This is a genomic window from Algibacter luteus (assembly GCF_900141715.1).
Taxonomy (GTDB): domain Bacteria; phylum Bacteroidota; class Bacteroidia; order Flavobacteriales; family Flavobacteriaceae; genus Arenitalea; species Arenitalea lutea.
On the sequence record NZ_FQYK01000002.1, the window covers coordinates 53,495 to 284,180 of the forward strand.

The following is a 230,686-nucleotide window of genomic DNA, read 5'->3' on the forward strand; positions in this document are numbered from 1 at the left end:
CATACAAGTTGTTCTGTAGAAATTGGTCCTGGATCTATTTTCGGAGATTTCTCTGTTATTGGTGGTGCTAGTCGTAATGGTGGCGAATTATGCCCTATATATGATATACTTCCTTCAAATGGCGGTCACTGATTTAAAAGTGCTTTATTAACCTTATGAATAATTAATATAAAAGGTCTGGGATTAATTTCTCAGACCTTTTATATTAATACTATTGAATTAGAAGAAATTATTCTAAAAATCAATAAACCAAAAAGAATAGTACCTTGCTTTTTCTAATAGTTTATTCATACACAAATTAACAAAAAAATTACCTGGTGGTTTTTTTAAAATAAAACTTATTGCTTAAAATAATAAAATTATCATTTCTGATATCTCTAATTGAGCAATAAAAGCACCCGATTAAACAAAATAAAAACAGCCTTTCAACCTTAATTATTTGTATCTCAACTAATAATCGTTATATTTTTTCAATTTAACGAACTAATTAAATTCCTACAGTTACATTTTATAAATTTGTGATAACACTTATTATTTAATTGAGTCATTTACCCTCACATTCTCTTAAAATAGTGACCTTTCATAATTTTAAGTGTCTTAACTAAAATGCTATTAATTAACTAAATTCAATTATGAAAACAAAAATTTTTACTCTTTTAGGGATAGTTTTTCTATTCTTTTCATGCCAAAAGGAATTACTTGATTTACAAGAAGATTCGCTGCAATCATTTTCAATGTCCTCTCAACTTACAGCAAGTTGCGAACCAGACTTTGAATCTCTACATGCTAGTTTACCAAATTCAGTAAGTATTCAAACTACTGCTAACCCTGGTGATGATGCATATTTTGATTTTGATATTTTAAATACAGACTTAGCAGCTACAGGCCTTCAAGGTTGGTGTGGCGATGTTGATGGATATTTAGAAGTTGAAGGGCCTTATGAATTTAATGTGTATTCAAGTTATGAAGATTTTCCAACTGAAGAATTTGAAAATCCACAAAATTTCCCTCTTGTAAACTGGATTCTTAACCAAGATTTTATTGGCAAAGTAAGTTCAATATCAGGAGAAACTTATACTTACGGAATGGTTCAATGGGCTATTTGGGAGCTTTTAGATGACAACAATTGTGTTAATTGTTTTTATTTAACAGGAGATGTTAAGGATGGTTGGAAACAAAATAGGGCTGCCTTAGAAGCAGTAGCTATGGAAATTGTTGATGCTGCTGTTGCAGAAGGGCAAGATTTTAAACCTGGATGTGGCCAACAAGTAGCACTTATGTTTATTGCTAACGAACGTAACCCACTTAATCAAATAATTCAATCAATTATTTACACAGTTGACGTTCCTGAAAAAGAAGAGGATTGTAAAGACTGTGAAGGAAATGTAACCGAATTAGAATTAAAATATAATGGTGACGAAGAAGCTCATATCGTCGTTAAAACTAAAGATGAAGGTGTGAACGGTAGCAAAGTTGTTTTCGAAGGAAACGTTGCCCCTGGAGGCACATTTACTTTTATGGGGAATGATGAAAACGGAACTTTAGGAGAAGAAATAAAAGTTTACGTAGATGGAGACTATGTTAAAATTAAAACGGATTGTTCTGAAGCTATTGGCCCTGGCTTAATAATTGAGGATATTGAAGTTATTAGTGGGAAAAGCTCCAATGGTGCTTATTTATGCCCTATACCTTGTGATGAATGTAAAGGTGGTGTAACTAGCTTTACAGTAGAATATACTGGAAGCAGTCCTGCACAACTTAAAGTTGCACACAAAGATGCTGTATTATTCAATGAAATGATTAATCCTGGACAATTAATTACACTTTCTGGTAGTAAAGATGATGGTACGTTCGAAGAAAATAACTTAATTTTTACCTTAAATGGAACTGCACAAAGTGCACCAGGACATGATGAAGGTGAAATTCACGTAAGTTGTTCTAAACCTTTTTATGTTGGCTTACCAATTGGAGATTCTCTTGTTGTAACAGCTGGAAGAAGTAAGGATAATGGTGAAATGTGTGCCATGAATGAAATGCCTTGTGACGAATGTGATGGTGGTGTAACCAGTTTTACAATGGAATATACAGGGCTTAATAATGCAACATTAAAAGTTGAGCATAAAAATGCAGTGTTATTCAACGCTGTAGTTACGCCTGATCAATTAATTACACTTTCTGGTAGTAAAGATGACGGTAAGTTTGAAGAAAACAACCTAATTATATCTTTAAATGGTGTTGTACTTAGCGCGCCTGAACATGATCCAGGGCAAATTCACGTAAGTTGTTCTAAACCTTTTTATGTAGGATTACCTATTGGTGATAGTTTAGTAGTTACAGCTGGTACGAGTAAAGATAATGGTCCTATTTGTGAAGACATTCCTCCTATGCAACCAGATTGTCAAGAATGTAAAGGCGGTGTTACCAGTTTTACTTTTGAGTATACAGGGAGTGATGCAGAACTTATTGTTAAAGATAAAAATGGAGTATTATGGAGTGGTTCTGTTAGTAATGGACAAGAAATCACTCTTAATGGAAGTAAAGATGATGGGAAGTTTGAAGAAAATGATCTAATGTTCATTTTAAATGGTGTGGCACAAAGTGCACCTGAGCATGATACAGGTAAAATTCATATGAGTTGTTCTAAACCATTTTATGTAGGATTACCAATTGGTAACAATATAGTTGTTACAGCCGGAACTAGTAAAGATAACGGTCCTATATGTGAAAAGAATCCGCCATCAACAAGTGCTGAATGTGACTGCGATGGTAAAATAGTTTCAATGGCTGTAGAATACGGCGGTCCAAATGGTGCAACTGTAACTGTAGGTGCTGATGAAAACGGTAATAATTCAAAAACATTTAACAACGTGCAAACAGGAGAAATTCTTAACGTGACTTTAGGAGATATTGGTAACTGGTGGTATTGGTCTGTAAACGGAAACGTTCAAGGTAGCATTCATACAAGTTGTTCTGATGATATCTTAGGAAATGTAGATGCTGAAAAAAGTGATTTTGGAAATATGGGTACCTATCCAAATCCAGAGTTTGGTAGCAACAATGGTACTTTCCTTGTTGTGATGCATACTGATGATAAAGGAAATACTTGTACACTTGATGGTTATAATGTAGAAGTACTACCAATGGATCCGACTACTCCAGATAGCACTGAATGCGACTGTGATGGTAAAATTGTTAAGATGTCTGTTAAATATGATGGACCTTCTGGAGCTGTAATAGTTGTAACAGGAGACAACGGTGGATCTCAAACTTTTACAAACGTTTCTAAAGGTGATGTAATAACACCAACTTTAGGTGCTGTTGGAAATTGGTGGTACTACACTGTAAATGGAAATTTACAAGCTAGCATTCACACAAGTTGTTCTGATGACATCTTAGGTAATGTAGATGCATCAAAAAGCATTTTTGGTAATCTAGGGTCTTACCCTGACCCTGCCGATGATGATGGTAACAAAAACGACGGAACATTCCTAGTTACAAGTCATACCGATGAAAAAGGAAATACTTGTAGTTTAACAGATGGACACTAAAAATTAGTTGATTTTATAAAAAAGCCTGAGAAATATCTCGGGCTTTTTTTTATAAATTATTCGAAACTATTTTCAATTAATCTATTCCAAATATATCATTGAAATTCACCCACCTATTAAATACTAAATCTAGTTTAATTTTCTATTTTTGTTTAAAACTATTATCAGATGATAACATCAGATCAAATAAAAGATCTCAATACCCGCCTAGATAAGCTAAGGCACTATCTTTGACATAGATGCCAAATTAATAGAAATACAAAACGAAGAAGAACAAACTTTCGACCCAAATTTTTGGAACGACCCAAAAGCTGCAGAAGCTACAATGAAATCGCTTCGTGTGAAGAAAAAATGGGTTCAAGACTACAAAGACCTAAAGACACTTATTGAAGACCTCGAAATTATTTACGAGTTTTTCAAAGAAGGTGAATCGACGCAAGAAGACGTTGAAAACAGATACAACAAAGCATCTTCTCTACTCGAAGATATTGAGTTTAGAAATATGCTTTCCGAAGAAGGCGATAGTTTAAGCGCAGTATTACAAATTACCGCAGGTGCTGGAGGTACAGAAAGTTGCGATTGGGCTAGCATGCTTATGCGTATGTATTTAATGTATGCCGAAAAAAGTGGATTTAAAGTTAAAGAGCTAAACTTTCAAGAAGGAGACGTCGCAGGTATCAAAACCGTTACTTTAGAGATTGAAGGCGATTTTGCTTTTGGATGGTTAAAAGGAGAAAATGGCGTACATCGATTGGTACGAATTTCGCCTTTTGATAGTAATGCAAAACGTCATACTAGTTTTGCCTCTGTTTATGTTTATCCACTTGTTGATGACACTATTGAAATTGAAATTAACCCTGCTGATATAGAAATTACAACAGCACGTTCTAGCGGTGCTGGAGGACAAAATGTTAATAAGGTAGAAACCAAAGTACAGTTACTCCACAAACCAACGGGTATTCAAATTCAATGTTCTGAAACACGCTCTCAGCATGATAATAGATCCAGAGCCATGCAAATGTTAAAGTCGCAATTGTACGAAATAGAACTTCAAAAACAAATGTCGCAACGAGAAGATATTGAAGCAGGCAAAATGAAGATTGAATGGGGAAGCCAAATTAGAAATTATGTGATGCATCCTTACAAATTAGTTAAAGATGTAAGAACAGGTCATGAAACAGGCAATGTTGATGCGGTAATGGACGGATATATTGACGAGTTTTTAAAATCGTATTTAATGATGATGGGACAAAAAGTAGAAGACGATAACCAACTATGAAACAAATAGATACCATTATTTTTGATCTTGGTGGCGTTTTAATCGATTGGAATCCTGAATACTTATATTTAAAAGTCTTTAATGGTAATCGCGAAAAAATGCAGTGGTTCTTCGATAACATTTGCACTAGCGATTGGAATGAAAACCAAGACGCAGGGTATCCTCTAGCTCAAGCTACAGAAGACAGAGTTTTGCTTTTTCCTGAATATGAAAATGAAATTCGTATGTTTTATGGTCGATGGGTAGAAATGTTGGCTGGAGAAATTACAGGAACTGTGACTATTTTAAAAAAACTAGTTGAGAGTAGAAACTATAAAGTTGTTGCACTAACCAATTGGAGTGCTGAAACATTCCCTATTGCATTAGAGCGTTTCGATTTTTTACAATGGTTTGAAGGTATAGTGGTTTCAGGAGAAGAAAAAACTAGAAAACCCTTTGATGCCATTTTCAATTTAACCTTAAACAGATTCAATATAAAAGCTGAAAACTCGATTTTTATTGATGACAATCTCAGAAATATTGAAGCCGCTAAAAAACTAGGCATAAACGGATTACTATTTGAATCTCCAGACAAACTCTACAAACAGTTACTAACATTTAATATTTATTTATAATGATAAAAATTTACCACAACAACAGATGCCGTAAATCTCGTGCTGGACTTGAAATTGTAGAAAATTCAGGGAAAGATTTTGAAATTATTAAATATTTAGATGAAGTTCCGAGTGTTGCAGAATTAAAAAAAATCATCAAACTACTAAAAATAAATCCTATAGATTTAGTTAGAAAAAATGAAGCTGTATGGAAAGAAAACTTTAAAGGTAAAACCTTGAGCGACAACGTTATTGTTAAAGCCATGGTTGAAAATCCAAAGCTTATTGAACGTCCTATTGTTATTAATGGTGATAAAGCAGTTGTTGGGAGACCACCTGAACTTATTTCTACTATCTTATAACGGTTCTAAACAATTTGCATTAACATAACTTTAACCTAAGACCACTAAACCTTAGCGTAAATTTGCTGTCTAAATGTTTAAACATCATTCATGACTCAAAAATACACGCTTCTATTGTTAATTTTCTTTTTATTCACGGGCTTTACTTTTGCTCAAAGAGCTGAAATTAAAGAAGTAAAAATATCAGGAAATGTAATTGATAAAGAGACGAAACTTCCTTTGGAATATGCAACTATCGCATTTTTCAATAAAAATCAAAATAAAATAGTAACTGGTGGAATAACCAATGCGAAAGGCGATTTTAATATTCCGGTCCCAACGGGAACTTATGACATTACCATTGAATACATTTCATTCAAAACCATTACAATACCCAATAAAATTATATCAAAAAATGAAAATTTAGGTGTTTTTTCTTTAGAAATTAATGCTGAAACTTTAGCTGAAGTTGAAATTATTGCAGAAAAAACAACTGTTGAAATAAAGCTTGATAAAAAGATTTACAATGTTGGAAAAGATTTAACAGTAAGTGGAGGAAATGTAAGTGATGTTTTAGATAACGTTCCATCCGTTTCAGTAGATGCTGATGGCAATGTTGCCTTAAGAGGTAATGACAATGTGCGTATACTTATAAACGGTAAACCTTCTGGATTGGTTGGACTTAATTCTACAGAAGCACTCAAGCAATTACCCGCAGAAGCTATTGATAAAGTAGAAGTAATCACTTCACCTTCAGCTAGATATGAAGCCGAAGGAACTGCAGGAATATTAAATATTATATTGCGAAGAAGTAAGCTACAAGGCTTAAACGGTTCAGTTACCGCTAATGTTGGACATCCTGATGCTGCTGGAATATCAGGAAATATAAATTATAGAACTGGTAATATAAACCTATTCAATACAACTTCTTATAGATACCAAGAAACTATAGGAAGATGGTATAACGATGTAAAATATTTTGACGATAATACACCAGATTTAGATGAAAAACGCGATTGGTTAGATATTAGAAAAGGCATTACGACAAATACAGGTATTGAATGGTATATAAACGACTCCGCTTCATTAACAACATCTGTAGTTTATCGCGATAATAATTCTGAAAACAACTCTGTAAATAAACTCGTTCAGTTCAATAAAATTACGAATACTACGAGTGAAAGTGAACGAAAAGATCCAGAAAAGGAAGAAGATAAAACAATTCAATATGCTTTAAATTTCACAAAGAACTTCGAGGCTAGCGACCATAAATTAACGTTCGACTTTCAATATGAAGATTCAAATGAAGACCTGAATTCTTTAATTTCAATTGATGGTATAGAGTCTGAAATAATAACCACGCTTGAAGATCAATCTAATATCCTCTTACAATCTGATTATGTTGTACCTATTGGAGAAAAGAGCCAGATAGAACTTGGTTATCGAGGAGATTTCACAACAAGATCTACAGATTTTGAAGTGTCTCTCTTAGATCCAGAATCTGGTAATTTTGAAATAAATAACAATCTTACAAATCTCTTTAATTTTAAGCAATACAACACTGCTGTTTACACGCAATTTGGGAGTAAAATTGACAAGTTTTCGTATTTAATTGGGCTTAGATTTGAAAATACCAGAATTACACTAGACCAACCTACTACGGGCGATTTTAGCAGAAAAAAAATTAACGGATTATTTCCAACTGTAAATATAAATTATGAAATGAGTGATTCTCAAAGTTTCACCATAGGCTATAACAGAAGAATTAGAAGACCTAGAGGTTTTATGCTTAACCCCTTCCCTTCTCGCTCTAGTATAACCAACGTATTTCAAGGAAATCCAGACTTAAATCCAACCTTCTCAAGTACTTTTGAAATTGGGTATTTAAATAAATTAGATAAACTAACTATTTCTTCATCAATCTATTATTCTCATTCAACAGAAGTTATGACTTTTGCCAGTAGAACAACCGATGAAACTGTTATTGTTGATGGTGAAGAATTTCCAGTTATAGCAAGAGGACCTATTAATTTAGGCGAGGATATACGCTATGGTTTTGAGTTGAATTTAAATTACAGCCCAACAAGAAAATGGCGTGTTAATACCGATTTTAATATTTATAAATTTGAACGCGAAGGCGAATTTAATGGCGTTGACTTAAGTGCTAACAACCTAACTTGGAGAGCGAGACTTACAAATAAATTTACTTTACCGTACGATATTGATTGGCAAACAAATATAAATTTTAGAGGGCCTAGTCAAGATGCTCAAAATGATAGAAAAGGTATCATTTCAACTAATTTAGCATTTAGTAAAGATTTTCTTAAAGAAAAAGCGTCTATAGCTTTTAATGTAAGAGACCTTTTTAATACGGCATTTTTTAGCAATGATATTACCGCAGAAACATTTACTGCCTATCAAGAAATTCAATTTAGAGGTGGTCGTACATTCAATCTGGCATTTACTTATAGATTCAACCAAAAGAAAAAGCGCGAGCGCCAAGGTGGATTTGATGGTGGTGATGGCGGCATGGATATGTAAAATAAACCCATAAAAAAAAGGAAGCTAAATTAGCTTCCTTTTTTTTATATCTGTAATTATGTTTTATTCTTGACGCTTAGCCTTCTTCTCTTCTTTAATTTCTTTTAATCTTTCTATTAAAGAACCTCCTATCCAATAAGGAATAACAAAAGTTAATAAAAAAATCATTAACCAAAAACCTATTGTTAAAATAGTTAAAAACGCTAAAAAACCTAAATACTGGTCAAATTCAAACATAATAAATTTTATCTTTTAATAATCTTGCACAAAGATAGTACAAAGCCGTGTGTTATACAATATCAATTTAAAAATTATTAACATGTATTTGTTAATAGTCTGGTTATTCTTTAAAACTCGGCTGAAGCGGATTAAAGTAAATTTTAAACGTACTTAAATTATCATTTGAATATTCTATTTTACCTTGAAGTTGCTCGGTTAAAATAACAATAAGTTGTACTCCAAGAGATTTTGAAGAATTAAAATCATAGTTTTCTGGAAGTCCAGGACCACTATCTGAATATACTAAAACATAAAAATCAGGATCTTTGAGTATTGAAATGTTTAAAGAATTAACAACATCCTCTTTAAAAGCATATTTGTATGAGTTTGTTACTAATTCATTTATAATCAAACCAAGATTAGAAGTAGTATCTCCATCAAATATTAAATTACTGTCAATATTAATAGTCTTATTTAAAGTCAATTCATCAGACTTCACCGTACGTTCTACAAAATTTATTAATTGTTCCAAGTACTCTTTTGTACTTATATCCTTCAGAGAAGAACTTCCGTAAAGTTTTTCATGCACTAGGGCCATAGAATTAATTCTATTTTTACTTTGTTCTAATGCGGTTTTAACTTTAGCATCATTACTCTCATCTTGCTGCAAAGTCAATATTCCAGAAATCATTTGCATATTATTTTTTACCCTATGATGTATTTCCTTAATAAGCGTTTGAATTTTTGATAAATTCTTTTCCAATTCTACATTCTGAATACTAATTTCTTCGTTTGCAATTTTTAAATTTTTATTAAGTCTTTCGTTTTTTGAAAATTGATTATAAATAATTATAACTAAAAAGAAGATGATGAAATACCACAAATACGCCAAAAATCCAATGGTATTATTTAAGCTAGGTTTGTGTTTATAAGAACTCCCTACCTTTAATTTTAAATTAAAAACATTAATGTCCGAATAGATATAATCTTCCTCGTTTACATTAAAATTTTTATAATACTCAAAATCTTTGTCCACATTATATATAGGGGAACCATCGAAATAGGCTTCTCTTGTTAAATCTATACTATCTTTAACAATAAACTTGTGCACAAATTCCTCGCTATTGCTACCTTCATAAAAATAATCAAGTAAATATTTAGCATTTATAATTGGCGTAAAATATCCTAAGGTATTGTTATTATTGTCTCGTGCTGAAAAATTAAAAGGGAACCCTACCCAACCTTCTCTTAAATTTATTGGTGTAAATAAACTTATATCTTCAGACAACATGAGCTTATTTAATTCGTCTAGTCTTTCATTATCTACAAAATCTTTTACAGAAACGCCTTTTATACCAAGAGGATCTATTTCTTCAGGAGTTATAACATATTTAAAAACATGAGTGGTATCTATATAATTTATTATTATTGAACTGTCAAAATGTATTTCATCTAATAGATCATTCAAATAAGTTTGAAGTTCAACTTCTGACGGAAACGATGTACTATTTTTGGTATAACTTTTTAACGAAGAAACTAAAGCCGCATAGACCTCAATCCCGGCGCGCGCACGTATCATAGCATCGGAATGTGTTTTACTAAGCGTGTCATCAATCTTTTTTCTCTCTAATTCGTAATAAGATGAAATAAATTGATTTAAAAACAACAAACCAATGAGTAAAATTATAGTAATAATAATATGATACTTATTTATTTTCATGAATTAGATTGCTAATTATAGCAAAAGTTAGCCAAATATTAATTCTTCAAAGATAAGCGAATCTTTTAATTTAAAAGTTCATTTATAATTGTTATAACATCCCAAAAATTGTAATTTTGTGTTTGTATTTAATCTTCAAAACATCATGAGTTACAGAATAGAAAAAGACACCATGGGCGAGGTAAAAGTCCCAGCCGATAAACTATGGGGAGCGCAAACGGAACGCTCTAGAAACAATTTTAAAATAGGCCCATCTGCTTCTATGCCTTTAGAAATTGTTTATGGATTTGCATACCTAAAAAAAGCTGCTGCTTATACCAATTGTGAATTAGGAGTACTTCCTATTGAAAAAAGAGATTTAATTGCACAAGTATGTGATGAAATTTTAGAAGGAAAACACGACGATCAATTTCCGTTAGTTATTTGGCAAACGGGTTCTGGAACACAAAGTAACATGAACGTGAATGAGGTTATCGCTAACAGAGCGCATCAAATAGCAGGAAAGGTTATTGGTGAAGGCGAAAAAACCATTCAACCAAATGATGACGTGAATAAATCGCAATCTTCAAATGATACCTTTCCAACAGGCATGCATATTGCAGCTTACAAGAAAATGGTGGAGACAACAATCCCTGGTGTTAAAAAATTACGAAATACACTTAACGAGAAATCTATAGCATTTAAAAATGTAGTAAAAATAGGTAGAACACACCTTATGGATGCAACTCCTTTAACTTTAGGTCAAGAAATATCAGGTTACGTTGCACAATTAGATCATGGCTTAAGAGCGCTTGAAAACACCTTGGCGCATTTAAGTGAACTAGCTCTAGGAGGTACTGCAGTAGGAACCGGTTTAAATACACCAAAAGGTTACAGTAAACGCGTAGCTGAATATATTGCAAAATTTACCGGATTACCATTTGTAACTGCACCTAACAAGTTTGAGGCTTTGGCAGCACATGATGCTTTAGTTGAAACTCATGGCGCTCTAAAACAATTAGCAGTATCCTTAAATAAAATAGCTAATGATATACGTATGATGGCCTCTGGTCCACGTTCAGGAATTGGCGAAATAACTATTCCTGCCAACGAACCAGGAAGTTCTATTATGCCTGGTAAAGTAAACCCAACCCAGTGTGAAGCTTTAACCATGGTTTGCGCGCAAGTTATGGGTAATGATGTTGCTGTATCTGTTGGTGGTTTACAAGGTCATTATGAATTAAATGTATTTAAGCCTGTAATGGCGGCAAACGTTTTACAATCGGCCCAACTTATTGGTGACGCTTGTGTGAGTTTTGAAGAACATTGTGCCATTGGTATTGAACCGAATTATGACGTTATTACGAAACTATTAAATAACTCATTAATGCTGGTAACGGCATTAAATACAAAAATAGGTTACTATAAAGCCGCAGAAATCGCAAACACTGCCCACAAAAATGGTACAACCTTAAAAGAAGAAGCTATTAATTTAGGTTATGTAACAGCCGAAGAATACGATGCTTGGGTAAAACCTGAGGAAATGGTTGGAAGCCTAAAATAAAATTAAGTTTCAAGAATTATTTAAAAAGACAGGTAAAATTAATTTGCCTGTCTTTTTGGTTGGTTAGCTATTAACTCTTGTAAATTGTAATTTATAAGAAACCATGTAAATATATAACTAACGAAATTATCTTGAATTAACATTTGTTAAATTATTCAAGTTTTTTTCTTATCCTGCTTAGTTGCACTGGTGTTATACCCAAATAAGATGCGATATGATACTGTGGTATTAACTCATCAACACCTGGTACTTGCTTTTTTAATTGTAAGTATCTATCGGTAGCATTTAACGAAATCAATTCTACTAATCGCTTCTCATATGCCATATATACAGTTTCTAAAACTTTAGAATATAACATATTTAAGGATTCGTTTTTGTTACATAATGCCATCAATTTGTAATAATCAATTTCATAAACCTCGCAATCGCTAAGTGCTTCAAAAACAAATAACGAAGGCTTTTTTTGAATTAATGCGGCAACGGGTCCCGCAAAACTAATAGGCAAATAAAAACTTTTGTTAAACTCCTTACCAGATTCAGTAATCAAAAAACAACGCAACATACCTGAAACCAGCATGTATACTTTAGAAGGAACTTCACCCAACTTTACAAGCTGTGTGCCTTCTTTAATTGTTTTAAATTCTGTAATGTTTAAAAGCTCTTGAACAAGTTCTTCTGGTATATTACTGAAAGAATTTAAAAACTCATAATGAGATTCATTATAGTTCATATAATATTTGGTTTATAAAAATCTGAATACAAAATATTATCGCATGCAGAAATAATATCAATACAAATGCTAATTCACTTGATTGATTTATTGGTTAGGGTTAATCAAAGATGACAAAATAATAGTATTTCTTTTTAATTTGATTAAAAATTCTATCACTAGCCAATAAAATTGTTTAGTTGCATACCGATATTGATTTTTTAAACCACTTATAATGATATCTTTATAAAAAATACAATCGCAATAGTTAGTCATTGAGTGCAAAGTGCATTTCATCGAATTTTTAAATTCAAGTAATAATTAACTTTCAATATTCATTTAATTAAGGCTATTTCCGCTTATCTAATTTATTGTGATTAAATTTATAGCTCAATTTCAAATTTTAGAAATTCATGTCGTTATTAATAATTAATATCAAATCACTAATTCAAGTGAGGAACCAGAATGTTTTAAAAGTTTCTGGCGAAGAAATGAAACATTTACCAACTATTGAAAATGCTTTCCTTTACATTGAAAATGATAAAATTGTTGATTATGGCAGTATGGAAAACTGTAAAAATATTAAAGTTTCAAAAACCATTGATGCGTTGGGTAAAATAGTAATGCCCACTTGGTGTGACTCACACACGCATATTGTATATGCAGGCAATAGAGAACAAGAATTTGTAGACAGAATTAAAGGATTAAGTTACACCGAAATTGCCAACCGTGGTGGTGGTATATTAAACTCTGCTAAAACGCTGCAAAATACTAGTGAAGACGATTTATACCAACAATCTATACAACGAATTAAAAATGTAATAAAATTAGGAACTGGAGCATTAGAAATAAAATCTGGTTACGGATTAACAGTGGAATCTGAGCTTAAAATGCTGCGGGTTATAAAACGGATAAAAGAACATTATCCACTTAAAATTAAAGCAACTTTTCTAGGAGCACATGCCTTTCCTGAATCATATTTAAAAGACAAACAAGGCTATATTGATTTAATTATCAATAAAATGCTGCCTAAAATTGCCAATGAAAATTTAGCAGACTTTATAGATGTTTTTTGTGAAAAGGGATATTTTTCTTTAGACGACACCGATGCTATTTTAACAGCTGGTAAGCAATATGGATTAATTCCGAAAATACATGTCAATCAATTTAATGCCTTTGGCGGAGTCGCACTTGGAGTTAAACACAATGCATTATCTGTAGATCATTTAGAAGAATTAAACCAAGACGATATAGATGCCTTAAAAGGCAGTGATACTATGCCTGTAGCACTTCCCTCCTGCTCGTATTTTTTAAGTATTCCATATACACCAGCAAGACAAATTATTGATTCTGGTCTGCCGTTAGCTTTGGCTACCGATTATAACCCAGGTTCAACACCAAGTGGGAATATGAATTTTGTAGTAAGTACGGCTTGTATTAAAATGAAAATGACACCAGAAGAAGCCATAAATGCTGCTACTATAAATGGCGCGTATGCCATGGGTATTTCTAACGAATACGGCAGTATTACCAAAGGCAAAATTGCCAATTTAATAATTACCAAACCAGTACCTAGTTATAATTATTTACCATATTCGTTTGGTGAAAATAATATTGAAACCGTGATTATTAACGGCGAAGTTATAACATAAAAAAACCCCAAACTAAGTTCGAGGTTTTTAATTTTAAGTGTTATAATAGATTTACTTTAAAGTAAATTCTGAACTAGATACTAAATCTTTTTCATTAAATATGTTTACAATATAACGCCCTTTTTCAAAGTCGCTTTTAGAAGTTACAAACTCACAAACATTAAGGCTTGTACTTTCGTAATTAAATTTACTAATTGTACTGTAGTTTAAAGTTTTTTCACCAAAAGTAACTTGCTCATTTAAACCTAAAGTATTGTTTTTAGGGTCGATAACTTGAACATATAATTCTTGATCTCCTGGTTGAACTAAAGTATTCTTAGCAACCGTAAAACAAACTCTAATTTTATCTGTTCTTCCAGCTCTTTCTGTTGGAATTAATTTTCCAGAGGTTCTTTCAATAACTCCAAATCCTTTTAATCCAACTGTATTCAATATTGAAGCGTTTTCAACCACTTCAGCTAAAGCATTGTTTTGTACTAATAAAGAATCTGTAAAAATAGTACGCTCTTCTAAACGAACACGAGTACTGTCTAAAGAAGTAGCTAAATACGAATTCTCAACTCTCAATGAATCGTTTTGAGCTAACAAAACATCCATTTCTTTTTGTAAAGCTTGGTACTTGCTCTTGTATCTCCACAAACTTTTAACGTTAGTTTCAGAAATTTTTAAAGAGTCAATTAATCCTTGAATTCTAGCTCTTGCTTCAATTAAATTTGAATTAGCCACTTCGTTTTCACCAATAGCATCATCATATTGTTTTGCCATTGCGTTTAAATCATTCATTACTAATTGCTTCTCTGCTGTAAGCTCGTTTTGAACTTTCTTACTACTACTGTATAAATTCATAGTATAAAATCCAGTTGCTAAAAATAAAACTAGTGCAATACCTAATCCTACTTTAAGTCCAGTGTTACTTTTGTTGCCTTCCATAATTATTTGTTTTTAATGTTTGTTAAGGTTAATTTAATTTTTGTTTTATTTAATTGTTTGTTTTAATAATATAAATAAATAATGATGTATTTTTAATAATCAAAATTTATTTATTTTATGGATAAACTAGTATTATTTAACAATATTACGCGAAATAAATTATTAAACAAGCGATCTGGTGAATCCAAATTTGGCCAACACGTTCAAATATTAACCAATTTCACTAACATATACGTTCAACTTAAAAGTTTAGATGTTGCTTATGTAATTTTAGGCCTACCAGAGGATGTTGGTGTATTTGCAAATCACGGTAAAACAGGAACTGCAAAGGCTTGGAACGCAACCCTTAAAGTTTTGTTAAACATTCAAAGCAATGAGTTTACAAGGGCTAACAAGGTTTTAATATTGGGGCATTTAGACTTCCATAAAGAGCAACTAGAGCTTTCAAAATTAAATTCTACCAAAAAAAAAGATGTTTTAAAGGCCCGAGAAATAGTTGCAAAAATTGACGATTTTGTTACACATGTGGTGCATCAAATTATAAAAGCTGGAAAAAAACCGATTATAATTGGTGGTGGACATAATAATGCATACGGAAATATAAAAGGATCTTCTTTAGCCTTCGGAAAACCAATTAATGCTATTAATATAGATGCACATTCTGATTTTAGAGATGAAGAAGGCAGGCACAGTGGAAACGGATTTAGTTATGCTTACACGGAAGGGTTCTTAGGCAAGTATTTTATTTTTGGATTACATGAAAACTATACTTCAAATAAGATTTTTAAAGTGTTGAATGATTTAAAATCAATTGAATATAACACATTCGATGCTTTGGAAATTAGAAACGAACTGAAATACAAAAGAGAACTGGAACGGGCCTTATTACATGTTTCTGAAGGTTTATTTGGAATTGAAATTGACTGTGATGCTATTGAAAACATGCCGAGTAGCGCTATGACACCAAGTGGTTTCAGTGTCACTAAAACAAGAAAATTATTGAGCCATTTTGCAAAGCATGAACATGCCATATATTTGCATATTTGTGAAGCTTCTCCATCTAAAAAATCGGCTTTACAAGTAGGTAAGTTAATCACCTATTTAATTACAGATTTTATTAAAGCTAATGACAATTAATATTATTCATTTTGAACCCCAATATTCAAAAAAATTCTATGAGCTAAACAGAGAATGGTTAGAAACCTTTTTTGTGGTAGAACCTTATGATGAAGAGGTGCTAAGTAAGCCCCAAAAGTATATTATAGACAAAGGCGGGCATATTTTTTTCGCAAAACTAGACGATGCAATTGTTGGCACCGTAGCATTAATGCCAATGAACAATTCAAAAGAATTTGAATTAACAAAAATGGCTGTTTCTCCAAATTATCGCGGTAAAAAAATCGGACAACAAATGATGCAATATTGTATTGATTTTGCCAAAGATAAAAACATTCCAAAACTGATAATTAATTCGAGTAGAAAGTTAAAAATGCTATCTATATCTACAAAAAATATGGTTTTGTTGAAATTCCTGTTGAAGCCAATTGCCCATATATTAGATGTGATATTAAAATGGAAAATATGATATAAAAAAAGCACTCCTAAAGGGAGTGCTTCTTCAAATTCACGGAAGTTCTTTAACTAAGCCACAACTCCAAGTTTTTCTTTTATCTTGGTTTTAGTAGTCGTTTTTACTTCAAATTGATTCGATGTATTCTTTGTCCCACCTGCTTTTAAAGCCTTTTCTCCAGCAAAAAATGTTTTGTGGTCATCCCCTAGATCAGATCCAGCCATTCTTTGATGTTTTACACAAGAAACACCTTTGCGAATTTCTTGTCTTTGAACTTCTTTTACGTAGGCGAGCATACCATCTTCACCAAAATAACCTTCTGTTAAATCACTCATGTGCAATGCGGTTGTATGATATGTTGGTAATGTTATCAAATGATGAAAAATACCAGCATCTCGCGCTCCATCGTTCTGGAAGGATTTAATCTTTCGGTCTGCGCGAAAACTTAATTCTGAATTGTCGTATTCGGCATCCATTAAATTATTTCTATCATAAGCTGTCATATTTTCGCCCTCTGCAAGCATTTCATGATACGCTTGATTTCGGAAATTTAAAGTCCAGTTAAATGATGGCGAGTTGTTATAAACCAATTTTGCATTAGGAATTACTTCTCTTATTCGATTTACCATATGTGCAATTTGTTTTACATCTGGCGTTGGTGTTTCAATCCATAATAGGTCTGCACCATTTTGCAGACTTGTAACACAATCTAAAACCACACGATCTATATTAGAGCCATCTTTAAATTTGTACAACCCATTTGGTAATCTAACTGGTCGCACTAATTTACCATCCCTTTTAAGTAGAACATCATCTTCTCGAGCATCATTTATTCCTATTTCTTCAGCTTCAACAAAAGCCAAATACTTTGAAGCTAAATCTCCAGGTTCTTGACTAACCGGAAGTTTCTGTGTAAGACCTGCACCTTCCGAATCTGTTCGAGCAACTATAACGCCATCTTCAACACCTAACTCTAAAAAGGCGTATCTAACGGCATTTAATTTTGCAATAAAATCTTCGTGAGGCACGGTTACCTTACCATCTTGATGCCCACATTGTTTCGCATCAGATACTTGGTTTTCAATTTGAATAGCACAAGCCCCAGCTTGAATCATTTTTTTGGCAAGTAAGTAAGTGGCTTCCTCATTTCCAAAACCTGCATCAATATCTGCGATTATAGGAACTATATGTGTTTCAAAATTATCTATTAGGTCTTGTACATCTTCTCCTTGCTCTAATCTTCGAAATAAATCATTCAACTCGATAGCATCAGCTTGTCTTAAAAAATCATAGATTTCTTCAATTAAGCTCGGAACTGCCGTTTTTTCATGCATTGATTGATCTGGCAATGGACCGAATTCAGAACGTAATGCCGCAACCATCCAACCAGATAGATACAAATATCTCTTGCTAGTGGTTTTATGATGCTTTTTTACAGCAATCATATTTTGTTGCGCCACAAATCCATGCCAGCATCCTAATGACTGTGTATAGTTTGAAGAATCGGCATCATAAGCTGCCATGTCTGCTCTCATAATTGCGGCATTATACTTGGCAATATCTAGTCCCGTTTTAAAACGGTTTTGTGCAACCATTCTCGCTGCATTTTCTGGGTTTATTGCATCCCATGTATTTCCATACTTTTCTTTAAGATTTCTTACAGTTTGTAATGCAGAACTGTAATTTGATTGTGCTAAATTTTTCATAATTTTGCGATACGTTATTTAATATTAATAATGAGATCCTGTTGATTGTTCCAGCAATCGCAGGATTGTTTTTTTAAATGTGTAGGTATGCCGGAAGCGTGAGAAACTCTTCAAAATCTTCAGCAGTAACTAGTTTTTTAAATAAATTAATAGCCAGTTTAAACTTGGTGTTTTGTATTCGGTCTCCACCTACTTCTTTAATGATTTTTTCTATTTCATCATCAAATATTTCAGCAAACAGGGCATCGTTAAATGTTCGTCCATCTTCTAATTTAACTTCGTTTTTTAACCATTGCCAGACTTGGGTTCTAGAAATTTCGGCAGTTGCGGCATCTTCCATTAAATTATAAAGCGCAACAGCGCCATAGCCTCGCAACCAAGCTTCTGTGTATAAAATACCAACATTAATGTTTTTTCTAATACCAGCTTCTGTTACCGTTCCTAATGGTAATTCAACCAAATCTTCTTTATCAATTTTTACATCATCTCTCGAAATATGCAACTGGTTTGGGGTTTTCATATACTTATTAAATTCTTGCATTGCCACAGGAACTAAATCTGGGTGTGCCACCCAAGTTCCATCATGACCATTTTTTACTTCTCGCTCTTTGTCTTTTCGTACTTTTTCTAAAGCAATGGTATTAGCCTGTTCGTTGTTTTTTATAGGAATCTGAGCCGCCATACCACCTATGGCAAGAATACCTCTTTTATGGCAACGTTGAATGACTAGTTTTGAATACGCTTCCATAAAAGGCGTTGTCATAGTAACTTGATCTCGATTAGGCACTACAAAATTGTCGTGATTTCTAAATTTTTTGATGTATGAGAAAATATAATCCCAACGGCCACAATTCAATCCTACAATATGATCTTTTAACTCATAAATAATTTCATCCAACTGAAAACTTGCAGTAATAGTTTCAATCAACACCGTAGCTTTAAAAGTGCCCTGAGGAACTTCTAGATATTCTTGAGCGAATTCAAAAACTTCATTCCACCAACGTGCCTCTAAATAGTGCTCTAACTTTGGAAGGTAAAAATAAGGTGCCGTATTATTTTCTAAAATGATTTTTGTGTTATGAAATACATATAAACCAAAATCAACTAAACTCCCCGATGCTTCCTCATTATTTATAATTATATGTCTTTCATTTAAGTGCAAACCCCTAGGGCGCACAATTAAAACCGCAGTTTCAGGATTTAATTCATAATTTTTACCGCGTTTTAAATCTTGTAATGATATTGTTTTTTTATTAGCGTCTAAAAGATTTTGCTGACCTTCAATTGTATTTTCCCAAGTTGGAGAGTTACTATCCTCGAGGTCTGCCATAAAGGTTTTAGCACCAGAGTTGAGTGCATTAATAATCATTTTTCTATCAACAGGCCCCGTAATCTCAACACGTCTATCTTGTAAATCATGAGGTATATTACCTGCAACCCAATCACCTTCTCTTACGGTTTTCGTTTCTGATGGAAAATCTGGAAAGTGTCCTTTATCAAAAAATCTTTGCGTAATTTTTCTCTTTTCTAATAATTCTAAACGGACCGAATTAAACTTTTCATGTAAAGCGGTTAAAAATTCGAAGGCTTCATCAGTTAAAATTTCAGGATAATAATTCCTTACTTCTTTAGAAAACTGAATTTTGGTTTGTTTCAATACTGTATTTTCCATGACTTAAATATTTTGTTGGAACAATATTAAAACAAAAAAATGTAAAAAACAAGCGAACGTTCGCTAAAAATTAATATTCGCAATTTACATATGTTCGCAAAAAAGCATATATTTGTAATTATGGAAGAAGATTATATTAAACTTATTTTTGGCTTAAAGCTAAAGCAAATAAGGACTGACAGAAATTTATCGCTATTTGGATTATCAAAACTTTCGGGTCTATCAAAATCTTATTTAAACGAAATAGAAAAAGGAAAAAAATATCCCAAACCAGATAAAATTTCTATACTATCTGAAAAATTAGACATCCCATATGATGATATGGTCTCGCTAAAATTGGATAAAAACCTTGCACCGATTGGAGAAATTCTTCAATCAAAAATCTTAAAAGAAATTCCATTAGAATTATTTGGTATTAAAGAAAGTAACCTTATTGATATCATTGCAAACGCACCTGCTAAGGTGAATGCATTTATAAGTACTGTTATAGAAATTGCAGAACATTATAGTTTTAGTAAAGAGAGTTTTTATTTAGCATCTGTTCGAACTTTCCAGCAAGCAAACAACAATTACTTTGAGAATTTAGAACAAGAAGTTGTCATATTCGCTAAAGCTTATCAAATCGATTTAACAAAACCCATTCAATCGAACGAATTGGAGGAAATATTAGTAGAAGAGTTTGGCTATACAATTAATAATAAGGATTTAGAGAAACATAAAGAGCTCGATGCTTTGCGCTCAATTTTTATTTCAAAATCGAAAACTCTGCTTCTAGCTAACCATATAGATGAAGCGCAACGCACCTTTATTTATGCCAAAGAACTAGCATACAATCATCTTAAATTTAAAGAACGATTGTATACATTTTCGTGGATTAAATTTGAAAATTTTGATCAAGTATTAAATAATTTTTTCGCTTCTTATTTTGCCGGAGCTTTAATTATACCTAAAACAACTTTAACAGAACAGTTGACCAATCTATTTAACAAAAATCGTTTTGATGAATCGCTTTTTGTTAAAATGATTAAATCATTTAATGCGTCGCCAGAATCGTTTTACCAGCGTTTAACTAATATTTTACCAAAGGAATTTAATATTCAAAATTTATTCTTTTTACGATTTACTCATCGCTCTGGAAGCGAGCGATTTTATTTGAATAAGGAATTACATTTATCGCACCAGCATTCTCCCCATGCTAATGAAACCAATGAGCATTATTGCAGACGCTGGGTTTCACTTAAGGTTTTAAATGAAATTAGTAAGACTAAAAAGGACCATGTAGTTGATATTCAAATATCACATTATCCTAACGACGATATGCAATATTTAGTTTTATCATCGGCTACAAAAGATCCTTTTAAAGAAAGTCATTATCGAAGTATTAGTGTTGGTTTACTAATTAATAAGCAACTAAAAAATAAACTTTCGTTTTTAGAAGATAAAAAAATTGTGGCTCAAAAAGTGGGTGTAACTTGCGAACGTTGTACTATTTCTGATTGCGAAGTTAGGCAAGTTCCTCCTACCATTTTAGATCGTAGCAGAAAAAACAAAAAAATAGAAAATGTGGTGAATGAATTAATGCAGAAATTTAGTTAAACTAGTTTACGGACGCTTTTAAAGAATCCAATTGTTTTTGCATTTTTTCAATTAATGCAGCTTTATCATCTGCTTCAGGAACTGCTTTTATAGAATCTGTGGGTTGCACAACAGCATCAATAGTTTTGGTTTCTTCAACAAAATAATAGCCTATTTTCTCACTAGCTCTCCAAGCTTCATTTAACTGGTCGTATACGGTTTTATCCCATTGGCTCGGGTGTTTTACATCAATCCAAACCACATCTCTATATTCACTGTCAATCAATACTAAATCTGGCGTTGCTGAACCATCAAATTGTCCCGCATTTTTTTCGCTTATAGCAGAAATAGTTCCTAAAAAAAACATACGCTTTCTACCTGCAATATTTTTAATATAGGGTCTGAATTCTACGGGCGTATTTGCCGTCCAATCGATTTCTTTTTTTGATTCTTTCACTTTTTGTGGCATTGCAGATACGCCGGCATATCCTTGTTTTTTTGAAGCATGATCGTAAAAGTACATTTTGTCTGTTCCATCTGCAGGAATAAAAACACTATAACTCAAGCTGGTGCGCTCATTACCTACTGGCTCTAAACCAAACCAATGATATAAACCATTGTATGCATCAGAATCGGTGTCTGAAAAATCAAAATCGGTAACATAAGGTTGTTGATTTTGATCTTTAGGCATTTCAGGAATTTTAACTGCAGTTAACATATTCCATGGTAACGGATCACTGAACCCACCTAAAAACTTCAACGATTCTGCTTGAAGCTGTGATACTTTTTCGGATAAGATATTCTGACCTATTAAATACGGATAGTTTTTCATTTCCTCAGGACTTATATAAGTACCTTTTCCAATTAAAATACGCTCTATATAATCATTAAAATCGTGTTCTCCACTATCAATTACCATAACACCGCCAAACGTTGGGTATGGGAACAAAAATCCTTTCCATTTTATTAAACTTACAACTTCTACCCATTTACCTGTATCATTTTTCATATAATAAGTATCACCAGGTTCTAACATAAACAATTGAAAAAAGTTAAAACGCTGCACAACGGCATTGTACGTGTTTCTGCTAAATTTTAATGATTCGCCTATTGAAAAAGTAACAGGAATTCTATTCTCATTAGAAAAACGAGGAGAAGGCGATGTACTTGATACTGCAAAAACTTCTTCTGTGTTATCACTTATTTGTTGAAACGTATAATTTTCAGAAGGTTGGATGGCCATCGTCCATTTATTTTCATTATCAACACGCACTAAATGTGGTAAGGACACATCTTTGGTTTCACCAACACTCTCATTTGCCATGGTAAAAATATTTTGTAATGGCTGAATGCGTTCATTTTGAGTTAATGGTAATTCATTTATTTCAACTCTATTTAAATGATTAAAAACATTATAAGTTTTCATGTAATCGTACATTTTGAAATGCCACCCAACCACATAAAGAATACCAAAAAACAATATTAATAAAGCTAGAATACCTAATCTACGGCCAGTACTAGCAGATTTTCTGAATTTTCGAAGACCGAAAAACAAAACAACGCCGCTTAATAAAATGATGAAAATGAATTTTCTTAAAAATAATAATGCAGGTTGATAATCGTCTCTTAAAACAAACAACGCAATAAGTAAAATAAAGCCAACAATAATGGTAACTATTTTTTGCTTTTTCCCTTTATTCCAGTAATTATTAATCATTTCTTAGTTTTTAGTTTTCACCATGGATTTTAACATGATTTATTGATAATACCATGGCAATTATCATTAACATGGGAGCTAGAAGTCTTAATCCGTTTTTCCAATTTAAGCCTCTGCTATAATCAAAATTAAAAAGTTCCACCATAATTAATATTGCGAAAAGACCAATTAAAATGTATCTCCATTTGTTTTTAGTCATTACAACAATCCTTTATCTTTTAATCGCTCGCGAGCACTCTTTTCTTCTACTTTTGGTGTTTCCTTTGTGTTTTCTAAAACCTCTTCTGCGTCTTTAGTTTTTAAATCCTCAATAAAATCTTTACCCTTGTCAATAGTATCTTGAACTAAATCTTCAATAGAATCACTTTTTTCATCAATAACTTCACTTGATTTGAATATAAAATTCGCCAAATATGTACCTGCCAAACTTCCAACAATCATGGAAGCAAAAATGGATATGGTTGCTAAATCAATAGGAATTAAAAATCGGGTAATTACGATTCCAATTAGAAATAAAAAGCCAATAAATACTAAGCGTATGATAAACTTTTGTTGATATACAAAGCCTGTTTTATCATTAGGTTTCATTTGTAATTCTTTGGAATACATAAGCTTATTAAAAAACCTATATAGCCCATTACCATGTGATTCTCGCCAATAGATTAATGCCCCAAACAAAATTGAAGCTATAAATACAATAAGTTCTAGTGTCATGATAATAGTGTTTGAAGGTTGTATATAAAATTAGTCTATATTTTCTAAATATTGTTACTTATGGTATTAACCACCCAATCTTTAAGTGAATCGTCCCAAGTTTTAAAATTGTTATAAAAAGACTCTTTATCATACCAATACCAAAATAGAATATCCTTTTCAGAAATATTAACCAATAGTTTCCATATTAAATCTTGATGCTTCGCTTCTAACGACGAATGTGGCTGATGCAAGGCATCATATAACTTAGCATCAACTATATCGTGAATTTTAAACTCGTTACTCGTTTCTAACTTTTCAAGATAAATCTCCACGCTCATTACCTTTTTCCTTGTTTTTAAATCAAGCTTATTCAAATAACTTTTAAATAATAATGGGTCGCTTAAAATCTCGCCAACCGGATGCTGTGTTTTTTTTAGATGCTGCGCCATTTCAAATTTCTTAATTCGATCATAACGTTTTGTTGTTACAACATGTTCTAAATCGCACTCGATAATCAAATGATCTCGAAGCTTTTCCATTAATTCTGGTTGCGAAATGTGATAAATCAAAACATCATAATTGGTATCTTTTATGGCTTCTCTATACCAGGTTTCATCTTTAAAAACGACAATGGGCTTAATAAAATCACGCAACAAATAAACACCTCCAAAAGATCTTGTAAAAAATGAATCGGTAGTATATTGAAGCTGGTGTAAATCTAAATCGCGATCACGTAAATCACCATAAGCCTTAGCAGAATCAAGAAGTTCTTGATGCAAGTTTTCGTTAATAAAATTATTAGCTGTATTAAAGCGATCAACAAGTTCTAATTGTTCTTTCTGGATGTACCATAAACGATCTATTAAATGAAAATTGACCGTAACTTTATTGTATTTTAAAACATCCAGAGGTTCATAAAACACATCGATACCTTGATCGAAATCTAAACAAATGGCACAATCGCGGGTAATATCTTTAATTTTTTCGCCCTGAACTTTAAAGACATACTTCATCATATCTCTATCGAAAGTATGAAAAGGCAAATACACAGGTTTTCCTTTTTGAAGCGGTGAAATTACTATTCCATGCGGATTCGCTTCTCCGTTATTTAGGTAATTAACATCGTTCTTTTCTTCAGCTATTTCAGGACTCCAGCCAATACCATCAATATAAAAAGTTTTGAGTTTAGTTTCCGTAAAACCAAGTTTTATAAGGCATTTATTATAACGCTCTACAAGTTTTCCGCTAACCGAAATTAACTCACTTCTATATAAATTGGCCTGTTTTAACTTATTCATTTAACCTAACAAATTATGAATTTGCGCATATTGTAATAACAAAATAGTTTTAGCATCAATAATCTTAAAATTATCCACCATTTTAATCGCTTCGGAAAACGGCATTTCAAGCACTTCTATTTCTTCATCTTCAATTTCTAATCCACCACCGTCGTTAATCTTCATGGTATCATCGTAGGGTGCAACAAACAGAAACATTTTTTCGGTAACAGCTCCTGGAGACGTATAACATTCCATTACTTTTTTAGCACTTTTTATTCTGTAACCTACTTCTTCTTCAGTTTCTCGAATAATGCAAATTTCTGGTGCTTCGTTTTTATCAATGGCTCCTGCACATACTTCAATAGACATGCCATCAGCTTTATGATTATCATAAGCCGGCATTCTAAATTGTTTGGTTAAAATAACGGTGCCTTTTTCTTCGTTGTACAACAGAATACAAGCGCCGTTTCCTCTATCATAACTTTCTCTTGATAATCGCTTCCAGCTTCCGTCTTCGAATTTATAATCGTAATCTATCCTATTTAAAGTTGCCCACTCACCTGATAATTCGGTGTAGGTTATGTTTCTTAATTTATCTTCCACACTAGTTGTTTTCAAAAGTTTTTCTCGCTTCCGTTTCAATATTTAATTGATTAACTCTGGCATCAACTTTTCGTTTAAAATCAGTATCTGCTATCGTTGCCACATTATCTAAATAACGTACAACTTCTTGTCTTCTAATCTCAGAAAAATCCAATCCTTTCATATTAGCGCGCATCAATTCCTGTAACATATTGAACTTAGTATCATACTCTTGTTTGAAATAAATTTCAGGGTTTTCAAACCAATCTTCTTCCAAATCAAAATCTGTTAAGCGTAACGATACCGCACTTTGAATATTTCTAACATCACGTGAGGAGAAAAATGGAAATGCCTTTTGCATGTCTTTATATAAATTGGCATAGAAGAGGTGCTGATTGGTTTTAAATTGCTTTTCCACCTTATCGTAAATAGCATGCACGCGCTCTTCGGTAGGTTTATCAGTTAAATTTAGAATCTCACCCATGTTTTTCGCTAAACCCTGATCTTGCAAATAACTGTAATTTTCTGGTCCTTGCATATTTACAAAATCTGGCATGGTATCATCGAGTTTTCGCCACCATAAATGATCTTGATCTAAAAAGTCGTGTTCTGTTCTAGCACCATCAATTTTAAAGCGTCCCTGAACACGCGAAATAACGGCCTTGTCTAACATTTCTGGTAGATTGGTGAATAACCCAATTGAGCTATTGCCATAATTAACAGCATAGGCACCTTCGGTATATCTTAAAAACACACCAATTACTTCCTTTACACCCGCCGAAACTCCTTGAGCCGTTCGTTCTTGTAAATTATTTTCGGCATCATCTATAGGTGCAAAAATTAACTTAGTAGGATCTTGCATGGGCTTCATCCATTCTACCATTTTTTCTGCTGAACCACCTTGAAATGTAGATATTAAGGTATCTGGCATAGGGTGAAACAAAAACGGAATATCCAATGTATCGCAATGTTCTTTCAATCTTGTTGCAATAGCTGCTATCAACATACTTTTACCAGTTCCCGGAATGCCGTAACCCATAAAAACAGGCATAAAACCACCTAGTTCTTGAAACGGATTCTTTTTTACCGTAAAATCGTAACTCAATAAACGTTCGGTTAAGCGTCGCGCAAAATGTTTAGCATCTCGATTACCAACAATTTGCTCAAACTGTATTTTATTGAACTCGATACTCTTTGCTGTGCCTTGAAATACATTATTCCAGCCTGAAACCGCAAATTCTGAGTTCTCAAGTTTATACGTTCTATCTTCTATAGTTTCAGTGTATTCTAAACTACTTTTTCTAAGTTGAATTTCGTCAATTAAAGCCTCAAAATAAACGACCGTAAAATCAATAACATCTTTATCCGATTTGATAATATCAGGATGCCCTAAATATTTATCATAATAAAATAAGCTGCACGAAATCCCTTTTATTGGCGACAGGAACGAAACCTCTGGAATTCCAGCAAATTTCTGCTTCATTACGCTCAAATCGTCTGATGCATAAGGTTTTAAATCGTTTAAAATTTTATAAGCCGTAGCAAACAGCATAAACGCTGTGGCGGTATGCATTTTACTTTCAAACTCTCGTTTTCCACTGTTATTAAGAGCTGATTTATTCTCGTTTAAACTAGATAATCCAGAGGCATCATAATAACTATCTTTAATCCAAATGCCTAAAGTTATCCCTTCTTGAACTGCGTATAAGGTTTGGTTTAGATAGATAGGAATGGCCACCGAATCTGGCAACAACCGTTTTTTTAAGGCTAAAATCGTTTTTGAAACCGATGTAACCTCAACAGAGTTTGTACCATTATTAGCTCTTGATAAATACAAAAGTATCGACTCGTCTTTCGCATTCTTATCTCGATTTTTTGCACGAGCACCTTGCTCCCATTGCACAGATTTTAAGTATGAAGCCGCTTCATCGCGAAGCATATCGAGTTCGGTTAATTTTATAGGGAATGTTGAGTTGTGTTCCATAGTTTTTAGGTTCAATCGCAGTCGCAGTGTTCAGTCTTACTTCATGAGACTACGACTTTTACTTTTTTAAATTTATTTCTACTCCTGCAATTTCAATAGGCGGTTTAGCAAGTCCATTCATTATTTCGGGTGTTTTATTATAGAGCAACTGAATAATTCTATGCGGTGCCAAAATGTATTTTTTTATAAACACATCGTCCCAACGTTGCAATATTTGTTTACTAAAAAATCCGCCTTCTTTAAACTCACTTTTAGAGCTTACTTCATCCACTTTCAACGAAAACGCATAAGACTCTAATGGAATTTCTTTTTTGGCAATACTTTCTAAAATCGTATGTGTTACTTGATGTTCATCTTTAGCAAAAACATTATGTAAAGGCCCTAAATCAATACGTTTAATTAATTTCGGTGATAGTTTTGGTAACTTTCTATCAATAGTATAAGCTAAAGTATCTAAGGACATATCTCTATCGGCAACAGATTTTAGAACCTCATAAATCTCTTCCTTGTAATCGTTCACACGGTTACCATCATAATTAAAATACATAAAGCAAATAAACGGACGGTTATGGCTTACATCATAGAAACTCCAGCTTGTCAACAAATCGGCTACTGCACCTTCAGGAGAATTTAATATTTTACCTTGTACAAAACGATTGAATATAAATTGCTTGTTTACAGAAGTGTAATACACAATCGATGCTGCTTGGAATAATTTACTCTTCTTAATCGGCTCCTTTTTACGCAAAAGCGTATCTAGAAACTCCTCTTTTAGTTTGGCAACTGGTGTGAGTTTCCCAAGGTATTCATCACGCAGTTCCAAATCGTTAAACAAATATCGAAACTCCAAATAATTAGGCAATCCGGAATCTGTTAAATCCACCTTCATATTATCTTCATCATCGTACATGTATTTTACACGCATAGCTTCAATAGAATACAACAATAAATCGCAATATTGCTTAAACAGTTTAACTTCTAAATCATCGCAAATCTTTTCACGCTGAACCGCTACAATCAATTCTTTAAAAGCAAAGTCTACCATTCTATGATAGAAAACGTAATGCTCTTTGGAATCAAGTATTGCAGAATCTAAAGGAGTAACTATGTGATTTATGGACATGTTTTAGTCTTCAGTATACAGTATTCAGTTTTGCAACGAATACACTAATATTTTAATAATTTGGGCGCCTGCCTGCCGGCAGGCAGGTTACCACGAGGGTCGGGCTATCCGTTACAAGTTCTCGCTCGTGCCTCGCTGTGGGCTTTCCACTGCTATCCCTAACGCAGAACATAAATAAAATTAAACTTTAAGTTTCATTTAATAATATTCCCGCAAGAAGCGGGAATCAAAACATATCGTTTAGCTTAACAAATCGTCTTCACTAGTTTTTGGTTTTGGCTTACCAGCAGGCTCACCATCATCACTAGAAGGCGTATTGGCATCCGCATTATAATAATCTTCAAAAATCTCTTTCATATCGATACCGTAGCGCTCAGCAAAATTCTTTTGTATTTCGCCATCTTTAGCTCGAATTTCTTGTAAAGCTTCTGCGTAACTACTGTAAACACCTTGCATCACTTTTTCGTGAACAGGAATGTTATCCATCATATCTTGTCTTGCTTTGGCACTAGCCGTATGCATTGACGCTAACGTTTCACCAATATGCTCATCGGTTTTAACACCTAAATGTTCTAATATCGCAGCAAATTCTTGGTCTGTACGTGCTTTTAAAGCCACTACATAACCATCGTAATATTTTAAACGCTCCTCAGTATCCGATTTCAGTTTAGCCCGGTGTGTTTGTAAATTACTACGTAACGATGTTAAAACTTTAATAGTTAAGTTATGCTTATGCACAAAACTATCTTTACTGGCTGCAAGTGTAGTATAAGCGTTTTTAAGACCTTCAAGCTCTTCAACTTTTTGTTCCAATTGTGTTACTTTACCAACGGCTTGAGCATATTCAGCAGACTGTTTATCAACGATATCTTCTAGCTCTTGGCGTGCTTGTTTTAATAATGCGTAGTTTTCTTCAAGCTTTGCTTCTACTTCTTTTTTCTTTTCTAAAGCTTTTGTATGGTTTATTGTGGCTTCCACAATAGCATCTTGAAGTTTATCTTCAACCTCTTTAATTTCAACTTCACGATTTTTTAAACGTGTAACCGCAGCTTGCGATTTATACGAAAGCTCACTAAGTAGCGTTTGCACATCGGCACTTTCTATACGTTCTTGAAACATAGCCTTTGCCTTATTATCTGCTCCTGCTCTCACCTTTTCTGCTTCCTTTAAGGCTACTTCAGCTTTGGCGATTTTACTTTTACGTCCCCAAAGATTATTCCACCAAGTATCTGGTTTTGCTTTGGCATCTTCCAATTCAATCTTAGCACGATCTAAAGCTTTTTGAGCGTCGTCAATTACTTTTTGCTCGTTGGCATTAAGCGCAGAAAATTTTTCAAAAATAATACCTACCTCATCTTGATAATCGGTTAAATCCTTAATGGCGTCTAAAAGCGTTGTTCTGTCTTTTTCTGCCATGTGCACCACATCATCTAAAGTTGCATTTAGTATTTTCTGGCGAACCTCAGGATCATCTTCTTGCGACAATTTAGATTTCATAGTGTCAATGGCTTTTCCCCAATTAACATCTACTTTTTCGGTTTTTTCGTTGGAAGAGGTTTCTAATAAATCAAAATCATCAGACATGGTGTATTTAGTATTTAAAGTTGTACAATAATATGGTTAAGCAAGTTCGTTAAAATTTATTAAAATCAAAATTTTAACGGCTCTAAATATTGGTAGACGATGTAAATAAAATGTTACAACATTTTTATATTTTTTTAATAAGTCGGTGAATAACATTACAAAACATCTTTAAAAGCAATGCATATTTAGCAGTATATTTGAGCAGCTTTTAATTAACCATTATACAATCATGCTTGCTTACCAAATCTATACTTTAAAATTTAACCTCGGCTTAATTACTCAATCTCAAATTGTAACATTACTAGTTATTGTTACTGTGTTTTTTGGAGTTTTATTGCTTCTAGGCGTAAGAAAATCATATCTGCTTAAAAAAGAAAATGAACGATTAGACGAGATGAATAGAAAAATTGCAGAGGAAGAAGAAAAACCATATAAAGACTTTACTGAAGGCCATATGTATGGCGATAATTAATAATTACCCAAATAAAACTTTGCCAAATAATTTATGGAAGCCCTACTCTTACTTATTTTAATTAATGCCGTAGTATTAATTTTTGCTTTTAAAACTAAAATGGGACTTTTTACCATTTCTCCAGAAGAACAATGGAAAAAGGAAATTGATGAATTTAATAATAATATAAAATCCATAAAGAAACTAGAACAGGAATCGGATTTCAAAATAGGACCTGATCATATTTACAAATAAAAAACGCCCACTTTTCAGTGAGCGTTCTTTACTTTTATCTAACTAGCTTTTTATACTTTATTCGTTTCGGCATTAAATCGCCACCCAATCGTTTTTTCTTATTTTCTTCATAATCAGAAAAACTACCTTCAAAGAAATATACTTGCGAGTCCCCTTCAAAAGCTAAAATATGCGTACATATTCTATCTAAAAACCAACGGTCGTGACTAATTACTACCGCACAACCTGCAAAGTTTTCTAAACCCTCTTCTAAGGCTCGTAATGTATTCACATCAAGGTCGTTAGTTGGCTCATCTAAAAGCAACACGTTACCTTCTTCTTTTAAAGTCATGGCTAAATGCAAGCGGTTACGCTCACCACCAGAAAGCAAACTTACTTTTTTGTTTTGCTCACTTCCGCTAAAATTAAATCGACTTAAATAAGCTCTAGAATTTACCTGTTTCCCTCCCATTAAAATCAATTCTTGCTCATCACTAAAATTTTGCCAAATGGATTTTTCAGGATCTATATTGGAGTGTTTCTGATCGACATAGGCTATTTTTGCAGTATCGCCAACAATAAACTCTCCTTTGTCTGGTGTTTCCTCACCCATAATCATTTTAAAAATTGTGGTTTTACCAGCACCATTTGGACCAATAATGCCTACAATTCCAGCTTGAGGTAAATTAAAGTTTAAATCGTCGTATAACAATTTATCCCCATAAGCTTTTGCAACACCTTTAGCTTCAATAACATTGGTTCCTAAACGTGGACCATTTGGAATGTAAATTTCTAGTTTTTCATCAAGTTGCTTTTGGTCTTGACTCATGAGCTTATCGTAATTCTTTAAACGCGCTTTTTGTTTGGTTTGACGCCCTTTAGCACCTTGCCTAACCCATTCTAACTCCCGTTCTAAAGTTTTTTGACGTTTAGAAGCTGCTTTTCCTTCTTGAGCCATTCGCTTAGATTTTTGATCTAACCAAGAGGAATAGTTTCCTTTCCATGGAATGCCTTCACCTCTATCCAACTCTAAAATCCAACCTGCTACATTGTCTAGAAAATATCTATCATGCGTTACTGCGATTACTGTACCTTTATACTGTGCTAAATGATGCTCTAACCAATGTACCGATTCGGCATCGAGGTGATTGGTAGGTTCATCTAACAATAATACATCTGGTTCTTGCAATAACAACCTACACAACGCTACACGACGACGCTCTCCACCAGAAAGGACACTTATTTTTTTATCACCTTCGGGAGTACGTAAAGCATCCATAGCGATTTCCAATTTAGTATCGAGTTCCCAAGCATTTGCTGCGTCAATTTGGTCTTGAAGTTCCGCTTGACGATTCATCAATTTCTCCATTTTATCAGGATCAGAGTACACTTCTTCTAACCCAAACATGTCGTTTATTTTATTGTATTCATCAAGAATTGCAACAGTTTCTGCAGCGCCTTCACGCACAATCTCCATAACGGTTTTATCGTCGTCTAGTTTTGGTTCTTGCTCTAAATAGCCAACTGAATAATCTTGAGAAAAAACAACATCGCCTTGATAGTTTTTATCAACACCTGCAATAATTTTTAATAACGTTGATTTACCAGAACCATTAAGACCTAAAATCCCAATTTTGGCTCCATAAAAAAAGCTTAAGTAAATATTTTTTAATACAGGTGTATTGGCGCTTTGAAATGTCTTAGTAACCCCAGACATTGAGAAAATTATTTTTTTATCGTCGCTCATTGTGCTTGTTAATTTTTTGTTGAGTTTGTTTTTATTCTACACTCTACCTTTAAGAGCATTAAATACCCAAGCAATTGCAAAAAAGCCTATACCTACAGTGGCAAACCCCCACCCTGCAACATCGTCATATCTATATGCACCCATTAATATGAGTACAACACCCATAATAATCATTAATACTGTTGCCCAAGCTAGTACTGTATTTTTGTTCATTGCCATTTTCGTTTCATTTATTGGTTAGTCTAAAAGCAAATATCGCATTTTTAAATAAAAAAGCACCCAAAAATTGGATGCTTATTTACAATAAATAAAATTTAGAGTTATTGAGTTATTAAAGCATAGGAATCTCAATAAACAATAAACTAGAATCTGCAATAGCGTTCACTTTAAATACATCTGTTTCAGAAATCCCTACAGCATCTCGTGACTGTAAAGATTCATCTGCAACTAATACTTCTCCGTAAACTGTCATCATGTAAACGCCATGAATATCACTCTTTAATTGATATTCGAATGTTTTGCCTGCCTCCAAATCTATTCGAGAAATGACAGCATTCTGATGGATTTTTAAACTTCCTTTATGGTCTTCATCTATAGAAGTTACTAAAACTTGAAGTTTATTTTTTCTATCCGCTTCTTCAAATGCCTTCTGATCATATCGCGGTGTAACATTCTGTTTATTTGGCATAATCCAAATTTGAAATAAGCCTAAGTGCTCATTTGCTGAACCGTTTATTTCAGAATGCTGAATACCAGTTCCAGCAGACATAATTTGAACCTCTCCAGGCAAAACCGACTGCCAATCGTTATGCATAGAATCTCTATGTTTGAGTTCGCCTTTTAATGGAATAGTAATAATTTCCATATTATCATGAGGGTGTGTTCCAAAGCCCATTTTTGGCGCAATAATATCGTCATTAAGAACTCGTAAAGCACCAAATTGAATTTTATCCTTATCAAAGTAATTAGCAAAACTAAATGAATGATTGGCTTGTAACCAACCATGATTTGCAAATCCTCTATCTTCTGCTTTATGTATTACTGTTTTCATTATAATTTCCTTTCTTTAATTATCTCATTTTATCTAGCAGATTACTTAATTGTTCTGCTTCTTCTTCATTTAAATTTTTTAATAAATCTTTATTTAAATTGTTTGGTATGGATTCTAAAAGTTCCATTCCTTTGTTTATAATTGCAATTTTTACAACACGTCTGTCATACTCACAAGGCAGGCGCTCTATATACTGTTTAGCACATAATTTATCCATTAAACGCGTGGCGTTTGGTGCGCGCTCAATCATTCTATCTTTAATCACTTGTACATTTAAAGGTTCTTTAGCGCCTTTTAAAATTCTTAGAATATTGTATTGTTGTGGCGAAATCCCGAATGGTTTAAAAAACTCATTTTGATGATTCGAAATCCAATTTGCAGTATAAAGTATGTTTAATAAAGCCTTAACCCGATTGTTAACAAACTTTGAATTAATGTCTTTTGATAAATCTCCCATAACTTTAATTATTAGAATAAAACATCAGCATATGCATCATGCTTTTTCTTAAAAACAGCATTGGCAAACGGACAAAGTGGAATTACTTTTAAATGATTCGCTCTCAAATACGCAACCGCTGCATCAACTAATTTATAGCCTACACCTTGGCCTTTAAGAGCTTCATTTACTTCGGTATGATCAATAATAATTTTATCTGAACCCGCATGTGTATAAGTCATTTCTGCCATTTTCACATTTTTAATAGTGATGAAAAATGTCCCCTTTTCACCAGTATCGGTTTGTTTGATTTCCATTTTACAATTGATTTTCAAATTGATTTACGGCCTTACTTAATTTCTCATTCAATTCAGAATTAACAATTTTTCCGTCTTTAAAATTATCTCCAAAAGATGGCAATGAAAACGTTTCAATGATGTTAGCATCATGATAAGGAAATCTGTTTTTCGCTATTTCTAAAACCGATTGACCACCTCTTCCTCCAGGTGAAGTTGCCATTAATAACATAGATTTACCAAAAAATGTTTTGCCTTCAATTCTAGACATCCAGTCAAAAAGATTTTTAAATACCGCTGTGTAAGCACCATTATGTTCTGCCAACGACAGCAAAATACCGTCCGACTCTCTTATAAGATTCAAAAATTTATGGGCGTTGTCTGGTTGCCCTTTTATTTCAGCTTCTAAATCCACACCAAAAACTGGTAATTCAAAATTATTTAAATCCAATAAATTCACTTCTGTGTTTTCAAGCAAACTTGAAGCGTAGGTAACTAATTGTTTGTTTATTGAGTTTTGGCTATTACTACCTGCAAATGCTATTACTTTTTTCATAGATTATTTTTTTTAATAGTTCAAATTTACAACAAATATTTTTAGTTTCCAAGGAAACTAATTCCATGTAAAATAATTTATGATTTCATTAACAAAGCATTTAAAATTTTTTAAACTTTTGTACATTAGCAACAAACTATAGCTACATGGATATTAACTTCAATAAAAACGAAGATTACAATAAACTCTTAGTATCAGAACTCCAAAAACGATTCGCGAAAGTAAGCTTAGGCGGTGGAAAAAAAAGAATAGAAAAACTACACGCTAAGGGAAAAATGACAGCAAGAGAACGTATTGATTACTTGCTAGATCCTAAAGCAAATTCTATTGAAATTGCTGCCTTTGCAGGCGAAGACATGTACGAAGAACACGGTGGATGCCCTTCAGGCGGTGTAGTAGTTAAAATTGGTTACGTAAAAGGCAAACAATGCATTGTAGTAGCAAACGACGCAACCGTAAAAGCTGGTGCATGGTTTCCTATTACAGGTAAAAAGAATTTAAGAGCCCAAGAAATAGCTATAGAAAACAGGTTGCCAATAATATATTTAGTGGATTCTGCTGGTGTTTACCTTCCTATGCAAGACGAAATTTTTCCAGACAAAGAACATTTTGGACGAATTTTTAGAAATAATGCCATTATGAGCAGTATGGGCATAACCCAAATTGCTGCGGTTATGGGAAGCTGTGTAGCGGGTGGTGCTTACCTCCCTATTATGAGCGATGAGGCTTTAATTGTAGATAAAACCGGAAGCATTTTTCTTGCCGGAAGTTATTTAGTAAAAGCTGCTATTGGTGAAACTATTGATAATGAAACTCTAGGTGGGGCGACGACACATTGCGAAATTAGTGGGGTTACCGATTATAAAGCCAAAGATGATGCCGATGCCTTAGACACCATAAAGAACATTATTGATAAAATTGGTGATTACGATAAAGCAGGATTTAATCGCTCAGATGCTAAAAAGCCAAAAGAAAAACCTGAAGATATTTTTGGTATTGTCCCAAAATCTCGAGCTGATCAATATGATATGTATGACATTATTAAGCGCTTGGTAGACAACTCTGAATTTGATGAATATAAGGCGGGATATGGTCAAACCATTATAACTTGTTACGCCAGAATAGATGGTTGGGCGGTTGGAATTGTTGCCAACCAACGTAAATTAGTAAAAACAACTGGCTCTAAAACAAAACCCAAAGAAATGCAATTTGGCGGGGTAATTTATAATGACTCTGCAGATAAAGCCACACGTTTTATTGCGAATTGTAACCAAAAGAAAATACCGTTGGTTTTTTTACAGGATGTTACAGGTTTTATGGTGGGAAGCAAAAGTGAACACGGAGGCATTATAAAGGATGGTGCTAAAATGGTAAATGCCGTTAGCAATTCGGTTGTTCCAAAATTCACTGTAATAATTGGTAATAGTTACGGTGCAGGAAACTATGCTATGTGTGGTAAGGCATACGACCCCAGATTAATTGTTGCATGGCCAAGTGCAGAACTTGCCGTAATGAGTGGAAACTCTGCAGCTAAAGTTTTGCTGCAAATTGAAAAGGCTTCTTTAGAAAAACAAGGTGAAAAAATAACACCAGAAAAAGAGGAAGAATTGTTCAATAAAATTAAAGACAGATACGACAATCAAGTTTCACCTTATTACGCTGCAGCTAGAATTTGGACAGACGCTATTATCAACCCATTGGATACTAGAACGTGGATAAGCATGGGTATTGAAGCTGCTAACCACGCACCTATTGAAAAGAAATTTAACATGGGTGTGCTTCAAGTTTAATTTCTATTTACAATTAAATTTTCGTATCTTATTGTTTGAATATCAACAATATAAACTATGGAAACGATAAAAACACTCAATAAATGGGCAAACAAACACACCTATTTGCCTATTGATTTGCTGCGCATTGCTTTAGGCGTCTTCTTGTTTTTAAAAGGCATTGATTTTATGGCAAACAGCGCAATGCTCATGGAACTATTTAAACCAATGCAGAATATGGCAGGTGGCATGATGATGGTACACTATGTAGCTCCAGCTCATTTTATTGGCGGTATGCTGATTGCATTTGGACTTCTAACCCGTTGGGCTATTTTGGCGCAGTTACCTATTTTAATTGGCGCAATAGTTATTAATTTTGTGGGTGAAATGAATTCGAGTAACTTAACCTTAGCGTTAATTACGCTATTAGTATGCGCTTTTTTTCTAGTATATGGATCAGGAAAACGTTCATTAGATTATTATTTTAAAATGCAACAGTAAAAAAAAGGTGTTTCTAAAACCGAATAGAAACACCTTTTTTGATAATTTTTTTGATTTATTTTATCTCGGTACTAAAAGGGAACAACAACTGAACACCTTTTTTCTGTGATAATCTTTTTAATTCTTTGAGCATTTTGTAGTTTTCTTCTCCTAGCTCTTCAGTCATAATAGTTTCTTTGGTTTTAGCTATTCCTAAATCTTGAAGCATCTTTTCAAGGCTTTTTTCAAAAACTGGAAATTCTCTTATTTGATATTCTTGAATTTCGGCCGCTTCTGCAGCTCGCTGTAATGCCAGATCTAAGCCTCCTAATTCATCTACTAAACCATTTTTTAAAGCATCAGTTCCTGTCCATACACGACCTTGGGCAATATTTTCAACTTGTTCTCTTGATAAATTTCTGCCTTCAGCAACACGTCTTGAAAACAAATCATAAATATCTAAAATACCTTCCTTTATGAATTCACGTTGATTATCATTCAAGGGTTCGAAAAAACTATAGGTTACTGCATTTTTGTTTGTAGCAACCTGTTCTGCATTAATACCGATATTATCTGCTAAATTCTTTCCGTTGGGTAACATTCCAAAAACCCCAATACTTCCAGTAATGGTAGTTGGTTCTGCAATAATTTTATCTGCATTTGATGCAATATAATATCCGCCAGAAGCCGCTAAATCACCCATAGAAACAATCACAGGTTTTACTTTTTTAGTGAGCTCTATTTCTCGCCAAATTAATTCACTTGCCAAAGCACTTCCTCCTGGTGAATTTACTCTAATTACAATTGACTTAATTTTATCATCATTTCTCGCCTTTTCTAAAGATTTATTAATGGTTCCCTGCCCTATTATACCTTTTTCTCCTTCACCATACATGATATCGCCTTCTGCATAAATTACGGCTATTCTATTTTTACTATAATTTGCGTTTATTTTTTTTGATGCATACTCAGAATAATCTGCAACATTAATAACATTTAAATCTTTATTAGGTTTAAGTTTTAAAGCGTGCTTCATCCCTTTAACATATTCATCATGATATGCTATTTTATCAATTAAATTTGATGTTTTAGCCATTTGAGGTGTTCTAGCTAATAAACTATCTGCAATATTATTTAATCTCGCGGTTGTTATATTTCTACTTAATGAAATATCCTGTTTTATTTCATTCCAAAGTGAGTTTAAATACACTAAAATTTGCTCTCTATTTTCCGCACTCATTTCGTTAGCTATATAAGGCTCAACCGCACTTTTATATTTCCCTAACCTAACAACTTCCATTTTAAATCCAGACTTATCTTGAAAGTCTTTAAAATACAATCGCTCTGTGTACAATCCTTTAAAATCTAAAAATCCAACAGGGTTGATAAAAATAGTGTCCGCTACAGAACTTAAATAGTAATCTTTTTGGGAATATATATCCCCGTAAGCCACTACAAACTTACCTGAAGCCTTAAATTTATTTAATGCTCCACGTAATGCTTTTGTTTGTGAAATACCTGCGTTTATGAAATTATTATCAATTGAAATGCCTTTGATTTTGTCGTCTGTTTCAGCATATTTTATGGCATCAATGATATTAAAAAGTCCATTTTTTTCATCTTCGTTTAGAAACGGATAATCTGTGAACTCCGTTTTTCCCGCATAATCATATATTGGAAAATCTAACTTTAATTCTAAAACAGAATTAGGTTTTACTTGAACCACATCATCAGAACCCGACCCTATTAGCATACCCAAAAGAATTAACCCAAAAAAACAGATTAATAAGAATACAAAAATGCCCGTAACGGTTGAAAGTACACGCTTTAAAAAACTCATAGCTATTATTTTAAAAGGAGATTAATCAATAAAAACACAACTAAACAAGATTGAGCATTTCTAAGGTTTTTTTACGATGAATTTTTCCGGATGTTGTTTCTTTAAATTTAGATAAATTATAAACCGCTTTGGGTTTTTCGTACTTATCTAATCCTTCAAAAACATTAGCATCTAAAGTGTTTTTATCACTTTCAACAATTAAAACAAGTTTTTCTCCTAAAGTATCGTCTGGCACAGAAGTTATAAAAAATTCTTCCGGAATTTTATCTTGAAGTTTACTTTCAATTTGTTCCGGAAATAATTTAATTCCACCCGAATTTACCACATTATCGTACCTACCTAACCATTCAAAACTTGTTTTTGAAATTAGATTAACAATATCGTTAGTTACAATTTTTTGATCTGATAATTTAGGCGCATCAATGACTAAGCAACCTCGTTCGTCTTGCGAAACAGTTATTTCTGGCAAAGTTGTGAAATACTTTTCTTCTTCGCCATCAAAATTATTCAGCTTCTTAACGGCCACATGTGAAACCGTTTCTGTCATCCCATAAGTTTCGTATACATGAGGTTTTTTATCCTTAATTAACTCTACTATAGCCTTTGATACGCGTCCGCCTCCAACAATTACCGTTTTAATATTTTTAAAATACTTAGCGAAATTTTTAAGTTGCATTGGTGTAAATGCACAAAATTTATAATCTTTCTCGTAATCAATAAGAGGTAGTGCAGCAGGTTCAACCATATCTAATTCTAAACCTAAAATAATGGCTCTAACAATCATCATTTTACCTGCGATAAAATTTGATGGCAAACAATGTAAAACTTTACTCCCTGGTTTTAAATCAAAAAAATCTCCAGTAGCCAGAGCAGAATTAACCATGGCTTGTTTTTTTATTTTCAACTTTTTAGGTCTGCCTGTTGATCCCGATGTTTTAACAATAACATAATCTTTATTATCCAACCAATCAAGTAAAAAGTTACCTAATTCTTGCTGGTAAGGCATCCCTTCTTTTACGTAGCTATAAGCTACTTCCATAAGGTCTTCGTGATTATAGCTAACATTGTCTAGCATAAATCTTAAATGGACATTGGTGTAATTTGGTGTCATATATTTATTCTAAAATTTTATAATCTTCTTTTGGCGGTTCAATAACCTGTCCTATTAATTTATCTTTCCAATTATTCCATTTATATCGCTTGGCAAGAATAAAAAGAAGGATTGGAAATACAACTAAAACGGGTACAAATATTTCGGTAAAACCCATATCTGAAGGATCGGATAAATCTTTAAAAACTGAATGCGTTTGAAAAGCAGTCCAGTTTGCGGTAACTAAAAGTGCTGTAAATAAGTTGTTGGCAGCATGAAATCCCAATGCCAATTCTAAACCATCGTCCATTAAGGTAATAATTCCTAAAAACAACCCCGTTCCTATATAATAAACCATAATAATATAACCCAGTTTCTCAACTTCAGGATTAGCAATATGTAACAAGCCAAATACCACAGATGTTATTATTAAAGGTACCCATTTATTTTTTGCCAAAACACCTAGGCCTTGCATTAGATATCCTCTAAACAAATACTCTTCAAAACTAGTTTGTAACGGTATTAATATAATGGCAATTACACAAAGTATTATAAAAGGCATTAATTTAAAATTCCATTGATAATCTTCCGGAGATATAAAGTAATCAATAAGTACAAAGCTACTTGACACTACGCCCCATAAAAAAAAGATAAACCAAAAGCGTTTCCAATCTATTTTCTTTCTAGTTGTAGTGAATATTTTAATAGTCTGATTGTGCAAAAATTTAACAACCAAAAGTAATGCTAAAAGACCACCAGCAAAAGGCAATAAAACAAACACTAAGTTTAAATTAGGTTCGAAAATACTCATGATGTAACTACTATCGGACATTCGAGACAAATCCAAATTACCATTAGCAGTTTCAATGCCAATTGCAATCATATGAGGAAATGAAAAAATTACTACGCCAAAAATAGCTATAACAACACCTATAATGTATCGCCAAAATTCATGTAAACCCTTGAAGGCTTGAGCTATGTACATATCTTATAAATTAAATTCCCAATTACGCTTATTATTGTATTGCAATTTACCATTTTTTACTTGCAATGGACTGTCAAAATTGTTGGTAAATAAACTTCCTGTGCCTAATCCTTGAGGCATCTTACTATTTTTAGTATATGTATATTGTGCAATGGCATTTAATCCTATATTACTTTCTAAGGCACTTGTAATCCACCAACCAATATTTAGATCTTCGGCTAGATCAATCCAACTATCACTTCCATAAAACCCGCCAACTAAACTTGGTTTTAAGATGATATACTGCGGCTTTATTGTTTGTAACAATTTTTTCTTTTTTGTTACTGAAAAAACTCCAATTAATTCTTCATCTAAAGCAATTGGTAAAGGTGTTTGGTCACACAACTTAGCCATAGTTTCAATTTGCCCTTGTTTTATGGGTTGTTCTATAGAGTGCAAATCTAAATCAGACAGGATTTTAAGCTTTTCTAATGCCTCTTCTGGGTGAAATGCGCCGTTGGCATCAACACGCAATTCTATATCTTTTGAAGTGAATTGTTTTCTTATCGATTTTAAAAGCGCAATTTCCGTTTGAAAATCGATAGCTCCAATTTTCATTTTTATACAGTTGAAACCGGATTTTATTTTTTCTTGAATTTGAGATTTCATGAATGCTTCAGAGCCCATCCATATTAATCCATTAATTGCAATAGCATCCTCATTTTCTGTGAATTTTGAAGAAAAAAGCACGAAGGGATTACTACTTTCTAAAGATTTGAAAGCTGTTTCTAAACCAAACTGAATACTAGGAAACTCAATCAACTCATCTAACAAAAGGTCTAACCCTAAATTAATATTAGCGCAAACCCATTTTAGTTTTTCTTCGTAATCTGGTTTGTCATCAAATGATAAACCCCTGAAAAGTCCACATTCACCAATCCCTCTATGTTTATTTTTTTCTAATATTAAAAACCAAGTTTCTTTCGTTTTTAAAATCCCACGCGAAGTTCCGCTTGCTTGCTTAAAATTTAATAAATATGGTTTGTAGGACGCATGTATCATTTACAATTCAATAAATTCTCCAATTTCAAGTAGCATTAAATCTTTATCTTTTTCGAAGAATTTTCGTTTGGCATCTTCATGGTCAATTTCAATATATCCAAAAGTATCATAATGATAGCCCAATACTTTATCGCACTCAACAAAATCGCTTGCTAAAATGGCATCTTCAATACCCATTGTAAAATTATCTCCTATAGGTAAAATAGCCAAATCCAATTTAGTTTGAAGTGGAATTAACTTCATATCAAAAGTTAAAGCTGTATCTCCGGCTATGTAGATATTTTTGTGTTCGCCTTCTATAACAAACCCCCCTGGTTGCCCGCCATAACTGCCATCGGGAAATGAAGACGTATGAATGGCATTCACATACTTTACGGTACCAAACTCAAAATCCCATTTACCCCCATGATTCATTGGGTGCCCCTCAATACCAAGTTCACCATAATGGGTAACAATTTCAAAATTCGAAACCACTATAGCTCCTGTTCTTTTAGCAATAACTTCTACATCTGCAATATGATCCTGATGCGCATGTGTTAGCAAAATATAATCAGCTTTTAACGTATTTATATCAATATGTGATGCTTTTTCATTTGGAGAAATAAATGGATCCACAAGAATATTGATGTCTTTTATTTGAATACCTAAACTAGCATGACCGTAAAAAGTAATTTTCATAGAAATCAATTTTATTTTTCAATGATGATGTTTTAATATTTCAGTCTTAACACAAACATTTGATATACATCTTCTCATTGAGAAAATTAGAATTTTTAGATTATTAAAAGTACTAAAAAGGCAGTAAATGACCAAGGCCCATTAATATAGATAGCAATACAGTTGTTAAGGCTAATTTTTTAAGTTCTGGGTCAAATAATTTAGGGTCAATATTACCGTTAACTCTTTTTAAATGAAGCAATAACGGAATATAAGCCACAAAATAAATAAGATTATATGGTGATGTGTAATATAAAATTCCAAATAATAAAGAAACTATAATAGCGCCCAAAACGAGCACATTATGATAAATTCTGATTTTATTTTCACCTAACTTAACTGCTAAGGTTATTTTATTTGATTTCTCGTCCGATAATCTATCTCTCATATTATTGAGATTTAATACTGCTGTACTCAACAAACCTATTGTAATAGCAGGTAAAAAAGTTACATGATGAAATTCTTTAGCAAATAACACATAAGACCCTATAACACTGAGCAAACCAAAAAAGATAAAAACAAACAAGTCTCCTAAACCTCGATAACCATATGCTTTATCTCCAACTGTATAACTAATTGCCGCTGATATGGATAAAAAGCCTAAAAGAAAGAATAAAACAGTGAGCAAAAAATGTTTTACGCCAAATGCTGAAAAAATTAATAAAAACGCTAAAATAATTGAAACCATTATATTTATTTTAATGGCATTCATTAACTCTTCTGGCGATATTTGTCCCGATTGAATAGCGCGTTCAGGACCAATTCTATCTTCGTTATCGGTGCCTTTTATGCCATCGCCATAATCATTTGCAAGATTCGATAGAATTTGAAAACTAAGAGTCGTAATAATGGCTAAAACGAAAATATCCCATTCAAAAAAGCCATTATAATGCGCCAAACAGGCAGACACTACTATCCCTGCTATAGAAAGAGGAAGCGTTCTTAAACGCATAGCAGAAACCCATGTTGATATATTCTGCATTAAGGAATCCATTTTTTATTAAAATTAGGCTTTCTTTTTTCTAAAAAAGCATCTCTTCCTTCTTTTGCCTCATCGGTCATATATGCTAAACGGGTTGCTTCACCAGCAAAAACTTGTTGCCCTACCATACCATCATCAGTTAAATTCATGGCGAACTTAAGCATTTTTATGGATGTTGGAGATTTAGCCAATATTTCTTGGGCCCATTGATAAGCAGTATTTTCAAGGTCTTCATGCGGTATAACAGCATTAACCATTCCCATTTCAAAAGCTTCCTGAGCAGTATAATTTCTTCCTAAGAAAAATATTTCTCTTGCCTTTTTTTGTCCAACCATTTTAGCAAGGTATGCTGAACCATATCCACCATCAAAACTGGTGACGTCGGCATCAGTTTGTTTGAAAATTGCATGTTCTTTGCTTGCAAGTGTTAAATCGCAAACGACATGCAAACTATGTCCACCACCAACGGCCCAACCTGGTACTACAGCTATAACCGCTTTAGGCATAAAACGAATTAAACGTTGTACTTCTAAAATATTTAAACGGTGATAACCATCTTCACCCACATAACCTTGATGCCCTCTGGCCTTTTGATCGCCACCACTACAAAATGAATAAACGCCATCTTTAGTTGAAGGTCCTTCAGCAGATAATAAAACAACACCAATATTAACATCCTCATTGGCGTCATAAAAAGCATCGTATAATTCGCTTGTAGTTTTTGGTCGAAAAGCGTTCCGAACATTAGGCCTATTAAATGCTATTCTCGCAACACCATTACATTTCTTATAAGTAATATCCTGATATTCTTTAACAATTACCCATTCAGGTTGACTCATGATTTTTTTGTTTTGTTCAAAAATAAATTTATTTCATCAAATGAACCATTTCATTTTAAAAAAGTTTTTTTTCATCATATTTGAAGCTGTACATTCCAAATCAAAGAAAGCGTTATAAAATTGCCGACTGCATAAAAAAACACATAAAAAATTACCGACTAAGCAATATTTCACTCTAACAATTAAATAATTATAAAATCTAATAAAATAAGCATTAGTACGTATTGTATGACACCTAAAATTTGTTAATTTTGCATTAAGTTATTAGTAAATATTAACATTTTATTGACATAAAATTGTATTTTGTCGAAAAAAAATGTATTTTAGCGAATATTTAAACCGAATCGCCTATGTTATTAACAATTACTCTAATTCTTATTTCGCTTGTAATTATCAATTTATTATTGCTTAAATTTAGCTGTAATAAAACGGATAAAACTAAAAAAGCAGACAAAAAACCTATTATTTTAAGACCAGGGATTTCATTATCAAGCTCTACTCAAGTGCTTGCACCAACGGGAAGTTAAATAATTTAATCTTTAACTTATAAGAGTGTGACCATATTCAATATTATGTGTCTTAATTTTAAAAGACATTGTCTATGTTAACTATTATATACCCCGTAATCTTATTTGCATCAATATTTTTGGCTCTTTTTTTACTTTTTCATGTTCATATGAAAAATAAAAATGCGGACTAAAATCACCAATATATTGGTCGTTTGCCTGCATTAAGCAGGTATTTATTTGTTTCTTTAAAGTTATTATTATCAAACCAATAGCCCCGATTCGCGCTTAAAGGTGAAGGATGGCCAGAAGTAAGTACCTTATGCTTGCCAGTATCGATAAACTTTTCTTTTTTCTTTGCAAAACCACCCCAAAGCAAAAACACAACATGGTCTTTATCATCGCTAATCAACTTAATTGTAGCATCGGTAAATTTTTCCCAACCTTTTTTTTGATGACTCCCGGCTACATTAGCTCTAACAGTTAAAGTCGCGTTTAATAACAAAACACCCTGATTTGCCCAACGCATTAAGTTTCCACTTTTGGGGTATGGAACACCAAGTTCGGATTCAATTTCCTTAAAAATGTTAATTAATGATGGTGGATGCGCTACGCCATCTTTAACAGAAAAGCACAAACCGTTAGCTTGTCCATCTCCGTGATATGGGTCTTGACCAATAATAACCACTTTTACATCATCGAAATGGCACGTGTTAAATGCATTAAAGATTTCATTTTCTGGAGGAAAACACGTTTTAGTATTATATTCAGCCACTACAAAATCCATTAATTCTGAAAAATAAGGTTGACTGAATTCATTTTTTAAATAAGTCTGCCAGCTTTCATGAATATGAAAATTCATATTAATCGCAATTAATTAAATATTCTTACCAATAATTCTTTTAGCAAATCGCCTTGAGGAACAGCATTTGATCCAACACCTTTGCTTTTTACATCAAATTCTCGCAATGCAGAAACCACTACGCTTACTTTTCGCATTGGAAAATTTCTTGCTGCAGTAATGTATTCATTAACAAAATACGGATTGATTTTTAAAGCTGAAGCTACATTTCTAGGTGATTTGTCTGCTAACCCATGAAAATGCAGTAACTGAGAGAAAAAACTAAACAATAATGAAACCGTTACAACCATTGGGTTTTCCTTTGGATTGTCTGCGAAATAATTGACAATTTTATACGCTTTTAAGGCATTACGCTCCCCTATTGCTTTTCGTAATTCAAAATTATTATAATCTTTACTTATCCCGATATTTTCTTCAATATCGTCGGGTGTAATTTGAGTGCCTTCGGGTAAAATAATTTGAAGTTTTTCAAGCTCGTTACTAATCTTACTTAAATCGGTTCCTAAAAACTCAACCAACATTTGTGCTGCTTTAGGCGTAATGGTATAGTTTTGTGAAGACAGGACTCGACGAATCCAATCGGATACCTGATTTTCATAAAGCTTCTTACTTTCAAAAACTACTCCCGTTTTCTTAATAGCTTTATAAAGCGCTTTTCGCTTATCAATCTTTTTGTACTTGTAGTTAATTACTAAAACCGTTGATGGTTGGGGCGAATCTGCATAACTTGCTAATTTTTCAATAGTACGCGATAAATCTTGAGCTTCCTTCACAATCACCACTTGGTGTTCAGCCATCATTGGGTAGCGTTTGGCATTTCCAACAATATCTTCAACCGTAACATCTCTACCATACAACACCATCTGATTAAAACCTCGTTCTTCTTCAGCCAAAACATTATCTTCAATAAAATCAGAAATCTTATCAATGTAATACGACTCCTCGCCCATTAAAAAATAAATAGGTTTAAGATTTTTACTTTTAATATCTGAAACTAATTGCTTGACTTCGTCCAAACTACTTTAAAATTTTCTTTGAAAATCACTCGAAGTGACATTATAATGATAAATTTGTGATGTGATAAAATTAAATTTTCCCACATATAACTTCCGTTTCAAAAGTAGCGAAAATAAAGTTTCTATTTTTGATCCTATTCGTAAAAAATTTGTGGTTTTACAACCTGAAGAATGGGTGCGCCAACATTGTATTCAGTTTTTAATTCAAGAAAAAGGATATCCTAAATCTTTAATCAATATTGAAAAAGAGCTGACTATAAACACATTAAAAAAGCGTTATGATATTGTGGTATTCAATTCAGATGGTAGCATACATCTTATTGTTGAATGTAAAGCGCCTAAAATAATTATAAAACAAGACACATTCGATCAAATAGCGCGTTATAATTTAGAGTTAAATGCAACCTACTTAATGGTAACCAACGGATTAAATCATTATTATTGCCAAATGGATTTTAAAAATGAACGCTACCAATTTTTAAAAAATATTCCCGATTATATTAAATGAAAGTCGCAGTTGTAATACTTAATTGGAATGGACAAAAACTTTTAGAACAGTTTTTACCCTCGGTTATTCTATATTCTCAAGATGCAGACGTTTATGTCGTAGATAATGCCTCAACCGATGATTCCATCGCGTTTCTAAAATCGTCATATCCAAAAATTTCTATCATACAAAATCAAAAAAATGGGGGTTACGCCAAAGGTTACAATGACGCTTTAAAACATGTTGAAGCTGATGTGTTTTGCCTTTTAAATAGCGATGTTGAAGTTACTAAAAATTGGCTCGAACCTATCGTCGAAACCTTTCAAAAAGAATCAAATACAGTAATTATTCAACCCAAAATATTAGACTTCAAAAAGAAAAACCATTTTGAATATGCTGGTGCAGCTGGTGGTTTTATAGACAAATTTGGTTATCCGTATTGCCGAGGTAGAATTTTTAATACCATTGAAGAAGACCGAGGTCAATACGACGGTACTGCCGATATTTTTTGGGCATCTGGGGCGTGTTTTTTCATAAAAAAAGATGTGTTTTATGAATTAAACGGCTTCGACGAACACTTTTTTGCGCATATGGAAGAAATTGATTTGTGTTGGCGCGCCAAAAATAAGGGCTTCGATATAAAATATGTTGGTGCTTCAAAAGTATATCACGTTGGTGGAGCAACATTGAAAAATAGTAGTTCAAAAAAAACATTCCTGAATTTTAGAAATAGTCTTTTTGCACTAACCAAAAACGCCAATGGTTTTATTTTGGGCAAAATAATAGTACGCCTCATTTTAGATGGTGTAGCTGCTGCAAAGTTTCTGGTTGAACTAAAACCAAAGCATAGTTTAGCCATTCTTAAAGCACATTTTAGTTATTATCAGCAGTTACCGCGGGTTATAGCACAACGAAAACAAATAAAACACAAAAAAAAATACTACTACAAAACATCTATTGTGTACGAATATTTCGTAAAAAAGAAGAGCAATTTCAATAGTTTATAACTTCAACCTGAGTTTAGTCTAATATTTGTTTCCAGTTTGATTGAATTTTTATTCAATTCGTAGTTGTAATTTAGAAAAACTAACCGGTTAATTTGAGAAATTAAAGCAAGTATTGGAAAAAATTCATCAAATCTTTTAGAAACCCTAAAAAAATGCAATCTTATCGTATAAAATGATTAAAATATCTCGATATTTAAATAATTTTATACTTCAAATCTCACCTTTTCTTAGGGTTCTGCAAATTAAATCTTAGACTGAAATCAGGTTATTAGTAAAAGTTTTGTTAAAATGTTAAAATTGACCGATTTTTATATATTTTTGTGCTATTAAATTAGAAAATTAATCCTTAATATAATCATGAAAAAAATTTTATTACTTAGTGTATCTGCAATGCTTTTACTTAGTTCATGTGTATCAAAAAAATTATACACAGATTTAGAAGCAAAGCAAAAAGAAACTCAAGATTTACTTAACTCTGCAACAGTAAAATTAAACGCTTGTTTAGAAGATAGAGCTTCAGCAACTGCTAGAGCAAAAGCACTAGAAGAACAAGTAGCAGATTTACGTAAAAGTAATGACAACCTAACAGTTTTATCTGCAAAAGGTGCGAGTAATGTTGAAAAAACACTAGAAAGCATAAAAGAAAAAGAACTTAAAATTACGCGTTTACAAGATGCTTTAACTCAAAAAGACAGTGTAACACTTGCATTAGTAACAAGTTTAAAGCGTGAAGTTGGTATTAACGATCCAGACATCGAAGTAAATGTAGAAAAAGGTGTTGTGTTCATTTCAATTGCCGATAAATTATTATTCCAGAGCGGTAGCTACAATGTAACTACAAGAGCAAAAGAAGTTTTAGCTAAAGTTGCTAAGGTGGTAAACAGCAAACCAGATTTTGAATGTATGGTTGAAGGCCACACAGATAATGTACCTTACAGAAAAGAGCCATTGTTAGACAACTGGGATTTAAGTGTTAAGCGTTCTACTTCTATTATTAGAGTTTTACAAGAACTTGGAGTTAACCCTAAGCAACTTATTGCCGCAGGTCGTGCAGAGTTTGTACCTTTAGTAGAAAATGATAATGCCGAAAACAGAGCAAAAAACAGACGTACACGTATTGTTGTACTTCCAAAAATCGATCAATTCTATGATATGATTGAAAAAGAAATGAAAAATTTAGCAGCTGGAAACAACTAATAAATTTCAATAACAAATTAAAAAGCTCAACGTAAGTTGGGCTTTTTTTATTAATTATAATATTTTTATTTAATTATTTTTTAAGCGACTTATCCATTTAAATGGTAATATATAGTTTATAGTTGTCAATTTATGCAGTATTCAATATGTTTAAATTGAATTTAAACATATAATTATGAAAAATAAATACTTAATTCTAGTCGTTTTATTGTCATTTTCAGCTATTGCTTTTTCTCAAAAAGTGATTTTGATTGATGATTTTGACACAGCCCCTAAATATTCTTCAACAGGAGATTATTTTTTAAGTTCTAACCAATATTTTGGGTCAACCAATGATACAGACGCCGATGTTGAATTAGGATATACGGATGTTACTTTTTTTGGAGCAAGACAAATTACAACTTCAACCGCTTCAATAACATATAATAATCTTGATATTACGGGGTATTCATCTATGCACATGGTAATTGGTGTAGCCGAAGATGATGCCGCCGATGGATTAGAAGACTGGGATTCTGATGATTCTGTTTATTTTGAATATCAAATCGATAATTCAGGACCTTGGATTAAATTACTATCTATTGTTTCTAGTGGATCTTTAGATTCTGCTCCTCAAATTGACACAGATTCGGATGGAACAGGAGATGGTATTATCTTAACTGCAGATATCGCAGAAGTTGAAGTTGCTATCCCAAGTATATCAGGTACCGAATTAGATTTTAGAATTGTTTTTAATGGATTATCCGAAGCTGAAGAAGATATCGTTTTAGAATTTGTCGCATTGGTAAGTGAATTTAATTTATTCCCGATAATTGATATTACATCGCCGAGTCAAGGTCAAAATTTTGCTAATGGTACTTCTTCTGTAGATGTAAGCTATACGGTAGCTGGAAATGCAGATAGCGTAGAAATTATCATTAATGAAGATTTTAATAATCCAATCGCTGGAAATGTTAATGGCGGAACTGTTTCCATACCTACTACGGATAATCAAAGTTATGAAATTATAATAGAGGCTTATGTTGAAGGATATATTGTTGATGACCCAGATGTCTATTTTACAACAGGTAATCCATTAACAGTCTCAAAAGATGAAATTATTGGTTTATCGGTTTACCCTAACCCTGTGAAAAACAATTCATTTTTTATTACCAGTGCAAATAAAGCAACAAAAAGTGTTGAAGTATTTGATTTTATAGGAAAAAAAATACAAGATATGATTGTTCTTGATAATCGTTTGGTTGATGTTAGTCATTTAAATTCTGGGATATATATTTTGAAAATAAAAGAATCAAATAAATTATCAATTAAAAAATTAATCATAAAATAATTAAATATGAGATAAAACTAAATGACTCTTATGAGTTTACAAGCAAAATATAATCAAGCTCAATCAAAAGGTTGGGCTTTTTTTTATATCATCATATAACTAATTTATCTACAGTTGGTATATAACTGAATCTGCCTAGTGGCTTTAAATTCAATATAATTGAAATGTTGTAATCACGCGACAAAGTGGTTTCATTAAAAAATCTCCAAACTGCCTTTACCCTCTCTTACAACAATAGGCTCATCTTCTGATAAATCTATAACCGTAGATGCTTCATTATCGCCATACCCACCATCAATCACCAAATCCACCAAATTATCCCATTTCTCTAATATCAATTCGGGGTCTGTGGTATATTCGAGTACTTCATCTTCATCGTGAATAGACGTTGATATGATAGGGTTACCAAGTTGTTTTACAATTTCTAAGGCAATATTATTATTAGGTACACGAATACCAACAGTTTTTTTCTTTTTAAAAGGGTTGGGTAACGATTTTGATCCGGGTAATATAAACGTATAAGGTCCCGGTAAGGCTCTTTTTAATATTTTGAAAACCGAAGTGTCAATTTGTTTTACGTAATCGCTTAAATTGCTTAAATCATGACAAACAAACGAAAAATTTGCCTTGTCTAACTTCACACCTTTTATTCTAGCCACCTTTTCCAAAGCCTTTAAATTGGTAATATCGCAACCTAAACCGTAAACCGTATCGGTAGGGTAAATAATGAGTCCGCCACGTTTTAAAACTTTAACAACTTTGTTAATTTCCTTTGGGTTTGGATTTTCTTCGTAAATTCTAACAAATTCTGCCATATTGCTTTATTTAACCAACAACTTCTAATTTTGCAAAACGCAATAGTAATTTTTTAACGCCTCCATGCTGAAAATTAATTTCAGCCTTCGTATCGGCACCTGCGCCTTCTATTTTTAAAACTTCGCCAGTACCAAACCGGATGTGTTTCACAATATTACCAACTACCAATTTACTATCAAAAAGATTGGTGTTTCCGTTTGTTTTTGAAACTGGTTTTAAGTTTTTTGGCGTTGTTACTTGAAATTTTTCAGGTTCTTTTTTAGCAGCCGACCCTTTCTTTAAAACTGGCTGTTTTGCTGGCTTATATCTAATTTTATTCGGTTCAACATCTCCAAAAATATCAGCAGAAAGCATGGGGTTAAAACGACGCTCCTCAATTGGTGTAACAATATCTAAATACTGTTCATCTATCTCTTCTATAAAACGACTCGGTTCAGAATCAATCAATTTACCCCAACGGTATCTCGACAAGGCGTAAGTTAAATAGGCTTGTTTTTCTGCACGAGTTAATGCCACGTAAAACAATCGGCGCTCCTCTTCAAGTTCACTTCTTGTATTCATGCTCATAGCGCTAGGAAACAAATCTTCTTCCAAACCAACTATAAAGACATACGGGAACTCCAAACCTTTTGCTAAATGTATAGTCATTAACGCTACGTGGTTAGCATCGCCTTTATCAGCATCCAAATCTGTTGCCAAAGCTACATCTTCTAAAAACTCCGCTAAATTACCTGTAGTATCTGCAATTTCCTTTTGGCCCTCAACAAAGTCTTTCATACCGTTTAAAAGCTCTTCAATATTTTCCATTCTAGCAACACCTTCTGGCGTGCCATCTTTATTGAATTCTTTTATTAGCCCTGTTGTTCTAGTCACATGTTCAGCCAATTCAAAAACATCTGCAGTTTGATTCAGTACTTGGAAACTTTCAATGAGCGTTACAAAATTTTGAAGTTTAGTTCGGGTACCACTATTCACATTAACATTGGTCTTATCGATGTTTTTCATCACCTCAAAAATGGTGCGTTCGTATCCATTTGCAGCAACAATAAGTTTATCAACCGTGGTTTGCCCAATGCCTCGTGGCGGAAAATTAATAACCCGTTTTAGCGCTTCTTCATCTGCTGGATTGATAATTAATCTCAAATACGACAATACATCTTTTATTTCTTTACGCTGGTAAAACGATAAGCCTCCGTAAATTCTATAAGGAATATCGCGCTTTCTTAAAGCATCTTCAATGGCTCTCGATTGTGCATTGGTTCTGTAAAGAATGGCAAAATCACTATTAGGTAGCTGCTCTTGCATTTTCGTTTCCCAAATGGTGCTTGCTACATAGCGCCCTTCATCCCCATCGGTTAACGAACGATTTACTTTTATTTTAGCACCTTCTTCATTAGCCGTCCAAACAATCTTTTCTAATTTGGTTTGGTTTTTATCAATAATGGAATTAGCAGCATTTACAATGTTTTTTGTAGATCGGTAATTTTGTTCCAATCGAAACACTTTCACATCGTCATAATCCTTCTGGAAATTCAAAATATTATTAATATTAGCGCCACGAAACGCATAAATACTTTGCGCATCATCACCTACCACACAAATGTTTTGAAACTTATCTGATAAGGCTCGCACGATTAAATATTGCGAGTGGTTGGTATCTTGATACTCATCCACCAAAATGTATTTAAAACGATTTTGATATTTAGCCAACACTTCAGGGAAACGCGTAAGTAACTCATTGGTTTTAAGGAGTAAATCATCAAAATCCATAGCGCCTGCTTTAAAACAGCGCTCTACATATTCTTTATAAATATCTCCCAATCTAGGGCGACGTGCCATAGTATCGGCTTCAATTAATTCGGCATTTTGAAAATAGGCTCTTACTGTAATGAGGCTGTTTTTATAAGATGAAATTCTTGAGCGTACTTGTTTATACTTATAAATATCCTTATCAAGCTCCATTTCTTTGATAATTGAAGCTATTAATCGGTCGGAATCTTGAGTATCATAAATAGTAAAATTGCTAGGATACCCCAATCTATCGGCCTCAATTCGTAATATTTTAGCGAAAACCGAGTGAAAGGTTCCCATCCATAAGTTTTTCGCTTCACTAGCACCTACAATACTCGCAATACGATCTTTCATTTCGCGAGCAGCTTTATTTGTAAATGTAAGCGACAAAATATTAAAAGGGTCGATACCCTTGCTCATCATATATGCAATACGATACGTTAATACACGGGTTTTACCGGAACCCGCACCAGCAATAACAATCATAGGGCCATCAATCTGAATTGTTGGCTCTAATTGCGCATCGTTTAACTGGCTTAAATACTTTTCCAAATCATCATCAATTTTATCCCGTGAAAATAACCATTGTTAAGCTTTTATTAATTCAGAATTATTAATAATTATAAACAATTACATCTTTAATTTTAAATATATTTACATTCCATAGTCATAAAAAAAATAAACACATGTTAGATTTTTTATCAAGCATAGCCTGGTGGGGTTGGGTTTTAATAGCCTTAGCGCTTGTTGCCATTCGGGATGTCTTTTTTCAAAAAAAACATACTATAAGTCACAACTATCCTATTGTTGGGCATTTACGATATTGGTTGGAAAGTATAGGCCCTGAAATGCGGCAATATTTCGTTGCCAATAATAGAGAAGAATTACCTTTTAACCGTATAGAACGCGGTTGGATTTATGCTTCTGCTAAAAAGGAAAACAATTATGAAGGTTTTGGTACCGATAGAGATATTTATGAGCATCAGCATGTATTTATTAATAATGCGATGATGCCTTTTAAGTTGCCAGAAAACCATCCTAATAAACTCGATAAAACCTTTTTGCCCTGTGCAAAAGTTATGGGCGAATACAATAAACGAAAAAGACCATATCGTCCAGCTTCTATTATCAATGTGTCGGCTATGAGTTTCGGCTCTTTGTCTGCGAAAGCTATAGAATCGTTAAATAAAGGCGTTAAAATAGCAGATGCATATCATAATACTGGAGAAGGCGGTTTATCACCTTATCACAGCAACGGCGGCGACGTCGTATTTCATTTTGGAACAGGCTATTTTGGTGTGAGAACCGAAGATGGTGGTTTCTCTATGGATAGAATGATAAAACTTGTAAACGATAATCCATTCATCCGTGCCATAGAAGTAAAATTATCTCAAGGCGCAAAACCTGGTAAAGGTGGCGTTTTACCTGGTGCAAAAATAACTAAAGAAATTGCCGAAATTAGAGGTGTTGAAGTTGGCAAAGACGTGCTTTCACCACCAAATCACAAAGCTTTTTCTAATGTACCTGAATTAGTAGATTTTATTGAAAGCATAGCTGAAGCCACAGGGTTACCTGTAGGGATCAAGGCAGCCATTGGGAAATTGGAGCAGTGGGAAGAACTGGCAGATATCATGTTAAAAACAGGAAAAGGTCCTGATTTTATTACGGTTGATGGTGGCGAAGGTGGTACTGGAGCTGCTCCTCCAAGCTTTGCAGACCACGTGTCCTTACCCTGGGTATACGGATTTAGTGACTTATATAAATTATTCAAATCCAAAGGGTTATCTGAACGCATCGTGTTTGTTGCCAGCGGAAAATTAGGCTTTCCAGCTAAAGCTGCTATGGCATTTGCAATGGGAGCTGATTGCATAAACGTTGCTAGAGAAGCCATGATGAGCATAGGGTGTATACAAGCGCAAATTTGCCACACGAATCGTTGTCCGACTGGCGTAGCTACACAAAGTAAATGGCTTCAAAATGGCATAGACCCAACTCTAAAATCGATACGATTAGCTCAATATTTTAAAACTTTCAGAAAAGAGTTAATCGAAATAACACATGCTGCGGGTTACGAGCATCCTTGTCAATTTAAAATGAGTGATGTTGAAGTCAATGTAGACGACCACAATCTATCAAAAGAATTAAGTAAAACCTATCAATACGAGAAAACTGCAGTACCTTTTATTAGTATGCAAAGTCTAAAAGATTGTGAGCATCTGGGAGGCGCCAGATAGTAACAAAGCCGTTTCTGGTTTTTAATAATTTTTTGTACACTAAATTTAATCTGTTATGTTTGTAATTAAATAATCTCTGATGGAAATAAGCCGAATTTTAGACCTTTTTTTATTTGCAGTACCTTCGTTAATAACTGGAGTAATTGCGTATTACTTTTTTAGAGAACATACGAAAAACGAAGATGGCAGAAGGCGATTTTTATTGAAAAAAGATTTACAAGTTAATGCGTTACCACTACGACTCCAAGCGTATGAGCGCATGGCCCTTTTTTTAGAACGTATTACACCATCGAAATTACTTATTAGAGTTACTCCAATATCTTCAAACAAAAACGATTACGAATCTTTACTTATACAAGCCATTGAGCAGGAGTTTGAGCATAATTTATCTCAACAAATCTACATTAGTGACAAATGTTGGAGCATTGTTACAACAGCAAAAAACGCAACAATTCAACTTATCAGGAAAGCTAATATGTTAGAAAAAACAGACACAGCAAATAAGTTGAGAGAGGTTGTTTTAACAGAAATGATGGAACGCACTTCGCCAAGTGACACAGCACTATCATACATAAAAAACGAGGTTTCAGAGTTATGGTAAACTTTCGCGTAATTCATTAAATCGGGCTTGTTCACATTTTTCTTTAGCATAAAAATAACCTTGCTGCCACCAAGAAGTCATTAGTTTTTTATTAAAAATCAAGGAGTTCTCAGTTAGCTTTGATGGTGTATAATATAAATTTAATTTTACATCTCTATTCTTTGCCGCGAGTTTACCTATTAAAATATCACTACGTTCCACTTGATCTAATAAATGTCCAAACAGGCTAATCATTAATGAAAACGGGTTCTTTCCCAATATTTTATTATACTGCATGCTTTCAGACTCTAAAATAATAGCATCAATTTCTGTAGCTCCGCGTAAAATAGCCTCACGTATAGGTACAACACAACCAAATGCACCATCTGCATATTCAAATCCGTCTTTTTTTACCAAAGACATAAATGGAATATAGTTACATGAAATCCATATCCAATCGCAAAACTCGTCGTAACTAAAATCTTTAATCGACTTATACTCTACAACATTTTTTGATAAATTAGAAACCGTAACAACCACATCATCTTTAGTGTCCCTAATGAGTAAATACTCTTCGTAAGTAAAATGTTTTTTTAAATATCTACGCAATGCTTTACTTTCACCAAAGGTGCGTTTCATTTTAATAAACTGCCATAATGAATTTAAAAAATCGATAGAAACGAATTCTCTATTTCCTTTTTTTCGTAGCACGAAAGGATTGACACTAAATATGTTACTCTGATTTACATTAGTAAATACTTTATGTATTTTATCGATAGCACCAACAGCCAAATGAGGGATTAACAAGCTCCCAGTTGAAGTCCCCAAAAACATGTCGTAATCTCTACCTTCATCTTTAATTAAATATTCTGCAACTCCACCTGCATAGGCACCTTTACTACCTCCTCCAGAAATAACTAATGCTTTCATTGACTATAAATTTGTAATTAACTTTTTAACTTTCGAGGGGTAATGCTTTAAATCTTTTTGTGCCATAAATTTAATTTTCTAACGGACTAACTTCTTGGTTTTTAAATTTAGCAAAATTATAGCCATCATGCCACCATTTCGTCATTTTCTCTTTATCAAATATTAACGAATTGGTTGTTAAAACCGTTGGCGCGTAATAAAAATTAATAATTGCATTGTTATGCGACGCTACGAATTTACCTATTTTTATATTTTGAGACTCAATACGATCGAGCATAAAACTAAACATATTGGTTAATAACGAAAATGGGTTTTTAGACGGTAATCTGTTTAACTGATTAATTTCAGTTTGCAAAATAATGGCATCTACTTCGGTAGCACCACGTTGTATTGCAGCTTCAATAGGTACCATGCTTCCCAAACCGCCATCGGCATATTCACATCCGTTTTTTTTAACTAAGGTCATAAAAGGTGTGTAATTACAAGAAATCCATACCCAATCACAAAACTCGGAATAGTCAAAATCTTTAATCGACTTATATTCAACCTGATTTAATGATAAATTAGAAACAGTCACCACGATATCCAACACGGAGTTTTTCAAAACCGTAAATTCCTCCTCAGTAATTGTTTTTCTTATTAAAGATTTCAAATTTAAACTCTCACCAAAAGTCTTACTTCCTCTTAAAAAGTTCAACAACACATTTAAATGATTAATTCGGATATTCTGAACGCCGTGTTTTCGGGTTACAAGAAACGGACAAACACTAAAAATACTGTCGTTATTCACAGTGGTATAAACAGATTTGATTTTATCAATTTTTTTTAAAGCCAAATGAGAAACAAGCAAACTACCGGTTGATGTCCCTAAAAACAATTGATATTCTCGTTTTAAATCTTCAATAAGAAATTGAGCCACACCGCCTGCAAATGCACCTTTACTCCCACCGCCAGATATCACTAATGCTTTCATTGATATTGCTTTACTAATTCTTTAGCAAACTTTGAGAATCGCCAATTATGATGCTTTGTAGCTTGCTCTAAATTAACTTGACAAGCATCATGGCAAGCTTGAATTTGATTTAAATTCTGAAAGGCATTCAGCCTTACCTCAAAACCAAAAACTGGGCTCGTGTAATAAGTCAGTTCTTCAAAAAATTGTGTTTTAAACTCGGTATTATAATCTTCTGTGATTAAAGCTAAAGTCAACCAAAGTATTCTAACGTTCTTATCTTTAAATCCTTGGACATTTTTAGTTTTATCTAAATATTTTTGTCGCTCTTGCGGAAAATTTTTCCATAAATTATACAAAGCTGCTTCAATGGTAACGTACGAATCATCCTCGAGAAGCGATTCATAATCTGTTTTTAAGACTTCTGAAATTTCAGATTTAGTGAGTGCAATGGCTTGTCGAATTTTAATATCCTTGGTGTTTATTGCCTTTTTAAAGATCGAATCGTGAACAAGTCTCGTTTCATCTTTTAAAAATAATCGTCGTTTAAGTTCTGAACTTTCAGCCTGTTCCCAATAACTGTTAATGCTTGAATTTATTGAGTGTACAGGAATCAAAAGTTGTTCATCTAGCTGAAGCATTTTTGAAATCTCATCAGAACTTCTTTTTAATGCATTTATACAATCTTCATACAAAAAGGTTTTACCTTCTAACCAATCCGCCACAAACAATTTTAAATCTAAGCCACTCGCCTTTTCTACTTCACTAATAAAATCGGTTGTTTCTACATTTTTAAAAGCATGCTTTTCAAGATAATTTTTGACAGCGAACTTAAAAGCTTTATCGCCTACTTTTTCGCGCAATACGTGCAACACCCAAGCCCCTTTTTTATAAAACGTCGTACTGCTCGATTTTGGATTTAACAACGCTGTACTTTGTCCAGCTTGATCTTGTGCTAATAATTCTTGAGCATAATCGTATAAACGCCAATGGTAATAATTGTCGCCAAAAATATCGCGTTCTGCTAATAAAGCATAATATGTAGCGAACCCTTCTTGCAACCAATGATGCGTTCCTGAGGTTTCAGTAACCAAATCACCAAACCATTGGTGTGCTAATTCATGAGCATTAACATTCACATAATTTTTATCAATAAAAGCAATAGAATCTATCACATAACTATCAGCAAATATGGTGGCGCTAGTGTTTTCCATTCCTGCATATAAAAAGTCTTTTACAGGCACTTGCTTATAGTTTTGCCAAGGATATGGAACGCCAATCTCTTCTTCAAGAAAATCAAACATCTGTTTGGAATAGCGATAGGTTGGCTCGAATTTTAATGAGTCTTCTGGATAGTAATACATTTCTAGAGAAATGCCACTTTTAGAATGTTCTACTTTCTTCTTATATTTCCCGATAACCAAGGCTACCAAATAACTTGCCATAGGGTTTTGCATATCAAATTGCCATAAATCATATGTAGGCGTTTCTCGTTTTGAAACCATGCTGCCATTAGAAACTACTTGATATCCTTTAGGCGCTACAATTGTTAAATCGAACTCAATTTTATCATTCATATCATCGATAGAAGGCAGCCAATTACTCGTGTATTTCCCCTGGCTTTGAGTCCACACTTGGTTTTGCGACTCATTATCCCAACCTATAAAATACATGGCTTTTTTAGGTGATGCGAAAAACAGAAAATTTAATGTGTGAGTTGAATTTGCTTCAAAACTGTGGTAAATGATTAACTTTTTACCATCGTTTTTAAATTTTACTGGAGCTTTATCTAGAGCTAAGTTCATGAATTTCATGTTTTGAGCATCTAAATACACCGAGTCGGTATGTTTTAAAATATCAAACTTGACTTGGTAAGAATTGAAAACCGTACTATCAACCTTAATCTGGTTAAAAAGAAGTACTGATTCAACGTGTTTGAAATCTACAAATTCCGTTTGTTGAGCTATTAAAAAATTAACGCTCAAACATAAAATAAAGATTATACGATTCATGATTTTAAATATAATCAAAGATTAATTCAAAATCATAAAATCCAATTAAAAACTATGAAACTCGATTAAATTAGCCTCGTAATATTGATTACCTAATTTGGTTAACAAATTTCTAATAACGTTACTATCACCATCAATGGCAATTGCAGAATATCCGGTATCGTTCAATTTACCTAATCGTAAATCCTTAATATTAATGCCTTTAGATGCTAATGCTGACAATAAAATCAACAGAACCCCAGGCGCATTGTGATGTTTAGTTAGAATAACTTTATCACTCAAAGCTAGGTTTAAACGCACACCATCCATCTCAAGTAAATACACTCCTTTACTGTAGTAGTTAGGTAAAACGGCATTTTCTTGATACGTTAATTTTTGAAACAAGCCTGAATCCGTACCGTTTATAAAATCAATTGCGCTCTGTACTTTCCCGTTTTTATTAGCTAAGGATAAGAACGCCACTGCAGTCCCATCATTATTAGATTTTAAGCGTGCTGTTTCCACATTTATGCCTTCTGAAGCCAACGTGTTAAACAATGAAGAAATGACTCCAGGCTTATCTAAATGCTCTGAAAACAATCCATTTACAATATGCTGCGTGTTTTTAGGAATTTCGTTTGTTACGGTTATTGATTTGCCCCATTTGCGAATTCGAATGGCGTTGTAATCGCCCATTCCAGTTGCACTTCGGTATAAATCTACAAACTCAGAAAACGAGCCACCAAAAGAAAAATCTGGAATGATACGTCTTTGATTGTCATCTAATCTCTGATTTAACAACTCAATACCCTTGTTTAAAACGGTATATTTTACTTTTAAATCGTGATCGTCATAAATAGTTCGGTTCTCAGGAATTAACTTTGAGTAACTCACATAACTCTCGTAACCAGCCTCTTGAATATACTCTAAACTTTCTTTATAATTTAAACCGTAATATTTAACATGATGTGTATCTGTACCTACACAAACGGGGATTTCAAGCTCGTTAGCGCGTCTTAGAATACTTTGTATTGGATACACGCCTACGCCTTTAAATTTACCCGCCATATTAACATCTAAAGACAAATTTCTATCTGCTATGAGCTCCAATAGTGTTCTAAATTTATTGGCTAAAGGATGTGCACTTGTTTCAAAATTCATTAACGCCTCGGGCATATCAACATTCAGTTTTGGTAAATCAATATGACCAATAATTTGAATCATATCACCAAAACACTCAATCATTTGGATCATTTCATTGAAATAACCGTCCCAATATGCTTCTAAACTCCCTCTTAATTTAAGCAATTCAAGCGCTTCCTCTTTTGACCCATCATAAGGCAAACCTTCAGGAGCAAAATGCACAGAACCAATAACATAATCGGCATCTTCTGCTTGAAATATTTTAGATCGACTCCACTGCAAACCTAAATCAGGACCCATCCATTCTAACTCAACGCCGTATTTAATATTGATTTGACCTTCGTATTTTTTACGAAGATTCGCAATACGTTTTGGGTAATTTAAATACGATTTATTACCACGAATAAACTTCACATTCGTTTCTCTTTCAGCGGTATAGCGAAAATTTGTTAATCGAGGTGAATGTATAATAAACGTAATACTTGGGTTGCCAGCTTCAATAGCCTTATCAACTATATCTTCTAGTTTATCAATTCCATGTTTTACATGATCTTGCTCTGTTCCCGCATGAATACCATGTGTTTCCCAAATAAATTCGTTGAGTTTTCTCATCAATTAATGTGCATTAAAATTTCGGTAATGATTGCCAAATTTAACCATTGAAATATAAATATGCTCGATAATTTACTTTTTTCAACATATTTCAAAAAGAATTCTCATTTTCCAACAAAAATTTTCGAAATACAATACAATTTTAAGAATTTAATAAGTCCTGTTTTTTAATTGATTTCATTAATTTCGCTTCTATGTCTGTTAATTTGCAAACTCCCATAGATTATTTAAAAGGCGTAGGCCCAAATCGTGCCGATTTACTGCGTAAGGAGTTGGGTATTCACACGTATCAAGATTTACTCAATCTATTCCCAAACAGATACTTAGACAGAACACAGTATTATAAAATAAGTCAACTACAACGCAACAATGCCGATGTACAAATTATAGGTAAAATCATTAGTTTTAAAGAAGTTGCGCAGAAACGAGGCAAACGTTTAGTTGGCACATTTCAAGATGAAACTGGGACTATGGAACTGGTTTGGTTTCGTGGGCAAAAATGGATAAGAGAAAGCTTAAAACTAAATACAACTTATGTAATTTTCGGAAAAACAAATTGGTTTAACGGTAAATTTAATATGCCGCATCCGGAGCTTGAATTGCTTGAAGAACACGAAAAAAATTTACGCTCTGCAATGCAACCTGTTTATCCTTCAACAGAAAAGCTAACAAACAAAGGCATAACCAATCGCGTGATTAGTAAAATCATGCAGCAATTGTTTATTGAAACCAATGGGAAATTTACAGAAACACTTTCTGATAATTTAAGATCTGAATTAAAATTAATCAGCAAATCTACAGCGTTGTTTAATGTTCATTTTCCGAAAAACCAAGAACTACTTTCAAGAGCCCAATTCAGGTTAAAATTTGAAGAATTGTTTTATATTCAACTCCAATTAATTCTTAAAAATTTAATCCACAAATCAAAAATAAAAGGATTTCCTTTTAAACAAGTTGGCGAGTATTTTAACACCTTTTACAAAAGCCATTTACCCTTCGAATTAACCAACGCACAGAAACGTGTTTTAAAAGAAATTCGTGCCGATTTAGGTAGCAATGCACAAATGAATCGTCTATTGCAAGGTGATGTTGGTTCTGGAAAGACCATAGTCGCCTTCATGTCAATACTCATGGCCCTTGACAACGATTTTCAAGCATGCTTAATGGCGCCGACTGAAATTTTGTCAGTTCAACACTATAACGGTTTAGTTAAATGGTGTAATGATTTAAATATCAGCATAAAACTGTTAACTGGTTCAACTAAAACTTCAGATAGAAAAAAAATTCACGAAGCATTAGAAAATGGCGAATTACAGATACTAGTTGGCACCCATGCCTTGCTTGAAGATAAGGTGAAATTTAAAAATTTAGGACTTGCTATTATAGACGAACAACACCGATTCGGAGTCGCACAAAGAAGTAAATTGTGGAAAAAAGGACACACTCAAAGCCCTCCTCAATCCTCCCATGGGGAGGAAGTAAAAAAGATACTTAAAAAGTATATGACTGCTCGACCATCAGTCTATAAATTATTAAAAGAATTACAGGTTAAAAACAAAAATCAGCCTACAGAAGCCGAATCTGTTTTATGGGAATCTTTGAGAAATAAAAAGTTAGAATATAAATTTAGGAGACAACATATAATCGACGAGTTTATTGTTGATTTTGTAAACCTAGAAAAAAATTTAATTATAGAAGTTGATGGTGGTTATCACAATACTATCGAACAAAAAGAAGCTGATGAACTAAGAACACAAATTCTAAGAGAAATTGGTTTTAAAGTAATTCGGTTTACAAACGAACAAATTATTGGAGATATAGATAATGTATTGAGCTATATCACGAAATCATTGGAAAGCCTCCCTTCTGGGGAGGTTGGTGGGGCCTTTATCCCACCCCACATTCTCGTTATGACGGCAACACCAATTCCTAGAACTTTAGCAATGTCGGTTTATGGCGACTTAGATATTTCAATTATTGACGAATTACCACCAGGAAGAAAGAGCATTAAAACGGTACATCGCTATGACAAAAACCGATTAAATGTATTTAAATTTATACGTGATGAGATTTCTAAAGGGCGACAAATTTATATCGTCTATCCTTTAATTCAAGAAAGTGAATCGATGGACTATAAAGATTTAATGGATGGTTATGAAAGTATTTCTAGGGATTTTCCAATGCCAGAATACCAAATATCTATAGTTCATGGTAAAATGAAGCCTGCCGATAAGGATTATGAAATGCAGCGCTTTATAAAAGGTGAAACTCAAATTATGGTGGCCACAACGGTTATTGAGGTTGGTGTTAATGTTCCAAATGCATCGGTAATGATTATAGAAAGCGCAGAACGTTTTGGTTTATCGCAATTACATCAATTACGTGGACGCGTTGGTCGAGGAGCCGAACAAAGTTTCTGTATTTTAATGACTAGTCATAAATTAAGTAACGATAGTAAAACGCGTTTAGAAACCATGGTAAGAACCAATGATGGATTTGAAATTGCCGAAGTAGATTTGCGATTACGTGGTCCGGGAGACATTATGGGTACACAACAAAGTGGTGTTTTAAATCTAAAAATAGCGGATATTATAAAAGATAACGACATCTTACAATTGGCAAGACATCATGCCAAATCCATTCTAAAAATAGATCCTTCGCTAGTACTTTCGGAACATCAAGTAATTCTAAATACCTACAGACAACTGAGTAAATACAAAAATATTTGGAATTATATTTCTTGATAATAGAACGAAAAAGACGGTAAACTTAACTGAGAGTTTATTCAAAAACCGGTAACTCGCATTAGGGATAGAGGCACTGTTGGAGCTCTCCCGATTTTTCTTCGGGAAGCGACTGCTGAAATGTTTACATTCATGAGTTCATTAATATAAAATTTAAATCAACGAACTAAAGCCCAACCTTTAGGGAATGCCCAAATAATAAAATCGCTCATTTTAATGATTATAACTACTTTTACAAAAAACAAAAAAGTATGCTTGGTTTAAAATTAGCAACCGATCCGCGTTGGGTAAATATTGTAGAATCGAATATTGAAGAGATTTTAACTGACCATGCTTGGTGTGAGCAAAAAGCTGCTACCAATGCCATAACCATAATAACGCTGAATTCTGAACATACCGATTTGGTTACCGACTTGCTAATACTTGCACAGGAAGAATTAGAGCACTTTCAGATGGTGCATGATATTATAAAGCAACGTGGTTACAAACTTGGTAGAGAACGAAAAGACAGTTATGTAAATGAGTTATATAAGTTTATGAATAAAGGCGGAAACAGGCTGCAGTGCATGGTTGATAGGTTATTGTTTTCTGCTATGATAGAAGCTAGAAGTTGTGAGCGTTTTAAGTTGCTTTCTAAAAAAATTAAAGACCCTGAATTGGCTAAGTTTTATCACGATTTAATGATAAGTGAAGCTGGCCATTACACCACGTTTATTGGTTTTGCGCGTAAATACGGTAAAGATATTGATGTGGATAAGCGTTGGCAAGAACTCATTGATTTTGAAGCTGAAGTTATTAAAAACTACGGCAAATCTGAAACGATACATGGATAAAAGCTCAACCATTTAAACGATTGAGCTTTTAACTGCTGATTGTAGTTTGATTGATGTTTGTTGACGTACTCCAAATTAGAGAGATTATCTGCACAACCTTGTTAGCATTTTGTTAAATATCTTTATAACTCTGTTAATTAACATTTTAACACTTAATCTTTCCATTACAAAATCAGGTTTAGATTGATTAACTTTGCATTCCTTATATTTTTATAGTCTATTTTAAGGCATGATAAACATCCACGAAAAAACATTACAAGATTTAGAGTTTCAAACGGTTTTGCAACAGGTAAGCGAGCTATGTGTTACGCCATTGGGTAACGAAAAAGCATTGCAAATTTCACCTTTTAAAACTTCAGAAGAACTGCTTAACGCTCTAAAATTAACCAATGAATATGTATCATCTTTTTACAACGATAACCGCTTGCCTAATCATGGTTTTGATACGATTTCTAAAGAAATAAAACTTCTTAATATTGAGAATACCTATTTAGAGGTTCATGGTTTAAAGAAAATTGTTGCCATGTCTAATACGGTGAACGACATTGTAATCTTTCTTAAAAAATTTCAAGAGTATTATCCTGCCTTAAACACTTTTTCGTCGCATATTGAAGTGACAAAAGCAATCATAGAAAAGGTAGACGCTATAGTAGACCGCTTTGGCGACATAAAAGACAACGCCTCTAGTCTATTGTTTGAATTACGACAGTCGATAAACAAAATAAAAGGAAAAATAAATGCAAGTTTCGCTACTGCATTAAACACATACCACGGTTTAGAATACTTAGATGATATTCGAGAATCTGTTGTAGACAACAAACGTGTTTTGGCTGTAAAAGCCATGTATCGCCGTAAGGTTAAAGGCTCCATAATGGGAGGAAGTAAAACAGGAAGTATCGTATATATCGAGCCCGAAACCACTTTACAGTACACTCGAGAATTAAACAATTTAGAGTACGAAGAGCAGGAAGAAGTAATTCGTATTTTAAAAGAAGTCACCAATTTTATTCGTCCGTTTTTACCTTTATTAAAAGATTATCAAGAGTTTTTAATTGCCATAGATGTGATTTCCGCGAAAGCGAAATACGCTAAATCTATGAATGCGATTCTACCTGAATTTTCGGAAGACAAAAGCATGTATTTACGCGATGCTTATCACCCACTGCTCTACTTAAATAATTTAGAAAAGAACGAAAAAACCTTTCCACAAACCATAGAATTAAAACAAGACAGCCGTATTATAGTTATTTCTGGTCCCAATGCAGGAGGTAAAAGTATTACCCTAAAAACAGTGGGATTATTGCAAGTGATGCTGCAAAGTGGCATGTTAATTCCAGTGCACGAGCGCAGTAAAGTGTGTTTATTCGATAGAATTTTAAGCGATATTGGCGACAATCAATCTATTGAAAATCATTTAAGCACATATAGTTATCGCTTAAAACAAATGAATTACTTCCTTAAAAAGTGTAACAAAAACACGCTATTTTTAATTGATGAATTTGGTACTGGAAGTGACCCTGAACTTGGCGGCGCTTTAGCTGAAACGTTTTTAGAAGAATTTTATCATCGCGAAGCCTTTGGCATTATTACAACACACTACTCCAATTTAAAGATTCTTGCCAACGAGTTGCCATTTATGCTTAATGCCAATATGTTGTTTGATGAACGCAGTTTAGAACCACTTTTCAAACTCGTTATCGGTCAAGCCGGAAGTAGTTTTACCTTTGAAGTTGCCCAGAAAAATGGAATTCCTTATAGTTTGATAAACCGAGCTAAAAAGAAAATTGAACGTAGTAAAGTCCGTTTTGATGCAACTATTGCTAAACTTCAAAAAGAGCGTTCAAAGCTTGAAAAAACAGGGCAATCACTCAAACAAAACGAAAAGAAGAAAAGTGAAGAAGCCGATAAGTTAGAGGAAATCAATGCGAAGGTTCAAAAAAAATTGGAGAGCTATCAAGAGTTATATGACACCAATCAGCGCCTCATTTATTTGGGACAAAAAGTTAATGATATTGCTGAGAAATACTTTGAAAACAAGCAGAAAAAAGCATTAATGTCTGAGCTTTTTAAATTGGTTCAAATAGAAAACTCCAAGCGTAAAAAGGTTTCCGCGAAAGCGAAAAAAGCCATTAAAGCTAAAGAAAATCAAGTAAAACAAGAGGTTGAAAAGAAAGTAGAAGTTATAAGGAAAAAGAAAAAAGAAGCCAAACAAAAGGAAAAAGAAAAACCAGCAGCACCAAAGCCAACATTAAAAGTAGGAGACCGCGTGCGCATGTTAGACGGCCGTTCGGTTGGTAGTATCGATAAGTTTGAAAAAGGAAAAGCCATTGTAAATTACGGTATGTTTACAACCAATGTGAACATAGAATTGCTAGAATTGGTTGAAGCAGTTAAAAAATAATTTTTTTAACTTTAAATAAAAAAAGCATGAAAATGAAATTAACGAGATTTTATCTTATCGGACTGATTGCCATTTTTTGTTCCTGTAGCAGTTCTAATAACGAAGATGAACAGGAAATTGAAAATGAGCCAATTGAAACCACCGACGACGATGCAAAAATAGTATGGAAAAATTGGTATTTATCGGTACCTCTTAATCGTGGTAATGGCAGCGCTACTTCCATTTTTTATCAAGATATTGTGAATGATAGACTTCCTGAAGCTGAGTCTGAATATTTTTATAAAAATGAAGATGGTAGCTACACCATGTTTACCAAATTTACTGGATTTACAACTTCTGGATTATCTGAATTAGGAGGAAAATATTGTAGAACGGAACTGCGTGAATTTTGGCGAGGAAATCAATCTACATCCGATAATTGGTCCATGTCCACTGGAACTCACATTTTAGAAAGCACTTTAAAAGTCGATTATGTTGAAGGCAACGGCAGAACCATTGTAGCGCAAATTCACGGTAAAGAAACAGCAGGTCTTGAAGGCGCTCCAGCCACCGTTAAAATAAGATGGAATAGCGGAACTCTTCAAGTTGATTATTACACCAAACCAGATGCTGGCGAACCTTGGACAAGTGCTTTCGATGAAAAATTAAACGTTGGTGTCGTTGACAATGAAATTTTCACCTTTAAAATAAAAATTGAAAACGGTAAATTTTATTACGGACTAGTTTGTGAAGCTAAAGGCATTAATACCGATTACACTTTGATTTACGACTACGTTGGCAATGGTTATGCGCACGAAAACTACTTTAAAACTGGTAATTATTTTGGTTGGCACGATGATTATGAAAAAACAGCACAGGTTGTTTTGTATGAAGTCAAGACTGAGCACTTTTAACACTAATATGTTTATTTGAATATAAATCTCTTTAAAAAGAAGCTTAAACTGGATAAAGAAACGGATTTAAACCAGTTCTTAAATACACTGTAAAGTCGTATTTTTACTAGGTGGAAATCAATATACCAAAACATAAAAAATTAATCCTATTCGACGGTGTTTGTAACCTTTGCAATAGCTCGGTATTATATGTTATAAAACGGGATAAGAAGCAACGATTTATGTTTGCTCCTTTACAAAGTAAGGTTGGCGAACAAATTATTCAAAAGTTTAATATTGATACAGCTCAAGTAGATTCTATTATTTTATATAATCCAGAAAAAGGCATTCATTACAAATCTACAGCGGCGTTAAAAATAGCGTCGGGATTAGGGTTTCCAACAAATGTATTAGCTATATTTTTAATTGTTCCCAATTTTATTCGCAATTGGGTTTACGATTTTATTGCCAAAAATCGCTACAAATGGTATGGTAAGAAAGAAGCTTGTATGATTCCTACTCCTGAGCTGAAAAATAAATTTTTGGAATAGTTTTTCATCCGAAATAGTCTCTACTTCAAACTTTTTAGAATAAAATCCACCTTTTTATTCGCGTTTTTATTTTCAGCGTAAGCATCGGTGATGTGCTTTGAAGGAAGCGCAAGACCTTTATCAATTAAGGTAGTAATTTCGTTTGCATATTCCAACGACACTTTGCCTGTTAATAGCAAGCTTAAATCTTTTCCTGCATGATAATAATCGTAAATCTTTTTTAGTCCTGTTAAGTACAGATAATCTTTAGTAAATCCGCCACCACGGTGGGCTCTAACGGTAATATAGAAGGCTTCTTCACGTTCTAAATCATATTGATTATGTAACAACCTAAAAGTTCTTGAAAATGTATAGCCTTTTGCTAAACTATCAACTGCGATAACACGATAAGCCAACTCTTTTAATCTTTTTATAGTTAAGTTATTACTCATATATTCTGAGAAAACTGCCAAGCCTTCTTGTGTTTCTTCGTTATTTGGGAAACCATGCGAAAATATTTTTAAAGGATGTAATAAACCGTTCATTGTAGTTACCATATGCACTCCAATCTCATGATTTGTAAGTACAGCAATCTCATTTTCAGAATACTTGTGATTGGAATTTAAAACTAAGGTTTTAACATTATTTAAAACCATAGCTATCGCGGATATTTTATCAGAATATTTTATATTATAACTAAAATCATATTTTTTAGAATAGTCTTTAAAAAACACTTCGGTCTCAGGGGCAGTATATTTTGGTTTAAAAACGCCTTCCTCCTGGTTTTCTTCTTCAAAATGAAGTATAAATTTAGCATTTTCAACGTCATTTTCGGTAGGCGTACCAAAACAACGTAAACAGTTGTAGTAGAATTTTTTACCATCGCCAATGGTTTGTATACACTGTATTAATCCTGAATAGGCATAAATAATATCTTCATATAAATTTTTAACTGTAGTGTCTTCTATTTGCTCTAAAGGCAAAGTAAACAAAGCGCGGTGCAGCTTAAACCTATCAAAATTAATTTCTGGATATTTGAACACCGGATCTGTTAAATACTTCGATGAAAAAAAGCGTGTTTTTTCCTCTTCAATATTTGTTGGATTCACATAGCTTAACAATTCTATTTGTTTTACAAGTGAATCTATTTGTTCGTCAATATCTAAAAGGGCCTTAGTGGCCACATCATGTTTCATAATTTATAAACCTATTATTTAAAGGTATTGTAAGTGCTTTGAGCATGTTCAGGAATGCGAAAAGCTAATTCTTTATGCACTGCATTAACCACTTCTGGATAAATAACTTGCTCATTCTCATCACAATATACCTTTGCGATTTCGGTTGCCAAAACTAATGTATTTTTAAAATTTTGAGTAATATATTTTAAAAAATAACCATTGCCTTGAAAAGTGTCGTTAATTTTTGAAGTTGATTTTATGCCATTAGGAAACTCAATTTCAGACAAACTTTGCCTCCAAGTTTCAACCGTGTTTCCAAATCGGGCATTATCGATATTGCTTGTGCCTAAATTCCAAGTTGGCACCTCCCTATCCCATCGTTTCCAATTATAGCTATGCATATCATAAACGGTGCAAAATCCGAATTTAGACTCTAATTGATTTATTAAAGCATGAACTACCTTATAAAAATTATTGTGTTTTTTAATACTTTTATTAATCATGGCTTCAGAAAGCGGATTTTTCCAAAGTTGTTTTCCCCAAGCATCAAAATAAATAGCATGATTAGGAGCACGATTTAAATCATACTCAAAACGTGAATCGCAACCAGCAATAACAATCGGGTGTGATTTTACCATGTTTTTGGTTTCAGGATCTTCTTCATACCACCGTTCGTATTGGGTATGTAAACACGGTTCCCATAGTTCTTTTCTAAACTGATGTCCGTCATGCACCGCTGCGCATGCATAAGGCACATACTCGTCAATTTTTATAGTAAACGCGTAATCTGCAGACACCGCTTCAATCGTTTTACCAGCCTCAATATTTGCAATAATTTCGGCAACAGTTAATCTAGTCATCTTTAAGAATCTTTTTTAACTGATTATAAATCATTTGTTCTACAACATCATAATTGCCATCTGCAAAAGCCATGAGTTTAATATCGGCGAATAAATCTGCGAAATCGTTGCGATAATAATCATGAGATTTTACAGCTTCTATAATATTTTGAATGCTTTGGTAATCACTATCCTTTTCAAATTGCGCACTCACTCGATTATAAACCTGCTTATTTACCCTACTTAAAATATATTTTTTTTCTACATGAGATTCACTCAAATCTGAATGCGAAACATACATTAAAATATAGGCTAACAATTCATTCTTTGTCCAAGTACTGGGTTTATCCATTTCACCTGTTGTAAGTGTTCCATATTCGGTCCACGACCCATCATAAACCGAAATATTCTTATATCCAGACAATTCTGCACCTAAAGCTAAAACGCAAGCCGTAATACCAGATCCACATGAAAAAATAATAGGTTCGTGTTGTTCTGCGACCATATAGAAGGCCTTGGCTAGCTCTTTTTTAGATTTTAAAACGCCGTTATTAAGTAAATCGGTATAAGGTAAATTAACAGAGTTAGGAATAGTTCCCATGCGCAATCCTTCTCTTGGTTCTGGCTCTTTACAATTAAACCTACCAGCAGACCGTGCATCAATAATTTTATGTGTTATATCTTGTGAAGCGTAAACAATATCATCAAAAAACTTCATGTATTGCGGTTGAAGTTTAGCAACAAAATCGCCTTGTTCAACATCATTAGGCTTCATATTCTCTGTTGGAAATCCAGCTTTCTTCCATTCTGGGAAACCACCATTTAAAACCGCAACGTTATCAAATCCAAAAGCTTTGAATAGCCACCAAACACGAGCACTAGAGTAAATACCTTTATCATCGTAAACTACAATAGCACTATCTTGATTAATACCTAAAACTCTAGCTTCCTTTTGAAATTGTTGTGCTGAAGGAAACGTACTTGGAAATTCATTTGATGTATCGCTAAACTTTTGTTTTATATCGAAAAATTTAGCGTTCAAAATTTGTTCGTGAGATGCATCAAATGGTTTGGCTATAGTACCATCTAAAACCACCAAATTTTCAGCATTTAATCGCTCATGAAGCCATTTTACTGAAACAATTGGAGAAATGAAGGATTTGATGAATGTCATGTTAATTATTTTTTCAGAAAATAATAATATGTTAATGTTTCTCGCTCTAAAAACTAGGAATAGTACTAGGCATCTTCAACAGCTTTTCGCAATCTTGAACGCCTATCAAAAGCTTGAAGTTTATCCATGACTTTCATTTCAAGAAAATCGATAACTTTTTCTTCTATTTTAGTTTTTAGCTTATATACTTTATTGATGTAGGTGATACCTCCAGGAGACATAACATTTACTTCAACCAGTTTACCACCAATAACATCAATACCAACAAAATAAAGTCCGTCGTTCACCAGTTTAGGTCCAATTTGTTTGCAAAGTGCCTTTTCTTCTTTCGTTAATGCGTGCCTTTGAACACTGCCTCCTGCTGATACATTTGAACGGTGGTCTTCCTTACCGGGAACGCGTTTCATGGCACCAACTGGCTCACCATTTAGAATTAGAATACGCACATCGCCTTGATCTGCACCTTCAATATAATCTTGAAGTATAACGTAACTAGACGAACCATCGCTATTATTAATATAAAAATCTAATAAAGAGTTAACGTTACTCATGGCCGATTTTTCGATAAGTATCACTCCAGAACCTCCATAGCCGTTAAGTGGTTTCAAAATCATTTTATCTGCTTTCGACTCTTTGATTTGCCTAATTAAATAGTTTTTGCTTTTTGATACATGAGTTGCTGGTATGATATTACTGTGCGCATCGCCAAAAGCAGCGGTATATAATTTATTGTTTGCTTCACGCATACCTTCTAGTGAATTCATAATAAAAACATCGTCTTTAACTGAATCCAGAAAGTTAAGCATAATTGGATCTAACGGGGGGTTAGCTCTAAAGAATATAACATCGAATCCTGCAAGTGGTAACATTTCCTCTCGAAGTTCTACTTTATTGTAAAAGGATTTTAAGGATGAAGGTGTTTTATCCATTCGACTAATAACCGAGCAATTGGCAGTAGTTACACTGTTGCGAATGGTTAAATCTGCAGGAATACACATGGCTACACCATGTTTTCTTTTAACACATTCTTTTATTAGCGCTAAGGTTGTATCATCTTCTGGGATTATTTCGTCCCAAGGATACATGATGAAGCAAACATTCATGCTTTTTAGATTTTAATTAAAGATTAAATATTCCTTTAAATTTAAAAATTTTATTTCACTTCGTCGTAATGGTCGTCCCATTCTTTTGGTTGAGGATCATGTAATTTATCTAAAGATTTGGCTACCATCATAGATACGGTAGCATCTCCAGTAACATTTACAACGGTTCTACACATATCTAATGGGCGGTCTACCGCAAAAATCAGTGCTAATCCAATAGGAAGTAATTCGGCAGGAAAACCAATAGATTCTAATACTATAACCAGCATAACCATTCCTGCACTAGGCACTGCAGCACTACCAATAGATGCTAATAAAGCTGTAGCTACTATAACCAATTGATTAGTAAAAGTTAAACCCTCTGGCCATATGACTTGCATGATAAACACCGCAGCAATACCTTGATATAAACTTGTTCCATCCATATTTACGGTAGCTCCAACTGGAAGCACAAAACCTGACACTTCTTTATCTACACCTAAATGTTCTTCCACACGCTCCATAGTTACAGGAAGTGTTGCGGCACTACTGCTTGTTGAAAATGCTAAAAGTTGTGCTGGACTAATTTGTTTTAAAAACCACATCGGATTTTTTTTGGTGTATACGGTTATTAAAATTAAATAAAAACCTATCATTAACATCAGTCCACCAACCACACAAAGCGCATAGTAAAGCAGTTTTACAAGAATTTCGGTATCGTCAAAAGCAATAATTACGTTAGCTAATAATGCGAATACTGCATATGGTGCAAAAAGCATAATTAAATCTACCATTTTCATGACCACTTCGTTTAGCGAATCGAAGAAATCTACTAATGGTTTCGCTTTTTCCTCACCAATTAATAGCAAGCAAATACCAACAAATAAGGCGAAAAATATCACTTGAAGCATTGATGCTTCCACAAAAGATTCAAAAATATTACTAGGAAAAATATCAACTAAAGCTTGCAATGGACCCGCATCTTTTTGTGCCGATGCCTTCATTAACTTATCGGTTACGCCTGCGTCGTTTTCGTATTTTAGTTTGATTTTTTCTATAGTTTCTTGCGGCATTCCCTTTCCTGGTTTCACCACATTTACTATACTTAAGCCAATAACAATGGCTACTAAAGTTGTTGTTATATAAATTCCTATAGTGCGTAAGCCCATAGATTTTATTTTAGAAATATCCTTTAAATCTGAAATTCCTTTAATTAACGAGGCTAATATTAAAGGCACTGCAATTAACTTTAAAAGATTAATGAAAATGGTTCCGAAAGGTGCGATCCAGTCTGTTACAAAACCTTTACCGCCATCAACGGTATTCATTATAAAACCAAAAATGATTCCAAGAACCATTCCTATAATAATCTTCCAATGTAATGCTAGTTTTTTCATGTGCTATTAAATATTGTTAGTCGCGAACAAGATAAGTATTTTAAATTTTTACAGCATGTGATTTTATAAAAATGCCAAGTACAAACAATAAGTACAGGCCATTGCTGATGATTTAGCCCCGATTGAAACGGCATCCTTTTTTGTGCTAAACCCAAAAATTAAGCTTAACTGAAATTTAGTTTCAAAAACTAAGCACTATGATATACTGCAATAAGTTCAGCACAAGAAAGATATAGTGGAAAGCGGGAAATAGCTTCAAATAAAAAAATTATCCTTTAGCTATCTCTCCTATTTCGGCAATGAATTTATCGCCCAAAACATCGGCTTCTTGTTGAGATTTTGCCTCGGTATAAATTCTGATAATAGGCTCTGTGTTACTTTTACGAAGGTGAACCCAACTTTCTGGAAAATCGATTTTTACACCATCAATGGTGGTTAGTTGCTCGATTTGGTAACGCTTTTCGATGGTTTTTAAGATCCCATCGACATCCAAACCAGGTGTTAATTCGATTTTCTTTTTACCCATAAAATAACTTGGGTAGGTTTTTCTTAGCGCGCTTACACTCATTTTTTTATCGGCTAACAAGCTTAAAAACAACGCCACACCAACCAAAGCATCGCGACCATAATGTGCGTCTGGATAAATGATACCGCCGTTGCCCTCGCCACCAATAACAACCTTATTTTTTTTCATGAGTTTAACCACGTTTACCTCTCCAACGGCACTGGCTTCGTAGGTTCCGCCATGTTTTTCCGTAACATCGCGTAAGGCTCTTGTGGAACTCATATTGCTCACGGTATTTCCTGGTGTTCTGCTTAATACATAGTCTGCACAGGCTACCAAGGTATATTCTTCACCAAACATTTCGCCATTTTCGTCCATAAAAGCTAGACGATCTACGTCTGGGTCTACCACAATTCCGAAATCAGCGTTATGTTTTTTAACGGCATCCGATAAATCGGTTAAATGCTCTTTTAAAGGCTCTGGGTTGTGCGGAAAATGTCCGTTTGGTTCGCAATAAAGCTTTACCACATCTACTCCTAAACGCTCTAAAAGTAACGGTATGGCGATTCCACCTGTAGAGTTCACACCATCTACAACCACCTTAAAACGGGCTTCTTCTATGGCTTTTACGTTTACCAAATCGAGGTCTAGAACTTCAATAATATGTAAATCGATGTAGGCTTTGTTTTTTGTAATTTTCCCAAGGCTATCAACATCGGCAAAAATCATATTATCGCTTTCTGCGATGTCTAAAATTTTAGCGCCTTCAACAGCATCTAAAAACTCACCTTTTTCGTTTAAAAGCTTTAAGGCATTCCATTGTTTTGGATTATGGCTAGCGGTTAAAATGATGCCGCCATCGGCATGCTCCATAGGTACTGCAACTTCTACAGTTGGTGTTGTAGAGAGTCCAACATCAACCACATCGATACCTAAACCGATTAAGGTATTCATGACTAAATTTTGAATCATTTTTCCAGAAATACGGGCATCTCTTCCAACAACTACTTTGTAGTTTTCTTTATCGCGTTGTTGTTTCAACCAAACGCCGTAAGCCGATGCAAATTTCACAGCATCTATAGGTGTTAGATTCTCTCCTACTTGTCCGCCAATAGTTCCTCGAATTCCTGAAATTGATTTTATAAGTGTCATATATTTTTTTTATTAAAAGGCAAATATAGTATTTCAAAATCGGATTTCTTAAAACGGAATTCGTAAATTTCACCAATGAACTATTTAGCGCATATTTATCTTTCTGGCGATAATGACTTAGTAACTCTTGGTAACTTTATGGCCGATGGTATTAAAGGAAAGAAGTATAAAAAATACCCTAAAAACATTCAAATTGGTATCTTGTTACATAGACATATCGATTCATTTACAGATGCGCATAAAACATTTAGACTAAGCACAAAGCGGCTTCATGAAAAATACGGACATTATTCTGGCGTTATTGTAGACATCCTTTACGATCATTTTTTAGCTAAAAATTGGGATAGATACTGCGACACACCTTTAAGCGAATATATAGATGCCTTTTATGATACCTTGGAAGCAAACTACGATTTACTACCTTTAAGAATTCAAAAAATGATGCCTTATTTACTTGCTGATAATTGGTTGTTGAGTTATGCAACTATTGAAGGCATATCAAGAGTTTTAGATGGCATGAACCGACGCACAAAAAATCGATCTAGTATGAACGAAGCTGTAGTAGAGCTTGAAGCCTTTTACGAAGAATTTGAAAACGAATTTTTTGAATTTTTTGACGAACTAATTGCTACCTCAAAAGAAAAATTAGAATTTTTAAACCAAACAATACATGATTAAACGTTTTTTATTTCTATTGCTAGTAATAAGCTCCTTTGCGTCTTGTAAAAAAGCCGAAAAACCAACCCAGGTTGGATTAATCGCTAAAAATGCGGTGGTAGTTTCTGCCAGAGCTGAAGCTTCACAAATTGGTGTTGACGTTATTAAAAAAGGAGGCAATGCTTTTGATTCCATGTGTGCTACCCAATTAGCGCTTGCTGTTGCTTATCCCTTTGCTGGAAACCTTGGCGGTGGTGGTTTTATGGTTTACCGAAAAGCCGATGGCGAAATAGGCTCAATCGATTTTAGAGAAAAAGCTCCGCTAGCAGCAACTCGAGATATGTATTTAGATGACAATGGTGAAGTCATTCCAGACAAAAGTATTCTTGGGGCTATGGCGGTAGGTGTTCCTGGAACCATTGCAGGTGTTTTTGATATCCATGAAAAATTTGGGTCTTTACCTATTGAAGATATCATTCAACCTGTAATAGATTTAGCCTACAAAGGCGTGATTGTTACCAAAAAACAAGAAGCCCGCATTAAAAAATACCAACCGCTTTTTCCTAAAGCCAATAAAGAACCTATATTTTTAGATAAACCTTGGAAAGCCAATGAGGTTATTACCTATCCTGAGCTCGCTAAAACTTTAGAACGTATTTTAGAAAACGGAAAAGACGAATTTTACAAAGGTGAAACCGCGAAAACATTAGTGCAATTTATTCAAGATAACGGAGGCATCATTACCGAAGAAGATTTATCTAAATACGAAGCCAAATGGCGCGACCCAATTACGTTTACCTATGATGATTTAAACATAATATCCATGGGGCCACCAGCAAGCGGCGGCATTTGTTTAGCCCAAATCATGAAAATGCTTGAGCCTTTCCATTTGGATGAATACGGCCATAATTCTGTAAAAAGCATACAGGCCATTACCGAAGCAGAACGACGCGCATACGCAGATAGAAGCTTCTTTTTAGGCGATCCAGATTTTGTAAAAATCCCAATTAGTACACTTATTAAAGATGATTATTTAAGTGGAAGAATGCTCGATTTTTCTTTTGAAAAAGCAACACCTTCCAGCGAGGTTAGTCATGGCAATATTCAAATTATTGAAAGCGATGAAACCACGCACTTTTCTATTGTCGATCCATTCGGAAATGCCATAGCAACAACCACAACTTTAAATGGTGCTTATGGCTCTAAATTATATTGTTCAGAACTCGGTTTCTTCCTAAATAACGAAATGGACGATTTTAGCAGTAAACCCGGAGCGCCAAATATGTTTGGTCTTCTTGGAGCCGAAGCCAATAAAATTGAACCCGAAAAGCGCATGTTAAGCTCTATGACTCCCACCATTATAGAAAAAAACGGAAAATTATACATGACTTTAGGCTCTCCCGGAGGCGCTACCATTATAACCTCGGTATTACAAACCATTTTAAATGTTCACGAATATAAAATGTCTATGCAAGCAGCTGTGAATGCGGCACGTTTTCATCATCAATGGCTACCCGATGAAATTAGTATGGAACCCAATAGTTTCAATAAAACGCTAATAACACAACTCGAAGCTTTGGGATATACTATTAACGAGAAAGATTCTCCCGTTATTGGTAAAGTAGATGGAATTCTGGTTTTGGAAGATAATTCTTACGAAGGTGGTGCCGATCGTCGGGGTGACGATACCGCTATCGGTTTTTAAGCAATTTGCTTTTTAAATACAACATATTTAATAAATTAGCCGTTAATAATCCCTAAACGGGAACCTATTTATGGCCTCTAAAAAAACAAATCCAATTAAAATAATTGCTGGTGTTGTTATCTTTTTAACACTTCCAACGCTGCTGTTTTTTGGATTCCTTTACTTCAAATATCACGAAGATTTACCAACAGGCATTCAAGGCGAACAAGCCGATGCTTTAGCGTATAAAATGCTTGATGCCCTTAATTACGAAGCTTATAAAAGCACCAATTATATCGAGTGGACCTTCAAAAAAAGACGATATTACGAGTGGGATAGAGCAAAAAACACATGCAATGTCATGTGGAAACAAAACAAGGTAGCGCTAAATTTAAACAATCCTTCAAAAAGTAAAGTCTACATACACAGTTTTAATCACGAAGGCGAAATGGCCGAAAAACTTATCAAAAAGGCACTAAAATACTTCAACAACGACTCGTTTTGGCTCGTGGCGCCGTATAAAGTATTCGATAAAGGTGTCGAGCGCCGACTCGTTAAAACCAGCAATAACAAAAATGCCCTTTTGGTAACATATACTAGTGGAGGCTCCACCCCTGGCGACTCGTATTTATGGCTCCTAGACAATAACAACAAGCCAACAGCCTTTAAAATGTGGACCTCACTGCTACCTATCGATGGGCTAACAGCCACCTGGGAACACTGGACAACAACTCAAACCGGTGCACAATTACCAACATTTCACAAGCTACTCTTTTTCGGTTTAGAAATAGAAGATATTCAAGGCACTCACAATTAATATTATGGCGCTACCCTGTCGGGTCGGGCTATACATTACAAGTCCTCGTTCGTACCTCACTGTGGGCTTTCCATTGCTATCCCTAGCGCACCACTTTACTGGGTTCTGTCTATAATAATTGAAGTTCTGTCTCTTTTTATAATGGCTATTCAAACCATAAAATATCACCAAATTATTCGCATTGTTAAAGTTCTGTTAAATCCTAAAAATTTTCATCCAAAACTACCTTGAAAAAATACCCCTAAAAAAATAGCACCTAATAATGTAAAATATTATTTAATACAAATATTACCTTCAAAATAAGTAGGTCTACCTAAAAATCATTCAAAATAAATTGTAAATAACCCTAAAAAACAAAGGGTTTGAGAAAATACAAAATTACCAATATTAATAGTAATACTATTAAAAAAGAAATTATTACTTCGTATATTAGCAGTATAAATATTAATCTTAAATCAATATAAATATTAAACTTAAATCCTATGAAAAATTTACTCTTTTTATTAATTTTTGTTTGTGGTGTTTCTTTTGCAAGTACAAGTCCAACACCTGTTGTAAATAACAACGATCCTAAAGTAGGAGATGTTTTAAAAATTACAACACCAAAACATGTAGCGTTCAATCACATTGAATTTCCAAAACTTAACTTTATTGTTAAACGTGGCGGATTACCAAACTACAAAAGTGTTTATGGCGAACTTGTAATTGTAAAAAAAGTAACTAACGAGGACGGAAGCATTCATGTGCTTCTAGAAAGAAAAGATGGCAAAAAGTTTTTTGGCTTTCTTAAACAAGTTTCTGCCAATTACACCGAATCAATTGAAGCAGGCGAAATTGTGCGCGTAGAAAAGTAATATTAATTTTAGTCTCATGAAAAGAAGCTACGTTAAGTAGCTTCTTTTTTTTGGTCAAAATTAAGCTAAAATGCTCTTAACAAAAGTTTTAAAACTTCTATAAATTGAAATAAGCCCAGACCAAAATTTAACGTCAAAAATTGTAACTTTGCACTTTTGCCAATTTATGAGCCAATTCACAGATTTTATTGAAGTTAAAGGAGCGCGAGTTCACAATCTTAAAAACATTGATGTATCTATTCCGCGCGAAAAGCTTGTGGTGATTACAGGATTATCTGGTAGTGGAAAATCTTCATTGGCTTTCGATACCATTTATGCCGAAGGACAACGCCGATACATTGAAACATTCTCAGCATATGCCAGACAATTCCTAGGAGGCTTAGAGCGACCTGATGTCGATAAAATTGATGGTCTCTCACCTGTTATTGCCATCGAGCAAAAAACAACAAGCAAATCGCCACGATCTACAGTCGGTACCATTACTGAAATCTACGATTTTATGCGATTGCTCTTCGCTCGTGCTAGTGATGCTTACAGCTACAATACAGGCGAAAAAATGATTAGCTATAGCGATGAGCAAATTAAAGCCTTAATCATTAAAGATTTTGAAGGGAAGCGCATCAATGTATTATCTCCAGTTATTCGTTCTAGAAAAGGACATTACCGCGAATTATTTGAGCAAATCGCCAAACAAGGTTTTGTAAAAGTAAGAACCGATGGCGAAATTCGTGACATTGTAAAAGGCATGAAATTAGACCGCTACAAAACTCACGATATTGAAATAGTAATAGACCGATTGGTTATTGACCATACCGTTGACAATGATAAACGCTTAACAGAAACCATTAATACCGCCATGTATCATGGTGAAGATGTGCTTATGGTTATCGATCAAGATACAAACGAAACACGGTATTTTAGCCGAAGTTTAATGTGTCCAACTTCTGGGATATCCTATCCAAATCCAGAGCCCAATAATTTTTCATTCAACTCACCCAAAGGCGCTTGTTCAAACTGTAACGGTATTGGCAATTTATATCAAATTAACGAACATAAGATTGTTCCAGACGATTCACTTTCAATTAATTCTGGTGCTCTTGCGCCACATGGTCCGCATAAAAACAGTTGGATTTTCAAACAGTTTGAAACCATTGCGCAACGTTTCAATTTTAAATTAACCGATACTTACAAAAATATTCCTGAGGCTGCTAAACAAATGATTTTATACGGTGGCAACGAGAAGTTTTCAGTAGAAAGTAAAACATTGGGTGTAACACGCGACTATAAAATTGATTTCGAGGGTGTCGCTAATTTTATTGAAAATCAATACAAAACGGCGGAATCTACATCTTTAAAACGATGGGCAAAAGAGTATATGGATAAGGTTAAATGTCCGGTTTGTGAAGGCTCACGTTTAAAAAAAGAATCACTGTATTTCAAAATTAACAACAAGAATATAGCAGAACTTGCTAATTATGATATCGTTGAGCTTGCCAATTGGTTCAACGATTTAAACGAACACCTCTCTGAGAAACAGCTTAAAATTGCCGAGGAAGTTGTAAAAGAAATTAAATCGAGATTACAGTTTTTGCTTGATGTTGGCTTAGATTACTTGTCGTTAAACAGAAGCTCTAAATCGCTTTCCGGAGGGGAAGCACAACGCATTCGCTTAGCAACACAAATTGGCTCGCAACTAGTAGGTGTACTTTATATCTTAGACGAACCAAGTATAGGATTACACCAACGCGATAATGAAAAACTCATAAATTCCTTGATATCACTTCGTGATATTGGCAACTCGGTAATTGTTGTAGAACACGACAAAGACATGATTGAGCGTGCTGATTATGTGATAGATATTGGCCCCAAAGCAGGAAAGTATGGTGGCGATATCATCAGCATAGGAAATCCAGAAGAACTAAAATCTCACGATACCCTTACTGCTGATTATTTAAATGGCAACAAAGCCATAGAAATTCCTAAAAAACGCAGAACTGGAAATGGAAAATTTCTAGAAATTAAAGGCTGCACAGGAAACAACCTAAAGAATGTTTCTGTTAAATTTCCATTAGGCCAAATGATTGGAGTTACTGGGGTTTCAGGTAGTGGCAAATCAACTTTAATAAACGAAACACTCTATCCTATTTTAAATGCCCATTACTTTAATGGCGTTAAAAAACCAATGCCTTACAAGAGTATAAAAGGTTTGGAACATATTGATAAAGTGATAGACATTAATCAATCGCCCATTGGTAGAACACCGCGCAGTAATCCAGCTACCTACACCAAAACGTTTGATGAAATTCGTGCTTTATTTGCCAAAATTCCAGAAGCTATGATTCGTGGTTACAAAGCTGGAAGATTTAGCTTTAATGTTAAAGGCGGAAGATGCGAAACCTGCCAAGGTGGTGGCTTACGCGTTATAGAAATGAATTTTTTACCAGATGTTTATGTAGAATGTGAAACCTGCCAGGGTAAACGATTTAATCGGGAAACTTTAGAAATTCGTTATAAAGGCAAAAACATTAGTGATGTCCTGAACATGACCATTAACGAAGCTGTTGAGTTTTTTGAGCACATTCCAAAAATTTACAATAAATTAAAAACAATAAAAGATGTTGGTTTAGGTTATATCACCCTCGGGCAACAAAGTACAACACTCTCTGGTGGTGAAGCACAACGTATAAAACTCGCCACCGAACTCTCTAAAAGAGATACAGGAAATACGTTTTATATTCTTGACGAACCCACAACGGGCTTACATTTTGAAGACATTAGAGTACTAATGATTGTACTCAACAAACTCGTAAATAAAGGGAATACTGTTGTTATTATTGAGCATAATTTAGACGTGATAAAAACAGTAGATCATATTATAGATATTGGTTACGAAGGAGGTAAAGGCGGCGGACAAGTTGTAGTTGAAGGCACACCTGAAGAGATTATAAAACACAAAAAAAGTTACACCGCGAAATTCTTGAAAAAGGAAATGAAAATGTAAATCGAGTGCTTTAACATTTCAAGAAGAAAATGAATTACATTTGAAAAAATAGATAATTAATAAAGAACAAATAAAATTTTATTTATGAGAAAAGAACAACACCACAAAGGTTGGAACGAAATAAAAACTAACGATTCATGGGCCATTTTTAAAATAATGGGCGAGTTTGTTAATGGTTTTGAGAAAATGAGTAAAATTGGACCTTGTGTTTCTATTTTTGGTTCAGCTAGAACAAAGCCAGACCATAAATACTACAAACTTGCAGAAAGTGTAGCAAAAGGTATCGTTGAAGCTGGTTATGGTGTTATTACTGGTGGTGGCCCTGGAATTATGGAAGCCGGAAATAAAGGCGCACATTTAGGCGGTGGAACATCAGTTGGTTTAAATATAGATTTACCTTTCGAACAACATGACAATCCGTATATAGACCCAGATAAAAGCTTAGATTTCGATTACTTTTTTGTTAGAAAAGTCATGTTTGTAAAATACTCTCAAGGCTTTGTTGTTATGCCTGGTGGCTTCGGAACTTTAGATGAACTTTTTGAAGCGATAACTTTAATTCAAACACATAAAATTGGTAAATTTCCTATTATTCTAGTTGGAACAGAGTTCTGGGAAGGCTTATTAGCTTGGATAAAACAGACATTGTTAGGAAGCTTCGGTAACATTAGTGAAAAAGATTTAGATCTTATTCATATTGTTGATACTGAAGATGAAGTAATTGCTATTCTAGATTCATTCTATAAAAATTCTGAGTTAAGTCCTAATTTCTAAGACGTCTTATTTTAGTATATTGCAACGCCTTACATGACATTATTAACCGCTAATGCTATTGAAAATTGAGAATACGATTTCTTAACTGTATTATTTTTTTCGCTCTATGCTTATCTGCTTTTGGTCAAAATAAAATTGACTTAAAGGCCGATTTTGACATAGAAAATAGGCAAATAAAAATTTCTCAAACCATACAATATCACAATACTACTGATGATGTTCTTCAGACCATTTATTTAAACGATTGGAATAACAGCTATTCAACTAAAAAAACACCATTAGCTATTAGAATAGCCGATGAATATAAAAACGATTTTCATCTTGCAAAAAGTGAAGATAGAGGCTTTTCGGTTATTGCTTCAATAAAGCAAAATGATGAAGATTTAGTTTATACGCAGTTAAAAAATCAAACTGATATTATTGAGGTAAAACTTAACGAACCTTTACAACCCAAGGCTTCTTATACCATTCACCTTGAGTATTTAGTTAAAATCCCAAAAGCTAAATTCACAAAATACGGTATCACTGATGAAGGCGATGTTAATTTAAGATATTGGTATATTACGCCGGCGGTTTATGACGGTGAATGGCACTACTTCAGCAATAAAGATTTAAACGATTTATATATTCCGAAGGCCGACGTTTTTTTAAATATTAATTATCCAAATGGGTATGCGATTACTTCTGAATTAAATTCGAATACACCACTTCAACTGGATAACAAACAACAAGTTACTTTAGAAGGAAAAGATAGAATTAACAATAAACTTTTCTTGAGTAAAAACTCTAAATTCAAAACCCTTCAAACTGATAATTTTGCTATAGTTTCAGACATAAACGATGAAGGTTTAGAAATTATTGATAAAGTTTTAATAACCGAAAAAGTAACCGAGTTTATCTTCAAAAATTTTGGAGCATATCCTCATAAAAAATTATTATTAACTCAAATTGACAACGATTACGACCCTATTTATGGTCTAAATTTTTTACCGAGTTTTATTCAACCTTACCCTAATCATTTTCAATACGAATTAAAACTTTTAAAAGTAGCGCTGCACAACTATCTTGAAAACACACTGTTCATAAACCCAAGAACTGAACAATGGTTAATAGACGGTATTCAGATTTATTATTTAATGAATTATGTAGATGAGCATTACCCCGATATGAAGTTTTTAGGAACATTTGCCGATTTTTGGGGTGTTAGATCGTTTCATGCAGCCGATATGAAATTTAACGATAAATATGTTTTAGCTTATTTACTAATGGCACGTACCAACCGTGATCAACCGCTAACAATGGCTAAAGACTCTTTATTAAAATTCAATAAAAATATAGCAAATAAATATAAAGCTGGTGTTGGACTCAAATACTTAGACGATTTTGTAAATAAAGATGTTGTTGAAAAAAGCATTCAATCGTTTGTAAAACAACATAAACTAAAATCTACTAGCCCTAGAGACCTTGAAACCTATTTAAAATCGAACACAGATAAAAATCTGGATTGGTTTTTTGAAGACTATTTAAACTCTAGAAAAAAAATAGATTTCAAAATAAGAAAAGTTAAAAAAACTGAAGATTCGATAACGCTTACCATAAAAAATAAAAGTGACACGAAAATGCCCGTTTCATTGTACAGTCTTTATAATGACAGTGTGATATCTAAACGATGGGTAGAAAACATAAAAGGAAGTAAAACCATTACCATTCCGCGTTTAGAAGCTAATAAGCTAGTGCTAAACTACGAAAACAAAATACCCGAATTTAACTTAAGAGATAACTGGAAATCGCTAAAAGGATTCTTTTTCAATAACAAACCGTTGCAGTTTAGAGTTTTTCAAGACGTTGAGGACCCATATTACAATCAAGTATTTTTTATGCCAACATTCGAGTTTAATAACATATATGACGGTTTTACCTTGGGTATCAAAACTTACAACAAAACGGTATTGCGCAAACTTTTTAATTATAAAATAGAACCTAGATATGCTTTTAAATCTAAAACTATCACAGGTTCTGGAGCTGTTTTTAAAACACATTACATAAATGACAAAAACTTATTTGCTGTTCATTATGGTATTGCTGGCGGTTATAACTCGTATGCAGAAGATTTGTTTGTGCGTCAAATAACACCTTCTTTACAGTTTCAGTTTAGGCAAAATGATGATTTCAGATCGAATAAAAAGCAACTTTTAACCTTAAGGTATGTAGATATTCATAGGGATAAAGACGTTAATAATGTCTTAACTTCAACAACACCAAATTATAGTATTTTCAATATTAGATATATTAATTCCAATGATAATTTAATTAACTACAACAAGTGGTATACCGATTTTCAAATAGGAGAAAAATTTAGTAAAATATCCTTTAACTACGAATACCGAAAACTACTAGAAAGTAATCGACAAATCAATATTAGAGCTTTTGCTGGAGCATTTTTAAAGAACAACACAGATTTAGAATCTAATTACTTTAATTTCGCTTTAGACAGACCAACAGATTATTTATTTGATTATAATTACTTAGGACGTTCTGAAGCTTCAGGAATTTTTAGTCAACAATATATAGATGCTGAAGGTGGGTTTAAATCTAAATTGGAAAGCCCATTTGCGAACCAATGGATTACCACAATTAATGCAAGCACCACCATTTGGAAATATGTTTTAGCATATGGTGATATCGGTTTGGTAAAGAACAAATTTGATTCGGCTAAATTTGTTTATGATTCTGGAGTAAGAATAAATTTAGTAACCGATTATTTCGAAATTTATCTTCCTGTATATTCTAACTTAGGTTGGGAAATTGGACAGCCTAATTACGACCAAAAGATACGTTTTAAATTTACGGCAGATCCACAAGTACTTTTAGGATTATTCAGAAGACGCTGGTATTAATAGTCTTTAAATTGAATTATTTTCAATAAAACCCCCTTATTGATATATTTTAATTAATAAATTCATTAATTTTAGAATTATTTTAGGAATTTAGCAATGTTTTAACATTGAATTTAATTGCAAAAAAGCCTATTATTAACTACTTTTGCAAAACTAAAGCATGAACCAATGCAAACCTTAACCAACTTGAGTAACAACATTTCCTTCGACGATTTTAAAGCTGAAGTCCTTAGTGACTATAAAATTGCTATGATAAGTCGTGAGTGTAGTTTATTAGGAAGAAGAGAAGTACTTACAGGTAAAGCTAAGTTTGGAATTTTTGGCGATGGTAAAGAAGTACCTCAATTAGCCATGGCAAAAGCTTTCATGAAAGGTGATTGGAGATCGGGTTATTATAGAGACCAAACCTTTATGATGGCTATAGGTGAAATTACCCCAGAACAATTTTTTGCTGGATTGTATGCCAACACGAATATAGAGTTAGAACCTATGTCGGCAGGTAGGCAAATGGGCGGACATTTTGTGACCCATAGTTTAAATGATAACGGAAGTTGGAAAAACCTAACCGAACAATATAATTCAAGTGCAGACATCTCTCCTACTGCTGGACAAATGCCTCGTTTGTTGGGACTAGCTCAAGCCTCGAAAATATTCAGAAAAGTAAAAGGTATCGACACTACTAACTTTTCAGTTAATGGAAATGAAGTGGCATGGGGAACCATTGGAAATGCCAGTACTAGTGAAGGTTTATTTTTTGAAACCATAAATGCTGCAGGCGTATTGCAAGTACCTATGGTGATAAGCATTTGGGACGACGAATATGGTATTTCTGTTCATGCTAAACATCAAACAACAAAAGAAAATATATCTGAAATTTTAAAAGGATTTCAAAGAGATAAAGAAAATAATGGCTACGAAATTCTACGCGTCAAAGGTTGGGATTATGCGAATCTGGTTGCAACTTACCAAGAGGCTTCAGCTATTGCTAGAGAAGAGCATGTTCCTATTTTAATTCATGTGCAAGAATTGACACAGCCACAAGGTCATTCAACTTCTGGATCTCACGAGCGTTACAAATCACCTGAGCGCTTAGAATGGGAGGCAGACCATGATTGCAATGCTAAATTCCGTGATTGGATTATTGAAAGTGGCATTGCTACTAATGAAGTGCTTATTGATATTGAAAGAGCAGCAAAAAGAGATGTGAGAGAAGCTAGAAAGAAAGCTTGGAACACCTTTTTAAGGCCCATTAAAAAAGAACAAGTTGAGCTTGTTTCAATTTTAAGTCAAGTAGCATCTCAAAGCGTTAACGGCGTTTTTATTACCAAATTAAAAGATAGTTTAGAGCGTATAGACGAACCAACCCGAAAAGATATCTTATCGCATGCTAGAAAAGCATTAAGATACACTATTGGCGAATCATTTCATGATAAAAAAATACTGAGCAATTGGATTAATTCCAATATTGAAAGTACTCAGCCTAAATTTAGTTCGCATTTGTATTGCGAAACACAAGGTGCAAACACAAGTATCAAAGAAATTAAAGCGTCATATAATGACGATGCTGACCTTGTAGATGGAAGAGTTATTCTTCGTGATAATTTCGATGCAATTTTAACTAAGCATCCAGAGGTATTAATTTTTGGTGAAGACACAGGAAATATTGGTGATGTTAATCAAGGATTAGAAGGTCTGCAAGAAAAACATGGTGAACTTCGTGTGGCCGATACGGGTATTAGAGAAGCAACAATTATTGGACAAGGAATAGGTATGGCCATTCGTGGATTACGACCAATAGCCGAAATTCAATACTTAGATTATATTCTTTATGCTATTCAAATTATAAGCGACGATTTAGCTACACTGCATTATAGAACAAAAGGGAAGCAAAAAGCACCTTTAATTATTAGAACGCGTGGTCATAGACTAGAAGGTATCTGGCATTCAGGCTCTCAAATGGGTGGTGTTTTAAGTTTAGCCAAAGGGGTTAATTTATTAGTTCCTAGAAACATGACTAAAGCCGCTGGTTTTTATAACACACTGCTTCTAGGTGACGATCCGGCTATTGTTGTGGAATGTTTAAATGGCTATAGACTAAAGGAAAAAATGCCAAACAATTTAGGGGCACTTAAAACACCTATTGGTGTTGTTGAAACCATCAAAGAAGGAACGGATATTACATTAGTTTCTTACGGTTCTACCTTGCGTATTGTTGAGCAAACAGCAAAAGATTTATTAGCTATTGGAATTGATGCCGAAGTTATAGACGTGCAATCATTAATGCCTTTTGATTTAAATCATGACATTGTAAAAAGCGTTGAAAAAACCAATCGGGTTATGATAATTGACGAAGATGTTCCAGGTGGTGCTTCAGCTTATATTCTTGATAAAATTTTAAACGAACAAAACGCTTTTCAATATTTAGATAGTTCTCCAAAAACCTTAAGTGCCAAACCACACAGACCAGCGTATGGTAACGATGGTGATTACTTCTCTAAACCTTCAGCAGAAGATATTTTTGAAGCTATTTATGAAGTCATGCACGAAGTGAGTCCTAATGATTTTCCTAAACTGAGATAAATAATTTTCAATACAAATCTTTAAAAAACCATTGCACTAGTAATGGTTTTTTTATATTTATAATCTAATCTAAATTATGGATAACAAAAACCCATTAATAACCAGAGATTGGTTAGCTATAGAGCGAACCAAATTAGCTAACGAACGCACCTTTTTGGCCTATTTTAGAACCTTTATTGTCTTTTTAGGAACCGGAATTACCATACTTAAATTAGAGTTTTTTTCTGAGATGAAATCCTTTGGTATCATCTTGTTAGTATTATCTCCTATTATTTTAATTATTGGATTAATCCGCTTATTTTCAGTAAAATACACCATAAAAAAGCACTATAAAGTTTAAATGAAAGCAGTATCCTTATCAGAAATAAAGAAAGAATTAAAAGTACTCTCAAGCCAGGAACTTGAAGCGTTATGCTTGCGCTTAGCACGTTTCAAAAAAGAAAATAAGGAACTTCTTACCTATTTATTATTCGAGTCACATAACGAAAGTGGATACATTGAAAGCGTCAAAAGCTATATGGATGAAGAATTCGAATTGATAAATACAGATAGTTTTTTTTACATAAGAAAAAGCACTCGGAAAATCCTGAGAAACGTTAAAAAGTTTGTGCGTTACTCTCAGAATAAAGAAACCGAAGTTGAGCTTCTACTCTATTTTTGTCAAAAACTGAAAGATTTTAAACCAAGTATCAACCGAAGTACACAATTGGTAAATATGTACAATCGTCAAATTTTACTTTCCAAAAAAATCATTAACAGTTTACATGAAGATTTGCAATATGATTTTAATTTGATGTTGGAAGAATTATAATTTTCAATAAAATTAAATTGATTAAATACACGAGTGTTATTCATTCAACAATACATCAAGAAACTCCTCAAATTCCTTTTTAAAGTCTTTGTACTTTTCACCTGTTGCGGGTCCGTTAAAACCTGTATGAATCTTTCTAACTTGTCCTTTTTTATCAATAAAAATAGTTGTTGGATAAGATAATACATGATTAAGCATAGGTAGTTTTTCATTGGCCTTTACCTTACTTGCAGAACCGTATTGGGCTAGTAAAATAGGATACGTAATTCCAACATCTTGTTTTAATCGCTGAATGTTTTTTAACGCCTTTTCCGAAGTTTTCACATATTCAAAAGCCAAAGCCACTACTCTAAATCTTTATTTTTATGAGTTTTATAAAATTCAGAATAATATTTGCTTTCATCTAAACAATTGGGGCACCAGGTTCCCATAATTTGCACTACAACCATCTTATCTTTAAACCTTTCATCTTCTAAAGACACTGTGTTTCCATTTTCATCTGGAAAAGCAAAAGAAAGGTTTTCATAACCTTCTTTTAAGTAGGTTAATTCATTAGCGTTGGGCAATTCAAAAGTATCATTTCGTATTACAGTAAATGGTTCCTTCCAATGGTTTCCTGAATAAAACATACCATGCATCATGCTATCTTTTACTTCCGCAGTAAAGAGAAAAGCATGTGCACCATCAAAAGTGGATAATTGCAATTGGTTTCCATTCAAAACCCCTTCTAAAAATCTATAATCACCTGTGGTTGTTCTAAACGTTCCGGTAACTTTATTGCCGTCTTGCTTAAAAATTCCTTTAGCGATGTATTTGTCTTCTTCAACTTCAGGACTAAAAACAGTTTCCCAGTTTCCCGAAATATTCACTTTTAGATCTTCACTATTTTTAAATCTCGAATCGCCTTTTTCAGCGTTAAACACCATAACTCGATTTAAACTGGGTATTTCAAAATGCCCTTTTAAACCTTCGTTATCTATTTTAGCGACAATTAACCCTTCAAAAACCGGCATTTGAATATGAACTGAATCATTGTCATAAGTAATATCTTTTACTTCTATCACTTCTTCTGCATTAAAAATTCGCATTTCGTTTTCTGATATTACCTCAAAATTAAATGGTAAATTCAAAGTATCATTCACCTTTAATTCTGCTCTATACCTACCTTTTTCAAGTGTTTTCAGTTTAGTATTTTGATGACAAGAATACATAAAAACGGCTAATATTATTACAAATATGTACTTCATAAGATGGATTTAAAATCTATTAAACGAAATTGAAGCAATATACTAACAAAATATGAGGCTTTATTTGAATGCTAGCTGCAATATTTTATCTTTGCCAGTTCAAATAGGATATTGATTTATGCGAATTTCATACAACTGGTTAAAACAGTTTTTAAAAACAGATTGGACACCAGAACAAACCAGCGAATTACTTACAGATTTAGGACTTGAAGTTGAAGGATTAGACAAATACCAATCGGTTAAAGGCGGTTTGGAAGGTGTTGTAGTTGGTGAAGTACTAACTTGTGTAAAGCACCCAAATGCAGACAAACTAAAGTTAACTACAGTTAATGTTGGTGGTGATGCACCGTTACAAATTGTTTGTGGCGCTCCTAACGTTGCTGCGGGACAAAAAGTACCTGTGGCAACAATCGGGACTACTTTATACACTGAAGAAGGTGATGCATGGACTATTAAAAAAGGTAAAATTCGGGGTGAAGAAAGTCATGGAATGATTTGTGCCGAAGATGAATTGGGTTTAGGAAAATCTCATGATGGTATTCTTGTTTTAGATGGAGATGTAAAGGTTGGTACGTTGGCCTCTGATATTTTTGACATTGAAAACGACCATGTTTTTGAAATTGGTTTAACACCAAATAGAGCCGATGCCATGAGTCATCTTGGTACCGCTAGAGATTTAAGAGCAGGCTTAATTCAGAAAGATATTAACCTTGAACTTATTACGCCATCTGTTAGTGCCTTTAACGTAGCTAACAGAACTTTAAAAATAGATGTAGACGTTTTAAATAAAGATTTAGCACCAAGATATTGTGGTGTTACCATTTCTGGTTTAAAGGTACAAGAATCACCACAATGGTTGCAAAACCGACTTAAAGCCATTGGTTTGAGTCCGATAAACAATATTGTTGATGCAACGAATTATGTACTTCACGATTTAGGGCAACCACTGCACGCCTTTGATGCTGTAAAAGTTTCAGGTAATAAAATTGAAGTAAAAACTTTAAAAACGGGTACAAAATTCACCACATTAGATGGTATTGAGCGCGAATTACATGAAGATGATTTGATGATATGCGATGCTGAAAAACCAATGTGTATTGCAGGTGTATTTGGAGGTATAGATTCGGGTGTTACCGCACAAACTACAAGTATATTTTTAGAAAGTGCCTATTTTAATCCAGTAAGTGTTAGAAAATCTGCAAAACGTCACGGATTAAATACCGATGCATCATTTAGATTTGAGCGAGGCATCGATCCGAATATTTGTGAGTATGCATTAAAACGTGCAGCCTTACTAATTCAAGAGATTGCTGGAGGTGAAATTACAAGTGATATTATTGATGTTTACCCAAATAAAATTAAAGATTTTGAAGTTCGATTGAGTTTTGAAAATGCCGAAAAGTTAATTGGTGAAGAAATTCCGAAAGAAACGATTAAACGTATATTAACCTCCTTAGACATTAAAGTAAACAACGTTACTGAAACTGGATTAGGAATGACAGTTCCTGCATATAGAAACGATGTACAAAGAGAAGCGGATGTTATTGAAGAAATACTGCGTGTTTATGGCTATAACAACATAAAGACCACAACTAAACTTAACGCATCCATTTCAACCACATCGCGTTTTGAAGATTATAAAATCCAGAACATTGTAGGAGATCAATTGGTGTCTCAAGGGTTTTATGAAATTCTTTCAAACTCGCTTACTACACCAAATTACGTTTCTTTAAGTGAACAATTAAAAGAAGAGCACAACATTACTATGCTTAACCCTTTAAGCAATGATTTGTCTGTTTTAAGGCAATCGCTGCTGTTTTCTGGTTTAGAAGCGGTTTCGTTTAACATTAATAGAAAACGATCGGATTTAAAATTGTTTGAATTCGGCAAAACCTATCATAATTACAACGATAAACGCGAAGAATTTAAACATTTATCAGTTTTTATCACTGGGAATAAAACTTCTGAAAACTGGGTTGGAACAAACAAAACAAGTGATTTCTTTTTAATGAAAGGAATCATTAATTCGATATTAGAACGCTTGGGAATAACGAGACATAATGAACACCCTATTACAAATGATTTGTTTTCTGAAGGATTGAGTTTTGCTCTCGGAAAAAACACCTTGGTAGATTTTGGTTTAGTAAAAAAGCCTATATTAAAACATTTTGATATTGCTCAAGAAGTGATGTATGCCAATTTTAAATGGGATACCATTTTAGAAGTTATTAAACACCATAAAATCAAGTTCCAAAGCATTCCTAAATACCCAGAAGTAAGACGCGATTTTGCGCTACTTTTAGATGATAACGTAACTTTCGAATCTATTTACAAGCTAGCAAAACAAAGCGAAAAACAGTTATTAAAACAAGTGAATTTGTTTGATGTGTATCAAGGCAAAAACTTACCCAAAGGAAAAAAGAGTTATGCCGTTAGCTTTACCTTACAAGATGAAAACAAAACGCTTACCGATAAACAAATTGATAAAATTATGAACAAGTTGCAAACTACATTTGAAAAACAGCTTGGAGCAGAATTAAGATAACCTATAGTAAATTAATATTCAAGCCAACTTTCATGTTGGCTTTTTTTTGAACGCATTTAATAATTTCGTATCTTTAAGAAGGAACCTTTTTAAATCATGAAATTATGTCTAATTACATCAGAGTTTTTACAGGAAATTTCATTGAAGTTCAGCGCATTTTCAAAGCATTAGAAGCAGTGGATATTTGCGCAATAATTAAAGATGAATCTGAATCTGGGAGATTAGCAGGTTTTGGTTCTTCAATTCAAGGTTTGCAAGAAATCCATGTTCATAAAGATGAACTAGCAAAAACACAACCTTTAATTGAATCTTTGACTTCAGAACTTGATGAAGCCTAATCTGCATTGATATCTATTATGTGATCCTTAATTTGTGTGTCTACTCCTATGCATCACATTATGGTTTTAAACATAATAAGTCTGTTATAAGTCCAAAAAATTATAAAAACAACAAATATGTCTGAATCCAATTATATAAAAATCTACACGGGAGATATACTAGTAGTACAACAAATTGTTTCTGAATTAGAAAAGCATGATATCATTCCTGTGGTAAGAGATGAGACTGACTCTGGCCTACTTCCAATATTTGGATCCTCAAACACCTTACTCCAAAAAGTTTCTGTCCATAAAGACGAACTCGATAAGGCGCTTAAAGCAATAGAGTCTATTATATCAGAACCACAAGAGTAATTAAGCTGTTACACCATACATTTTATCGCGTAACTCTTTGATTTTTTTATCCTGCATGTAATCATCAAAAGTGGTATAACGATCGATTATACCATTAGGCGTCAATTCCACAACACGATTGGCAACCGTTTGTGCAAATTCATGATCGTGTGTTGTAAACAATATGGTGCCTTTAAAGTTTTTAAGCGAGTTATTAAACGCTGTGATACTTTCTAAGTCTAAGTGATTAGTAGGTTCGTCTAGCATCAATACATTTGCTCTCATCATCATCATTCTACTTAACATACAACGTACTTTTTCACCTCCAGAAAGTACATTCGATTTCTTTAAAGCTTCTTCACCACTAAAAATCATTTTTCCTAAAAATCCACGAATAAATACTTCTTCGCGCTCTTCTTCAGTTGTTGCCCATTGTCGTAACCAATCTACTAAAGTTAAATTGTTTTCAAAAAACGCGCTATTATCAAGAGGAAGGTAAGATTGTGTGGTAGTTACACCCCAAGCATATTTACCAGCATCAGCTTTTTCATTCCCGTTTATAATTTGATAAAACGCTGTTGTAGCTCTCGAATCTCTAGAAAACACAACAACTTTATCGCCTTTCGCTAAATTTAAATCGATTTTACTAAATAGGGTTTCTCCGTCTAAACTTGCTGCTAATCCTTCAATGTTTAAAATTTGATCACCTGCTTCTCGGTCGCGCTCAAAAATAATCGCTGGATAACGACGACTGGTTCTTCTAATATCTGCAATATTAAGTTTCTCAATCATTTTCTTTCTACTAGTAGCTTGCTTACTTTTAGCAACGTTAGCAGAAAAACGACGAATAAATTCTTCTAATTCCTTTTTCTTTTCTTCAGCCTTTTTATTCTGCTGCGCATGCTGTCTTGCCGCTAATTGCGAAGATTCATACCAAAATGTATAGTTACCTGAATAATGATTGATTTTTCCGAAGTCAATATCAGAAATATGAGTACAAACAGCATCTAAAAAGTGTCTGTCGTGCGAAACAACAATAACACAGTTTTCATAATTTGCTAAAAAGTTTTCTAACCAAGAAATGGTTTCATAATCCAAATCGTTGGTAGGCTCATCCATAATTAGCACATCTGGATTACCGAACAAGGCTTGTGCCAATAAAACACGAACTTTTTGCTTTCCATCTAAATCTGCCATCAACGTATAATGATGCTCTTCTTTAATACCTAAGTTTGATAACATTGCTGCGGCATCACTATCGGCATTCCACCCATTCATCTCTTCAAATTTCACTTGAAGTTCTCCAATCTTTTCAGCATTTTCATCGGTATAATCAGCATATAGCGCATCAATCTCAGTTTTAATTTTAAACAATGGTTTATTACCCATTAAAACCGTTTCCAGAACCGTATGCTCATCATATAAACTATGGTCCTGCTCTAAAACCGACATACGTTTGCCAGCTTCTAATGAAACATGACCCGATGTTGGATCGAGTTTTCCAGAAATTATCTTTAAAAACGTAGATTTCCCCGAACCATTAGCACCAATAACGCCGTAGCAATTACCATTGTTAAAGGTTGTATTTACTTCATCAAAAAGCACACGTTTACCAAACTGGACAGAAAGATTTGATACTGATAACATTTAGCAAATTTTAAATTTTTGCAAAAGTAGAAAATTCCGTTGGTTAGACGAAACTTAACGAGTCTATTTTTAAGTATTTAAAGCTACTAAACTGCTATTTTATAAAGAAACATTTAACAACGCCTTAACAGGACTTTATAAATACAAGGCATATTTTTGTTAGTACAAATGATTCAGAGGGAAGAATGAAGTTTTATTTTACTTTTTTAAGTGTTTTAATAACACTAATAAGTTGTAAAAACGATAGCAACGAACATAGTATTAATTATGCCTACCTAGGTGGGGAGATAATTAATCCGACTACTAATTTCATCGTACTAACAAAAGACGATGCGGTAATTGATACCGTAAAGTTAGATGGTAGAAATAGGTTTTTGTATAAAATAAAAGATTTGAACGAAGGCCTTTACACATTTAGTCATGGTGGCGAATTTCAATTAATTTTATTAGAACCAGAAGACAGTCTATTGTTTAGGTTGAATACTTTAGATTTTGACGAATCACTTGTATACAGTGGAAAGGGAAACAGAAAGAACAATTATTTTATTAATGAATTCTTGCAAAATGAAGATGAAGAAAAGTACATTTTAAAGCTCTGTCAATTAGATGGTGCTACATACCAAAAGCGAGTAGATTCGCTTAAAGTTTCAAAAATAAGTGCTTTAGAATCGTTCTCTAGCAAGTACAATCCATCAGACTTATTCTTAAAAATAGCAAAAGCTAATATTGATTACTCTTACTATTTTAGTAAAGAAGTATATCCATTTGGACATTATGGTAAAAATAAAGCTGCCATATTAAAATCCTTACCTGAAGATTTTTACGATTATAGAAATGAAATTAATTATAACGATGAATTTTTAAGCAGTCATCATAATTACAACAAATTCTTAAGATATAATTTAAGTAATTTATCGCTTACTAGTCATGATAAACATGATAATAATGCTTGCTATGATCGGAAATCTCTATGTTACAATCTAGACAGACTTAAACTAATTGATAGTTTGATTAGCAACCCTGCAATTAAGGATGAGTTGTTATACCATTTCACTATGGGCTATCTTTCCAAAAGTAAAAACGATGAAAACAATAAAATCCTTTTAAAATCTTTCTTAGAAAAAAGTGGAAATGAGGCGAGTAAAAAGAAAATGGCGCGCTATACAAATTCTATTAATCGAATTAAAGATGGGGAGCAATTACCTGAAATAAAATTAGTGAATTACAAAGAAGAGGTTTTAAAAATTAATAAGCTTATAGATTCTCCTACGGTTTTAAGTTTCTGGTCTCACACTTATTATGATCATTTTAAAGAAAGCCATTATAAACTTAAAGAGCTTAAAGTGAAATACCCAGAGGTTAAATTTATCATGGTTAATATAGATTCTTATGCTATGGAAAAATCTAGGAGACTTCTAGAAGGCAGTGGGTTTAATAATACTAACGAGTTTAAACTTGACAATCCTGAAGAAGCTACAGAAGTTCTTGCGGTTTACCCAATGACGAAAACCATTTTAATTGATAAGAACAGAAAGGTTGCCAACAGCAATACTAATATATTTTCGGTGCAATTTGAAGAGCAGCTTTTAGGCTTAATAAATAAGTAAGCTAAAGCTTATAATGATTCATCAATAACTTTTCATAAACCTTATCAGGCAAAATTCGCTTTAACACTATTGAAAATTTTTGCATAAACTCCCCAACCTTATAATGCACTTTAGGATTAGGTGTCTCAATTATTTTAAATACTGCTTTAGCCATTACATCAGGGTTACTACCATTGTCTACATGGGCATTCATTAAATTTAAAGTATCGCCATAAGGCTTTTTATAAGGTGAATCGTCTAGCAGCGGCGCATGGTATCTACCTGCTGCAATATTGGTAGCAAAATCTCCAGGAGCCACATTGGTCATTTTTATATTAAAGTCTTTTATTTCCATTCTAAACGCCTCAGTTATAATCTCCAAGGCCGCTTTGCTGGCACTATAAACGCCTCGATATGGTAATCCCATATAACCAGCAATAGAAGTTACATTAATAATTAAACCTCCGTTTTGTTTACGCATTTGTGGCAACACTGCCTTTATGACTTTTATAGGTCCGAAGAAATTTGTGTCAAAATTGGCCTTTATTTCATCATGAGGTATTTCTTCTATAGGTCCAGTAATACCTGCTCCTGCATTATTTATTACAACATCTATCCTACCTTCCTTTTTAATAATCGCATTTACCGATTCAAGGATAGTTTCTTCCTTCTTAACGTCTAATTCTAGAATCAGAAATTTGCTATTCTTATATTTTTCTGGGTTTCTACTGGTTCCATATACAATGAATCCTTTTTCAACTAAAAACTCACCAATAGATTTACCAATTCCTGACGAAGCACCTGTTATAAAAACAACTTTAGACATAATAGAAGAAATTACAAATACAAAGCACCAAATTACAAAAATGAAATGATAAGAAAATCTAAATTTAGCGCATAAAAAAAGGCAAGCTACCTACATCACACCGCTACGACCATTTACCTTTGCTTCGTTCCCGACCTGGAGGATTCAACAGGAGCTGGTTGTGTAGGACTTGCCGGCTGCAAAGATACAAACTTTTAAAATTTTCACAATGATTTTTTAGTCCGATTTTAAATAAATATCTTGCCTTAAACTATTTTTTTATAATGAAAACGATCAATTATCTCACAATCATATTTTTAGCATTAGTCGTAATTTCTTGTGGTTCTAATTCTGGACTTAAAAAAAATGACTTCAGCATTGAAACTAATGCCGAAAAAGGAAACATTTCTATTGATGAAACTTTAACACTTGCTATAAAAAATAAAAAAAAATATACCATAGATTCTGTTTCATATTTACTTAACGGTAATAAAATAAATAATAATTTCAATTTAAAAGATTTTAAATTAGGTAAGCACAAACTGGATGCTACTGTATATTATGAAGGTGAAAAGCAAACAACTACAACAGCGGTTACCATTTTAAACAATGAATTACCTCAAGTTTACACTTATAAGATTATTAATGAATATCCGCATGATATAACTTCGTATACGCAAGGTTTAGAATTTCATAACGACACGCTTTATGAAAGTACAGGACAACTCAAGGAGTCTAAACTTAGGAAAATAGATTACAAAACTGGTACCGTACTTAAAAACATCAATTTAGCTGATGAATATTTTGGTGAAGGACTTACCATTTTAAATAATAAAATATATCAACTGACATGGCAAAAAGGTACTGGCTTTGTTTACGATGTAAATACTTTTGAAAAAATAAGCAGTTTTAAATATGGTAAAAGTAAAGAAGGTTGGGGCTTGTGCAATAATAACAATACCATTTACAAAAGCGATGGTACAGAAAAAATATGGTTATTAAATCCTGAAACTTTAGTTGAAGAAGATTACATTCAGGTATACACTAATAAAGGTAAAATTATAGGCATCAATGAAATGGAATGGATCAATGGTAAAATTTACGCTAACCGTTACCAAAAAGATGGTGTTGCTATTATTAATCCAAAGAATGGTGCTGTTATTGGTGTAGTTGATTTCAAGCCCTTGAAGAAGTTAGTTACACAACATGAAGGTTTAGATGTATTAAACGGCATTGCTTACAATCCAAAAACTAACACCATATTTGTAACAGGAAAACGTTGGGACAAACTCTTTGAGGTAGAAATTATCGAGAAATAGTCTAAGGTACCATTCGAATAATAAAACTCAAAAAGCTCTTGATAAATCAAGAGCTTTTGCATGAATTGTAATAAGATGTTTCTTTTTAAAGGCTATAAACCTATTACTTTATGTTTCATCGAGAATACAATTTATAAGTGAATTCTTCTGCAGAATTATTATTCCGCAGCAAATATACATTTAATAAAGGCAATATGAAGCAGCTATTTTAACTAAAAGGACTACTAAATTAACTTTCAACCGTATTTTTATTAACAGTGCTGTTAAAAACTTATAAAAAGACTCTTATTGAAGTATAAATGAGATTTAATTTATAAATCAAACCAATTTTGAGTTATTTCTTTTTCAATGGATTTATTTGAATTATGAATGAATTCATTCTTTATAGCATGGTATTTATAATCTTCACCCCAGGTTTGAAAATTTTGTGATACTTCTTCAATAGCATCACAAATAAATTCAATTTCATTGTTGGTCATAGTTGGGTGAAGCGACATTCTAATCCAACCTGGGCGCTCCATTAAGCATCCTTCTAATATTTTTTCTTCAATGGCCTTAGATGTTAATTGATCTACATGTAATAAATAGTGTCCATAGGTCCCTGCACAAGAGCAACCACCACGAGTTTGAATTCCAAACCTGTCATTTAAAAGTTTAACAACTAAATTATAATGTGCATCTTCTATAAAAAATGAAAACACCCCAAGTCTATCTTTATGATCTGGTGCTAAAACTGTAAGATTTTCAATTTTTGAAAGACGTTCAAATACAATCGTATTTAACTCATGTTCGCGGTTTAGAATATTTTCAACGCCCATTTTTTCCTTAAGCTGAATTGAAAGTGCAATCCTTATTGCTTGTAAAAATCCCGGTGTACCTCCATCTTCTCGCGTTTCAATATCGTCAATATAATCATGGTCGCCCCAAGGGTTGGTGTAACTTACAGTTCCACCTCCTGGATTATCAGGTACCAAATTTTTGTATAATTTTTTATTGAAAACCAACACACCAGATGCACCAGGACCACCAAGGAATTTATGTGGAGAAAATGTCACCGCATCTAAATATTCGTCTTCATCTTCTGGATGCATATTGATACTTACATAAGGTGCAGAACAAGCAAAATCTACAAAACACAAGCCGTTATTTTGATGCATCATTTTGGCTACATCATGATAATTTGTTCTAATTCCTGTGACATTTGAACATGCTGTAATTGCAGCTATTTTTATTGGGCAATCCTTATGTTTTTCAATAAGTAACTCTAAGTTTTTAATACAAGGCAACCCATTTTCGTTTGAAGGGATAACCTCCACTCTTGCAATAGTTTCTAACCATGAAGTTTGGTTAGAATGGTGCTCCATATGCGACACAAAAATTATAGGTCTTTTTTCTTCTGGAACCTCAGTATGCTCTTTTAAATTTTCTGAAACTTTTAATCCTAATATGCGTTGAAACTTATTAATGGCTCCCGTCATTCCCGTACCAACTGTAATTAAAACATCGTCTTTTGAAGCATTGATATGTTTTTTGATGATGTTTCTAGCGTTATGATACGCATAGGTCATCGCGCAACCTGTAATCGATGTTTCGGTATGTGTGTTAGCCACAAAAGGGCCAATTTCGTTAAGTAGCTTCTCCTCTATTGGTTTGTATAATCTACCACTTGCAGTCCAATCGGCATATATGATTTTTTTTCGACCGTAGGGCGAATTAAAATATTCATCAATACCAATGATATTATTTCGAAATACTTCAAAATAACGCTCAAGATTGGTTGACTTTTTTGAGGTAGAATCTATCATATTTAACTCGAAATAAATTGGTTACAAATCTACTATTTCATTGCTTTAAAAGCTTGCAATCCTGCTTCTAAAAATGCAGCATATTCGTCTTCATCAGGTGTATACCCTACTGGTTCTGTTAAAACAGTGTCTCCTTCAGCGTTTAGCAACACATAATACGGTTGCGAGTTCGATTTAAAAAATTGCGTTTGAAAATTGGCCCATTTATGACCGTAGTTTTTCAACAAACGTTTTCCGCCATTAACTCTGTTTACTTCAACTTGTTCCGCTTCAGGTAAATCTTTTTTATCATCTACGTATAATGAAATTAAAACATATTCATTTCGGAGGTAATTATCTATTTTTTCCAATGGCCAAACATGCTCTTCCATTTTTCTACAATTAACGCAAGCATACCCCGTAAAATCTATCATAATGGGTTTATTCACCGATTTAGCATAAGCGATGCCTTCTTTTAAATCTTTAAAAGTTTTTAAATTGTTTGTTGTGGTGCTAGGATACAACCAACTATAACCAACAGGAGGAGCTAAACCGCTTAATAAAGTTAACGGTGTGAACGTGTTTGTTTCTTTATTTACTCTAAACCCAGAAGCTAAATAAATAGCAAAAGCAGCTACAAGTATACCACCACTAATTCTAGAAAAGGATAATTTTTTAATTGGAGAATCGTGAGGGAATTTTATTTTCCCGAAAAGATATAGTGCTAATCCAACAAAAATTAGAATCCAGATAATTAAAAATGGTTCGATTTTTAAAAGTCCCCAGTGTTTTACCAAATCTGCATTCGATAAAAACTTAAAAGCTAATGCGAGCTCTAAAAACCCTAAAATAACTTTGGTTGTGTTTAACCAACCTCCAGATTTAGGAAGTGCATTCATCATATTTGGGAACATGGCAAACAATGCAAATGGTAATCCTAAAGATACACCAAAACCTGCCATACCTGCTGTAAGTTGCCACGCGCCACCATCAGCAGTTAAAGAACCTGCTAGTAATGATCCTAAAATTGGTCCTGTACACGAAAATGAAACTATAGCTAAAGTAAGTGCCATAAAGAAGATGCCTATAATCCCGCCAGCATTTTCTCCTTTTGTGGTTGTGTTTGTCCAGCTTGAAGGTAGAGTTAACTCGTAATAGCCAAAAAATGAAAACGCAAAAAACACAAACACCACAAAGAATATAATGTTTAACCAAACATTGGTTGAAATTTCATTAAGAATATCCGGATTCACCGAATCTAAAAGATGAAAAGGTATGCTTAAAATTAGATAAACTAATAGAATAAAAAAGCCATAGAGTACTGCTTTACCGAAGCCTGAGCTTTTACTTTCGTCTCCTTTCTTGGTAAAAAAACTAACCGTAAGCGGAATCATTGGAAACACGCAAGGGGTTAACAGTGCTAACAAACCACCTAGAAAACCTAATCCGAAAATACTCCAAAGCGATTTTTTTACCTCAACTTTACCTTTTTGTAGGCTAATATCTTTTGGTGTAAAACCATATAAGGCATTATTTATAGCATCATTATCGGTTACGCTGTTTTCAATGGTGTTTTCAACTTTCTTATTGCTAACTCCGTTTAAGTGGAATTCTAATTCAACTTCAGTTGGTGGTAAACATCTACTATCATCGCAAACCATAAATTCAACGGTTCCATTTACCGTTTTCACATCGCCTAACAATTCAACACGTTGTACAAACACCGCCGATTTTTCAAAGAATTTAATACGCATTTGAAATACAGGATCGTTAACCACACGACCTGCTTCCTCTCCAGTATTGCCAACAAATTTAAATGCGCCATTGGCATCATCAAATGTAAATGTAGTAGGAATTGGACCATCTTCTGGAACATTTTGCGAATACAAATGCCACCCTGGATCTATAGTTGCTTTACTAACTAAATTGTATTGTGTATCTGATATTTTTTCAATTGAAGCCGTCCATTTTACAGGCTCTAATATTTGTGAATTACCAACTGTAAAGGCTAATAAAGCTATTAGTAGAAGTAGTTGTTTTTTCATTATATAATATTAGTGAATTTTGAGTTATTGAAGATTAAAAATAAGTAAAGCAGGATCTGGCATGATGCATTTTGTATCGTCACATACCATATAACTTACTTCCGAATTAATTAAAAATGGTGGTTTACTTTTAAGTTTTATGCGTTGTTTGAATTGTGTCTGAGTTTCAAAAAACTTAACTCTCATGTTAAAAGTAACATCTTCGGCTTCAATACCTTTTTCTTCTTTAGTGTTACCTTTCTTTAAATATTTACCGTTGCCTTCAAAAGAAAAACGTGTTGGAATAGGTCCGCCTTCAGGTAAGTTTTGTGAATATAAATGCCAGTTGTCATCAATAGCGGCAATTGCAATTAGTTCGTATTCTGATTCTGATATTTTTTTGACTTCAGTTGTCCATTTAACAGGCTCTAAAATTTGACAAAACATATTTACACTAAATAATGCAAATACAATAAGTGCTATTTTTTTCATTCTTAATTATTTAAAGTAAATATTTGGTACAAAATATTACCAAATATCATACCTAAGCAAAAGTATAAATAAAGATTCTAGGAATTAGTTAAATAGACAATAAAAGAGCCAATAGCTTTGCTAATAAAATGTTAAAATTTAAATCATAAATAAGATTTTGAATGGTGTTTAAAAGCATAAAAAAAGGCGCCACTAAGTGTACGCCTTTCTTGAATTTTACTCATTTTTAGAAATTAACGGATATCTTTCCTCTTAAAAAGAACGGTGTTCCGGGAGTAAAATGAATTTCTTCCACAGAATCAGGTTCATTAAATAATCTACTTTCGGTCGCAAATTGGGTTTCGTTCCATTCACTATCAAATAAATTTTCAACAATTAAGCCAAACGTCCAGTTTTTATGAGTGTAATTTAAATTTAAATCTGTAATAAAATACCCTTCAGCAACAATTGAATTGTCTTCATTTGCTGGCCTGTCTTTAATATATCGATAACTCAATCCGCCAGAAAAATTCTTTAAGTTTTTAATATTTAACCCTCCAGACGATGTTAAATCTGGGGCAAGAGGAATATAGTCTTCTCCACTAGGTTCTTCGCTACTTCGGGCATACGTATAGTTAATATCGGTATTAAAAAACAACCAATCGTTAAACTGATAACGTAAACCGAAATCGACGCCATAACGCTTTGTTTTTCCGCTAGGCTCAACAATACCCGCGTCACCAACGTAAACAAATTCTTGTTGTAAAAACAAGCTCCACAAAGCTGCGTTTATTACCAATCTATCTAATGGTTTAGTAATTAATCCTACGTCTGTGCCAAAAGCCACAGGCAGTGTTTCTTTTCCATTATTAGCGGTAACGACTCTGGTATCGTTTGAATGATAGCCCAATCCCGTTTTAGCAAATAACTGAAGTTTTGGTGATGAGGCATAAATAACATTTAATTTTGGACTCAGTAAAACCTTATTCTCGCTTTTATTATCATAAGTTTCGGTTAGTAAATTTTCATAATCAAAATTGAAATAATCTAAACGTAACCCAGGGTTTAATGTCCATTTTTTCTTCTTGTAAGTTAAGTTAGCAAACGAAAATCCGTTTAATTCATCTACATTTCCGTAGGCTAAACGTTCCAGTAATTCTTGTCTGTTTTTTGTTCTTGATAGTTGCACATCGTTGACATCGTCATATCTGAAACCAACCCCAAGCTCATATTTCAATTGTGCATCATGGTCTTCAAGATGAAAAGAATGCTCAAAAACTGTTTTTCCACCAATGATGGTTCTATTTTCATATTGACGAATTTGATCTGCATTTACTGGGTCTTCCAAAAAGAAGGTGAAATTCGAAAACAATTCAAAATCGTACTTTGAAAGATATGCCGATGATTTAATGGAAGAATGCTCGTCTAATATTTTGTTGTGACTTACCCAAAAATTACTTCTGCTGGTATTACCTCCTTCGGTATCATCAATAGCTCCAAATCGACTTATTTGACCACTTTCAACAGCTCGCACAGGTATTTGTCCGGAGGCATCCCATTTACTCTGAAAGTGAGAAATAGCTAGATTAAATTCTTGGTCCTTATAATTATTAAAATTATAACGCCCCATGATATTAATACGATTAAAATTTTGGGGAGACTCAAAAACACCATCCGAAAGCATTAGCTCTGAAGCTAAATATGCAGAACTATTTTCTGCATCAATTAGTTTTACCATACTTAAGGCACGTAATGTGTTAAATTGACCAGCTTCCAGTGAAAGTATATTATTATCAATGGTCTTTTTGGTATTAATATCAACATAACCAGCTGTATTGAAATTGCCTTTATCTGCGTAATAAGAACCTTTACCAAAGTCGATATTATCAATAGTTTCTGGAATAATGAAGTGCATATCTGCGTAACCTTGACCATGTGCATGAGACACCATATTTACAGGCATTCCATCTACATCTATAGAGATATCCGTTCCGTGGTCGATATCAAAACCTCGTAAAAATATTTGTTCCGCTTTTCCACCGCCGGCATGTTGCCCAATAATTAAACCGGGTATTTTACGCAGTACTTCTTGCGACGATTTTACCGGACTAGTTTTTAAGTCTAGATTTAAAAAGGTACTTAAAACATTTACTTTTGAAACTATTAAAACTTGGTCTAAGGATGCCGAAGAAATTGATAAATTAATCTGGACTTTACTATCTAAATGAGATTCGTTGATTAAAAGCTCTTGATTTTCGTAACCTAACTGATAGAAATACACGACATCGCCAATAGAGATGTCATCTAATTCAAAATACCCCGAAACATTAGTATAAGTATATGCTCCTGTATTTTTATTGTAAACCCCAACACCCTGTAACGGTTTACTATTATCGTCTGAAATTACTGTTCCGCTTAGTTCATGCGCGTTTACGACACCAAAACTACAAGCAAACAACAATAATGTTATTATTTTTTTAAACATAACAATTGTATTTTTTCAAATGAAAGTGTTGTACATCCAAATGAGTTGATAAATAAAATAGAATTTTTCCTTCTTGTTGTTATTATTTTATTCAACAAAAAGTCCAATACAATTATGTTTGCTGCGGAGGTACCAATATGCCTCTTTGAAACCCTTTTTGAATTTTTTGTTTAGTAAATGAAAACAAATGTTTGTCGGGAAGAGTTGGTGTGAGTAGTTGATTGTGATAAGAATAGTCAGTAGTTAAATGTTTATCAATTTTCAAATTTAAAATGATGGACTTTTCTTGATTTTTATCCGAATTTAAAGCCTTCAATATGTTATTCAGAACTTGTAAAAGTTTATGATCATGAACTTCTTCTGACACATTAAATGTATGACTTTCATGCACTTCATAATTTGAATTTGTTTGAATGGAATGCGTTAATACAGAATCAGGCATTTCAAGCTGATGCACAAGAATATGTAATAATTTATTCAATTCATTATGAGATGGTCCAAAAACATAGCAAATGCTCATAGCTATAACAACTACCTTTAAAACAAATGGCTTCAAGCCTTTTTGAGCATTTTTATTCATTTAATAATTCAGTTAAAACTTTTTCTATATTATCAGCATAAGATGCAATAGTCGGGTAATTAAATACATCGGTAATTGAAATATCCAATTCTAAAATTGATTTTAATCTAGAAGTAATAGAAATAGCATTTAATGAATTTCCACCAATTCTTATAAAATTATCATGAACCCCAATTACATCAATTCCTAAAACTTCTTTCCAAACATCATGTATTATTTCGTCAATTTCATTTCTTGGAGATACATACGAACTTTTGTTAAAAGCGGTTTTATTTTTTATTTGAACATTATTTTTCGGGAGTTTTTTTCTGTCTACTTTTCCACTAGATAAAAGTTCAAATGCTTCTGTATGAATATAAAATTGAGGAATCATATATAAGGGAAGTTTAAGCTCTAATACACTAGTAATATTTGATGTATCCACTTTTTCTCCTGTATAATATGCAACGAGATTCTCTGCTTCGTCCACTGTTACAATTGCTTGGGATATAACCGTATATTTCTCAATATTTTTCTCGATTTCACCAAGTTCTATTCTTAACCCTCTAAGTTTTATTTGATTATCAATTCTTCCATGATATTCTATTACACCATCATCTCTATATCTTGCAAGATCTCCCGTTTTATACATTTTTGCTTTGGGATTATCAGAAAAGATATCTTTTACAAAACGTTCATTTGTAAGAGCCTCTCTATTCAAATATCCTTTTGCTACTTGTTTCCCTGCGATATATAGTTCACCTTTTAAACCTATTGGTAATTGGTTTAATTTTTCATCTAAAATATAAAGCTGTGTGTTGGCAACAGGTTTACCTATTGGGATGCCGTTAGAGAGTTCTGATTTTTTACAATGCCAACTTGTTACATCAACCGAAGCTTCTGTTGGGCCATATAAGTTGTGAATATCTAAATTTAATCTGTCATAGGTTTTCTCAACTACTGGAATAGATAAGGCTTCGCCGCTACAAAAAATCCGTTTAAGACTTGTACAGTTTTCAACACCTTCAGTTTGAATAAAAATATTTAACATAGAAGGCACAAAGTGTATATTAGTGACTTTGTGATGCCTAATTGTATGTATTAGTCCATCTGGATTCATGTGGCCATCAGGAATTTCAACAATGAGTTTTGCACCTACTTGAAGTGGCCAAAACAATTCCCAAACTGATACATCAAAAGTGATTGGTGTTTTTTGAATAAATGTATCTTTACTAGTAATTGGATAATCGTTATTCATCCAATTAAGTCGATTGCAAATGCCTTCGTGATGGCATTTTACACCTTTTGGCTCTCCGGTGCTACCCGAAGTATATATTATATAGGCTAAATCATCTGATTGCGAATCTATTACAGGTGAATCAGCATTTAACGAAGAAACCTGCTTTTCTATAACTTGAACATTAAAACAATTTGTACTTTTTAAAACTGTTTGTACTATATTATTATGATTATAAAACAGTGTTTTTACATTAGCATCATTTATGATAAATTCTAAACGTTCATCAGGAATATTAGTATCAATCGGTAAATATGCTGCACCTGCTTTTAAAACCCCATAGATGTAAACCATCATTTCTAATGATCTTTCGAGACTTACGGCTACAATATCCTTTTTTTGAATTCCATTTTGAATCAGAAAATGAGCGACTTGATTTGATTTTTTATCCAGTTCTTGATAGGTAAGCGATGTTTCCTTGAAAACAAGTGCTTCATGATTTGGAGTTTTCTGCACTTGTTTTTGAAACTTAGACAATAGTGTTTCATTTTCAAGATAATCAACAAAAGTTTCATTCCACGATTTTATTTTTACTACTTCAGCATCAGTAATCAGATTTACAGTATTAATTTCCTGAGTATAATCTTCAATAAAAGCATCTAATAACTTTAAAAAATGTTGAGGAATTGCTTGTTGCTTTTCAGCATTAAAAACTCTTGTGTTTAAATCAAAATAAAGTTGTTTTTCTCCAGAGCTATCAAAATCGTGAACGTGAAAACGAATGTGATGTCTCGGATCTGTGTGACCTGAGTGCACCCATGATGTTTTTACAGAAGCTCCATTAAATTCAGAATTCGCCGTATTTATGTAATTAAAAAAAACATTGAAATCCCTATTTAATTCTGCTGTAGATGCCCCAACCTTTGCGTTTTTAAGAAAACTATTACTCTCAACTTGAATCTTTTGCAAAAGCGACAAAAACGTCTCATTTTCTTCAATATCAGTTTGCAAAGGAAATGCTTCTACAAAATATCCTATAGTATTTCTAAAGTTATTAGTGGACCTATTATGAGTTGGAGAACCAATAACTAAATTTTCCTGACCACTAATCCTGTAAATGAATGCGAAAAGCGTTGTTAGAAATATATTAAATATTGTTAATTCTAAATTCCAACCTTTTAAACCTCTAATATTTGCTAAATCATATAACTTTTGAGTACGTTCTATCCCAAGATTTAGGTTTACACGGTTTGAGGCTGTATCTAATAAAACATTTTTTATACCATATAAAGATGGCGGCGTAAGAAATTTTATTTGTTTTTCTTTCCAGTGATTTAGTACATCTTTGTTTTTATCTTGCTTTATAATTTCTTGATTATAAGCAACAAATTCCTGATAAGAAAGTAAATCATCAATATTATCCAATTGATTTTGCAATGTCTTCGAATACAATTCGGACATTTTAGAAAACATAATAGTTGAGCTCCAACCATCGGTAATTAAATGATGCTGATTGATATACCAGATAAAATTTTCTTCAGAACATTTTATTAAAACACTATCAAATACGCGCGTTTTTAAATCAAAAAGAATCTGAATTCTTTCTTTTAGCCATGCATTATAAACTTCTTTAGGATTTTTCAGAGTTGAAAAATCTAAAAATTCAACTTCATAATCAATTGAAGGTAAATACTTTTGAATGGGCTCGCCATCTTTTAATTCGAAAACAGAACGTAGAACATCACATTTCTCAATTAATTTTTTAAAGGCCAATTTAAAATGAGGAACAGAAATGGCATCTTCAATCTCATATATCATGACCATGTTGTACATAGGCGAATCTGGATTTAATTCCTGACCCAACCATAGTAACTTTTGGTTTTGAGCTAAAAATGTAAAATTTGTTACCATTTTAATTTTTCACATTATTAATCATACTTTGGAGTTAATGTATTTACATATACTTTCCACTGTCATAAAATTTTCAATTACCATTTCTTCAGGAGCCACTTGAATACTATAAGCTTCTTCAATAAATGAGATTAACTTCATCATACCTAATGAGTCTAAAATACCACTTCCTAAAAGATCGTCTGTTAGTTCTAAACCATCTTCAATTTCTTCATTTGCAAGTTCCTGCTCGATATGCTTTATTATGGATTCTTCCACTCTATTATGGTTTAATTATTTTTTCCATTTCTTTTCTATTAATTTTTCCTGTACTGGTTCTCGGAAATGCATCTAATATTAATATTTTACTTGGTAAAGCGTAAACAGGTAATTCGTTATTACAATGTTTTTCAAGATCTTTTGTGCTTATTTTAGAATTTTTATCCGTTAACACAGTTGCTATTAATTCTTTTTCTTCTTTTAAATCTGCAAGAACTACAGCTGCTTCGACAACACCTTTGAATTTTAAAAGTATATTTTCTATTTCATCAATTTCAATTCGGAAGCCTCTAAGCTTTATTTGTCTATCCTTTCTTCCTAAAAAAAGTAGTTCTCCCTTATTATTTAACTTTACCAAATCTCCCGTTCTGTAATAAACATGCATAAAACCTGGCGCAACCTCTAAATTGTACATAGATTTTTCAGTTAGAGCTATATTATTCCAATAACCTTGCATCATGGTTGCCGACCTTATAACTAATAAACCTACTTCACCTTCTTTTACCTCATTATCATTTTCATCAAGAATTTTAAACTCTGTGTTCCCCCAAGTTGTACCTATCGGAATTGTGTCATCTCCAATAGGAGGTTCATATAAATTATAGTTTGTACATTGATTTAATTCTGTAGGTCCATATATATTGCTATATATTGCATGAGGCCATATTTTCATTAACGCTCTTAATTGCTTTGTTGGAAAAACTTCTCCCGAAAATAATACCCATCTCAAACTTGAAAAATCTCTATTTTTAATACCTCCGTTCAACATTAATTGAACTAAAACTAATGGCACCGAAAACCAAATAGTTAATTGTTCTTTTTCCATCAATTCAGCTAAACTCACTGGAAATTTGAGATGGCCATCAGAAACTATAACAGTAGTAGCTCCAGCTAATGGTGCTGAAAAGTAACCTAGAATAGATGGATCAAAGTGCAAAGGAGCTACATTAGCAACTTTATCTGTTGGTTTAAAATCATATAAGTCTACCACTAATTCTGCAAAAGCAAGTGCGCTATTGTGGGTGTGCATAATACCTTTTGGAGTTCCTGTACTACCTGAAGTATAGAGAATATAAGATAAATCTTCTCCTAAAATATTTGCTGGAACGTAATTTTTTAATGATATTTTAAAAACATCTTCCCAGGTGATTGATTTAAATCCTTCTTCATTTGAAATTCCAACAATGCTTGTTAAATTCTTATTTTTTAAAGTAAGCTTTTTGATTTTTTTGATCTGTTGAGGAATTGTGATTACATGCTTTATACCACAATCTTCAATTAAAAATTTAGCACGCTCCAGGGGTGAAAATGGATCTATAGGCACATAAGCTGCTCCAGATTTTAAGATACCGTAAACTGCGATTGCAGTTTCTAAACATCGAGGCATTAATATACCAACCCTATCTCCTTTTTTTATTCCTAAATTATATAAGTGTTTAGCTAATTGAGAAGATTTCACATCTAAATCGTTGAATGAAATTACTTCATTCAAATATCTAAACGCGTCGTTGTGACCAAATTCTTTTGCGGAATTTTGACAAATCTGTACTAAGTTATATATCAATATATCTTTATTTATAAAAGTTTTAAAGCCCTAAAAGCTTTGAAATAATATTCCTTTGAATATCTGAGGTTCCTGCATATATTACGCCTCCAACAGAATCTCTTAAATCTCGCTCTACTTCATTTTCCGATAGGTACCCATAACCGCCATGATTCCGAATTGTGTCTAAGCTAGACAAAACATAACTTTCACTTAATTGCAATTTTAAGAGTGAAGACTCCAACATTGCTGGTCTTCCTTGGTCTTTAATCCAAGCCACATTATAAAGTAATAATCGTGATGTTTCTAAACGTAATTTCATGTCGGCAATCCTATTAGAGACTGATTGGAACTCACCAACCGATTTTCCAAATTGCTTTCTTTCTTTAACATACGCAATGGATTGTTCTAATTGATACTCCATAGCACCTAGCTGACTTGCCAATATACTGCATCGATCATATTCCAAAGAATGATTAGTAATACTCCAACCTGCGCCCTCTTTACCCAATCTATTCTTTTCTGGCACAAAACAATCCTTAAAATACAAGCTTCCAATTGGTACAGTACGCAAGCCCATTTTTTCTTTGTTAGAACTAACGGTAAAACCCATAGTGTTGGTTTCTACAATAAACGCAGATATGCCCCATTTTCCTAATTTGGAATTAGTTACAGCAAAAATTAATGCTAAATCTGCAACCGGTGCCAAAGTAATCAAGCATTTTTCACCGTTTAGTATATAACCCCCATCTACTTTTGTTGCAGATGTTTGCATACTAAAAACATCTGAACCTGCATTTGGTTCTGTAAGTGCATGACACGCTATTTTTTTTCCTGAAATTAAAGGAGGTAAAAATCTTTGCTTTTGTTCGTCTGTTCCAAATTGTTCAATAGGTAATTGAACTGTCCACATTTGAGCACTTAGCGCAAAAGGCAACCCATTATCTCTACAACCATAACCCAAGCCTTCCATTGCAAGGGTTGCACTGAGTAAATCTAGTTTAATTTTATATCCACCATATTCAGGCGAAACTGAAATACCTAATACTCCAAAATCAGCACATTTTTGCCAATCTTCTTTAGAAAAAGATAAGTCCTTATCTCGTTCATATATTGATGTATTTAAAACTTTTTTTGCGAATTCACTAAAATCTGATTTTAGTTGCTGTTGTACTTTTGTTAAGGAAAAATTCAATTTTTTTTATAACAATTAACTCAAATAATTATAACAATACAAAAACTATCGACATGGAACTTCTAATATCGTTAAACTTTTATTTTTAATAAAATTTACTAAAATACTTCATCTTTTTCTTGATTTTATACACTTCATCGACAAAATCATACAAATAAGTTTTTATATTTCTTTTATTCATAATATTCTCAATATCTTCTAAAAAAATCATTTTCTCAAAACCAATAAACCTAATAATTGTTTAAGGTATATTGATTTTTAAAAAATATATATGCTTAAAAAAGAACAGATTGAATTTTATCATTCAAATGGATATTTAGTTTTAATAGATGTTTTTTCTAAGGAAGAAATATCAAAACTTAATTCTAAAATAAAGAATTTTAAAAACCACACTTCCCAACCAAACGTAATTTGTGAGGACAATGGAGATATTCGCTCTATTTTTGCTCCTGAAATTCAAGAACCCATTTTTGGTGATTTAACAAAAGATAAAAGATTATTAATAGCTAGTGAGGAGTTATTGAAATCAGCTCTTTATTTGTACCAATACAAACTAAATTTAAAAGAAGCTTATGTTGGTAAATATTGGGAATGGCATCAAGACTTTCCTTATTGGCATTTTGGCGATGGAATTAAAACCCCAGAAATGATTTCGGTTATGGTTCTTTTTGATGAAGTAAAATCATACCAAGGTCCTTTATTAATTATACCTAAATCTCATCAAAATGGCATTGTAGATTTTCAACATAAAGCACATCTAGAAAATAAGAAAGACAACTTACTAAACTCTTTAAATTCAGATTTAAAATACACTATTAATAATGAACTTGTAAAAGAATATGCTTTAAAAAATAAGATTGTCTCATTAGAAGGAACTCAAGGTACAGTAATATTTTTTCATCCTAACATTTTTCATGCTTCCAATTCAAATGTTTCACCTTTTAAAAGAAGTACTGCTATAATTACATATAACAGTATCCACAATACACCTGAAAAAAAATCTTCAAGACCTCATTATATTTGTTATAGAAATACTACCCGTCTTAAAGTTTTCAGTTAAAACACTTTCAGCAAATAGATTTTAGTAAAACTCAAAAATCAATTTTAAATATGAAAAAATTATTATTCCTCTTTGCATTACTTTCATCAAGTTTCATTTATGCTCATGCGCCAAACTCTAGCTATATTTTTTTAAGAATTTATGAAAAAGATGGTATAGAAGGGCGGTTTGAAATTAATGCTACTGAAATAAATACATTTTTTAATTTAAATATACCAAAGAATGCCAAAATTGAGGATATAGCTCCCTATAAAGACTTAATTCAAGAATACATACGCAAAAATGTTTCATTCAGTTCAGAAATGGGTGATTATAAAATAGTCTTTGAAGAATTGGGCTATTTACCAATCAATTATGGTAATTTTATGGAATTTCATTTTCGTTTAGAAGAGGTTAAAACATTACCTGATAATTTAAATATCTATTATAATATAGGTTTTAAAGAAGACAAAAGCCATAAGGGTTTTTTAACAGTTGAGTATAACTGGAAAGCAGGAATGATAAATAATGAAGCCGTAATTGCTCTAGATTTTTCTCCGTCAGAACCAAACGATACTTTAAATTTAAGCGAATCTTCGGTTTTAACAGGATTTATTGCGATGATAAAGCAGGGTGTTTGGCATATATGGATTGGTATAGACCATATATTGTTTTTATTAGCACTTATTTTACCTTCAGTTGTAAGAAGAAAAAACAATACTATTTTCGGTTGGGAACCAGTACTAAATTTTAAAACCGCTTTCATTTATATTATTAAGGTGGTTACCTTTTTTACCATTGCTCATACTATTACGCTTACACTGGCTTCTTTAGAATTGGTCACTTTGCCATCACAACTCGTTGAATCAATAATCGCGTTTTCTATAGGGCTGGCGGCTTACCATAATATTCGACCAATTTTCAAAATGAAAGATTGGATTATTGCTTTTATATTTGGATTATTCCATGGTTTTGGTTTCGCGAGTGTTTTAAGCGATTTAGGATTAACAGGAGAATTTTTAACCTTATCACTTTTAGGATTCAATTTAGGTGTTGAAATAGGGCAACTGGTCATTATTATTGGTATTTTCCCATTATTATACCTAATTAGAAATTATAAATTTTATCCTAAATTTTTAGTTTACACATCAGTTCTACTAATAATTATCTCACTATATTGGTTTATTGAACGCGTTTTTGATATCAACTTGTATATTGATGACTATATATTTCAATTTGCTTATAATACAGCAAAATGGCTAGGTTTAAAGTAATATTTTGAATAATAATTTTACTAAAATGACTTAAAAAACTATGGCTGAAAAAGACACAAATAAAGCATCTCTTCTCGCTAGGTGGAAAAGCAAAAACAAGGATGATGCATCTACAAACGTTATAAACAAAGCACCAACTGGTATTAATATTCCGTTGTCTTACGGACAAAAGCGACTATGGCTTTTACAACAGTTGAATCCTAATAATGCTTTTTATAACTATTCAGAAGCCTATACATTTAAAGGTAACCTTAATCATAGCTCAATAATTGAAAGCTTAAAACAAATACATCAACAACATGATATTCTCAGAACAACATATCATATTGAAAATAATGAAATTTATCAAAAAGTAAACCATACTGCAGAATTAGATATTCAGCAATATGATTTTACAAATTTATCTGATGATGAATCTAACTCTGAAACTCAAAAGATAATTGAATCACATGCGAAACACTATTTCAATTTAACTAAAGGACCACTGATTAAAACAGTTTTAATTAAAATAAGTGAAACTCGCCATATTCTGCAAATCACCATGCATCATATCATAACAGATGAATGGTCTTTGAGAATTTTAAGAGAACAATTGTCGAAACTTTATCAAGCTAAAATCTTAAATACCAAAATACCTAAAAACTATACGAATATTCAATATGCTGATTTTGCGTATTGGCAACTAAAGCAAGGTGTAAAAAGTGTTCATTTAAACTATTGGAAACAGCAACTTTCTGGAGATATTCCAACCTTAAATTTCCCTACAGACTTTTCTAGACCTATACAGACTAAATTTAAAGGTGCCATTTCAAAAACTGAAGAATACAGCAAAGAATTCTCTAAAAATATTTTAGCGCTTTCAAATTCTTTAGATATTACACCATATGTATTAATGCTTTCCGCTTTTTATGTATTTCTGCATAGATGTAGCGGACAAACAGATGTACTAATTGGATCACCTATTAGTAACAGAGACCATAAATCGTTAGAAGATGTACTAGGCTTTTTTATCGACACAATTGTTTTACGAACTCAAATTGACCCAACCGCATCCTTTAAAGACTTGGTTTCTGAAGTTAGACAAAACACATTAGATGCCTTCTCAAATAAAAACATCCCTTTTGATGTATTGGTTAAAGAGTTAAAAGTATCGCGAGCATTAGCTACAAACCCCTTTTTTCAGGTTATGTTTGTTTATAATGAAAAAGTTGAAATACCCGCTTTTAGTGAAGACTTAAAATTAAATCATAAACTATTAGACCCCAAAGTTTCAAAATTTGATTTAACACTATTTGTATCTCATGAAAATGATAAATTAAGTACGACGTTCGAATATTCAACCGAGCTTTTTGAAGCATCAACAATACAAAGATTTCAAAACTATTTTAAATTACTTTTGGAAAGTATTGTAACAAATCCTTACGAAACCATTGGCAAGCTACAAATGCTCACGCCCTTTGAAAAACAATTATTCTTAAACCAAAAATCAGAAACTCAACATCACTTTGGAGACTACAATTGTATACACGAAGTAATAGAAAACATTAGTAAAACTAATCCAAACGCTGTAGCTGTTTCTTATAAAGACAATTCTTTAACCTATAAAGAATTAAACGATAAGGCCAACACTCTAGCCACCTATATATTACCTCATATAAAAAGGCCTAACGAAATAGTCGGGTTGTGTTTAGATAGATCTGTGGACATGATAGTAGGAATGCTAGCTATTTTAAAAGCTGGTTGTGCTTATTTACCAATAGATCTGGAATACCCAAAAGAAAGAATTCATTTTATGCTTAACGATGCTGAAGTTGGCACTATTATTACCCAACAAAACGCAGTTAATTTATCCAATAGCAGTAATGTTAGAATGATAAATATTGATAATCTAGATCTGTCATTAAATTTAAAAACTTCAGATTTACCAGTTTCGAAAGCATCAAATGATGCTTATATAATTTACACCTCTGGTAGCACAGGGAGACCTAAAGGAGTTCCTATTACTCATCAAAATATTATGCACTCAACGAGTGGAAGACTAGATTTTTATGATAAAAATCCATCTGCTTTCTTGCTTATGTCGTCTATGTCTTTTGATAGTTCTAAAGCTGGAATTTTCTGGACCCTTTGTACTGGTGGAAATTTAGTTATTACCGAAAAACGCATTGAACAAGACATCGAAAAAATAGGACAAATAATTCTAGAAAAAGCTGTTAGTCACACTTTAATGCTACCTTCATTATACAAAATGTTGCTAGAATATATTGACACTAACAAACTTCAAAGCTTAAACACTGTAATGGTTGCAGGAGAAGCATGCTATTCATCGCTTTGCGATGCCCATTTTACCAAGCTACCGAATGTTAAATTGTATAATGAATATGGGCCTACCGAGGCCAGTGTATGGTGTATTGCTCATGAAATTGTAGAAAAAGACATAAACAGAATGTCGATTCCTATAGGCAAACCAGTTGCGAATGCTAAAATTTATTTAATGGACGATTATTTAAATCTAGTCCCATTTGGTAGTATTGGTGAAATATACATTGGTGGACCTGGTTTAACAAATGGTTATATTAATAGGCCTGAATTAAATAAAACTTCTTTTGTTGTAAATCCATATAACACTTCAGAAAAACTCTATAAGACAGGAGATTTAGGTAAATATAATAATGATAAAACTATAGCCTTTTTAGGAAGAGCAGACCAACAAATAAAAATTAGAGGCTATCGTGTAGAATTAAATGAGATTGAAAAAGCGATTAAATCTTATAATGAAACAATTGAAGAGGCTTTTGTTTTAATAAAAGATGATACATCAAATTTTGATTTAAAAGAAGCTAATGAATTCGAGAGGGAAGACAACTTAATGCAGCTTTTAGAGCAAATGGATGAAATTGAAATTGAAACAATTGTTTCTTCGATAAAAACGCTAGATTCAAATCAAAAAAAATACCTACTTAGTCAATTAGAAGCATAAGTTATGAGAAAAATTAAGAGATCTAAAGCATTTGAAGTTGTATTAACCATAAATGATGAACAATTTATTCGTCCACCTAAAGATGCTCAAAGAAATGCCATTGTGAATAGAGCACTTAAAGAGTTTGTAGGTAGTTTAAATATTTTAGATGCACAAGCTAAACATTTTGTTCCAGGAGCAACTTCACACTCCTTTAAAGAGGATAGATCACAAAAGGTTTTAGAAGAACAAGAAATCATGGAAGATTGGCAAATTCCATTGATGAAAGAAATGGCAAAAACCATTGCTGAAGATGGTGGCGATATTTTAGAAATAGGCTTTGGAAGAGGCGTTTCTGCCAATATGATAATGCAATACCCGATAGACTCATATACAACAATTGAATGTAATGATGATGTTGTAAAAACGTATTTTGAGACGTTTAAAAACGAACATTCAGATAAAAATATTAAACTTGTACATGGTTTATGGCAAGACACCATAGACTCTTTGACTGAATTTGATGGCATTCTATTTCATACATATCCTTTAAATGACGATGAGTATATGCAATATGTTAATGGCAGCATAACCTTTGCAGAACACTTTTTTGAACACGCAACAAAACATTTAAAACTAGGCGGTTCTTTTACTTATTTTTCCAATGAAATTGACTCTTTAAGTAGAGAACATCAGCAATTATTATTAAGACATTTTTCTTCTTTCAGTGCCAAAGTAATTCCTTTAGAAATGCCAAACGATGTTAAAGACACTTGGTGGGCTAATTCCATTTTGGTAATTAAAGCGATAAAATGAAACAAGAAAATCTAGAACATACAATTGAGCAACTTTCTGTAGACGAAAGAAAACTTTTAATGTTTAAAGCCAAAGAGGTTCTTAAAAATAAAACAGTATTAACTAATCCTGACGCTCAAAAAAGAATTGTAGCCTATATTAAAACAGAAGTTTTACTAAATAAAGAGGAGCTTAAGTCCCATTTAAAACAAAGACTTCCGGATTACATGATACCTTCATCCATTAATGTAATTGATGTAATACCGCTGTTACCTAACGGGAAAGTTGATAAGAAGAAATTACAAAAACTTAAAAATACGGAAGACAGCTTAGAAACCTTTGAAAGTGATATTATTGAGCCAAAAAACGAAATAGAATCCACTCTGGTTGAAATATGGGAAGAAGTTTTAGGGTTTTCTCCAATAAGCACAAACGACAACTTTTTCGAAATTGGCGGAGATTCAATATTAAGCATCCAAATTGTTGCACAAGCTAGAAAAAAAGGAATTCATTTAAAAGCAAATCAATTATTCGAAAATCAAACCATATTAGAACTCTCAATGTTTACAACTGCTGTAAACAAGGATGCAAATGCTGTCGAAAATAAAATTGAGATAGCAGGGGAAATACCCCTAACTCCAGTGCAACATTGGTATTTTGAAACCCATCGAAATGCACCACATTTTTGGAATCAAATTATAGATTTACAACAAATAAATACCACTTCCAGCAAAATTTTCGAAGACATTTCGAAACAATTAATTTCGAACCACGAGGCATTAAGATTGAGTTTTAATAAAAAAGATGAAGGTAAATGGCAAGCCTTTATAAAACCATCAAACGAAATTAACAGCTACCTCGAGTTTAATTTAGGTAGTGAAGACAGTGTTTCATCTCAAAATAATAAAATAGAAGAAATTGTATTAGAAATACAAGAAAATACGAATTTATCAGAAGGAAGTTTATTTAAACTTATTTTCTTTAATTGTAATAGTTTACAATCAAATAGAGTTGTCATAATAGCACATCATTTAGTTATAGATTTAGTGTCATGGAATATTATTGTACAAGAAATAGCCAATACTATTAATACCATTAATAACGATTTTATTTTAGAAACCAATCATAACAAAACCGCAACAATAAAAGACTGGGCAAATTATTTGGATAAATTTTCAAGTAGTAATTCTCTGTTAGAAGAGCTTAACTATTGGAATTCTCAAAAAAACGACAATAAGAATTTTCCAACCGATTATACTTCAAACTCTCACATCTATCTAGAGAATTCTATATTTACACAACACGTGACATTAGACACTGAGCAAACAAAATTATTAGTTCATAATGCGAATGAAACCTATAGTACCAAAGTTGAAGATCTGTTAATTGCTGCTTTAATTGCAACTTTATGTGATTGGGGAAATTTGGAATACCTATTACTTGGTCTGGAAAGACAAGCAAGAAATATTGACACTCAAGATATAGACGTTTCAAATACAGTAGGATGGTTTACCTCCTTTTTTCCAATTGCTTTAAACTACAATAAAACGCAAGGTTTAGGTACTCATATTAAAGGGATAAAAGAAGAATTAAGAACAATTCCTAGTAACGGCATAGGCTTTGGAGTTTTAAAATATCTGTCAAATACTAACACCTCAAAATTAAAGGAATTACAACCTAAAGTTATTTTTAACTATTTTGGTAAAGCAAATACCAACGAAAAAAACAACGAAGTAGGTTTTAAGTTTATGGAATCTTCTACAAGAGACATGCAAAGTGAGCGTAATTATGAAATAGAAATTAACACACAGATTATAAATGATAATTTATATGTTAATTGGAGTTTTACTAAAGATTTGTATAAAGAAGAAACGGCATTAATACTGACAGAAAAGTTTATAGAAAATTTAAAATTAATTATTAAATACTGTATAACACAAGATAATATAACATATACACCCTCCGATTTTCCCGAAGCCAATATTAATCAAGATGATTTAGACAACCTATTAGGTCAATTTTAATTTGGTAGTTACCCATGATAAATAAAAAACAATCTACAGTAGAAGCTATTTATCCCTTAAGTTATATGCAGCAAGGGCTTTTAATACATCACTTATCTAGTGAATTGGATCAGGGGTTTTTAAATACTGAATGTACATTAACCGGTGATTTTGACTTGACATTATTTCAAGAATCTTGCGCTTTTATTGTGAACCGACATGATGTTTTACGTTCTACCATTCACTGGAGAAACCTTGAAAAACCGTTGCATGTTTTTCATAAATCAAAAGAAATTGAAATCGAATATTTAGATTGGATTGAAGCTTCTTCAACAGAAAAAAAAACAAGCTGGGATAAACTAAAAGAAGACGCTTATAAGAATGGAGCTAAACTAGAAACAGGAGCTTTGTTAAGAATAACTATTGCAAAAATCTCAAATAGCCAGTTTAAAATGCTTTGGCCAATGCATCATATTTTATTAGATGGCTGGTCAGGAAGCATTATTATAAAAGATTTATTTAGCGTTTACAATAGTTTATACTTTAAAAAAACGCCTCAACTAGACACACTACCAAATTATAAAGCATATTTAAAATGGACTAATGAACTTCCTGAAGAAGATGCTAAAGTTTTTTGGAAGGATTATTTAAAGGATTATAAAACTCCTCTCCTATTTAGTAGCAACATAATTACTACTGATAAAGTAGAAACTACAATTTCCAATACATTCAACCTTTTTGAAAAAGAAACAAACCAAATTAAAGATTATTGTAAAGAAAATAAAATAACCGTAAACACGCTAATACAGTGTATTTGGTCTCTGGTACTTGCAAAATTTTTTAATACAAAAGATGTTGTGCATGGAACTACCGTTTCTGGAAGAGCAGGAGATTTTCCAAATATTGATTTGCTGGCAGGAATGTTTATGAATGTGCAACCTGTAAGAAGCAAAATTGATGAAAACATGACGTTTTCTAATTGGTTTCAAAACATGCAAAAACTTCATTTCGAAGCTAGAAAATTTGAATACCTCAGCTTAGAGACACTTTATGAATATATAAATTGGTCTGAAAACTCAACGCTTTTTGATAGTTTGGTTGTATTTGAAAATTATCCAGCACTAAAAGCAGAAAACAACATTTTAGAAGTTTCAGATATTAAAAGTGGATTAACATCTACATATCCTGTGACGCTGGCAGTGCTTCCGGGTATTGAAACTAAATTTGTACTAACAACATCTTCTAAATATGTTGATTCAGACATGGCGCTGTGGCTAATCAACTCATTAAAAAAAGTACTAGAATTAATTACTATAAAAGAAATAACCAAATATTCAGTTCTAATTAAAAGTATTGATGATTTTAAAAAATCAGGCTCTGAGCAAATTGATAAAAATAACTCAGTAATTAGTGATGCTTATATCGCACCTAAAAACAATACAGAATTACAACTATTACAAATTTGGGAAAGTTTGTTAGGAATAAATCAAATAAGCACAAAAGCTAATTTCTTTGAACTTGGAGGTAAATCTTTAGTTGCGGTAAAAATGTTTACACTCATTAATAGAAAATTTAAAACAAAACTATCTGCAACTGCATTATTAGAACATCCTACTATAGAAAAACTTTCTAATTATATTTCATCTGATTCTAAGACGGAATCTTGGAAATATGTAATACCTATAAAATCAAAAGGTGATAAAAATCCGCTTTTTTGTGTACATGGTGGTGGAGGCTATGTTATATTCTTTAATCCACTATCCAATGCTTTAAACGATGATATTCCAGTTTATGCTTTACAACCGGCTGGATTAAATAATGACAGTACAATGCACGATAGTATAGAAAAAATGGCTTTAGATTACGCTAAGGAGATTAAAGAAGTTCAACCTAATGGCCCTTATAATATATTAACTTATTGCTTTAGTCCTGCTGTAGGAATAGAAATTGCAAATATTTTTAAAGAAAAAGGAGAAAGAACAAACTTGATTGTAATTGATAGTATAATCAAACAAGAAGATTTTACCGACCCTGAAAGAATAAAAATGCGCATTTATGGTTTCTTAAATCGTGTTTTGAAAAATCCTATCAATGCTGTAAAGTTAATGACCATAAATAACTATCGAAGATTTTTAGAGCCCATGGTTATAAAACTATTTGCTTCAAGTAGCAAAAAGAATCTGGATAAAATTACTCGTAATTTGGTCAAAATTTATATAAATTATGGTTGGTATAAAAACCACACCGATGATGTTTTACTAATATTAACAGAGAAAGCAGATAAAAAGCTAAATCCTACATATATTAAATCTTGGGAAGGTATCACCAACGGTAATGTTGAAGTGCGATATACAACCGGAAAGCACCATGAGTTATTTAACTCACCTCATATAGAATCTATAGCAAATCACATTGAAAATAGTATTTATAAAAAATAATAATCTTGAGTTTTTCAGTTGATAAAAATATATCATTAGATAAAAATGAAATCCATATCTGGTTTATCAATTTTAATATTTCCGAAAAATATTTTACTTTATTAAACTCCTTTTTATCCGAAGATGAAATTCTTAAAGCCTCTAAATTTAAATTTGAAAAAGACAAAAACTGTTCTATTATTACTAGAGGTGCCTTACGATTACTTTCTGGAAAATATTTAGGCTTAAATCCTCAAGAAATAAAATTTAAATATGGTGATTTTGGCAAACCTGCCTTTAATTTTGAAACGCCACTAAAATTTAATGTCTCCCATTCTGGAAATATTGCAGTTTTAGGTTTTTGTTTACATGAAGACATTGGTGTAGATATCGAAGTCATGAAAGCTAATTTTAATGTATTTGATATTGCATCAAATTACTTTTCAAGTTCCGAAATTGAGGCTTTAAAAATATTACCCAGAGAAGAACATACTAAAGGGTTTTACAGATGCTGGACTCGTAAAGAATCATTTATAAAAGCAAAAGCAAAAGGGCTTTCATTTCCTTTAGATTCATTTTCTGTTAGTATAGATTCAGATATAAAAGCAGAACTTTTAGAAACCAACTGGGATTACAGTGAAAAAGAATTATGGAAGCTATTTTCATTTTCATCACAAGAAAACTACATCGGAGCAGTTTCAGTTAAAGGCCAAATTCAAAAAGTAAACTATTTCAATTTCAAAGAATTTTTCAAATAAACTAAACTATTTACGCACCGCACTCTGTGTACAAGGGCAGTTACTAATTCCCTGCAAGAAGTTTAGTCCAATAGTTACTACGTGTGTTCCAGAGTTGTAAGCAGACAACTCATTTGTTGTAATTTGATAGGCATAACCAAAGTAGAAAATAGATTTTTGAAAGCCTACCATCGGACCAATATTTAATGGTTTAAGAAGTTGATCGTTCAAGAATCGATACGAAATACCCGCCCAAAAATAATCGTAATCTCTATTGTATTTTCTTAGTTTAAAGTTTAAATCTGTACTAGAACGTTTATCACTACTAAACATTTGATAGTAAATTGAAGGTTCAAATTCTAACCCACTTTTCTTAGGACCTTTAAAGGTATAACCCGTATAAATTTGATAATTTAAAAGTAGATTTGGTTCCGAAACTCTTATAGATTCATCAATTTTCTTATCTAAAATATTATTGGCGTTGAAGCTAAAAAAGGCACCTTTATATCGTAATAATGCTCCGATATCGAAATTGTTATTCGACGTTCTTCTATCATCGGTAACAAACGGGTCGATTATTGGGTTTTCGTAAGTTGTATTGAAGTTATCAATATCAATTCTGAAATTATTAATGTTATATGAAATACCAAATGATAAATATAATTTTGAGTAATAATCTAAAACCAAATGATGCGCAAACGATATTTTACCACCTGTCTGGATTGTATTTCCATTTCTATCATTATATAATGAAATACCAACACCAGACCGGTCTGCTATTCTAACATCGGCATAAATTGATTGATTGTCTGGAGCATTTTTAATACCTACCCATTGTGTTAAGCCGTTTGCTCGTATTTTTAAATTATCTCCAATACCAGCATAAGTCGGTGATACTACAAAGTCGTTATCGGCTAGGTGCTGCGTAAATACAGGTAAATTTAATTCTTGACCATAGCCACTTGCCATAACCACGAACACCAGATATATATATAATTTTTTAATTTGCATAATTCTTTAATTTAGTATCCGTTTATCTGTATAATGTAAAGTGTCCTACAAATTCACGTTTATCTCTCGGCTCATTCAATTTTACAACATACCAATAATCACCAGAGGGCAACTCAACGCCTTTATATTTCCCATCCCATTTATCGCCAATTTTTAGTGTGGCTACTTTTCTTCCGTATCTGTCAAAAATATTGAAGGTTAAATTTTGGTATTGCTCAGCACAACCTGGGCCCCATTCATCTAAATTACCATCGCCATTTGGGGTGAAATAATTCGGAATACAAACATCAATAAATTCAAAGAATCTAGAAGCTGAAACTTCACAACCATTGGCATCTATAACCGTTACGGTATAGTCAGCAGATTCAAAAATTAAAAAAGTATTTTCGTTTCCAAACGATTGTCCGTTAAGTAAGAATTCATAAGGTTCTGCGCCTCCAGATGCTGATGCCACAATTTCATTGAGACCGCCATCTGCGATTGCTAAAGCAAGAGGTTGAAAGGTTTCAATTTCAAAAGGAATGCCGTTATCCGTAATTTGAACACAACCATTTGGATGGCGTACTTCGATGTAATGCGAACCAGGAGATAGGTTTTCAAATACGCCCGTTCCGGTTGCAAATGGGCCTCCATCTAAAGCATATTCTAAAACTGAAGTATCGGCAATACTCGAATTTACACTAACGGTAACTGTATTGGTTACCGTATTAGTATTATTGGCATCATTAATACATTCATAATCTATATCGGCTATAGGTTCTAAAACGATGGGTTCTGCTAAAGGAATTGAAAATGGACTATCGCCACCACAATTACTATTATCTAAGACATAAACCATTTTTTCACCACCTTCTAAATTATCAAAAGTGTAGGTGGTTGTTCCTAATGGTAATTGAATATAATTTACATCATCTAAACTCACACTATACGGAGGTTCACCTCCTAAAATTTCAATACTAAAAGAGCCTGTTGTATCACCATCACAAGGTGCTTCACTGAGTATCGTGTATGTGAATCCTAACGGTGCTGGTTGATCAATATCAAAGTTATAAGTCACATAACAACCCAATTCATCTTGTACAACAATATCATAATTACCAGGTGCTAAATTTTCAACATCGGCCAAATCAAAAAACTGATCGAGCTGTGGTGAAATTGCATATTTTATAAAACCTGATCCACCAGAAGCAGTGATTTCTAAAATACCGTCGTTTTCTCCATTACAGGTAACATCAATTGGATTAAATGACACATCTAAAGGTAGTGCCGCATTATCGATTGGTGCCACAGCAGAAACTACTAAACAATCTCCACTATCTACTTGCACTTGATAATTGCCTACAGGTAAGTTTGTAAACACTCCCGGACTATCTTGAGTTACCGGTGTTATTGGATTTCCTGAAGTATCTTGTAAAGTATAAACGTAGTTACCAAGGCCACCTTCCGCTGAAGCAATAATAACTCCATTATCATCTCCGGCACAACTTATGGTTGCATTTGTTGTATCTAGACTTACCGTAAGAGTTGGTAACGGATCGTTAGTAATACTGTTTGAAACTTGTGCAGAACAGCCATTAGCATCTCGAACATAATACCTGAATGTTCCTGTTGAAACTGAGAAAGTTACAGATGACACAAAAGTTCCGATGACATTTGTGAATGTGGCTGTATCGCTATATTCGTAAATACCTGTTCCGCCTGTGGCACTTAATGTTAAAGTTGCCATCGTGGTACATGTTTGAGACGTTGCTTTTACTAAACTAGCTTCTACTTCAGTTGGTTGAGAAATGGTAACATTAGAAGTAGTGAACTCACAATTATACCCATCTGTAACAACCACGTTGTATGTTCCTGCTCCTAGCCCATTAAAAATTGGTGAAGTTTGCGGACCTGAAGAGCTCACAACAGGTGTAACCATGTTTAAAGTATATGTATAATTTGATCCTTGACCACCAGTAACACCACTAACAGTTATACTTGCATTGGTATCTCCAAAACATGTTAGCATACTAGGTGTTGCGTTAATTGTGGCGTCTATTGGTGTTGGTAAAATAAGTGAAATATTATCTGAAACGATACATCCGCCAGCGTCCATAACATTTACAGTGTATGAACCTGCAGATAAATTTGTAAAGGTCCCATTAGGTGAATAAGCTACTGTTGCAGCACCTGTTAATTCGTACTGATAATTTCCCCAACCTCCGCTTGCTGTGGCTGTAATTGTACCTTTATCATCATCACAAGTAACGTTTGAAGTTTCTGAAATGACTAAGGCTAATGGTTCTGATGGAGATGGAATAATTACTGACGCCGTTGCAGAACAAAACGGACTTGCAGTTTCGGTTAAAACTACCGTAAATGATCCCGCCGACATGCCTGAAACTAATTGTGGGTTGGTTGACGTATTTGCCGCAATAGGACCTAAAACAGATACCATCGAACTATCAAAAACCTCATAAGTATATGGTCCGGAATATCCACTGACACTTATTTCGAATTCGCCATCGTTGGCTCCAAAACAGGTTATCGCAGAAGGCGTAGTTGTTATTGAAGGAGATAAAGCTTCTGGAAGTACTACAGTAACATCTTCTGAACAGCTAGTTACTGTATCTGTAATAGTAACAACATAAGTCCCTGAAGGTACTCCAGAAAACACATTACCAGATAACGTAATTGAAGCAGGATTTGGGCTAATAGAATAGGTATATGAACCTGTTCCGCCTGACCCGGTTATAGTAATTTCACCATCATCATTATTACAAGTTGGTAAAATGGTTACACTTGGTGTTAATGCTAAAGAGGCTTCAATATCCACCGTTACTATATTTCCACAATTGTTTGCATCTCTAACCTCAACGGTATGCGTTCCTGATGATAAATCAGAAATTGTAAAAGGGGCTGTTCTATTTTGAAAAGCTCCTCCATCTATACTAAAACTATAAGGCGCTATTCCTGCTGAAGTCAATGTTACATCTATCGCGAAATCACCTTCTGAAACTGTACATTGATTATTTACATTTGCTGTGATTACAGGTTCTGGATCTGATGGCAAAACAATTATTGGTGTAGATTGTATACAACCATAAGCATCTTGTGCATGCACATAATAGCTATTTGCATCTACATTAAATGTACTTGCCGATGACCACAGTGGATCTGTGGCTACAGGCGGAATTGCTGATGTTGTTATCTGATATAAGTATGGAGGCGTTCCTTGACTTGCAATAGCACTAATAATTCCTGAATTAGGATTACAATTAGCTGGCTTATCAACATATGCATTGACTTCTAATAATTCAGTTGATTCTCTAATTTCAAAAATAGCTGATGCTGATTGACAACCATCATAAGACCCTGTACCGCTTTCAGTAAATCGGATATAATATTGACCTGGAGCCAAAGTTCCTGGTGCAGGAGTAGTAATTGTTTCTGGTGTTCCGAAAGTTACTGCTATACTGGTTGGTCCGCTTACTGAAACGTTCGTATAGGCAGTAAAAATCTCATATTCAACAGAAGTCGTTGTGCTATCAAAATTATCAATAGTAAAGGTTACGCTTCCATTATTTTCACCTTGACAAACCACATTATTAGGAACAACAGATGACGTTAAAGTGGAAGCCGGAGCGATTGCTGAATCCGCAGATTTTACATAATAACAGTCGGTAACTAAATCATGAACCACAAAAGTATAAACAACACCTGGAGTTAAATTGGTAAATGTTCTTTGGTTGGGAAATCCAACATCAGATGGAAAATAAGTTAATGTATAAGGAACTGTATTGAATTCTAAAATACCAAATTCATAGCTTCCACTTCCCACAGCCGAAATCGCTTCAACTACAGCTGTTCCACCTGATGTACAATCAGGTACGGTTGTAGTTACATCGATTAATAAATCTGATGGTGGTGAAGCTATAACTTCTTGCTTAGACAAACTACATCCATTAGCATCTACTGCGGTTATAGTATAAGTTCCAAAGTTGATAATATTAAACGTATGGTCTTCATTTGATACCGCTGAATATGGGCTTCCAGGTATAACATCGCCAAAATTATTTGTAATGTAATACGTAAAAGCCGTCGTTCCTCCAGTTACATTTTGTATCGTGATAGAACCTAGACTTGAACCACCCGGATTATTACAAGTAATATCTACTTTGGTTAAAGCAAAATCGATTGGAATTGGTTCTGAAATGGTAATTGTTTCGGTATCCGAACAAGAATTAGCATCGGTTAAAGTAATGGTATAATCGCCTGCTGATAATCCTGAAGCTTGAGTTCCGTAATCGGTACTTGTTGTATTATTATAAACATTAAATGTGAAGGGTGCAGTCCCCACTGAATTATTAATTGTAATTTCAATAGCTGCATTACTATCGCCACTACATAAAATCGGTTGAGTCTGCGTTACCGAAAGTATTTCTGGTAAAGAAATAGCATTAATTGTTTGTACGCCGGATTCGGCAATACAACCATTAGCATCTGTAATTTGAAATTGATAAGTTCCGTCGGTAGCCGCAGTATGGGTAAAAGTAGTTCCTGTTACGGAATTAGAGCCACTGTAAGCACCTCCATTAAATGAAACTGCATAAGTAAATGGCGTTGTTCCTCCAGAAATATTTCCTGTTATGATACCGTCGGGCGATGCTGTACAATCTAAATCTTTAGTAATTACTGTGCTTACAGTTATAGGAGGTAACGGCGCTATCGTATAAGTTTCGCTATACGTACATTCGTTTGCATCTTTAACTTGAAAAGTATAGGTGTCAGGACTTAAACCAGAGAACACATTCAAACTTTGGTAAGGTGTTACAGCTCCTGAAGGCGCAATTATTTGATATTCTAAAGGTGTTGTTCCTCCTGTAGTCCCTGTAATGGTTACATCTGAAGTCAGGGCGGGACAACTAACTGGTGTGTTAGAGAAATCCATATCCGTAGGTGGATCTAGTGAATCAATTGTAATTGGAGCTGCTATAAATGCACATCCACTTGAGTCTTGAACAGTTACCGTATAGGTTCCATCGGTTAATCCACTGAACGTTGTGCCAGTTTGAAAATTTACACCATCTAAACTATATGAATAAGGCGCTGTACCTCCACTTACACCAGATACTGTTATAACACCATCTGATATACAAGTATACGGAGACGTTAAAGTGGCCGTTCCTGTTACCGTTGCCAGTGTGTTTATTGTTATGGTTTGTGGCGATGTTACGCAGGCATCTGGACCAGAACTATATTGCACAACCACATCATAAGTTCCATCGGCAAGTCCAGTAAATACATTTGAATTTGAAAACGTGGTGCCATTATCTATACTATATTGTAATGTGTTTCCATTAGGATTAGTCACGTTTATTGTAATGGAGCCTGAATCACCTTGATCTGAACATGCAATATCGGTTTTACTCACTGTAAAATCAGGAGCAGGTACTGCTTCTACAGTTATTGATGTTTGTGCAGAACAGTTATTTGAATCTACTACAAGAATATCATAAACTCCTGCTGTTGAAACTGGTATGATTGGTGTGGTTTGAAATGCGCTTGATCCATTCACAAAGTAAAAATATGGAGGTGTGCCGCCAGTTGGATACACTGTTATTTCACCATCAGTACATGTTAACGGTTTTGTTAAGGCCGAAGTGGCTTCTAACAACGGAGGTTCAATAATTTCAATATCTTCTGAGTGTATACATCCATCTTCAGTTGAAACATCAATCGTATACGTTCCAGGATTTAAGTTCGAAAATGTATAATCGTTTTGAGTAATTGGTCCAACACTATTTACCAAAGTTCCTCCTTGAGAAATCGAAAAGAAATATTGTGGTCGTACATCGTTAGCAGCCACCGAAACACTTCCCAATTCTCCATTACAATAAGGTTGCGTTATAATTGTTGAAACTGTAAAATCTGTTTGTCTAATTTGAACGTCAGGAACGGTAAAAATACAAGGGTTTGGGTCTACTCCTATTTGTCTAATATAAACATCATATATACCCGGTGTATTCACCGAAAACACATTACTAGCTTGATAGTTTACACCATCAATACTATATTCATAACCACTTGGAACGTTACCTACAACAATTTCACCTGAAGTAGTACAATAAATATCTCTAGAAGTTACCGTTGGAACGAGTAAATTCGTATAAATATTAAAATAAAACTGGTTGAAACATCCACCGTCGTAGTTTAATGTTAATCGATACTGACCTGCAGTATCTGCTAAAAAATTTGGTCCTGTTGTTACTTGATTCCAAGTACACGAAGCATCTTCATTGGCACAATCTGGATTTGACACAGCCGTACAGCTCGATTCATCTAATTGTTCCCATATAATAGATGTTGTATCCGTAATATTGGTTTCAATAAGTCTTGGTCCGTTGCCTCCACATAAAAAGATATTAGGTAATTCTTTACCATCATTAGGGCAAATTACAACTTGGTCTGCGTACGGAATTACAGGATTAGTAACTCCTGCGCCAAAAGTAACCACTTCAAAAACTTGTTCGGTAGACTGACATGGTGCCACTGCAGTATTCCATACATAATACGTTCCTGTTGAAGTTACGGTTATAGATTGTGTTGTTCCTATTACAGGAGAACCCGTGGGACTTGTAGACCATGAGTAAGAGTCGTATCCGTTTCCTGAAGTTAAAACTGTACTAGCACCACAAAGGATAACTTCTTCTTCAAAAGTACAATCAATATCAGCTAAAAAATTAGTTGCACCAGGTGTTAATAAACAGCCGGTATTAGTGTTAAAACTTGGGTCGTCTGATATGGTAAATGTTGGGTTTAAAGTTCCGTTATATGTGGAGTACGCTTGATTGCTAATTATATTCGAACAGGCATCGGTTAACAAACTACACGTTGATACCACAGTTACTTTAAAACGAATTTCTTGTACAGGATCGTTCTCTTCAACGATTGAATTGTCCACAGCAAAAACAATCTCTCTTGTTGTAGGATTATAACTTTGTACTGTAACACCAGCAGGTAATGAAACAATATCTGCAGGGTAATTAAATACAATATTTGTTGGAAGAATATCTCTTATTATAAGATTAGTGGCGTTATCATTTCCGGTATTTTGAAAACCTAAAATATAGTTTAACTCGTCACCAAGATTAACCAATTGCCCGCCAATATCATTGCCAGCAGCATCTTCAACTATTTTTGTTAAAACAATATATGGTTCTATAATATCTACCGCTAAAGAGAAAAAATATGGAAAATAGGTATCTCCACTAGTTTCCAATCGTACCGTAGCAGAAGTCGCATCGTTAGCAATAACTGAGTTTGCTGGATTAGGGACAACCATCACACCCGTATCAAATCCAAGTGTGTTTGTACTATTTGGGTTTCTATTGTTAACAGGTAACGCACTCAATTGTGTTACTGAACTATTAAAAAAGTTTGTTGCGGGTCTATCGGCAGTAGAAAGATTTAATCCATTTAGTAATAGTTGATCTCCTAAAATTGGACTGTCGCCTTCTAAAGTTGCAAATGCAAAATTAGCTCTAACAGGTGCAGGTGCAGGAACTGTTCTAAATCCTGCAACGGGAATATCTAATGTTGGATTAGCTCCAGGAATACTAATGGCACTAAACCCATCAAAACTAGTAATAGATTTACCTGGTAAAGTTGGGTCTTCATAAACAATATAAAGCGACCAACCTGCTGAATGCCCCGTATTATTTCCAAAATCTCCAGTTCGACCCTGAGCACTTGAAACATTCGCAACTGTATACGTTCCTAAATCATTAGCTAATCCTGTTACAATATTAGTTACATCGGCAAAACAGGCATAAGGAAAACTATCACCAGCATCAACCGAAGTTCCGTTGGCATCAAAAATAACCGTACCAACTATGTCGTTATAACCACCTGTAGGCCCTTTAAACTTTACATTTGTAAAAGGTTCTGCCCCTTCTGTAACTGCTCCCCAATACAATCCGGCATGTATAATTCTATAACATCCAGGATTTGGAATTGTTAAGTCGGCACTGGAAGAATTAAAAGTACTTGGATCTCCGTCAATATCAATATATACCATGTTTACGGTATGGTTGTACACCGACCCATCATTAAAAGCATTATTATCTGGCCCCAATATGTTATTCCCAATTAACTGGATATCTCCTTTTAAATCTTGATTAAACCGTGGCGTAAAAGGAACAAAATTTTGCGCAAACATTTGCAAGCTCAAAACGAGTAGCAATAATACGAGGGCCGTATGTTTTATAGTAGGTTTTTTCATAGTAATAATATTTATTCTTTCTTTTTTACTTGGGGCATTTTCAAAAAGAAATTATAATCATTTTTGTTATTCCAATTAATTTTCAATTTTAACCATAGCCATTTTACTATTGTATGGTTTATTTCCTTTGTTATTATCTAAAGCTGTTTTAGCTTCTCCTATTCCATCATACTTTTCATAGTAGATATAATATTTACTTGTATTCACATCGAAAAAGAAATTGATATCTTTTTGTCCAGCAGCAACGGCTTTCTCTAAAAAGGCATCCCTTTGTGCTACATCTGTATGAACCGCAATAACTAAATAATAACCAGATTCAACTTTACTTACATTTTTAACAATTTGAATATTGCTTAACGCTTCACCATGATTAAAATCTTCCGATGTTAATGGTTGTGAACTCGGTTGCGTAAATTTCTTAATACGCTCTAAAGTGGCTCTATCTTTAAAATATCTATCATCTTCATTATCATAAGCAGCACGTTTAATTCGTCTTCGTTTCTCATAATCTGTTGCCACCTTAATATCATCCAATGTTGTCATTAAGTTTTGCAACATATTTTTAGATTGTATTTGCTCTGATTTTAATTCTTGAATCGCGTTTGCATATGCCACATTTACTGCATCCTCTTTGCTCTTTACCTTTTTAAGACGGTCTCTATAAAGCTTTTCAATCTCTGTAATTTTAGCATTACCAAATTCTATTGAATTATTTATTTTGAGTTTCAAGCTTTCGATAACCGCATTTTCAGCAGAAACACTTTTAAATGCTTTTGGAGCACTAACTATGCCTTTTTCACTTAAATCGTTCTCCTCTTTTAAATCGTTTAAATCTTGTTGCTTAATTGCAACTTTAGCACTCAATTCATTCAACATTAAACTTTGTTCATCCGAAGTACTACTTATAACTTTTTCAAGTTCATTTAAAGATTTCGTTGCTTCATTAAGTGGAGCTTCTTGTGCTTTAGCTTCTGCTTCTTCGGCGATTCTTGCTTGTTCTGCTTGAATTCTCGCTTCCTCAAGTGCTTTAGCTTTTCTGTCAGCTTCGGCCTGAACTTTTGCTTCTTCGGATATTCTGGCTTGCTCTTCTTGTTCTGCTTTTAATCTTGCCGCTTCAACTGCTTTGGCTTTTGCGTTAGCTTCGGCCTGAACTCTTGCTTCTTCAGCTATTCTGGCTCGCTCTTCTTGCTCTGCTTTCAACCTCGCTTCCTCAACTGCTTTGGCTTTTGCATCTGCCTCAGCTTTAATTCTTGCTGCCTCAGCTATTCTGGCTCGCTCTTCTTGTTCTGCTTTTAATCTTGCTGCTTCAACTGCTTTGGCTTTTGCTTCTGCTGCTGCCCTAACTCTGGCTGCCTCAGCTAATCTGGCTCGCTCTTCTTGCTCTGCTTTCAACCTCGCTTCCTCAAGTGCGTTGGCTTTTGCGTCTGCCTCAGCTTTAATTCTTGCTGCCTCAACTATTTTCGCTTGCTCGTCTTGTTCTGCTTTTAATCTTGCGTCTTCAAGTTCTTTAGCTTTAACTTCTGCTGCTGCCCTAACTCTGGCCGCCCCAGCTATTCTTGCTTGTTCTTCTTGTTCTGCTTTTAATCTTGCAGCTTCAATTTCTTGAGCTCTTGCCTCTTCTTGAGCTTGAATTACAGGTTCTTCATTTATTTCATTCTTAACTTTCGTTGTTATGACTTTATCGGAATTAGCCTCGGTGTTATCAGAAGCCACTGTAACTTTTTTCTTTGATGTTTTTGATTTTGAAGTGTTTCTTCGTTTAGCAATTGGTCTTCTTTTACTATTAGACGGTATTAACAATGCTTCTTCATCATCGTCACCAGCATAATCGTATCTATTTCTATTATTAAATTTATAGGCCAAAGTAAAATCGTGGGCGTTTCCAAAAGTTGAAAAACCGCCAACGCCTTTTTCGTAATTATATTCGATTACTATTTGCGGACTAATATTTAAACCTATTCCAGCAGAAAAGGCATACAAACTATTGTATCCGCCTTGAAACCAAATTCCTTTTGGTACCATTAACATTACCATTGCTCCAACTACAGTTTGATCTTTTCTTAATTCTGCGCTGACTAAACCTGTGAACCTGCTTTCATCAAAAAAACCTCTGCTATTCATATAGCCTGTGTACATGATGTGTGCTTGAAAACTGTGCTCTGGGTTATCTTCTATCATTTTAGAAGACGTGACATTATATGAAACTAAGTTATTAACAGAAAGTCCAAAATCTAAAAATTCTGTTCCATAATTTATTCCCGGGTTCAAAGTAATAACTGAATTTGATGGCACGTCATCAAGCGATGAATCGGGAAAATTCGTAATTACGCTTCCATCGTTAATTCCACTTTTGTAAAACCCTAGGTTCATACCAAAAGTCAAATTGCTGTCCCTATCAAGAACAGCATTATATGCAAAATTAGCAACACCTCCAAAGGCCGTTAACACCCCATAATTTTGTTGAAATAGCGAAATTCCGGCTCCTATATTCTCTCGGAACCTCCCGGAATACGAGAACAAATAGGTTTGTTGCGCGTTATCAAATTGTGCCCATTCTCTCTTACTATTAAAACTAATATATTTGTTTTGCTCTCTAACAAAATTGAATGTTGGGTTAATATATTGTCGGTTAAATTTTAACGAATTTCTACTAGGCATGTTAAACGCAACAACTCCATCGTCTTGAGAATAGAGCTGCTGTGTAATACAGAAAAATAAAACTATATGTAATAGATATTTTTTCATGCTATTTGACGACCGTGATCGTGCCTTTTTTTGTTTTACCGTTTGAAGGGGTTATGACATAATAATACAAAGGGTTTATATCTTGAAATTCAATATTATTATCTGGCCAATTATTTTGATAATCATTCGTACTAAACACAATATTTCCTTGAGCACTGTAAATAGTAATTATGGTATTAGTACCACTAACATATTGTTGAGGAATTTCCCAGGTATCATTAGTACCATCACCATTAGGACTTATAACATTTGGAATTTCAGCAACATCTGGAAATGCAGATCTTACTATAAAAGGAAACTCAGTTTCTGCGTTGCAACCAGAAGTTTGCGTCACCACAACTTTATATGAGCCTGTTTGTGTTATTTGGTAACTATTTCCTGAAGCTTCACTAATCATGGTATCATTTAAATACCATTTAAAATCAGGGCTGTTCGCTGAGGTTGTAACCGTGGCAATTAAACTTTCGTTATCGTTTAAATTATTAATTTCTTCAACGTTAATGCTACTTGTAAAATCGGTGTTCTCTAAGTCTATAGAGGCACTGGTCATGCAGTTACCTAAATCGATATTTACGGTATAAGTTCCTGACTCATTAGTATCGTACATTTGGCTAGTTGCACCAGAAATAGCTTCGCCATCTTTAAACCATTGATAAGCATCTGCATTAATCGCACTTAAAGTTGTTGGTCCGTCTGCTGAACAATACGGATTTCCTAAACTAGAATTGATATTACTTGTTGAGCCTGATGAAGCTTCACTTACAGATACGCGATTTGAAAATGAATTTGATGTACAACTACCATAATTGGTTTCTGCAAAATAAGTTCCTGGTTGATTCACTAACAAAGTTTCGCCATCTGCAACAAATACTGATGTTGTAGGACTTGTTTCTTTAAACCATTTAAAAGTTAAAGATGGATAATTTAATGGTGAATCATTTGAAGGCCCTCCTGGGTTATCTATTGATAATAAATAGCTACCACCAGAACAATAAGCGCCTGAAGCAATTAAATTATTTATTGAAAACGGCGTGTCTTGTAATTTATAATATGCAGGAAAAGCGTTTGAACTTGAACTGATTGATGTTGGATTTGTACTTTTAACTCTTATTCTGAAATTTTCACCAGCTATTGTTGTTGGCAATGAAAAACTAATATTTACTGGAGATGTTGTAACCGCACCAGAAGCAGTGGTATGTACTGTAATAGGATTTGAAAAACTTCCGTTACCATCAGAAAGTTCTAAGATAAATTGATTTGAAGCACCTAAAGCTGATTCTGGGGAAAATGAAAACGAAACATTGTAAGTATTAAATGAAGGACTTGCGCATGCTTGTGTAAAACCTAAACTAGGTTTACTAATAACTATTTGTGCGTTAACCGTTCCATTTAATATTAAAATGAAACAAGCTACCGCATAAAATAGAGAAAAGTTCCTCATACAATTTTATTTTTTATAAAATAAAACAGCTAGAAACTTATACCATCCTACATGAAATGTTAGAGTTAGATTTATTTCCAATATCTTTAATAGGGTAATTTTTTAAGTATAGCTTTCTAGAGTTTTTTTTTAAATAATTAATTCTTTAATCCATTAGTAAATCTGAATCAACTTCGTTTGAAGCAATGATTTTATTGATTCTCAATCTAAAATCTGGTTTTCTAGTATTTTGTGCATCTATAAAGGTTTCATGATTATCACTTTTAGAGTACACATTATAAAAAGCACTATTGCCATACCAATTTTCTAAATCTTCGTTATTTGAGTTGTATTCAACAAAAATGTTTCCATTACAATTGTTAAATAGCATCGCATTGAACCCAATTTTTTCAAGATTTTCTTGATTTATTGAAATATTCTCATCTAATATTACGGCGGGATTAAACCCTGAAATAACACTTTTGTTCATATTTAAAGCAGCGTCAGCTCCAATAAAAACTGCTTCTTGTATTAAATTCATTTTAATATCATTAGCCAAATTTTCACTCGTATTTAAAAAAGTTAGGTTCTGAGCCTTTACTGTGGTATGGTCTTTAGAAAAATCAAATTCTTGTTTTTTATCGTATGATTTTACCACCATACATTTTGAACCCAAACCGTTTGAAGCATAAGGCGATCTAACTGCTAAGGAGTTAAACATATCTACTTGTGCACCATAATTAAATTTAAAGTCGATACCTTGAGATTTATACGACACCATTTTGTTTAATTTTAAATAACCTCCCCAAACTTCAACACCATTGCCTTCTGAATTAGAAACCATAATATTTGTAAGGTTTGTTTGCTCACCAACACCAGCTAGAAGTAAGCCATTGAAGTAACTATTTTCAGAAACTCTATTGCCAGCGTATTCAATTCTTATAAATGAGATATTACCAGAACATGATAACTTTTCGTCACCACCATAATTAGTGTGCACATAATCACTTCCGCTTAGATTTGGATAAAACATAGCAACAGATCCGGTGCCATATCTATTTATAGGTGCGTTGCCTAAAACGATTAGTCCACCCCAATCTCCAGGCCTTTTAACACTTCTGTTCGAAGAAAATACTATGGGATCTGTTTCAGTCCCATTTGCCATAAGGAGTGATCCTCTAGTTATGTTAAGTGACGCTTTTGTTTTATAATCGCCAAGAATAACTGTCCCTGGCTCTATAGTTAGAGTTGCACCTTGTGTTACAAAAACACTTCCTAGAAGTAAATACACTTCTTTTTTGTACAAGGTTGTGTTTTCAGAGATATTGCCAGCCAAAATTTTAGTTGGTTCTCCATAATCGTTTTGATTTGGTTTAAATTCTGCCCAATTATCAAGCCAATTTTCTTCACTGTAAATCCCTTTTTCTTGCTGAGCAAAACAATTTGCAACAAACACAAGTAGTATGAAAATGATTTGGGTAAAGTTTTTCATAGTCAAAATAGTTTAGTTAAATCAAAAAAACTTCGATTTAAAATAATACTCAAATATAGAAAAAAATCCATGAAATACTAATAATTTCGTTGAAATACATTAAAATTTGATTTTTTATAAGAATTTTAATCGATAAACCGTAAATGAATGAGCGAAAATTTTGGTTAAATATTAAATGTTTTGGAAGAATACATTTATTAAAAAATAAAAATTGATATCCAATTTTGATTTGACCTCATCTTTTTAAGAATAGAGCAATTAAAATTGGATATCAATTTTGTACTACAACTTTATGATTGAAAATAAAATTTTCTAAATATAGTCTATCTAAAATCGTTGTATTGATGTAGCGATTTCATAATTTCTTCATAAAACAATATACCAGCTATTAAATTTCCAGTATCTGAATATGGTAAATACTCTTTATGAAATTCGTTTGTGTTTTCAAGGTAATTATCTGTAGATTCGAATTGACCATCTAAAGCTTTTTTATTATCATTGCTAGTAGGAATACCTAAAGTAGCCATTGTTACCCCAGGCTTAGTAGCGAAAGCAACATAAGGCAATGTTTTTACAAGTACCTGTACTCTTTCGGAATATAAAGCTATTAACTCACCTTTCTGCATACGGTCCAATTCACCTTTATTGTGATATTTACCTATTGATGTTTTCTCGCTTATAAAGCTCTTAGGCAGTTTCTTTTTTTGTGCAAAACCAATGCCAGTAAAGAGAAAAAGGCTTATACTGAATAAAATAATCTTCACTTTCATGTTATAGATTTAAGGGTTTAGAATACAAATTTATGTAATTTATCGTAAAAAACAAGCGTTTTATCGAATTATTTTATAAACAGTAATACTATTGTAGCCTTAAGCCTACAAATAAATTATTCCCAAAACGGCTAAATATTGAAATCCAATTATTTACTTAGTGAAATCAAAATAAGAGTAACAATAAATTATAATTTGAAATTAAAATAATTTCTTATAATAATCATCTGCCATTCGTTGTGTTGTAAATTCCGGAATCACATCATCCATTCCTTGATATACAATTTTTTGCCATTTTTCAGGATTATCATAATATGTTGGAGCCACTTTGGTTTCTAAAATGTCATACAAATTATTAGCATCAATATTATCTTGATCCCAAGTAGGTAAATGGTGATCTAGCGCTGGTAATACGAAACAATTTTTTCCATCTTCTTGAAATTCAGGAATCCAACCATCATTTGTTGAAACATTCACAGATCCATTCATAGCTGCTGTCATTCCACTTGTTCCTGAAGCTTCACGAGTAATTCTAGGGGTATTTAACCAAACATCTGAACCACATTTTAGTTTTTTTGATAAGTCTATTTCATAACCTACCAAAACTGCAATGTTAGGTTGACTTTTTGATTGATGCACTAAATGATTAAAGACATCGATGGCATTATAGTCAAATGGATAAGGTTTACCTGCCCAAATAATTTGAATTGGATATTTTTGGTTAGACAACAATCTTTTAAATCTATCAAAATCATGCAATAACAAATCGGCTCTTTTGTATTCAGCAAAACGTCTAGCCCACACCACTGTTAATACATTTGGATTAAATGTTTTACCTGTTTGCTGTAAAACAGTATCGAATAACTCGGTTTTTAATTCTGTTTTTCGTTTTTTATATGCTTTGATATTCTTTTTAGTCCATGCTTTTTTAATGGTTTCATCTTGCCAAAACTTTTGATTTTGTGCATTTGTAATCGGTATTATTTTACTGACCCCTTCATAATCTTTCCACATATCGTTGGCTACAATGGCATGTAATTTCGATACCGCATTTGCTTTTTTAGACATTCGTAAAGCCGAAATGGTATAATTTATTTTACCACCATTAACCATTTCCTTTTCAATTTCTTCTTGAGATAAAGTTCTACCAAAAAAGCCACACCTGTTTAAATGTCGAGCATCACGTTCTTCATTTCCTGCTTTCTCTGGAGTATGGGTTGTAAAAACCATTTGACTTTTTTTAACACCCCGATCTCTTAAATAATAAAATGCTGGTAATGCATGCCCTTCATTAAGGTGATAAGTGTCTGCACCTCCCAATGCTTCAACAACTTTGGCGCCTCCAATTCCTAATACAATACTTTGAGAAACTCGCGTAACGGGATTTGAATCATACAAATGGTTGGTTATCGTTCTAGACAAATGATCATTTCCTTCAACATCTGTACTTAAAAAATACATGGGTACAGTTCCAAATATTTCAGGTTTTAAGACATAAGCTCTTACCTTAACATGAGGGTTATCATGCAGTTTTATTTCCACTTCAATTCCTGTGTCTTCAAGAAAATCGAAATGTTTTTCATTAAATTCCACTTTTAAAGTTTGGTCTTCATTTCTTGCTTGGTCATAATAACCATATTTCCAAAGCATTCCAACACCTATCATATTCTGCTTCAGCTCAAAACCAGATCGCATATGCGAACCTGCTAAAAATCCTAGTCCTCCAGAATAAATATTAAAGGATTGATGGATACCAAATTCCATACTAAAGTATGCTACTTTCTTGTTGTATTCTTTTGCAGGTTTATATGGGTGATACCATTTACTATATTCGCTCTTCATAATGTTATTTATTTTTAAGTGGTAAACTTATCAAAAAACACCCGTTAGATTTCATGATTATTATCATGCTAACTGATTATTTTGAAAAATAATTATTTATTGATTTTTTTTTTAGAATCTATTTACTTTCCAATACAGAAATTAGCAAAAATATTACCCAACAAATCATCCGTTGTAATTTCACCAGTTATCTCACCAAAATGGAACAAAGCCTGACGAATATCGATTGCTAACAAATCGCCAGACAACCCAGTATCTAATCCATGCTTTACTTTATCAATCTCTTCATAAGCCTTTGATAATGAATCATAATGACGAGAATTAGTTACAATAGTATCATTATTTCTTAGTGCACCAGTATTTACGAAACTTAAAAGTTTGTCTTTCAATTCATCAACACCAATGCCTTTTTTAGCCGATAAGAAATGAATTTGTGGAATTTCCGTTTTTATAGATTCTATGTTGGCTTCACTTAATTTATCAACCTTATTGGCAACTATTAAAAGTGGTTTTAAGGGATATTTATTTTTAATTTTTTCAATCTCTATTTTAAAAGAATGTATAAACTGGTCTTCTTTAAAATTTAAGCTATCGGCTATAAAGACAACAACTTGAGCCTGCTCGATTTTCTCGAAAGTCTTTTTAATTCCTATACTTTCAACAACATCCTTAGTTTCTCGAATACCTGCGGTGTCAATAAATCTAAAACCAATACCACCTATACTAATTTCATCTTCAATAGTATCTCTTGTAGTTCCCGCAATTTCTGAAACTATAGCCCGTTCTTCATTTAACAGGGCATTTAAAAGTGTCGATTTCCCCACATTAGGCTCTCCAACAATAGCCACAGGAATACCATTTTTAATAACATTACCTACCGCAAACGAATCGATTAATCGTTTTAGAACAAACCGTATGCGTTCTATTAATTCTTTAAATTGGGTTCTGTCAGCAAACTCAACATCTTCTTCAGCAAAATCCAACTCTAACTCAATTAAAGATGCGAAATTTAAAAGCTCTTCGCGAAGTTTAGCTATTTCAGAAGAAAAACCACCGCGCATTTGCTGCATCGCTATTTGGTGCGAGGCTTCGTTATCGCTTGAAATTAAATCGGCAACAGCTTCCGCCTGACTTAAATCTAGTTTTCCATTTAAAAACGCACGAAGGGTAAACTCGCCCGCTGTGGCCATTCTACAGCCTTTTCTTAGAAACAATTGTATGATTTCTTGTTGGATGTAATTTGAGCCATGACACGAGACCTCTACTACATCTTCACCCGTATAAGAATTGGGGTTTTTAAAAACAGAAACTAAAACTTCATCAATAGTTCTTTTACCATCTACTATGTGCCCTAAATGTATGGTATGCGTTTTTTGGTTTGTTAAAGATTTTTGATTTTTAACCGATCTAAAACAACTATCTGCAATGGTTATGGCATCTTTACCAGAAAGTCTTATAACGGCAATGGCACCTGCACCAGAAGGTGTTGCTAAAGCTACAATGGTGTCTTGATTTATCATGCATCAAAAATACTAAATTTGAAATGCTTATTACTAATACAAGGGCAACAAAACCTCTTCATGAATTTTAAATTCAAACGGATTAATATTTTAAGTTAACTTATTGTTGTAGAAAGTGAATTCATGCCGACAGTTCACGATTGAATAATTAGTTAATATTTTTTTTGTAAAAATTTAGAACTTCACAAATAGCTGATTTACAATTATTTAACTATTATTTATTATGCAAGCATAGTATAATTTTGAAGTCAATTCAATACTATTAATGTGACGCATTAATCAATTGAGTGTCAAAATAATAGCATCCAAGTTTACTATTAATATATATATAATTCAACTAGCGCAACCAAGACAAAGATTTGCAACCCATGAAAATAACCGATTCAAAGTTTTCTGATCAAATTTTAAAGTGTATTGAAAACCCTTTAGGAAACATCTACTTTTTCAACCATGTAGCGGTGGTAGAAATACATGAAGGTGTACATTTTGATATCCAAAAGGCACCTTTAATTATAACAGAACTTACATCTTATTTCGGCCATTCTCAACCCTATGGCGTTGTTGCCAACCGCATTAATTCGTACTCTGTAGATTTGTTGGATACTCACCTGTATCGTGAACAAGCCAAAAACCTATATGCATACGGTGTTGTAGGTCATGATCTTGCAGGTAAAATGAATGCCGAATTAGAAAATGATTTTTGCAGTTCGGATAAAGTGGATTATGAAAATCTACACGATGCCATCTTCAATGTGTATAACAAAGTAAAAAACAGCGGTTTGTTTTATTCCACTAAATAAATGCCGTCAGGTTTAATTTCAATCAAGCGCTTTTTATACAAAGTTCCAACTGCCTTCTTGAAATTTTTCTTGCTCATTTGAAGTGTTTCTTTAATAGCTTCCGGACTCGATTTGTCTGTTAGATTTAAGTACCCGCTGTTATCTTGTAATTCTTTCATAATTTTATCGGCATTAGGCTCTATATTTCTATAGCCAACCTGTCCTAATGCGATATCCAACTTATTTCCCGGACGTATTTTTTTAACAATGCCTTTAAGTTTATCGCCTACACTTAAATCTCTGAAAATACTGTCTTTATAAATTAAACCAATGTGTTTTTTATTTACAATCACATTCATCCCGATATCAGATGGATGAGACACTATCAAATCAACAGCATCAAATTCGGCAACAGTTAATTCCTTATTATCTAAAAAGCGATTTGTTTTACTAGAAGCTACTAACCTATTTGTTTTTTCATCTAAATAGCAGTGTACCAAATACCAACCTCCTGGTTTCATTTTGAACGCTTGCTCGCTAAACGGGCAAAACAATTCTTTAACTAAACCCCAATCTAAAAAAGCGCCATAATCAGTCACTTGGTTACAGCGTAACAAGGCAAAATCACCACGCTTAATATAAGGCATATCTGTAGTTGCAACTGGGCGTTCCTCATTATCTAAATACACAAAAACATCAAGCTTTTCCCATATCTTGAAACCCTCAGGCACATAACGGTTTGGAAGTAACACTTGATTATCATCATCATCAACTAAATAAACACCATGATCGGTTTCACGAAGTATTTCTAATGTATTTATTTCACCTAAATTTATCATGCGCCAAAGGTAACAATTTTTATGTGTCGTGTTAAGTAATTAAAAGCTGAACTTTATCTAATTATTTTTTACTTTTTGGGGTATCCCTAATGGGTTGGGATTTTACTACTTTCCGGATTATCGTCGGGCATCAAACACCGTTGAATTCCTTTCGCACCAAATCGCAACTACATTTCTATTATGCAAGCGATAGCTTGCATCTCAAAATAATGCAAAAAAAAAGCACCGCAAAAAGCAGTGCTAAATGTATTATATAAACTATTTACTAGTAAACTGACTCTTTACCGAAATGTTTAGTTAATAAATAGTAAACAACAGCTCTATATTTATTACGGTTAGATTTTCCATATTTTTCAATAACTGCATTTATACCTTCATCTAATTTAGGTCCATCTTTCAATCCTAATTTCTTGATTAAGAAGTTTTTCTTAACTGTATTTAATTCAGACTCATCAGATCCTGATACTGTTGCAGCGTCAGCGTTGTAAATAGATGGTCCGCAACCAATAGTTACTTTTCTTAATAAATCCATGTCTGCGTTAACGCCGCATTTTTCTTTTAAATCAGTAGCATATTTTGCAATAAGCTCGTCTCTTTTACTCATAATATTCTAGTTTTAAGGTGTTAATAAAATAAATTAATTAATAGCAGTATAAATATAGCTAATTTTTAGACACCACAATTATGATTAAGTCACATACTTATTTTATAAACTCGAAGTAATTTAAAAGAATTTCGTCATTAATAGATCTAGGTGTAAAAACTTCTAATAATTTGGGTTTATTACCTTCTAAATAAAACGATTGTAAAGTTGATTTTAAGGATTCATAATCAGTTGCTGTTTCATATTTAATACCATACATGTTACAAAGATGTTCAGCGTTTAATTCATGTTTGGTTTCAAAATAAGTATCAAAATTTTCAGTGCTTTTATGTCCTGGTAATATTCTAAAAATACCACCACCTTGATTATTTATTACAATTATTCTGAAGTCTTTAGGAATGTAATTATTCCAAAGTGCATTACTATCATAAAAAAAACTTAAATCGCCAGTAATAAAAAGTGTAGGGCGCTCGTTGGCCACAGCACAACCTATAGCTGTTGATGTGCTACCGTCTATACCACTCGTACCTCGATTGCAAAACACTTCAATAGATTTATCAATTTTAAACAACTGGGTATATCTTATGGTTGAACTATTTCCAGATTGTAAAATATATTGTTTAGGTATCGATTTTAAAACTGCATTAAACACTTTGAAATCTGAAAAAGGAATGCGATCAGTATAGGCTTTATGCCTTTTTAATCGATGTTGATTTACTGCTGTCCAAGTTGATTTATAATCACTTTTAACATAATGTGTAATCTTAGTCAAAAACGTTTCAAAAAATTCGTTTGGGGTTACTTTAAAATGATTATTCAAACAAAAAAACGTATCGTTAGCTATTTTTGCATCGATATGCCAATGCTGTTTAGGTTGATATTTACGAAGTAGTTGTTTAATTTTTTTGGATACAATTAAGCCCCCTAACGTTACCAGAATATCTGGACTGAGTTGTTTTTTTTCAGTGTCGTTTAATGGCGCAATCAATTGATCTATACTTGTAAAAAAACTTGGATGATGTAAATTCGAAGTGGTTTCTGTGAGTACAATTACGCTATCATCTTCTGCCAATTCGTCCAACCATTTTTTCTCAATAGAATTTGGAAAATTTTCGCCAACTAATATCATTTTTTTAGAGGCATCATTCCAATCTTCTAAGCAAGATTGAAGTAAATAATCTTCTATTTCCTCTGATTCAATATCAACATCAATAACTTTTGGTGTAACGCTTAATTTTTCAACGGTTTCATAAAGTGGTTCGTTAAAAGGGATATTGATGTGCACTGGTCCTTTTTTAAATCGTGCCACATTTATAGCCACATTAATTTGTTCTTCGTTGTGTGTTTGAATGTCTTTCTGCAAGCCTAATAACCGCTCAAATTTATCTTCTAAATTCTTTATAATGGGCAGTTCTTCTTGTTCAGGTACATTCTTTTCATCTTTTAAGTCTAATTTTAAATTGGCGGAATATAAAATATGATTTTCAAATACATTTTTCTGATTAATGGTTTGCCCATCACCAATACCAACGAGGTGCTTAGGTCGGTCTGCAGATAATACAACCAATGGAATATTACTGTAAAAAGCCTCTGATACCGCAGGATAATAATTCAATAACGCACTACCAGAAGTACATACTACAGCTGTAGGTTCTTTTAATTGTTGCGCAATGCCTAATGCGAAAAATGCAGCACATCGTTCGTCAACAATACTATAACTTTTAAAGAAATTATCGTTTGTAAATCCAATAGTTAAAGGCGCATTTCTACTTCCTGGGGAAATTACAATATGCTTAACACCTTTAGCCTTACAGAGTTGAATAACAGTTTGGGCAAGCGGAATTTTTGGGTAAATCATTGAGTCCTTTTCTAACTTCAAAAATAAGAAATACGCCGCTATTTATGCAATTACAAAACACTTTTAATCACTATTGATTTTGATACGGTTTCCTCCCACTCTTGCTCTGCGTTCGAGCTTTCGGTAATACCACCACCAACATAAATTATGGCTTGCTGGTTTATAAGTTGCATACATCGAAGATTAACGTACAACTGTGTGCTCTTTTTAGTTACCGCATAAGCTCTATTTTCAATATTACGCTTCGAGGAACGAGGTGCTACTTTAATTTCGCAATTTAATTCGCCTAAAAATCCCGTATAAAATTCGCGGTTATAGTTTTCATGATTTAAAATAAAAGCTTTAGCAGCTTCTTTTGGCAATCCGCATACTGCTGGTGTTGGATGCAAAGCATCTATAATTTGCTCTAAAGGTACTTTAGGTTTTAACTGCGCCGAAATAATGGTTTTTAGATGCACTAAATTCCCTGCCTTTACGGTTTCAATATCTGAAACTTTAAAATGTTCAACTGATGGTTTTAAGTTTTCAATAATAAAATCGGTAACAAATTGTTGCTCTTGTAATTCTTTTTCTTTCCAAACAACATCTAAACTGCCCTTAAAATCTTGTGTGCCAGCTAAGGCCATAATTGAAAATCGGCTGCCTTCAATCTTTATTAAAGTCTCTGGTGTTGCCCCTAACCATAATCCTACTTTTGGATGATACCAGCAATAAACAAAGGCCGAATTATATTTGTTTAAAAGTTTTTTAAAAGTAGCAATTGGTTTGGTTTGAGAAGCTGGAACTATTTCTTGTCTTGAAAGCACCACCTTTTTTAATTCTGAATTTTTAATAGCCGATACTCCTTTTTCAACAAGTTGAATATGAAAATTTTTAGCATCGTTTAAATTGAAATCTGAACCAGTTTTGGCTTCGCTGAATGTTTGTAGCTCTATTTTAGTATGGATAATTTCTGAGATTTCATTTGGAATTAAAACCGTGTTCTTCATATTATCAAATGGAGAAAACACAAATCCTTTTTGGTTAAAATCTTGAGTAAAAACTAAATCTGCATTACTTTGGAGTCTGCCCCAAATCTTAGCTTGGTTGGGTTTTCTGTAAACAACAAAGGGTAATTGATTTTGGTAATGCGTTTCAACTTGCTTGTAAAATTCTTCTAACGTCATCCTTATTTTTTAGGTAAAGCTATAGTTGTTAGTTTACAAATTGATATTAAATTATCTGCTTCGTCAGTTATTCGAATATCGAGTAATTGCGTAGTTCTTCCTTTATGTAAAAACGTTGCATTAGCAAAAATGTAACCTTCTCGAATACTTTTTAGGTGGTTTGCTGATATTTCTATACCACGAACAAAAAACTTTTCTGGGTCGTTAAAAATATGAGAAGCAAAACTGCCTACACTTTCTGCTAAGGCTACAGTTGCACCGCCATGTAACACGCCATCTGGCTGATGAACTCTTGAATTTACTGGCATTTTTGCAATTAAAAAATCGTCCCCAAAATCTATCATTTCAATGTTTAAGGTTTCCATTAAGGTATTTTTACAAGCTTTATTAAGCTGCTCTAAAACATCTTTTTTATTTAATTGCATAGAAAAACGTAATTTTAAATCGTGTTTGTAAAAGTACAAAATGCATATAGAATTAATCTTATTCTTAATTAAATGATTGCACCAACTTTAGAAAATAACCGTGTAAAATTATCGCTATTAGACTTAAGTAATTATAAGCACCTAATTAAGATAGCGCAAGAGGATAAATTAATACACTATTCTCCAAGTAAAATAGACACACCTGAAGATTTAAAAGTTTATGTGCAAACCGCAGTTGATGCTTATTATCAAAAAACAGCGATTCCGTTTATAATTTTTGACAAAGAAAAAAAAGCCTACGCAGGTTGTACCCGTTTTGGTTTTATAAATTACAAAAACAAAGTATTACACATTGGTTGGACATGGATAGGTCGAGAATTTCAAGGCACAGGGTTAAATACAAATATGAAGTTTTTAATGCTGCAATATGCCTTTGAATCGTTACAATTTGATAAAGTAGAGTTTAGAATAGATGAACGCAATTTAGTATCCAGAAAAGCTGTTGAAAAACTTGGTGCAAAACTAGAAGGCATTCTACGAAAAAATACTTTAATGCTTGATGGTTTTAAACGAAGCACCTGCTGTTATGGTATTTTAAAGGAAGAATGGAAAAGCATCAAAGCGACCCGTTTTGTTGGATTTTAAAGGGTTTAATAATTGAAAATATTTCGGTTTTAACGCCAATTTTACTTCTTTTCTTCTCGTAATATTTTCTCCATTTTACGACCTTTTGCCAATTCATCAATGAGTTTTTCCATTTGTCTGCAACGTTTATACAATTCAAATTCATCCTCTATTTCTTCAATTCGATAACCACAAACAACTCCTTTAATCATGTGTTCATTTGGATGAATTTTAGCTTTTTGAAAAAATGTTCCAAAAGTTACTTTCTCATCAATAAGTTTTTGTAAATCGTCTTTATCAAAACCGGTAAACCATTCTATGACTTGATTGAGTTCTTCTTTTGTTCTACCATTCTTTACCAATCTATTCAAATAATGTGGATAGATAGATGCGAATATCATAGTAGCGACTTGTTCATTTTTTTCGGCAGTAACTTTCATCTTTATTTAATTTTAAATTTTTTATTCTAATTATTAATAAGCAAAGTAAAATCAATTATTTGCTCATATTTACCTTGTATGCTTTTACCCTATTGTTAAAAAAGGTAGGAATCAGTAACGTTTGTGTTGAAGGAATATAATCAATATCTGCAGTTTGAATAGATTCAGCTTCCGTATTTAAAAGTAAGGTTTTAGTCCAATCATTTGAGTTTATGTAAAAAATAGCGCCTTTCCAACTAGAGATTATAAAATCTCCATTTTGCAAACGTACAACACCATCACCATGACCAATGTCTGTAGTTAAAGTTTTAAAAGTAAGATCCTTCATATTCATGATTCCGAAATTCTGATTACCTGATTCTAAATAATATAGGCCTTCTTTTTGCCATAAAAGCCCATTAAGTCGATTTAAATCGCCTTCTGCTAAAACAACTACATTTCCATTATCCAATTTATATATCGTATTTGAATTAGAACCAGAGCTATAAACTACACCGTTCGGACTTACTGTAATATCATTTAATTGCGGATTATTTGGTACCTCATATCTATTCAATATTTTTTGTTGCTGAATATCAATCTCGACAATAGCATCAATATCATTAACGTACAATTTTCCATTAGAAATACCCATACCCTTTGGTCCGCTTAAACCTTCAATCCATTTCAGATTTAATATCTCCCCCTTATCGTTTATGGTAGAAATAAAACCGTTGTTATCTTTTTCCCATGGTTCCTCATTAATGTTGGCAACGTAAATAATCTTCGATGCGTCATCATACAAAACAGCTTCGCAGGTAGTTAATAATGAGTCTGTTTCCCAAATAAATTGAAGACTTGGCTCGATAGTTTCTAAATCTTTTTCTTGTTTAGGTTGATTTGCTTTTTTTCCACAAGACAATATAAAACATGAGGTAATAATTAGGATAATGGTAACTTTTAAATTCATTTTTAAAGTATTTATAAATCTGATTGATAACATTTAACCGTTGTATAATGTTTTTTTGTTTTCTTTGAAAACCTATGTCATAGTACTCAAAATTAGTAAATTATGACTACGTTAAACCTATTAAATAAGTTGTTTATCAAGTAATTTTAACTCGAAACTATAAATCATTTAAAATTACAAAAGATAAAATTAATTGTATGAAGTTCTTTATTATAATTCTGGCATTAACTTTTACGAGTATATGTAGTGCACAATTTATTTCAGGAGATGATAAACTCCATTTTGGTGCTGGTTTCTTAATTTCTGGCGGAACTTATACTCTGGTATATTCAAAAACTAAAAACAAAAAGAAGGCTTTTTGGTATAGTTTAGCAGCTTCTACTTTTGCAGGTTTATCTAAAGAAATTTATGATGGTTATATCATCGAAGGACGGTTTGACACAGGAGAAGCCATTGCTACAAGTCTAGGTGGACTAACGGCAAGTACAACACTCCAGTTGTTTGTTGGCAATAGCAAGCGTAGGCAAATGAAGCATCTGGTTTTAGTTAACTAAGCGATTTATTATTTCTTTGGTTGGTAAAATTTCATTGGTGTGTTCAATACTTGGTCCTGCTACCCAAACGGTTTTATATGTAGCTTTGGTTGCTGCATTTTTGGTAGCATTCATTCCTATTGAAAATCTAATCATTTTCACCCATTTTTTAAGTTTTTTGTTTTTATTTAAAACAGACTCCAACCAGGTTTGTTTTGTTCCTATTTTTTGAACATATGGCGTATTGATTACGGTACATGGTGTTCCTGAGATACGTTCTGTCATAACAATATCATCTGCCCCATATTCAACACAAGCTTGCTTATACTCTTCTGTTACATTGGCCTCAACAGATGCGATAAACGGACTTCCAACTGATACGCCTTCAGCACCATAACTTAGCATCCTATCTATATCTGCCTTACACCCAACACCTCCTGCAGAAATAACTGGAATTTTACAGTTTGTACTTAACTCTTTTATTAATTCCTCGGGAGATAAGTTTCCACGATGCCCTCCTGCTTCATTATTTACTGCTATAATAGCATCTGCGCTAAGGTATTCAACTTTTTGTGCAAATTTTAAATCGGTTACATCACAAAATACTTTAATGCCCACTTTATGTGCCTGTTTAATGGTTTCTTCAGGACTTCCCAAAGATGTTATTATAAAGTCACAGCCTTCTTCACATATCACTTCCAATTGCCCCTTATATTTGACATTTGATTTATTTACTATTAAATTAAAGCCAAAAGAACCACCTTCTGGTTTAGCCGCTTTTAATGCTTTTAACGCTGCTCTTAACTCATCTAATGTTCTATAATTTAACGCTGGTATACATCCAGCAATGCCACCATTCATAGCTTCTTTTACCATATCTACATTTGAAACTAAAAACATAGGAGCTTGAATGATTGGATATTTAATGTTTAATAATTTAGTGAGTTTTGTTTCCATTGCTGATAATTAATTTCAACAAATATAATAAATTATTATGCGTGCATAATAAAATTTGTTTAAAACCAATAATACCAACTTTCATATAATCAATTTAAAAGAAATTTAAAGTTACCTAAGTAGCACAACAACAACCTATAATCTTCTATTTTGAAACAATTAAACAAATTTATTTTAATTAACCTCTAACATAAAAACCAACCATTATGAAAAAACTATTAATTTATCTCACCGTTATTGGGTTTATTAACCTCGGGTTTTCACAAATCCATCAAAACTATGTTGATAATTACCAACTTGCAAGCGTGGTTATTAATGCACCTAATTATACTTATCTTCAAAAAGTACAGGACTTTAATACTCCTGTACGAGTTAAAAAACTTGAAAATCAAGTGGCTTCATATAATATAAAATCGGATCCTATATATGATTTAGCCTTTGAAGATAAATACAAAGTCATATTTGAAGAAACCAAAAGTAAAATTGTTGTTACTTATGATAAACACGGAAATATATTAACATCGTTTGAGAAATTCGAAGATGTGAGGCTTCCTCAAGATATTTATGCCTCAATTGCTAACGATTATCCCGGATGGGCTATAGTTAACGATACTTATATAGTGAAATATTACCAAAATAAGGAAGAGGTACGTAAAATTTACAAGATAGAAATCTCTAAAGATGATACTACTAAAAATTTAAGAATCAATTCACTAGGACTTATAGAGTGATAAGTATTAAAGATATAATAAGGTGCCAGTATTTTTATGACAACTTGCACCTTTTTTTTTAATGATTTAAAATGAATCCAAACTATCTTAATTCATTGAATTTCAGCACAAAACATCCATTAGTGAAAATTATTAGGTTTTTTTAAGTATCTTTATTTCCAATTCTCCTCGATTTTCTAATTTGTTTTACTTGAAAGTTATAATAACTTTTGAGTGACCATTACATTGATCATTTTAAACTAAAAAAATGAATTCAGTTCAATTTGAAAGTTATTTTAAAAGTATTGCAAAGAGTGATCTTTTTTCGAACATTCCTCCTAGTTCGATTGCAGAATTACTCAACAATAGTACTTTAGAAAATTGGCAAAAAAAAACTTGTTTCATTAGCAAAGATGTAATCCATAATAAATTTCATATTTTAATTTCAGGCAAAATAAAAGCCTATAATTATGATTTTAGGAACGACCGAAGATTCACGCTGTTTTTATTGAAAGAAAACGATCTATTTGACGTATTCTCATTGGAAAATAAAATGGAACATAATATTCATTACGAAGCTTTAAAAGACTCATTGGTGCTGTCAATACCTGTATTTAAAATGAAACAATGGGCACATAAAAATCCTGCTATTCATACTGCATTAACACAGTATGTTTTGAATAGAATTTTAGTATTGGAAAATTTCATAAACGATGTTGTAATTGAAGACACGTTTACGAGGTTAACTAAATTATTTATAAAATATATAGATAAGCCAACTAAAAAATTTACAATGATTAATGACTTATCTCATGATGAGCTCGCACAGTTAATAGGCACAACCAGAGCAGTTTTGAATAGACATATTCAAGTATTTAAAGACAACGGTATCATTGAAGTAAGTAGAAATAGTACACAGTTAAAAGACTATAACAAACTTTTAAATATGGCAAATAATTTATAATAACCAGTTTAGAATATATAATTTGATTTTAGAATGAACCTCTAACAATAGCTGCACATTTCCCTTTAGAAGGCCATGTAATATCTGTTAATTTTATTTTAAAATATTACATTTCTCGATTAAAAATTGTATATTAAGGTTTCCCTTTTGAATTTAAAGAAACATTCTAAATTAATCATTTTTCCTCAAAAAATTAATTTAACCTCGTTTTGATTTGATATGGTATAAATTCAAATGCAATGGGAAAAATCGATCAAAATAATCCTTATTTTATCAATTTAAAAAAGAGTAATCTTTTTGATAAGTTATCCAATCCATCCCTTTTAAATCTTTTTGATATTGGTTACATTGAACAATGGCCAAAAAAAACATGTCATTTTGGTGACAAAAACATTCATAAATTTCATATTATTCTAACAGGAAAAATAAAGGTGTATAATTATAATATTGAAAACGACCGATATTTTACGCTTTACATTCTTAAAGCTAATGATATGTTTGATGTATTAACTTTAATTAATGGTTATACACATAATATTTATTACGAATCTTTAAACTATAGTGAAATTTTATGTATACCAGTTGCTAGTATGAAAGTATGGCTAACTAAAAACCCGATTTTTGTGAAATCTATTCTAGACTTTACTTTACATAAAATGAATCATCTTGAAGAATATGTAAAAGAAATAATTATAGACGATACACCAACTCGATTCGCAAAGCTATTAATTAAATATCACAATAAACTTACAAATAAGTTAGAAGTCATTAACAATCTTCCTCACAATGAATTAGCAAACTTAATAGGCACTACCCGAGCTGTTTTAAACAGACATATCCGCACTTTAAAATTAAGTGGTATTATAAAAATACATAAGAAAAATATTGAAATTTGCGATATGGATAAATTGGTTAGTCTTATTAAGAGCGACAATTAATACATTAAGAAACATTTAACAGTATTTCGCACCTAGGTAACTTTTTAAACTGAATTGCTCGATTATCTTTGGTTCAATCCCAACAATAGAATTGTACAATTTTTTAAGAATTAATGATAGTTTATTAGTTAACGGAATTATTAATTTAACACAAAAAAAATGAAAAATTTTATTATTGGTTTATTAGTTTTAGGACTCACCAACCTATCAGTTGCACAGAATAAAAGTTTATCACAAAGTGAACTTTTACCAGAAGTAACAATTGTTCCACGCAATTTAACTTATATAAGTAAAGTTGTTGATGATAACGCACCGTTAAAGGTTAAAAAACTGGAGAGAACTGTTGCCCGTTACGATGTAACAGAACATCCAGATTTTGAATTAGAAGACATTCAAGCATTTGAAGTAATTTTTCAAGAATCAAATGCGAGAGTTATCGCTACTTACGATGAAGCTGGGAAAATTTTAAAGTCTTTTGAGAAATTTAAAAATATTGCTTTACCCAAAAATATTGTAAAGCAAATAATGATGAAATACCCAGGATGGCATTTTGAATCAGACACCTATTTGGTGCGATACTTTCAAGGAAAAGAAGCTAAAAAATATTACACTGTTAAACTCTTGAAAGACGATAATAGAATTAAATTAAAAATTGATCCATCTGGAAGAATTCTTTAAAATTTTATTATGGCAAATTCTCAATAGCACCGCAAATGTTACTACTAGTTTTAGGGCATTTGCGGTTTTTTTTACTTCACTTAACATTGCTTTAATTTCTAAATCTACTCAGTTAATAAATTTACCACATTCAAAAGCAACCATTTTTACCTCTTTATAAGTTTTCTTTAATTCCTTTTGTAATAATTTAAATTACTATGCATGCATAGTAATTGATTATCAATAGGTTACAAAAATATTCATGTAAACCATTGATAACATGACTTTTATCATATTTTTATTATGCATGCATAATTAATTTTATACTCGAAAAATATAAAACCTCTATCATGAAAAAATTATTATCTGTAGTATTCACTTTAAGCTCTTTAAGTTTAATATACTCGCAAACTGTGGAATTACCTGAAACTGTAATAACAGTAAATTCTGATTATATGAACTCAGTGGCATATGAAAACAATTGTAGTTACGTTAACAAATTGGAAAAAGCTCTTTTAGAATATAAATCATCTCAACTTTCTGAATTATACGACACTAAAAACGACATCTACAATGTTACTTTTCAAATTCCTGAAGGGCAAATAGTTGCTTCATTCAATAAGGATGGAAAAATTATTAAAACTTTTGAAAAATATAACAACATAAGATTACCTCATATTGTATTGCAAGCTATTGCGGAAAAGTATCCTCAAAGTAGTATTGTAGAAGATGTTTATGTAGTTAAATTTCATTGTGATGAAGATGCTTTAGAACAAGTTTATAAAATAAAAATTAAAAACAACGATTCTATAATAACTGTGAAAACCAATAAAAAAGGAGAGTTTATATAGAATTAATCTTTAAACCGATATAATAACCACATTTTAATTTGGCAACTTTCACAAGAGCAAAAAGATGACCAATATCATATGCTTTAATTTAAAGTTGCCTCGTAATTTGATTGTTACTAATATATGGTTTAAAAACAAATTTTGTTACAGATCTTAACTCATATTAAATGTTAAATTTTAACATTAAACACCCCACTAAACACCTGTTATTCTGATAGTTATCATTGCAAGAGCTTTATCATTAATGTAACTTAAAGTTATTAACCTTTAATACATTAATACTATGAAAAAATTAATTTTTAGTCTGATTGTTTTTTGTCTGACCTTTGAGGTTTATTCTCAAATAACTCAATTACCTGAGGTGGTTATCACAGCAGTAAATTATAAATATTTGAACGCTGTTGAAAATGAAGATACCGATATATCTGTTCAAATGCTACAAGAAAAAGTAGCCATGTACGATATAAAAGAATCAGAACTTTACGAAGATGAATATGATGTTTATAATGTATCCTTTTTTATCCCCGAAGGAAAAATACTTGCAGCATATGATAAAGATGGAAAAATTATTAGAACAATTGAAAAATTTAAAGACATTAAATTACCGAGGGCAGTTCAGCAAGCTATAGGTAAAAGATTTCCAAATTGGTCTTTAGAAAAAGATGTTTATCTGGTAAATTTTCACAGGGACCACGATAAAATTTTTAAGCAATACAAAGTGAAACTTAAAAATGGAAATAAAACTATGAGGGTAAAATTAGATGAGAACGGTGATTTTATTTAATTAGTACAGACAAACTGCAAAAAATCAAAAAGCACAATTAACAATTTGATTGTGCTTTTTCAATTGAATAGAGTTACTTCAACGTCAATCAAGAAAATGATAATATCCGCATTTTAAGTAAGCACCTTCAGGAAAACTAATAGGATGATCAATATCATGAGTCGTTTTAAGAACCTCTTTGTAATTTCTATTTGTTGATGCCAAGACTTGACTATTAATATCAAAAAAAGTTTGAGCTAACACTCTTGAAGAGCACGATGCTAATACTAATAAGCCTTTTTTAGCAGTAAGTTTTTCGCCCAATTCAGCCAATTGTGCATATTTCTTTTTAGCCAACTCAATTTCAGAGGCTTGTTTTGCAAAACTTGGTGGGTCTATTACAACAACATCATAAGTCACGTTATTTTTAATGAGCTTTTTTAATTCTGCGAATGCATCACCTGCAATAATTTTGTGTTTTCCTGTGTACGGATTTAATTTACCATTACTCAACGCAATTTCTAAAGCTTGTTTGCTAATATCTAAACTCGTAACTTCTATAGCGCCATTCGCTAATGCATGTACAGAAAAACCACCAGCATAACTAAACACATCCAATACTGTTTTCCCTTTACTCCACTCGCCTACTTGTTTTCTATTAGCGCGATGATCTAAAAAATAACCTGTTTTATGCCCTTTGATTACGTTTGCCGAAAAGTTAACACCGTGTTCAACAAAGGTTACAACCTCATTGTGAAGCGTACCATAAACAACTTCGCCATTTTTTAATTGATGCAATTTTGACTGTTCCAAGTTTCTACTTAAACGTATGACTATAGTATCTGCCTTTGAAACAACTCTTAAAATTGGAATAATCGTTTCTAAATAGGATAACCAAATTTCCGAATATATTTTTACCACTAAAACTGATGCATAAACATCTGCTATTAGTCCAGGGAATCCATCATTTTCGCCAAAAAGTAAACGATAACTATTGGTGTTCGTTTTTAATAAGGGTTGTCTTTTTGAAAAGGCCTTTTCTATTCGATTTTTAAAAAAAGCTGCGTTAATTTCAGCTTTGACTGTACTGCTATGAAGCATTTTAATCCTAATAGGAGAACTAGCGTCATAGAGCCCTAATCCAATAACTTTATTCTTATTTTTTCCAAATATTATGGCCAAATCACCCGACTTAGCATCGTCAGTTATTTTGATGATATTATTTGAAAACACCCACGGATGCCCTTGCACAACAAATTGTTCGCCTTTTGCATTTAGTTTTACTGCTAATCTTTTGGGATTGTACTTAGACTTTATTTTTATTGAGAATTCCATGTGTAAATTTGAGTAAAAGTAATTGTTTTCTTTAAGATGTTTTAAAGTTGATATTATTATCATTTCGCTCTAAAAAAACTATAATCTATATTAAAAGATATAACCAAAATTAAACTTTTTTGAAGGCAAAATTTCAGTATTAAGAATAATACTTTTTAAGTGTAAAATTCCAAATATTTTTTTTAAATAATTTGATACTCAAACATAATTCTAATGGTTTAGCATTAAATTTTTTTTGATATTTTATGGCTGAAAAATTGAAATATTCACTAATTGAATAAAAAGTATTAACCCCTTCCTTTTCTAACAATTTATAACATTGATACCTTAAATAAGGAGCAATTCCTTTTCCACGATAGTTTTCATATACATACATAAAAACAAAAAAGTGTTCATTTTCATTTAAATTAAAAAGTCTATTTCTAAAGTAAAACGATTGGCTACGAATAAATAAAAAAGCGACTATGTCGTCGTCTTTTTTTAAACCTACGCAGGTTACCCCATTATTTAAGTCTTTAAATAAAAAATTATCGTTAATACCAAGTATAGAATTCTTGATATAATTAATTTCAGTTTTACCAAAAATGGAAAGCTTTAAATCTAAATCTGGAGTTTTGATTTGGTCTGGATTAACTTTACTAGACATCGACTTACAATAATAATAAGGCATAAAATCTAATCCGATTTTAGCCAAATTATTCCGTACACCGTGCAAAAATAATCCATACTTAATATAAGTTGCTATGCACTTAAGCCTATTTAAAATGCCGTTTTTACTTTTCTCCATCTATGGAATTTAACACAATCAAAATACGATTAATAATTTAGATTCATGCATTTCAATATTTGGGAAACTAATTAAAACAAAAAACGCAAGCATTACATGCTTGCGTTTTAATATAAATTGTAAGTAACTAAACTTATTTCACTTCTTCAAAATCTACATCTTCAACATCGCTACCCTCAGCTTGATCTCCTGCACTAGCATCTGGTCCTGGAGCTTCACCTCCAGCTTGTTGCGCTTCAGCTTGCGCTTTATACATTTCTTCAGACGCTACTTTCCAAGCTTCGTTTATCTTTTCTAAAGCTGGTTCAATAACTGCTAAGTCTTTAGACTCGTATGCTTTTTTCAACTCTTCTAAAGCATCAACTATTGGTTGCTTCTTATCATCAGATAATTTATCACCAAACTCTTCTAATTGCTTTTCCGTTTGGAAAATCATAGAATCAGCTTCATTTAATTTTTGAGCTTGTTCAGCAGCTTTTTTATCAGCTTCAGCATTTGCTTCAGCATCCGCTTTCATCTTTTGAATTTCTTCTTCAGTTAATCCAGACGACGCTTCAATTCTAATATCTTGCTTCTTACCAGTCGCTTTATCTTCCGCAGATACTTTAATAATACCATTGGCATCAATATCAAACGTTACTTCAATTTGAGGTGTACCACGTCTTGCAGGTGGAATACCATCTAAATGGAAACGTCCAATAGTTTTATTATCTGCAGCCATCGCTCTTTCTCCTTGTAATACATGAATCTCAACAGATGGTTGATTATCTGCAGCCGTAGAGAATACTTGCGATTTCTTAGTAGGTATAGTTGTATTTGCATCAATAAGTTTTGTAAATACATTACCCATAGTTTCAATACCTAGAGATAAAGGCGTTACATCTAAAAGTAATACATCTTTAACATCTCCAGTTAATACACCACCTTGAATACCAGCTCCAAGAGATACTACTTCATCAGGATTTACACCTTTACTTGGTGCTTTTCCAAAGAATTTCTCAACAGCAGCTTGCACCGCAGGTATACGTGTAGAACCACCTACTAAAATTACTTCATCAATATCACTTTTACTTAAACCAGCAGCTTTTAATGCCGACTCACAAGGCTCGATAGTACGTTTTACTAAATCGTCAATTAATTGCTCGAATTTAGAACGTGTTAACGTACGCACTAAGTGTTTTGGTCCACTTGCAGTAGCCGTAATATATGGTAAGTTAATTTCTGTTTGTGCAGAAGATGATAATTCAATCTTCGCTTTTTCAGCAGCTTCTTTTAAACGTTGTAAAGACATAGGATCTTTTCTTAAATCCATGCTCTCTTCAGCATTAAACTCGTCTGCCAACCAGTTTATAATTTTTTCATCAACGTCATCACCACCTAAGTGTGTATCACCGTCTGTAGAAAGTACTTCAAAAACACCATCTCCTAATTCTAGTATCGAAACGTCATGTGTTCCTCCACCAAAATCAAAAACCACTATCTTTTGGTCTTTTCCTTTTTTATCTAATCCGTAAGCTAATGCCGCGGCAGTAGGCTCGTTAATAATACGCTCTACTTTTAAACCAGCAATTTCACCAGCCTCTTTGGTTGCTTGACGTTGGCTATCGTTAAAGTAAGCAGGTACTGTAATAACCGCACGAGTTACATCGGTTCCTAAATAATCTTCAGCTGTTTTCTTCATTTTTTGAAGAATCATTGCCGATAATTCTTGAGGCGTATACAAACGTCCTTCAATATCAACTCTAGGCGTGTCATTATCACCTTTTACTACTTTATAAGGTACACGCTCTGCCTCTTTTTTAGACTCAGAATATTTATTCCCCATAAAACGTTTAATAGAATAAACAGTTTTTGTAGGGTTTGTTACCGCTTGTCTTTTCGCAGGATCACCAACCTTAATCTCTCCTCCTTCTACAAATGCAATCACCGATGGCGTCGTACGTTTACCTTCCGCGTTTGGGATTACAACAGGCTCGTTACCTTCCATCACAGAAACGCAAGAGTTGGTTGTTCCTAAATCGATTCCAATAATTTTACTCATAATATTTTATTTATTGTGTTGAATGTTCATTTTTAATTTCGGAAAGTATAAGTCAATCATTATGCCAACTCAAAAATGCTGACACAGTGTCATATTTTTATCAATTTTCAGTCGTAGTCTCCGTTTTCAGTTACTTAACCCTGTCATTTTTGGGGCGCAACCACAAGGGTCGGGCTTTCACTACTTGCTCCCTCCTAAAAAGTCGGGGAGCTCAAACAGGTCGTTCAATCCCTTGCGCGAGTTCGTTTGAAAAAATACATGTCAAATAAAATATAATCTCTGCAAAACCATCTATATTTGTCCAACTATAACGTTTGCGTATTATGGAGTGTATCTCAGTTTTCGACATGCTAAAAATTGGTGTTGGCCCTTCAAGCTCCCACACACTAGGGCCTTGGCGCGCAGCAGAACGTTGGATTAAAGAACTCAAAACCGCCAATAATTTTGATAGCGTTGAAAAAATAACAGTAAACCTTTACGGCTCTTTATCTCTAACAGGAAAAGGGCACGCCACAGATTATGCCGTTATGCTAGGATTATATGGCGCAAATCCTGAAACCATTCCAACAGAAAAGATTAGCGAAATCATTTCAGATATAAAAAATACCAATATCATTCTTTTTAATAATGAGAAGGATTTAGCTTTCAATCCAAAAACAGACATTATTTTTAATAAAAAGTTTTTGCCTTTTCATGCCAATGCATTAAAATTCTCAGCCATTTGCAATGGTAAAAAAATAACCTCTACATTCTATTCCATTGGTGGCGGATTTGTGGTAAAAGAAGAACGGAAAAACTCCAAAAGAAATTTCGAAATAAAATGTACGTTCCCGTACCCGATTGATAAGGGCACAGAATTACTGCAGTTTTGTAAAAACTTAAACCAATCCATATCGCAAGTCGTTCTTGAAAACGAAAAATCCATTCGCTCAGAAACAGAAATAGATTCAGAATTGAAACGCATCTGGGAAACCATGTTGGAATCCATGTATCTAGGCTGTCATACAGAGGGTAATCTTCCTGGTGGCTTAAACGTGCGTCGGCGTGCGTACGATATGCATTTAAATTTAAAAGGTAAAACACCATATAACAACCCTGTAGAATGGATTTACAGCATCCGCGATACCGAAGTCAAATTTCGTCAAATACTTAAATGGGTAAGTTGTTTTGCTTTGGCGGTAAACGAAGTTAATGCATCATTAGGTCGTGTAGTTACTGCTCCAACCAACGGAAGCGCTGGTGTAATTCCTGCCGTTTTAATGTACTATTTAGTAATTGAAAACCACGATGGGAATTTTGAAGACATTAAAAAATTCTTGTTAGTAGCCGGAGAAATTGGGAGTATCTTTAAAAAAGGAGCCACGATAAGTGCTGCTATGGGCGGTTGTCAAGCCGAAATAGGTGTTTCTTCAGCCATGGCTGCCGGAGCATTAACCGAATTGTTAGGAGGCACACCAGAGCAGGTATTAGTTGCTGCAGAAATAGCCATGGAACACCATTTAGGATTAACCTGCGACCCTATTGGTGGTTTAGTTCAAATACCTTGTATAGAACGCAACGCCATGGGTGCCATAAAAGCCATAAATGCTGCTGAATTAGCCTTAGATACTAATCCAGAAAATGTAAAAGTACCTCTAGATAAGGTTGTAAATACCATGTGGGAAACAGCAAAAGACATGCATTCTAAATACAAAGAAACATCTGAAGGTGGTTTAGCGGTTGGCGTCTATTTAACCGATTGCTAAATTAATCTTTACCGCAAGAGGAACGTCTGCGCGTATCAATTAAATAAATAATTTTCCAATTCTCGCCATCTTTAAACAACTGGAACGAGTTTACACCACAATGGCTAAATGTATCGTTAAGCCAAAATTCATACGGGGTCCACGCATTGGCCATATTTCCATCTACTTGAATGTTGTAATCTAACAAACGTTCATCCCATTTTTGGTCACTGGGTCTGTTAGCAATGGCATTTATAAGCTTTTGAATATCATCGTTAACCAAAATATCTTTTCCTTCTTTATTTCTATAAGCCGTTTGCAATACAATTTTATCTGCCATAACAGATTTCATAATCGTTGTATCACCCTTATGGAATCCTTCAAAAAAAGTATTTACCGTATTTTTTACTTGAGTTGCTTCATCTACTTGCCCATATAAAGTACTCGAAATTAAAAATGCTAAATAAAAAATTATACGTGCCATAGATTTAAATTTCCAACTAAAATAACTGATAATCAACAATCAAACTTCAGTTTAAAGAAAAGTTTAACAGTATCTGCTTTATTTAGTATTTTTACGTGCAAACTAAACCTAAAACCAATGTCTGTAGCTAAAAAAGAATACAAGCGCGTTACCGTAAAAACATTAGTAGATATGAAAGCCAATGGCGAAAAAATATCTATGCTTACTGCCTATGATTATACTATGGCCAAAATTGTTGACGGTGCTGGAGTTGATGTTATTTTAGTAGGAGATTCTGCGAGTAATGTTATGGCTGGACATGAAACCACCTTACCTATTACCTTAGACCAAATGATTTATCATGCTTCTTCTGTAATTAGAGCTATAGACCGTTGTTTAATTGTAGTGGACTTACCATTTGGTAGTTATCAAAGCGACCCCAAAGAAGCTTTGCGTTCTGCAATTCGCATCATGAAAGAAAGTGGTGCGCACTCGGTAAAATTAGAAGGTGGTCGCGAAATAAAAGAGTCTATAAAACGTATTTTAAACGCTGGTATTCCTGTAATGGGACATTTAGGTTTAACGCCGCAATCTATTTATAAATTTGGTACTTATACCGTTCGTGCTAAAGAAGAACAAGAAGCAGAAGATTTATTAGAAGATGCCAAAATGCTAGAGCGTATTGGATGTTTCGCAATAGTACTAGAAAAAATACCGGCTGAATTAGCTAAAAAAGTGGCTGATAGTGTGAGTATTCCTATCATTGGAATTGGGGCTGGTCCTCATGTTGATGGTCAAGTGTTGGTTTTACATGATATGCTAGGAATGACACATGAATTTAACCCTAGATTTTTACGTAGATATTTACATTTATATGAAGAAATGACTAAAGCTATTTCGCAATATGTTGATGATGTAAAAACTCAAGATTTCCCTAATGAAAGTGAACAGTATTAGTTTAGACTTTATTAGATTGCTAGATTGCTAGATTGCTAGATTGCTAGATTATTAGATAAATTAGATAATATAGATGCACAGATTCAAAGAATTAGAAATTTGGAAAAGAAGCAGAGTTTTTAGTTCTGAAATATATAGTTTAACTTCCAAATTTCCTGAATCAGAAAAATTTGGGCTTACAAATCAACTGAGGCGCGCTTCGGTTTCCATTCCTTCAAATATAGCTGAAGGCTCTTCAAGACTTTCGGAAAAAGACTTTGCTAGGTTTTTACAAATAGCCTTAGGTTCTTGTTACGAAATAGAAACACAACTATTAATTTCTTCAGATTTAAAGTTTATTGATAATACTGAATTAAATAATGCTTTAAACGAAATAGAACAAATTATAAAAATGATTTCAAAATTTAAATCAACCCTAAAAATCTAACGGGTCTAAAAATCTAACAGGTCTAAAAATGTCTAAAGTATTGTCTAACAAATACAACCTTCAGGTCTTACATGAAGACAACCATATTATCATAGTAAATAAACGAGCTGGCGATATTGTGCAAGGCGATAAAACGGGTGATAAACCACTTAGTGATGTTGTAAAAGAATATATAAAAGATAAATACAATAAGCCTGGAAACGTATATTTGGGAACGGTTCATAGGCTAGACAGACCAACAACCGGACTCGTCATATTCGCAAAAACAAGCAAAGTTTTACCGAGACTGAATAAATTATTTCTTTCAAAAGACATCAAAAAAACATACTGGGCTTTAGTTAAAAACCAACCACCAAAACAAGAAGACACACTTATAAATTGGTTAAAAAAGAATCCTAAAAACAATAAATCTACAGCCTATTCTAAAGAGGTAATAGACAGCAAAAAAGCCATTCTTCATTATAAACTCATTAAAAAACTGGATTCTTATTTTTTACTTGAAGTGAATTTAGAAACGGGCAGACATCATCAAATTCGAGCTCAACTCTCAAATATTGGCTGCCCAATAAAAGGCGATTTAAAATATGGCTTCGACCGCAGTAATAAAGACGCAAGCATCAGCCTACATGCTAAACATATAGACTTTATTCACCCTGTTAAAAAAGAAAACATCTCCATTGATGCACCATTACCAGATGATGCATTATGGAACGCTTGTCTTTAAATATTTCATATCTTTAAAAGAAAAAATTGAGACCCATTCCAGAAATTGTTGCAACACAAAAATCATTTTTTAGATCACAGAAAACTAAGGATGTTTCAGATAGAATTTCACTTTTAAAAGCCTTTAAGGTTGAAATAATAGCAAATGAGGAAGCTATTTTAAACGCACTTCATCAAGACTTTAGAAAGTCTGGTTTCGAAGCGTATTTAAGTGAGTTCGGGCTAGTTATATCACAGCTTAACTTAGCCATTAAGAATCTAAAACAATGGACTAAACCACAACGCATTCCAGCATCTTTATTAACCTTTCCTTCAAAAGACTTTATTTACAAAGAACCATACGGGACGGTATTGATTATTGCCCCCTGGAATTATCCGTTTTTATTAGCTTTAGAGCCATTAATTATGGCCATTGCCGCTGGAAATACAGTGGTTTTAAAACCAAGCGAATTAACAAAGCAAACCTCTAAAATTATAACCCAAATAATTAAAAATGTTTTTGAGGAATCACAAGCCATTTCTATTGAAGGTGGTGTTGAAACATCGACAGCGCTTTTGGCTGAAAAATGGGATTACATCTTTTTTACTGGAAGCACGAAGGTTGGAAAAATTGTTGCTGAAGCTGCTGCTAAACATTTAACACCTGTTACCCTAGAGCTAGGTGGAAAATCACCCTGTATAATCGATAATACCGTTAATTTAAAATTGGTTGCAAGACGATTAATTTGGGGAAAACTACTCAATGGCGGACAAACGTGTATTGCGCCAGATTATATTATCGTAAAAACAGAAATTAAAGAGCGTCTCATAATTGCCTTAAAAACAGAAATAATTAAAAGATATGGCGAAAACCCTGAAACTTCACCAGATTTTCCTCGAATAATTAATCAAAAGAACACTAAAAGATTAGCTGCGCTACTTGAAAGTGAGAAGATTGTATATGGTGGCGTTATCAAGGAAGAAGATTGTTATGTTTCTCCAACTTTAATTGACAATCCATCGCTTTCTAGTCCGATAATGCAAGAAGAAATATTCGGACCAATATTACCGATAATTCCTTATCAAAACCAAGAGGATATTGAACATATTATTTGGAATTTGGATAAACCTTTATCACTTTACGTATTTTCAGAAAACAAAACTTTTATAAAATCTGTTCTAGATAAATTTAGTTTTGGTGGCGGCGTTATTAACGATACATTGATTCATTTCGGAAACGATAAATTGCCGTTTGGAGGCGTTGGAGCCAGCGGTATTGGTAATTACCATGGCGAATACGGTTTTTATGCGTTCTCAAACTTAAAACCAATTGTTAAACGAGGTCTTTGGTTTGACCCTACGTTTAGGTATGCTCCTTACCAAAGCAAATTAAAGTTATTAAAGAAAGTATTTAAGTATTTTGGCTAATTAAGCTAAAGGATAATCTAAGGTGAGATTAACCCCATTTCCGGGTTTAGAACTTATATCTAAAATAGCTTTAATTAATTGGGCTCTACTTTTCATATTAATCAACCCGGAACCTTGTTCTATTTCATTAATATCAAAACCTTTACCGTCATCTGTAGCAGTAATAATTATTTTTTCAGGTCTGTAATCTAGCGTAATACCAATGTTTTTAGCCTCAGAATATTTTACTGAATTAGACAAAAACTCTTGAAGAATTCTAAAAATGATAATTTCATGTTTTCGGTCGTTAAACTCAACTTTATCACCTATAATTCTGAGCTCAGCTGATGTGAATTTCATTTTTTTAAGTCGGTCTAACTCGTTAGTGATAGACTTCTCAAAGCCAATATTCAAAATTACATCATTATTTAATGTTCTAGATAGCGATCTTACCTCTTTCAAGCCATTGCTAAGGGCATCTGTGGTGTCTTTAAACTTTTCTTTAACATCGTCTGAAACTTGCATTTTAAGTATGCTTAATTGCATGCTTGCGAATGATAATAATTGCCCAACATTATCATGCAATTCCCAACCTATATTTTTTAATGTTTGTTCTTGAGCTTCTGTTTGAGCTTGAATTATTTCGGCTTCAAAAGCTTGTTGTTGCTTTATCCTTTCTTGAAGAAGTTTATTTTTTCGTTTTTGAAAAACAACAAAAAACACAATAACTAGTGATGTAATGATAATTAAAACTAAAATCATATACACTAATAAATATCGCTCTGAGGCTGTACTTGTTAATCGTTCTGCGGTTTGCACCATAATAAAGCAAAGGTATAAGTTAAATACATAAACATATTTGAATAGAGATATATCTTTTTTTGTAAAGTTATATAATTCAAATCGCCAAAAAATTCTGGATGCCTAAACGGCTTACTCAAATCCACTGAGCTATAATACATGCTGTAAAATATCAGAGGAGTTGTAATCAACCACCAAATAAATATCACAACTGAAATATAAAAATTTAATGATCTATAAAAAAATAAAACTTTTTCACTTCGTAAGAGTTCGATAAAATAAAATGTGCAGCAAGTAAACACTATGATGGCTCCAAAAACACTTAAAATTGGAAAAGACATGTGAAAAAATTTATTCCCGTTCGCTATAATATAAACTATTGAAAACACGAGATATGAATAGCCAGTGTATTTTAAAACAGTTTTTAACCTGTTATTTTCAATAATCTTAAAGTAATAAAAATTAAAAAAAAGTATGGCTCCAATTTTCCAACAAATCGTATATAACCAATAGTTTTTTTCAATTAAAGTACCCATAAGAAAATGCAAGAACTCGTTGGGTCTCACATAAATTATATACCCTCCTACCAATTCTAAAATGGCTACATAAATTAAAAAGTATATGAAATATTTAACTACTGAATTACTAAATTTTCTATAAACAAATATACCAGTTACAGCTGCCAATATTTCTAAACTCTTTGTGAGTAAAGAATAATTTTCAATTAAAAAATCATTCATTCTTTAAGATTATGTTCCTTCTCCGGACTACACCAAATAAAGGCAAATGTGAAAGTTAAATACATAAAAATATTAGAGAACAGAAAAATTTTCCATTTTAAATGAATAAAATCCCAATCAACGTTCCTAAAATAAATATGAAAGAACACTAAAGGTGTAATTATTAACCACCATAAAAATATCGTAGCTGCAATGTAAAAATTAATAGATTTATAAAAGTATAAAACGGTATCGCTTTCCAAAATTTCTAAAAAATAAAATATAGCACACATAAATATAATAAGGGCTCCGAGTACACTAATGATTTGAAATGGTCTGATAAAAAAATCACTGAAATTAAGAGCTATATAAATGAGGCAAAAGCATAGAAAAGCATAGCGACTTATTTTTAAGATAATACGAAAACGCTTTGTTTTCAATATTTTTAGAAAATAAAAGGAATAAAACATAATACCTCCTATGCTCCAAAACAATGTACCCCACCAATAATTTCTTCTAAAAACCGTGTCCTTAAGAAAACCTAAAATACCGTTATTTTCAACCAAATAAGTATACATCGACACGATTTCAGCGAAAGCAATAAACACTAAAAAGTATATAAAATATTTAGTGTATGTGTATTTATATTTCTTGAAAAGTAATATTCCAGTTACCGCAGCAAGAATCTCCACAAAATGTGTTATGTGTATGTAGTTTTTTATTAAGAAGTCATCCACAAGATTAATTTATTCCAGTTTTATCTGGTTTACAGAATATTAGGGCAAAGGTGAAAGTTGAATACATAATGATGTTAGCAATTAAATAAATTAAATATCTCAATCGAATATATTCAAAATCTCTATTTAGTAAATAAATATCGAAAAAAACAATAGGCGTTATGATTAACCACCAAATAAAAATGGCAAAACTGATATAAAAATTTAACGATTTATAAAATATTAGAATTTTATTGCTTCTAAGTACTTCGATGAAATAAAATACTGTGCAAAAAAATATGACACACGCACCAAAAATATTTATAGAAGGAAAAAATCGAATAAAATAATCATCCCAATTTAATACAATATAAATAATCGAAAAAACTAAGAAAATTAAACCAATAACTTTTATAATTAATTTAAACTTTTTCGTCCTTAATATTTTGTTGTAATAGTAAGCAAAAAATAAAATGGCGCCTACTTTCCAAAACAAAGTTGACCACCAATAGTTTTTCTCTAATACTGTGCCCTCTAAAAAATTTAAAAACCCATCATTTTTAACATGATGGGTGTATGTACTAACAAAATCACCAAAAGAAAGATATATTAAAAAATATATAAAATACTTTGCATGAGTATACTTATATTTTTTAAAAAGTACAATTCCAGTTATAGTTGCCGTTAACTCAACAACTCTGGTTATTTCAGTTCTATATTCAAATAAGATTTCTTCCAAAAATCTTATTACTATTGAGGATAGTTCTCATCACCTCCTCCTCCATCATTAAATGGCGGTGCAGGAATATCATCATCAGACGGAGGTAATAATAGATTTAAACTGCTTGCCTTTGATGTGTTTTTAGGCCCAGTTGGAACAATAAACATCGTGTTTCTATTCTTTTTAATAGGGTCTTTTACTTTTCCGTAATTACCCAAATATACTCGAACACCCGTCATGGTATACCCTAAAGTATCAGATTTTGCTTTGGCATAAGCTAAATACGCATTAACATCATCTAAAGACCACCATACAGAACGAATTTTCTTTTTTGAACCTTCTACTTCTAAAGTAGAATCAACTTCAGTTGGATTTCGTTCTTCCCAATTCTTGCTAAGCAATTTAGCTTCAGCTACCGATATAGTGTCTTTGGGTATTTTATTTTCTGCATACATAGTTGGTTTATCATCACATTGCCTCGGACAAAAATAATACGTTAATACTGCTCCAATGATTATTCCTAAAATAATTGGTCCTAGTTTTTTCATGTTTTAAAAAGTTGTTTAGTTAATAATAGCTTGCTTAAAAATAGTAAAAAGATTTAACTATTGTAAGAATACTTGTGTTATAAAGATTTTTTGGTAATTCGTAATACTTAACAAACAGTCGAACAACTTTTTTACAACATTATATTATATCGCTTATAAATTAATAGCATAACTATGTTTTACTTCGTTGATAACGAACATGCTGTGTGTACTTCCAATATGGTTAATACGCGTTAATTTATTTACCATAAATTCTCTAAATGCTGCCATATCTTTAACTAAAACCTTAAGTAAATAATCATAATCGCCACTTAAATGGTAGCATTCCAATACTTCGTTTAACTCTTTTACCTCCTTCTCAAAGCTTACAACGAACTCTTGACTGTGTTGAACGAGTTTGACATGACAAAATACTACAAAATCGCGCTCAACTTTCTGTTTATTCACAATCGCAATATAACCATCTATAAATCCTTCTTTTTCTAGTTTTTTTATTCGTTCGTAAACAGCTGTAACTGACAGCCCCAAATTATTAGAAAGCTCTTTATTGGTTTGTTTACTATCCTTTTGTAGTAATTCTAATAATTTTTTATCTGTAGCATCAAATATCATAGTTGAATATATTTCTTAAAATAGGTAATAATGAAGTAAATTACAATTTTATTATCTATAAATAATACATTTTTTAGATTTATTTTCTACAATTACTATCTTATATTGTTTTTTAATCTAAAATTAATCAATTTTGAACTCAATAATATTTGTTTTCTAACCCATTCAACACTACAAAACTATAAATCATGGCATTTAAACCCGCAAATAACATTCAAGATCTCCAATATTTTGGCGAATTCGGAGGAGTTAATCCTTCCATATCTGATAGTTCAACTTACACTTTCCTATCTGCGAAAACGATGTTTGATACTTTTGAAGGAAATGCCGATGGTTGCTATCTGTATTCGCGTCACTCCTCGCCTTCAAATTTATATTTAGGGGAAGCCCTTGCTGCTATGGAAGGTACAGAAACGGCGAACGTATCGGCCTCTGGTATGGGCGCAATTACACCCGTAATTATGCAACTTTGTAGCGCTGGAGATCATATCGTTTCTAGCAGAACCATATACGGCGGTACTTATGCGTTTTTTAAAAATTTTACGCCTAAATTTAATATTAACACCAGCTTTGTTGATATTACAAAACTTGATTTGGTTGAAGCAGCAATAACTAAAAACACCAAAATAATTTACTGCGAATCTGTTAGTAATCCGTTGTTAGAAGTGGCCGACATTAATGGTTTAGCTAAAATTGCCAAAAAGCATGGTTTAAAATTAGTAGTAGACAATACGTTTTCTCCCCTTTCAATTTCGCCTGCAACCTTAGGTGCAGATATTGTAATTCACAGTTTAACCAAGTTTATTAATGGCTCTAGTGATACCGTTGGTGGTGTGGTTTGTGGTACTCAAGAATTTATAAATGACTTACGTAATGTCAATGATGGTGCTTCGATGCTTTTAGGTTCAACTATGGATAGTCTGAGGGCTGCTTCTATTTTGAAAAACCTAAGAACATTACATATTCGTATGCAACAACACAGTAAAAATGGCTTGTATCTTGCAGAAAAATTTGAAGCTGATGGTTTAAAAACAGTTTATCCTGGTTTAAAATCGCATCCTTCACACGAATTATTTAAAACTATGATGAATAAGGATTACGGCTTTGGGGGTATGTTAACCATAGATGTTGGCTCAATAGAGAAAGCTAATGAGTTAATGGAACTTATGCAAAACAATAATTTAGGATATCTTGCTGTGAGTTTAGGGTTTTATAAAACCTTATTTAGTGCTCCGGGAAGTTCTACTTCATCAGAAATTCCAGAAGAAGAACAAAAGGAAATGGGCTTAAGTGACGGATTAATTCGATTCTCTATTGGATTAGACGCAGATATTGAACGCACTTACCAAATGATGCATGAATGCATGGTGAAGCTAAATATTCTGAATTAAAAATAGACAATTAGCACAACTAAATTTTTAAAAGTAAGTATTAGGCACAAGCATCATGTTGTAATGCTCTGTAATATGCCAATTCGTTTGAGATATCAATGGTATCAACCTGAATAGACTTTTTAATGGAATTATACTGCTGAATTACTTGTGATAATTCAAATTTATCATCAAACTGAGATTCTAATTCTGAAAGATAAACGAGTGTTTCTAAATTTTTTCTTAACCTAAAATAAAGAACGCTTATTTTAGAATCCAATTCTAGGTTACTAAATTTTCTTTTGGGTGACGATATACCAATTACTCTTGATGCCTTATTATTAAAACTCTTAATGGGATTGTAACTCTTTGGTTTTTCAATTTCAGATAGATGATTTACAACTTCGCTATTAACATAAATATTTAAAACTGGATCGACATTTTCATCCGACCAAAATGAAAAAAAGGATATAAAATATATTTTAAATAGATTAATAAATGAGGACATTTTAATAATGGATTAATTGTTTTAATATTTGGACCCCAATTAACAATTTGGTCACAAATCAAACGTAAACAACTTAAAATCAGTTAAATAAAAGTGCAAAGTATAATCCTTAAACCGCTCAATATACGTCAAATTAGACGTTCACAAAAGATTCAATTAAACTTAAAACAGATTCTAGATTCCTTTAATCCTTATCCATAAAGTATTAATAATATCACCTAAACTTTCAAACTTAGGTTTAAAGGGTTTCATGTTTAACCTGTTACCATCTTCGTAGAGCCTTAAACTAAAAACAGATGTGTTAGGATTATCAAGATCTAACAGCGGGTATCTAAGGTCGTTATATTCAAATTCATTTTCACCTAATTTATATACACTGTAATACTGGTTACTAAACCAAGCTAAATCTTTTATGTCTTTATAATCTGAAGGTTTTAAATCGCGTTGTTTAGGAACTTTTTTAAAGTCTAAAAAGCTATTTTTCGTATCCATTAGAGAATAATCAGAAACATAATATGAACTCTCGGTTTCTGCAATTCCATACCACAATATATTATTAAAAATTGCTGGTTGCGTACTAAATCTAGTGGCACTAATATAACTTTCTTTTAAAGATTTTCTAAAAACGGAATCGATATATAGCTTGTTTCCAAAAGTAAAAAGCATATAAACAGAGCTGATACCTATACCGGTTTTTAGCAAAAACCGTCTTTTTAAAGATGTACGTTTAAAAAACATTAACGCTATCATGCAAACTAAAAAGGGAAACGTGTAAGCAGGATCTGCAACTGCAATATTATTTAAGGCCACTCTATAATTACTAAAAGGGGCGAATAATTGGGTGCCATAAGGTGTAAAACAATCTAAAATAGGATGTGTAAACAACGACCAAAAGAATAAACTAATCCAGTCTTTTAGCGTTGTAGAATTTCGACGCTTACCAGAATTATATAATTTATAGGTAAGCCAACCAAGTATTATAGCTGCTAAAATTGAAAATAAAATAGAGTGCATGAATCCTCTATGAAACAACATGGCATCAATTTCGTTGCCATAAAGCCAACTTCCCACCAAAACATCTAAATCAGGAATAGTGCCTCCAATCGCACCAAATAACAAAGCTTTATTGCCTATTTTCTTTCCAAGCACAGCTTCTCCGCATGCTGCTCCTAAAACAATTTGAGTAAGTGAATCCATATTTAGCTAGCAAAGTTAACTAACTAATTTATATAAACAGCTATTGAGGAATTCGTCTTAGCCAAACAGCCACACGCGCACTATTTATATTGCCAACTTCAGTTATTGATCTGAAACCTAAAGTGGTTCCTGACGGGATTGCAATAGGTGTCGCTAAAACTTCGGTGTAAGACATATTATCATTGGCACCGGAAGCAGTAAACCTAAAAAGCTCTGTAAAGGTATTATTTGCTGAAATATCTCCCACGCCCATAATTAATGTATCGGTAGCATTTAAAGTATTATCGGCATGAAAACTTACGGCATAAGCTTCCCACGCTTCTGGTAATGGAATACCAATAAAACCAGCATCGCCATTTCCATAAGACCATTGCGAATTGTTATTGCTAATACTACCTGCTTCTTCTGCCCAAATAACAATCTTCTCGTACGCAACTTTGTTTTCGCCTATTTGTTGCCAATTGGTACCATCACTCTGTAATTGAATTGTAGTTCTGCTTTTTATGGTTGAAGTTACTATGCCATTCAAATTGGTAAAATTAGACACCGTGGTAACATTACTAGTTGGATTTTTAATACAATATATTCTACCCAAACAAGCACTCGCTAAAGGTAAAGTGATTGTGGGATTTCCAGACAGTATTACGGTATGATGAGAATCATTTAGTGTGAGACTGGATGAAGTTGTTATTATATTTAAAGATAAAGAACCATTAACATCTAAAGTTGATAGCGGATTCGTTGTGCCTATCCCAACCTGTGCAAACAAATTTAAACATAATAACAAAAAAAACTGAGAGACTATTTTTTTCATTATTTTACAAGTTAATACTTAACGATGATTATTCAAAAAAAGTGTGGCATTAAATACATTTGTGTGAATTATACAGTTGCAAAAAGTTCAAATGCTGTGAAATACCTTTGATTTTAAGATTATTTCGAACGTAGAAAATATAACTCATCAGGCATTAACGCGGACTGAATATCCAAATTAGAGGCTTTTGGTTCTATATTTTCTTCCATAGCGTTCTCTTTGAAATTATAATTTGAATTTGATTTAGAATCAGATTTGCTGTAAATCATAAAATAAAGAACTACAAATACGAATAATAATGATAAGGCAAATAACATTGGAACTAACAATTTGAGGTTTACTTGATTATGACCCACAAAATCAATTAAGTCACATCATTTTGAAAGAAACATAGAAAATCGTAACATTACAGGACCAAAAAAATCCGAATGAAAAAGGACAAGAATATCTCTGAATTTAAAGCAGATACCCAAACTATCATAGAAAATAAAGAACTAAATTTTTTAGAAGCTTTAATTCCTGTGATTATCCTAATGGGACTTCTTTTTTATAACATTGTATTTGCAGAAGGCGAACTTTTAGGGGCATATTCTAATCAATTTATTCTACTTATTGGAGGTTTAATTGCAGCTTTTGTCGGCTTCTTTAATAAGGTTTCCATATTAAGAATGGTAACCGAAATTTGGGAAAATCTAAAGAGTGTTTTTATTCCAATCATGATTTTATTTCTAGTGGGTGCTTTAGCCGGTACTTGGTTAGTTAGTGGTGTAATTCCTGCCATGGTTTATTATGGGTTACAGGTACTAAGCCCAGAAATATTTTTACCTGCTTCTGTCATCATATCAGCCATTATATCTATAGCTACAGGTAGTTCATGGACAACTTCTGCAACTGTTGGTATTGCATTGGTTGGTATAGGAACTGCTTTAGGAATAAACTCTGGTATGATTGCTGGAGCTGTTATTTCAGGTGCTTATTTTGGTGATAAAATGTCACCCTTAAGTGACACTACTAATCTTGCGCCAGCGATGGCAGGTACCGATTTATTTACACATATAAGATATATGAGTTTTACAACGGTGCCAACAATAATCGTAACCTTAATTGTGTTTAGTATTTTAAGTTTCGTTATCAAAACTACTGGAAGCGCAGATGTTAGTAATTTATTGCAAACTATAAAAACTACTTTTAATATTTCTCCTTGGCTATTTTTAGTGCCTTTAGCAGTTATAGCACTTATCCTCCTAAAAACAAAACCATTAATAGCCTTAAGTGCAGGCGTTATTTTAGCAGCCATTTTCGCCTTTATTTTTCAACCCGAAATACTTAATAATTTGGGATCATCAAAAATAAACTCAATAATTACATCCATGTTTTCAGATACCCAAATTATAACTGAGAACGAAAATTTAAATGACCTATTTTCGGCTGGTGGAATGAAAGGTATGCTTTGGACCATTTACTTAATTATTTGCGCCATGGTTTTTGGAGGGATAATGGACGGCATAGGTGCACTTTCAAGAATTACAAGCGCCCTTCTAAGTTTAGCAACATCTGTTTTTGGTTTATTTGCAAGTACTGTAATTAGTTGCTTAGGCTTGAATACCATTGCTTCTGATCAATATTTGGCAATTGTTATTCCAGGGAAAATGTTTAAAAAAGCCTTTCAAGACAAAGGATTAGCTCCTGAAAATTTAAGTAGAACTCTAGAAGATTCCGGAACCGTTACCTCGGTTTTAATTCCTTGGAATACCTGTGGCGCTTATCAATCAGGTGTTTTAGGTGTGGGTGTTAGCGAGTATTTCTTTTATGCTATATTCAATTGGCTAAGTCCGTTTACAACTTTACTTTTTGCAGCCTTTTCTATTAAAATAAAGCAATTAAAAACTCAAAAACAATTCTAACTCACTCATTTTCAACACGCATAAATAAATACTATTTCTCAATAAGTATTTAAAATTTTATGTAGCTCGATACTCTACTCTTGTATACTATTTTTGCGGCTGTAAAACCGAATTATTAATTATTAAAAAATAGAATACTTATGTCTTTAGTAGGAAAAAAATTCCCAAATTTAAATGTAGATGCCATGAATGACATGGGCGATACTTTTAAATTAAATGTATTAGAAGAAGCTGTAAACAACAAGAAAAAAGTGGTGTTATTTTGGTATCCAAAAGATTTCACATTTGTTTGTCCAACTGAATTACATGCTTTTCAAGCCGCTTTACCAGAATTTGAAAAAAGAAACACAATTGTAATTGGTGCATCTTGTGATACGCCTGAGGTTCATTTTGCTTGGTTAAACACTGAAAAAGATAACGGCGGTATTGAAGGTGTAACTTACCCAATTTTAGCGGATAGCAACAGAAACTTATCTAGTGTTTTAGGTATTTTAGATATTACCAACGAAACCTACGATGAGGAAACAGGAACAGTACAAGTTGAAGGCGATAACGTAACGTACAGAGCTACTTATATTATTGATGAAGATGGTGTTGTACAACACGAAAGTGTTAACAACATGCCTTTAGGAAGAAATGTTGGCGAGTACATCCGTTTAGTAGATGCATTAACACACGTTCAAGAAAAAGGAGAAGTTTGTCCTGCAAACTGGGAAGAAGGAAAAGACGCTATGAATGCGAATAGAAACAGTGTTGCTGAATATTTATCTGCGCACGCAAACTAATTATGATGTTAAAGGAATTAAACGAAGATAATTTACAAAGTCTTGTTGCCGAAAACGAAACTGTAGTGGTACAGTATTCAGCAACATGGTGCGGTAACTGCCGTATAATGAAACCAAAGGTAAAAAAATTAGCTTCAGAGCTTGAATACGTTACTTTTGTGATTGCAGACGCAGAAAAATTCCCAGAAAGCAGAAAGTTAGCAACGGTTGATAATTTACCAACCTTTGCTACTTTTAAAAATGGCGCATTTGTAAATCAAGTGCAAACCAACAAATTTGATGTTTTAAAAGATTTAGTAAATGAAGTTACCAGTAATTAAACACTTAACTCAGTTTATTGAAGACAATGACGAGGATTACATTGTTGAAACCATTGAAACGTTAGAAGCTTTAACAGAAGTATCATCTTTAAAAGATGAAGAATTAGATGTTATTGGCGAATTGATTTCGAATATGTATGGAGCCATCGAAGTTCATAAAATGACCAAAGAAGGTACGCCCAAAAAGGAAGCTTTAAATAGTTTCATGAGTCGCGTTTTGGGTTCGATTGACAAATAATTGAAAAAGAGAAATTGACTTTTTATAAAACCACTTTGTGTAAGCAAGGTGGTTTTTTTGATTTATCAGCACACTCCTTTTATTAAAAATTAACTTACCTTAGTTTCAAACTAGATAAAGCACTTCAATTGTAAATACATACTGTGTTTCAATTTAACTTTATCAATTAATTTGTAGCTCAATACAAAATGAATAAGTATGTCATCTTAACCATTAGTTTGTTGATACTATCGTGTTCTGAAAAAAAACCTTCAGACAAAGCATTGATAGATAAAACAAAAATCAACCAAAGCCTAAGCAAAACTTCAATTGTTATTTTAGGCACTATTCAAGATGCTGGCTCTCCTCAAATTGCCTGTAAAAAGGATTGTTGCAGTACGCTTTTCGATAATCCTGATGTTAACAGACAAGTTATTTCACTAGGGCTTATTGATAAAGAAAATGATAAAGCATATTTATTTGAAGCAACGCCAGATATTGGAACACAGATGAAAATATTAACCAGCCTAAACACCGAAAACAATAATGAAATTGTAAACGGAATTTTTTTAACTCATGCCCATATTGGTCATTATTCGGGTTTAATGTATTTAGGAAAAGAAGCCATGGATGCACAAAACACGCCAGTTTTTGTCATGCCAAAAATGAAAGACTTTTTATCTAAAAATGGGCCTTGGGATCAATTGGTTCTACGAAAGAATGTGGAACTTCATGAAATGGAAAACAGAAAATCAGTCAATTTATCTACATCCCTTAAAGTGACGCCTTTTATAGTACCTCATCGAGATGAATACTCCGAAACCGTTGGCTATCGAATTGAAGGACCAAATAAGAGTGCATTATTTATTCCAGATATTGATAAATGGGAAAAGTGGGAAAAGGATATCATTGAAGAAATAAAAAACGTGGATTACGCTTTTTTAGATGCTACTTTTTATAGTGGTGAAGAACTTGAAAACAGAGATATAAGCCAAATACCTCATCCATTTATAATAGAGAGTTTGGAGAAATTTAAAGGACTGAGTAGTAAAGAAAAAAACAAAATAATTTTCATTCATTTTAACCATACCAACCCTGTGATAAATCATGATAGTAAGGAAAGAAAGCTGATTCATGACCAAGGCTTTCACATAGGCGAAATTCAAGATGTTTTTGAGCTCTAATCCAATGAAAACAATGCACTTAAGTGCTGATATCAACTTAATAGATTTACTATCACGCTATAGCCTTTTTCTTTGGCATAATCTATTGCCAATTTCCCTTCATTGTCTTCAATAAATTTATCTGCTTTATGTTTTAATAATAGTTTCACTACTTTTTCTTGATTATACATTGTAGCGAATATTAAAGGTGTATAGCCAAGGTTATTTATTGCATTTATATTAGCCCCAGCTTTTATTAAAATGTTTGTTAAATCTGTATTTCCTTTAAAGGCTACACCAATTAAGGCTGTATTTCCGGAACCATCGCAATCATCAACTGAAGCATTATGCTTTAAAAGTGTCTCTACAACATCTTTTTTATCAAAGTAAGAAGCGAAGATTAAAGGCGTAAATCCCCTAACATCTTTGGCATTTGCAAGTTCTGGGTTTGTCTTTAATTGGGCTTCAACCGTTTCTAATTGACCTTGTTGTAAAGCATTAAAAAATAGCTCAACTTTATTCATATATTCTTAAATAAAAAATTAAAAAAGACTATCTAAAAAATTATTTAAATAGTCTTTTATAAAAATCTCAAATGATTATTATTTCAAATCGAAACGATCTAAATTCATCACTTTAGTCCAAGCAGAAACAAAATCTTTAACAAATTTTGCCTCACCATCGCTTGCACCATATACTTCACAAACAGCTCTTAATTCGGTATTCGAGCCAAAAATTAAATCGGCACGTGTGCCTTTGAATATGACTTTTCCTGTTTTACGATTGCTTCCTTCAAAATATCTATCATCATCAGAGGTCGCTTTCCAAGTGTATGTAAAATCCAAGATGTTTTTAAAGAAATCGTTAGTAAGCGAACCAACTTTATTTGTAAACACGCCGTAATCCGATCCGTCATAATTAGCGCCTAACACGCGTAAACCACCAACTAAAACAGTCATTTCTGGCACCGATAAGGTTAATAAATTAGCTTTATCAACTAATAAATCTTCCGCGGCAATTTTTAAATCGCCTTTAATATAATTTCTAAATCCGTCTGCAATGGGTTCTAAATACCCAAATTGCTCAATATCGGTTTGTTCTTGTGAGGCATCACCTCTACCTGGAGTAAATTCAACTTTATTAGCATAACCGGCGTTTTTAATAGCTTGTTCAACACCAACATTTCCTGCCAATACAATTAAATCAGCTAAAGATACTTCTCCTTTAAAATTGTTTTTAATCCCTTCCAGAACCTTTAACACTTTGTTTAATTCTGCTGGATTATTCACTTCCCAACTACGTTGAGGTTCTAATCTAATACGAGCGCCATTTGCACCTCCTCGATTATCCGACCCTCTAAATGTTGAAGCAGAAGCCCAAGCGGTAGTAACCATTTGCGAAACGCTTAAACCAGAATCTGAAATCATGTTTTTTAACGACGCGATATCAGAAGTACTCAACTTATAATTCACTTTTGGAATCGGGTCTTGCCATAACAATTCTTCCTTCGGAACTTCAGGACCTAAATAACGTGTAGTTGGACCTAAATCTCTGTGTGTTAGTTTGTACCAAGCACGAGCAAAGGCCTTTTCAAATGCTTTATGATCTTTATGAAAACGTTTAGAAATTTCTAAATAAGCAGGATCGGTTTTTAAAGCAATATCTGCAGTGGTCATCATCAATTCTTGACGCCCATTTGGATCGCCCGCTTTAGGAGCCATTTTAGCTTTTGAAGCTGCTGTTGGTTTCCATTGGTGCGCTCCTGCTGGACTTTTTGTCAATTCCCAATCGTAATTCAATAATACATCAAAATAATCGGCATCCCATCGTGTTGGGTTTGGCGTCCAAGCACCTTCAATACCACTTGTAATCGCATCATCTAAAACGCCTGTTCCGAATGTGTTTTTCCAACCTGTACTCATCTGCTCAATAGGTGCTCCATGAGGTTCAGCACCTACGTATGTATTAGGATCAGCAGCGCCATGGGCTTTTCCAAAGGTATGCCCTCCTGCAACAAGTGCAACGGTTTCTTCATCATTCATTGCCATTCTTCCAAAAGTCTCTCTCACATCGTGTGCGGAACCCATTGGGTCTGGCTTTCCGTTTGGTCCTTCTGGGTTTACGTAAATCCAACCCATCATAACAGCGGCTAATGGGTCTTCTAAATCTCCATCTTCATATCTATCTTCGTTTGCGCCCCATTCTGTTTCACTTCCCCAATAAATATCTTGTTCTGGTTCCCAAACATCTTCACGTCCACCTGCAAAACCAAACGTGGGGAATCCCATAGATTCTAAAGCGCAGTTTCCTGCCAGAATCATTAAATCTGCCCAAGAAATTTTATTGCCGTATTTCTGTTTTATAGGCCATAATAGTAATCGTGCCTTATCTAAATTGCCATTATCTGGCCAACTATTAATAGGAGCAAATCTCTGATTTCCTGATCCGGCTCCTCCTCGTCCATCGCCTACTCTATAAGTTCCTGCACTATGCCACGCCATTCTTATCATTAATCCACCATAGTGTCCGTAATCTGCTGGCCACCACTCTTGAGAATCTGTCATAAAATCTTTAAGATCCTTTTTTATGGCATCGTAATCTAAACTTTTAAAGGCTTCTGCATAATTAAAATCTGCTCCCATAGGATTCGATTTTGTAGCGTGTTGGCGGAGTATGTTTAGTTTCAATTCGTTTGGCCACCAGTCGCGATTTTTTACTCCTCCACCAGAAGTATGCTTAACTGTACCACTTAAAAATGGGCATTTACTAGCATCGGAAGCGTTCATACCCGATACTTTCCCATGATGATTGTTGTTATCCATTGTAAAACGTATTTATATTTAGTGTTGATTATTAAAAAATTAGAATGTCTTAAAGTTAATAAATTACAGACTTAAAACCGACTTAAATTTATTTTTTAATGCTATAACAGGATTGATAAAATTTATAATGAACCTCTAAAATGATAGTTTTTAAATATACTATAACAGAACATAAAAACAATTACCATATAAAACCAGATAACTTTGATCAAATTCAAAAAAATAATTAGGATTAAGCTATTTAATATTACTATTTTAGATGTTCAATTTAAAACATTAAAAAATGGCTACAGTAACTCTTAAAGGATCACCAATTAATACATCAGGAAACTTACCAAAAGTGGGCACAAAAGCTCCAGACTTTTTATTAACTGCAACAGATTTATCTGTTAAAAGTTTAACGAATTATAAAGGATCAAAAGTGGTTTTAAACATTTTTCCAAGCGTTGATACTGGTACTTGCGCTCAATCTGTTAGGGAATTTAATCGAGAAGCAGGCGAATTAGAAAACACAAAAGTACTTTGTATTTCTCATGATTTACCTTTTGCTCATGCCCGTTTTTGTGGTGCTGAAGGATTAGATAATGTCATCAGTTTATCTGATTATAAAGATGGAAGTTTTGGAAGAGCTTATGGTTTAAACTTTGTAGATGGACCGTTAGAAGGCTTGCACTCTAGATCAGTTGTAGTTTTAGATGAAAATGGAACCGTAATTTATACAGAACAAGTTGGCGAAACTGTTGATGAACCAAATTATAAGGCTGCTCTAGACGCACTTTACAATGCCTAAAAAAGAATCTTTTACCGAGAATCGATTAAAAAGTGTTGGATACGCCTTTAAGGGCGCTTTATTGCTCGTAAAAACAGAGGCGAGTATAAAAATTCAGCTGGTTATTGCTATTATAGTAACTATTGCCGGATTTTATTTTGAGATTTCTTCCTATGAATGGATTATTCAAATTCTTGCGATTGGATTGGTAATGAGTATCGAAGGCGTTAACACTGCTATTGAAGAAATAGCAAACTTTGTGCACCCAGAACGTCATCCAAAAATTGGCTTAATAAAAGATATTGCTGCCGGAGCTGTTTTTATAGCTTCGGTTTTTGCAAGTATAGTTGGCTTAATTATTTATCTTCCGAAGATTTTTTAAAATACTATATCGCTTAGGATAAACGTTAGTAATTTGTATTTTTGTCCCATTACTAAATAATGGAATTGAAGTATAAAATTTTAAAGATTTCATTTTTTGAAACAACAAACCATTAATGGCTAAAAGCAAACCCAAAACTAAACGAGCACCTAAAAAACCGTTGAAAGCGCCTAGTTTTAAATTATCTAGCCAGCAGAAGTTGGTGTGGGGCAGTTTCCTTGTCATACTCGGATTATTACTTTTTATAGCCTTTGTTTCTTTTATTTTTACTGGTGAAGCAGACCAAAGTACACTATCAAATTTTACTTCCAGAGAAATAGAAACTCAAAATTGGTTAAGTAAATCGGGGGCATGGTTAAGCGACTTTTTTATTCAACGCGGGTTTGGTATTGCATCTTTTATTTTTTCAGGATTAATCTTTCTTTCGGGCGTATATGTTTTAATGAACATTAACAAAACAAAACTAAGAAAACATTGGTTTTGGGGCGTACTTATCATTGTTTGGTTGTCTATCCTTTTAGGCTTTTTTGGTCATAAAAATGATATCCTTGGTGGTACATTCGGTTTTGAAATTAATAGTTTCCTTCAAGATTATATTGGTAAAATAGGAACCATTCTTTTACTCATATTCGGTTTTATCACCTATTTAGCCATTCGTTTTAAAGTGACTTTTGAAAGTATTGCTAAAGTATTTACATCTGCTAAAAAAGATATAAAAGACGATCTTTCAGAATTAAAAGAAGATATCATTGTTCCGTTAGATAACAATTTATCTGAAGAAGCTGAAGCCATCAAATCTGCTTTTGAAATACCTTTAGAAGAAAAAACAGCTGAACCGCAAACAAAAGTTAAACCAGTTGCTGAATCTGCTCCACTAGAAGTTAAAACGCCAATAGTTGAGGAAGAACCCGAAATAGAAATTAAAGTTGAAGACGTTAAAGAGGAAGTCTCAGAATCTGATAATCTTGCTAACAAATTGGTTGAAGATTTCGGACAATTCGACCCTACGTTAGAGCTTGCCAAATATCAATTTCCTACCCTTGACTTATTAAAAAAGTACGATACTGAAGGCATTACCATCAATCAAGAAGAACTTGAGGAAAACAAGAATAAAATTGTTGACACCTTAAAAAATTACAATATTGGAATAGCCAGCATTAAGGCGACTATAGGGCCAACAGTAACGCTTTATGAAATTGTGCCAGATGCCGGAATTAGAATATCAAAAATTAAAAATCTCGAAGACGATATTGCATTATCGCTTTCAGCATTAGGTATTCGAATTATTGCGCCCATACCCGGAAAAGGAACTATTGGTATTGAAGTACCAAATAAAAAATCGACCATTGTTTCCATGCGCTCTGTTATTTCATCTAAGAAATTTCAAAGTTCAGAAATGCAATTACCTATAGCTTTAGGTAAAACCATTAGTAACGAAACCTTTGTGGTAGACTTAGCTAAAATGCCTCACTTACTTATGGCGGGGGCTACAGGACAAGGAAAATCGGTTGGATTGAATGCAGTATTAACTTCGTTACTATACAAAAAACACCCTGCTGAAGTAAAGTTTGTTTTAGTTGATCCTAAAAAAGTAGAGTTAACGCTTTTTAATAAAATTGAGCGTCATTATTTGGCAAAATTACCAGACAGTGAAGACGCTATTATTACCGATAACACCAAAGTTATCCATACATTGAATTCGCTGTGTATTGAAATGGATAATCGATACGAACTTCTAAAAAACGCATTTTGCAGAAATATTGCTGAATATAACGAGAAGTTTAAAGCACGTAAATTAAACCCTAATGATGGGCATCAATTTCTACCATATATAGTTTTGGTAGTTGATGAGTTTGCCGATTTAATCATGACTGCGGGTAAAGAAGTAGAAACGCCTATTGCACGTTTAGCACAATTAGCTCGTGCCATTGGAATTCATTTAATCATTGCAACACAACGTCCATCGGTTAACGTTATTACTGGTATTATTAAAGCCAATTTCCCTGCGCGTATCGCGTTTAGAGTAACCTCAAAAATCGATTCAAGAACCATTTTAGATGGCTCTGGAGCCGACCAACTTATTGGTCGCGGAGATATGCTTTACACCCAGGGCAACGATTTAATTCGTGTACAATGTGCTTTTGTTGATACGCCTGAAGTTGAAAAAATTACCGACTTTATTGGGGCTCAAAAAGCCTACCCTGATGCTTATTTGCTTCCTGAGTATGTAGGCGAAGAAAGTGGCACAAGTCTTGATATAGATAAGTCAGACAGAGATAAACTATTTAAAGATGCGGCAATTGTAATTGTAACGGCACAACAAGGTTCGGCTTCGCTATTACAGCGAAAACTAAAATTAGGTTATAATAGAGCTGGTAGATTAATTGACCAGTTAGAAGCCGCAGGTATAGTTGGACCTTTTGAAGGCAGTAAAGCCAGACAAGTTTTAGTCCCTGATTTGTTAGCTTTAGATAAATTATTAGAAGACGAAATATAATTAAATGTGTTTTCCGCAATTGACACTGAACACAGATGAAGAGCGGAAATGAAAAAATAAACTTTCAATGAAAAAATTAGTAACCATAGTATTAATAGCCTTATCCGTTAACGCATTTGCTCAAAACAATGCCAAAGCATTACTCAACGAAGTATCTGAAAAAGTAAAGAGCTACGATAACATCTCTTTAGATTTCAAATACACTCTGGAAAACCTTTCAGAAAACATCAAACAAGAAACCAAAGGCGATGTGGTTATGCAAGGTGAAAAATACAGATTAAACATTTTAGGTGTTACCCGCTTATTCGACGGTAAGACTTTGTATTCTATAAGTGTTGAAGACGAAGAAGTTACAATTTCTTCGGATATTGATGATGAAAATGATGCGATTACACCTAGTAAAATGTTATCATTTTATGAAGATGGATACACCTACAACCTAGATATTACTCAGAATATAAACGGTAGAAAAATTCAATATGTAAAATTAACACCTATTGATTCTAATTCAGAAATAAAAAATATTCTCTTAGGGGTTGATGCGCAAACAAAACATATCTACAATTTAATTCAAGTCGGTAAAAACGGTACAAAAACAACGCTTGTTGTTAATTCTTTTAAAACAAATGCCCCTTTATCAAAAACCTTATTTACCTTTGATGCCAATAAATATCAAGATTATTACATCAATAAACTAGATTAGGTTCATTCATTGAAAATACTAGATCGTTACATAATAACCACATATCTTAAAACTTTTCTTAGCGTGTTTGTCATACTCATGCTAATTTTTGTTTTACAAACCATTTGGCTTTATATCAAAGAGTTGGCCGGAAAAGATTTGGATATTCTTGTTATAGGGAAGTTCTTATTTTATTTCATGCCAAAACTTATCCCACTAGTTTTACCATTAACTATCCTTTTAGCATCCATAATGGTTTTTGGAAGTTTTGCCGAAAACTATGAGTTTGCGGCCATGAAATCTACTGGTATTTCACTACAACGCGCCATGTCTGGGCTGAGTGTATTTATAGTTATTCTTGGTATAGTCACTTTCTTCTTTTCAAATAATGTTATTCCTTGGGCAGAATTAAATTCATATAACCTGAGACGAAATATAGCCAAACTAAAACCCGCTATGTTACTTGCTGAAGGACAATTTAATCCTGTGGGCACTTATAATATTAAATTTGCCGATAAATACGGTGATAAAGATCAGTTTTTAAAAGATGTGACCATTCATATAAAAGGAAATGATGGTAGAACCAACGCCACGGTAATAAAATCGAAAACTGGCGAATTGGCAAGTGAAGAAAACTCGAATGTTTTAAAACTGATTTTAAACGATGGGCATTATTACAGCGATGTGACCCCACAAGACCGTAATGCTAGAAATAGAAAACCATTTGCTAAAAGTACGTTTGAAACGAAAATCATCAATATTGATTTATCAGAAATTAATAATGTAGATTTTGATGAACAATCGCAAACCGATAAATACAACATGCTAGATGTTAAAGGGTTGAATAAAACCATTGACTCACTTGTTGTGAAATTTAAAAATGAAAACGAATCGTTTTCGACAAATTTACATTTTAGATCTGGGCTTAACAGAACTAAAATCCCAAATCAAAAAGAAGCAGATTCAAGTTATACAGGTTCGCTTTTAGATCTTTTTGACACTAAAAAGCAGATTGCCATGGTTGATGTTGCTATTAAGTCTACAATAAGCTCAAAACAACTTATTATATCTAATGAAGCCGCCATGAAAAATTCTAAAGCTTGGTTAAACAGACATATTATTTCATTACATGAGAAATTTGCTTTAGGTTTTGCCTGTGTTATCTTATTTTTTGTTGGCGCACCTTTAGGTGCCTTAATTCGTAAAGGTGGTATTGGCTTACCAATGGTAATCGCGATATTATTGTTTTTAACCTATCACTTCATTGGTATTTTTGCAACGAATAGTGCTAAAACCGGAGAATTTAACCCCATTTTAGCACCGTGGTTTTCAACGCTAATTATGTTTCCTCTTGGAGTTTTCTTAACTAAAAGGGCTACAGCAGATAGAGGTTTATTTGAATTCGGAAATGTTATAGAACCATTGAAGAATGCGTTTAAAATAAAAGACAAAAACAGTGTAGATTATAAATTTTTATCGGATTATAATAATGATGAACTCTTAAACGTCATTAACAATTACGACGATTTAGGCCATCATGAAGAGGTTCGATTTAAAGCTATAGAGTTATTAAATTCAAGAGGTATCACCAGCAAAGACATAAGTGCAAGTGGTGTGATTATCGACGACAAATATTTTACTTCAGAGTACATAAAAAAAGATTACAACGAGCACTCAAAATTCGCGTTTGTGCTTTATATTATTGGTGTTTCGCTATTAATATTGTTTTTTGTTTTTAAAAATAATAAGCTACCATCTTTATCATGGCCATCCATACAATTAAGTGTTGTGGCGCTAGTATTATATGTTGTTTATTTTATCAAATCGATAATAAATGCGTTTCAATTTTATAAGCATATCGATAAAAAAGAGAAGCAACCCAATGTATTTCTTTTAGTATTAGGACTACCTTTTTACTTTATCACTTACCTTTTTTTAAATGAAAAAATGAAAGGCGACTTAAAGCTAAATTGTTTAGAATCTTTAAAATAAGGCCTATCTTTGCACTATGATGGTGAAAACTATGACACAAAACGTAAAACAAGAGTTTAAATTAAATACAATACACGAGGCTATTGACGACATTAGAAACGGTAAAGTTATTATTGTTGTTGATGACGAGAATCGTGAAAATGAAGGTGATTTTTTAGCTGCTGCCGATAAGGTAACGCCGCAGATGATTAACTTCATGGCAACTCATGGTAGAGGTTTAATATGTGTACCATTAACTGAAAACCGATGTAAAGAGCTTGAGCTTAATATGATGGTTCGCAACAATACCGATCCTATGGAAACTGCTTTTACGGTATCTGTAGATTTAAGAGGCAACGGCGTTACCACAGGAATTTCAGCTAGCGATAGAGCTAAAACGGTAAAAGCTTTAATAGATCATGACACCAAGCCCTTTGAATTGGCAAGACCTGGTCATATTTTTCCGTTGGTTGCTAAAGAAGGTGGTGTGCTACGACGAACAGGACATACTGAAGCTGCCATAGATTTTGCAAGATTAGCGGGCTTAAATCCTGCAGGTGTGATTGTAGAAATCATGAATGAAGATGGCTCGATGGCGCGTTTACCTGAGCTTTTTGAGGTTGCTAAAAAATTAGATTTAAAAATTGTTTCTATTGAAGATTTGGTGGCATACAGAATGCAACATGACTCTTTAATTGATAAAAAAGAAGATTTTCAAATTGAAACACGCTTTGGAAGTTTTAGATTAAGGGCCTATGAACAAACTACAAATAACCAAGTACATATAGCTTTAACAAAAGGTATTTGGAAAGATGATGAAAAAGTACTTACTAGAATAAACTCCACGCTTATTAATAACGATATTTTAGGAACGCTTACTAATAATGCTGATAAACAATTAGACAATATGTTTAAGGTTATTAATGATGCTGGCAAGGGTGCTATTATCTTTATCAACCAAGAAGCACAGTCAATGAATATTTTAAATCGATTGGCATTTCTAAAAGATCATCAAGAACCAAATACCATTGCACGAGCTCCAAAAATTAATATGGACACTCGAGATTTTGGTATTGGTGCTCAAATATTACACGACTTAAACATCCATAAACTGCGATTAATTTCTAATACTGAACAGACCAAACGCGTTGGTTTGATTGGTTATGGTTTAGAGATTGTTGAATACGTGAAATATTAAAAAAAGGGCACTTTCAATTAAAATTTTAATTGAAACTACCCTTTCTTACGAGGACTAACTCAAACTTACTTAATTACTATTTTTTTGGTTGTGCTACTGCGGCCAATTGATGCTTTTACCAAATACAAGCCAGACTTTATATGGCTTACATTAATATTCTTGTAATTAGGTGATTCCATGATTTTAAGACCTAAAACAGAATACAGTTCTACTTTATCTATAGGTGTTTTAGATGTAATATTGATAATCTCTGAAACCGGATTAGGGTACACTTTAAAGTTTTCACTATCAAAAACTGTGGAGCTTAATGGTCCTGCGACAGAATTATCCGTTTCTTCTTTATAATAAGGTTCCCAAACGCTTCCAGACCAACTCCAATATATTAACTCTTCTAGATTGTCGTTAGCATCATATGCACTCGTTTCTAAATCTTCATTTACCCACTGGGCACCATCCCAAGACTGCCAAGTAAATTTTGTTTGCAACATCCCATTATATTCTAGTAAATATTGTTCGAATGGTTGGGTTTCCCAACTACCATTGGTGTACTTATAAATTTCAAGTTTCGTTAATAAACCACTGGTGTATGTTGCAATTGCTCTTTCAATTGGATCCCACATCATAGTAGTAGTGTTCCAAAGGCTTTCAATTTCCTCCACGGGCTGCCCTGAAGTATTATGTGAATACTCAAACTTGTCTTCATCAACCCAAACGCCATTCTCAGATTTTTGAAATGTTATTCTAATTAGGTTGCCATTTAGATACTCGTTTTTGGTTCTAAATGCATCAGTAAACATTTGCGTTACAAAATTATAAGATTGATCGGTTTCGTATTCTAATTCCCCAGATAGGTTATAAGTATAGACGGTTTGAGCAGTAGTTTCCCATTGCAACGTCACGCTATTCCAGAACTGTGTTACCTCTAGAATAATATCATTATTGGCGTTATAGGTTTTTAAATCTTGATATAGGACTTCTCCACCGGGAAAACTCGATGTTATAATACTGGTTTCTTTATTACCACCATTGGCGTAAATATATTGCTCTGTGCTATGTTGGTTCCAATCTGGATTACCATCCCAAGAGTAAATGCGCCTTTCATCTACTTTATAAACGGTTTGCGCATCACTTGAATAACCAAATGATAGAAAAAATAATACGGCAAGAAGTGTCAAGTTTTTCATGATTAATAGCTTTAAAGATTTGTATTACAGAACCATCGAATAAATTAAAAATGTGAGCATGTTTAATTTAAATCCTTAGATATACTGATGAACTAAACTGTTGCTATTAATGGTTAGAGAGCCATTATAAATTGCTTATTAATACAAATGATATCCACAACTGGGTGCGGTATTTAGTACTATAGAAGAATTAGCGGGAATTATAAATGTATGAAATAAAACACTACAAATCAAGTTTCTATAGTGTTTTATTTTATTGAAAGTTTAGAATTTATAAAGTGCCGATTTTATGACTTCGGCCATTTTAGAAGCGCGCACTTTTACCTGTTCTTCGGTCCATGATAATTTGATTAAACATGAAATATTTCTCGAGATATAGTTATCAGACTTTGAGAAATCTTTAGTTTTTAAATACGCTAAACCGTCTTTTACTTCTTTTGAAATTGGAAACAGCGATTTTAAATCTTTTAAATGATTCCATTCTTTAATGTAATGCCAGTTGTTGTTGTAGTAATTCCAGCAAACATCAATACCATTGTCGCTAAAGCCTTTTAATACTTTGTTTACAATTTCTAAATTGGGTAGAAAGAAGTTAAAAAAAGCACCACTCTCCTCGCCTCCTTCTGGAATGGTTCTGAAAGTTACTTCGGGAATATCGGCTAGGGCTTCTTTTAAGATGTTTAAGTTTCGGCGTTGAATTTCTAAGAATTCTGGCAAACGTTTTACTTGTGCTAACCCAACGGCAGCATGCAATTCTGAGATTCTAAAATTATAACCAATAAACGGGTGTTTTTCTGCACCACGATCGTTACCGATATGGTCGTGACCATGATCGCTATAGTGGTCGGCGTTTAGATAGTAATCTTTATTATTGGTAATCACTGCACCACCTTCGCCACAGGTTATGGTTTTTACAAAATCGAAAGAGAAGCAACCCAAATCGCCAATGCTTCCTAAGGGTTTACCTTTGTAGGTACCGCCAATGGCTTGACACGCATCTTCTACTAAAAGGAGGTCGTGTTTGTTACAAACGGCTTGTAAGGCATCCATATGGGCCATACTCCCACACATTTGCACCACCATAACTGCTTTTGTTTTTGGCGTGATAGCTTGTTCAACTGCATCTGGGTTTAAACCAAGAGTATCATCGATATCTACCAACACGGGGATGGCTCCGAGCATCATAATGGCCTCGAAACTGGCTACGAAGGTAAATGTTGGCATAATGACCTCATCGCCCGCTCCAACGCCTGCAGAGGCTAAGGCTACTGATACGGCTGCGGTTCCGCTAGAAACGAGTTGCACGTGTTTAGATTGAAAGGTGTGTTGTAATGCAGCTTCTAGTTCTTTGGCTTTCCAATGGCCATTGCGCATACCATCGAAACCGTAACGCATCAGCACGCCATTGTCTAGCACATCGTTAACTTCTTTTCTTTCTAATTCTCCAAATAATTCGAATCCTGGCATAATTTTGATTTTATATGTGTTGTTACATGGGACGTTTTTTGCGTTAGGGATTGCAGTAGAAATCCTTTTTGTGAGGCACGAGCAAAAAGATTGCCACGTAAAGCCCGACCCTTGTGGTAATCTGCCTGCCGGCAGGCAGGCGACCAAATGTTTTATAATATAATGACTGCTTCGTCTATTGGTTTTCTTACTTTTTTGAAGGTTGAAAACATATCGTCGTCGGCGCGATAACCTACGGGCAGAAGCAATACTGATTTTAATCCTTTTTCGTTTAGTTTTAATAGTTTATCGTATTCTGAGGCTATAAATCCTTCCATGGGGCAGGAATCGATGCCTTCGATGGCGCAAACCGTCATTAAATTACCCAAAGCGATGTAGGCTTGGTTTGTAGACCATTGCTGGCGTTCTGTTACCGACATGTCTTGCATCATATTTACCAAATCTTCGCGGTAGGGTTTTAGGATGGTTTCTGGGGTATTGCGTATGTGTTTGATGTTGTTGTAATAGTCGATAACATCGGTGGATTGGATATTATCCTGAATACAAATGACTAGTAAGTGCGACGCATTTAATACTTGTTTTTGATTGTATGCTGGCGCTACTAGGGGTTCTCTTAATTTTTTATCTTCTACAACCACCAATTTTAGGGTTTGTAAACCATAGGATGTTGCGGTAAGGTTAAAAGCCTCTATTAAAATATTGATTTTGGCTTTAGATAACTTTTTGGTTGGGTTAAACTTTTTTGTTGCATACCGCCATTTCAGTTGCTCGATTGTATTCATTAGGTATTTTATTTATGCAAAAATAAGGTTTGCAATTTTCTTTTTAGTGTATTGATAAATAAAATATGCACATGGATTAATACATAAAATTTATTGATAAAAAAGTTAACTTTTTATTTGAATAGAAGGAAAAAGGACGTTATATTTGCACCCGCATTCAGGCAAATAGCTTGATGAGGCACTCAAGGAGAAATGGCAGAGTGGTCGAATGCGGCAGTCTTGAAAACTGTTGAGGGTCACACCTCCGGGGGTTCGAATCCCTCTTTCTCCGCAAAAGAAACCCGCAACAAATGTTGCGGGTTTTTTATTTTTAAGAGCGCTGAAAATACATTTTCAGAAGTGAATAAAAATAAAAAACCTAGCAAGCGCAGCTTGGTGAGGGTTTTATGCTTGTTCTGGATTTATTTCTGGGATATACAATCCCTCTTTCCCCACAAGAAACATGTCAAATTCCACTAAACCCCTAATCATTTTGTTTTTGCCCTTTTTTTAATTTAAACAGTTTCATATAAAACTATTTTATATCAAACAAAAAAGTAAATGCTGTACGGCATTTACTCATTCTAACTGATAGCTATTATATTGTAAAATATTGATAACAAAGTATTTATATTTAAATTATTTTGTAATTTCAAGGGCACATATGTCTTGCATCTATGAAAAAAGCATTTTCATTTTTTATCTAAAAAAAAGTATTTTATAAACTATAACCCTTTTAATGAGCTTTAAACCACTTCTTTATTTATTAATTTTTAGCATTTTATCAATTCCTGTAAATGCTCAAACAGACTCGCTTTTTATGAAACAAAAAAAAGAAAAAACGTTTCTTCAAAAGGCCATTTTACCGGCTTCTTTAATAGTTGGAGGGTCTTTACTAAGTGGAAGTCATTTTGAAAAGGATTTTCAAAGAGAAGTACGACATATTGTAGGAAACAATTATGCTTTCGAGATTGATGATTACACGTTATATGTTCCAATTGTAGAAATGTATGCTGCCGATGCTTTAGGTGTGCAATCCAAAAACCATTGGTTCGACCAAACTAAAAACCTAGTAATTGCCAATATAGTTTCTGATTATATTACATTTAAATTAAAAATATGGACCAAAAAACGTAGACCCAACGGAGACGACGATTTAAAATCTTTCCCTTCTGGCCATACGTCGCGTGCATTTACAAACGCTGGTATTTTATATCATGAGTTTATAGACACTTCTCCATTTTTAGCCTACAGCGGTTATGCTTTTGCTACAACAACTGGGGTATTTAGGGTAATGAACAATGCACACTGGGTTAGCGATGTTATAGTCAGTTCCGGCATCGCTATTTTAGTTACAGAATTGGTTTATTTATTAGACCCAATTATTAAATGGAACCCCTTCAAGAATACAAAAGGCATTAGTTTTATTCCGAGAATTGACAATGAGCATTACGGTTTTTATTTAAGCATGAATTTTTAGCAGTGTACTAATGACTCATGTTATGTTAACAAGAATAAATATCCTAAAAACTTGCATTTGTATAAAGCATATAGGCGCATTGATTATTCGTTTTTATTGTCATTTATAGTTTTTTAAAAACTTTCATCAATAAATAAAAGCGACTCAAAAGAGGTGCTATTTAAACTCATTTTTAGGAGACAATAAATTTAATAAAGAAATTGGAGTAACCCATATTTTAATGAAATTTCTTTCAAAAAAAATGAACTGCTAAAGTTAAATTGTATTTTTTATTGCGCGGTTTTTTGGATATGGTATTTTAACTCTTTCACTACCAAACCTATAACCCCTTAATTCGAAACCACACTCACCACACCAATAATTAAAATTAACACCAGCACGAAGGTTCTAAATTGCTCTTGAGAGACTTTATTTAATATGCGTTTGCCTATGTAGGTACCTACAATGCTTACGCCTATTAAAATGGGCACCAAATACAAATCGTGTTTATGCATGTAGCCATTGTAATAGTAAACGATGGTTCTGCTAAAATCGACGCCTAAATCTATTATGGCAGAGGTGGCAATAAACTTGTCTTTGTTCATTTTAAAAGCCGCCAGCGTAATGCCTCGAATGGCGCCACCAGTACCTAAAAACCCAGCGCTGAGTCCGGAAAACGAACCACCAATAATCGCATTGCTTGTTTTAGCATTTACTTTAAGGTGTTTATTAATAAGAAACAATAGACTCAAGGCAATGAGGAAAAACCCAAGTACATAGGTGAGTATTTTAGGATCGAAAAACTGACTTAAATAGGCACCAATAGATACAAATAAAATAGCGGGGATGCCTAAAGTGAGGACAACTTTTTTATCGAAGCCTTTTTTGAAAAAGGCTATTTTGGAGATGTTGCTAGATAAATGATACAGCGCCGTAATGCCTAACACCGATTGAAAATCGAAAAAGAAACTGGCCATGGGCACAAAATATACCGACGAGCCAAAACCACCTATAGTTCCTAAAACTTCTGCTAACAAAGACAAAATGATGAAAATAGGAAGGTATCTTGTTAACATGCCGTTATAGAATTAGGAACTCTGGTTTAGGACTATATTTTTGGTTTTTTTATACGGTTTGATACTATTTTATGGCTGCGTCCCCTACCCGCTCTTCTTGAAAGCTTTGGGGAACCAAAAGCCCCTGTTCTTCCAGAACGATGGTTACCAATTTTACATAATCGGTTACGGTTTCATTTATATTTTGCGGATCTGTAATATCGATATAGCCCTTCCAGATGAGTTCTCTATCTTTTGCAGGACAGAGACAATACAACGAAGATTCGGTATGATACACTTTGTATTCGTTATAATAATCGGGGTTATAAAAAATATCTTGATACATTAAAAATTCTTCCTTAAACCTGGTATGGGTTTCATCGTATTCGCCATAATTATTCTTGTAAGCAATTTTATCTTCCACACCTATAACTTTGGTAAGTAGTATGGCATCAAAATTATTAGCAATTAATTTACTTTCTAATTGACTTATGCTTTCTTCTGATTGCTTTTTTGTTGTGAAATCGGGTTGAAACACCTCCAAACTCGTATAGGCTTCAATACCTCTGGCTTGGTATTCTCGTTTTAGTTGTTCTTCGAATTGACGCTTGGCTTTGGCATTTGAAGTGATGCCAACTATTAAAACTTTGTTGGTTTCAAACACCTCAATATCTGGGTTTTTCCAGTTTTCTACAATTTCAACTGATGAGCAACCTATCAATAAAAAAGATAATACTATTTGGATTATACGTTTCATAATTTTAAGATTGTATATTATTGAAGCAATCGCTTTTGTTTTTCGTGTTTCATAATATCTTCAATGGTGCGAAACACTTGTTTTTTGAGTTTTCTGTATTCTTTAAAGTAATAATTAATGTTAACCAGCAGTGTTCTGTGTTTGTTTCTATAGGCTTCTTCTTCTTGCAATTGATCGATGCCATCAACCATAATGAGCAATTCGTTTTCGTGCGTTTTTACGGTTTCAATATATTTTTTATTCTTTTTTTGTAAAGCCTCTAAAGTCTCTACTATTTTCTTGCTTTCTGCAAAATGCGATGCATCAATTAGCTGAAGGGTGTACGATTTAATCAGGTTTGAAAGAAATTGTTGTTCATCTTTTATAAATCGTAATTCTGATAACCAATTACGTGAGGCTTCATGCATGATATCTGCATTGAGCCATTCAACGTATTTGCGGTTTTTTAGTGTTTTCATAAGTATTGACTGTTTAAATAAATCTGTACAAACATTAAGAAAAGCAGAAAGCGAATCATTACATGACCGCTTTCTGCTTTTAACATCATGCTATCTCAATTACTTTTTTAGGTAATTGTTTAGCTTCTTCCTTTTTCAATAATTTCAATTTAAGAATGCCATTTTTATAAACGGCCTTAATGTCTTCATTTGGGTTTACTGAATTAGGTAATTTTAACGAGCGTTTAAAAGAATTATAACTAAACTCTCTGCGGGTGTAGTCTTCTTCTTTTTCTTCCTCTTCTTTTGATTTTTCTGCACACACATTTAACATGTCGTCTTCAATAGTTACTTCGAAGTCTTTTTTGTTAAATCCAGGGGCAGCAAACTCAATTTCAAAATCATCTTGATGCTCTTTAATATTCATTGCTGGCATTAAACTGTCATCATCAAGGAAATCGTCGTTAAAAAAACGGTCGTCGCTTAAAAAGTTTTTTAAGCCATTATTCCAAGGGAATAATCTGTTTCTGTTGTTAAATCTAATAAGTGTCATGGGTACTAATTTTTAAAGTTAAACTAACACACCTAACCTAATGATTACAAATAGATTATGAAATGATTTTCATCAGTTCACTGTTAATAAATATGTAAAAAAATGTTAAATAATCGTGCCTTCAATAAACTCGAATAAACGCATTTTTAAAACATTGAATTCTTCATTAAAAACAGTGATATCGTAATCTAATTTTTTGTGCGTTTCGATGTAAAACTGATTACCATCAGAACTTGTATATTGTTGCTCTTTTTCGAGATGCGCTATATGACATTCTACACTATCTAAAATATGCACCCCTTCGGAATGGATGTCATCTATCTCTTGTTTAAAAAGTTCTAATATTTCGAATAAATTCGGGTTATTAGACCTGTAAATATTGGCTTGCAATAGGTTTTTTAAAAATGCTAATTCGATGCTCTGGAATTCAAGATTCGATTTCCATTGCGTGGTCTCCATCTGTAACTCTTCAATACTTTTATCGCGATAAAAGTTTTTAAATTTGCTTAAACCATCCATATTCTTAAGTTTTTATACCATTAGTTTTATAATTTCATTCAGCTTGGGGGTACATATGTGCCAACCAAACGTGTCTTTTAGTTTTGTACTAAATGTGTTCATTGCCGAAGGTTCGCCGTGAATTAGAAATGTTTGCTCAGGAATGTTTTTAATCTCGCTTAACCAATCTAGTAAGCCGTTTTGGTCGGCATGCGCCGATAAGCTCTCGTTACTTTGAATATTAGCTTTAACGGGATAATATTTTCCGTAGAGTTTAACTTCGTGAGCGCCATCCAATAATTGGCGCCCTCTGGTGCCTTCTGCTTGATAGCCCACCAATAAAACCGTGGTTGAAGCCACGTCTATAAGTTGTTGTAAATAGGTTAATACACGACCGCCAGTGACCATGCCGCTTCCGGCAATTATAATTTTAGACCGCTGATCGTCAATAGTTTCCCAGGTTTCTTTAAAAGATTCAATGATGTTGATATGGTTGCACATGGCTGCGTATTCTGAATCTGATAATTTGTGCCATTTTGGAAACATTTCAAAAACACTTAACACATTATTGCCCATGGGACTATCAATAAAAATGGGAATATTCGGGATTTTGTTTTTCTTGTATAATTTCCAGAGAATGTACATGAGTGTTTGTAAACGCTCAACAGCGAAACTCGGAATGATTAAATTGCCTTTGTTTTTTATAACCTCTTTAATTAGTGCTGCCAATTCGGTTTCTACATCATTTTCGGGGTGAAGTTTGTTACCATAGGTGCTTTCAATAAACAAATAATCTGCCCACTCTGGTTTTTTCGGGTTTTCTAATAAATAATCGTTCTTTCTACCTATATCTCCTGAAAAAACAAATCGTTTTTCGTTGATATCGAGTTCTATAAATGTAGCTCCAAGAATATGACCATTAAGTTGAAAACGATAGGATATTTGTCCTGATAAGGTTTTCCATCGGTCTAAAACTTCAACTTTAAAAAGGGCAAGTGTTTTTTCAACATCTCTAACGGTATAAAACGATAATGCGGGTTGATGTTTGGTGTACCCTTCCTTATTGGCTTTTTTAGCATCTTCTTCGTGAATTTTGGCACTGTCTTTAAGTATAATTTCAGCAATGGCTAACGTTGGTGCTGTACCAATTATATTTCCTGTAAATCCTTGTTTTACTAATCGCGGTAAGTATCCTACATGATCGAGATGCCCATGGGTGAGCAATACTACGTCTATGGAAGGAACATCAACAGGGAGGTCGAGCCAGTTGAGTTCACGCAATTCTTTTAGTCCTTGAAACATCCCACAATCAATAAGGATATTTTTTCCGAAGGCTTCGATAAGAAATTTTGAACCCGTTACAGTTCCTGTGCCGCCTAAAAAATGAACTTTTGCATAATTTGCCATCTTATGAGTTTTAGCGATTACACAATTGATTTATTTCGTTTAGTATTTTTTGTTTTCTAACTTCTGAAATCCCTAAATGATCGAGGTAGAAAACATCACCAATCAATTCTCTACAAAGCACAACATCTCTGCTTAATAAAAATTGTTTTTCTCGGTTATTCAATAAAGTAGAAACGGTTATAGGATATAAACTTAACCTATCGATTCTATCTTTTAAACCATCATTTTTGGGGTAATCCCAACTTAGCAAATACAAACCAACACAGTTGCCGTAAATTAAAGCATCCTCCGTAAAACGTGTGTTGGTAACTACCCAGCCTTGGGTAAGCTTATGTGTATTTTTAGAATAACCGTTCCATTTTTCTTTGACATCTCGATATCTGGAATTAATATATAAGGGTACTTTGACGTTACAATTTAAACCTGGTTCACCATGAAACTTGCACTCTACAATGGTGGTTTCGTTATGTTTTGAGGCGATGACATCAATTTCATGCTTTACGCAATGCCCTTGTACAATATTGTTGATTTGCACATGATATCCTGAATATTTTAAAACAGCTGCCACAAAGCGTTCAAAAGGAAACCCCGTAGGACCTAACTCGTAAATGGCTTTTTTGAGTTTGTATTTTGAAGCCAAATAACTGTTCTTTTTTTTGAGTAAAGCAAATGCCCGATTATATATTTCTTTGGTTGAAATGCCTTGATACAACTCATCTACCACAGTTTCTAAGATGGGTTCGATGATGTCGTTATTGGCACCGGTTCGCTTCAAGGAATTGCGCAATTTTTCCAATGAAAATTTAGCCGTTAATCCTGATGATTTTATAATATCGATATGATTTTCCTTCATGATATATCACGTTTTAAAAAACAGTAATTAATGGTTTTTAAAAAAAGTGCGAACCATGGCCTTTATTTGATTATCTGTCATACTATCTGATCGTTCCACATTTACAACTTTTGCCCCTACAGGTTTATATTTTTCTTTTAATTCTTTCACAAACTTGTTAGGCGTTTCAGCAGGACCAAAAATGGCTATTTTGTTGGACTCATTTATGTGAGATACAATCGTTTTAAAATATGTTTTTAGTTGTTGTTTTTCCCGATCGGAATATTTACTATCCTGCACGACGTCTTGAGGACCTCCCTTAAATTTAGTTCCAGAACCGCCTGAAACATGATAATTTTCAACTTCTGATTTTATGGTTAAAAAATCGACTTCATCATTTTCAATAGTTACGATGTGAGCCTTTTCTTTATCTAACCAAATGCCTGTATTTTTCATAGTCTTAAAGTTTTAATTTCTTAAATCGTGCATTACCAATATGGGTACTACCGAATGAAATGCAATATCTTTCACCAAAGGTTGTGTAAGTATGCTACCAAAAAAGCTGTGTTTTTTATTGATAAACGCCACCATATCGCTATCTCTACTTTCTATAAAACAGTTAATAGCTACAGGTATTTCCATATGCCTTAATTGGTGAAATGAATAGCTTACATCTTCAAAAATGGTTTCCAGAAGTTTCTTATTCTCAAGTAATTTAGCGTCTAACTCTGCCTTTCTAGACACATGTAAAACACAAATATTAGCATCACATGTTTTTGCAATATCTACCAAGTAATTCAACTCTCGCTTTTTATAGTGGGTTTTATAACTTGTTGGGAATACAATTTCTTTAGGCAAATGATGTTTGGCTTCGGCAGGCACTACAATTACAGGACAGTTTCTAACTTTTTCCATAACATTTAATGCCACACTACCATACACCACTTTTTTGGAGTTTGTTTCGCCTCTGGTGCCCATCACAATCATTTCAATATCTTTTTCTTCCACGATATTTTTTATGGCTTCTAGCGGATTATTAAATGTGGTTACAGGTATAAATTGGTGTCTAGGATTTTTATGATCTCTAAAGGCAATCATATCGAGTACTTTGGCTAAACCCGTTTCAGAATCTGCTTTTGCCGTTTCATACAATTCACTTCCGGGTTCCATATTCATAAGGCTTTCCATAATATTTGAGGTTGCCGAAAACACGTTAAGGATGTAAAAATCGCAAGCTTCTCGTTTGTATAATTCTAAGGCATAAAGTATGGCATACCATGCATTCTTAGAAAAATCGGTAGGTAATAATATATTTCGTTTCATGGTTTTGTGTTTTTAATTAACTGTTTACCAACGCATTAAACCTATTCGATTTTGGCTAACCAGGAATAACCAAGAACGGTATGGTTGGATTAAATCCAATCTTTTTAATAACTGGTTCGTTAAAAATTTTCTCAATAAAACTATGCTTGTAGTTTACCATAGCCAGCATGTCTATTTCTAATTCTTCGATAAAACTTTTAATGTCATTTGCTTTTTTTGAGTAGTCAGGAACCCAATGTAAAGAATGCTCAAATTCTCCAAAATAAGATTCCAAAGTCGTTATGTTGTGCTCTTGAACCTCAGTTAATTCTTCTTTGGTTTCTATATGCACCACTCGAATTTTTGAGTTATAAAGTGAGGCCAGATCTTTTAAAGCATCTAAGTCTGTGGCGCCATAAAACCGATTAAAATCTGATGGAAAAGCTATTTGTTTTGGTGTTACAAAATCATAATCTTCAGGGATAATTAAAATAGGACAACTCCTCATTTTACTTATCATTTTTACGGTATTGCTACCGAACAAAAACTCTTGAGCTCCTGTGGCTCCCTTGGTACCCATAACAACGAGGTCGATATTATATTTTTTAACGGTGGTATCAATGGCACGATATAAACTTTCGGTACTCAAAATAATCTCAAAATCGTGGTTTGCATTGGCATTAGCTGTTTCTGCCAAAGTTTTAAGTTCTAGCAAATTGGTATTTGCATTTTCTTTTACTTCTTCATATACCCTACTGTATTTATCTGATATGGAAGAGAGGCTGCCATGTGCTGAATGCAGGATATAAAATGTACAGCTTTCTAGCGCATAGAGTTTTAAGGCATATACAATAGCACTCCATGCATTATCTGAAAAATCAGTTGGTAACAAAATATGTCTATTATTCGTTTCCATAGTTTATAAGATTTTAGAGGGAATCACTAAAAACGGAATGTTTAAATGAAACCCGATGTGATGAATTAATTTTTTAAAGAACAAATTCTCAAAAAAGGAATGTTTGTTGTTTATCATAATCAACATGTTAACTTTATTCTTGATTTGAAAATTGGCAATAGCATCTTCTACATTCTGGTTACTAACATCATGAAAAATATTGGCTACTTTTTTCAATTTGCTTTCCAAAAGTGCTTTGTTTTGTTTTTGAATTTCTGTTAAATCGTAACCATAGGAGACGTGAAGCACATGTACTCTAGAGGTGTGCTTTTTAGCGATATTAAGAATTAAGCTTAAGTGTTTGTTTTTATAATGAATCTCAAAATCTGTTGGAAACAAAAGCTCATGAGGTTTTTCGTATTTAAAATCTTCAGGAACAGCTATAACCGGGCATTTTACTTGATTTAAAACATGAACCGTATTCGATCCGAAAAGCACTTCTTTGGCTCCAGTGGCCCCTTTTGTGCCCATAACGATATAATCTATTTTTTTCTCCTTGATTTGATCTTTAATTTCTGGAATTAAGGAATTAAAAACAGACATTTTTTCTATTCTGTGATTAGGGTTCCGCAAGGTTTTCTTGATTTTATCGTGAAATTTTTCAAGTTTATTCATGGAAGTACTGCGCTCTGAATCTACCAACCCAAACTGCGCAGGATTAACTAACACATATTCTATATGATACACTGCAGGTGTGTAAGTGTTCAATAAATAAAAGGTACACACCTCGTCTTTAAACAATTTAAGCGCATATACAATGGAATTCCATGAATTATCAGAGAAATCGGTAGGAAGGAGTATCTTTTTCATGACTTGAGTTTTTAAATTAATGCCTCCTTTCAATGTTTTGTAAAGCCAAAAATGGAATTCCAATATTTAAGCTTATTTCATCTATAGGAGATTGAAATAATATATTTTCTAAATGAGAATGTCTGGTGTTAACCATAATGAGCATATCAACACCATTATCGCTTATATAGCTGTTAATAGCTTCGGTAATACGCTTTCTATTTACCGTTATAAAGTTGGTTTCATTTTTACAAAGTGTTTCTTCAATAAAGGATTTATTATCCTCTTGTCGCATAGATAATTTTTTACTTTTAGAAACATAAATGACATCTATCTTAGTTCTGAAAGGCGCTAACATTTCGCATACCAATTTTAACTCTCTTCGCTTGTATGGAATTAAATAATTGGTTGGAAACACAGCGTGTTTAGGCTGTATATATTTGTAGTTGCTAGGAATAGCTAAAACCGGACATTCCACATATTTTAGCACCTGTAATGTATGGCTACCAAAGGTTAATTTTTTATGGTTCGATTTGCCTTTTGTACCCATGACAATAATATCTATATTTTCATTTTCAACTATTTTATCAGCCTCGTCGACCAGCACATTGTTTGAAGAAACCATGCGATAGGTAAATCTAGGATTGGGATGTTGCTTTCTTATATCTTTAATTAAATCCTCTAACTGTTTTTTAGATTGATCGCTTACAATCTTTGTAGCTCGACTAAGGGTTTCGCGTGTTAATAAAGCCTCATTTATGTAAATATCATCTTGATAGGCATGCATAAAATAAAACACGCTGATTTCGTACTTAAAAAGCTCTAAGGCATAATGAATGGCGTTTAAAGCATTTTCTGAAAAATCTGTTGGAATTAATATTTTTCTCATGACTATATACTTTTGAGGTTTTCTTAAATATATTAAGTATATCAAGAGAAAACTATGACGACGGTCAGATATAATCGTTTAGAAACTTGAGGATTAAGTATAAAAAAACGGTAAAGATTGAAGTTTTACCGTTTTTCATGAGGGTTTAATTTTGATATATAGCTCTAACTAAACTAAGGAATAATTTTATTAAACTCTCAACAAGATTTAGCCTATATCCCCATCAGCTAAATCATGAATTAATTAATAGCCAATAACCTAGAAACAGGAAGCTTAAACTTCCTGTTTCGTTTTAAGCGTTTAATTTTATTATCTAACCTTTACTCTATCTACACCCTTGATTTACAAAAAACATAAAATAAGCTTTGGCTTCATAGTAATTTTAAACGCTCATCAGATTTACAAGGTCTTTCGATTTGTAAATCTTTGATTTTTATAACCAAATTCAAAAGAACGTTTGATTAATTAATGTTACTAAAGTAAAGCGTTACTTTCAAAATTGCTATGACGACCGTCAGCATTGAAAAATAGATTTAACATAATGCAAGTATTCTACTTTTTAAAACCTTTTAAAATGGAATCAATAGATATGACGAATATCATCAATAGTACTTTAACTTATTGATTTACAGTAACATATAATCTAATTATAATTAATACGGTACAACGCCGTATACGATATTTAATAAAAATATTCCCGTTAAGAAGAGTAACATGTAAATGACTTGAACGAATTTAATGTTAACGAATTCTAAGAATGAAATGGTGCGTTTTGGGAAAATAAATAATAGCAAACCTATGGTTAAAGCGACCCAACCTATAGCGGTTATAATAAATTTCCAGTTAGGTTCCCATATATTGTGATACAAGATGTTTAACAAGCCAACAATAATGGCCATGAATGAGGTTGTAATTAAAAACTTTTCATCTTTAAGGTCTAAAAAAATCTGTCGGATCCTTTTAGGATTAAAAGTTAAAATCACAAAAAAGATAATAAGATACCATCCCCAAAATTTAGCTAAAAAAATAGATATATTTTCCATAATGAAGGTTTTATTCATGTAAAACTAAAAACGGGATATCTGTGTGATAGGTAATTTCTTCTACCAAAGGATGGAATAAAATACGTTGGAAATAGTTTAAGTTTTTTGCTACCATGACTATCAAATCGATATCTCTACTTTCTACAAAGCATTGAATGGCAGCTTCAATATCTTTGTTCGTTAAAAAATGAAAACTATGTTTATAATGATTAAAATAATCATCTAAATAGTCTTTATTTTTTTTCTGATCGGCATTAAGTACATAATCGCGTTTATTGATGTGTAATAATCTTATTGACGCATTAACTAATTCTAAAATGTCTTGAAATGGACGCAATAATTCAGAAGAATAAAATGCCGAAAAATCGGTTGGAAACGCTATTTCTTTAGGTTTAACAAATTTTGCATTTTCAGGAACTACTAAAGTTGTGCAATGCACTCTTGTGATAACACTAGCGGCATTGCTGCCAATAATAAGTTTTTTTAATCCAGTGGCGCCTTTTGTTCCTATAACAATCAAATCTATCTTTTTCTCTTCAACGTGTTTTCTGATAGATTCTATAAAAAAATTATAATCGGTAATTTTAAAAAATCGATGGTTGCCTTTAAGTGAAGAATCGCTAATGCGCTTTAGTAAATTATTAAGTTGAATTTTTGATGGCTTAATTAAAGTATCATCAATAATATCTTTGGTTAATGCATAACCAGCATCTTCTACAACATAACCACTAGTTACTGTATTAACATGTAATAAATAAAAATTACAAGACTTCCCCTCAAAAAAATTAAGGGCATATTCAATGGCATTCCATGAGTTACTAGAAAAATCTGTAGGAATTAAAATGTTTTTCATTACAATTTTACTTATTGTAACAAAAATAGATGCAAGATGTTGGTTAAAAAATGATATTGGTCATTTTGAATAGCGCACAGAAGTTTAATAAATCTGCTTGAGTTTGTCAAGATTTAAAACCTTAATATTTCTACCTTCAATTTCAATTAATCCATCATTCTTAAATTTAGACAATGTTCTTATAAAAGTTTCTGAAGCTACGCCTGCTACACTGGCTAAATCATTCCTCGATATCTTAATGGGGTCGTTTGGTTTTCTATTAATTTTTTCAGCAAACCTAATAATTGTAGCGGCGGTTTTTTTGTTAACCGAACTATAGGCCATTTGCAATAATTGTTCTTTGGTACTTGATAGATTTTCTGCTAATAACTCAATAAGTTCTAGTGAAACTTTATGGTTGTTTTCTAAAATATCATTCAAATCGGTTTTTGAAATCCCAATCAATTCAACATTATTAATAGCTGTTGCAGACTCTTGATACGCTATATTTTGAATAAAAGTGGTATAACCAAACAAGTCGTCTTCCTTGAATAAAGCTGTAATTAATTCTTTACCATCTTCATCAAATTTATGATTTTTAACAACCCCTTTTCTAACTAAATAAATGTAATTAGAGTTATCGCCTTCACTGTATATTAGATCGCCTTTTGCGTATTTAAATATCTTCCCGTTATCGTCTAAATAATTTTTTAAATCATTTAAAGTTTTTAATTCATCTTGAGATGGTATCGAAGATTCTTCCGTATAATTAGCTCTTTCTTCTTTTAAAATAGCGGCTTTTGCAAGCCTGCTTTCTATAGCACTAATTAATTCTGCTTCATTAAAAGGTTTTGTGATATAATCGTCTGCACCCAGATCCATCCCTTTTCTAACATCTTTACGCTCGGTTTTTGCTGATAAAAATATAAATGGAATATATTTTGTTGTCTCGCTTTTTGAAAGACCTTGTAACACACCATAGCCATCTAATTCGGGCATCATAATATCGCAAACTATAATATCTGGTAGATTTTCTTTTGCAGTATTTAAACCAACGCTACCATTAGGCGCTGTTATAACTGAATAGTTAGACAATTCTAGAAGTTCGGCTGTATTTTCTCTTAAAACAGTATCATCTTCTATGAGTAATATTTTTTTCATCAGTTTTATTTCTTTTTATCGCTTTATCTCGTCAGATGTCCTTAATATAATTTTATCTCAACAAATTTCAAAATCACTTTAAATTAATTTAATAATGCTTTACTAGGCACTTTCAATGTAAACGTGGAACCTTTACCCTCTTTACTAACAAATGCAATTGAACCATTTAGGTTTTCTAAATGAGATTTTACAATATTTAATCCTATACCAGTACCTTGAGTAAGCAATGCGTTTCCTGCTCTAAAATAACGATTAAATATATTCTTTTGATCTTCAGCAGGAATGCCCATACCCTCATCTTTTACTATGATTGAAATTACTCCAGCCTTTTGGTTTACTTTTAAATCTATCGTACTGTTTTCAGGCGAATACTTTATGGCGTTATGTACTAAGTTTGACAAAGCTAACTCAATTATTTTTTCATCCTGAAAAAGTGAAATATCATCAACATTGTCTGGGTAGTTTATTTGTTGGCCTTCTTTTAACAACATATTGCTATTGTATACCACCTCATTCACCACTTTACTGAGCTTAAATTCGCTAAAATTATAAGTTACTTTACCAGTTTCTAACTTTTCAACCGATAGAAAATCGTTTAAAATATTATTTAAATAATGTACTTTGTCTGTTATGGTCTTAATATGCTTATCTCGCTTCTCTTGTTGCTCTGTTAACTTATATTTTGCAAGTAACATAGTTGAAGTTAAAATTCCACTTAACGGTGTTTTAAACTCGTGTGAAACCAGCGATAAAAATTTTGTTTTTAACTCATTAAGTTCTATTTCCTTTTTTAAAGCTTTTTTAGTTTCCTCTTCAGCTTCAACACGTTTACTATTTTCAACTTCAAGCTCTCTATTAGCAGCTTTTAGCTCATTTAATGCTTGTTTTAATGCCTCAGTTCTATTCGCTACTTTTTCCTCTAATCTAGAATTTAATTCAACAATCTGAATTTCCTGTTTTTTACGTTCAGAGATATCAATAATGATTGCCATCACATAGGTGTTGCCAAAAATTTCGAATGGGTTTAGGCCTATTTCTATTGGAAAGTTTGTACCATCTTTACGCACACCATAAAGGTCGCGCCCCTTCCCCATTTGTCGTTTTTCATGCTTTTGCATAAATTTATTAAAATGACCGCCATGATTGGCATGGTATCTTTGAGGAATTAAAACTTGTAGTGGCTGACCTATAAGTTCTTTGTTTGAATAACCAAATATAGTTTCTAAAGCGGAATTAGTTTCCATAATGCTTTGATTTTTATCTACCACCAAAACGTCTTCTGAAATGGCTCCGAGGAGGGTGTTAAAAATCTCTTGGTCTTGTCCAAACATAAATTATAACTATCAAGGTATTAAATGAACGTAAAAGTACGAATTTAAATCAAAATCTATGGTTGTAAAACTGATTAATATCATAGCAAAAACCTCAATAAAATATTACTTTTAGAGTTAATCTTAATTTTAACACATTAATTAACAATGGAAAGAAAAGATATAGACTTTTACCAAGTTTTAGGTAAACTTTTTTATGCCGTAGCTGCAACCGATAAGCGCGTAGTTGCAGAAGAAATTAATGCTTTTAAAAAATATTTAAAAACCAAATGGATAAAGGCTGAGGAGTTTAAAAACCACAATAATTATGAAGGCATTAAACAAATTTATTTAACTTTTGAAGCTTTAAACCAACAAGACTCTCCAGACCCAGAAACATACTTTGAAGCATTTATAAAATTTAAAAAAAATAACGAACATTTATTTAGTAAAAACTTAAAACAGCTTATTTCTAGCACAGCACATGCCATTGCAAACAGTTATGCCCGTAAAAACAAATCGGAACTAATCATGTTAGCTCAACTAGATTTAGAATTAAAAAAAGAATAATTATGAAAAGTAGTTTTAATTCCATTTTAAAATCCAATCCCATTGTTTTAGTAGATTTTTTTGCAGATTGGTGTGGTCCCTGTAAAATGCTTGCGCCTATTTTAAAAGAGGTTAAGGAAGAACTTGGTGATACCGTAAAGATTGTAAAAATAGATGTAGATAAAAACGAAACTTTGTCTGCAAAATATCAAATTCGTGGTGTACCAACGATGCTCCTTTTTAAAAATGGGAAACAGGTTTGGAGACAATCTGGTGTTTTACAAAAAATTGATATCGTTTCCATTATAAACACTCATATATAAAGCCCTCATTCATGATGAAAATCATTTCATAACACCTATAATCAAATTATATTTATAGGTGAACTATAAATATATTTTGTCATGAAAAATTCATTTTACATACACCTTTTTATTTTAATTCTGCCCTTTATTTGTTTTTCGCAAAGCATAAAAAATATTGACTTTGTTGCGCCTTTTCAAGATAGTTTAGCAGCTGTTAAAAAGGATAACCAATGGGGGTTTATTGATACGAAGGGTGATTTAGTTATAAAATTTAGAGACGATTTAACTGTTTCTAGTTTTGAAGAAGGCGATTACCCTGCTTTTTCCGAGAACAGATGCCAATTTACAGAAGAAATAGAAGGTATAAAGTACTTCGGTTTTATCGATAAATCTGGAAAAACAGTCATTAAACCACAGTTTTTAAATACTTCTAATTTTAAAAACAAAATGGCCACTGTAATAAAAGTTAATACAGATACTATTGGATACAATAACATTTTAGGTAAACCTGTAGTTAAGCATGATTATTTTGAGGTTTTAATCAATACTGAAGGTAAAATTCTTGCTTATTTAACTCAAAAACCAAAACGTATTGTGCTTTCAGCAGAATTTGTTAAGAATTCACCCAAAATCACTTCAAAACTTTTAAATAGCAATTTAGTAGCTATCTGGAATGAGGACAAATCCTGGGATATTAATGAAGTAGTTTACATAGATTAAAACTGCTTTAAACTTAATTTAAAAGCTTATGAAAGCGAATTTAAATTTGGGCAACATTTCAAACATTAAAATACAAATACATTGGACCTTCTTTTTCCTTATTGTATGGATTGTTTTTGAGGAATTAAACAGAGGTGGAACTACAGCAAGTGTATTGTTTAATATCGCCTTAGTTTTTGCTGTTTTTTGTTGCGTGGTTTTGCATGAATTAGGCCATGCTTTAACCGCAAAACGCTTCGGAATTGGCACCAAAAGCATAACGTTACTTCCCATTGGCGGAATTGCAAGTTTAGACAAAATCCCTGAAGACCCTAAACAAGAATTGTTAGTTGCCATTGCTGGCCCATTAGTGAATATTATTATTGCAATATTCTTATACTTTTTAATTCCTATTCAAGACTTTACAAACAAAAATTTAGGAGAAGCCTTAGAATATCTTTCAAACTTCTCACTTAAAAATTTCTTGTTATATCTGTTTATTGTAAATGTTGCCATGTTTGTTTTTAACCTAATTCCTGCCTTTCCTATGGATGGCGGGCGGGTGTTTAGAGCACTTTTAGCACTGAAAATAAACCGAGTTAAAGCCACACAAATTGCCGCTAATGTTGGTCAATTTATAGCCGTTTTATTTTTGTTATTTGGATTATTGTTTAATCCCTTTTTAATATTCATAGCGCTTATTATCTTTTTAGGCGCTTATGGCGAAAACAAATATGTGCAAAGTATGATGTTACTTAAAAATCATACGGTAAACGAAGCTATGTTAAAAAACATTACCACATTACATCCTGAAAATACGGTTTCTGATGTGGTTGACATTCTTCTTTCAGGAAGTGAAACTAACTTTGTTGTGGTAAATAAAAATGGGGCTATTGAAGGGATTCTTTATCATGATGATATTATTAAAAATTCAAAAAACAGATCGGTACCTGTAAAAGAATTGATGACCAAATCATTTAAAACCATACAATTTAATAGTGATTTACCAAGCGCTTATCGAGCAATTACCAGCGAAAAACGTCCATTTATTCCAGTAATGAATAACAACAAACTGGAAGGCGCCATAGATTTAAATAATTTAAATGAATTTATAATGCTACGGGCTAAAATGGAGTATTAACAACAAAATATGCTAACATTTAAAAATTTCAATATCGCAGATTGGTTTTCATTTTACCGAATTTTAGCAGCACCATTATTAATAGCTTTAATTTGGTTTGATGAACGCCTAATTTTTACATGGTTTTTACTTGTTAGTTATTCTACCGACGCTATTGATGGTTTTTTAGCTAGAAAGCTTAAAATAACAAGTCCGAGAGGATCTCAGCTAGATTCGTTTGGAGATCAAATTACACTTGTTATAGGTTTAGTTGGATTGTATGTTTTTGAATCCCATTTTATAAAAACCAACCTCACTTTAATACTTATAGCCTTAACGCCTTATATGGTTCAAATGTTTATTGCATATTATAAGTATGGAAAAGCCACTGCATTTCATACCTATCTCGCAAAACTATCGGCAGTAATGCAAAGTGTATTTATACTTTCATCGTTGTTTTTTTCTCCAAATTACACCTTGTTTTACATCATGATTATCATTGGGTTGATAGAAACCATTGAAGAAATAGCCCTTATTTTTATGTATGATGTTTGGGCTGCTGATGTTAAAGGTATTTATTGGGCATTTAAAGACAAGCGCCGGTTTAAAAAAATAAAAAGGCATCGCAAAAACAAATAGGTATGGTATAATCTTTTCATCATTTCTTTAAATCCTAAATTCTTCTTAAATGTTGACTACCCTGACAATTATCATATTTAATACTACCATAAAGTAGTAATATTAAGTATTAAACCAAAGGTGATGATACGTAACTTAAGCATAGAGGATTGTTTGGCTATAATTGAATCAAATTATATTGGTCATTTAGCCTATGTGTTTGGAGAAAATCCCATTGTAATCCCCATTACCTATTTTTATTCGAAAACCGAAAAATTTATTATTTGTTATTCTTCCGCAGGACAGAAAATAGATGCTATGAGAAAAAACAACTTAGTCTCATTAAGTATTGATGAAATTGACTCGGTTAATCAATGGAGATCTGTTCAAGTTGAAGGTGTTTTCGAAGAGCTAGAAGGACCAGATGCCAAGTTCTATCTCCATGAGTTTACTCAAGGCATCATACAAATTATGGCAGATAAAGAACGAAAAAATGTAGAATTTATAAGTCAGTTTTCAAGCAAATTAGAAGCCGACGGTATTCCTATTGTATTTAGAATTAATAATCTTGAAATTTCAGGAAAGCAAAGGCAGTAACTAAGTTTACTCCACAAAACCCTTGAATTAAACTTACTTTTATTTTGATAGTTTTAATTAGTAAACCATGAATAAATATCCTGTTTTTCTAATCGTTTTTATTTTAGTGACTTCTTGCTTAAAAAACTCAGATTATATATTTCCTGAAAAGAAAGATTTAACGGAATCGGTTTATGCATCGGCAACTATTCAACCAGATAGCTTATACCAAGTATATGCTGCAGTTGGCGGTATTTTAGATGCTAATTTACTGGAAGAAGGCAGCTTAATTTCAAAAAACCAACCCCTCATTCAGATTATAAATAACACGCCTCAATTAAATACGCACAATGCAAAATTGGCTTTAGATTTGGCTAAAGAAAACTATAGCGGTAATGCCGCTATTTTAAGTAGTATAAAAGATGAAATTAATGCCGCAGAACTAAAATATATCAACGATTCTATTAATTACTTCAGACAAAAAAATCTATGGGATCAAAACATTGGTTCTAAGGTTGAATTTGATACTAAAAAACTAAATTTCCAACTGGCATTTAATAATCTACAAACGCTAAAAAGTAAATACAGCAGAACTAAAAACGAACTAGAAACCACCCTAAAACAAGCCACAAACAACTATAAATCTTCATTAATTAACACCAAAGATTTTACTGTTAAAAGCAAAATTGATGGTAAAGTATATGCACTCTATAAAAACCCAGGTGAAATTATTTCAACCTCAGAACCTTTAGCAGCCATTGGAAGTGCCAAGACCTTCATAATTGAACTTCTTGTTGATGAGGTAGATATTGTAAAAATAAATAAAAACCAAGAAGTGCTGTTAAGTTTAGACGCTTATAAAAACACGGTGTTTACCGGGAAAATATCAAAAATTCTTCCTAAAAAAGATGAACGCAACCAGACCTTTACCGTTGAAGCTTATTTTGACAATCCTCCGAATGTCTTATATCCCGGACTTTCAGGAGAAGCCAACATTGTAATTTCGAATAAAAAAGACATACTAACAATTCCTAAAGTGTATGTAATTGAAGGCGATAAAATTAAAACGTATGAAGGTATAATGACTATACATACTGGTTTGCAAAATATGGAATATGTTGAAGTTATTTCTGGAGTCTCCGAAAGCACCAAAATATATAAACCAGAATAATGACCAATTGGAACGTCATACTAAACATTGCAAAAACCCATTTGCTCACTAAAATAAAGCAAACGGCAACTGCGGCATTAGGTGTGACTTTTGGTATTGGTGCATACATCACTTTAGTGAGTTTTATGACAGGCTTGAATAGTATGCTTGACGATTTGATTCTAAACCAAACACCTCATATTCATATATATAACGAAATAGAACCTTCTAAAAAACAACCCGTTGCGACATACGATGCTTTTAAAAATAGTTTTAATGTGGTGCATTCAATCAAACCAAAGTTTAGTCAGAAAAAAATCCATAATGCCCTTCCAATCATCAATTATTTGAAGAAAGACGAAAACGTTAAAGGCGCCATTCCGCAGATAAAATCGAGCATATTTTATATTGCTGGACCTATAGAACTTGGAGGTAATTTAACGGGAATCCAACCGCTCGATGAAGCTAAACTTTTCAATTTTAATGACTATGTGGTTGAAGGTTCAACACAAAAACTTCACAACACAGAAAATGGTATTTTACTAGGTGCTGGAGTTGCAAAAAAAATGTCACTAACGGTTGGAGACCGTGTACAAATAAGTACCATAAAAGGCGATATTTTTCCTCTTAAAATAGTTGGTATTTACCAAAGTGGAATTGCCGATATTGATGCCATTCAAAGTTTTGCAAATCTTAAAACGGTACAGCGTATATTAGGCGAAGCCGAAAATTACATTACAGATATAAATGTGAAACTTCACAACATAGATGTTGCATTACCTATGGCACAACAAATAGAACAACAGTTTAATTTAACAGCCATAGATATTAATACTGCTAATGCCCAATTTGAAACAGGAACTACCATAAGAAATCTTATTACCTATGCCGTTTCTGTAACCTTACTTATTGTAGCCGGTTTTGGTATTTATAACATTTTAAACATGCTTATTTATGAAAAAATGAACGATATCGCCATTTTAAAAGCAACAGGATTTTCTGGTAAAGACGTACAATATATTTTTATGAGTCAAGCAATTATCATTGGCTTAGTAGGAGGTCTCATAGGTTTACTAATTGGTTTAATTTTTACTAACATAATAAACACCATCCCGTTTGAAACCGAGGCGCTACCAACTGTAGAAACGTATCCCATTAATTTTAATGGTTGGTTTTACATTATAGGCATCACATTTGCGATGATTTCAACATTTTTAGCAGGGTATTTACCTTCTAAAAAAGCTAAAAAAATAGATCCTGTAACGATTATTAGAGGACAATAAAGATGAGCACTGTACTTGAAGCAAAACATATTAACAAATACTTTAAAAAGCCTGTACTTTTTCATGTACTCAAGGACATAAATTTTAAAATTAATAAAGGGGAATTCACTTCCATAATGGGAAAATCAGGTTGTGGTAAATCGACTTTGCTCTACATTCTTTCTACAATGGATACCGACTATGAAGGCGAATTATATTTAAACAATGAGCTAGTTACCAATAATACCAGAGACCAATTATCGTATATAAGAAACAAACATATCGGTTTTGTTTTTCAATTTCATTATTTATTATCTGAGTTTTCTGTATTAGAAAATGTAATGCTTCCCGCTAAAAAATTAGGTGAAAAATCTTTTGAAGAAATAGAACACGATGCCATGCAAAAACTAAGTATTTTGCACATAGATCATTTGGCAAAAAAAAGAGCTTCTCGAATTTCTGGAGGCGAAAAACAACGAGTTGCTATAGCACGAGCCTTAATAAATAATCCGTCAATAATTATGGGCGACGAGCCTACAGGAAATCTGGATAGCCATAATTCTGATAATGTTTTTAATATTTTTAAACAGTTAAGTGACGAACAAGGACTCTCGTTACTCATTGTCACGCACGACGAAGATTTTGCAAAAAGAACCAACCGAATAATTACTATGGAAGACGGTAAAATCATTAGCTAAAAGGGCATGTTTTGCATTTTTTTGTTATGATTATTATCATTTTAATTGTATTTTTAAGATGCTACTTTTAGGTTGAAATTGTACACATCGCTTACACGAATGTCTATTTAATAATTTTAAAAATGGCTTTTATAGATTATTATAAAATATTAGGGCTTAGCAAAAATGCTTCAGAGCAGGATATAAAAAAGGCATACAGAAAACTTGCTAGAAAATATCATCCAGATTTAAACCCAAACGATAAAGTCGCTGAAAAAAAATTTAAAGAAATTAACGAAGCCAATGAGGTACTCAGCAACCCCGAAAATCGTAAAAAATACGACCAATATGGTAAAGATTGGCAGCATGCCGAAGCTTTCGAAAATGCAAAAAAACAGCAGCAACAATATCGAAGCAGTGGTGGGAGCCAACAATATTCGGAGTCTTTTAACGAGAGTGATTTTTCAGATTTCTTCGAATCTATGTTTGGCGGCAGATCTTCCAGACAGCAAGGTCGAAGCGTAAAATTTAGAGGGCAAGATTTTAATGCCGAATTACAACTTAATTTAAGCGATGTTTATAAAACACACAAGCGCACACTCACGGTTAACAATAAAAACATTCGTATTACCATACCTGCTGGTATAGAAAACGGACAGGTAATAAAAATTAAAGGGCATGGCGGAAAAGGTGTTAATGGCGGTCCAAATGGCGATTTATACATAACCTTCACCATAATTAATAATACTAACTTTAAACGCGATAAAAACAACCTTTACACAACAATTAACTTAGATTTATACAAAGCCCTCTTGGGTGGTGATGTAACTATTGACACCTTTGATGGTAAAGTAAAATTAATGGTGAAACCAGAAACCCAAAACGGAACACAAGTGAAACTTAAAGGAAAAGGATTTCCTGTTTATAAAAAAGATAATGAGTTTGGAGATTTGTATATCACCTATAACATCACGCTACCAACCCGCTTAAGTAGTAAAGAAAAAGATTTATTTAATGAGTTAGCAAAATTAAGATAGTCATGGATTCAAAAGAGCTCATATCAATTCAGCAAATATGTACAAGTTATAATATTCCCGCATCGTTTATTGATGCCTTACAGACTTACGAATTGATAGAAATCACTATCACAGATAAATCTAAATTCGTGAAGAGTAATCAAATTAGAACTATTGAAAAACTTATTCGTTTTCATTATGAATTAGACATTAATCTTGAAGGCATTCATGCCATTTCAAATCTACTTAACAAAGTTGAAAACCTACAAGATGAAATCAATATGTTACGAAATAAACTGAATTTCTATCGAGAAAACGAGAGTTTTTAAACCAACAACTTATTGATTATTATCATTTTAAATTCCATTTTATATTCGTATCTTAATGAGATAATAAACTATTACAAAAACCTAATTCATAAAACTATGGAAACCATAAGAACAAGTAAATTTTGTCAGAGTTGTGGTATGCCCATGAAAAAAGATCCACAACATGGCGGCTTGAATAAAGACGGCACTAAAAGCGCCGATTATTGTAGCTATTGTTATGTAAATGGCGAATTCACCTTTAAAGGTAATGCTAAGGAAATGCAAGCTTTTTGTAAAGAAAAAATGATTGAACAAGGGTCTTCAAAATTTCTAGCTTGGTTATTTACTAGAAGTATTCCTTGGTTATCCAGATGGCGCACCAAAGGCAAATAATCAGAATAATTTATTGAGTTTTATATCATTAACTCTTCATCTTATAAGAATACTTTACAAAATTTATTAAGCTTCCACAAGTCAATGACACACGTTAATGAAACAAATTGATATTATTAAACAATGGTTACAGGATTATCCCGTGGTTGCCAGTATTATAAAATACGTAATACTAGTTGCTGTTGTTTTATTACTTATTCAGTTTTTAAGACGCTTTCTAAGGAAAAATATAACCGAAACCACGGCACGTTATAAAACGCAAAAAGGTGTCGAAATTATTGGATACATTATTCTTATAATATTATCATTTTCATATTTCACTGGTAATATAAAAGACTTCACTTTAGCTATTGGTTTGTTTTCAGCAGGAGTTGCTTTTACACTGCAAGAACTCATTCTGAGCATCGCCGGATCTCTGTATATTTTCGTAGTTAAAGTCTATAAACCAGGAGATCGAATTGAAATTAACGGTATAAAAGGAGATGTTATTGATGTAGATAGTATTTACACCACCATGATGGAAATTGGCCAATGGGTAAGCAGTGATAATTACACCGGTAGAATTGTAAAACTTAGTAATGCTTTTGTGTTTAAAGGCCCTATTTACAATTATTCGCAAGACTTCCCTTTTATTTGGGACGAGTTTAATTTACCTATTAGATACGGATCGGATATTGATTTAGCCAAATCTATAGTTAAAGATATTGCTAGTAAAATACTCTCAGAATACACATCTAAATCTAAATTACAATGGCAAGACGTAGTGAATAAATATTACATTGAAGATGCCATAATAGACCCTACATTAGCGATAAAATTAACCGCTAATTGGATTGAATTTAATTTACGATACATAGTTGATTACAAAAAAAGAAGAATCACAAAAGATTTGTTAAACGATGCAATAAGAAAATCGTTTGATGCAACAAATAATAACGTGATTTTAGCTTCAACAACCATCGAACTTATTAAAATTCCTGAATTGAAGGTCGACATTAAAAATGAATCAAATTAATTAGTCACAACAAATGAAATATTTGTTCACTTTTAAAATTTATAAGATTCTTTATTAAACAAAAAACAAATGAAACTTGGCTTAGTCTTATCTGGCGGTGGTATTAGAGGCGCTGCACACCTTGGTGCGATTAAAGCGCTTGAAGAGCATGGTATATCACCAAACTATATCGCTGGCACAAGTGCTGGAGCCATTGTAGGCGCATTGTATGCCTATGGTTATAAATGGGATGATATCTTAACTTTTTTTAGTAAAACTCAAATCATAGACTTAAAAAAGTTCGCCATAAACAAACCTGGTTTTATCGATGCTGAGAAATTTTATTCTAGTTTTAAAACTTACTTAAAGCACGACGATTTTGGTAGTTTAAAAAAACATCTGAAAGTCACTGCTGCCAATATTTTAAATGGAAATCTTGAAGTTTTTGAAGCTGGTGAACTTATAAAACCTGTGATAGCTTCTTCGGCCATTCCTGGGCTTTTTTCACCTGTAAAAATTAACGATAATTACTATGTTGATGGTGGTGCACTAAATAATTTTCCTGTTGAATTACTTAAAGATACTTGCGACGTGATAATTGGTGTTTATGTTAATGGTTTTGTGCCAATAACTATTAATGAATTAAAATATTCACACAATGTTGTGGAACGCGCTTTTAAATTGAAACAGGTCAAAGAAGACCAATTGAAATTTAACGATTGTGATTTAGTGATCTATCCTAAAGAACTCAGCAAATACGGCACCTTCGACAAAAAACACCTTCATGAAATATTCGCTATTGGGTATGAAGCAGCAATGAAAGTTTTAACCAACAACACTGATTTTAAGAATACAATTTTCAAGAAATAACCTCCACCATTTAACAAAATTGCTTCTAATTATTTTTTAATCTAAAACATAGAATGAAATTTATCTAAGGTAACATTGGTTACGGAGTTATCCTCTAATATGATTTAAATTTGATATAGTTAATTTAATCCAAAGAAATCATGAATACCAATGAAATAGAAATAGATGAACAAGTGTTTTCAATGCCCAGAATTGGCGATAAAGCACCCGAATTTAAAGCAGTAACCACTCAAGGTGAAATAAATTTCCCATCAGATTACAAAGGCAAATGGACCATTCTTTTTAGTCACCCTGCAGATTTTACACCAGTGTGCACCTCAGAATTTATGATGTTTGCACATTTAGAATCTAAATTCAAAAAAGCAAACTGTAACCTCATAGGATTATCTATTGATGGTATATACAGCCATATCGCTTGGTTAAGAACCATAAAGGATAAAATTAAATTTAAGGGCATGAAAAACATTGAAGTTAAGTTTCCTTTAATTGAAGATATTTCCATGCAAGTTGCTAAAAAATACGGCATGATACAACCCGGTGAAAGTAAAACCCAAGCCGTAAGAGCCGTGTTCTTTATTGATCCAAACGGCATCGTTCGAGCAATTATTTATTACCCGTTAAGCTTAGGTCGAAATTTCGATGAGATTTTTCGAGCATTAATAGCAATGCAAACATCAGATAAATTTAATGTGGCGACTCCAGCAGATTGGAATCCTGGAGACGATGTTATCATTTCTCCTGCAGGGTCTTGTGGTGTAGCTGAAGAAAGAATGGCAGGTACCGATGATTTAGAATGTGAAGACTGGTTTTTCTGCACTAAAAAACTTGATAAAGATTTAGTTTTAAAAGAAGTATTAAAATCTTAAAAAATATGAAAAATACATTATCAGTATTAGCCATATTATTACTAGTATTTAGTTGTAATAATTCTAAGGATAAAAGATACTCTTCTGCTGAAAATCAAGTTGAAGCCAATCAACATCCAGGTAAAAAGCTAATGGAAACGAATTGTTATATCTGCCATAGCCCAACTGGAAGTCATGACGATAGAATTGGGCCGCCAATGATTGCAATTAAAAGGCATTACATAAACGACGGAACTAATAAAGAAGAATTTATTGCCGATATGCAAGCTTGGATAAAAAATCCAAATGCGGATGATGCTAAAATGTTTGGTGCTGTAAAACGCTTTGGTGTGATGCCAAAACAAGTATATCCTGAAGAAACAATCAAACTAATTTCTGAATATATGTATGACTATGAAATTGATCAACCCGATTGGTTTGATGACCATTTTAATGAACAACGCGGTAAAAATCAAGGTCAAGGTATGAGAAACGGCATGGGAAAAAACTACGGTATAAATAATCCACAAAATGAATTGAATTATCAAGATTTACCATACGGCGAACGAGGTTTAAAATATGCATTGGCAACGAAAACCGTATTAGGTAAAAACTTAATGGGCACTATTCAAAAAAAAGGAACATTAGAGGCTTTATCCTTTTGTAACGAAAGGGCTTACCCCCTAACCGACAGTATGGCCCTTGTACACAATGCCAACATTAAGCGTGTTTCAGATAAACCCAGAAATAGTAACAATCAAGCAAATGCAAAGAAAATAGCTTATATCAACACTTTCAAAAACAATATAAAAAATAGTGAAGAACCTAAACCCATTGTGGAAGAGATTAATACTAAGGTTCATGTATATTACCCAATTACAACTAATGCGATGTGCTTGCAATGTCATGGTAGCCCTAATAAGGATATGCAAAATACAACTTTGAAAAAGCTTTCTCTTTTATACCCAAAAGATAAAGCGATTGGATATGATGTTAATCAGGTAAGAGGTATTTGGAGTATAAGTTTTGATAAATAAGACGACTCTCAAATTCAATTTGGAAAGCATGATACTAAAATAAATCAACTTCATTTATAGTTAAAAAAAAAGTCTCATATCGATGCTTTTTATGTAACAAATGTAACGGAGCATTTCATTTTTATTGTTGAAATTTGAGTTATTATCTCATTACTAATAATCATGAAAAATATAAACCACTTTAAATTATTTATAATTTTTACTGTCTTTGCATCGGTCATGTTATTCATATCATGTAGTGAAGACCATAATAATGAAGAAGATTCTATTCCTATTTTAGAAGAAGAAGTTAATGAAGAAACAAGCTCTGAAACAGAATTAAATCAAGCAGATTTTGAAGCATTACTTTTTATGCTTGAAGAAGAAAAGTTGGCAAGAGACACCTATGAATATCTAGGAAATATTTGGGCTTTAAATCAATTTTCTAATATAAAATTAAGCGAAGAAACGCATATTAATCTTGTCGCCAATTTATTAGAGGTATACAAAATTGATTACAACTTATTACCCGCTGGTGAATTTCAAAATCAAAATCTTCAAGAATTATATAATCAATTTGCAATACATGGCAAAATAGATTTAGCAAATGCCTTACAAATTGGAGCTACCATTGAAGATTTAGATATCGTAGATTTAGAAAACTTCATTAATGTAACAACAAACACAGCAATTATAGACGTTTTTGAAAATCTGCAATGCGGATCTAGAAATCATTTAAGAAGCTTTATTACTTCTATTGAAAAGTCTGGAGGGACTTATACGCCTCAATTTTTAACAGAAAACGAATATAACCTTATAATTAATAGTAGTGGTGAACAATGTAAATTGTAAATATATAATGGCGTGTTTATACTACTACTTAACGTATATAGAATACATGGAAACATGAGAAAAGTAAACTGATGTGATGGTCAGTTTTTTGGTTGGTTGATAAAAGGCATTTATAAGAAATTATAAGTGCCTTTTTACTAAGTAACCTTTGTTACTAACTGCGTTAATCTCCTGGTTTACTTTTGCACTATAAATTAACAATTAATGAAAAAACTCTTTTATATACCACTTTTGATTTTAGGATTGCATTCTTCTGTAAGAGCTCAAGAATTAATTCCTATATCTAAAACTGAAGTCAGAACCAAAGTTTTAGAAAACAATATAAGTATTAAGATTTCGAATGAAGAATTTAAACAAGCGCGTGCAGATTACAGACAAACTAACGCGGTTTTTTTACCAAATATTACAGCGAGTCATACAGCTATAGCAACAACAAATCCATTAATGGCATTTGGTTCTAAATTAAATCAGGAAATTTTAACACAAAACGATTTCAATCCTGCTTTGTTAAATGATCCTTCTCAAATTGAAAATTTCGCAACTAAGCTAGAAATACAGCAACCATTAATTAATCTAGACGGCATGTTTCAAAGAAAAGCCTCTAAATCAAAAATGGAGGCCATGTCTTTGAAAACAGAACGCACACAAGACTATTTAGCGTTTGAAGTAGATAAAGCCTATATGCAGTTGCAATTAGCATACAAAGCGGTTGATGTTTTAGAAAAAGCCTTAGAAGCTGCCAATGCCAATAAAAAATTAGCTGATGATAGTTTTAAACAAGGCTATCTGCAACGTGCCGATGTGCTGAATGTTGAAGTTCGTGTTACTGAAGTGCAGAACCAATTACAAATGGCAAAAAGTAACGTGCAAAACGCATCAAATTATTTGTCTTTTTTAATGAATGATGAACGTTTTGTTGTTTACGTACCAACAGATGAATTAACTGTATCTGCTTATACTTTGGAAGATAAAACAGTTTCAGAAAACCGGTCTGATATTAAAGCCATGGAGTTAGCATCAAATGCTTATGACGCCATGAATAAAGCCGATAAAATGGCTTTTTTACCAAGATTAAATGCCTTTGGAAGTTATGAGATGTATGACGATCAAATCTTTCAAGCAGATGCTAATGGCTATTTATTTGGAGCACAATTAAGTTGGGATCTTTTTCAAGGTTCGAAACGTTTCGGTAAATCGCAAAAGAGCAAAGCAGAATACGAAAAATCTAAGTTAGAATATGAGCAGTATGTGTCGCAAAGTCAATTAGAATTAAATAAAGCAAAACGTGCATTTTTAGATGCTGAAAACAAATTAAAACTTACTGAATTAGCTTTACAACAATCGGATGAATCATTAAGAATACGAACAAACAGGTTTAAAGAAGGTTTAGAAAAAACATCCGATTTGTTAATGGCAGAAACACAATACGCGCAAAAGCAATTAGAATATTATCAAACCATTTTTGAATACAATTATACGCAAGCGTATTTACAATTTTTAACTAAAGAATAATTTTTAAAATGAAAAAAACATATACAATCCTAACACTTTTGGTATCACTAATATTAGCAAGTTGCGGAAACGAAGACAAAACTAACGTTGCGGATAATTCACTAGCAATTACTGTTAAAGTAAACCAAGTGGAAGCAAATGGAAATAGTCCGTTTTTATTAGCAAGTGGAAAAATACAAGCTAAAAATAGTGCCGATTTAAGCACTAGAATGATGGGTTACGTTAATAAAGTACATGTAAATGTTGGAGACCAAGTGCGCAAAGGACAATTATTAGTTTCCATTAACAATGCCGATTTACAAGCTAAAAAAGCACAAGTCAATGCCGGAATTACCGAGGCTACAGCTGCTTTTAATAATGCACAAAAAGATTATAACCGTTTTAAAAACTTATTTGCAAGCAATAGTGCATCACAAAAAGAAATGGACGATATCACCGCCAATTTTGAAATGGCTAAAGCGCGTTTAGAAGCTGCAAACCAAATGAAAAATGAAATTAATGCACAATTTACATACAGCAATATTTCTGCTCCATTTGATGGAATTATTACTAGTAAAAATGTAAAAGTTGGTGATATGGCAAATCCTGGAATGCCATTAATAAGTATAGAAACACCTGGTGTTTTTGAAGTGATGGCTATGGTACCTGAAACAGAAATTTCAAGCATTAAAACGGGAATAACTGTGGATGTTTTGGTGAAATCCATCAATAAAACTTTTAAAGGTAAAGTGACAGAAGTAAGTACTTCTGCAAAAAACACAGGAGGACAATATTTAGTAAAAATAGACTTAGACAAAACAGAAGCCAATATTTTATCTGGCATGTTTGCTACCGTACAATTTCCTGTAGAGAGAAAAGCAGCAACTGCAATAGTTTTAGTTCCGACAGAAGCTATTGTTAAAAATGGACAATTATCTGGAATCTATACGGTAAGCCAAAGCAATACAGCCTTGTTACGTTGGCTGCGTTTAGGCAGAACGTTTGGGAACCAAGTAGAAGTCTTATCTGGATTAAATGCAGATGAAGCTTACATTGTGTCTGCCCAAGGGAAGCTTTATAATGGTGCAAAGATAAGCCCATCCTCAATTCTTCCCAAAGGGAAAGAAGTCAAAACGGAATCAAACTTAAAAAAAAGTATTAATTAAAATTTACCCGTTCAGTTTTTCCCCCTTTGGGGAAATTAAAAGGGGCTTATAATTATGAAAGAAGGAATCGCAGGTAAAATTGCCAAAATCTTTATACAATCGAAGTTAACAGTTTTGTTAATGATTGTATTTATGGTTGTTGGTGTGTATAGTTCGTTTTTAATTCCGCGTGAAGAAGAGCCACAAATTGATGTGCCTATGGCAGACATTTTTGTAGGTTATCCTGGTGCAAGTCCGACTGAGGTAGAATCGCGAGTTATTAAGCCTTTAGAGCAACTCATTTCGAATATAAAAGGTGTGGAATATGTGTATTCTACGTCGATGAAAGAACAAGGCATGGTGATTGTTCAGTTTTTTGTAGGCGAAGATATTGAACGCAGTTTCGTGAAATTATATAACGAAATTAACAAGCACATGGATCAAATGCCCGCAGGTGTAACGTTTCCGTTGGTAAAAACTCGTGCCATTGACGATGTGCCTATGTTGGGTTTAACCTTGTGGAGCGAGAACTACGACGATTACCAATTAGGCCAAATGGCACAAGAGCTTGAAGCAGAAATTAAAAAGGTAAATGATGTGGCCATGACGCATAAAATTGGCGGGAGAAACCGCCAATTACGTGTGGTTTTAGATAAAGATAAACTGGCAGCAAGTGGACTAGATTTCTTGATGGTTTCTGAAATGATTAACGCGAACAACAGTCAATTAAATTCAGGGAGTTTCGATAAGAATGACACCGAATTTTTAGTAAATACTGGTAAGTTTTTAGAATCGGTTTCCGATGTAGAGAATTTGGTAGTTGGAGTGCAACAAAATCAGCCCATTTACTTAAAACAAATTGCTAAAATTATTGATGGACCTGAAGTACCGCAAAACTATGTGAGTTTAGGCTTTGGTAAAGGCAGTGTGAAAGCTTCGGAATATCAATCTGAATATCCTGCTGTAACTATTTCGGTAGCTAAAAGAAAAGGTGCCGATGCCATGAAAATTGCGGAAGTTATTATTGAGAAGATAGAACATTTACGCAGTAACTTAATTCCTGACGATGTTCATGTAGAAATTACTAGAAACTACGGTGAAACAGCATCTCATAAAGTATCAGAATTGCTCTTACACCTTATAGGTTCTATTATTGCCGTTACTATTGTTGTTATGCTAGCGATGGGTTGGCGCGGTGGTTTGGTGGTATTTTTATCCGTTCCAATCACGTTTGCTTTAACCTTGTTGAGTTACTATATGTTGGATTACACGCTAAACCGAATCACATTATTCGCTTTAGTATTCGTAACCGGAATTGTAGTGGATGACTCCATTATTATTGCCGAAAACATGCACAGGCATTTTAAAATGAAACGTTTGCCTTTTAAACAAGCTGCTTTATATGCAATTAACGAAGTAGGAAATCCAACGATATTGGCAACCTTTACTGTAATAGCGTCAGTTTTACCTATGGCGTTTGTATCTGGATTAATGGGTCCTTATATGGCACCAATGCCCATTGGTGCATCTATTGCCATGATATTATCCTTATTCGTGGCTTTAACAATAACGCCTTATTTGGGTTATATCTTCTTGAGAGAAAAGGATAAAAAAGGCGTTGCAGAGAAGCCTGAAAAAGCAATTGAGGACACGGCTATTTATAGGATGTATAATAAGTTTGAAAGACCCCTATTAGAAAGCAAAACAAAGCGTTGGATGTTTTTAGGTGGAACATTCCTGTTACTTATGGGCACCATGGTTTTGTTTTTTACAAAATCGGTTGCCGTAAAAATGCTGCCTTTTGATAATAAAAATGAATTCCAAGTAGTCATAGATATGCCTGAAGGCACAACGCTAGAAAGAACTCGCGTTGTAACTCAAGAAATTGCACAATATTTATCCACACGACCAGAAGTGGTGAATTACCAAAACTACATTGGAACCTCGGCGCCAATTACTTTTAACGGACTGGTGCGTCATTATGATTTACGTGGCGGTAGTAATATGGCCGATATTCAAGTAAATTTATTGGACAAAAAAGAACGCTCAGTACAAAGTCATGATATTGTAAAGTTACTGCGACCAGATATTCAAAACATAGCTTCAAAATATAATGCAAATGTGAAGTTAGTTGAAGTCCCACCAGGACCTCCAGTTTTATCAACGATAGTAGCTGAAGTTTATGGACCCGAATATGACAAGCAAATTGAAATAGCCAATAGTATAAAAGATATCCTGAAAAACACAGAAGATGTTGTGGATATCGATTGGATGGTAGAAGCAGATCAAACCGAATATCAATTCGAAATTAATAAAGAAAAAGCGATGTTATACGGAGTTGCGCCGCAGCAGATAGTTTATACGATGAACATGGCTTTATCTAACAGAATTCTAACCAACCTATATGACGAAGATGCCGTTAATCAAGTTGGATTATTGTTGGCTTTAGATGAAAAAGAAAAATCGACAATTTCTGATATATCACAATTAAAGGTGAAATCTAAACAAGGTAATATGGTGCCCATTGCAGATTTGGTAGCGATTTCAGAAACTAATACAGCAAAAAGTATTTACCGCAAAAACCAAAAACGAGTAGTCTATGTTATGGTCGATATGGCAGGTGAATTAGAGAGTCCCGCTTATGCAATTTTGGGGATGGAAGAAAAACTGAAAAACATTCCATTACCAAAAGGCTACGAGATTAACGAAATGTATTTAGGCCAGCCAGATTTTGAAGATGATTACTCTGTAAAATGGGATGGTGAATGGCAAATAACTTTGGAGGTTTTTCGAGATTTAGGCATTGCCTTTTTAGGCGCTATTATTCTCATTTATATTTTAATTGTAGGATGGTTTCAAAATTTTAAAGCACCAATAGTTATGATGGTTGCCATACCGTTATCCTTAATCGGAATTATTCTAGGCCATTGGCTTATGGGCGCATTTTTTACGGCTACCTCATTTATTGGAATGATTGCTTTAGCAGGTATTATGGTGCGTAATTCGGTATTACTCATTGACTTTATCAACTTAAGAACTGCTGAAGGTGTTCCATTAAAACAAGCAGCAATTGAAGCTGGAGCAGTGCGTACAACACCCATTCTATTAACAGCAGGAACCGTTGTAATTGGCGCCTTTGTAATCTTATTTGACCCAATATTCCAAGGATTAGCTATTTCCTTAATGGGAGGAACTATCGTATCAACAGTTTTAACCTTGTTGGTTGTGCCACTTGTTTATTATATGATAGAAAAGAAAAATTATAAATAATTAGTTTCTGAAAATATTTCAGAATGACAAAAATTTAACACAATGAAATTAGTCATCGTAACAGCAGTAGAACAATTTCAGAAAGATGTCTTGAAATTGTTTAAAAAAGCAAATATTGAAAACTTTAGTAGTTCAGAAATTGATGGATACAAAAATGGAACCTCATTATTAATGGCCTCTAATTGGTTTTCAGGTGAAAAAGGAAGTAATGAATCGAGCTTGTTTTTTTCTTTTACAGAAGACGAAAACATTGACGCCTTATTCCATTTAATTAAAGAATTTAATACAAACTTAGAAACTAATAATCCCTTAAAAGCGATTGTAGTTCCTATTGAAAAATTTATATAATCTTAAAAAACGAAGTAAAATGTTAAATACATATTTTAGAGTTATTGTTGGTTTTATGGTGCTATTAAGCGTGGTACTGACCGTTTTTGTGCATCCAAATTGGATTTGGTTTACAGTATTTATTGGTGTAAATATGATGCAATCGGCGTTCACAAAATGGTGTTTATTAGAAACTATTTTAACTAAAGTTTTCAAAGTGAAAAATTAATTATTTCCTTTTTAATTAAATTACGTAATGAATAGAGAGGTGCTTATTTAGCACCTTTTTTTTATGAGTCATGTATTTAAAATGAATGCCATAAATCAGACTTTTAAACCGGCATTTTACATGACAAAAATCATTTCAGAAAACAATTTTGAACAGTAATTTTATAGGATTAAAACAGGATGTTATGAAATCAATAATTTACGCAACCGATTGCAGTCAAAACAGTGCACAAGCATTGCGTTATGCCTATCGTTTCAGTTTAATTATGAAAGCAGATCTTCATGTTTTACATGTTTATGATTTACCACCAGTGAACCTTGCTGTTATTAATTCAAAAACCATATTGAAAAAACACATGCAAGACGAACAAAAGGATTTAGTGAAAAAATATTGTACCAAACATCTTAAAAATGAATTCCGCCAAAAGCCCATAATAATACATGCCATTCAAGGAGCTTCAATTACAGAAAGTATACTTTCGCTTTCAAAAAAAATTCATCCAGATTTGGTTATTTTAGGCATGAAAGATAATAAAAGTACTAGAGGATTCTTCTCAGGTAACATCGCTGATGTGCTTTTGCATAAAATTGATGTGCCATTACTTATTGTGCCTAATAATGTGAGTTACAATAGTCTTTCCACCATCATTTACGCAACCGATTTTGAAGAAAAAGATATTGATTCTATTATAAAACTTATTGAAATTGCTAAACCTTTTTCCGCACTTATTGAGGTGGTTCATGTTTATGAGCTACATAAAAATGAAGCCAAGGAAAACA

The 230,686-nt window shown here is 33.0% G+C and carries 199 protein-coding genes, 1 tRNA gene and 1 other RNA gene (1 of these 201 only partly in view); 98 read left to right on the plus strand and 103 right to left on the minus strand.

Annotated features, from left to right (window positions below; translation table 11 throughout):
• Window positions 1-632: 632 nt before the first annotated feature.
• The 5 genes from BUA46_RS03760 (at window position 633) to BUA46_RS03780 (ending at window position 8,302) form a co-directional block, all read left to right on the plus strand.
• Window positions 633-3,548: a DUF7467 domain-containing protein gene (locus BUA46_RS03760; protein WP_143148070.1), complete on the plus strand. Its 2,916-nt coding sequence runs from the start codon at window positions 633-635 to the stop codon at window positions 3,546-3,548.
• A gap of 168 nt (window positions 3,549-3,716) precedes the next feature.
• Window positions 3,717-4,827, plus strand: a protein-coding gene (prfB, locus tag BUA46_RS03765) for a peptide chain release factor 2 (RefSeq protein WP_143148071.1) whose coding sequence is annotated in 2 segments (ribosomal slippage) — window positions 3,717-3,779 and window positions 3,781-4,827 — 1,110 coding nt in all. Because the reading frame shifts where the segments join, the coding sequence is not laid out codon by codon here.
• Window positions 4,824-5,441 carry an HAD family hydrolase gene (locus BUA46_RS03770; protein WP_019387420.1) on the plus strand — a complete coding sequence of 206 codons (618 nt, stop codon included), beginning with the start codon at window positions 4,824-4,826 and terminating at the stop codon, window positions 5,439-5,441. Before prfB ends, BUA46_RS03770 begins: the two co-directional genes overlap by 4 nt.
• Complete coding sequence (gene arsC / locus BUA46_RS03775; protein WP_019387421.1) at window positions 5,441-5,782, plus strand: arsenate reductase (glutaredoxin); 342 nt, start codon at window positions 5,441-5,443, stop codon at window positions 5,780-5,782. Before BUA46_RS03770 ends, arsC begins: the two co-directional genes overlap by 1 nt.
• Before the next feature lie 90 nt (window positions 5,783-5,872).
• Entirely contained in the window at window positions 5,873-8,302 is a 2,430-nt protein-coding gene (locus tag BUA46_RS03780) for a TonB-dependent receptor (RefSeq protein WP_019387422.1), read from the plus strand.
• 63 nt (window positions 8,303-8,365) lie between these two features.
• Here BUA46_RS03780 and BUA46_RS15080 read toward each other — a convergent pair whose 3' ends face one another.
• Together BUA46_RS15080 and BUA46_RS03785 are read right to left on the minus strand one after the other, a co-directional pair.
• Entirely contained in the window at window positions 8,366-8,539 is a 174-nt protein-coding gene (locus tag BUA46_RS15080; protein ID WP_019387423.1) for a hypothetical protein, read from the minus strand.
• 103 nt (window positions 8,540-8,642) lie between these two features.
• Window positions 8,643-10,241, minus strand: a complete 1,599-nt coding sequence (locus BUA46_RS03785) for a sensor histidine kinase (RefSeq protein ID WP_019387424.1) — start codon at window positions 10,239-10,241, stop codon at window positions 8,643-8,645.
• 145 nt (window positions 10,242-10,386) lie between these two features.
• Between BUA46_RS03785 and fumC the strand changes: the two genes are divergently transcribed.
• On the plus strand, window positions 10,387-11,784 hold the full coding sequence (gene fumC / locus BUA46_RS03790) for a class II fumarate hydratase (protein WP_019387425.1): 1,398 nt from the start codon (window positions 10,387-10,389) through the stop codon (window positions 11,782-11,784).
• A gap of 151 nt (window positions 11,785-11,935) precedes the next feature.
• Here the strand turns inward: fumC and BUA46_RS03795 are convergent, their stop codons facing one another.
• Window positions 11,936-12,514 carry a Crp/Fnr family transcriptional regulator gene (locus BUA46_RS03795; RefSeq protein ID WP_019387426.1) on the minus strand — a complete coding sequence of 193 codons (579 nt, stop codon included), beginning with the start codon at window positions 12,512-12,514 and terminating at the stop codon, window positions 11,936-11,938.
• Between the two features lie 392 nt (window positions 12,515-12,906).
• Between BUA46_RS03795 and hutI the strand changes: the two genes are divergently transcribed.
• Window positions 12,907-14,145 (plus strand): imidazolonepropionase, encoded by a 1,239-nt coding sequence (hutI, locus tag BUA46_RS03800; protein WP_019387427.1) that lies wholly within the window; start codon window positions 12,907-12,909, stop codon window positions 14,143-14,145.
• Between the two features lie 51 nt (window positions 14,146-14,196).
• Here the strand turns inward: hutI and BUA46_RS03805 are convergent, their stop codons facing one another.
• Window positions 14,197-15,075 (minus strand): DUF8428 domain-containing protein, encoded by an 879-nt coding sequence (locus BUA46_RS03805; RefSeq protein WP_019387428.1) that lies wholly within the window; start codon window positions 15,073-15,075, stop codon window positions 14,197-14,199.
• Window positions 15,076-15,192: 117 nt separating this feature from the next.
• Here BUA46_RS03805 and BUA46_RS03810 point away from each other — a divergent pair, with 117 nt between their 5' ends.
• Complete coding sequence (locus BUA46_RS03810; protein ID WP_019387429.1) at window positions 15,193-16,212, plus strand: formimidoylglutamase; 1,020 nt, start codon at window positions 15,193-15,195, stop codon at window positions 16,210-16,212.
• A complete protein-coding gene (locus BUA46_RS03815) occupies window positions 16,202-16,660 on the plus strand; it encodes a GNAT family N-acetyltransferase (protein WP_349267054.1) in 459 nt (152 codons plus the stop codon). Before BUA46_RS03810 ends, BUA46_RS03815 begins: the two co-directional genes overlap by 11 nt.
• A 56-nt stretch (window positions 16,661-16,716) precedes the next feature.
• Here the strand turns inward: BUA46_RS03815 and BUA46_RS03820 are convergent, their stop codons facing one another.
• Entirely contained in the window at window positions 16,717-18,351 is a 1,635-nt protein-coding gene (locus BUA46_RS03820) for an isocitrate lyase (protein WP_019387430.1), read from the minus strand.
• Between the two features lie 73 nt (window positions 18,352-18,424).
• Window positions 18,425-20,023, minus strand: coding sequence for a malate synthase A (aceB, locus tag BUA46_RS03825; RefSeq protein WP_019387431.1), 1,599 nt, complete (start codon window positions 20,021-20,023; stop codon window positions 18,425-18,427).
• A gap of 120 nt (window positions 20,024-20,143) precedes the next feature.
• Between aceB and BUA46_RS03830 the strand changes: the two genes are divergently transcribed.
• The gene (locus BUA46_RS03830) at window positions 20,144-21,619 is read left to right on the plus strand and encodes a helix-turn-helix domain-containing protein (RefSeq protein WP_019387432.1); all 1,476 of its coding nucleotides are present in this window, start codon (window positions 20,144-20,146) and stop codon (window positions 21,617-21,619) included.
• 1 nt (window position 21,620) lies between these two features.
• Here BUA46_RS03830 and BUA46_RS03835 read toward each other — a convergent pair whose 3' ends face one another.
• From BUA46_RS03835 to BUA46_RS03870, 8 genes are all read right to left on the minus strand, one after another.
• A complete protein-coding gene (locus BUA46_RS03835) occupies window positions 21,621-23,315 on the minus strand; it encodes a DUF308 domain-containing protein (protein WP_019387433.1) in 1,695 nt (564 codons plus the stop codon).
• Between the two features lie 10 nt (window positions 23,316-23,325).
• The gene (locus BUA46_RS03840) at window positions 23,326-23,514 is read right to left on the minus strand and encodes a hypothetical protein (RefSeq protein WP_019387434.1); all 189 of its coding nucleotides are present in this window, start codon (window positions 23,512-23,514) and stop codon (window positions 23,326-23,328) included.
• A complete protein-coding gene (locus BUA46_RS03845) occupies window positions 23,514-24,029 on the minus strand; it encodes a hypothetical protein (RefSeq protein WP_019387435.1) in 516 nt (171 codons plus the stop codon). The genes BUA46_RS03840 and BUA46_RS03845 overlap by 1 nt, the downstream gene beginning before the upstream one ends.
• A gap of 44 nt (window positions 24,030-24,073) precedes the next feature.
• Window positions 24,074-25,309: a DUF6638 family protein gene (locus BUA46_RS03850; RefSeq protein ID WP_019387436.1), complete on the minus strand. Its 1,236-nt coding sequence runs from the start codon at window positions 25,307-25,309 to the stop codon at window positions 24,074-24,076.
• Window positions 25,310-25,894, minus strand: a complete 585-nt coding sequence (locus BUA46_RS03855; RefSeq protein ID WP_143148072.1) for an NUDIX domain-containing protein — start codon at window positions 25,892-25,894, stop codon at window positions 25,310-25,312.
• A gap of 1 nt (window position 25,895) precedes the next feature.
• Entirely contained in the window at window positions 25,896-27,857 is a 1,962-nt protein-coding gene (locus tag BUA46_RS03860; protein ID WP_019387438.1) for an AAA family ATPase, read from the minus strand.
• Window positions 27,858-27,915: 58 nt separating this feature from the next.
• Window positions 27,916-28,980, minus strand: coding sequence for a hypothetical protein (locus tag BUA46_RS03865; protein ID WP_019387439.1), 1,065 nt, complete (start codon window positions 28,978-28,980; stop codon window positions 27,916-27,918).
• Window positions 28,981-29,220: 240 nt separating this feature from the next.
• The gene (locus tag BUA46_RS03870) at window positions 29,221-30,564 is read right to left on the minus strand and encodes a hypothetical protein (RefSeq protein WP_019387440.1); all 1,344 of its coding nucleotides are present in this window, start codon (window positions 30,562-30,564) and stop codon (window positions 29,221-29,223) included.
• 229 nt (window positions 30,565-30,793) lie between these two features.
• On the opposite strand from BUA46_RS03870, the gene BUA46_RS03875 reads away from it, so the two are divergent.
• On the plus strand, window positions 30,794-31,036 hold the full coding sequence (locus tag BUA46_RS03875; protein ID WP_019387441.1) for a hypothetical protein: 243 nt from the start codon (window positions 30,794-30,796) through the stop codon (window positions 31,034-31,036).
• A gap of 33 nt (window positions 31,037-31,069) precedes the next feature.
• Window positions 31,070-31,270 carry a hypothetical protein gene (locus BUA46_RS03880; RefSeq protein ID WP_019387442.1) on the plus strand — a complete coding sequence of 67 codons (201 nt, stop codon included), beginning with the start codon at window positions 31,070-31,072 and terminating at the stop codon, window positions 31,268-31,270.
• Between the two features lie 34 nt (window positions 31,271-31,304).
• Here BUA46_RS03880 and ettA read toward each other — a convergent pair whose 3' ends face one another.
• From ettA to BUA46_RS03910, 6 genes are all read right to left on the minus strand, one after another.
• On the minus strand, window positions 31,305-32,996 hold the full coding sequence (ettA, locus tag BUA46_RS03885) for an energy-dependent translational throttle protein EttA (RefSeq protein ID WP_019387443.1): 1,692 nt from the start codon (window positions 32,994-32,996) through the stop codon (window positions 31,305-31,307).
• Between the two features lie 36 nt (window positions 32,997-33,032).
• Entirely contained in the window at window positions 33,033-33,215 is a 183-nt protein-coding gene (locus tag BUA46_RS03890; protein WP_019387444.1) for a CAL67264 family membrane protein, read from the minus strand.
• A 112-nt stretch (window positions 33,216-33,327) separates the two neighbouring features.
• On the minus strand, window positions 33,328-34,047 hold the full coding sequence (locus tag BUA46_RS03895) for a pirin family protein (protein ID WP_019387445.1): 720 nt from the start codon (window positions 34,045-34,047) through the stop codon (window positions 33,328-33,330).
• A 19-nt stretch (window positions 34,048-34,066) separates the two neighbouring features.
• A complete protein-coding gene (locus tag BUA46_RS03900) occupies window positions 34,067-34,504 on the minus strand; it encodes a MarR family winged helix-turn-helix transcriptional regulator (protein ID WP_019387446.1) in 438 nt (145 codons plus the stop codon).
• An 11-nt stretch (window positions 34,505-34,515) separates the two neighbouring features.
• Complete coding sequence (locus BUA46_RS03905; RefSeq protein ID WP_019387447.1) at window positions 34,516-34,800, minus strand: GNAT family N-acetyltransferase; 285 nt, start codon at window positions 34,798-34,800, stop codon at window positions 34,516-34,518.
• 1 nt (window position 34,801) lies between these two features.
• Complete coding sequence (locus BUA46_RS03910; RefSeq protein ID WP_019387448.1) at window positions 34,802-35,335, minus strand: NADPH-dependent FMN reductase; 534 nt, start codon at window positions 35,333-35,335, stop codon at window positions 34,802-34,804.
• 146 nt (window positions 35,336-35,481) lie between these two features.
• On the opposite strand from BUA46_RS03910, the gene BUA46_RS03915 reads away from it, so the two are divergent.
• Both BUA46_RS03915 and BUA46_RS03920 read left to right on the plus strand, forming a co-directional pair.
• Window positions 35,482-37,125, plus strand: coding sequence for an acyl-CoA carboxylase subunit beta (locus BUA46_RS03915; RefSeq protein WP_019387449.1), 1,644 nt, complete (start codon window positions 35,482-35,484; stop codon window positions 37,123-37,125).
• Between the two features lie 57 nt (window positions 37,126-37,182).
• Window positions 37,183-37,605 (plus strand): DoxX family protein, encoded by a 423-nt coding sequence (locus BUA46_RS03920; RefSeq protein WP_019387450.1) that lies wholly within the window; start codon window positions 37,183-37,185, stop codon window positions 37,603-37,605.
• A gap of 55 nt (window positions 37,606-37,660) precedes the next feature.
• Here BUA46_RS03920 and sppA read toward each other — a convergent pair whose 3' ends face one another.
• The 9 genes from sppA to holA all read right to left on the minus strand — a co-directional run bounded on the left by sppA (window position 37,661) and on the right by holA (window position 47,462).
• Window positions 37,661-39,424: a signal peptide peptidase SppA gene (sppA, locus tag BUA46_RS03925; RefSeq protein WP_019387451.1), complete on the minus strand. Its 1,764-nt coding sequence runs from the start codon at window positions 39,422-39,424 to the stop codon at window positions 37,661-37,663.
• Window positions 39,425-39,464: 40 nt separating this feature from the next.
• Complete coding sequence (locus tag BUA46_RS03930) at window positions 39,465-40,535, minus strand: AMP-binding protein (protein WP_019387452.1); 1,071 nt, start codon at window positions 40,533-40,535, stop codon at window positions 39,465-39,467.
• A gap of 4 nt (window positions 40,536-40,539) precedes the next feature.
• Entirely contained in the window at window positions 40,540-41,499 is a 960-nt protein-coding gene (locus BUA46_RS03935; protein WP_019387453.1) for a CPBP family intramembrane glutamic endopeptidase, read from the minus strand.
• Window positions 41,500-41,502: 3 nt separating this feature from the next.
• The gene (locus BUA46_RS03940; RefSeq protein WP_019387454.1) at window positions 41,503-42,540 is read right to left on the minus strand and encodes an o-succinylbenzoate synthase; all 1,038 of its coding nucleotides are present in this window, start codon (window positions 42,538-42,540) and stop codon (window positions 41,503-41,505) included.
• Window positions 42,541-43,218: a metal-dependent hydrolase gene (locus BUA46_RS03945; protein WP_019387455.1), complete on the minus strand. Its 678-nt coding sequence runs from the start codon at window positions 43,216-43,218 to the stop codon at window positions 42,541-42,543.
• A gap of 112 nt (window positions 43,219-43,330) precedes the next feature.
• Complete coding sequence (gene menA / locus BUA46_RS03950; protein WP_026010029.1) at window positions 43,331-44,239, minus strand: 1,4-dihydroxy-2-naphthoate octaprenyltransferase; 909 nt, start codon at window positions 44,237-44,239, stop codon at window positions 43,331-43,333.
• The gene (locus tag BUA46_RS03955; RefSeq protein WP_019387457.1) at window positions 44,239-45,078 is read right to left on the minus strand and encodes a 1,4-dihydroxy-2-naphthoyl-CoA synthase; all 840 of its coding nucleotides are present in this window, start codon (window positions 45,076-45,078) and stop codon (window positions 44,239-44,241) included. The genes menA and BUA46_RS03955 overlap by 1 nt, the downstream gene beginning before the upstream one ends.
• Window positions 45,079-45,780: 702 nt before the next feature.
• The gene (locus BUA46_RS03960) at window positions 45,781-46,446 is read right to left on the minus strand and encodes a uracil-DNA glycosylase (protein WP_019387459.1); all 666 of its coding nucleotides are present in this window, start codon (window positions 46,444-46,446) and stop codon (window positions 45,781-45,783) included.
• A gap of 11 nt (window positions 46,447-46,457) precedes the next feature.
• Window positions 46,458-47,462 carry a DNA polymerase III subunit delta gene (gene holA / locus BUA46_RS03965; protein ID WP_019387460.1) on the minus strand — a complete coding sequence of 335 codons (1,005 nt, stop codon included), beginning with the start codon at window positions 47,460-47,462 and terminating at the stop codon, window positions 46,458-46,460.
• A gap of 61 nt (window positions 47,463-47,523) precedes the next feature.
• On the opposite strand from holA, the gene BUA46_RS03970 reads away from it, so the two are divergent.
• The 4 genes from BUA46_RS03970 to BUA46_RS03985 all read left to right on the plus strand — a co-directional run bounded on the left by BUA46_RS03970 (window position 47,524) and on the right by BUA46_RS03985 (window position 51,483).
• Complete coding sequence (locus tag BUA46_RS03970) at window positions 47,524-47,970, plus strand: type I restriction enzyme HsdR N-terminal domain-containing protein (protein ID WP_019387461.1); 447 nt, start codon at window positions 47,524-47,526, stop codon at window positions 47,968-47,970.
• Entirely contained in the window at window positions 47,967-48,956 is a 990-nt protein-coding gene (locus BUA46_RS03975) for a glycosyltransferase family 2 protein (RefSeq protein WP_019387462.1), read from the plus strand. The genes BUA46_RS03970 and BUA46_RS03975 overlap by 4 nt, the downstream gene beginning before the upstream one ends.
• A gap of 357 nt (window positions 48,957-49,313) precedes the next feature.
• Entirely contained in the window at window positions 49,314-50,153 is an 840-nt protein-coding gene (locus BUA46_RS03980; RefSeq protein WP_019387463.1) for an OmpA/MotB family protein, read from the plus strand.
• Between the two features lie 175 nt (window positions 50,154-50,328).
• Window positions 50,329-51,483, plus strand: a complete 1,155-nt coding sequence (locus BUA46_RS03985) for a T9SS type A sorting domain-containing protein (RefSeq protein WP_019387464.1) — start codon at window positions 50,329-50,331, stop codon at window positions 51,481-51,483.
• Window positions 51,484-51,677: 194 nt separating this feature from the next.
• Here the strand turns inward: BUA46_RS03985 and BUA46_RS03990 are convergent, their stop codons facing one another.
• Window positions 51,678-52,298: an L-threonylcarbamoyladenylate synthase gene (locus tag BUA46_RS03990; protein ID WP_019387465.1), complete on the minus strand. Its 621-nt coding sequence runs from the start codon at window positions 52,296-52,298 to the stop codon at window positions 51,678-51,680.
• A 10-nt stretch (window positions 52,299-52,308) separates the two neighbouring features.
• On the minus strand, window positions 52,309-54,642 hold the full coding sequence (locus tag BUA46_RS03995) for an ATP-dependent helicase (RefSeq protein ID WP_019387466.1): 2,334 nt from the start codon (window positions 54,640-54,642) through the stop codon (window positions 52,309-52,311).
• 134 nt (window positions 54,643-54,776) lie between these two features.
• On the opposite strand from BUA46_RS03995, the gene BUA46_RS04000 reads away from it, so the two are divergent.
• On the plus strand, window positions 54,777-56,324 hold the full coding sequence (locus tag BUA46_RS04000) for an FMN-binding glutamate synthase family protein (RefSeq protein ID WP_019387467.1): 1,548 nt from the start codon (window positions 54,777-54,779) through the stop codon (window positions 56,322-56,324).
• A gap of 79 nt (window positions 56,325-56,403) precedes the next feature.
• Window positions 56,404-56,925 carry a DUF7935 family protein gene (locus tag BUA46_RS04005; protein WP_019387468.1) on the plus strand — a complete coding sequence of 174 codons (522 nt, stop codon included), beginning with the start codon at window positions 56,404-56,406 and terminating at the stop codon, window positions 56,923-56,925.
• Here BUA46_RS04005 and BUA46_RS04010 read toward each other — a convergent pair.
• From BUA46_RS04010 to BUA46_RS04025, 4 genes are all read right to left on the minus strand, one after another.
• Window positions 56,917-57,834, minus strand: a complete 918-nt coding sequence (locus BUA46_RS04010; protein ID WP_019387469.1) for a patatin-like phospholipase family protein — start codon at window positions 57,832-57,834, stop codon at window positions 56,917-56,919. The two genes, BUA46_RS04005 and BUA46_RS04010, sit on opposite strands and share 9 nt — an antisense overlap.
• 70 nt (window positions 57,835-57,904) lie before the next feature.
• Window positions 57,905-58,807 (minus strand): patatin-like phospholipase family protein, encoded by a 903-nt coding sequence (locus tag BUA46_RS04015; protein ID WP_019387470.1) that lies wholly within the window; start codon window positions 58,805-58,807, stop codon window positions 57,905-57,907.
• Window positions 58,804-60,798 carry a M1 family metallopeptidase gene (locus BUA46_RS04020; protein WP_019387471.1) on the minus strand — a complete coding sequence of 665 codons (1,995 nt, stop codon included), beginning with the start codon at window positions 60,796-60,798 and terminating at the stop codon, window positions 58,804-58,806. Before BUA46_RS04020 ends, BUA46_RS04015 begins: the two co-directional genes overlap by 4 nt.
• Window positions 60,799-60,843: 45 nt before the next feature.
• A complete protein-coding gene (locus BUA46_RS04025) occupies window positions 60,844-62,532 on the minus strand; it encodes a histidinol-phosphatase HisJ family protein (protein ID WP_019387472.1) in 1,689 nt (562 codons plus the stop codon).
• 194 nt (window positions 62,533-62,726) lie between these two features.
• Between BUA46_RS04025 and BUA46_RS04030 the strand changes: the two genes are divergently transcribed.
• The 5 genes from BUA46_RS04030 (at window position 62,727) to BUA46_RS04050 (ending at window position 69,933) form a co-directional block, all read left to right on the plus strand.
• On the plus strand, window positions 62,727-65,276 hold the full coding sequence (locus BUA46_RS04030; protein WP_019387473.1) for a DUF559 domain-containing protein: 2,550 nt from the start codon (window positions 62,727-62,729) through the stop codon (window positions 65,274-65,276).
• A gap of 251 nt (window positions 65,277-65,527) precedes the next feature.
• Window positions 65,528-66,109 carry a MiaE family protein gene (locus BUA46_RS04035; protein WP_019387474.1) on the plus strand — a complete coding sequence of 194 codons (582 nt, stop codon included), beginning with the start codon at window positions 65,528-65,530 and terminating at the stop codon, window positions 66,107-66,109.
• 229 nt (window positions 66,110-66,338) lie between these two features.
• Window positions 66,339-68,510 (plus strand): endonuclease MutS2, encoded by a 2,172-nt coding sequence (locus BUA46_RS04040; protein WP_019387475.1) that lies wholly within the window; start codon window positions 66,339-66,341, stop codon window positions 68,508-68,510.
• Window positions 68,511-68,542: 32 nt separating this feature from the next.
• Entirely contained in the window at window positions 68,543-69,403 is an 861-nt protein-coding gene (locus BUA46_RS04045) for a polysaccharide lyase family 7 protein (RefSeq protein WP_035106243.1), read from the plus strand.
• Between the two features lie 110 nt (window positions 69,404-69,513).
• A complete protein-coding gene (locus BUA46_RS04050; RefSeq protein ID WP_026010030.1) occupies window positions 69,514-69,933 on the plus strand; it encodes a thiol-disulfide oxidoreductase DCC family protein in 420 nt (139 codons plus the stop codon).
• Between the two features lie 20 nt (window positions 69,934-69,953).
• Here the strand turns inward: BUA46_RS04050 and BUA46_RS04055 are convergent, their stop codons facing one another.
• From BUA46_RS04055 to glmM, 6 genes are all read right to left on the minus strand, one after another.
• Complete coding sequence (locus BUA46_RS04055) at window positions 69,954-71,108, minus strand: peptidase MATCAP family protein (protein WP_019387478.1); 1,155 nt, start codon at window positions 71,106-71,108, stop codon at window positions 69,954-69,956.
• Window positions 71,109-71,122: 14 nt separating this feature from the next.
• Window positions 71,123-71,950: an N-formylglutamate amidohydrolase gene (locus BUA46_RS04060; protein ID WP_019387479.1), complete on the minus strand. Its 828-nt coding sequence runs from the start codon at window positions 71,948-71,950 to the stop codon at window positions 71,123-71,125.
• On the minus strand, window positions 71,943-73,103 hold the full coding sequence (locus BUA46_RS04065) for a sulfurtransferase (protein WP_019387480.1): 1,161 nt from the start codon (window positions 73,101-73,103) through the stop codon (window positions 71,943-71,945). The genes BUA46_RS04060 and BUA46_RS04065 overlap by 8 nt, the downstream gene beginning before the upstream one ends.
• Before the next feature lie 65 nt (window positions 73,104-73,168).
• Complete coding sequence (gene gshB / locus BUA46_RS04070; protein ID WP_026010031.1) at window positions 73,169-74,206, minus strand: glutathione synthase; 1,038 nt, start codon at window positions 74,204-74,206, stop codon at window positions 73,169-73,171.
• 50 nt (window positions 74,207-74,256) lie between these two features.
• Window positions 74,257-75,582 carry a dicarboxylate/amino acid:cation symporter gene (locus BUA46_RS04075; RefSeq protein WP_019387482.1) on the minus strand — a complete coding sequence of 442 codons (1,326 nt, stop codon included), beginning with the start codon at window positions 75,580-75,582 and terminating at the stop codon, window positions 74,257-74,259.
• 268 nt (window positions 75,583-75,850) lie between these two features.
• Window positions 75,851-77,239: a phosphoglucosamine mutase gene (glmM, locus tag BUA46_RS04080; protein ID WP_019387483.1), complete on the minus strand. Its 1,389-nt coding sequence runs from the start codon at window positions 77,237-77,239 to the stop codon at window positions 75,851-75,853.
• Window positions 77,240-77,314: 75 nt separating this feature from the next.
• Here glmM and BUA46_RS04085 point away from each other — a divergent pair, with 75 nt between their 5' ends.
• The 10 genes from BUA46_RS04085 (at window position 77,315) to BUA46_RS04130 (ending at window position 91,314) form a co-directional block, all read left to right on the plus strand.
• Window positions 77,315-77,917 (plus strand): acyl carrier protein phosphodiesterase, encoded by a 603-nt coding sequence (locus BUA46_RS04085; RefSeq protein ID WP_019387484.1) that lies wholly within the window; start codon window positions 77,315-77,317, stop codon window positions 77,915-77,917.
• The gene (ggt, locus tag BUA46_RS04090) at window positions 77,910-79,601 is read left to right on the plus strand and encodes a gamma-glutamyltransferase (protein WP_019387485.1); all 1,692 of its coding nucleotides are present in this window, start codon (window positions 77,910-77,912) and stop codon (window positions 79,599-79,601) included. The genes BUA46_RS04085 and ggt overlap by 8 nt, the downstream gene beginning before the upstream one ends.
• Window positions 79,602-79,671: 70 nt before the next feature.
• Window positions 79,672-80,397: a hypothetical protein gene (locus tag BUA46_RS04095; RefSeq protein WP_019387486.1), complete on the plus strand. Its 726-nt coding sequence runs from the start codon at window positions 79,672-79,674 to the stop codon at window positions 80,395-80,397.
• 482 nt (window positions 80,398-80,879) lie between these two features.
• A complete protein-coding gene (locus tag BUA46_RS04100) occupies window positions 80,880-81,251 on the plus strand; it encodes a hypothetical protein (protein WP_019387487.1) in 372 nt (123 codons plus the stop codon).
• 166 nt (window positions 81,252-81,417) lie between these two features.
• Window positions 81,418-84,252 carry an excinuclease ABC subunit UvrA gene (gene uvrA, locus BUA46_RS04105; RefSeq protein WP_019387488.1) on the plus strand — a complete coding sequence of 945 codons (2,835 nt, stop codon included), beginning with the start codon at window positions 81,418-81,420 and terminating at the stop codon, window positions 84,250-84,252.
• Window positions 84,253-84,336: 84 nt separating this feature from the next.
• The gene (locus BUA46_RS04110) at window positions 84,337-85,026 is read left to right on the plus strand and encodes an LOG family protein (RefSeq protein ID WP_019387489.1); all 690 of its coding nucleotides are present in this window, start codon (window positions 84,337-84,339) and stop codon (window positions 85,024-85,026) included.
• A 65-nt stretch (window positions 85,027-85,091) separates the two neighbouring features.
• Window positions 85,092-87,923, plus strand: coding sequence for a gluzincin family metallopeptidase (locus BUA46_RS04115; protein ID WP_019387490.1), 2,832 nt, complete (start codon window positions 85,092-85,094; stop codon window positions 87,921-87,923).
• Between the two features lie 168 nt (window positions 87,924-88,091).
• Window positions 88,092-90,503, plus strand: a complete 2,412-nt coding sequence (locus BUA46_RS04120) for an alpha-ketoacid dehydrogenase subunit alpha/beta (RefSeq protein ID WP_019387491.1) — start codon at window positions 88,092-88,094, stop codon at window positions 90,501-90,503.
• Window positions 90,504-90,579: 76 nt separating this feature from the next.
• The gene (locus tag BUA46_RS04125) at window positions 90,580-90,843 is read left to right on the plus strand and encodes a DUF202 domain-containing protein (RefSeq protein ID WP_019387492.1); all 264 of its coding nucleotides are present in this window, start codon (window positions 90,580-90,582) and stop codon (window positions 90,841-90,843) included.
• Window positions 90,844-91,314, plus strand: coding sequence for a hypothetical protein (locus BUA46_RS04130; RefSeq protein ID WP_019387493.1), 471 nt, complete (start codon window positions 90,844-90,846; stop codon window positions 91,312-91,314). It begins immediately after the preceding gene.
• A 36-nt stretch (window positions 91,315-91,350) separates the two neighbouring features.
• Here the strand turns inward: BUA46_RS04130 and BUA46_RS15315 are convergent, their stop codons facing one another.
• Window positions 91,351-91,638: a peroxiredoxin family protein gene (locus BUA46_RS15315; RefSeq protein ID WP_349267055.1), complete on the minus strand. Its 288-nt coding sequence runs from the start codon at window positions 91,636-91,638 to the stop codon at window positions 91,351-91,353.
• Between the two features lie 20 nt (window positions 91,639-91,658).
• Window positions 91,659-92,561: a peroxiredoxin family protein gene (locus BUA46_RS04135; RefSeq protein ID WP_349267056.1), complete on the minus strand. Its 903-nt coding sequence runs from the start codon at window positions 92,559-92,561 to the stop codon at window positions 91,659-91,661.
• A gap of 118 nt (window positions 92,562-92,679) precedes the next feature.
• Here BUA46_RS04135 and pheT point away from each other — a divergent pair, with 118 nt between their 5' ends.
• From pheT to BUA46_RS04150, 3 genes are all read left to right on the plus strand, one after another.
• On the plus strand, window positions 92,680-95,106 hold the full coding sequence (gene pheT / locus BUA46_RS04140; RefSeq protein WP_019387494.1) for a phenylalanine--tRNA ligase subunit beta: 2,427 nt from the start codon (window positions 92,680-92,682) through the stop codon (window positions 95,104-95,106).
• A gap of 104 nt (window positions 95,107-95,210) precedes the next feature.
• Window positions 95,211-95,444 (plus strand): putative signal transducing protein, encoded by a 234-nt coding sequence (locus BUA46_RS04145; RefSeq protein ID WP_019387495.1) that lies wholly within the window; start codon window positions 95,211-95,213, stop codon window positions 95,442-95,444.
• Between the two features lie 117 nt (window positions 95,445-95,561).
• Window positions 95,562-95,798: a putative signal transducing protein gene (locus BUA46_RS04150; RefSeq protein WP_019387496.1), complete on the plus strand. Its 237-nt coding sequence runs from the start codon at window positions 95,562-95,564 to the stop codon at window positions 95,796-95,798.
• Here the strand turns inward: BUA46_RS04150 and BUA46_RS04155 are convergent, their stop codons facing one another.
• Window positions 95,799-97,424 (minus strand): ABC-F family ATP-binding cassette domain-containing protein, encoded by a 1,626-nt coding sequence (locus tag BUA46_RS04155; RefSeq protein ID WP_019387497.1) that lies wholly within the window; start codon window positions 97,422-97,424, stop codon window positions 95,799-95,801.
• 185 nt (window positions 97,425-97,609) lie between these two features.
• Here BUA46_RS04155 and BUA46_RS04160 point away from each other — a divergent pair, with 185 nt between their 5' ends.
• Window positions 97,610-99,031, plus strand: coding sequence for a TlpA family protein disulfide reductase (locus BUA46_RS04160; protein ID WP_019387498.1), 1,422 nt, complete (start codon window positions 97,610-97,612; stop codon window positions 99,029-99,031).
• A gap of 1 nt (window position 99,032) precedes the next feature.
• Here BUA46_RS04160 and BUA46_RS04165 read toward each other — a convergent pair whose 3' ends face one another.
• A complete protein-coding gene (locus BUA46_RS04165) occupies window positions 99,033-99,836 on the minus strand; it encodes an SDR family oxidoreductase (protein WP_019387499.1) in 804 nt (267 codons plus the stop codon).
• 76 nt (window positions 99,837-99,912) lie between these two features.
• Window positions 99,913-100,011: signal recognition particle sRNA small type (gene ffs / locus BUA46_RS04170), an RNA gene on the minus strand.
• Between the two features lie 88 nt (window positions 100,012-100,099).
• Here ffs and BUA46_RS04175 point away from each other — a divergent pair.
• Entirely contained in the window at window positions 100,100-101,134 is a 1,035-nt protein-coding gene (locus BUA46_RS04175) for a glutaminyl-peptide cyclotransferase (RefSeq protein WP_019387500.1), read from the plus strand.
• Window positions 101,135-101,445: 311 nt separating this feature from the next.
• Here BUA46_RS04175 and BUA46_RS04180 read toward each other — a convergent pair whose 3' ends face one another.
• The 9 genes from BUA46_RS04180 to BUA46_RS04220 all read right to left on the minus strand — a co-directional run bounded on the left by BUA46_RS04180 (window position 101,446) and on the right by BUA46_RS04220 (window position 114,601).
• The gene (locus BUA46_RS04180) at window positions 101,446-102,939 is read right to left on the minus strand and encodes an aminotransferase class V-fold PLP-dependent enzyme (RefSeq protein WP_019387501.1); all 1,494 of its coding nucleotides are present in this window, start codon (window positions 102,937-102,939) and stop codon (window positions 101,446-101,448) included.
• 32 nt (window positions 102,940-102,971) lie between these two features.
• Complete coding sequence (locus tag BUA46_RS04185) at window positions 102,972-104,963, minus strand: protein-disulfide reductase DsbD family protein (protein ID WP_019387502.1); 1,992 nt, start codon at window positions 104,961-104,963, stop codon at window positions 102,972-102,974.
• Between the two features lie 24 nt (window positions 104,964-104,987).
• The gene (locus BUA46_RS15170) at window positions 104,988-105,434 is read right to left on the minus strand and encodes a protein-disulfide reductase DsbD domain-containing protein (RefSeq protein ID WP_019387503.1); all 447 of its coding nucleotides are present in this window, start codon (window positions 105,432-105,434) and stop codon (window positions 104,988-104,990) included.
• A gap of 226 nt (window positions 105,435-105,660) precedes the next feature.
• Window positions 105,661-107,898: a TonB-dependent receptor gene (locus BUA46_RS04195; protein ID WP_019387504.1), complete on the minus strand. Its 2,238-nt coding sequence runs from the start codon at window positions 107,896-107,898 to the stop codon at window positions 105,661-105,663.
• A gap of 112 nt (window positions 107,899-108,010) precedes the next feature.
• On the minus strand, window positions 108,011-108,478 hold the full coding sequence (locus tag BUA46_RS04200) for a hypothetical protein (RefSeq protein WP_019387505.1): 468 nt from the start codon (window positions 108,476-108,478) through the stop codon (window positions 108,011-108,013).
• Window positions 108,471-111,605 (minus strand): non-ribosomal peptide synthetase, encoded by a 3,135-nt coding sequence (locus BUA46_RS04205; protein ID WP_019387506.1) that lies wholly within the window; start codon window positions 111,603-111,605, stop codon window positions 108,471-108,473. Before BUA46_RS04205 ends, BUA46_RS04200 begins: the two co-directional genes overlap by 8 nt.
• Window positions 111,606-111,626: 21 nt before the next feature.
• A complete protein-coding gene (locus tag BUA46_RS04210; protein ID WP_019387507.1) occupies window positions 111,627-111,863 on the minus strand; it encodes an acyl carrier protein in 237 nt (78 codons plus the stop codon).
• A 4-nt stretch (window positions 111,864-111,867) separates the two neighbouring features.
• Window positions 111,868-113,427 (minus strand): amino acid adenylation domain-containing protein, encoded by a 1,560-nt coding sequence (locus BUA46_RS04215; protein WP_019387508.1) that lies wholly within the window; start codon window positions 113,425-113,427, stop codon window positions 111,868-111,870.
• Window positions 113,428-113,449: 22 nt separating this feature from the next.
• Window positions 113,450-114,601: an acyl-CoA dehydrogenase family protein gene (locus tag BUA46_RS04220; RefSeq protein WP_019387509.1), complete on the minus strand. Its 1,152-nt coding sequence runs from the start codon at window positions 114,599-114,601 to the stop codon at window positions 113,450-113,452.
• Between the two features lie 271 nt (window positions 114,602-114,872).
• On the opposite strand from BUA46_RS04220, the gene BUA46_RS04225 reads away from it, so the two are divergent.
• From BUA46_RS04225 to BUA46_RS04255, 7 genes are read left to right on the plus strand one after another with little or no spacing between them, the layout of a single operon-like run.
• Complete coding sequence (locus BUA46_RS04225) at window positions 114,873-115,661, plus strand: phytanoyl-CoA dioxygenase family protein (protein ID WP_019387511.1); 789 nt, start codon at window positions 114,873-114,875, stop codon at window positions 115,659-115,661.
• Window positions 115,662-115,711: 50 nt separating this feature from the next.
• Window positions 115,712-116,914, plus strand: coding sequence for a HupE/UreJ family protein (locus tag BUA46_RS04230; RefSeq protein WP_019387512.1), 1,203 nt, complete (start codon window positions 115,712-115,714; stop codon window positions 116,912-116,914).
• Window positions 116,915-116,954: 40 nt separating this feature from the next.
• A complete protein-coding gene (locus tag BUA46_RS04235) occupies window positions 116,955-119,894 on the plus strand; it encodes a non-ribosomal peptide synthetase (RefSeq protein WP_019387513.1) in 2,940 nt (979 codons plus the stop codon).
• A 3-nt stretch (window positions 119,895-119,897) separates the two neighbouring features.
• A complete protein-coding gene (locus BUA46_RS04240; protein ID WP_019387514.1) occupies window positions 119,898-120,689 on the plus strand; it encodes a class I SAM-dependent methyltransferase in 792 nt (263 codons plus the stop codon).
• The gene (locus BUA46_RS04245) at window positions 120,686-122,692 is read left to right on the plus strand and encodes a condensation domain-containing protein (protein ID WP_019387515.1); all 2,007 of its coding nucleotides are present in this window, start codon (window positions 120,686-120,688) and stop codon (window positions 122,690-122,692) included. Before BUA46_RS04240 ends, BUA46_RS04245 begins: the two co-directional genes overlap by 4 nt.
• Window positions 122,693-122,706: 14 nt before the next feature.
• The gene (locus BUA46_RS04250; protein WP_019387516.1) at window positions 122,707-125,109 is read left to right on the plus strand and encodes a condensation domain-containing protein; all 2,403 of its coding nucleotides are present in this window, start codon (window positions 122,707-122,709) and stop codon (window positions 125,107-125,109) included.
• Between the two features lie 5 nt (window positions 125,110-125,114).
• Window positions 125,115-125,846, plus strand: a complete 732-nt coding sequence (locus tag BUA46_RS04255; protein ID WP_019387517.1) for a 4'-phosphopantetheinyl transferase family protein — start codon at window positions 125,115-125,117, stop codon at window positions 125,844-125,846.
• Between the two features lie 6 nt (window positions 125,847-125,852).
• Here BUA46_RS04255 and BUA46_RS04260 read toward each other — a convergent pair whose 3' ends face one another.
• From BUA46_RS04260 to mnmE, 8 genes are all read right to left on the minus strand, one after another.
• On the minus strand, window positions 125,853-126,836 hold the full coding sequence (locus tag BUA46_RS04260) for a PorP/SprF family type IX secretion system membrane protein (protein ID WP_019387518.1): 984 nt from the start codon (window positions 126,834-126,836) through the stop codon (window positions 125,853-125,855).
• Between the two features lie 22 nt (window positions 126,837-126,858).
• Window positions 126,859-135,099 carry a T9SS type B sorting domain-containing protein gene (locus BUA46_RS04265; protein ID WP_035106246.1) on the minus strand — a complete coding sequence of 2,747 codons (8,241 nt, stop codon included), beginning with the start codon at window positions 135,097-135,099 and terminating at the stop codon, window positions 126,859-126,861.
• 75 nt (window positions 135,100-135,174) lie between these two features.
• Window positions 135,175-137,844 (minus strand): PorP/SprF family type IX secretion system membrane protein, encoded by a 2,670-nt coding sequence (locus tag BUA46_RS04270; RefSeq protein ID WP_050981770.1) that lies wholly within the window; start codon window positions 137,842-137,844, stop codon window positions 135,175-135,177.
• A gap of 1 nt (window position 137,845) precedes the next feature.
• Window positions 137,846-139,285: a T9SS C-terminal target domain-containing protein gene (locus tag BUA46_RS04275; protein ID WP_019387521.1), complete on the minus strand. Its 1,440-nt coding sequence runs from the start codon at window positions 139,283-139,285 to the stop codon at window positions 137,846-137,848.
• A gap of 145 nt (window positions 139,286-139,430) precedes the next feature.
• Window positions 139,431-140,756 (minus strand): hypothetical protein, encoded by a 1,326-nt coding sequence (locus BUA46_RS04280; protein WP_019387522.1) that lies wholly within the window; start codon window positions 140,754-140,756, stop codon window positions 139,431-139,433.
• 323 nt (window positions 140,757-141,079) lie between these two features.
• Window positions 141,080-141,526, minus strand: coding sequence for a hypothetical protein (locus BUA46_RS04285; RefSeq protein ID WP_019387523.1), 447 nt, complete (start codon window positions 141,524-141,526; stop codon window positions 141,080-141,082).
• 201 nt (window positions 141,527-141,727) lie between these two features.
• Complete coding sequence (glgP, locus tag BUA46_RS04290) at window positions 141,728-143,368, minus strand: alpha-glucan family phosphorylase (protein WP_019387524.1); 1,641 nt, start codon at window positions 143,366-143,368, stop codon at window positions 141,728-141,730.
• A gap of 122 nt (window positions 143,369-143,490) precedes the next feature.
• Window positions 143,491-144,888 (minus strand): tRNA uridine-5-carboxymethylaminomethyl(34) synthesis GTPase MnmE, encoded by a 1,398-nt coding sequence (gene mnmE, locus BUA46_RS04295; protein WP_019387525.1) that lies wholly within the window; start codon window positions 144,886-144,888, stop codon window positions 143,491-143,493.
• 368 nt (window positions 144,889-145,256) lie between these two features.
• On the opposite strand from mnmE, the gene BUA46_RS04300 reads away from it, so the two are divergent.
• Window positions 145,257-145,688, plus strand: a complete 432-nt coding sequence (locus BUA46_RS04300; protein ID WP_019387526.1) for a hypothetical protein — start codon at window positions 145,257-145,259, stop codon at window positions 145,686-145,688.
• Here BUA46_RS04300 and BUA46_RS04305 read toward each other — a convergent pair.
• The 5 genes from BUA46_RS04305 to BUA46_RS04325 form a co-directional block, all read right to left on the minus strand.
• Window positions 145,673-146,506, minus strand: a complete 834-nt coding sequence (locus tag BUA46_RS04305) for a CvfB family protein (RefSeq protein WP_019387527.1) — start codon at window positions 146,504-146,506, stop codon at window positions 145,673-145,675. The genes BUA46_RS04300 and BUA46_RS04305 overlap by 16 nt on opposite strands.
• 265 nt (window positions 146,507-146,771) lie before the next feature.
• Window positions 146,772-147,110, minus strand: coding sequence for a DUF2853 family protein (locus BUA46_RS04310; protein WP_019387528.1), 339 nt, complete (start codon window positions 147,108-147,110; stop codon window positions 146,772-146,774).
• 97 nt (window positions 147,111-147,207) lie between these two features.
• On the minus strand, window positions 147,208-148,968 hold the full coding sequence (gene menD / locus BUA46_RS04315; RefSeq protein WP_019387529.1) for a 2-succinyl-5-enolpyruvyl-6-hydroxy-3-cyclohexene-1-carboxylic-acid synthase: 1,761 nt from the start codon (window positions 148,966-148,968) through the stop codon (window positions 147,208-147,210).
• A gap of 50 nt (window positions 148,969-149,018) precedes the next feature.
• Window positions 149,019-150,134: a chorismate-binding protein gene (locus BUA46_RS04320; protein WP_019387530.1), complete on the minus strand. Its 1,116-nt coding sequence runs from the start codon at window positions 150,132-150,134 to the stop codon at window positions 149,019-149,021.
• A 2-nt stretch (window positions 150,135-150,136) separates the two neighbouring features.
• The gene (locus tag BUA46_RS04325) at window positions 150,137-150,559 is read right to left on the minus strand and encodes a PaaI family thioesterase (RefSeq protein WP_019387531.1); all 423 of its coding nucleotides are present in this window, start codon (window positions 150,557-150,559) and stop codon (window positions 150,137-150,139) included.
• A gap of 72 nt (window positions 150,560-150,631) precedes the next feature.
• On the opposite strand from BUA46_RS04325, the gene BUA46_RS04330 reads away from it, so the two are divergent.
• Complete coding sequence (locus tag BUA46_RS04330; RefSeq protein ID WP_019387532.1) at window positions 150,632-151,204, plus strand: GNAT family N-acetyltransferase; 573 nt, start codon at window positions 150,632-150,634, stop codon at window positions 151,202-151,204.
• Between the two features lie 41 nt (window positions 151,205-151,245).
• Here BUA46_RS04330 and BUA46_RS04335 read toward each other — a convergent pair whose 3' ends face one another.
• Both BUA46_RS04335 and BUA46_RS04340 read right to left on the minus strand, forming a co-directional pair.
• Window positions 151,246-151,623 carry a DUF2200 domain-containing protein gene (locus BUA46_RS04335; RefSeq protein WP_019387533.1) on the minus strand — a complete coding sequence of 126 codons (378 nt, stop codon included), beginning with the start codon at window positions 151,621-151,623 and terminating at the stop codon, window positions 151,246-151,248.
• A gap of 55 nt (window positions 151,624-151,678) precedes the next feature.
• Window positions 151,679-152,572, minus strand: coding sequence for an NHL repeat-containing protein (locus BUA46_RS04340; RefSeq protein ID WP_072794734.1), 894 nt, complete (start codon window positions 152,570-152,572; stop codon window positions 151,679-151,681).
• Window positions 152,573-152,769: 197 nt separating this feature from the next.
• On the opposite strand from BUA46_RS04340, the gene BUA46_RS04345 reads away from it, so the two are divergent.
• Window positions 152,770-153,126 (plus strand): hypothetical protein, encoded by a 357-nt coding sequence (locus BUA46_RS04345; RefSeq protein WP_019387535.1) that lies wholly within the window; start codon window positions 152,770-152,772, stop codon window positions 153,124-153,126.
• Here the strand turns inward: BUA46_RS04345 and BUA46_RS04350 are convergent.
• Entirely contained in the window at window positions 153,115-154,062 is a 948-nt protein-coding gene (locus tag BUA46_RS04350; RefSeq protein WP_019387536.1) for an NAD(P)H-dependent flavin oxidoreductase, read from the minus strand. The genes BUA46_RS04345 and BUA46_RS04350 overlap by 12 nt on opposite strands.
• 206 nt (window positions 154,063-154,268) lie before the next feature.
• Here BUA46_RS04350 and BUA46_RS04355 point away from each other — a divergent pair, with 206 nt between their 5' ends.
• The 6 genes from BUA46_RS04355 (at window position 154,269) to BUA46_RS04380 (ending at window position 158,966) form a co-directional block, all read left to right on the plus strand.
• On the plus strand, window positions 154,269-154,793 hold the full coding sequence (locus BUA46_RS04355; RefSeq protein ID WP_019387537.1) for a hypothetical protein: 525 nt from the start codon (window positions 154,269-154,271) through the stop codon (window positions 154,791-154,793).
• Between the two features lie 247 nt (window positions 154,794-155,040).
• Window positions 155,041-155,736: a Crp/Fnr family transcriptional regulator gene (locus BUA46_RS04360; protein ID WP_019387538.1), complete on the plus strand. Its 696-nt coding sequence runs from the start codon at window positions 155,041-155,043 to the stop codon at window positions 155,734-155,736.
• A 239-nt stretch (window positions 155,737-155,975) separates the two neighbouring features.
• Window positions 155,976-156,674, plus strand: coding sequence for a Crp/Fnr family transcriptional regulator (locus BUA46_RS04365; protein WP_019387539.1), 699 nt, complete (start codon window positions 155,976-155,978; stop codon window positions 156,672-156,674).
• 159 nt (window positions 156,675-156,833) lie between these two features.
• Window positions 156,834-157,352: a hypothetical protein gene (locus BUA46_RS04370; RefSeq protein WP_019387540.1), complete on the plus strand. Its 519-nt coding sequence runs from the start codon at window positions 156,834-156,836 to the stop codon at window positions 157,350-157,352.
• A gap of 329 nt (window positions 157,353-157,681) precedes the next feature.
• Entirely contained in the window at window positions 157,682-158,182 is a 501-nt protein-coding gene (locus tag BUA46_RS04375) for a hypothetical protein (protein WP_019387541.1), read from the plus strand.
• Between the two features lie 283 nt (window positions 158,183-158,465).
• Window positions 158,466-158,966 (plus strand): hypothetical protein, encoded by a 501-nt coding sequence (locus BUA46_RS04380; RefSeq protein ID WP_019387542.1) that lies wholly within the window; start codon window positions 158,466-158,468, stop codon window positions 158,964-158,966.
• 84 nt (window positions 158,967-159,050) lie between these two features.
• On the opposite strand, the gene BUA46_RS04385 is transcribed toward BUA46_RS04380, so the two are convergent.
• The 3 genes from BUA46_RS04385 to dnaK all read right to left on the minus strand — a co-directional run bounded on the left by BUA46_RS04385 (window position 159,051) and on the right by dnaK (window position 163,108).
• On the minus strand, window positions 159,051-160,280 hold the full coding sequence (locus BUA46_RS04385) for a class I SAM-dependent rRNA methyltransferase (RefSeq protein WP_019387543.1): 1,230 nt from the start codon (window positions 160,278-160,280) through the stop codon (window positions 159,051-159,053).
• A 139-nt stretch (window positions 160,281-160,419) separates the two neighbouring features.
• Complete coding sequence (locus BUA46_RS04390; protein WP_019387544.1) at window positions 160,420-161,067, minus strand: GNAT family N-acetyltransferase; 648 nt, start codon at window positions 161,065-161,067, stop codon at window positions 160,420-160,422.
• Window positions 161,068-161,200: 133 nt separating this feature from the next.
• Window positions 161,201-163,108: a molecular chaperone DnaK gene (gene dnaK, locus BUA46_RS04395; protein ID WP_019387545.1), complete on the minus strand. Its 1,908-nt coding sequence runs from the start codon at window positions 163,106-163,108 to the stop codon at window positions 161,201-161,203.
• Window positions 163,109-163,431: 323 nt separating this feature from the next.
• Here dnaK and BUA46_RS04400 point away from each other — a divergent pair, with 323 nt between their 5' ends.
• Window positions 163,432-164,853: an L-serine ammonia-lyase gene (locus tag BUA46_RS04400; protein WP_026010037.1), complete on the plus strand. Its 1,422-nt coding sequence runs from the start codon at window positions 163,432-163,434 to the stop codon at window positions 164,851-164,853.
• A 1-nt stretch (window position 164,854) separates the two neighbouring features.
• Here BUA46_RS04400 and BUA46_RS04405 read toward each other — a convergent pair whose 3' ends face one another.
• Entirely contained in the window at window positions 164,855-165,316 is a 462-nt protein-coding gene (locus BUA46_RS04405) for a nuclear transport factor 2 family protein (RefSeq protein ID WP_019387547.1), read from the minus strand.
• 117 nt (window positions 165,317-165,433) lie between these two features.
• On the opposite strand from BUA46_RS04405, the gene panB reads away from it, so the two are divergent.
• The 4 genes from panB (at window position 165,434) to BUA46_RS04425 (ending at window position 168,809) form a co-directional block, all read left to right on the plus strand.
• Window positions 165,434-166,252, plus strand: a complete 819-nt coding sequence (panB, locus tag BUA46_RS04410) for a 3-methyl-2-oxobutanoate hydroxymethyltransferase (RefSeq protein WP_019387548.1) — start codon at window positions 165,434-165,436, stop codon at window positions 166,250-166,252.
• Between the two features lie 73 nt (window positions 166,253-166,325).
• Entirely contained in the window at window positions 166,326-166,679 is a 354-nt protein-coding gene (locus BUA46_RS04415; protein WP_019387549.1) for a four helix bundle protein, read from the plus strand.
• A 28-nt stretch (window positions 166,680-166,707) separates the two neighbouring features.
• Entirely contained in the window at window positions 166,708-167,403 is a 696-nt protein-coding gene (locus BUA46_RS04420) for an RluA family pseudouridine synthase (protein ID WP_019387550.1), read from the plus strand.
• Window positions 167,404-167,429: 26 nt separating this feature from the next.
• The gene (locus BUA46_RS04425) at window positions 167,430-168,809 is read left to right on the plus strand and encodes an aldehyde dehydrogenase (RefSeq protein ID WP_019387551.1); all 1,380 of its coding nucleotides are present in this window, start codon (window positions 167,430-167,432) and stop codon (window positions 168,807-168,809) included.
• On the opposite strand, the gene BUA46_RS04430 is transcribed toward BUA46_RS04425, so the two are convergent.
• The 3 genes from BUA46_RS04430 to BUA46_RS04455 form a co-directional block, all read right to left on the minus strand.
• Window positions 168,810-169,610 carry a sensor histidine kinase gene (locus BUA46_RS04430; RefSeq protein ID WP_019387552.1) on the minus strand — a complete coding sequence of 267 codons (801 nt, stop codon included), beginning with the start codon at window positions 169,608-169,610 and terminating at the stop codon, window positions 168,810-168,812.
• A gap of 2,164 nt (window positions 169,611-171,774) precedes the next feature.
• Window positions 171,775-172,293, minus strand: a complete 519-nt coding sequence (locus tag BUA46_RS04450) for a hypothetical protein (RefSeq protein WP_019387556.1) — start codon at window positions 172,291-172,293, stop codon at window positions 171,775-171,777.
• A 153-nt stretch (window positions 172,294-172,446) separates the two neighbouring features.
• Window positions 172,447-172,905, minus strand: coding sequence for an Lrp/AsnC family transcriptional regulator (locus BUA46_RS04455; RefSeq protein ID WP_019387557.1), 459 nt, complete (start codon window positions 172,903-172,905; stop codon window positions 172,447-172,449).
• A gap of 188 nt (window positions 172,906-173,093) precedes the next feature.
• Between BUA46_RS04455 and BUA46_RS04460 the strand changes: the two genes are divergently transcribed.
• Entirely contained in the window at window positions 173,094-174,296 is a 1,203-nt protein-coding gene (locus BUA46_RS04460) for an aminotransferase class I/II-fold pyridoxal phosphate-dependent enzyme (RefSeq protein ID WP_019387558.1), read from the plus strand.
• A gap of 40 nt (window positions 174,297-174,336) precedes the next feature.
• Here BUA46_RS04460 and BUA46_RS04465 read toward each other — a convergent pair whose 3' ends face one another.
• From BUA46_RS04465 to BUA46_RS15030, 4 genes are all read right to left on the minus strand, one after another.
• Window positions 174,337-174,783, minus strand: coding sequence for a hypothetical protein (locus BUA46_RS04465; protein WP_019387559.1), 447 nt, complete (start codon window positions 174,781-174,783; stop codon window positions 174,337-174,339).
• 174 nt (window positions 174,784-174,957) lie between these two features.
• Window positions 174,958-175,980, minus strand: a complete 1,023-nt coding sequence (locus BUA46_RS04470; RefSeq protein WP_019387560.1) for a metal-dependent hydrolase — start codon at window positions 175,978-175,980, stop codon at window positions 174,958-174,960.
• A 40-nt stretch (window positions 175,981-176,020) separates the two neighbouring features.
• The gene (locus BUA46_RS04475) at window positions 176,021-176,794 is read right to left on the minus strand and encodes a hypothetical protein (RefSeq protein ID WP_019387561.1); all 774 of its coding nucleotides are present in this window, start codon (window positions 176,792-176,794) and stop codon (window positions 176,021-176,023) included.
• Between the two features lie 119 nt (window positions 176,795-176,913).
• Window positions 176,914-177,111: a hypothetical protein gene (locus BUA46_RS15030; protein ID WP_143148073.1), complete on the minus strand. Its 198-nt coding sequence runs from the start codon at window positions 177,109-177,111 to the stop codon at window positions 176,914-176,916.
• Between the two features lie 111 nt (window positions 177,112-177,222).
• Between BUA46_RS15030 and nhaC the strand changes: the two genes are divergently transcribed.
• The 5 genes from nhaC (at window position 177,223) to BUA46_RS04500 (ending at window position 181,204) form a co-directional block, all read left to right on the plus strand.
• The gene (gene nhaC, locus BUA46_RS04480) at window positions 177,223-178,698 is read left to right on the plus strand and encodes a Na+/H+ antiporter NhaC (protein WP_019387563.1); all 1,476 of its coding nucleotides are present in this window, start codon (window positions 177,223-177,225) and stop codon (window positions 178,696-178,698) included.
• Between the two features lie 140 nt (window positions 178,699-178,838).
• On the plus strand, window positions 178,839-179,483 hold the full coding sequence (locus tag BUA46_RS04485) for a peroxiredoxin (protein ID WP_019387564.1): 645 nt from the start codon (window positions 178,839-178,841) through the stop codon (window positions 179,481-179,483).
• 5 nt (window positions 179,484-179,488) lie between these two features.
• Window positions 179,489-179,803, plus strand: a complete 315-nt coding sequence (locus tag BUA46_RS04490) for a thioredoxin family protein (RefSeq protein WP_026010039.1) — start codon at window positions 179,489-179,491, stop codon at window positions 179,801-179,803.
• On the plus strand, window positions 179,784-180,041 hold the full coding sequence (locus tag BUA46_RS04495) for a DUF6952 family protein (RefSeq protein ID WP_019387566.1): 258 nt from the start codon (window positions 179,784-179,786) through the stop codon (window positions 180,039-180,041). The genes BUA46_RS04490 and BUA46_RS04495 overlap by 20 nt, the downstream gene beginning before the upstream one ends.
• Window positions 180,042-180,229: 188 nt before the next feature.
• Window positions 180,230-181,204, plus strand: a complete 975-nt coding sequence (locus tag BUA46_RS04500; protein WP_019387567.1) for an MBL fold metallo-hydrolase — start codon at window positions 180,230-180,232, stop codon at window positions 181,202-181,204.
• Between the two features lie 32 nt (window positions 181,205-181,236).
• On the opposite strand, the gene BUA46_RS04505 is transcribed toward BUA46_RS04500, so the two are convergent.
• Complete coding sequence (locus tag BUA46_RS04505; RefSeq protein WP_019387568.1) at window positions 181,237-181,707, minus strand: ankyrin repeat domain-containing protein; 471 nt, start codon at window positions 181,705-181,707, stop codon at window positions 181,237-181,239.
• A 78-nt stretch (window positions 181,708-181,785) separates the two neighbouring features.
• Window positions 181,786-184,005 (minus strand): catalase/peroxidase HPI, encoded by a 2,220-nt coding sequence (gene katG, locus BUA46_RS04510; protein ID WP_019387569.1) that lies wholly within the window; start codon window positions 184,003-184,005, stop codon window positions 181,786-181,788.
• A 283-nt stretch (window positions 184,006-184,288) separates the two neighbouring features.
• On the opposite strand from katG, the gene tpx reads away from it, so the two are divergent.
• From tpx to ribB, 6 genes are all read left to right on the plus strand, one after another.
• Entirely contained in the window at window positions 184,289-184,795 is a 507-nt protein-coding gene (tpx, locus tag BUA46_RS04515) for a thiol peroxidase (protein ID WP_019387570.1), read from the plus strand.
• The gene (locus BUA46_RS04520; RefSeq protein WP_019387571.1) at window positions 184,788-185,156 is read left to right on the plus strand and encodes a diacylglycerol kinase; all 369 of its coding nucleotides are present in this window, start codon (window positions 184,788-184,790) and stop codon (window positions 185,154-185,156) included. The genes tpx and BUA46_RS04520 overlap by 8 nt, the downstream gene beginning before the upstream one ends.
• A gap of 115 nt (window positions 185,157-185,271) precedes the next feature.
• Window positions 185,272-187,653 (plus strand): DNA translocase FtsK, encoded by a 2,382-nt coding sequence (locus BUA46_RS04525; RefSeq protein ID WP_019387572.1) that lies wholly within the window; start codon window positions 185,272-185,274, stop codon window positions 187,651-187,653.
• Window positions 187,654-187,720: 67 nt separating this feature from the next.
• Entirely contained in the window at window positions 187,721-188,356 is a 636-nt protein-coding gene (gene lolA1 / locus BUA46_RS04530) for an outer membrane lipoprotein periplasmic chaperone LolA1 (protein ID WP_019387573.1), read from the plus strand.
• 9 nt (window positions 188,357-188,365) lie between these two features.
• Window positions 188,366-190,327 (plus strand): LptF/LptG family permease, encoded by a 1,962-nt coding sequence (locus BUA46_RS04535; RefSeq protein WP_081496186.1) that lies wholly within the window; start codon window positions 188,366-188,368, stop codon window positions 190,325-190,327.
• A 31-nt stretch (window positions 190,328-190,358) separates the two neighbouring features.
• The gene (gene ribB, locus BUA46_RS04540) at window positions 190,359-191,504 is read left to right on the plus strand and encodes a 3,4-dihydroxy-2-butanone-4-phosphate synthase (RefSeq protein ID WP_026010040.1); all 1,146 of its coding nucleotides are present in this window, start codon (window positions 190,359-190,361) and stop codon (window positions 191,502-191,504) included.
• 65 nt (window positions 191,505-191,569) lie between these two features.
• Here the strand turns inward: ribB and BUA46_RS04545 are convergent, their stop codons facing one another.
• The 3 genes from BUA46_RS04545 to BUA46_RS04555 all read right to left on the minus strand — a co-directional run bounded on the left by BUA46_RS04545 (window position 191,570) and on the right by BUA46_RS04555 (window position 194,937).
• Window positions 191,570-192,688 carry a T9SS type A sorting domain-containing protein gene (locus BUA46_RS04545; RefSeq protein ID WP_019387576.1) on the minus strand — a complete coding sequence of 373 codons (1,119 nt, stop codon included), beginning with the start codon at window positions 192,686-192,688 and terminating at the stop codon, window positions 191,570-191,572.
• Window positions 192,689-192,952: 264 nt separating this feature from the next.
• Window positions 192,953-194,155, minus strand: a complete 1,203-nt coding sequence (locus tag BUA46_RS04550; protein ID WP_019387577.1) for a DegT/DnrJ/EryC1/StrS family aminotransferase — start codon at window positions 194,153-194,155, stop codon at window positions 192,953-192,955.
• 152 nt (window positions 194,156-194,307) lie between these two features.
• Entirely contained in the window at window positions 194,308-194,937 is a 630-nt protein-coding gene (locus BUA46_RS04555; protein WP_019387578.1) for an NAD(P)H-dependent oxidoreductase, read from the minus strand.
• 186 nt (window positions 194,938-195,123) lie between these two features.
• Between BUA46_RS04555 and BUA46_RS04560 the strand changes: the two genes are divergently transcribed.
• Together BUA46_RS04560 and BUA46_RS04565 are read left to right on the plus strand one after the other, a co-directional pair.
• A tRNA-Ser gene (locus tag BUA46_RS04560) sits at window positions 195,124-195,208 on the plus strand.
• Between the two features lie 528 nt (window positions 195,209-195,736).
• Complete coding sequence (locus BUA46_RS04565; RefSeq protein WP_237714664.1) at window positions 195,737-196,396, plus strand: phosphatase PAP2 family protein; 660 nt, start codon at window positions 195,737-195,739, stop codon at window positions 196,394-196,396.
• Window positions 196,397-196,725: 329 nt separating this feature from the next.
• Here BUA46_RS04565 and BUA46_RS04570 read toward each other — a convergent pair whose 3' ends face one another.
• The 16 genes from BUA46_RS04570 to BUA46_RS04645 form a co-directional block, all read right to left on the minus strand.
• Window positions 196,726-197,451 carry a sulfite exporter TauE/SafE family protein gene (locus BUA46_RS04570; protein ID WP_026010041.1) on the minus strand — a complete coding sequence of 242 codons (726 nt, stop codon included), beginning with the start codon at window positions 197,449-197,451 and terminating at the stop codon, window positions 196,726-196,728.
• A 64-nt stretch (window positions 197,452-197,515) separates the two neighbouring features.
• Entirely contained in the window at window positions 197,516-198,187 is a 672-nt protein-coding gene (locus tag BUA46_RS04575; protein ID WP_019387581.1) for a hypothetical protein, read from the minus strand.
• 17 nt (window positions 198,188-198,204) lie between these two features.
• Window positions 198,205-198,645 (minus strand): hypothetical protein, encoded by a 441-nt coding sequence (locus BUA46_RS04580; RefSeq protein ID WP_019387582.1) that lies wholly within the window; start codon window positions 198,643-198,645, stop codon window positions 198,205-198,207.
• An 85-nt stretch (window positions 198,646-198,730) separates the two neighbouring features.
• Window positions 198,731-199,177 carry an Hsp20/alpha crystallin family protein gene (locus BUA46_RS04585; protein ID WP_019387583.1) on the minus strand — a complete coding sequence of 149 codons (447 nt, stop codon included), beginning with the start codon at window positions 199,175-199,177 and terminating at the stop codon, window positions 198,731-198,733.
• A 105-nt stretch (window positions 199,178-199,282) separates the two neighbouring features.
• A complete protein-coding gene (locus BUA46_RS04590) occupies window positions 199,283-199,696 on the minus strand; it encodes a hypothetical protein (RefSeq protein ID WP_019387584.1) in 414 nt (137 codons plus the stop codon).
• A gap of 12 nt (window positions 199,697-199,708) precedes the next feature.
• Window positions 199,709-201,082 (minus strand): MBL fold metallo-hydrolase RNA specificity domain-containing protein, encoded by a 1,374-nt coding sequence (locus BUA46_RS04595; RefSeq protein WP_019387585.1) that lies wholly within the window; start codon window positions 201,080-201,082, stop codon window positions 199,709-199,711.
• A 10-nt stretch (window positions 201,083-201,092) separates the two neighbouring features.
• A complete protein-coding gene (locus tag BUA46_RS04600) occupies window positions 201,093-201,935 on the minus strand; it encodes a restriction endonuclease (RefSeq protein WP_019387586.1) in 843 nt (280 codons plus the stop codon).
• 27 nt (window positions 201,936-201,962) lie between these two features.
• A complete protein-coding gene (locus BUA46_RS04605; protein ID WP_019387587.1) occupies window positions 201,963-202,370 on the minus strand; it encodes a hypothetical protein in 408 nt (135 codons plus the stop codon).
• Between the two features lie 12 nt (window positions 202,371-202,382).
• Window positions 202,383-203,237, minus strand: a complete 855-nt coding sequence (locus BUA46_RS04610; protein WP_019387588.1) for a universal stress protein — start codon at window positions 203,235-203,237, stop codon at window positions 202,383-202,385.
• Between the two features lie 55 nt (window positions 203,238-203,292).
• Window positions 203,293-204,132 (minus strand): universal stress protein, encoded by an 840-nt coding sequence (locus BUA46_RS04615; RefSeq protein WP_019387589.1) that lies wholly within the window; start codon window positions 204,130-204,132, stop codon window positions 203,293-203,295.
• 3 nt (window positions 204,133-204,135) lie between these two features.
• Window positions 204,136-204,981: a universal stress protein gene (locus tag BUA46_RS04620; RefSeq protein WP_026010042.1), complete on the minus strand. Its 846-nt coding sequence runs from the start codon at window positions 204,979-204,981 to the stop codon at window positions 204,136-204,138.
• Between the two features lie 16 nt (window positions 204,982-204,997).
• Entirely contained in the window at window positions 204,998-205,849 is an 852-nt protein-coding gene (locus BUA46_RS04625; RefSeq protein ID WP_019387591.1) for a universal stress protein, read from the minus strand.
• A gap of 653 nt (window positions 205,850-206,502) precedes the next feature.
• Window positions 206,503-206,892 (minus strand): hypothetical protein, encoded by a 390-nt coding sequence (locus BUA46_RS04630; protein WP_143148074.1) that lies wholly within the window; start codon window positions 206,890-206,892, stop codon window positions 206,503-206,505.
• 10 nt (window positions 206,893-206,902) lie between these two features.
• Window positions 206,903-207,745: a universal stress protein gene (locus BUA46_RS04635; protein ID WP_019387593.1), complete on the minus strand. Its 843-nt coding sequence runs from the start codon at window positions 207,743-207,745 to the stop codon at window positions 206,903-206,905.
• 84 nt (window positions 207,746-207,829) lie between these two features.
• Window positions 207,830-208,885: a response regulator gene (locus BUA46_RS04640; protein ID WP_019387594.1), complete on the minus strand. Its 1,056-nt coding sequence runs from the start codon at window positions 208,883-208,885 to the stop codon at window positions 207,830-207,832.
• An 83-nt stretch (window positions 208,886-208,968) separates the two neighbouring features.
• Entirely contained in the window at window positions 208,969-210,216 is a 1,248-nt protein-coding gene (locus tag BUA46_RS04645; RefSeq protein WP_019387595.1) for a PAS domain-containing sensor histidine kinase, read from the minus strand.
• 147 nt (window positions 210,217-210,363) lie between these two features.
• On the opposite strand from BUA46_RS04645, the gene BUA46_RS04650 reads away from it, so the two are divergent.
• The 23 genes from BUA46_RS04650 to BUA46_RS04760 form a co-directional block, all read left to right on the plus strand.
• Window positions 210,364-210,765: a hypothetical protein gene (locus BUA46_RS04650; RefSeq protein ID WP_019387596.1), complete on the plus strand. Its 402-nt coding sequence runs from the start codon at window positions 210,364-210,366 to the stop codon at window positions 210,763-210,765.
• 2 nt (window positions 210,766-210,767) lie between these two features.
• Window positions 210,768-211,067, plus strand: coding sequence for a thioredoxin (gene trxA, locus BUA46_RS04655; RefSeq protein ID WP_019387597.1), 300 nt, complete (start codon window positions 210,768-210,770; stop codon window positions 211,065-211,067).
• An 81-nt stretch (window positions 211,068-211,148) separates the two neighbouring features.
• Window positions 211,149-211,769, plus strand: coding sequence for a WG repeat-containing protein (locus tag BUA46_RS04660; protein WP_019387598.1), 621 nt, complete (start codon window positions 211,149-211,151; stop codon window positions 211,767-211,769).
• A gap of 28 nt (window positions 211,770-211,797) precedes the next feature.
• Window positions 211,798-212,889: a site-2 protease family protein gene (locus BUA46_RS04665; protein ID WP_019387599.1), complete on the plus strand. Its 1,092-nt coding sequence runs from the start codon at window positions 211,798-211,800 to the stop codon at window positions 212,887-212,889.
• Between the two features lie 9 nt (window positions 212,890-212,898).
• The gene (locus BUA46_RS04670) at window positions 212,899-213,507 is read left to right on the plus strand and encodes a CDP-alcohol phosphatidyltransferase family protein (RefSeq protein WP_019387600.1); all 609 of its coding nucleotides are present in this window, start codon (window positions 212,899-212,901) and stop codon (window positions 213,505-213,507) included.
• 123 nt (window positions 213,508-213,630) lie between these two features.
• The gene (locus tag BUA46_RS04675) at window positions 213,631-214,083 is read left to right on the plus strand and encodes a pyridoxamine 5'-phosphate oxidase family protein (protein ID WP_019387601.1); all 453 of its coding nucleotides are present in this window, start codon (window positions 213,631-213,633) and stop codon (window positions 214,081-214,083) included.
• 67 nt (window positions 214,084-214,150) lie between these two features.
• Entirely contained in the window at window positions 214,151-215,233 is a 1,083-nt protein-coding gene (locus BUA46_RS04680; RefSeq protein ID WP_019387602.1) for an efflux RND transporter periplasmic adaptor subunit, read from the plus strand.
• The gene (locus tag BUA46_RS04685; protein WP_019387603.1) at window positions 215,233-216,495 is read left to right on the plus strand and encodes an ABC transporter permease; all 1,263 of its coding nucleotides are present in this window, start codon (window positions 215,233-215,235) and stop codon (window positions 216,493-216,495) included. The genes BUA46_RS04680 and BUA46_RS04685 overlap by 1 nt, the downstream gene beginning before the upstream one ends.
• A gap of 2 nt (window positions 216,496-216,497) precedes the next feature.
• Complete coding sequence (locus BUA46_RS04690; protein ID WP_019387604.1) at window positions 216,498-217,172, plus strand: ABC transporter ATP-binding protein; 675 nt, start codon at window positions 216,498-216,500, stop codon at window positions 217,170-217,172.
• Between the two features lie 122 nt (window positions 217,173-217,294).
• The gene (locus BUA46_RS04695) at window positions 217,295-218,188 is read left to right on the plus strand and encodes a DnaJ C-terminal domain-containing protein (protein WP_019387605.1); all 894 of its coding nucleotides are present in this window, start codon (window positions 217,295-217,297) and stop codon (window positions 218,186-218,188) included.
• 2 nt (window positions 218,189-218,190) lie between these two features.
• Entirely contained in the window at window positions 218,191-218,496 is a 306-nt protein-coding gene (locus tag BUA46_RS04700; protein WP_019387606.1) for a chaperone modulator CbpM, read from the plus strand.
• Window positions 218,497-218,592: 96 nt separating this feature from the next.
• Entirely contained in the window at window positions 218,593-218,868 is a 276-nt protein-coding gene (locus BUA46_RS04705; RefSeq protein ID WP_035106256.1) for a zinc ribbon domain-containing protein, read from the plus strand.
• Between the two features lie 97 nt (window positions 218,869-218,965).
• Window positions 218,966-219,883, plus strand: coding sequence for a mechanosensitive ion channel domain-containing protein (locus BUA46_RS04710; RefSeq protein WP_019387608.1), 918 nt, complete (start codon window positions 218,966-218,968; stop codon window positions 219,881-219,883).
• Between the two features lie 69 nt (window positions 219,884-219,952).
• Window positions 219,953-220,732: a patatin-like phospholipase family protein gene (locus BUA46_RS04715; protein ID WP_019387609.1), complete on the plus strand. Its 780-nt coding sequence runs from the start codon at window positions 219,953-219,955 to the stop codon at window positions 220,730-220,732.
• Between the two features lie 140 nt (window positions 220,733-220,872).
• Complete coding sequence (locus BUA46_RS04720; RefSeq protein ID WP_019387610.1) at window positions 220,873-221,598, plus strand: peroxiredoxin; 726 nt, start codon at window positions 220,873-220,875, stop codon at window positions 221,596-221,598.
• 5 nt (window positions 221,599-221,603) lie between these two features.
• Window positions 221,604-222,614, plus strand: coding sequence for a Tll0287-like domain-containing protein (locus BUA46_RS04725; protein ID WP_019387611.1), 1,011 nt, complete (start codon window positions 221,604-221,606; stop codon window positions 222,612-222,614).
• Window positions 222,615-222,776: 162 nt separating this feature from the next.
• Window positions 222,777-223,445 (plus strand): DUF2202 domain-containing protein, encoded by a 669-nt coding sequence (locus BUA46_RS04730; protein WP_019387612.1) that lies wholly within the window; start codon window positions 222,777-222,779, stop codon window positions 223,443-223,445.
• A gap of 204 nt (window positions 223,446-223,649) precedes the next feature.
• Window positions 223,650-224,957, plus strand: coding sequence for a TolC family protein (locus BUA46_RS04735; RefSeq protein WP_019387613.1), 1,308 nt, complete (start codon window positions 223,650-223,652; stop codon window positions 224,955-224,957).
• Window positions 224,958-224,965: 8 nt separating this feature from the next.
• Window positions 224,966-226,102 (plus strand): efflux RND transporter periplasmic adaptor subunit, encoded by a 1,137-nt coding sequence (locus tag BUA46_RS04740; RefSeq protein WP_019387614.1) that lies wholly within the window; start codon window positions 224,966-224,968, stop codon window positions 226,100-226,102.
• A gap of 54 nt (window positions 226,103-226,156) precedes the next feature.
• Window positions 226,157-229,351: an efflux RND transporter permease subunit gene (locus tag BUA46_RS04745; RefSeq protein ID WP_019387615.1), complete on the plus strand. Its 3,195-nt coding sequence runs from the start codon at window positions 226,157-226,159 to the stop codon at window positions 229,349-229,351.
• Window positions 229,352-229,393: 42 nt separating this feature from the next.
• Window positions 229,394-229,699 carry a hypothetical protein gene (locus BUA46_RS04750; RefSeq protein ID WP_019387616.1) on the plus strand — a complete coding sequence of 102 codons (306 nt, stop codon included), beginning with the start codon at window positions 229,394-229,396 and terminating at the stop codon, window positions 229,697-229,699.
• Window positions 229,700-229,718: 19 nt separating this feature from the next.
• On the plus strand, window positions 229,719-229,907 hold the full coding sequence (locus BUA46_RS04755) for a YgaP family membrane protein (protein ID WP_026010044.1): 189 nt from the start codon (window positions 229,719-229,721) through the stop codon (window positions 229,905-229,907).
• A gap of 184 nt (window positions 229,908-230,091) precedes the next feature.
• Window positions 230,092-230,686: the 5' portion of a universal stress protein gene (locus BUA46_RS04760; RefSeq protein ID WP_019387618.1), read on the plus strand. 236 nt of this gene lie beyond the right edge of the window; 595 of the gene's 831 nt are visible here — the first part of the coding sequence; it begins with the start codon at window positions 230,092-230,094; the stop codon falls past the right edge of the window.

Coding starts and splice junctions, on each gene's coding strand:
- gshB (WP_026010031.1), bottom strand. CDS start 74,206: ATGAATGTTTGCTTCATCATGTATCCTTGGGACGAAATAATCCCAGAA.
- BUA46_RS03770 (WP_019387420.1), top strand. CDS start 4,824: ATGAAACAAATAGATACCATTATTTTTGATCTTGGTGGCGTTTTAATC.
- BUA46_RS03865 (WP_019387439.1), bottom strand. CDS start 28,980: ATGTCCATAAATCACATAGTTACTCCTTTAGATTCTGCAATACTTGAT.
- BUA46_RS04275 (WP_019387521.1), bottom strand. CDS start 139,285: ATGAGGAACTTTTCTCTATTTTATGCGGTAGCTTGTTTCATTTTAATA.
- BUA46_RS03830 (WP_019387432.1), top strand. CDS start 20,144: ATGGAAGAAGATTATATTAAACTTATTTTTGGCTTAAAGCTAAAGCAA.
- BUA46_RS04150 (WP_019387496.1), top strand. CDS start 95,562: ATGTCTGAATCCAATTATATAAAAATCTACACGGGAGATATACTAGTA.
- BUA46_RS04505 (WP_019387568.1), bottom strand. CDS start 181,707: ATGAATAAAGTTGAGCTATTTTTTAATGCTTTACAACAAGGTCAATTA.
- BUA46_RS04005 (WP_019387468.1), top strand. CDS start 56,404: ATGGAAATAAGCCGAATTTTAGACCTTTTTTTATTTGCAGTACCTTCG.
- BUA46_RS04075 (WP_019387482.1), bottom strand. CDS start 75,582: ATGAAAAAACTAGCATTACATTGGAAGATTATTATAGGAATGGTTCTT.
- BUA46_RS04060 (WP_019387479.1), bottom strand. CDS start 71,950: ATGACTAGATTAACTGTTGCCGAAATTATTGCAAATATTGAGGCTGGT.
- BUA46_RS04740 (WP_019387614.1), top strand. CDS start 224,966: ATGAAAAAAACATATACAATCCTAACACTTTTGGTATCACTAATATTA.
- BUA46_RS04035 (WP_019387474.1), top strand. CDS start 65,528: ATGCTTGGTTTAAAATTAGCAACCGATCCGCGTTGGGTAAATATTGTA.
- BUA46_RS03795 (WP_019387426.1), bottom strand. CDS start 12,514: ATGAACTATAATGAATCTCATTATGAGTTTTTAAATTCTTTCAGTAAT.
- BUA46_RS04650 (WP_019387596.1), top strand. CDS start 210,364: ATGGAAAGAAAAGATATAGACTTTTACCAAGTTTTAGGTAAACTTTTT.
- BUA46_RS03895 (WP_019387445.1), bottom strand. CDS start 34,047: ATGAAAACAGTAATACATAAAGCAGAAGATAGAGGATTTGCAAATCAT.
- BUA46_RS04260 (WP_019387518.1), bottom strand. CDS start 126,836: ATGCAAATTAAAAAATTATATATATATCTGGTGTTCGTGGTTATGGCA.
- BUA46_RS04270 (WP_050981770.1), bottom strand. CDS start 137,844: ATGAAAAAATATCTATTACATATAGTTTTATTTTTCTGTATTACACAG.
- lolA1 (WP_019387573.1), top strand. CDS start 187,721: ATGAAAAAATTAGTAACCATAGTATTAATAGCCTTATCCGTTAACGCA.
- BUA46_RS04200 (WP_019387505.1), bottom strand. CDS start 108,478: ATGAATAAAAATGCTCAAAAAGGCTTGAAGCCATTTGTTTTAAAGGTA.
- BUA46_RS04065 (WP_019387480.1), bottom strand. CDS start 73,103: ATGACATTCATCAAATCCTTCATTTCTCCAATTGTTTCAGTAAAATGG.
- BUA46_RS04235 (WP_019387513.1), top strand. CDS start 116,955: ATGGCTGAAAAAGACACAAATAAAGCATCTCTTCTCGCTAGGTGGAAA.
- trxA (WP_019387597.1), top strand. CDS start 210,768: ATGAAAAGTAGTTTTAATTCCATTTTAAAATCCAATCCCATTGTTTTA.
- BUA46_RS04390 (WP_019387544.1), bottom strand. CDS start 161,067: ATGGAGAAAAGTAAAAACGGCATTTTAAATAGGCTTAAGTGCATAGCA.
- arsC (WP_019387421.1), top strand. CDS start 5,441: ATGATAAAAATTTACCACAACAACAGATGCCGTAAATCTCGTGCTGGA.
- BUA46_RS04630 (WP_143148074.1), bottom strand. CDS start 206,892: ATGGAAAATATATCTATTTTTTTAGCTAAATTTTGGGGATGGTATCTT.
- BUA46_RS03780 (WP_019387422.1), top strand. CDS start 5,873: ATGACTCAAAAATACACGCTTCTATTGTTAATTTTCTTTTTATTCACG.
- BUA46_RS04605 (WP_019387587.1), bottom strand. CDS start 202,370: ATGAAAAATACAGGCATTTGGTTAGATAAAGAAAAGGCTCACATCGTA.
- BUA46_RS03905 (WP_019387447.1), bottom strand. CDS start 34,800: ATGGAAATCAAACAAACCGATACTGGTGAAAAGGGGACATTTTTCATC.
- BUA46_RS04020 (WP_019387471.1), bottom strand. CDS start 60,798: ATGAATCGTATAATCTTTATTTTATGTTTGAGCGTTAATTTTTTAATA.
- BUA46_RS04195 (WP_019387504.1), bottom strand. CDS start 107,898: ATGTTTAAAAAAATAATAACATTATTGTTGTTTGCTTGTAGTTTTGGT.
- BUA46_RS04455 (WP_019387557.1), bottom strand. CDS start 172,905: ATGATATTTGATGCTACAGATAAAAAATTATTAGAATTACTACAAAAG.
- uvrA (WP_019387488.1), top strand. CDS start 81,418: ATGAGCCAATTCACAGATTTTATTGAAGTTAAAGGAGCGCGAGTTCAC.
- BUA46_RS04660 (WP_019387598.1), top strand. CDS start 211,149: ATGAAAAATTCATTTTACATACACCTTTTTATTTTAATTCTGCCCTTT.
- BUA46_RS04725 (WP_019387611.1), top strand. CDS start 221,604: ATGAAAAATACATTATCAGTATTAGCCATATTATTACTAGTATTTAGT.
- BUA46_RS03815 (WP_349267054.1), top strand. CDS start 16,202: ATGACAATTAATATTATTCATTTTGAACCCCAATATTCAAAAAAATTC.
- BUA46_RS04555 (WP_019387578.1), bottom strand. CDS start 194,937: ATGAATACAATCGAGCAACTGAAATGGCGGTATGCAACAAAAAAGTTT.
- BUA46_RS04095 (WP_019387486.1), top strand. CDS start 79,672: ATGGCCTCTAAAAAAACAAATCCAATTAAAATAATTGCTGGTGTTGTT.
- BUA46_RS04565 (WP_237714664.1), top strand. CDS start 195,737: ATGAAACAAAAAAAAGAAAAAACGTTTCTTCAAAAGGCCATTTTACCG.
- BUA46_RS04600 (WP_019387586.1), bottom strand. CDS start 201,935: ATGAAGGAAAATCATATCGATATTATAAAATCATCAGGATTAACGGCT.
- BUA46_RS04635 (WP_019387593.1), bottom strand. CDS start 207,745: ATGAAAAACATTTTAATTCCTACAGATTTTTCTAGTAACTCATGGAAT.
- BUA46_RS03875 (WP_019387441.1), top strand. CDS start 30,794: ATGCTTGCTTACCAAATCTATACTTTAAAATTTAACCTCGGCTTAATT.
- BUA46_RS03990 (WP_019387465.1), bottom strand. CDS start 52,298: ATGGCAGAATTTGTTAGAATTTACGAAGAAAATCCAAACCCAAAGGAA.
- BUA46_RS04460 (WP_019387558.1), top strand. CDS start 173,094: ATGGCATTTAAACCCGCAAATAACATTCAAGATCTCCAATATTTTGGC.
- BUA46_RS04015 (WP_019387470.1), bottom strand. CDS start 58,807: ATGAAAGCATTAGTGATATCTGGCGGTGGGAGTAAAGGTGCATTTGCA.
- BUA46_RS03840 (WP_019387434.1), bottom strand. CDS start 23,514: ATGACTAAAAACAAATGGAGATACATTTTAATTGGTCTTTTCGCAATA.
- BUA46_RS04385 (WP_019387543.1), bottom strand. CDS start 160,280: ATGGAATTCTCAATAAAAATAAAGTCTAAGTACAATCCCAAAAGATTA.
- BUA46_RS03835 (WP_019387433.1), bottom strand. CDS start 23,315: ATGATTAATAATTACTGGAATAAAGGGAAAAAGCAAAAAATAGTTACC.
- BUA46_RS04010 (WP_019387469.1), bottom strand. CDS start 57,834: ATGAAAGCATTAGTTATTTCTGGAGGAGGTAGTAAAGGTGCCTATGCA.
- panB (WP_019387548.1), top strand. CDS start 165,434: ATGTCTGTAGCTAAAAAAGAATACAAGCGCGTTACCGTAAAAACATTA.
- BUA46_RS04545 (WP_019387576.1), bottom strand. CDS start 192,688: ATGAAAAACTTGACACTTCTTGCCGTATTATTTTTTCTATCATTTGGT.
- BUA46_RS04450 (WP_019387556.1), bottom strand. CDS start 172,293: ATGAAAAAACTAGGACCAATTATTTTAGGAATAATCATTGGAGCAGTA.
- BUA46_RS04245 (WP_019387515.1), top strand. CDS start 120,686: ATGAAACAAGAAAATCTAGAACATACAATTGAGCAACTTTCTGTAGAC.
- BUA46_RS03910 (WP_019387448.1), bottom strand. CDS start 35,335: ATGAAAAAAGTAATAGCATTTGCAGGTAGTAATAGCCAAAACTCAATA.
- BUA46_RS04595 (WP_019387585.1), bottom strand. CDS start 201,082: ATGGCAAATTATGCAAAAGTTCATTTTTTAGGCGGCACAGGAACTGTA.
- BUA46_RS04520 (WP_019387571.1), top strand. CDS start 184,788: ATGCCTAAAAAAGAATCTTTTACCGAGAATCGATTAAAAAGTGTTGGA.
- BUA46_RS04175 (WP_019387500.1), top strand. CDS start 100,100: ATGAAAACGATCAATTATCTCACAATCATATTTTTAGCATTAGTCGTA.
- katG (WP_019387569.1), bottom strand. CDS start 184,005: ATGGATAACAACAATCATCATGGGAAAGTATCGGGTATGAACGCTTCC.
- BUA46_RS04665 (WP_019387599.1), top strand. CDS start 211,798: ATGAAAGCGAATTTAAATTTGGGCAACATTTCAAACATTAAAATACAA.
- fumC (WP_019387425.1), top strand. CDS start 10,387: ATGAGTTACAGAATAGAAAAAGACACCATGGGCGAGGTAAAAGTCCCA.
- BUA46_RS04205 (WP_019387506.1), bottom strand. CDS start 111,605: ATGGTAACAAATTTTACATTTTTAGCTCAAAACCAAAAGTTACTATGG.
- BUA46_RS04145 (WP_019387495.1), top strand. CDS start 95,211: ATGTCTAATTACATCAGAGTTTTTACAGGAAATTTCATTGAAGTTCAG.
- BUA46_RS04415 (WP_019387549.1), top strand. CDS start 166,326: ATGCACAGATTCAAAGAATTAGAAATTTGGAAAAGAAGCAGAGTTTTT.
- BUA46_RS04335 (WP_019387533.1), bottom strand. CDS start 151,623: ATGAAAGTTACTGCCGAAAAAAATGAACAAGTCGCTACTATGATATTC.
- menD (WP_019387529.1), bottom strand. CDS start 148,968: ATGATTTACCCAAAAATTCCGCTTGCCCAAACTGTTATTCAACTCTGT.
- BUA46_RS04615 (WP_019387589.1), bottom strand. CDS start 204,132: ATGGAAACGAATAATAGACATATTTTGTTACCAACTGATTTTTCAGAT.
- BUA46_RS04130 (WP_019387493.1), top strand. CDS start 90,844: ATGAAAGCAGTATCCTTATCAGAAATAAAGAAAGAATTAAAAGTACTC.
- BUA46_RS04120 (WP_019387491.1), top strand. CDS start 88,092: ATGCAAACCTTAACCAACTTGAGTAACAACATTTCCTTCGACGATTTT.
- BUA46_RS15170 (WP_019387503.1), bottom strand. CDS start 105,434: ATGAAAAAAATAGCACTTATTGTATTTGCATTATTTAGTGTAAATATG.
- BUA46_RS04285 (WP_019387523.1), bottom strand. CDS start 141,526: ATGAAAGTGAAGATTATTTTATTCAGTATAAGCCTTTTTCTCTTTACT.
- BUA46_RS03850 (WP_019387436.1), bottom strand. CDS start 25,309: ATGAATAAGTTAAAACAGGCCAATTTATATAGAAGTGAGTTAATTTCG.
- BUA46_RS04085 (WP_019387484.1), top strand. CDS start 77,315: ATGAACTATTTAGCGCATATTTATCTTTCTGGCGATAATGACTTAGTA.
- BUA46_RS04350 (WP_019387536.1), bottom strand. CDS start 154,062: ATGGAAACAAAACTCACTAAATTATTAAACATTAAATATCCAATCATT.
- BUA46_RS03870 (WP_019387440.1), bottom strand. CDS start 30,564: ATGTCTGATGATTTTGATTTATTAGAAACCTCTTCCAACGAAAAAACC.
- BUA46_RS04700 (WP_019387606.1), top strand. CDS start 218,191: ATGGATTCAAAAGAGCTCATATCAATTCAGCAAATATGTACAAGTTAT.
- BUA46_RS04705 (WP_035106256.1), top strand. CDS start 218,593: ATGGAAACCATAAGAACAAGTAAATTTTGTCAGAGTTGTGGTATGCCC.
- BUA46_RS04690 (WP_019387604.1), top strand. CDS start 216,498: ATGAGCACTGTACTTGAAGCAAAACATATTAACAAATACTTTAAAAAG.
- BUA46_RS04625 (WP_019387591.1), bottom strand. CDS start 205,849: ATGAGAAAAATATTAATTCCAACAGATTTTTCAGAAAATGCTTTAAAC.
- dnaK (WP_019387545.1), bottom strand. CDS start 163,108: ATGAGTAAAATTATTGGAATCGATTTAGGAACAACCAACTCTTGCGTT.
- BUA46_RS03985 (WP_019387464.1), top strand. CDS start 50,329: ATGAAAAATAAATACTTAATTCTAGTCGTTTTATTGTCATTTTCAGCT.
- BUA46_RS04310 (WP_019387528.1), bottom strand. CDS start 147,110: ATGAGTAAAAGAGACGAGCTTATTGCAAAATATGCTACTGATTTAAAA.
- BUA46_RS03845 (WP_019387435.1), bottom strand. CDS start 24,029: ATGACACTAGAACTTATTGTATTTATAGCTTCAATTTTGTTTGGGGCA.
- BUA46_RS04750 (WP_019387616.1), top strand. CDS start 229,394: ATGAAATTAGTCATCGTAACAGCAGTAGAACAATTTCAGAAAGATGTC.
- BUA46_RS03920 (WP_019387450.1), top strand. CDS start 37,183: ATGGAAACGATAAAAACACTCAATAAATGGGCAAACAAACACACCTAT.
- BUA46_RS03940 (WP_019387454.1), bottom strand. CDS start 42,540: ATGATACATGCGTCCTACAAACCATATTTATTAAATTTTAAGCAAGCA.
- BUA46_RS03980 (WP_019387463.1), top strand. CDS start 49,314: ATGAAAAAAATTTTATTACTTAGTGTATCTGCAATGCTTTTACTTAGT.
- BUA46_RS04280 (WP_019387522.1), bottom strand. CDS start 140,756: ATGAAAAACTTTACCCAAATCATTTTCATACTACTTGTGTTTGTTGCA.
- BUA46_RS04125 (WP_019387492.1), top strand. CDS start 90,580: ATGGATAACAAAAACCCATTAATAACCAGAGATTGGTTAGCTATAGAG.
- ettA (WP_019387443.1), bottom strand. CDS start 32,996: ATGAGCGACGATAAAAAAATAATTTTCTCAATGTCTGGGGTTACTAAG.
- BUA46_RS04160 (WP_019387498.1), top strand. CDS start 97,610: ATGAAGTTTTATTTTACTTTTTTAAGTGTTTTAATAACACTAATAAGT.
- tpx (WP_019387570.1), top strand. CDS start 184,289: ATGGCTACAGTAACTCTTAAAGGATCACCAATTAATACATCAGGAAAC.
- glgP (WP_019387524.1), bottom strand. CDS start 143,368: ATGAAGAGCGAATATAGTAAATGGTATCACCCATATAAACCTGCAAAA.
- BUA46_RS03930 (WP_019387452.1), bottom strand. CDS start 40,535: ATGACACCAAATTACACCAATGTCCATTTAAGATTTATGCTAGACAAT.
- BUA46_RS04330 (WP_019387532.1), top strand. CDS start 150,632: ATGATTGCACCAACTTTAGAAAATAACCGTGTAAAATTATCGCTATTA.
- BUA46_RS04305 (WP_019387527.1), bottom strand. CDS start 146,506: ATGATAAATTTAGGTGAAATAAATACATTAGAAATACTTCGTGAAACC.
- BUA46_RS04380 (WP_019387542.1), top strand. CDS start 158,466: ATGAAAAAATTAATTTTTAGTCTGATTGTTTTTTGTCTGACCTTTGAG.
- BUA46_RS04030 (WP_019387473.1), top strand. CDS start 62,727: ATGTCTGTTAATTTGCAAACTCCCATAGATTATTTAAAAGGCGTAGGC.
- BUA46_RS03810 (WP_019387429.1), top strand. CDS start 15,193: ATGGATAAACTAGTATTATTTAACAATATTACGCGAAATAAATTATTA.
- pheT (WP_019387494.1), top strand. CDS start 92,680: ATGCGAATTTCATACAACTGGTTAAAACAGTTTTTAAAAACAGATTGG.
- BUA46_RS03760 (WP_143148070.1), top strand. CDS start 633: ATGAAAACAAAAATTTTTACTCTTTTAGGGATAGTTTTTCTATTCTTT.
- hutI (WP_019387427.1), top strand. CDS start 12,907: ATGTCGTTATTAATAATTAATATCAAATCACTAATTCAAGTGAGGAAC.
- BUA46_RS04470 (WP_019387560.1), bottom strand. CDS start 175,980: ATGGATTCACTTACTCAAATTGTTTTAGGAGCAGCATGCGGAGAAGCT.
- BUA46_RS04370 (WP_019387540.1), top strand. CDS start 156,834: ATGAAAAATTTTATTATTGGTTTATTAGTTTTAGGACTCACCAACCTA.
- BUA46_RS03805 (WP_019387428.1), bottom strand. CDS start 15,075: ATGGAAGGCAACAAAAGTAACACTGGACTTAAAGTAGGATTAGGTATT.
- BUA46_RS04405 (WP_019387547.1), bottom strand. CDS start 165,316: ATGGCACGTATAATTTTTTATTTAGCATTTTTAATTTCGAGTACTTTA.
- BUA46_RS04225 (WP_019387511.1), top strand. CDS start 114,873: ATGCTTAAAAAAGAACAGATTGAATTTTATCATTCAAATGGATATTTA.
- BUA46_RS04490 (WP_026010039.1), top strand. CDS start 179,489: ATGTTAAAGGAATTAAACGAAGATAATTTACAAAGTCTTGTTGCCGAA.
- BUA46_RS03960 (WP_019387459.1), bottom strand. CDS start 46,446: ATGAATTTTCATATTCATGAAAGCTGGCAGACTTATTTAAAAAATGAA.
- BUA46_RS04620 (WP_026010042.1), bottom strand. CDS start 204,981: ATGAAAAAGATACTCCTTCCTACCGATTTCTCTGATAATTCATGGAAT.
- BUA46_RS04265 (WP_035106246.1), bottom strand. CDS start 135,099: ATGAAAAAACCTACTATAAAACATACGGCCCTCGTATTATTGCTACTC.
- BUA46_RS04355 (WP_019387537.1), top strand. CDS start 154,269: ATGAAAAAACTATTAATTTATCTCACCGTTATTGGGTTTATTAACCTC.
- BUA46_RS04100 (WP_019387487.1), top strand. CDS start 80,880: ATGAAAAATTTACTCTTTTTATTAATTTTTGTTTGTGGTGTTTCTTTT.
- BUA46_RS04325 (WP_019387531.1), bottom strand. CDS start 150,559: ATGCAATTAAATAAAAAAGATGTTTTAGAGCAGCTTAATAAAGCTTGT.
- BUA46_RS04165 (WP_019387499.1), bottom strand. CDS start 99,836: ATGTCTAAAGTTGTTTTTATAACAGGTGCTTCGTCAGGAATTGGTAAA.
- BUA46_RS04110 (WP_019387489.1), top strand. CDS start 84,337: ATGAGAAAAGAACAACACCACAAAGGTTGGAACGAAATAAAAACTAAC.
- ribB (WP_026010040.1), top strand. CDS start 190,359: ATGACACAAAACGTAAAACAAGAGTTTAAATTAAATACAATACACGAG.
- BUA46_RS03945 (WP_019387455.1), bottom strand. CDS start 43,218: ATGAAAATTACTTTTTACGGTCATGCTAGTTTAGGTATTCAAATAAAA.
- glmM (WP_019387483.1), bottom strand. CDS start 77,239: ATGACACTTATAAAATCAATTTCAGGAATTCGAGGAACTATTGGCGGA.
- BUA46_RS04345 (WP_019387535.1), top strand. CDS start 152,770: ATGAAGTTCTTTATTATAATTCTGGCATTAACTTTTACGAGTATATGT.
- nhaC (WP_019387563.1), top strand. CDS start 177,223: ATGAAAAAGGACAAGAATATCTCTGAATTTAAAGCAGATACCCAAACT.
- BUA46_RS03785 (WP_019387424.1), bottom strand. CDS start 10,241: ATGAAAATAAATAAGTATCATATTATTATTACTATAATTTTACTCATT.
- BUA46_RS04340 (WP_072794734.1), bottom strand. CDS start 152,572: ATGAATTTAAAAGTTACCATTATCCTAATTATTACCTCATGTTTTATA.
- BUA46_RS04570 (WP_026010041.1), bottom strand. CDS start 197,451: ATGTTAACAAGATACCTTCCTATTTTCATCATTTTGTCTTTGTTAGCA.
- BUA46_RS04680 (WP_019387602.1), top strand. CDS start 214,151: ATGAATAAATATCCTGTTTTTCTAATCGTTTTTATTTTAGTGACTTCT.
- menA (WP_026010029.1), bottom strand. CDS start 44,239: ATGCAGAATATATCAACATGGGTTTCTGCTATGCGTTTAAGAACGCTT.
- BUA46_RS04730 (WP_019387612.1), top strand. CDS start 222,777: ATGAAAAATATAAACCACTTTAAATTATTTATAATTTTTACTGTCTTT.
- BUA46_RS04485 (WP_019387564.1), top strand. CDS start 178,839: ATGTCTTTAGTAGGAAAAAAATTCCCAAATTTAAATGTAGATGCCATG.
- BUA46_RS04580 (WP_019387582.1), bottom strand. CDS start 198,645: ATGAAAACACTAAAAAACCGCAAATACGTTGAATGGCTCAATGCAGAT.
- BUA46_RS03935 (WP_019387453.1), bottom strand. CDS start 41,499: ATGTACATAGCTCAAGCCTTCAAGGGTTTACATGAATTTTGGCGATAC.
- BUA46_RS04045 (WP_035106243.1), top strand. CDS start 68,543: ATGAAATTAACGAGATTTTATCTTATCGGACTGATTGCCATTTTTTGT.
- BUA46_RS15080 (WP_019387423.1), bottom strand. CDS start 8,539: ATGTTTGAATTTGACCAGTATTTAGGTTTTTTAGCGTTTTTAACTATT.
- BUA46_RS04180 (WP_019387501.1), bottom strand. CDS start 102,939: ATGATAGATTCTACCTCAAAAAAGTCAACCAATCTTGAGCGTTATTTT.
- BUA46_RS04670 (WP_019387600.1), top strand. CDS start 212,899: ATGCTAACATTTAAAAATTTCAATATCGCAGATTGGTTTTCATTTTAC.
- BUA46_RS04420 (WP_019387550.1), top strand. CDS start 166,708: ATGTCTAAAGTATTGTCTAACAAATACAACCTTCAGGTCTTACATGAA.
- BUA46_RS04585 (WP_019387583.1), bottom strand. CDS start 199,177: ATGACACTTATTAGATTTAACAACAGAAACAGATTATTCCCTTGGAAT.
- BUA46_RS04610 (WP_019387588.1), bottom strand. CDS start 203,237: ATGAAACGAAATATATTATTACCTACCGATTTTTCTAAGAATGCATGG.
- BUA46_RS04040 (WP_019387475.1), top strand. CDS start 66,339: ATGATAAACATCCACGAAAAAACATTACAAGATTTAGAGTTTCAAACG.
- BUA46_RS04495 (WP_019387566.1), top strand. CDS start 179,784: ATGAAGTTACCAGTAATTAAACACTTAACTCAGTTTATTGAAGACAAT.
- BUA46_RS04365 (WP_019387539.1), top strand. CDS start 155,976: ATGGGAAAAATCGATCAAAATAATCCTTATTTTATCAATTTAAAAAAG.
- BUA46_RS04575 (WP_019387581.1), bottom strand. CDS start 198,187: ATGAAACGTATAATCCAAATAGTATTATCTTTTTTATTGATAGGTTGC.
- BUA46_RS03915 (WP_019387449.1), top strand. CDS start 35,482: ATGGATATTAACTTCAATAAAAACGAAGATTACAATAAACTCTTAGTA.
- BUA46_RS04240 (WP_019387514.1), top strand. CDS start 119,898: ATGAGAAAAATTAAGAGATCTAAAGCATTTGAAGTTGTATTAACCATA.
- BUA46_RS03975 (WP_019387462.1), top strand. CDS start 47,967: ATGAAAGTCGCAGTTGTAATACTTAATTGGAATGGACAAAAACTTTTA.
- BUA46_RS04230 (WP_019387512.1), top strand. CDS start 115,712: ATGAAAAAATTATTATTCCTCTTTGCATTACTTTCATCAAGTTTCATT.
- BUA46_RS04135 (WP_349267056.1), bottom strand. CDS start 92,561: ATGAAGTACATATTTGTAATAATATTAGCCGTTTTTATGTATTCTTGT.
- aceB (WP_019387431.1), bottom strand. CDS start 20,023: ATGGAAAATACAGTATTGAAACAAACCAAAATTCAGTTTTCTAAAGAA.
- BUA46_RS04590 (WP_019387584.1), bottom strand. CDS start 199,696: ATGGATGGTTTAAGCAAATTTAAAAACTTTTATCGCGATAAAAGTATT.
- BUA46_RS04500 (WP_019387567.1), top strand. CDS start 180,230: ATGAATAAGTATGTCATCTTAACCATTAGTTTGTTGATACTATCGTGT.
- BUA46_RS04645 (WP_019387595.1), bottom strand. CDS start 210,216: ATGTTTGGACAAGACCAAGAGATTTTTAACACCCTCCTCGGAGCCATT.
- BUA46_RS04400 (WP_026010037.1), top strand. CDS start 163,432: ATGGAGTGTATCTCAGTTTTCGACATGCTAAAAATTGGTGTTGGCCCT.
- BUA46_RS04025 (WP_019387472.1), bottom strand. CDS start 62,532: ATGAGAAAACTCAACGAATTTATTTGGGAAACACATGGTATTCATGCG.
- BUA46_RS04550 (WP_019387577.1), bottom strand. CDS start 194,155: ATGCCAGGATTCGAATTATTTGGAGAATTAGAAAGAAAAGAAGTTAAC.
- BUA46_RS04735 (WP_019387613.1), top strand. CDS start 223,650: ATGAAAAAACTCTTTTATATACCACTTTTGATTTTAGGATTGCATTCT.
- BUA46_RS04675 (WP_019387601.1), top strand. CDS start 213,631: ATGATACGTAACTTAAGCATAGAGGATTGTTTGGCTATAATTGAATCA.
- BUA46_RS03900 (WP_019387446.1), bottom strand. CDS start 34,504: ATGGGAGATTTATCAAAAGACATTAATTCAAAGTTTGTTAACAATCGG.
- ggt (WP_019387485.1), top strand. CDS start 77,910: ATGATTAAACGTTTTTTATTTCTATTGCTAGTAATAAGCTCCTTTGCG.
- BUA46_RS04755 (WP_026010044.1), top strand. CDS start 229,719: ATGTTAAATACATATTTTAGAGTTATTGTTGGTTTTATGGTGCTATTA.
- BUA46_RS04300 (WP_019387526.1), top strand. CDS start 145,257: ATGAAAATAACCGATTCAAAGTTTTCTGATCAAATTTTAAAGTGTATT.
- BUA46_RS04475 (WP_019387561.1), bottom strand. CDS start 176,794: ATGAAAAAAATAGTCTCTCAGTTTTTTTTGTTATTATGTTTAAATTTG.
- BUA46_RS15030 (WP_143148073.1), bottom strand. CDS start 177,111: ATGTTATTTGCCTTATCATTATTATTCGTATTTGTAGTTCTTTATTTT.
- BUA46_RS04055 (WP_019387478.1), bottom strand. CDS start 71,108: ATGAAACATGATGTGGCCACTAAGGCCCTTTTAGATATTGACGAACAA.
- BUA46_RS03880 (WP_019387442.1), top strand. CDS start 31,070: ATGGAAGCCCTACTCTTACTTATTTTAATTAATGCCGTAGTATTAATT.
- BUA46_RS04745 (WP_019387615.1), top strand. CDS start 226,157: ATGAAAGAAGGAATCGCAGGTAAAATTGCCAAAATCTTTATACAATCG.
- BUA46_RS04430 (WP_019387552.1), bottom strand. CDS start 169,610: ATGGTGCAAACCGCAGAACGATTAACAAGTACAGCCTCAGAGCGATAT.
- BUA46_RS04710 (WP_019387608.1), top strand. CDS start 218,966: ATGAAACAAATTGATATTATTAAACAATGGTTACAGGATTATCCCGTG.
- BUA46_RS04695 (WP_019387605.1), top strand. CDS start 217,295: ATGGCTTTTATAGATTATTATAAAATATTAGGGCTTAGCAAAAATGCT.
- BUA46_RS04525 (WP_019387572.1), top strand. CDS start 185,272: ATGGCTAAAAGCAAACCCAAAACTAAACGAGCACCTAAAAAACCGTTG.
- BUA46_RS03860 (WP_019387438.1), bottom strand. CDS start 27,857: ATGGAACACAACTCAACATTCCCTATAAAATTAACCGAACTCGATATG.
- mnmE (WP_019387525.1), bottom strand. CDS start 144,888: ATGATAAATCAAGACACCATTGTAGCTTTAGCAACACCTTCTGGTGCA.
- BUA46_RS03955 (WP_019387457.1), bottom strand. CDS start 45,078: ATGAGTCAACCTGAATGGGTAATTGTTAAAGAATATCAGGATATTACT.
- BUA46_RS03890 (WP_019387444.1), bottom strand. CDS start 33,215: ATGGCAATGAACAAAAATACAGTACTAGCTTGGGCAACAGTATTAATG.
- BUA46_RS04320 (WP_019387530.1), bottom strand. CDS start 150,134: ATGACGTTAGAAGAATTTTACAAGCAAGTTGAAACGCATTACCAAAAT.
- BUA46_RS04685 (WP_019387603.1), top strand. CDS start 215,233: ATGACCAATTGGAACGTCATACTAAACATTGCAAAAACCCATTTGCTC.
- BUA46_RS04720 (WP_019387610.1), top strand. CDS start 220,873: ATGAATACCAATGAAATAGAAATAGATGAACAAGTGTTTTCAATGCCC.
- BUA46_RS04375 (WP_019387541.1), top strand. CDS start 157,682: ATGAAAAAATTATTATCTGTAGTATTCACTTTAAGCTCTTTAAGTTTA.
- BUA46_RS04360 (WP_019387538.1), top strand. CDS start 155,041: ATGAATTCAGTTCAATTTGAAAGTTATTTTAAAAGTATTGCAAAGAGT.
- BUA46_RS04155 (WP_019387497.1), bottom strand. CDS start 97,424: ATGTTATCAGTATCAAATCTTTCTGTCCAGTTTGGTAAACGTGTGCTT.
- sppA (WP_019387451.1), bottom strand. CDS start 39,424: ATGAGTTTTTTAAAGCGTGTACTTTCAACCGTTACGGGCATTTTTGTA.
- BUA46_RS04250 (WP_019387516.1), top strand. CDS start 122,707: ATGATAAATAAAAAACAATCTACAGTAGAAGCTATTTATCCCTTAAGT.
- BUA46_RS04000 (WP_019387467.1), top strand. CDS start 54,777: ATGTTAGATTTTTTATCAAGCATAGCCTGGTGGGGTTGGGTTTTAATA.
- BUA46_RS04715 (WP_019387609.1), top strand. CDS start 219,953: ATGAAACTTGGCTTAGTCTTATCTGGCGGTGGTATTAGAGGCGCTGCA.
- BUA46_RS03820 (WP_019387430.1), bottom strand. CDS start 18,351: ATGAAAAATTTAGCACAATCAAATTACAGTTCTGCATTACAAACTGTA.
- BUA46_RS04640 (WP_019387594.1), bottom strand. CDS start 208,885: ATGAAAAAAATATTACTCATAGAAGATGATACTGTTTTAAGAGAAAAT.
- BUA46_RS04185 (WP_019387502.1), bottom strand. CDS start 104,963: ATGAAAAAACAACTACTTCTACTAATAGCTTTATTAGCCTTTACAGTT.
- BUA46_RS04465 (WP_019387559.1), bottom strand. CDS start 174,783: ATGTCCTCATTTATTAATCTATTTAAAATATATTTTATATCCTTTTTT.